The sequence below is a fragment of the Delftia sp. genome, assembly GCF_059499305.1.
The window spans coordinates 449,565-678,444 of record NZ_JCABYI010000004.1; the positions used below are offsets into that span (position 1 = coordinate 449,565).

Sequence of the window (228,880 nt, forward strand, 5' to 3'; positions counted from 1 at the left end):
GCGTGAGTGGGCTGCGGGCGCTGCGCTGGCGCTGTCCAGCACCAGGGGCGTGCCGGCTGCGGGCTGGGCCAGCACCTCGGTGCGGCCTGCGGTGCGCAGCCAGCGCAGTTCGCGCACGGGACCGCCCGCCGCGGCGATCAGCGACTGCGGCGTGGCGTCGTCCCCGGTCAGGCGCAGCGGGCCCTGCTGCCACCGGGCCATGTGCAGTGGCGGCGTGCCCGTGTCGAACAGGCGCCAGGGGTTCATGGACATCAGGCCGCTGAAGATCCAGGCCAGCGTGGTCAGCGCGAACAGCAGGCCCGCCACATGGTGCCAGCGCATGGCGCGGCCCGGGTAGGGCGTGCGCAGGCCGCTGCGGTAGGGCTGCCTGAACCGCCAGCGCATCACCCCGACCACGGTGCCGGTGATGGCCACGGCAATGCCGACCAGCGACAGCACGTTGACGATGTCGGCCCAGGCGCCATCAAAGGCATTGCCCCTGAACATGTACAGCCAGTGCAGCCAGGCGCCCAGGTAGTTCCAGCCGCGCTCGGTGCGCGTGGCATCGCGCACCACCTCGGCCGTCGTGCCGGAGATGTACAGCAGCGTGCCATCTGCATCGTCAAGCTGCACGCGGTGCAGGGGGCGGTGGATGTCCAGCGCGCGCGAGTGGCTGAAGGCATCCTCATCCACCGTGCCCAGGTAGTGCAGGCCCGTGCCGTCCCCCGCGAAGGTGCGGGCACTGGCCAGGGCCTGCGCCTGGCTGGTGGCGGGCAGCACCTGGCCGCTGGCCGCATCGATGGTCACGGGCTGGCGCCGCCCCTCGGGCGTGACCAGGTAGCTGGCACGGCCGGCGCTGCCGGCATGCAGGCGCAGGTCCTTGAGCGGGCCGTCGATGCCGGCCGCGCGCAGCGCCTCGGCGGGCGCGAGCAGGGCGGCGTTGCCATCGAGCGCCGGCAGGTGGCGCAGCCGCTCGGCCTGCGTGAGCTTGGGGTAGCCCACGTACATCATCACCATGCCCGAGACAAACCACAGCGCAAAGAACAGGCACAGGGCAATGCCCAGCCAGCGGTGCAGCAGGAACAGCCAGCGTTTGAGGTGAAGGCGCATGGTGCGTCTCCTGCTCAGAAGGCCACGCGCAGCGAAATGTCTGCCGTGCGCGGCGCGCCCAGGTAGGCCATGGTGCTGGTCAGGCTGGCGGCGTAGACGCGGTCCGTGGCATTGCGCAGCCGTGCAACCACGGTCATGCGCGGGTCGATGCGGTAGCTCAGGCCCAGGTCCAGCAGGGTGTAGGCGGGCCAGGACAGCGTGTTGGCCGCATCGGCATAGATGCCTCCCACGCGGCGCAGCCCGGCATTGACCTCCAGCGCCGGCGTGATGCGGTAGCTGGTCCAGAGGTTGAGCACGCTGGCGGGCGTGTTCGTGGGTCGCTTGCCCGCCAGGGACACGCCGCCTTGCTGGTAGTTGTCATAGCGCGCGTCCACATGGCTCCAGTTGCCCTGGATGGACCATCGCGGCGTGGGCGCCAGGCCCATGGACAGCTCCACCCCGCGCGAGGACTGCTGGCCCACCAGCACCGTGCGCGTGCTGTCCTGCGGGTCCTGGGTGGAGATGTTGCGGCGCGTGATGCGATAGACCGCCAGTGCCGCCGTTCCCTTGCCCTGCCAGAACGACAGCTTGCTGCCCGCCTCCACCTGGCGGCCCGTGGTCAGCCCGGTGTTGTTGATGGCGTCGGCAAACGAGGCGCCCATCAGCATGCCCGACGGCGGATCGGCCGCCGTGGAGAACTGGGCGTAGAGATTGGCCTCGGGCGTTGCATCCCAGACCAGGCCCACGCGCCCGGTCGTCGGGCTATAGCTGCGGCTGTAGCTGGCGGGCAGCGCGGGCGTTACATCGCGCCGGTTGGTCAGGTCCACATCGATGCGTTCATGGCGCAGCGCCGTCAGCAAGTGCAGGGCAGGAGTGAGGGCCGTGCGGTTTTCCAGGTAGAGCGCGGTGGTGGTGACCTTGTTGTCGCGGTCAGGCCTGAAGCCGGGCGCCATGCCGGGAATGTCGTAGAAGTTCTCTGTCGTGAAATCGTAGGGATTGACCGTGCTCACCGTGCCCGACAGGCTGTTCGGAAAGCGCGTCTGCCGGTTCACGCTCACATCCAGGCCAAAGGCCCATTCGCTGCGCCGGCCGGCCAGCTCGCCCAGGTAGCTGCCTTCGATGCGGTCGCCCACCATGCGCTGGTCATGGCGCTGCAGCAGCGCGGCCGAGCGCACCACCGCGCTGTTGTCGGGCGTGAAGCGGTAGGTCTCCACGTTGCGGTAGTCGCGCAGCGCGTCATAGGCGTAGAAGGTGTTGCTCAGCTTGAGCCGGTCGCTGGCCCGCCATTCGGTGATGGAGCGCAGCCACTGCACGCGCTGGGCGTACAGGCCGTCGGCGCTGTTGTAGTTCTTGCCGAGGGTCGGCTCGTCAATGCGCGCCTGGCCGCGCAGCGGGTTGAGCAGCGGCGTGCCCCAGTACGGGCGGTCCACCCGCTCATGCTGGGCTTCGTAGGCCAGGGTGTGCGTGAGGCCGCCACCCAGGTCGGACAGCAGCGAGGCCGCCAGCTGCGTGGAGCGCGACTGCGTGCCGCCCACCCAGCTGCCGGCATCGCGGTGGTTGAGGTCCAGGCGCAGGTAATGGGTCGTGCCCTGGCCTTCGCCGGCATCGCCCAGGCGGCGGTTCAGCCCGACGGAGGCTTCTTTCAGCCCGTAGCTGCCCAGGCGCAGCTGGCCTTCGGTGAAGCTGTCGCGCTGGGCCAGCTTGGTGATGTAGTTCAGCGTGCCGCCCACGCCGCCTGCGCCGTAGAGAAAGCCGGAGGCGCCGCCAATGGCCTCCACCCGGTCGTAGATCCAGCTGTCCACGGGCCGTGCCGCAATGGAGTACTGCAGGTTGATGCCGTTGAACAGCTGGCTGACCGACCCCGTGCCGAAGCCCCGGTAGCTGATGCCGATGTTGCCGGGCGGGCTGTAGGCCGTGACACCCGGAATGGAGCGCAGGATCTCCTGCGTGTCCTGGGCGCCACGCGCCTCGATGGCGGCGCGGTCCACGATGTGCACCGAGGCCGGTGTCTCGCGCGCCGTCAGGCCCAGGCGGCTGGCCGTGCCCACGGTCTTGTTCAGCGGCAGCAGGCCGTTGGCGTCGGCCGTGGCCTGGTCAGAGACCTCGACGGGAGCCAGCGGGATATCGGCCTGTGCCTGCGCTTGCGCTTGCACGCCAGGCGTCCAGGCCGTGCCCAGCGCGCAGCACAGCGCTACGGCCAGGGGATGGGGGCGAAAAAGGGTTTCAGGCAGGCGCAGCGGCGCTGCCATCGCGGGGAAGGGGAGGGAATTCACGAACTGACTCCGGGTCTTGCGCCGCGCATGCGGCGCAGGCGGGCCGGGCGCGCATCAGCAGGCCCGGCGGCGATTCAAGAGAACACGGCAGTCAGCGGAGGAGGGCCGCGCGCCGGCAGCGGCGCGCGTGTGACGGAGGCAATGTGCGCCGCCACCAGCGGCAGCAGCGCGTGGGCCAGCGGCTGCTGGTGGGGCACGGCCATCTGCGGCAGGGCCGGCGGCGGTGCGCCAGCGGGCAGGCACATGGGGCAGTCAAGCTGGTGGTGGCCCATGCCCGGGGCTGCGCTGTCGCCCAGCGCCACCAGCTTGACGTCGCCGCTGGCCGTGCAGACCAGCTCGAAACCCTGGGGATGGACCAGGGGCGAAGCCACGGCAACGCCCAGCGTCACGGCAAACCAGGCCAATATCAGCCGGGTGAGCCAGAACGAGGAGCGAAGCGCTTGCATGGGCCGTGATTATGGCTTGGCGGGCGCGGGCGTGAACAGGCTGCCGCCCAGCTTGACGCCGGCCTTCAGGCCGCGCTTGGCGAACCAGCCCTGGTTCATCTCCAGCACATAGCGCACGGGCTTGGCCGAGCAGTGCGAGTCCTCGGTCATGGGCTTCATGTCTGCCAGGTTCACGATGGTGCCGTCATCGGCCACGAAGGCGGCGGTCAGCGGCAGCAGGGTGTTGCGCATCCAGAAGCACTGCACGGCGGGCACCTCGAAGACGAAGATCATGCCCTCCTGCTGGGGCATTTCCTGGCGGAACATCAGGCCGATGGCGCGCTCGCGGTCCGAGGCGGCCACCTGTGCGTCGATGCGGTGGATTCCGGCCGTCAACTCCACGCGGCGCAGGTTCATCTGGGGGCTGCCCTGGGGCTGTGCGCCTGCCGATACGGCGGCGCCGGCCAGGCAGGCGGCCATGAGCAACCGCTGCAGCGCGCGGCGGGAAAGGGATGTGTGGAGGGGTGTCGAAGGCTTCGTCATCTTGCACATTCTGTCGCAGGGGGCGCGTGGCCGGACGCAAAAATCGGCCTGGCCGGGCCATCATGGCCGGGCGGGCGGCAAAAAGCCCGCAGTGCATTGCTGACTTGCGGGCTTTTTTTGAGGGGATGCCAGCGGGCATCCCGGCGCCTGGATCAGGCCACGGCCTTGTGTGCCTTCTTGGTGGAACGCTTGGCGTGCTTCTTGCCGGAATGCTTGCCGCTCTTGGCGACCTTGGCCTTCTTGGCTGTGTGAGCGGGAGCAGCTGCGGAAGCGGCCGTGGGAGCCGACATCGGCGTTTCGGGTGCTGCGGCGGCCTGTGCAAAGGCGCCTGCGGCAAACGAACCGGCGACCAGGACAGCGAGGAGTTTTTTCATATATGCCATTTCCTAGAAAAGCGGTAGAAGCCAAGTTGAACCAGACAGCGGTGCGAAATTGTTGATGCACCGCAGATGCTCAACGCACTGACTGTATCGCCGTTGACAGGAAGGCGGCCCGATTGTCGTTAGAATTTTCTGCACCAAATTTGTGCCCATTCCGGGCATTCACTCTTGCCTCGTGCACCAGCCAACGGAGACCCGTCCCCATGAACCGCTTCCAGCACATCCAGGTGCCGGCCGAGGGCCAGAAGATCACTGTCAACGCCGACATGTCGTTGAACGTGCCAGACCAGCCCATCATTCCTTTCATCGAAGGCGACGGCACCGGCGTGGACATCACGCCCGTGATGATCAAGGTGGTGGATGCCGCCGTGGCCAGGGCCTATGGCGGCAAGCGCAAGATCCAGTGGATGGAGGTCTTCGCGGGCGAGAAATCCACGCGCATCTACGGCCCCGATGTCTGGCTGCCCGAGGAAACCATGCAGGCCCTTCGCGAGTACGTGGTCTCCATCAAGGGCCCGCTGACCACGCCCGTGGGCGGCGGCATCCGCTCGCTGAACGTGGCGCTGCGCCAGGAGCTGGACCTCTACGTCTGCCTGCGCCCCGTGCAGTATTTCAAGGGCGTGCCCTCGCCGGTGAAGGAGCCCGAGAAGACCAACATGGTCATCTTCCGCGAGAACTCCGAGGACATCTACGCGGGCATCGAGTACGAGGCCCGCAGCGACAACGCCAAGAAGCTCATCGACTTCCTGGTCAAGGAAATGGGCGTCAAGAAGATCCGCTTCCCCGAGACCTCGGGCATCGGCGTCAAGCCCGTGTCCATCGAGGGCACGGAGCGCCTGGTGCGCAAGGCCATCCAGTACGCCATCGACAATGACAAGCCCAGCGTGACCCTGGTCCACAAGGGCAACATCATGAAGTTCACCGAAGGGGGCTTCCGCGACTGGGGCTACGCGCTGGCCGCGCGCGAGTTCGGCGCCCAGCCCATCGACGGCGGACCCTGGCTCAAGTTCAAGAACCCGCGCACGGGCCGCGACATCGTCATCAAGGACTCGATTGCCGACGCCTTCCTGCAGCAGATCCTGCTGCGCCCGGCCGAGTACTCGGTGGTGGCCACGCTCAACCTCAACGGCGACTACATCTCGGACGCGCTGGCGGCCCAGGTTGGCGGCATCGGCATTGCGCCCGGCGCCAACATGTCCGACTCCGTGGCCTGCTTCGAGGCCACGCACGGCACGGCCCCCAAGTACGCGGGCAAGGACTATGTGAACCCGGGCTCCGAAATCCTCTCGGCCGAGATGATGCTGCGCCACATGGGCTGGCGCGAGGCGGCCGACCTGGTCATCAGCGCGCTGGAAAAGGCCATCCAGAGCAAGCAGGTGACCTACGACTTCGCCCGCCTGATGGACGGCGCCACCCAGGTGTCGTGCTCCGGCTTTGGCGAGGTGATGATCTCCAAGATGGATTGACGGGCGCCCGCGCTCCACGAAAAAACCGCGCCAGGGCGCGGTTTTTCTTTGACGGGCGTTGACGGGTCAGCTCTTGGGCAGCGCACAGCCATCGGGCCCGCAGTCCTCGCCTTGGGGCGCGGTCTGCTCGCCGGCGGTGATGGCCGCCACCTGCTGCACCCACTCGCCCAGCTGCGTTGCCCAGCCCTGTGCATCTCCCAGCCAGGGACCGATGTCGATGCGCTGGATGGCGCGCTGGCCCGGCTGCTCGGCCTCGGGGTGGTCGAACTCCAGCGCGAAGGTCGGGAAACCCTGGCCCTGTGCCAGGTTCAGCCATTCGCGCGCCTGGGTGATATGCGCCTGGGTGGCAGCGCCGGACAAGCGCTGGAAGGCCTGGGCAAAGGCCTCGCCGTCCAGTCCCAGGTCACGGGCCAGTTCCTGCAGCACGGCGGGGTCGCTGATGCGGCGGCCTTCCACGTAGTGGGCCTGCTGCTGGCGCGCCAGCATGTCCAGGCCCCGGCCCGCCAGTTCCTCCGCGGCCAGCAGGGCCGTGGTGGGCGGCTCGGAGTCCAGCACGGCGCCCAGGTCGTTGAGCAGGCCGTCGAAGTAGGCAGGGCCGAACGGCTGGCCCGTCATCTCGGCAATGCGCTGGTCGTGCGGCATCACATGGCCGCGCCAGTCGGCCGTGATGGTGCGGGTGTGGGCGCCCGTGAGCATGCCGCCGCCATGCCATTGCAGCGTGACGCCGGGCACGCTGCGCGCGGCCTTGACCAGGGGCGCGGCGGCATAGCACCAGCCGCACAGCGGGTCGAAGATGTAGTGAAGGACAAAGGGCGGCTGCGCGGTCGTGGTCATGGCAGGAGCGGGCTGTGATGAATGCGCCCACTGTAGCGGCTATTGGCTTGCCCGTGACGGGGCAGGGCCGCAGGCAGAATGGGCGACTGCCGCCGTGCAGCCACCGTGCTGCCATCGTCGATCCCGTCTGCATTGCCATGCGCCTCAAGTCCACGCCGCCTCCGTCCGATCCGTCCGACCCGTCCGCTTCCTCTGCACCGGCCGCCGAGCCCAGTGTCCAGTCCGTCGCCCGGCGCGGCATGCTGGGTTTTCTGCTGTTCTGGCTGCTGGTCATGGGCGTGCTGTACTGGGCCATGCAGATGTACCTGAAGCCGGCCGGCGTCAAGGTCCAGGCTGATGGCACGGTGGCCATTGCGCGTGACCGTGACGGGCATTTCCGCGTGGAAGGGGCCGTCAACGGGCAGCCCGTGCTGTTCCTGGTGGACACGGGCGCCAGCATGGTCGGCGTGACCGAGCCGCTGGCCGAGCGCGCAGGCCTGGACGGCGGCGAGCCGGTTCGCTTTCGCACCGCCAATGGCGAGCGCGACGGCCGCATGGTGGTGGCCGATCAGGTGCGCGTGGCCTCCCTGGTGGTCAGCGGCCTGCGCGTGGGTACGGGCTATACGGGCAGCACGGACAGGGATGCGCTGCTGGGCCAGAACTTCCTGCGCCAGTTCGATGTGGAAATACGCGGCGACCGCATGCTGATCCATCCGCGCGGCAGCGGGTCTTCGCCCAGGCAGTAAGTACGTAAGCAACTAAGTAACTAACTAGCTAAGCAAGGGAGAGGGACATGACAAACAACGGCTTTCGCACCGACAGGCGCAGGTGGCTGCAGACGGGCGCAGCCCTGGCGACGCTGGGCTGCACGGCCTGCGCCAGCGTGGGGCAGGGCGGTGCCTTTTCCACCGGCACCGGCACCGGCCTGGCCGAGGACCTGAGCGAACGCCTGGACCAGGGCGTGCAGAGCGGAGAACTGGCGAACCTGCACGCCGTCGTCGTGATGCGCCACGGCCGGCTGGCGCTGGAGCGCTATTTCGAGGGTGAGGACGAACGCTGGGGCGAGCCGCTGGGCAAGGTGGCCTTCAACGCCGACTCCCTGCACGATGTGCGCTCGGTCAGCAAGAGCATCGTCGGCCTGCTGTACGGCATAGCCTTGGCCGAGGGCAAGGTGCCCGCGCTGGACACGCCCCTTGTCCAGGCTTTTCCCGCCTACGGCGATCTGGCGGCAGATGGGCGCCGGCGCGCCATCCTCATCTCCCATGCCCTGGGCATGACCATGGGCCTGCAATGGGACGAGGACCTTCCGTATTCCGACCCGCGCAACAGCGAAATCGCCATGGAGCGCAGCAGCGACCGCTACCGCTACGTGCTGGAGCAGCCTATCGTCGCCTCGCCCGGCGAACGCTGGTGCTACAGCGGCGGGGCGACGGCACTGCTGGGCCATCTGATCGCGCAGGGCAGCGGCATGCCGCTGCTGGACTATGCGCGGCACAAGCTGTTTGCTCCGCTGGGCATCGACAAGGCCGAGTGGACGCCTGGCACCAACGGCGAGGCGGCCGCCGCCTCCGGCCTGCGCCTGCGGGCGCGCGACCTGGCCCGCATCGGCCAGCTGGTGCTGCAGCAGGGTGAATGGCAGGGACGGGCGCTGGTGCCCCGGCATTGGATTGTGCGATCCATGCAGCCGCGCGTGGACGCCTGGCCCGGCCTGCGCTACGGCCACCACTGGTACGTGGGGCAGACCCGCGCCGGCCTGGCGTACTACATGGCCATCGGCCTGGGCGGGCAGCGGCTGGTGGTCGTGCCCCAGCATTCGCTGGTGTATGCCGTCTTCATGGGCAACTACGACAGCCCCCAGCAGTTGCAGCGCGTGGCGGCCGTGCAGGGCCTGGTCGCCGCTGCCTTGCGGTGACTGCCTTGCCCTGACAGCCGTGCGCGGGCACGGCGGGCGTGCGAGAATCCCCGCTTCCAAGGTCGGCCGCATGCCCGGCTCGCGCAAGCAGGGCGCGAAGCGGGGCGGGCCGGTGCGTGTCGAGGCTCGATCCACTTTCCTGGTTCCGGTGCCGGCCCATGAGCCCCAGAGGCCATGGCGCCGGTTGTTTCTGCCTCCCGCATGATCGCCAGATCACCGTTTGCCCGTGTCCCACCGCCAGCCCATCCGCATCGCCGACCGCCACCAGTTCGACACCCTGATCGACGCCCGTTCGCCTGCCGAATTCGCGCAGGACCACATTCCCGGCGCCATCAACTGCCCCGTGCTCGACAACGAGGAGCGCGCGCGGATCGGCACCATCTACAAGCAGGTCAGCCCCTTCGAGGCCAAGCGCCTGGGCGCGGCCATGGTCTCGGCCAACCTGGCGCGCCATCTGCAGGAAACCTTCGCCGACAAACCGGCCAACTGGAAGCCGCTGGTCTACTGCTGGCGCGGTGGCCTGCGCAGTGGTTCCATGGTCACCTGGCTGCGCCTGGTCGGCTGGGATGCCCAGCAACTGGCCAACGGCTACAAGTCCTATCGCGGCCATGTGATCGAGCTGATCGACCGCCTGGTGCCCCAGCTGCGCCTGCAGGTGCTGTGCGGCGCCACCGGCAGCGCCAAGACCCGCGTGCTGCATGCCCTGGCCGAGGCCGGCGAGCAGGTGCTGGACCTGGAGGGCTATGCCAGCCACAAGGGCTCCTTGCTGGGCAACCTGCCCGGCGTGGAGCAGCCCAGCCAGAAATACTTCGAGACGCTGCTGGCCCAGCAGCTGGAGAGTTTCGATCCGTCGCGCACCGTGTACGTGGAAGGCGAGAGCGCCAAGATCGGCCGCGTGTCCCTGCCGCTGGTGCTGGTCGAGCACATGCGCCAGTCGCCCGTGATTGCGCTCGATGCCACGCCCGAGGCACGCCTGGCCTACCTGCTGCGCGACTACGCCTACCTGGGCGACGATCCGCAGATGCTGGCCGACAAGCTGGGCTGGCTCAAGGAGCTGCAGGGCAAGGAGACCATCTCGCGCTGGCAGGCCTGGGCGCATGAGCGCAGCCTCTCGCCGCTTTTCTCCGAGCTCATGGCCCAGCACTACGACCCGCACTACGAGCGCTCGCAGGAGCGGCATTTCACGCAGTGGCGCACGCGCCGCAGGGTGCAGGCCGACGACCTCAGCGAGGCCGGCATCACCGCGCTGGCGCGCCAGATACTGGCGCTGGATGGGGCATCGGCCGCATGAAGCAGCCGCGTGAATCAGGCGTTTGAATCAGCCGTGTGAGTCGGCCAGCACCGGATACAGCGACAGCAGCAGCAGGGCCGCCATGCACCAGTTGAAGCGGCGCAGTGCCTGCGGCGAGCGCAGCGCGCGCCCCACGGCGCTGCCGAACAGCGTCCAGACGCTGACGCTGGGATAGTTCACGATGCCCAGCACCAGGGCGGCCAGCACCAGGTTGATGAAGAAATCCTCGCGCGGCGTGTAGGTGGCAATCACGCCGATGGCCATGATCCAGGCCTTGGGGTTGACCCACTGGAAGGCCGCCGCCTGCCAGAACCCGAAGGGCCGGGCACCCGCGTTGCCGCCGTCGATGCCGCCGCTGCCCGCGATCTTCCAGGCCAGCCAGACCAGATAGGCCGCGCCCAGGTACTTGAGCGCGGTGTAGATCACCGGCAGGCGCTCGAACACCGCGCCCAGGCCCGCGCCCACCAGCAGCACCATGACCACCACGCCCACGGTGATGCCCAGCATGTGGGGCACCGTGCGGCGGTAGCCGAAGGTGGCGCCCGAGGCCGTCAACATCACATTGTTGGGGCCGGGCGTGACGGAGCTGACGAAGGAGAACATGGCCAGTGGCAGCAGGAACGAGGTGTGGGCGGTATCGAAGGGCATGGTGGCAACAGGCATGACAGGGAATCCGGCGCCCTGTCTGCGCATGCCGCAGGCCGCGGCGCCGTCAGGCCATGCTAATGGCAGTGTTCGGTACAGTAGCAGTACACTTTGCCAGAACAATTTGCCAACTGGCCTGCCCACATGACCCTGACACTTGATCCCGCAGCCACGCCGAAACAAGCGCAGGCACAGCAGACACCGCAGGCACCGCGCGCATCCTCAGATACGGCTTTCCAGGCCGCTGCGCCCTGGCGTCCGCTGCGCTCCTCCGATCTCTCGCTGGTCGAGCAGCTCGTGGACCACTACGGCGGCCTCATCCGCCACCATGGCCTGCGCGCGGGCTCGCGGCTGCCCTCGGTGCGCGCGCTGGCGCAGCAGGCCGGCGTCAGCCGCGATACCGTGGTCCAGGCCTACGACCGGCTGGCCGCCCAGGGCCTGGTGCATTCGCGGCGCGGCTCGGGCGTCTTCGTCAGCGCCCGGCGCGCGGCCCAGGCCGTGCCGCGCGCCAGCCAGGGCCTGCCCACGCTGGAGCAGGGCGCCGCCTTCGATACCGCCTTTCTGTTGCGCAGCATGTTCCGCGAAGGCACGGAGCATTCGGGCGACGCCGGCATGCTGCCGCCGGAATGGCTGGACCAGGAGATGCTGGCCTCGGCCCTGCGCGCCGTCGGCCGCAGCACGGGCACCAGCCTGCTGACCTATGGCGTGCCCCAGGGCTATCTGCCGCTGCGCCAGCAGATCGCCTCGGTGCTGCAGGCCCAGGACGTGCCAGCCCACCCCGAGGCCCACCTGATGACCGTGGCCGGTGTCACGCAGGGGCTGGACCTCATCGTGCGCAGCCTGGTGCGCCCTGGCGATACCGTGCTGGTGGAAGACCCCGGCTGGTTTCTCATCTTCGGCCGGCTCAACGCCCTGGGGGTGAATGTGGTCGGCGTGCCCCGCCTGCCCGGCGGCCCCGACGTGGAGGCGCTGGAGCGGCTGGCCCGCCAGCACCAGCCCCGGCTTTTCATCCTGAACACGGCCGTGCACAACCCCACGGGCCAGACCCTGTCGGCCGGCGTGGCCCATGAGGTGCTGCGCATTGCCGAGCGCCACGACTTCTACCTGGCCGAGGACGACACCTACTCCGACTTCCTGCCCGGCGTGCCCGTGCGCCTGGCCGCCATGGACCGGCTGCAGCGCGTGCTCCTGGTGGGCGGCTACTCCAAGACCCTGGCCGGCAGCCTGCGCGTGGGTTATGTCGCGGCACACACCGACCTGATACGGCGGCTGACCGACCTCAAACTGCTGGGCGGCCTGACCACGGCGCTGCCGGGCGAGCAGGTGGTGCACCGCGTGCTGGCCGACGGCCAGTACCGCAAGCATGTGGACCGCCTGCGCGAGCGCGTGGACCGCGCGCGCAACCGCTGCCTGCGCATGCTCGAAGCCCTGGACTGCCGCGCCCCGCACGAGCCGCAGGCCGGCATGTTCGCCTGGGTGGACTGCGGCGTGGACTCGGAGGTGCTGGCCCGCCATGCCGCGCCGCAGGGCCTGCTGCTGGCGCCGGGCCTGCTGTTTTCGCCCAGGCAGGCCGCGGGCAGCATGCTGCGCATTCCAGTGCCCATGGTGGAGCAGCCCCAGACCTGGAAGATCCTTGGCCACCTGCTGGCGCAGCACCGGGGCGGTGGTGGATGAGTGGACGGTGCAGCAACACTGCCTGACGGGAGGTTGACGCTGCCGGCGCCAGGGCGTGTAAGACAGGGCATCGGGCCTCGGCGCCCCGGTAGTGCGCTGCTATCGTTCCGGGATGACTATTGAGCTTGTCTTGCCAGGGGAGGCCGGCCGAAGAGCCGGGGTGAACGACAGCCAGCCCCGGCCCGGAGGTGGCGCTGCGCGCCGCCTGGCGCCCGTGCTGGCGCTGCTGCTGACGGCGGGCTGCGCCGACACGCCCGCGCCGCGCGGCAAGGTGGAGGGCGCCTCGTTCGAGCCCAGCGAAATCGTGCAGTCCGACAGCAACCGCATGGCCACGCTGGCCATGAAGGAGAACCTGGACAGCCTGATGCGCATCATGGACAAGCTGTACCTGCGCAACCCCGCCGAGTGGAGGAAAACCGCCGAAAGCCGCGAGGCCGCATCCGCCTACGTGCGCATCGCCATCACCGAGCGCCAGCCCTGGGCCGACCTGCGCGGCGCCCAGGACGTGGCCGCGCTCTCGCTGGCGCTGCAGCCCGACTTCAAGGGCGACCGCGTGGCCGCCTTCGTCCATGCGCTGGCCGACACCATCATCACGGCCCACGGCGGGCGCACCAGCTTCACCCTGGTCCATGGGCTGGACCCGCAGCTGATCTACAACGCTGCGCGCAACGTGGAAGTGGCCAACTGGATACTCAACTCACGGCGCAATGCCGCAGGCGGGCCGCTGCTGCTGTCCAACCACCTGGGCGACGACGCGCGCAACCTGAGCTTCGAGCGCGAGATGGGCAAGATCATCGGCCGGCTGGACCTGATCGCCAACTACACCACCGAGCGCTACAGGCGCTCCTTCATCGGCTACGGGCAGGGACTGGTGGCGGGACCCTTCATGCAGTTCCTGCCCGTGCGCTGAGGCGGCAGGCGTCAGGACTCGTCACACAGAACGATGGTAACCAGAGCGGAGGTGTCTTCGATGGCGCGTACCGCATGCGCCATGTTGGCCGGCAGGTGCATCAGCTGGCCGGCCTGCAGGGACTGGCGGCTTTCGCCGAGCATCACCTCCAGCTCGCCTTCCAGGCAATGCAGGCTGACGCTGCCAGGCACCTTGTGCGGCGGCAGCGACTGGCTGGCGCGCAGCACCACGCGGATGACTTCCATGTCCTGGGACTTGAACAGGGCACAGGTCCGGGCACCCGCCAGCCGCGCACCAAACGGCAGGACATCGATGGCTTGAGCGGTCAGTGCAAAGGGGGTGGCCATGGCGGACCTCCAGGCGTTGGCGGGCAATGCTGCCATTGTCCTCCGAAGCACCGCAATCCATCAACCGCAGCTGTGTGACAGCAGGGGCTTGTGCAGGGTCTCAGCCCGGCACGCTGGCCTCCACCAGCAGGGTCAGCAACTGCAGCGACTCCTGCCAGCCCAGGTGACAGGCCTCGGCGGGAATGACGGCGGGCACGCCTTCCTGGGTCACATCCATTTCAGTGCCGCAGAACACCTCGCGCAGCGTGATGGTGGTGATCATCTCGCCAGGCAGTTGCGGGTCGTCGAAGCGGTCGGTATGGCGTACCAGCCGGCCAGGCTCCAGGTCCAGGAACTCCCCGCCGAAGCCGCTGCGCCCTCCCGTGGACAGATTGACGAAGGCCATGCGGTAGCGCCCGCCGACCCGGGCGTCGAACTCGGGCACCTCGCAGATGTAGCCGTGGGGCGGCAGCCATTTTGCAAGGGCAGCGGCCGTGGTGAAGGCCTGGTACACGCGCTGCGGCGGCGCCTTGAGGACGCGGTGCAGCCGGATGGTGTGGACGGTGTGTGACATGCGGAACTCCTTGGCGTGGTGTCGTGCAGGGCTGCCAGCCTCGCACCGATGCAGTCCTTGCGCAAGAGGCGGCACATGGAGCCTGATGCAGGATTCAATGATTCATAAATCGAATCCTTGCTTGGTTTTAAAGAATTGGACTTGAATCATTGACGCCCGCACCATGGCGGCGAGCGCTGGATACACAGCGCCGCTTTCCATAGGAAACAGGAGACAAGCAAATGAAGCATTCCCCGTTGCGCAGGGCCCTGGCCCTTGGCGCTCTCAGTGCCATGGCCGTCGTTGCAGCGCCCGCTGCGCAGGCCCAGGGCAGCTATCCCTCCAACCCCATCACCCTGGTCGTGCCGTTCGCGGCCGGCAGTGGAACCGATGCCGTGGCGCGCGTGGTGGCTACCCGGCTGGGCGAGCGGCTCAAGCAGCCCGTGATCGTGGACAACAAGGCCGGCGCCAATGCCCAGATTGCCGCCAACCATGTGGCCAAGGCCAAGCCGGACGGCTACACCCTGTTCATGACCACCAACACCTCGCACTCGGCCAACCCCTGGCTGGTCAAGGGCCTGAAGTACGACCCGGTAAAAGACTTCACACCCGTGGCGCGCGTGGGCGAGCTGCCGTTTGCGCTGCTGGTCCACCCCTCCGTTCCTGCCAAGACCGTGCAGGAACTGATCGACTACGCCAAGGCGAATCCCGACCGCCTGTCCTACGGCACGCCCAACAGCACCTCGCTGGTGGCCTCGGAAACCTTCAAGTACGTCACGCACGCCCAGATCACCTCGGTGCCCTACAAGTCCAGCCCGCAGGCGTTGACCGACCTCATGGGCAACCAGATCCAGGTCTACGTGGCCGACCTGGGCTCGGCCTGGGGCACGATCAAGACCGACCGCGTTCGCACCCTGGCCGTGACGGCGGCCAAGGGCTCGACCCTGTTGCCCAATGTGCCGGCCATCGGCAAGACGCTGCCGGGCTTCGACATCACGTCGTGGAACGGCATCTTCGGCCCGGCCGGTATGCCGGCCGAGATCACCGAGCGGCTGAACACCGAGCTGCAGGCCATCCTCAAGGACAAGGCCGTGCAGGAGCAATTGGCCCAGGTCGGCTTCGAGGTCTGGCCCACGGCCACGCCTGCCGAGTTCGCCACCTATGTGAAGGACCAGATGGCCCGCTGGGGGCAACTGGTCAAGCAGGCGGGCATCGAGGCGCAGTGAAGGAGAGCCGCATGGAACAAGCGCAGCAAGGGCAGCAAGGCCCTCTTGCAGGGGTGAAGGTGCTGGACATGACCTCGGTGGTCATGGGCCCCTTTGCCACCCAGATCCTTGCGGGCCTGGGGGCCGAGGTGATCAAGGTCGAATCGCCCGAGGGCGACAACATGCGCCACGTCGGCCCCATGCGCAACCCCGCCATGGGCCACATCTTCCTGCAGGCCAACCAGGGCAAGCGCTCCGTGGTGCTGGACCTCAAGCAGGGCGCCGCGCGCGAGGCGCTGCTGCGCCTGGCCGAAGGCTGCGACGTGCTGGTCAGCAACGTGCGGCCCCAGGCCATGGCGCGCCTGGGCCTGGCCTACGAGGACGTGGCGGCGCGCAACCCGCGCATCATCCACGTGAGCTGCTGCGGCTTCGACCAGCGCGGCCCCTACGCGGCCCGGCCCGCCTATGACGACCTCATCCAGGGCGCCACCGGCGTGCCCTGGCTGGCGCAGCAATACGGCGGCGGCGAGCCGGCCTATGCCCCCATGACCCTGGGCGACCGCGTCACCGGCCTGCACGCGGTCTACGCCGTCACGGCCGCCCTCTATGCGCGCGAGAAGACCGGCAGGGGCCAGGCCGTGGTCGTGCCCATGTTCGAGGCCATGACCCAGTTCATCCTGGGCGACCACATGGCGGGCCTGTCGTTCGAGCCGCAGCTGGGCGGCCCCGGCTATGCGCGCCTGCTCACGGGCCACCGCAGGCCCTATCGCACCAGCGACGGCCACCTGTGCGTTCTCATCTACAACGACAAGCACTGGCACAGCTTCTTCAACGCCATAGGCCAGCCCGAGCGCATGGCCGAGCCCATCTTCGCCACCCACAGCCAGCGCGCGCTGCACATCGATGCCGTCTATGCCGAAGTCTCGCGGCTGATGGCAGGGCGCACCACCGCCGAATGGCGCACGCTACTGGACGCGGCCGACGTGCCCAACATGCCCATGGCCTCGCCCGAGGACCTGATCGCCGACCCCCAGCACCAGGCCACCGGCTTCGTGCACGAGATAGACCACCCCAGCGAAGGCCGGCTGCGCACCACGGCCAGCCCCACGCGCTGGAGCGCCACGCCGCCCGCAGAACGCGCCGCCCCCGCGCCGCGCCTGGGCGAACACACCCTGCAGGTGCTGCGCGACGCGGGCCTGACCGAGGCCGAGCTGGCCGCCCTGCAGGCCAGCCGCGCCTGCAGCCAGGCTGCCGCGCTGCAAGACGCCCCACCACAAACACAAGCACAAACACAAACAGAGGGAAACCGCCCATGCCCCGCTACCTGATCCGTGAACAAGACGTGCCCGGCTACAGCCCCGCCAACCACCACGGCACCGTCAACCGGCGCCTGGTCAGTGCCGCCAACGTGGGCGCGCGCCACATGGAGCTGGTGCTGGGCACGCTGGAGCAGGGCGGCGGCGCGCTGCCCCATGCCCACCCCGGCATGGAGCAGGCCTGCTACCTGCTGGCCGGAACGGCCGAAGTGGAAATCGACACCCCGGACGGCAAGGAACGCTTTGCCATGCAGCCCGGCGACACCTGCTTCTTCCCCGAGGACTGCATGCACATCTTCCGCGTGACCAGCGCCGAGCCCGTGCGCCTGCTGGTCTTCTACAGCCCGCCGTACGGCGAGAACCCCGAGCGCGTGCGCCGGCCGGCAGCCTGAGCGCCGTCACCCCACAGACACAACAAGCGAACAGCAACAAGCAACGGAGAACTCACCATGGACTTTCTGTGGAACGAAGAACAGGAACAGATACGCGACGCCGTCGAGCGCGCCTGCGCACCCTTCGATGCCGACTACTGGCTGCGCAAGGACCATGAAGGCGGCTTCCCGCACGACTTCCACAAGGCCCTGGCCGACGCGGGCTGGCTGGGCATTGCCATGCCCGAAGAGTTCGGCGGCGCAGGCCTGGGCATCAGCGAGGCAGCGCTGATGATGCACACCATCTCGGCCACGGGCGCGGGCCTGTCGGGCGCCTCGGCCGTGCACATGAACATCTTCGGCCTGCACCCCGTCGTCGTCTTCGGCACGGACGAGCAAAAGCGCCGCTGGCTGCCCCCGCTGATCGCGGGCACGGACAAGGCCTGCTTCGGCGTCACCGAGCCCAATGCGGGCCTCAACACCCTCAAGCTGCAGACCCGCGCCGTGCGCGATGGCGACGTCTACGTGGTCCATGGCCAGAAAGTCTTCATCTCCACCGCCCAGGTCGCCAACAAGATCCTGCTGCTGGTACGCACCAAGCCCGTGGAAGAGTGCAAGGGCACGGAAGGCCTGAGCCTGTTCTACACCGACCTGGACCGCGAACGCATCGAAGTGCGCGAGATCGACAAGCTGGGCCGCAAATGCGTGGACACCAACCAGCTGTTCATCGACGGCCTGCGCATCCCCGCCGAGGACCGCATCGGCGAAGAGGGCAAGGGCTTCTCGTACATCCTGCACGGCCTCAACCCCGAGCGCATCCTCATCGCGGCCGAGGCCGTGGGCCTGGGCCGCGCCGCCCTGGCGCGCGCCACCCAGTACGCCAAGGAGCGCGTGGTCTTCGACCGCCCCATCGGCCAGAACCAGGGCATACAGCACCCGCTGGCCCAGGCCTGGATGGGGCTTGAGGCGGCCCACCTCATGGTGCAAAAGGCCGCCTTCCTCTACGACAGGGGCCTGCCCTGCGGCGCCGAGGCCAACGCCGCCAAATACCTGGCAGCCGAAGCCTGCGCCAAGGCCTGCGAAACCGCCATCTTCACGCACGGCGGCATGGGCTACGCCAAGGAATACCACGTGGAGCGCTACATGCGCGAATCCTGGATCCCGCGCCTGGCGCCCGTCAGCCCCCAATTGATCATGTGCTTCATCGCCGAAAAGGTATTGGGCTTGCCTAAATCGTATTGACCCCCTGAGTCGCTTCGCGCCTTCCCCCTTCTCGCTGCGCGGAGGGGGACGACACCCTCGGTGCGGGGCGGCCCTTCCTCGGTGTCTCAAAGTTGAGGTGCGCGGGTTTTGTGGCTGCGAACCATCTGAAGTCCCATGATTTATCAATCTGTATTTCAGAGGTAGCCATGGTGCAAGATGCCATCTCGCTTGCTCCCCATCCGCCGCCTCTCATGAAGACCCACCTGCTGCGCTATTTCGTCGCCCTGGCCGAGGAACGCCACTTCGGCCGCGCGGCCCAGCGCCTGTGCATCACCCAGCCGCCGCTGAGCATGGCGCTCAAGACCCTCGAGCAGGACCTGGGCGCCAGCCTCATGGATCGCGACGCCAAGAACGTGCGCCTCACCCCTGCGGGCGAGGCTTTCCTGGTCGAGGCACGCAAGGTGCTCGCCCAGCTGCAGCATGCGGCCGACGTGGTGCGCGGCGTGGCCGAAGGCATGCAGGGCCGGCTGGACGTGGGCATCACCGGCTCCATGGTCTACCGCCAGGTGCCCGACTTCTGCCGCGCCTTCCGCGCAGAACGCCCCCTGGTCGAAGTCTGCCTGCATGAAATGTCCACGCGCGAGCAACTGCAGGCCATTGCCAGCGGCCAGATCGACTGCGGCTTTCTCAACATAGCCACCCCGCCAGACGGCCTGCAGACCCTGTCGATCGGCGAGGAACCCTTTGTCTGCTGCCTGCCCGCCACGCATGCGCTGGCGCAGCAGCCCGACATCGACCTGCGCGAACTGGCCCGCGACACCTTCGTCATGTTCGCCCGCGAAGTGGCCCCGGCCAACTACGACAACGTCATCGCCTGCCTGCAGCAGGCCGGCATCCACCCCCACACACGCCACGCCGCGCGCCAGTGGCTCACCGTCATGGCCCTGGTCTCGGCAGAGCAGGGCGTGGCCCTGGTGCCCAGCTGCATGCAGCGCGTGGGCATGAACGGCGTGGTGTTCGTGCCCCTGCGCGGTCCGCAGCAGGCCATGACGCCCGCCGTCATGGCCTGGCGGGCGGACCAGCCTGCGGCGTTGCTGCAGGCTTTCATTGAGAGGGTGAGGGCGATGGCATCCACCGCCGTCAAGGGTGGTAGGGGTTGAGGGCTGTCACCTCTACAGACCCTTCGCAGTAGTGCATGGCGAAAACCACCAGCGCCTTACCATTCGATTGGGTGATGGCCTCCACGTGCCAAAAAGGCACTTTTTCTCCCGGAGAAAACGTCACCTTGGTGATATCGAATGCGTACTGAGGAAACTTCTCTTTCAGTTTTTTCAGTACATTCTTTCGAACCAGATTAAGGTCATGGTTTTCGCAAGCGGTTGCGTTTTTTGCGTCCCCGCATGCGGTGGTCAACAAGACTGCGCCAGCCAACAAACTGCGCAAAAAGCTGGATCTTGTCAGAGCTTTTTTCATATCAACGGCCTGTGAAGTAATTGACCAAGGCCGTTGATGGACGAATGCCGGCTGAAATTATGCGCGGATGTGCGGCGTTGTGCGGGCACCATCATCCAAGACGGGTTGCCATGGTACTTTCTTCTGTTTTAGGCTGAAGAAGGCACTATGGCTTCCTGGGGTCATAAACCTGGTTTACTATTGCTTCAATAGATTTTCATTATCCCATTCTCACTGGCCGAGTATTTGCTTTCCGAAACTGCTCGAGCAGAAACGGCCTTTCCCCCTGTGCCGGCCAAATGTGGGTACATGTAGCATAGAACTGCAACTTGCAGATTTGCGACTGGAATGCTACCAGCCATGGTGAAACCATTGTTATAGCAATTTGAAATCCCTCGAACTCCACCGGCAAGTGAAAGATCGCCGCCTTTTGGTACAGAAAAGTCAACGCCTGCACTTGCAGATACTCTTGTGTATGAGCCAGCAAGCGGGTAAGGGTCATAGCTTAGAGATAGAACAGGTCTGTAGTTCCATTGGCCACCAGGCATGTAATAGTAGTCAGATTGTTGTTTGAATGACATTTCCTTTTGAGGGGACGCTGGTTCACAGTGAAGAGGTATATTCCTTTCATCGCTACCAATTACCATTTTTCCGGGAGATTCTGGATGCTTGTCTCCGTATATCTCGCACAGCCTCTTGTTGAATTCAATCGCTTCATCATTTTGATTGGTGGTTTCGTAGAGATATGATCCATTTGATAGCTTGACTAGATTGATGGTCACGGTACCACTCATTCCAGCCATGCTGCCGGAAATACTTCTGGCGACCATTGGCATGCCGTTCTTTTTAATTTCCTCATTCCCTATCAGAAAATCTTGAGCCATTGCAGAGATTGATACGAGAAAAAGTATAGATCCGGTCAGAATTTTACTTGGCATAGTTCCCTCTGTGCTGAAATGCTAATAAGCATTTGCTGCCACATGGCAGTGAGTGGCGCTATCAGTCTAAGTTCTTTCGAATTTTCAGATCAAGTGGAGACTGCTGTCGTTTTCTATTTTTTCTGAAAAATAAGATACTTCCTAGGAATTTGCGTGAATTGACGATCAGCGGTCTAAACACATGCATTCGGATTCATGATGAGCAAGGCTTTTGCTGGTTCGCAGGCTTGATGAATCCGTAAGTTTCTGGGGCCGTGCATCCGAGTGCTCTTGCCGCTTTTGGCAGTGCCCCTTTGTCGTCGGCGATCGAGTCTGCCCACATAGCCACTACGAGGGCCGAGGGAGATGCGATATGGCAGGGTTTGAGCTGCGAGACAGGCGCCCGGGATCTGCCGGTCACCACGGCCCCAGCCACACGACTCAGTCCAATGGCACAGCGTCGGTACTGCCCAGAATCTCCGCCACCTTGAGCGCCAGCGCCTCCAATGTGAACGGCTTGGTCAGAAGCTGCGTCCCGGGGTGCAGGTTTTCCTGGCTGAGGGGCGATGCCTCGGTGAACCCGGTGATGAAGAGCACCGGCAGGTCGGACCGGGCCAGGCGTGCCTCGTCGGCAAGCTGCTTGCCGTTCATTCCGCCGCGCAGCCGCATGTCCGTGATCAGCATGTCCACCCGGGTTCCGGCACGCAGTACCTGCAGCGCGGCGGCTGCATCGGCCACGGCAAGCACCGTGTAGCCCAGGTCGACAAGCGCCTCGTCGATGAGATGGCGGATCGGGGCTTCGTCATCCACGACCAGCAAGGTCCTTTGGGCAGGAACCACCACCTGCCTTGCCGCATCGACCGCGCGTTCGGCAACGGGCGCGGCGTCGCATCTGGGCAGATACAGGCAGACCGTGGTGCCCTGGCCCGGCTGGGAGAAGATCCTGACCGCTCCTCCCGATTGCCGCGCAAAGCCGTAGATCATCGACAGCCCCAACCCCGTTCCATGGCCCACCGGCTTGGTGGTGTAGAACGGCTCGAAGGCGCGCGCAATGGTCTGCTCCGACATGCCGGTGCCCGTATCGGTGACGCACAGCGACACATAGCCGCCCGGCGGAAGATCCCACTCCCGGGCTGCCGCCTCTTCAAGCTCGATATTGGCTGTCCTGATGGTCAGCCGGCCGCCTTCGGGCATGGCATCGCGGGCGTTGATGCACAGGTTCAGGATGGCGTTCTCCAGCTGCGTTCCATCGATTTGCGCATGCCAGAGATGGGCAGCCGGCACGATGTCGATGTCCACGCTGGCGCCCACCGTCCTGCGCAGCAGGTCCTCCCAATCGGCCAGGAGCGCGGCCATATCGGTGGGCTTGGAGTCCAGGATCTGCCGGCGCGAGAACGCAAGCAGCCGCTGCGTGAGCGTGGCGGCGCGCCGCACCGCCCCCTGCGCTCCATGGATGAAGCGCGTGAGGTTGTCCACCTGGCCGCGCGCCAGCATCCGCTGCAGCAGCTCCAGATTGCCCATGACGGCCGCCAGCAGGTTGTTGAAGTCGTGCGCAAGGCCGCCAGTCAACTGGCCCACGGCCTCCATCTTCTGCGACTGGCGCAGTTGCTCCTGCACCTTGGCCAGCGCTTCGGCCTTGGCCATTTCGGAGGTGATGTCGCGGCCCACGGCATTGATGCGGCCTGCCGCCGAACGGGTGGACCAGGAGATCCAGCGGTAGCTCCCGTCCCGATGGCGGTACCGGTTGTCGAACCGGGCATGCGCCATGCCTGTGGCCAGCTCCTGCGTGTCCTGGATGGTGCGCGCCAGATCCTCCGGATGGATGAGATGAAAAAGCGTGGTGCCCAGCAGCTCGTCTTCACGCCAGCCCAACACCTCGGTCCAGGCCGGGTTGACCGCAGTGATGATGCCCTCGAACGTGCAGCGCATCATGATGTCGGATGACAGCTGCCACAGCGCGTTGCGGTCGGCCGTGCGCTCCGCCACCTGTTCCTCCAGCGTGGCATTCAAGCGCTCCAGCGCGGCCTGGGCCTGCTTGCGCTCGGTGATGTCGGAGGCCGCTCCCAGCCAGCCGGTGATGGCGCCTGCGGCATCGAACAGCGGCACGGCGCGCGAGAACGCCCAGCCCACGCTGCCATCGACCTGGTTCACCCGGTGCTCGATCACGTAGTCCGTCTTCGTGCGGATGGCCCGCGCGATCTCCGCGCGCACCAGGTCGCGGTCCTCCGGGGGGATGTAGTCTTCCAGCCAGTTCGTGTTGGACGCCTGCGTGTCGGGAATGAACCCGCCGCCTGCCAGCTGGTGCAGCTCGCTCCAGTCCGCACTGATGGAGTAGCGCACTTCCGAGGAGGAGCGCACCAGCGCATCCAGCCGTTCCTCGCTCTGGCGCAACATGTCCAGCGCGCGTCGTTCCGCATCGATGTCCAGAATGGCGATGGCCGTGGCCACGACTTCCTTGTCTGCATTGCGCAGCGGCACCCCGAACACGCGCGTCCATACCTCAAGCCCCTGGGGCGTGTCATAGACGCAGTCAACGCCCGGTACCACCAGCTCCCCGCGGAACGCGCGGGCAGCCACAAACTGGTCGCGGGGGACGGGCTTGCCCTCCTTGTCCCAACTGCGCCAGCGCCCCCGGTCTTCCTCGGCCGACAGCAGCGAAGGGATGGGGGTCTCCGGCAGGAAATGGCGGTAGGCCGGGTTGGACATCAGCACCGTGCCGCCCTTGCTCACCAGGCACAGGCCTATCGGCAGATGCTCGATGAAATCCGAAAACAGCGTCTTCTGGTCCGCCACCTGCGCATCGAAGGGGTCCTTATCGCTGGCGCCCGCACCCTGCACGGCGCTGGCATGGCCCGCCGTGGCAATCGCCAGCTGCGCCCGCAGCCGGGCGTTTTCAGCCCGAAGCAGGGCAATCTCGTCAGACGCTTGGATCATGGGGGGATGGGGCGGGGCGTTGGGTGGAGGAGAGGGGGCTGCTCGCCGCTGGCGGGGACGGCGATGCTGCCTGGGGATCATAGCTGTGACTGCTGGTGCGACCGATGTTGAGGCTGCAGTCCTCGGTGCGGCAATTCTTGTGAGCTTTCGGCCTTCCAGGGACTATTGGGTTGAATTGGCCGTGCAATGGGCTGAATTTGGGTCCCCAATGACCGATGAATCGGTCGACGAACGCTCGAAATGTTCCATTGAAAATATGGAAGTCGAGAAACTTATTTAGAAAATGGCAAAAGAATGCATATTTTCGCCAATTTCTCGAATATGAATCAAACAAATCGGCAATGAATGATCTGCCCCGTCGTGCAGGCCATGGCTGAAGGGTGGCGGCGATAGGGCTTCCCTGCAGGAAACGTGCCGCAGGCACTGCCGCTGCTGTGACTTTCATGTCACACAGCACAGCTGTCACGAAGAATACTTATGTGTTGCCTAGAGTTCCCGCAGCGGTGGCAGGAGGCTATCGTCATTCTCATTCATAAGTTCAGTTCGTATCTTGCCAATGAAAAATCAAAAAACGTGCTCGCGCATTCTGGGACTCGCGATGGGCACATTCTTCGCCTCTTCTTCCAGCTTGGCCTTGGCACAATCTTCCGTCACCATTTTTGGTGTGGTGGACGTCGGCGTCACCATTGCCAAGTCCGGCAGCAACAGGCTCAATGCACTGAACTCCAGCCAAGGCAAGACCAGCTTGCTTGGCTTGCGCGGCACGGAGGACCTCGGCGGCGGCAACAGAGCTCAGCTCTGGCTTGAAGGCGGCCTCAACCCCGATGTCGGCACTGGCGGCAGCAGCGGCTCCCTTGGCTTCGAGCGCCGCTCCACGATCGGGCTGAGCAACAATTCCTGGGGTGAAATCCGGCTGGGTCGCGACTACACCCCCAGCTACAACATCTTCACCGCTTTCGCGGGCCCCGACACCACCACCGGTGTGCAGGCCAATCTGTTCCAGACGATCCGCCAGACTGCCTACAACGCCGCCAGCCAAAGCGGCGTGGTCGACCGCACGCGCATCAGCAACGCCGTGGGCTACTTCCTGCCGAGCGACCTGGGCGGTGTCTATGGCCAGTTCTCGGTTTCCTTTGGCGACGAGAACGCCTCCGGCTCTGGCGCAAGCAAGGCCCGCAGGTACATAGGCGGCAACCTGGGCTATCGCTCGGGCCCGCTGAACGTGGGTATCGGCTATGGCCGGATCGACGGCACCGCAGCCGTGGCTTCGCCCAGCGCCATCGCCGCAACCAGCGATCTGGAAGACCTGGTGCTGGGCGCCTCGTACAACTTCGGCAGTTTCCTGCTCAATGGCGGATACAACAGCTTGAAGTGGGAGCCCGTCAACGGCGCAACCTCCGGGAAGGTGGACGGTTTCTACCTGGGCGCGACCATCCCCATGGGGCCAGGCAGCTTGCGCGTCAAGTACGCCAGCGCCAAGTTCAGCGGCAACGCCTCTGCCCTCACGCGCAGCGGCGGCAAGGCCGACAAGTATTCGATCGGATATGTCTACGACTTCTCCAAGCGCACCTCTCTGTACGCAGGGCTGGCGCGTGTCAACAACAAGAACGGCGCCAGCGTCGGCCTGATCGGCGGCCCTGCGGGTGTGGCCAACGCCGGCTCGACCGGTGTGGATCTGGGCATCAGCCACTCGTTCTGAGCGGCACAGCGCCTTTTCCAGAAACGAAGCCTTCAAGATGGGGCAGGCCCTTGCCACGCAGGGCCTGCCGATCTGCCGATCTGCTTATCAGGCTTGCCTCTTCTTCTCAAGACCTACTCGCCATGCGACCCCCCACTTCTTCTTCCTGCCTGATGGCAGTGATCGCCGCCGCGGCTGCCTTGCTGAGCGCCTGCGCCGACACCCGCCCGCTCCAGGTCGCCGGCTCCGAGACGGTGATGCAGACCACCGGCGTCGGCAGCATTCGCGCCATCGTCACGCGCCAGGACGTCCAGTTCGACGACAGGTTCTATTTCCCCTACGAAGGCCAACACCCCGCCACCAAGGCCGATTTCCCCAAGGGATTTCTGCCAGCCTACGGTTCGGGCCTGGCCTTGAAGGGCAGGCGTGCCGACGGCACGCTGGAGTTCTACGCCATCACCGATCGCGGCCCGAACGCGACCACCGGCCCGGTCACGCAGATCACCGACGGCTCCAATCCCGCGGGCTTTGCCAGTTCCACGGTGTTTCCCTCGCCCAACTTCATTCCGTCCATCGGCGTGATCGCCCTCGGAAAGGACGGAGCCAGGCTCGTCTCCACCCTGCCGCTCAGATTCAGCGCCACACAGAACGCCAACGGCCGCGTGCAGCCACGGGGCATCACAGGCAACACAGGCGAGCAAGTCCTGGATGACTCCTTCACCTATCCCGGCAAGGCCAAGGGCTACAGCGAATTCGGCCTGGACACAGAATCCGTGGTGGTGGATGCCGCACGCAATGTGCTGTGGGTGTCCGACGAATACGGACCCTTCATCGTGAAGATCGACCCGGCGACCGGCATCATCCAGAAGAAATACGGGCCCGGCACTGGCGCGGCCGATCTGCCGGCCATTCTCGCCAAGCGCCGCGCCAACCGTGGAATGGAGGGGCTGAGCATCGATGCGGCCAGCGGCAAGTTGCACGGTTTCCTGCAAAGCCCCCTGGACGACGGCAAGGCCGACTACACCACCGCTGCCGTTGCCGACGCCACAGGCAAGTCGGAGAACGTGCGCGACTACGCGCGCTTTGTGCGCTGGGTGGAGTTTGACCCGACCACCGAGAAAACCCGCCTGTTTGCCTTGCCCGTGGACAGCCGCTGGTACAACCAAGGCAAGACCGGCAATGCCAAGCTGGGTGATGTGGTCTCACTGGGCAAGGGGAAATTCATCGCCATCGAGCAAGGCACGGGCAAGGACAAGAAAGTCTTCAACGACCTGGTTCTGATCGAGTTTCCGGCCAACGCCACCGACATCACCGCGCTGGGCTCCGACCTGGAAAAGAGCAGCCTGACCGGCAAGCCGGTCAATGGCTCGGACTATTCCAAGGTCGTGACGCTCAAGAAGACCCAGCTCTTCAACCTGAACGCCACCGGCTGGGTGGCCGAGAAGGCCGAAGGCCTGGCACTGGTCGATGACTACACGCTGGCGCTGACCAACGACACCGACTTCGGTGTTTCGCTGGCCGTGCTGGACGCCAGCGGCAAGGAAATCGAAGGCTCGAACGTCACCAAATGCATGGTGGACGCCGACGGCAGGATCGTGAACGACGGCCAATGCGCCAAGGGCGCGGCGAGCCTGCGCTTTACCACCAATGACGTCAACGATCGCAAGCAGCGACTTTGGACCTTTAAGTTCAGCAAGAAACTGAGCGAATACGGCGCTCCCTGAACGACTGCGACTGCGACTGCATTGCATAGGCAAGACAACGGGGCCACGGTAATTCAGGGCGGTTCGTCCAGCGCGAAGGCGCTGCGACGGGCCGCAACGCTGATGTCGCCCCCTCTGGCATCTGCACGGAGCAGCACCGCCGTTGCGGCGCAAGTGCGGGCTTGCCGCAATGACTGGTCCTTTCTACCTTCGGCAGTGTTCCGGCATTGCCCAAACCGGTAGTCGTTGAGTGCGTAGATGGCAGGCATACGTCCGAGCCAAGCACTTTCACAATCAAATCCTCCTCTGCTTGGTCATTTCAGAAGCGCCTTCAAATTCCATGCTGGTTTCCGCGTGAGTCGAGGAAATTCAACAGAGAGCCGTTCAGAATTCAATTCCGGATTTTCGATGGCTTGGGATTGGCCAGTCATCGAATTCCTGAAGAGATAGTGCGTGCGGTATCCTCAGCCGCTCTGTAGAGGAGAAGAAAGTGGCGGTACTGATTCCTGCGATGGGGGCGTGCGTTGGGCGCATGACGCCTGGCGAGCGACGGCTGGCCGAGCGGTTGGAGCAAAAGCTCGAAGACGATTACATGCTTTGGTATGACGTGCCCATTGGCCCCAAGCAGACGCATCCTGACTTTGTCGTCATTCATCCACGCAGGGGCGTTTTGATTCTTGAGACCAAGGATTGGCGGCTCGAGACGGTTCAAGAGGCGACCAAACAGGCCTGGACGCTCATCGTGGATGGAAGGCCCAAGGTCGTCATCAATCCGGCAGCTCAGGCGCGACACTGCGCCATTCAAGTGGTCAATGCACTGGAGCGGGATCAGCAACTCATTCACGGCGAAGGCCCTCATCAGGGAAAGCTGGCATTTCCCTGGGGCAGCGGCGTGGTGTTCACCAACATCACGCGCAAGCAGTTTGAAGAATCTGCACTGGACCAGACGATTGATGCGCATCTGGTCATCTGCAAGGACGAGATGCTGGAATCCGTTGATGCGGAGGCTTTTCAGCAGCGCCTGTGGAACATGTTCCCCCACGCTTTCGGCAAAGCCATGTCGGTGCCGCAGCTCGAGCGCACGCGGTGGATCATGTTCCCGCAGGTGCGTGTTCCGGTGCAAGGCAGCCTTCTGCCGGAAGACGCGGACGAGCTGCCGGACATCATGCGCGTCATGGACTTGCAGCAGGAGCAACTAGCGCGCAGCCTGGGTGATGGGCATCGCGTGATCCACGGAGTTGCCGGCTCAGGCAAGACCATGATTCTTGGCTATCGTGCGGAACACCTGGCCAAGACCGCTTCGACCAAGCCCATCCTCGTGCTCTGCTACAACGAGCCCTTGGCCGTGAAGCTCAATGCCTGGTTTGCGGCCAAGGGCCTGGCCGACCGGGTGCACGCCCGCAACTTCCACAAGTGGTGTCGCCAGCAGTTGGTGGCCTATGGTCAGACGCTACCCGCTCAGGGCCCAGGCATGTTTGATCAGATGGTGGAGTTTGTGATTCGCGGCGTGGACCGGCAACAGATTCCGTCCGGGCAATACCAGGCCGTGATGGTCGACGAGGGGCACGACTTTCAGCCTGAATGGCTCAAGCTCGTCACCCAGATGGTGGACCCCGAGACCAACAGCCTGTTGATCCTGTACGACAGCGCCCAGAACATCTATGGCAAGAGCAAGGCGCGTGGGTTCAGCTTCAAGAGCGTGGGAATCCAGGCCTCTGGGCGCACGACCATTCTCAAGATCAACTACCGCAACACCAGGCAGATTCTGCAAATCGCCAACCGCGTCGCCGCCGAGTTCCTGCAACCCAATGCCCAGGATGAGGACGGTGTTCCGCTGGTGCAACCCATCAGCTGCGGCCGCGAAGGGCAGGAGCCGCTGATCGTGCGCCTGCCGAGCTTGCGGGACGAGCCCGCCAAGATCGCCGAGCTGCTGGTTGCGGCGCATCAGGAAGGCCACGCCTGGGGTGACATGGCCATCCTGTGCCGCGATCACGACTCCATGAACCAGTGCGCCATGGCACTTGGCCGCCGAAAACTGCCGCATCGCGTGCGACATCGCTCAGGTGACTTCGATCCACTGGCCGACACCATCAAAGTGATGACAATGCACGCCAGCAAGGGGTTGGAGTTTCCGGTCGTGGCCGTCGCAGGAGTGGGGCAGATGCCGCGTGAAGGCGAAGATGCGGCGGACGAGGCCAAACTGTTCTATGTGGCTGCGACTCGGGCGACACAAAAACTGGTATTGACTGTGGCGGGTGAAGGGGCGTTTGCGAAGGCGCTGGTGGATGCGTGGTGAGGACGGGCACAAGTCCGTCGTGAGGTGGTCAGTGCTCCAGGCGTGGTCCCAGTAGCGTTGTGCCCGCAGCGCATTCTTGAGGATGGCGCTGCGATCCGAAAAGGATTTTGCGCATGTCACCCTTCCCACTCGGATGCGCAGGCCATCTTGCCACTCGGCGCATTGCGCAGGCGGTTCAGGAAATCCAACTGGCTTTTGGCCGTTTGATTCCCTTTTGCCACGGCTTGCCGCAGCCAGTGCACTGCTTCACAGCGATCCGCTTTCACCGCGGTGCCATACAGGGTTGGGCGTGCCAGAAGAATCCATGCCAGTGTTTCCTGGGCTTGTGGCTCGCCATCCCGGGCCGCCTGGCGCAGCAACGCGAGCATGGAGGCGTACTCGCCCGCAGTCTGCGCCTCCAGGGCCAGTTGAAACCGCTGCTCGGAAGTGGTGGCCGTGTCGAACGGCAACGGTGCCGCCTGGGCCAGCGCGCCGGACAGGGCCGCTGCGATGAACAAGCCATGCCGTGCATGCCGGGCCAGCATGGCAATTGGGGTGGCAATTGTTGTGGCAATGGGGCGGAATTCGAATCGCATTTTTGTCTCCACTTGAACTGAGTGGCCCCATCGTCTTCGCAATCCCGGTCCTTGAAAATTCGGAATTGTCAAAGGCGCCCTCAGGGCCACCCAGAGGCTGACTCGAATCGGCCGTGCAGGCCCGGCGCGCACGGCGTCAGCCCATGAACCCCAGATCGATGGGATACGCCGAGCCGCCGAAGTTGCCGATGTGCGGCAGCACCCCCGCCAGCTCGGTATTCGCCACGCCGAACCAGCGCGCCAGGGTGGCGGCGTACTGGTCCACGGCAGTGCTGGGCAACAGGCGCCCCTGTCCGACATGCCACTGGTCCTCGCTGCCGCTGCCGTTTCCCACGCTGATGGGCGGCGGCGCGCCATAGAAGGACGCGCCACGCACCGCGCCGCCCACCACGAAGTGGTGGCTGCCCCAGCCATGGTCCGAGCCGTCGCCGTTGGACGTCAGCGTGCGGCCGAAGTCCGACGCGGTGAAGGCCGTGACCTTGTCGGCCACGCCGAGTTCGGCCGTGGCGTTGTAGAAGGCCGTCATGGCGCTGCTCACCTTGTCGAGCAGCTGCGGCTGGTTGGCGATCAGGTTGTCGTGCAGGTCGAACCCGCCCAGCGACACGAAGAACACCTGCCGGCGCGTGCCCAGCGCGTTGCGTCCGGCGATGAGCCGGGCCACCACCTTGAGCTGGTCGGCCAGCGGGTTGTTGGCAGGGAAGGCGGTGGACAGGCTGGCGCTGGAGAGGGCTGAAGAGATCTGCCCCTCGGCACTGATGGAGCGCTGCGTGACGCGGGCGTACTCGGCCTCCATCGCGTGGCTGCCGGCCGTCTGCACCAGCTCGCTCAACAGGCCGCGCACGGCGGTCGATCCATAGACGCTGGTGCCCTTGACGGCGTTGATGGGCACGGCGCCGCCCGGGCTGATCTGGTACTGCAGCGCCTGGTCGCCCGAGAGAAACACGGCGTTGCCCGTGGCCGAGATACAGGTGAAGAGCGACGTGGCGTTGGACGACAGCGCCAGGTCGCCCAGGTTGCCGCCCCAGCCCAGGGTGGAGCCTTCTGCGCCCTGCGACTGCCACACCGACTGCTGGTCGTTGTGCGAGAAAAGCTTGGGCGGCAGCGGGTAGCTGCGCCGGTCGCCGGTGGCATATTGGACCCGCGTGAGTGGCACCAGCAGCGGGCCGACGTTCAGTTGCACCGCAGCGCGGCCCGCGTTGAATAGGCCGGCCAGGCCCGTCATGGATGGGTGCAGCGCGTACTGCAAGCCACCGGCCAGCGCCGTGCTGGGCTGCAGCAGCGTATTGCCCAGCGCGGCGCGGGCCAGGGCAATGCCACCGGCCGTGCCATCGCTGTTGCCGCCGCGTATGGCGGAGTACTGCCCGTAGCGGGTGCTGTCGTAGGGCACGACGGTGTTGGCGTAGTCGCAGCCGCCATAGAGGAAGACGCAGACCAGCGCCTTGTAGTCGCTTGCCTCGAAGGCGGCGGCCTCGCCCAGCGCGGCAAGATTCAGGGCGAAGGGCAGGGCGGTACCGGCGGCGGCCAGTTGCGTGCTGCGGCGCAGGAATGCGCGGCGCGTGTGGCGGGCGGGGTCGATGAAATTCATGGAGATGTCGCTTTGCTTTGCAGACGTTCGGTCACTTGTTCGGTCACTTCTGCACCAGATATTCGGGGCTGGCCATCACCAGCAGCACGGCGGCTGCCACGCGGTTGAGCTGGGTGGCGGTGTTGCTGGTGGCCGTCACCGGCGTGGCATTGAGCGCTGCCACGATGCGCGCCTGCGTGGCGGCCGATACCTGCCCTGCCGACAGCAGCAGCGCCACCTTGCGCACCAGCGCGGCGGCGTCGGCCACCAGGGGCAGCAAGTTGGCGTAGCTGCAGGTGATGTCGAAGCCGTTGGCCGCGCTGCTGCCGCCCTGGGGCAGGTCTGGCGCGTTCACGTAGTAGCCGAAGCGGATCACGTTCTGCATGAAGTTCAGGTAGCCGCTCACGCTGGTCTCGGTGACGATCTGGAACTCCGGCGCCACCTGGCCCGTCGTGGCCAGGGGCGTGGAGGGCGGCACGTAGCCCGGGCGGAAGAAGTTGAACACCGAGCCCGAGCGCAGCGGGCTCTGGCCCAGGCGGGTGGCCGGGTCGCTCAGGTTGTCGATCTTCCAGGTGCCGCGTGCCGACCGCAGCCCGAAGGTGCGGCCCCACTGCACGAAGCGCACCATGGGCTCGCGCAGGCGGCCGTACTGGGGGCTGGCAAGCCCTGCCGCGCCGCGCGCCTCCGGGTCCAGCAGCACGGTGGCAATCACGGCGCGCAGGTCGCCCCGCGTGCCGCTGCCGTTGTCGGCGAAGGCGGCGGCCACGCGCCCCACATAGGCGGGGCTGGGGTTGCTGGTGACCAGGCGCTGGATCAGCTGGCGCCCGATGAAGGGCCCCACGTTGGGGTGGTTGAACAGCGTGTCCAGCGCCGCCTTCAGCGCCGCTGGCCCCGACGTGCCCGCAGCCACGGTGGTGCCCAGGAAAGTGGCGGCCAGCGTGGAATGGCGCGCGGCGTTGAAGGCCATGGGCAGCAGCGCCTGCTGCAGCCCCGTCACCGTGCTGCCGCTCAGGTTGGTGGGCTGGTTCTTGCTGGTGTCGTAGTCGTAGCCGGTGAAGACGCGCGCCAGGTTGCTCACATCGGCTGCCGAATAGGTATCGATGCGGTTGCCGCTGCCGTCGCGCTGCTCGGTGCCGTCGGGATTCAGGCGGTAGAGGCCGATGGTGAACAGCTGCATCACCTCGCGGGCGTAGTTCTCGTCGGGCTGGCGGCCGCTGCGGGCGTCTTCCTTCTGGTTGCCGCGCGTGCTCAGGTAGATGCCCATGGCCGGGCTGAGCGTGACGGCCTCCAGCAGCGTGCGGAAGTTGCCGAAGGCATGCTGGTTCAGTAGATCCCAGTAGCCGGAGGCCAGGAAGATGCTCCAGGGCTGCTCCAGCCCCGTGGTGGAGACCACCATGATCTCCGACAGCGCCAATGCCACACGCTTGCGCACGGCGTCGCGCTCCGTGAAAAGCTGGCTCCAGAGCATGAAGTCGGAGGGATACGAGACGTTGTCGTAGCGCGTGCCGGCCTCTGCCACGCCGTAGCCGCGCTGCATCAGCCAGGCCGTGCCCGTGGTGTCCACGGGCAGCGCGAACTGCTCGGCCAGCCAGGGGCCGTAGCCCTTGGCGCGCAGCGCTGCGATCTCCTCGTCGGTGGCCGAGAACTGCGCCTGCAGCAGAAAACGTGCGGCTTCTTCATCGCTGGTGGGGGTGGCCGTTGTGCCCGTACCGGTTCCGCCACCAGGGCCGGCGCCCGTGCCGCCAGTGCCGGTGCCGGGGGCTGAATCGCCCCCACCGCCCCCGCAGGCCACCAGCAGCGCGGCCGCAAGGGAGGAGGCCAGGGCGGGAGGGATCAGGGAGCTCTTCGGTTCGTGGCCGAGGTGGCCGGGCTCTGCGCAGGCAGGCAAGGAATCCGCGGGCGCGCGGTCGGGCGGCTGCAGCGTGGAGGCTGCAGCCTGTGGTGTGGGGTGCATTGTGGGCTTTCAGGCAGAGGCCGGGGCGTGGCAACGAACTGCCTCGCTCTTCGGCGCGTGGCGCAGAGTGTTCCAAGGATTTCGGAGGTGCGCAGCCACCTTGCAGCCCAAAAGCGTGTCAAGACGTTATACGGCGCAGGGGCTGCAGGGGGCTGTATGCAGGGTTGACGCTGTGGAGCCTGGGCAAAGCCCGATGTGGGCCGCTCGCCTGCCGGTGTTCTGAGGGGATGCGCAGCGTTGTGCGGGTGCAACCATGCGGGCGGATTGTCATAGGGCTTTCTCCTGCTGCAGGCTGAAGAATGCGGCTTGACGTCTTGGGGCCGTACACCTGAGTGCGTTGCATCTGCACGGTGCCGCGTTGCCGAGCGGTATCTGTCGCCTGGTGTTCGCATGAAGGCGTCCTGAACGCTGCACGCAGGCTCAGACGCACCAGGGATGCCAAGGCCAGGCAATTCTTGGGTTGCCAGTGCTTGTAGGGTGAAGTCATCCGTGCAAGTTACCTGGATCTCAGATGTTGCACTTCATATTTGACACCACCGTAAATCAACTGTGCAAAGACAATGACAAGAATCTTCTTTATGTTGGTGGCGATCATGATTTCTGGTACCACGTCTGCTGGTGAGAAAAATTCACCACCAATCCAAGATTTAAAAGAAGTAAAGAGATCTGCAGATGAATTCTTGATGAAGGAAAACAGGCAGAAGAGAACCCAATTCACTGCTGTTCGAATAAATCCAAAAATAATAGTCGAACAGTGCGCTGTTCCGCTTGAATCGGACTGGGCATCTTCAGACAGTGGAGTTCTAGGAAAAAGAGTTCAAGTTGTCTGCAGATCGACATTGCACGACAAAAAGGGTTGGCGTGTTCTGGTGCCAATTGCAGCGTCAGCCACACACCAGAATTAGAGTGAAATTCTATGCGTCAGGAATGCTTGGCTGCCACGCAAAACGAAGGGCAATTCCAAGTGGCGCTGACGCCGATTAGCAGCGCTGTCTTTGTGGCGCAGTGCCAATGGATAAGCTCTAGGTTGCTGCAAGGGCTAGTACCCGCCACCTCGCTCGCCGCTGGATCAATGTCATGACTTCGCGCGACTTTGGAGGCGCTTTCTGGGAAGCTGAGGTGGATGGAGTGATTGATATGGGCCTACGCGATCCATGGCCACCGGACTTTGCCCATTGCTGGCTGTCGGAAGTCGACCCATTGCTGTCGTTCGCGCCTCGGCACCCAATGACTGCTGCCAACGTGAGCGGTCGTTCCCTGACGCAAGATTCGGTGCCTCAGCGCGATGACTGCGGATGCCAGTCTGATTGACCAGCTGTGCCGGTTGAAAATGACCGGCTTGAAGTAGCTTGCTGGTGGTTAGACCACCTACTATGACCAGGGATTCTCTCCTTCTAAATGCTCCCAGTGAGCGGCCCGCTCCCCTGTTATGGCAACTCTGCTTTCTGCAGTCAAAGTATCCCGGACAGTGGCGATGCGGCTTTTAAGGTGTGCTGCAGCTGTCTTGTGGAATCGCCCCAATTGGCCGACCCGTTGAGCTGCCTTGTTCGCAAGGCCTCGGATCTGATCGGCATCTGCGACACTGGCTGCAGCCATCTCCAACTGCAGGACTTGAGCTCGCACCTGTGACCGCTTCTTTGCGCCCAAGGACGGGCTGTGATTCACGATGAGCTTCGTGGCGATCATCGGGCGGGACGCTGCGAACACATCATGCTTGTCCCGGCTGGCCTTCAAGTCGTGGCGAGCAAGCATCCCATACACTTGGGCAATGGCCCAGGTTTGTGTGTCCTTGTCCAAATGACTGGCAGAAGACAAGGCCATGTCATCCACATAGCGTGAGTAGGTGATGCCACGTTGCTTGAGCTTGGCATGCAGCAGGGGCTCATGGCGCCACAGCACCAGATTGGCCAAGAACGAGCTGGTGATGGCCCCTTGTGGAAGGTAGCCCCCTTTGGTTGTCAGCTTGGTTAACAACCGGGCAACATCCGGAGCAAAGCCCAAGCAATCGCGCCAGACCTGCTCGACGTAAATCGCCCCCACAGAAGGGAAAAAGCGCTTTACGTCCTCGCAGATGAGTATTTTTTTCTTTGCATGAAGCGAGGCATTGGTGACGTAATCGCGTCCCGCGAGGCTGCCTTGCAGGTAGTCTGGGAACACAACTTTCGAAAAAATATGCAGCTTCAAGCGTGTATGTAATTCCTTGAGCTGCCCCATCGCATCGAAGGTCTGCCTGGTCGATCCCGGCTGGGGCTTGACCGTTCGCCACATGCTTTCCGAGCGGTCCGCCAACTGCACAAGCGCTTGTTCGCCCCAGCGCAAGGCTCGGGCCAGCGCGGCAATGGACCGAATCGGCTTAGCTTGGTAGCTCGGTTTGCTCAGGCAGAGGCTCATTCAGAAGCTCCAAGGCGGTGATCGCCAACTGGCCGGCTAGATCCCGATTCAGCTGCCCAAGCTCTCCGTCCTCTGCTCCCAGGAAAAACAGGATTTCCACGGGCATGACGAGGGCTGCAGCGATTCGCTTGATGGTGGACAACGGCGGGTCGCGTCGGCCGCGTTCAAGCAACGACAGGTAGGAGACCGAAATGTCTGCCCGCTCCGCCAACGCGGATTGTGAAAGCCTGCGCTTTTTGCGAGCGAGCTGGATGGCCTGTCCGATGTTCATATGTGAATCTCAGAACCAAGAATGGGCTTGGGGTGCCCATGACGGTCTCATAGCCAATCTCGGATGTTCGTCACGATAACGACGACCGCCGCGATGGCCTGGAGAATGCGCAGCTTGTGCTGTTGAGCTTCTGCCGCGCTTGGATGATGGTCTCTCAGCTGTTCAAGCTTCGAAATTGCATCCTCCAGTTCCTTCATAGCACCAATGTCGAGTTGGCTTCTGCATGCATCGCGGGCTTTCTTCAAGCCCTTGATGTTGTTTTCCAAGATTTGCTTGTCCATTAGGACTCCTTCTACAAGGCACCATGCCCTGCTTCCCCTTTCAAGGCAGCGCCGTAAAGGAGCCAACTCGACACCAACCAAGCCCACCACAGTTGCACGCTGCTGGCTCATCCTTCCCCTCTCAGAGCACGAAGACGCACAGGACTTCGCGCACCAGAGGATCTGGGCGTCCGGCTGGTCGCAATAGGCTGAGCCAACTGCGCCGCGTTGCAAGCTACGCTCACTGTTTGCGTAGCGGGACTTCACGAAATGAAGCCCTGATCACTGAGCTTTTGCCTTTTGGGTTAGGAATCACAAATCTCTTCAACCGCAGCAGCGCGATCACGCGCCGCCAAGACGCATATTACGCACTATTGGTTCGAAATTTTGACTGTGAGTACGTTATTTTGTGTAAATCTTCGTACATGGAGGACTGCCTTAGCGGCGGGAACGGCATCTTGACGATCGCTGTGGGAACACTGCCGCTGAAGGTGTTTGGGGTGCGGGGATATGGGCAACGGCAAGGGTGGCTGACTATACCGGCCCACATTGTGCAAGCAGGCTCCCCGTTCATTTTCGGCATAGCGATCACCCATTGGGATGTTGGCGCTCTGTGGCTGTCTTCGTTGCTCGGGTTGAGCGCGTTCATGGTCTTGTGGACGATGCGGGTTCATGGGCCAGCGAGGTAGCTCGGCGCACTGCGGAGGCCGATAAGTCACTTGCGTAGACGTAAGCTTCGGGTCGATGCTGGCCGACACGAACGTCGGCTGATGGGTACCTCAGGCTTGTCGTACCGCCGCATCAAGTCTGCTGTCCGTCGACAGACCGCTAACAGCCTGAAGCTGTCGGCCAGGCGACCGACCGCTCCTGGCCGGCAACAGTCCTTCACTAGATACCGCTTTCACTTCTTTCTACTCGTCTACCAACCTCACCCACCACATCCCCTGGCGCAACCCCCAACACCTTGCACAGCTTGAATACAGACCGAAGGCTCGGACATTTGCTACCAAGCTCCAACTGGCTGATGTAGTTGCGCGCCAGGCCGGCTTCCGCGGCAAGGGCTTCCTGGGACAGCGCGCGCTCATTGCGTAGCTCACGCAACAGGCTTCCAAAGGCTTTATCAAGTTCTGTCATATCTGCTCACTAAAGTGAGCAAAGCTTCCCGGTTTGCGTGCAGACAGTCTTCCACCTATAGTTGGAGTTTTGTAAAGCGACGACGACGCTCCCAGCAGATGGGCGTCGCATTTGCCCAGTGATCTTGGGCGCTGAGCAACTCTCGACAGGAGCGCAGATGGAGCAGCAAGCCTTAGCCACCACACCCCCACCCAAACTCGAAGACCTCGCCATAGACGCCGTCCTGCACATGGGCGCTGCGCTGGATGTGCTGGACCTGCTCGCTCGCCACAAGGTCACGGCCATCAATTGCGTGTGCCGCGATCTGCTGCGCATCTACTACGTGAAGGCCGACCAGGCGCAGTCGCTGGAGCCGGAAGACAGGGAACTGGTGGGCCTGCTGCACGACACGGCGGTGAACCTGGGCTATGCCATTGAGGTGGTGGAGCATCTCAATGGCGATGAGGCCGACGACCCCATTCTTTATGCCGTGAGCTATCTGCTCAGGGCGGCGAAGCGGTTTGCGGATGAGGGGGTGTCGGTGGCGTTGGCCTGAGGAGTGCTGCAGGCGCGGATGGCCTGCGGGCATGGCGGGAACGAGGCAAAAAATGGGCGAAAAAAAGCGCGCCTCATGTTGAAGCGCGCTGCCGGGTTGGGACCGTGGGTCAGTCCTTCTTGGCCCGGATGACTTCGCCGCCCACGGCGTCGATCTTGACTTCCATGAGCGTGCCGTTGGCCTGCAGCACTTCGACCTGGTAGCTGGTCTGGCCCCAGTGGGAGTCCAGTTCCGCGCTGACGGGCGTGCCCGGGGTGTGGCGGGTGGCGGCCTGGATGGCTTGCTCTATGGTGGATTTGGCCTTTTCCAGGCGCTGGCGGTCCTTGCGCTTGGCGGCGCCGTCGTTCTTGTGCTGGGCGGCCTGGCCGGTGATGGCGTTGACCCAGACTTCCACGCTGTCGCCGGCCGGGGTGATGACTTCGATTTCGTAGCGCGGGCCCATGCCGTCGCCGTCGTCCAGCTGGGCTTCGATGGCCTTGCCGGGCACGGCCTGGGTGGCGCGGGTGATGGCCTGTTCCAGCGGGATCTTGGCCTGGCTGGTGATGGTCTGCCATTCGGCCACCGATTTGGCTGCGGCGGGCAGGGCGGCGGTGGCGCAGGTCAGGGCCAGGGCGATGGAGAGGGCGGCAGTGCGTGCGAATGGGGCAGGCTTCATGGGTGTGGCTCCTTCCGGGAATGGGGTTGGACAAGACAACGGTCGGGGCCATTGTCTCCACCGTCCCGGAGAGCGGTTGTCGGAGAGGGCGCCCTTTGCCCCCTCCGGGGTGCTGCGGTTTGATCCCGCGCAAGCTCTGCGTTCAGAGGCCCAGCACCTTGGCCACGTAGTCGGCGTCCTTGTCGCCCCGGCCCGAGAGGTTGATGAGGATGTGCTGGTCCTTGGGCAGGCCGGGCGCCACGCGCATGGCCCAGGCCACGGCGTGGGCGCTTTCCAGCGCGGGGATGATGCCTTCCACGCGCGACAGCTGCATGAAGGCGTCCAGGCATTCCTTGTCGGTGACGGATTCGTACTGCACGCGGCCCAGGTCCTTGAGGTAGCTGTGCTGCGGGCCCACGCCCGGATAGTCCAGGCCCGAGGCAATGCTGTGCACGGCAGCCGGCGTGCCGTCTGCGTTTTCCAGCACGTAGCACTTCATGCCGTGGATTTCGCCGGGCTTGCCCATGCTGAGGGTGGCTGCGTGGCGGCCGGGCTTGTCCGTGCCTTCGCCCGAGGGCTCCACGCCGACGAGCTTGACCGAGGCATCGCCCAGGAAGGCCGTGAAGATGCCCATGGCGTTGGAGCCGCCGCCCACGCAGGCGGCCACGTGGTCGGGCAGCTTGCCGTGTTTGGCCTGGAATTGCTCGCGCGCCTCGCGGCCGATGATGCTCTGGAAGTCGCGCACCATCATCGGGAACGGGTGGGGGCCGACCACGGAGCCGATGGCGTAGATGTAGTCCGTGGGGTTGGTGAGGTATTCCTCGAAGGCGCTGTCCACGGCCTCCTTGAGCGTGGCCGCGCCGCGCGTGACGGGCACGAGCTTGCAGCCCAGGATGCGCATCTTGGTGACGTTGGGGTGTTCCTTCTCGATGTCCACCTGGCCCATGTGGATCTCGCAGGGAATGCCCACCAGTGCGCAGGCCGTGGCCAGGGCCACGCCGTGCTGGCCGGCGCCGGTTTCTGCGATGACCTTCTTCTTGCCCATGAACTTGGCCAGCAGGGCCTCGCCCAGGCAGTGGTTGATCTTGTGGGCGCCGGTGTGGTTGAGGTCTTCGCGCTTGAGGTGGATCTGTGCGCCGCCGAGCTGCTCCGACAGGCGCCGCGCGTGGAAGATGGGGCTTGGGCGGCCCACGTAGTCGGCGAAGAGCTGGGCCAGTTCCTGCTGGAAGTCTTGGCGTTTGGTGATTTCGGCGTAGGCGGTGTTGATGTCGTCCATGGCCTGCTTGAGGTGGGGCGGGACCAACTGGCCGCCGTAGGGGCCGAAGTAGCCTTCGGTGTTGGGCATGGGGGCGAAGTTGGGGGGTGTAGTGGTCATGGTTGCTGGCGGGTGTTCTGTGGAATGGCGGATGTTGGCGGTGGCAGCTTACGTAGGGCTGCCATGGGTCTGAAGAGAGAAAACCCCGGTCGGGGTTTCTTGTTTTTGACCCTGCCGGGTGGTTGTTTTTCGAGGCCGGGTTTCGGCCCGGCGGCCGACCTACCTTTCTTTGATTCGTCACCGGTACGCCGGCCGAAGAAACGTAGGCCAAAGAAAGACGACCCGAATGCCCGCGACCCCTTCGCTGCGCTGCGGGGCAACCTGCGTCGGGCCGCCTGCGGGGTGCGCCGTGAAACTCGTTGCGCGCTGCGCGCTTCACTCAAACATCACGGCGAGTCAGTTGACGAAGCAGTCCTGTCCTGCGGCAGGACTGCAACCCCGCAGACGGCCCGACGCAGGCGCGGGCATACGGGATTGGGGGCGGGGAGATGGGGTGGGGCCGGGGGCGTCAGCCGTTCTTTTGCAGGGAGCGGATGACGCTGGAGAAGTCCAGGGCGCCGTTGCCGGCGATGGAGTGCATGGCGTACATGGCGCGGGCCATGCCGCCCAGTGGCGTGGAGGCTTTGACGGCCATGGCGTTTTCCTGGGCCAGGCCCAGGTCCTTGAGCATGAGGTCGGTGCCGAAGCCGCCTGCGTAGTTCTTGGAGGCGGGGGCGTTTTCGTGGACGCCGGGGAATGGGTTGTATTTTTCCAGGGCCCAGTTGCCGCCCGAGCTGCGGCGCATGATTTCGCTGAGGACCTTGGGGTCCAGGCCGTTGGCCACGCCCAGGGCGATGGCTTCGCTGGTGCCGATCATGAGGATGCCCAGCAGCATGTTGTTGCAGATCTTGGCGGTCTGGCCCGCGCCCACGGCGCCGGCGTGGAAGATGTTGGCGCCCATTTTTTCGAGCAGGGGGCGGGCGCGCTCCAGGTCGGCGTCGCTGCCGCCGACCATGAAGGTGAGGGTGCCAGCAATGGCGCCGCCCGTGCCGCCGGAGACGGGGGCGTCGATGAAGGCAATGCCTGCGGCTTCGGCGGCCTTGGCGACCTTTTGGCTGGTGGCGGCGGCGATGGTGGAGCTGTCGATGATGAGCGCGCCCTTGGCAATGCGCTGCAGCAGGCCGGCCGCGCCGTCACGGCCGAGGAAGAGGCCTTCCACGTGCTGGCTGGCTGGCAGCATGGAGACCACGGCTTCGGCGCCCTGCACGGCGTCCTCGGCGCTGGCGGCAATGCTCACGCCCTCTGCAGCGACCTTGGCGCAGGCGTCCTTGGAGAGGTCGAAGGCCTTGACCGTGTGGCCGGCCTTGTGCAGGTTGATGGCCATGGGGCCGCCCATGTTGCCGAGTCCGATGAATGCGATCTGCATGTGCTTGTCTCCTGTGTTGTGAAGCTTGTGGTGTGTCTCAGTGGCCCGTGTCGCCGGTGTACTTTTCGCCGGTGTCCATGTCGCCGGTGTCCTTGTCACCGTTCGCAATGTCGGCGCCGCGTTCCTTGAGCAGGGAGCGCAGGATGCCGCGGTGGCAGCGCGCCTCCTGCTCGCAGTAGCAGCCGATGGCGAAGGCGCTGTGCTGCGAGAGGGCGGCCAGCAGGTCCAGGGTGCGGCTGGCGGCGGGCTCGGCCATTTCATTGCGGAATTTGCGCACGAATTGCTGCCAGAGCTTGTCTGCCTCGGCCTGCTGGCCGTGGTCCTGCAGGCGGTGCGATTCGAGCGCGGTGTGCATGGTGTCGGGCTGGGGCGAGAGTTCGGGGTACCAGACGTCGTAGTAGTCGCGGCTGGCGAATTCGGCCTTGGGCACGCCGCGCGGCGGGCGGCGCACGGTGCCTATGCGCAGGCCTTCATCGGCGTGGCGGGGGCTGCCTAGCTGGACGATGCGGATGGGCATGGGGCTCTCCTGCAAAGGGGGCTTATTCGTCGCCGAAGATGGGGTGCTTGCGTGTGCGGCGCCCGGCCGGGGCGGGCGGCGCTGGCGGTGTCTTTGCGTCGGCGGGCGCGGGTTCGCTGGCCTGGGCCTTGCGCTTTTTCGGGGGCGTGGCCTTGGCGTGGGGGTTGAAGGCCAGGGCCTGGGCAATCCAGTGCTGCCACTGCTGGCGCGTGGCGTAGGCGGCGGGGCCGATGAAGAAGTAGCCGTCCATCTGGCCCTTGGATGAGAGCGGGCGCAGGCCCGGCGTCTCGGCCACGGCCGCGTGCTGCGAGGGCGGCAGGCGCACCAGCAGCTCGTCGTCCTCCACGCCCAGGCACAGCTTGCCGTTGACCATGAAGACATGGCAGCCGAACATGCGCTTTTCCTGTACGTCGTCGCAGCCGGCCAAGGCTTCGCGCACGGCGTCTATGAGGTGCAGCGTGGTGTCGGAGAGCGGGCGGGCGGGCATGGCGTGGGCTGGATGTGGATGGATCAGCGGATCATGTCCGGCGCATCGCCTTCCAGCATGCGCCGCGCGATGATGACGCGCATGATTTCGTTCGTGCCTTCGAGGATCTGGTGCACGCGGGCATCGCGCATGAGGCGCTCCAGCGGGTATTCGCGGATGTAGCCGTAGCCGCCGTGCAGTTGCAGGGCTTCGTTGCAGACCATGAAGCCGGCATCGGTGGCAAAGCGCTTGGCCATGGCGCAGTAGGTGGAAGCGTCGCGCGCGCCGGCATCGAGCTTGGAGGCGGCCAGGCGCACCATCTGGCGCGCGGCCACGAGTTCGGTGGCCATGTCGGCCAGCTTGAACTGCAGGGCCTGGAAGCTGGCAATGGGCTTGCCGAACTGCTTGCGCTCGTGCATGTACTGCTGGGCCTGGGTGAGCGCGCCCTGGGCGGCGCCCACGGAGCAGGTGGCGATGTTGATGCGCCCTCCGTCCAGGCCCTTCATGGCGATCTTGAAGCCTTCGCCCTCGCGGCCCAGCAGGTTCTGGGCGGGAATGCGCACGTTGTCGAAGCTGATGACGCGCGTGGGCTGGCTGTTCCAGCCCATTTTTTCTTCCTTCTTGCCGTAGCTGATGCCGGGCAGGTCGGCGGGCACGGCAAAGGCGGAGATGCCGCTGGCGCCCGAGCCGGCGTCGCCCGTTCTGGCCATCAGCACCAGCATGTCGGTGCTGCCCGCGCCGCTGATGAAGGCCTTGGCGCCGTTGATGATGTATTCATGGCCCGCCAGCTCGGCCCGGGTCTTGAGCGAGCCGGCGTCCGAGCCCGCGCCGGGCTCGGTCAGGCAGTAGCTGGCCAGCTTGCGGCCGCTGGTCAGGGCCTCGCCCCATTCGGCGCGCACGGCGTCGGTGGCCCAGGTGCCCAGCATCCAGGTGGCCATGTTGTGGATGGTGATGAAGGCGGTGGTGGAGGGATCGACGGCGGCCAGTTCCTCGAAGACCATGGTGGCGTCCAGGCGCGGCAGCTGCAGGCCGCCGGCGTTCTCGGGCGCGTACAGGCCGCAGAAACCCAGTTCGCCCGCCTTGGCGATGGCCTCGCGCGGGAAGATGGATTCACGGTCCCAGTGCGCGGCATGGGGCGCGAGTTCGGCCTGGGCAAAGGCGCGGGCCGATTCGGCAAAGGCGCGCTGGTCGTCGTTGAGTTCGAAGTCCATGGCTGGCTTGTCTCCTGCGTTGGGCTCTGGGGCCCTTGTTGTTCTGGGGGGGCTGTCGGTGGCTGTGGGGGGCGTGCGGCGGTCAGTGCTGCAGCCAGCGCTCCAGTGCTTGCATGCGCTCCTGTGTCGCGGCCGTGAGGCATTCGTGGTACAGGCGCGGGCCTTCGGGATGGGTTTCGCTGTCGCGCGTGGCGGCCTTGCAGCGTGCCGTGCGGCCCTTGATCCAGCCGTTCTGGTCGTGGCGCAGGCCCGTGCGCTTGCCCTGGGGCAGTTGCTGCATGACGTCCAGGTAGCGGATGTTGAGCGCGGTGTCGGCCTCCTGGAAGACCTGGACCGCGCAGGCATTGCGGCTGGCGGCGGCGGTGGAGGCCGGGTCGCAGGCTGCACCGGCCTGCGCGTGTAGGGTCAGGGGCAGGGCGGCCAGGATGGGCAGCAAGGCGGCACCCAGGCCCCGGGAGAGGGGGGCGGTCATTGGAAAACGCATGCCGCCATCATCCCAGAGCCGGGGCCTGCCCCGGATCAATCCAGGCCTGCCGACCCGTGCATCAGCGCAGGCTGATGGTGGTGTTCACGCCCTGGCTGGTGGTGCTGTCGTCGAACCAGCGCGCCGTGACGGTCTTGGTCTGCGTGTAGAACAGCACGACCTGCTTGCCGTAGGGGCCCAGGTCGCCCAGCTTGGAGGCGCGGCTGCCCGTGAAGGAGAACAGGGGAACCGGCACGGGAATCGGCACGTTGATGCCGACCTGGCCCACGTCGATGTCTTCCTGGAACTTGCGCGCCGCAGCGCCCGACTGCGTGAAGATGGCCGTGCCGTTGCCGTTGGGGTTGGCGTTGATGAACTCGATGGCCTCGTCCAGGCTGTCGGCAGCCGCCAGGCACAGCACGGGGCCGAAGATTTCCTGGTCATACACGCTCATGCCGGGCTTGACGCCGCTGAACACGGTGGGGCCGACGAAGTTGCCCTTGTCGTAGCCTGCCACCTGGGGCTTGCGGCCGTCCAGTTCCAGCTTGGCGCCGTCGGCCAGGCCGCGTTCGATCAGGCTTTCCACACGCGACAGCGCCGCGCAGGACACCAGCGGGCCCACGTCGGTGCCGGGCTCGGTGCCGCCGCTGACCTTCAGGGTCTTGGACTTTTCCACCAGCTCGGGAATCCACTTCTGCGCATCGCCCACCAGCACGGCCACCGACAGCGCCATGCAGCGCTGGCCTGCCGCGCCGAAGGCTGCGCCCAGCAGGGCGTTGAGCGTTTGCTCCTTGTTGGCGTCAGGCATGACGATGGCGTGGTTCTTGGCGCCCATCATGCATTGCACGCGCTTGCCGGCCAGGCTGGCGCGGTTGTAGACATGGGTGCCGACCTTGGTGGAGCCCACGAAGCTGATGGCCTTGATGTCGGGGTGGTCGCAGATGGCGTTGACCACGTCCTCGCCGCCGTGCACCACGTTCAGCACGCCGGGCGGAATGCCGGCTTCCAGGGCCAGTTCGCACAGGCGCATGGTGACCATGGGGTCCTGCTCGGAGGGCTTGAGCACGAAGGTGTTGCCCGTGGCAATGGCCATGGGGAACATCCACAGCGGAATCATGGCCGGGAAGTTGAAGGGGGTGATGCCCGCGCACACGCCCAGGGGCTGCAGCACGGAATAGGTGTCCACGCCGTTGGCCACGTTGTTGGCCAGCTCGCCCAACTGCAGCGAGCCGATGTTGGCCGCATGCTCCACCACTTCCAGGCCGCGGAAGACATCGCCTTCCGCGTCAGGCAGGGTCTTGCCCTGTTCGGCGGTCAGCAGCGCGGCCAACTCCTTCATGTTCTCGCGGATCAGCTGCTGCAGCTTCAGGAAGATGCGGGCGCGCTGGCCGATGGGCGTCTTGCGCCAGGTCTTGAAGGCTTCCTTGGCGTTGGCGACGGCGGCATTGACCTCGTCGGGCGTGGCAAAGGGCACGCGGGCCAGCACTTCCTGCGTGGCCGGGTTGACCACATCGCGCCATTGGGTGCTTTGGGATTCGACCAGCTTGCCGTTGATCAGCAGCTTGACCGTGGGCGCCAAAACCTTGGCGGACGTGGATGCATTCATGGCTTGTCTCCTGTTGCGGTGGTGTCGGCCCGGCATGCCGTGCGCCGGGCGTTCATCGCATGGTAGCTGTGCGGTTTTTCGCAAGCAATGGAGATGTTTGCAGTATGCATGTGCGTTTTTGCACATCGGCATGCCAACTCGGCCACGCCAAAAAACATGGCCTGCGGTGTTCGCAGGCCATGCGGGTTCAGGGCTTGAAGGCTCAGTCCGTACCGGTGGCCGGCAGGCGGTCGTCTGCAGCGGGGCTGGAGTGGTGTACGGCGCGGGCGGCGGGCTTGTGCAGCGGCTCCAGCTTCACGCGGGCGCTGGCACCCAGGCCGGACTCCAGCTTGGTCAGCAGGCGCAAAAGCTCCTGCAGTTCCTCGTCTTCCAGCGGAGAGACCAGGCGGTGGTAGGCCTGGTCCACCAGCGGCACGCTGGCGGCCAGCAGGGCCCGGCCCTTTTCGGTGAGCGTGAGCTGGTGCTGGCGGCGGTCACGCGTGCTCAGCGCGCGGTGCACGTACTCGCGCTCTTCCAGCCCGCGCACCAGGCGCAGCGTGGTCACCTTGTCGAAGCCCATGGCGCGCGCCAGGGAGCTTTGGTCGGAGCCGGGGGAGGCGTCGATCAGGACCAGGGCGCCGTACTGTGGCGGCGTCAGTCCCAGGGGGCGGCATTGCTCTTCAAAAATGCCGACCGAAATCTGGTGGGCGCGCCGCAGCAAAAAGCCAGGGCGCTGATATAGCGGCAGTGGTGCAGGCGTCATCGTGTCCATATGCGTCTAGTATTCTTGCAGAGATGTCCAGTATTCATTCGATTTCCACCAATTGTGCCCATTCTGGTGCATGATTACCATGCGTTTGCATGCTAACTACAAAAGAGGTCTACATGCGAAATTTTGTTGGCAGACGGCAATTTTTGAAGACAAGCGGATTGGGAGTATTGGGTTTACCCGTAGCAGGCGCCATCGCCAGCACCGAGAGTGTGCCTCTGAAATTGATTGTGCCTTTCACTCCGGGGACTGGAATCGACACGATTGCGCGAACGATCGGGCCTTTGCTGGCCAAGCGCCAGGGCCGGCCCGTGGTGGTGGAGAACAAGCCGGGCGCCTCTGGAAATATCGGAACCGAGGCCGTTGTGCGCTCGCCCGCCAATGGCCAGACGCTTTTGGTGACAGTGAATACCCTGGTGATGAACGCATCGCTGTATCCCAAATTGCCATTCAATCCGCTGACGGACCTCGAGCCTGTAACGCTGACCAGCTGGGGACAGCTGATTTTGGTGACGCCCACGGCCTCCGCCTATCAGACGGCGGCCGATCTGGTGAAGGCGGCCAAGGCCTCGCCGGGCCGCATCAATTACGCATCTCCGGGAGTGGGCACTCCGCACCATATGGCGATGGAGCTTTTCAAGAGCACGGCGGGCGTATCGATCACGCACATCCCTTATCGCGGAACAGGGCCGGCGCTGACGGACCTGCTGGGCGGCCAGGTGGAATGCATGTTCCTGCCCATTCATGTGGCATTGACGCATGTGAAGGCCGGCAAGCTGCGCGCGCTGGGCATTGGCAGCCAGCGGCGCCACCCGCTGCTGCCCGACGTGCCCACGCTCAAGGAGGCCAAGGCGGGCGATGTGAACGTGGATATGTGGTACGGCGTGTTTGCGCCGGCCGGCATGCCGGCGGACCAGGTCGATGCCCTCAATCGCGAGATCCGCGCGATTTTGGCGTCGGAGGAAGTCCGGCATGCCTTCGCGCCCCAGGGCATGGATCCGGCCGGCAGCACGCCGGCCGAGTTCAAGGCCCTGGTGCAAAAGGACGCCCGGCGCTGGGCCGATCTGGTCAAGGCGCGGGGGATTACCGCCGAGTAGGCGGGGCGGGCGCCAACAGCGCCCCTGGAGAAAGCATGGAGAGTCAGCGGATGAAAGTAGCGATCGTGGGGGGCGGCATCGCAGGCCTGTGCCTGGCATTGGCCCTGCATCAAAGAGGCATTGCCTGCGAAGTCTTCGAGGCCGTGCCCGAGGTCCGCGAGATCGGCGCGGGCATTACCCTGCTGCCGCATGCCATGCGCGAACTCAGCGACCTGGGCCTGCAGCCGCAGCTGGAGGCCCTGGCGATCGAGAACCTGGAAAGCGTGTTCTTCAATCGCTATGGCCAGTTCGTCTACCGCGAGCCGCGTGGCCGCCATGCCGGCTATGAGCTACCCGAACTGGGCATCCACCGTGGCCGCCTGCACCGCGTTCTCTTCGAGGCTGCCGTGCAGCGCCTGGGCCCGGGCGCAGTGCACACGGGCCACCGCTGCGTGCGTGTGGACCAGTCGGCCCATGGCGCCACCGTGCATTTCGCGCCGGATGCCCAGGGCCATGTGCCGCCGTCGGCCACGGCCGACATCGTCGTGGCCTGCGATGGCGTCAACTCCGCCGTGCGGCGCCAGTTCTATCCGCAGGAGGAGCTGGCCTTCGGCGGCATCAACACCTGGCGCGGCGTCTCGCGCTTCAAGCCCATCCTCACGGGCAAGAGCTATCTGCGCATCGGCTCGGTCGATACCGGCAAGATGGTGATCTATCCCATCGAGGACAACGTCGACGGCCAGGGCATGCAGCGCATCAACTGGGTGGCCGAGATCCGCGACCCGCAGATGCGCATGAACGACTGGAATCGCGCCGGGCGCATGGAGGATGTGCTGGAGATTTTCGGCGGCTGGACCTTCGACTGGCTGGATGTGCCGGCCCTGATCCGCTCGGCCGAGACCATCTTCGAGTACCCCATGGTGGACAAGGACCCCGTGGACCAGTGGAGCTTCGGCCGCGTGACCCTGCTGGGCGATGCCGCCCACCCCATGTATCCGCGCGGCTCCAACGGCTCTGCCCAGGCCATGCGCGATGCGCGCGTGCTGGCCGACCTGCTGGCCGCCGACCCGCAGGGCGACCCGCTGGCGCTGCTGGCCGCCTACGAGGCCAGCCGCCTGCCCGCCACCAGCCAGGTGGTGCTGACCAACCGCTCCACGCCGCCCGACTTCATCATCATGAAGGCCGACGAACTCAGCGGCGGCCAGCCCTTCGGCCATATCGACGAGCTGATCAGCCAGGACGAGCTGCGTGCCATTGCCCGCCATTACGAGCAGGTGGCGGGGTTCGTGAATCCGCAGTCGCAGGGCTGAGGCAGGCGGCGGTCTCAATCCAGGCTGATATTCGCCTTCTGGATCAGCAGCTTGTACTGGTCCGCCTTGGTCCTGGCGAATTTCTCCATCTCCGGCACCTCCCAGGTGATGGGCTGGAAGGCGAAGGTGGCGAATTTCTCGCGCACCTGCGGGTCCTGCAGCACGGTGACCACGTCGGCGTGGATCTTGTCGCGCAGGGTGGCGTCCACGCCCTTGGGCGCCAGCAGGGAGACGAAGGAGTTCACGATCAGTTCGGCGGGGCCGCCCGATTCGGCCACGGTGGGCACGTCGGGCATCTGGGCGATGCGCTGGGGCGCGGCCACGGCCAGGTAGCGGATCTTGCCGGATTTGTAGATGCCCTGGCTGGAGGGGAGGCTGGCAAAGCTCCAGGCCGGATCGCCATTGGCCACCGAGGTGTAGAGCTGGCTGACCTCGCGGTAGGGCACATGGGTCATCTTGCTGCCGGTCAGGAAGTCCAGCCATTCGCCGCCCAGGTGGCCGGGGCTGCCCACGCCCCAGGAGCCGTAGCTGACCTTGCCGGGCTCGGACTTGGCCGCCTTGATCAGGTCGCCCATGCTCTTCCAGGGCGAGTTCGTGGGCACGGCCACGAAAAAGGGCGTGAGGAACAGCGGCGCCACCGGGTCGAAGTGCTGCAGCGGATGGAAGTTGCGCTGCTTGTAGAGGTAGGGCAGGGCGGAGACATGTTCGCTGTCGAGCTGCAGCAGCGTGTAGCCGTCGGGCTTGGCGCGGCGTGCGGCTTCGATGGCGACAAAGCCGCCGCCGCCTGGGCGGTTGTCCACGGTCACGCCCTGCTTCCAGCGGGCGGAAAGCTTTTCTCCCACGATGCGCAGCACGGCGTCCGGGCCGCTGCCCACGGCAAAGGCCGTGATCACGGTGACGGGGCGCGTGGGAAAGCTGGCGGCGCTGCTGGAGCCTGCCTGCGCCCAGGCGCAATGCAGCGGGGCGATGGAGGCCAGCAGCAGGGCGGCGCCTGCGAGGGCCTTGCGGCGGGAGGGGGCGGTGCCGAGGCGGCTGGATGGGGATGCTTTCACAGTCTGTCTCCTGTTGGATCTGCTTTTTTCACTGCTTGCAATGCCCCGGTCCTTCTGGCGAGGACTCGGGGCGGGGTAGGGCTGCCGGCGAAGGCGCGGCGGGGTTCAGGCGAAGTTCAGCCGGCGTCAGGCTGGGCCAGGGGCGCGGCCTGCGCAAAGGCGGGCAGGGCCGCGCAGGCCCTGTCCACTGCGCTGATCAGCGGCCAGCGGTCCAGGTCCACGCCAAAGCGGCGTGCGCTTTCGATCTGGGGAACCAGGTAGACATCGGCCAGCGTGGGTGCGTGGCCGAAGCAGAAGTCGCCGCGCCGCGTGTCCTGCGCCAGCAGGGCTTCGATGGCGTCGAAGCCGTCGGCAATCCAGGTGGCGCACCAGGCATTGATGGCAGCTTCGTCCGCACCGAACTGGCGGCGCAGGGTCTGCAGGATGCGGCGGTTGTTGATGGGATGCACGTCGCAGCCGACGATGGCGGCCAGCGCGCGCACCTGGGCGCGGTCCTCGGGGTCGGCGGGCAGCAGCGGCGGCTCGGGGTGGCGCTCCTCCAGCCATTCGATGATGGCCGGCGACTGGATCAGCGCGCGGCCATCGTCCAGTATCAGCGCCGGCACCAGGCCCTGCGGGTTGACCTGCTTGAACGGCGCCTGGGCCTGCTCGTCCACGCGCAGGTCCACGGGAAAGTAGTCAGGGCGCAGGCCTTTGAGGTTGAGCGCGATGCGCAGGCGGTGCGAGGTGCCGCTGCGGAAAAAGCTGTAGAGCTTCATGGTGGTGGTCTCCCTGGCCTTATTCAGGCTCGCCCACGGTGAGCGCGATCTCGCCCACGCCCTGCACATGGCCGGTGATGCGGTCGCCCGGCAGCACGGCACCCACGCCTTCGGGAGTGCCCGTGTAGATGAGGTCGCCGGGCTGCAGGTGATAGAACAGCGAGAGGTCGGCAATGATTTCGCGGATGTTCCAGATCAGCTTGTCCACGTCGGACTGCTGCCTGGTCTCGCCATTGACGGCCAGTGCAATGGCGCCGGATTCGATCACCTGGCCCGGCATGGGCACGATCTCGCTGGCCACCGAGGACTGCTCCACATCCTTGCCCAGGTCCCAGGGCCGGCCCTTGTCGCGCGCCACCAGCTGCAGGTCGCGGCGCGTCATGTCCAGGCCGCAGGCGTAGCCGTAGATGTGTTCATGCGCCTGGTCCGCCGCAATGCGAAAACCCGCTTTGCCGATGGCCACCACCAGCTCCATCTCGAAGTGGTAGTTGTTCGTCTCGGGCGGGTAGGCCACGGTGGCACCCGATTCGGTCAGCGTGGACGGCGCCTTGGTGAAGTAGAAGGGCCGCTCCACGCTTTTGTCCACGGGGCGGCCCATCTCGACGGCATGGGCGTGGTAGTTGCGGCCCACGAAGAACAGGCGGTTCACGGGCAGGCGCTGCGTGCTGCCGCGCACGGGCAGGGATTGGACGGGGGGCGGGGTCCAGAGGTATTGGGGGGCGGTCATGGTATTGGCGATGGGGGAGGAAAGAGACATCGGAGGATTCAAGGCCGGACTTCGTAGAGGCCCAGCTTTCGGTGCAAAGGCGCCTCGTCTGCCAGGAAGAGGAAGGCGGGCTCGCTGGCGCTGGCATTGGTCAGCGTGGCGGGCGCCCAGCCGGGCACGCAGCAGGTGTCGGCCGGGGCCAGGTCGAAATGGCGGTCCACGGCGGCCACGCTGGCGCCGCCCTCGATGACATGGAACACACAGGCCGGCGAGCGGGCGGGCAGCTGCAGCGTCTGGCCCGGGCGCAGCATCAGCGCGTAGAAGCCCAGGATGTTTTCGCAGTCGGCCCCGGTTTCGGGGTTGGTGTAGGCCAGCTGCACGCAGTCCAGATCGGGGCGGTCGGCGGCCAGCTCCAGCAGCGCGGCGCGGGCATCCTTCCACGGGTAGCGCAGCATGGGGTAGGCCTTGGCGCTGCGGGCGAACACCTGCGTGGGTGCCAGGCCGCCGCGCGCATACGCCCGGTCGCCACGGCCGGGCAGGGCGGGCTGGCGCGGGCCGTCCACGTGGTAGGTGACTTCCAGGTAGTAGGCCAGGGGCAGGTCCAGCACATCGAGCCAGACCACGGGCTCGTCGCCGTCATGGCCATGCTCGTGCCACAGGCCCGTGGGCGTGAGGATCAGGTCGCCGCGCTCCATAGGGCATTTCTCGCCGTCGACCAGGCTCCAGGCGCCCTGGCCTTCCACCACCATGCGCACGGCATTGGGCGTGTGGCGGTGCGAGGGCGCCCACTCGCCGGGCAGCAGCAGCTGCATGCCCAGGTAGATGGAGGAGCTGGCCTGCATCTTCTCCAGCCCATGGCCGGGGTTGGCCAGCACCAGCACGCGGCGCTCGGCCTTTTCGATGGGCGTCAGCTCGCCCGCCTGCATCAGCAGCGGACGGATGGCCTGGTAGGGCCAGGCAATCGGCTGGGTGCGCGGGCGCGGCGTGTGCGGCGGCATCACGTTGCGCAGGCTGGGCCACAGCGGCACCAGGTTGTTGCGCGCGAGTTCGTCGCGGTAGTCCTGGGGCAGGTCTTCCAGGCGGCCAAGTTCTTGCATGGCGGTCTCCTTGTGTTCAGTCTTCGGCGAGGCAGGTTTCGGCCTTCCAGCCGTACAGCCATTCCATGGCGTCGTAGAAACGCTGGGGCGTGCGGCCCTTCCAGAGGTCGTTGCGCACCAGGCGCTCCACGCCGCTGGCGTGGAAGATGCGGCCCATCTCGCGCGCGGACAGCACCACGCGCGCCGTGCGGGCAATGCGCGAGCGCTCGTACAGCCGCAGCGCCTGCGGCCAGTCGTTGCCGCAGTGCTTGAGCGCCTGGCCCAGCGTCACCGCGTCTTCCAGCGCCATGCAGGCGCCCTGGGCGATGTATTGCAGCGTGGGGTGTGCGGCATCGCCCAGCAGCGTGGCGCGGCCGAAGCTCCACTGGCCAATGGGCTCGCGGTCGGCCGTGGCCCAGCGCTTCCAGCTTTTGGGCAGGTCTATGAGCTGGCGCGCGCGCGGGCAGCAGTCGCTGTAGTAGCTTTGCACCTCTTGGCGGCTGCCTTCGCGCACGCCCCATTCCTCCTGCTCGCGGCTGTGGAAGGTGACGACCACGTTGTACTGCTCGCCGCCGCGCAGCGGGTAGTGCACCAGGTGGTAGTTGGGGCCGACCCAGATGCTGGCCGCGTTCCAGCGCAGGTCTTCGGGGAAGTCGTTCTTCTCCACCACGGCGCGGTACACCACATGGCCGGAGACACGCGCCGCATCGCCCACGTACTGCTGGCGTACCACGGACTTCACGCCATCGGCGCCGATCAGGGCCTGGCCCACATGGACCTGGCCGTGCTGGTCGCGCACGGTGACGGTGTCACCCTCCTGCTGCACGGCTTCGATGCGGGTGCCCGTCAGGGTCTCGATTTGGCCGTGGGTGCGCGCGCCTTCGAGCAGCGAGGTGTGGATGTCGGCGCGGTGGATCACCGCATACGGGTTGCCGAAGCGGGCGCGAAACGCCTCGCCCGTGGGAATGCGGCCGACCAGCCGCTCATCGAGCGCGTCGTGCATCACCATCTCGTCGGTATAGACCGCGCGGCCACGGGCCAGCTCGCCAATGCCCAGCGCGTCGAAGGCCGCGAATGCGTTGGGCCCCAGTTGTATGCCGGCGCCGATCTCGCCCAGCTGCGGCGCCTGCTCCAGCACCTTGACGGCGAATCCCTGGCGCGCCAGGGCCAGCGCGGCCGCCACGCCGCCAATGCCGCCGCCTGCCACAAGAACGGGCAGCGCCCGGGAAGAAATGCTGGTGTTCATGGATGTCCTGTGCTTCGTGGTGCGTGTCGCTCGCCAGGGGGTCAGATGCGTCGCGACTAATTAAACAGTATGCTGACGATGAGTGTAGTGTTGATTTGCATCAGGCCAGCCTGGGGTTTCCCTGGATGCAGGCAAAACGATGGTGGACAGCGTGTCCGGGTGAATCACCTGTCCGCCAGCCAACGCCAACGGAGGGCGCGGTTCATGCGAACATCTGCGCTTGCCCGCAGGGACCCGGAAAAGAGCGCAATGGCCATGGACTACCAACCCGCAGAACTAGAAAACTACCCCGGCTACCACATCCGCCGCCTGCAGCAGATCGCGGTAGCCGTCTTCATGGAAGAGACCCAGGAATTCGGCGTGACCCCCGTGCAGTACGCGGCGCTGTCTGCCGTGCTGCGCCAGCCCGGCGTGGACCAGCGCACGCTGGCGCGGATGATCGGCTTCGATACCTCGACCATTGGCAGCGTCATCGACCGGCTGGAGGCGCGCGGCCTCATGGTGCGCAACACCAGCCCGGCCGACCGGCGCGTGCGCCTGCTGTCGGTCACCGCAGAAGGCGCCGCGCTGCTGGCCGCTGCCGAGCCCTCGGTGCTGCGGGCCCAGCAGCGCATGCTGGAGCCGCTGCCGCAGGAGCAGCGGGGCCTGTTCATGGACATGATGGCCGTCCTGGTGCGGCAAAACGACGAGCTGGCGCGTGCGCCCAGCACGCTGGCCGCGCGCCGCGCCGCTGCCGACTGAGGCGGCCTCGACCCATGGACTGGGACCACCTGAGATTCTTTGGCGAGCTGGCGCGCAGCGGCAGCATGGCCGCCGCCGCGCGGCAACTGGGCGTGGAGCACACCACGGTGTCGCGCCGCATCCAGGCCCTGGAAAAGCAGCTGGGGGCCGTGCTCTTCGAGCGCGAAGCGGGCCAATGGCGGCCCACGGAGGCCGGCCGACAGTTGCTGGGCGTGGCAGACGCCATGCAGCGCGCCGCAGCCGGGCTGGAGCGCATGCCGCTGGCGGCCGAATCCGCCAGCCAGGGCCCGTCCGGCCTGGTGCGCGTGGGCGCCACGGAGGGCTTCGGCACCCAGCTGCTGGCCCCGCAGCTGGCCGCGCTGACGCAGCGCCATCCGCTGCTGAGCATCGACCTGCTGGCCCTGCCGCGCCTGCTGCACCTGTCGCGGCGCGAGGCCGACATCGTCATCTCTCTGGAGCGCCCCACGCGCGGCTCGGCCGTGGTCACCAAGCTCACGGACTACCGGCTGTTCCTCTACGGCCAGCGCGAATACCTTGCGCGCCGTCCGCTGGTGGCGCGCACCGAGGACCTGCGCCACCACAGCTTCATCCACTATGTGGACGACCTGCTGTTCACGCGCGAGCTGCAGCTGCTGTCCACCCTGTTCCAGCCCGAGCGATTTGCCTTTCGCAGCACCAGCATCACCGCCCAGTACGAGGCCGTGCGCGCCGGCGCCGGCCTGGCCGTGCTGCCCGCCTTCATCGCCGACCGCGACCCCGTGCTCAGCCGCGTGCTGCCCGCCGAGGCCTGCTTCACCCGCACCTTCTGGATGAGCATGCCCTCGGATGCCCGGCAGGTTCAGCGCATCGAGGCGGTCTGGGGGTTTCTGAGGGAGGCTGTGCAGGGGATGCGGGAACTGCTCAGTCCCCGGAGTTGATGCAAGAGGGCCTAACTGCAGGCGGGGTAAGCATCAGCTAATAACGGGAGTCGTTATTATTGATCCATGATCCTCGATTTCAGATGTGCAGACACCCAGGCATTGATGCTTGGCAAGCGCGTTGCGCGGTTCGCCAACCTGGAGGTCGCTGCCATGCGCAAGCTTGTGCAGCTGAACGCAGCGACCTCCCTGGAGTTCCTGCGCATTCCGCCAGGCAACAGACTGGAGGCTCTTCAAGGAAGCCGCAGGGGCCAGTACAGCATTCGGATCAATGAGCAATGGCGCCTTTGCTTCGTCTGGGCAGATGGCCATGCCAGCCAGGTCGAGATCGTGGATTACCACTGAAAGGACTACAACATGACCCGCGAAGTCAAATGGCCGCACCCAGGAGAAATCCTGATGCAGGAGTGGCTCGAACCCATGGGCCTGAGCCAGTACGCGTTGGCAAAGGCCATCGATGTGCCGCCCCGGCGCATCAACGAGATCGTGAAGGGCATGCGCGGCATCACGGCGGATACGGCGCTGCGCCTTGCGGTCTTCTTTGGCACGGACGCGCAAAGCTGGCTCAACCTGCAGTCCGACTACGACCTTGCCGAAGCCCGCGATGCCATGGCGGACGTGCTGGCGCGAATCCAGCGGTTTGAGCCCACGCATCCCTGAGCGACCTCAGGACGCCCTCTGCCGTCCGCAGCATGATGCGTCTCCGGCGGTGGTTTGCCCCTGCCGCTATACTGCCCGCCCCGAATCTCGTCATCCGACAGCAGGATCCCTGGCATGCGCCTGAAAGCCCTTTTGCGTCCACTGGTGTACCTGAGCCTGGCGGGGCTGGCCGCCTGCGGCAGCAACCCGCCCAGCCCCTCGGCGGCCACGCCCGAGTCCACGCCCACCGCGCCGGGCACACCCGTGGCACCCATCAGGATCGGTCTGGCCCTGGGCGGCGGGGCCGTGAAGGGCTTTGCCCATATCGGCGTCATCAAGATGCTGGAAGCCAATGGCCTTGCGCCTGCGGTGGTGTCCGGCACCAGCGCGGGCAGCGTGGTGGGGGCGCTGTATGCGGGCGGCATGAACGCCTTCGAGCTGCAGGAAAAGGCCGTGGCGCTGGATGAGACCAGGATCCGCGACCTGCAGCTGTCCTCGGGCGGCCTGCTGGTGGGGCAGAAGCTGGAAGACTATGTGAATGAACAGGTGGGCCGCAAGCCGCTGGAGCAGCTGGCCAAGCCCTTCGTGGCCGTGTCCACGCGGCTGGAAGACGGCGAGCGCACCGTGTTCGCGCGCGGCAATACGGGGCAGGCGGTGCGTGCCTCCAGCAGCATTCCGGGTGTGTTCCAGCCCGTGGCCATCGGCAAGTTCCACTTCGTCGATGGCGGCATCACCAGCCCCGTGCCCGTGGACGCCGCGCGCCAGCTGGGCGCCGATCTGGTGATCGCCGTGGACATCTCCAACAAGGCCCGTGGCAAGGCGCCCGAGAACATGCTGGGCGCCCTGGGCCAGTCCATTGCCATCATGGGCCAGAAGCTGGGCCAGGCCGAGCTGGCCCGCGCCGACATCACCATCCGCCCCAAGGTGCTGGACATCGGCCCGGCCGACTTCACCCAGCGCGCCAGCGCCATTCTTGAAGGCGAAAAGGCCGCCGTGGCCGCCATGCCCCAGATCCGCGAGCGCATCGCCCAGCTGCAGGCCGAGCGCGCCAAGGCCGCGAAGCTGGCGCAGCAAAAGGCGGCCGAAGCCCAGCACCAGGCCTGCCTGGACCAGCGCTCGCGCATGCAGAAGCTGGCGGAGATGGCGGGGATGGACGGCGCCTGCGCCAGTCCTTGACGGGGTTCAAGGCAGGGCGAATCATGCCGGTGTCATGACGAATGAAAAGAACGGGCTTCGACTGGTGAAGCCATGCGGATCGCGGGCATGTGTAACGACATAATGCAGGCTTCCGTTCCGTGTCCTTTCTTCACTGATACAAGCCGCTGCCATGGAAATAGTGCCGCAAGCGAGCCAGTCGAACAGCGAGCCTGATGATCACGACAAGGGTTCAATACCCAATGAGGCGAAATTCTTTCAGAACACCAAACGTACTGAACGCGCCTTGCTTCAAAAAATCGAGGGTTTGAATGTTTCCGCTGATGCGAAGGCCATCCTGGCCAATCTGCTGCGCTTGTCATCGCAGGTCGGACGCCGACTGGTGCGCATCGGGCGGAAGATTCTTGATCTCATCTTTCTTACGCTAGACCAGTTCCCCACCTTGGCATTCGCCACAGCGGTTGCCTTGGTGGTCGGTGCATTGTTGAGCGCAGTACCGCTGATAGGAACATTGCTTGGAGCGTTGTTGAGCCCGCTGGCGATTGCATTGGGCATTGCCTACGGAGCCAAGAAAGAGATGGATTTTCCAGATCTGCAAGACAGGATCCGCCTGTTTGTTGCGCAATTCAAAGCGGCGCTGGCATGAAGCAAATCCATGAAATTTCCAGCGAAAATTTCACTCTGGACGGTGTGGAGCAGGTTGTTGCCGAGCCGCTGCGGTTCAAGGCAAAGTTGGCGATTGGAGAGAACGCCTATCGCTCTTTGCGAATGGTCAACCGGGGCCGTGAGCTGTGGGATGTTCTGGGGGCTGCTGGAACTGGCGCGGCAGTAGCCAAGTCGAGTCTGGTGGCTTCAACATTCTTTGCGCCATCTGGGCTATTGGGCGCAATCGGTATTGGAACCGCTGCCACACCGCTTGGGTGGGTCGCTTTTGCTGCATTGGCCTCGGGAGGCGCTTGCTATGGGCTCTATCGCATGTTTTCCAACAGCCGTGGATCTCGGGTCATTGAGATCCCCAAATTCCTGAATACGCCTCTCGATGTGCTTGCCTTGTCGTTGTTCGACCTGATTGCACCGCTTGCCCTACGAATTGCCGCTATGGGCGGAAAAATCGACCAAGAACAGCGCAGCGTGCTGGTGGAGCATTTGGTGGAAGAGTGGGGGTTTGACCCGAATTTCGTCGGTCAGGCGGTCCCGCTGCTGGAAAGCCAACTTGGACAGGGTCAGCCGCAGGACGTTGCCCAAGAGCTTGCCACCTTCCTCCACGCCAACCCGGACTGCAATCATTTGGCGATCGCTGCCGATCTGGGTGACTTTCTAAGGTCTCTGCTGGAGACGGGCAAACCACTTTCAGAGTCTGAACACACGTTGCTGAATGCCTGCATTGCCACGCTTTCGCAAGTTCCGGAGGGGGGGATGTCCAAGGCTTGGGCTCAGGCCCACCTCCGGGCCGGACAAGTTGCCGACGGCGTCGGCGGTACGCTGAGGGAAGCCAGCAAGAATTTGCCCAGCATGGAAGAGTTGCGCGATGCTGCCGACTCGACAGTTAACCAGGTCCGGCAATCTGCCCTGCGAGTGGGTACGTTGGCGAGCCAGGTTTTGCCAGAGCCCGCGCAACTGAAGGAGGCGGCAAGACGATCACTTGCGCTGGGTAAAGCAGGCGTGGACAGAATCAAAAACCGCCTTTCCCGGTAGTTGCTGTCCTTGCTGCGGTTCTACCTCTTGCCTGGACGTAGCTTGGAGGCCCTGCGCTGTTGTCAGTGCCGAGAGCGATTCATGTCCGTGGTTCATTCATACACCGGATACCGACGGCACAGCTCCGTCACCTGATCGCGCACCTGCGCCGCCACCTTGGCAAAGCGGGCGCCTTCCTGCGCATCCAGCGCATCGAGTACATCGCACAGCCAGCCGGCCAACTGCTTGCACTGCGCCTCGCCGAAGCCGCGCGTGGTGACGGCGGGCGTGCCTATGCGCAGGCCCGAGGTCACGAAGGGCGAGCGCGGGTCGTTGGGCACGGTGTTCTTGTTGGTGGTGATGTGCGCCTCGCTGAGCGCGGCGTCGGCGTCCTTGCCGGTGTAGCTGCGGTCGGACAGGTCGATCAGCATCAGGTGGTTGTCCGTGCCGCCCGAGACGATGCGGTAGCCGCGCTGCTGGATCACGGCGGCCATGGCGCGGGCGTTGGCCAGCACCTGGCGCTGGTAGGCCTTGAAGCCGGGCTGCAGCGCCTCCTTGAAGGCGACGGCCTTGGCGGCGATCACATGCATCAGCGGCCCGCCCTGCACGCCGGGGAACACGGCCGAGCTCAGGCGGCGGTTGAAGGTTTCGTCCTGTCCCTTGGACAGGATCAGGCCGCCGCGCGGGCCGCGCAGCGTCTTGTGCGTGGTGCTGGTGACCACATGCGCGTGGGGCAGGGGGCTGGGGTATTCGCCCGCAGCCACCAGGCCTGCGACATGGGCCATGTCCACCCAGAACACGGCGCCCACCTTGTCGGCAATGGCGCGCATGCGGGCCCAGTCCTTGTGGCGCGAGTAGGCAGAGAAGCCGCCTATGAGCATGCGGGGCCGGTGCTCCAGGGCGATGCGCTCCATCTCGTCGTAGTCGATCAGGCCCGTGGCGGGGTCCAGGCCGTAGGGGACGATGCGGTAGTGGCGGCCCGAGAAGTTGGACGGGTTGCCATGCGTCAGGTGGCCGCCCTGGGCCAGGTTCATGCCCATGACGGTGTCGCCGGGCTGGGCCAGCGCCAGGAACACGGCGGCATTGGCCTGGGCGCCGGCATGGGGCTGCACGTTGGCGTAGTCGCAGTCGAACAGCGCCATGGCGCGTTCCACGGCCAGGCGCTCGGCCACGTCCACGTTCTCGCAGCCGCTGTAGTAGCGCTTGCCGGGGTAGCCCTCGGCGTACTTGTTGGTGAAGACCGAGTTCTGCACCGCCATCACCAGCGGGCTGGCGTAGTTTTCGGAGGCGATGAGTTCCACATGGTCTTCCTGGCGGCGTTTCTCGCTCTGGATGGCCTTGGCCAGCTGCAGGTCGAAGTCGGCCAGGGTCAGGGATGCGTCGTACATGGGTGAGTGGTTCCTGTGTCGGGGCAAGGGCTGGGGGAATCGATGGTCATGCAGCTGCCAGCTGGCCTGCGGCGGGTGCGCCTGCCTGCGCGGCGCTGGCCGGCTCCAGCAGGCAGGCCAGGCGGGCGACGATGTCGTCGATCTGGCGCTCGTCGCAGATCAGCGGCGGCAGCAGGCGGATGGTGGATTCGCGCGTCACCGTGATCAGCAGGCGCTGCTGGGCCAGCGCGCGGCCCACCAGGTCCTGGCAGTTGCGGTTCAGCTCGATGCCCACCATCAGGCCCTGGCCGCGCACGGCCAGCACGTCGGGGTGGCCGTGCAGCGCCTGCTGCAGGCCGTTGAGCAGGCGCCGGCCCAGTTGCCTGGCGCGGCCGGGGATGTCCTCGGTCTCCATGATGTCCAGCACCGTGCAACCCACGCGGCAGGCCAGCGGGTTGCCGCCGAAGGTGGAGCCATGCTGGCCGGGCGAGATCAGGTCGGCCGCAGGCCCGCGCGCCAGGCAGGCGCCGATCGGAATGCCGTTGCCCAGGGCCTTGGCCAGGGTCATCACATCGGGGGCGATGCCCGCATGCTGGTGGCCGAACCAGGCGCCGGTGCGTCCCAGGCCGGTCTGGATCTCGTCGAGCATCAGCAGCCAGCCGTGCCGGTCGCACAGGCTGCGCAGCTGGCGCAGGTAGTCGGGGCTGGCCAGGCGGATGCCGCCTTCGCCCTGCACGGGCTCGATCAGCACGGCCACGATGTCCCCATGCTGGGCGGCGGCGTGGTGCACGGCCGCGATGTCGTCATAGGGCACGCGCACGAAGCCCGGCATCAGCGGCTCGAAGCCGCGCTGCTTGGCCGGGTTGCCCGTGGCCGACAGCGTGGCCAGCGTGCGGCCGTGAAAGCCGTTGTCCATCACCAGGATCTGCGGCCGCGCCACCTGCCTGCGGTGGCCGTGCAGGCGCGCCAGCTTGAGCGCGGCCTCGTTGGCCTCGGCGCCGGAGTTGCAGAAGAAGGCCGTCTCCATGTCGGCCAGGGCGCACAGGCGCTGGCCCAGGCGTTCCTGCCAGTCGATGCGGAACACGTTGGAGGTGTGCAGCAGCAGGCCGGCCTGCTCGGCGATCACTGCGGCGATCTCCGGGTGCGCGTGGCCCAGGGCGGTCACTGCCACACCGGCAATGGCGTCCAGGTATTCGGTGCCGTGCTCGTCCCAGAGCCGGGCTCCACGGCCACGGACGAAGGACACGGGCTGGCGGGCATAGGCCTTCATCAGGCGGGAATCAAGGGGTTGCATGGCTTTTTGCATGTCAAGGTCCTCAAGCGGGGTCAGGGTTGAATCGAAAAGGGTGGCGAGGGGGCGCTTTCAGGGCAGCGCCAGGGCGGTGGGATCAGGGCCGCCGACGGGCCAGTAGAAGCTGTCCGGCTGGGCGCGGGCGCCGAAGATGGCCTGGCCCACGCGCACCACGGTGGCGCCTTCCTCGATGGCGATCTCGAAGTCGCCGGACATGCCCATGGACAGCTCATCCAGCGAGATGCCAGCCGGCGCGCCCTGGCGCAGCTGGTCGCGCAGGCTGCGCAGCAGCACGAAGCACTGGCGCACGCGCTCGGCCTCGCTGGAGAACAGGGCCAGCGTCATCAGGCCGCGCACGCGCAGCGCACTGAAGGCGGGCAGGGCCTGGAGGAATCCCTGCACCTCGTCGGGCGGCAGGCCATACTTGCTGGCCTCGCCCGAGGTGTTGACCTGCACGAACACGTCCAGCGCCCGGCCTTCGGCCTGCAGGCGGCGGTCCAGCGCCTCGGCCACGCGCAGGTTGTCCAGCGCCTGGAACTCGCTGGCAAAGCGTGCCACGAGCTTTGCCTTGTTGGTCTGCAGGTGGCCGATGACGGACCACTGCAGATCGGCCAGGTCCTGCATGGCCTCCCATTTGCCGAAGGCTTCCTGCACCTTGTTCTCGCCCAGCATGCGGCAGCCCGCCGCGTGGGCCAGGCGCAGGCTGGACTCGGGCTTGGTCTTGCTCACGGGCAGCAGGCGCACGCTGGCCGGGTCGCGCCCCGCGCGGCGGCACGCAGCGGCCATGCGCGCCTGCACGGTGGCCAGGTTGTGCCGGAAATCGTCCACCGTCTCGGCCTGGGGGTAGCGGCCGTGCTGGTCGTGGCGCGTCAGGGTGTCGGCGGCTTGGGCGGTGCCGCCGGTGGTGTCTTGTGTCGCAAGCATGGTTTCAGCTCCTTTTGATGGCGGCATCGGCGGCGGGCACGTTGCCGGTGCCCGCCTCGCTGCGGGCGGTCCGTCGCGGCCACTGGCCGTTGAGCACGGCATGGGCCACCAGGCCGATGACCAGGCCCCAGAAGGCGCCGCCTATGCCCAGCATGGAAATGTTGGCGGCGGCGGCCAGGAAGGTGATCAGCGAGGCCTCGCGGGTTTTGGCATCGGCCAGCGCATTGGCCAGGCTGCCGCCGATGGTGCCCAGCAGCGCCAGGCCCGCCAGCGTGGTGATGAAGGTGGCCGGGAACGCCATGAACACGGCCGCCAGCGTGACGCCGAACACACCCACCAGGATGTAGAACACGCCCGCAGCGATGCCTGCGATCCAGCGCCTGGACGGCTCTTCATGCGCCTCCTTGCCCGTGCAGATGGCGGCCGTGATGGCGGCGATGTTGAAGGCGTGCGAGCCGAACGGCGCCATCAGCAGCGAGCCCAGGCCCGTGAGCGTGACGATGGGGTTGGCGCTGGTCCTGAAGCCGTCGTTGCGCAGCACCAGCATGCCGGGCATGTACTGGCCGGTCAGCGTGATCAGGAACAGCGGCAGGGCCACGCTGAGCAGGGCGTTGAGCGTGAACTCGGGCCGCGTGAACACGGGCGCCGCGAATTGCAGCTGCAGCCCGGACAGGTCCACACGGTCCTGCGCCAGCAGGAACGCCAGGCCCAGCGCCAGGATGCCGACCACCGCATAGCGCGCCGTGAGCCGCTTGAGCAGAACGTAGGCCACGATCAGCAGGCCGGCCAGCATCGGGTCCACGCTCATGCCGCCAAAGGCCTTGATGCCGAACTGCAGCAGGATGCCCGCCAGCAGGCCCGAGGCCACGCCGGGCGGAATCAGCCGGATCACGCGCTCGAACCAGCCCGACAGTCCCAGCACCACGAAGGCCGCGGCCGACACCACATAGGCGCCCACGGCCTCGGCATACGGCGTGGTGGCCAGGGCCGTCACCAGGAAGGCGGCGGCCGGCGTGGACCAGGCCGTGATGATGGGCTCGCGCGAGAGCCAGCTGAGCACCAGCCCGGTGACGCCCACGCCAATCGAAATAGACCACACCCACGAAGCCGTGAGTTCCGGGCTCAGGCCGGCCACCTTGGCGGCCTGGAACACCAGGATGAAGGTGCCGCCGTAGTTGACGATGACCGAGATCAGCCCGGCCACCACGGGGTGGATGAGGTCGCTGAAGCGAAGGGGTGAGTGTGTGTCTGATGAAGGCATGGTCTTCTCGTTTTCCTTGGGGGTTGGATTCCTGGCTGTCTGGTGAAAGGGGTATTTGAGCGCTGAAGTGGACTGAATGATCCATACACTTCGCTCTCTTGTTGCAGACCACTTTGCAATGGGTGCGCAGCATTTGCGTCAGTACAATGGCCTGCCAAAGAGGTGCAATGAGATGAAAGGCGGCAGACCGCATGAGCAAGACCTTCGAGCTTGAGACCCTGAAGATCCGCATGGGAGATGCCGACCTGCGCCAGCTGGACCTGCACCAGCGGGTGCAGCGCGCCATGCGTGCGCTGATCCTGGATGGGGCGCTGCTGCCGGGCCTGAAGCTGCCGGCCACGCGCTCGCTGGCCGACTCGCTGGGCATTGCCCGCGACACGGTGGAGAACGCCTACACCCAGCTGCACCGAGACGGCTTCATCGTGCGGCGCCAGGGATCGGGCAGCTATGTCTCCGAGACCATCGGCACCGAGCTGCGGGGCCGGGCGGCGCGGCGCGGCCGCTTGCCCGAGCACGAGCGCAGCGCCCATGCGGCCGGTGCGGCTGGTGCTGCCGGTGCTGTCGGTGCCATAAGGGCCGGTGCCGGCCTGAGCCGGCGCGGCCAGGCCATTGTTGACGGCGGCGGCATCGCCGACCAGCAGGCCATTCGGGCCTTTGCCACCGGCCTGCCCGAGACGCGCACTTTTCCCACCGATGTCTGGGAGCGGCTGCAGCGGCAGGCGCTCAAGGACTACCGGGCCAGCGTCCTGCTGCACGGCGACCCGCAGGGCGCCGAGCCGCTGCGCAAGGCCATTGCCACCTACCTCAACCTGGAGCGCGGCGCCAAGGTGGAGGCCGGGCAGATCGTGGTGCTCAGCAGCACGCGGCAGGCGCTGTTCCTGTGCGCGCAGCTGCTGGTGGATGCGGGCCGGCCCATCCTGCTGGAGAACCCGGGCTACTTCGGCGCCCGCAAGGCCTTCGAGTCGGCCGAGGCCAAGGTCCTGCCCATCGACGTGGACGCGCAAGGCATTCGCACCGACCTGCTGCACGCCGACCGCAGCGGCGCCACCTGCGTCTATGTCACGCCATCGCACCAGTACCCCACGGGCGTCACCATGCAGCTGGAGCGGCGGCTGGACCTGATCCGCTGGGCATTCGAGCGCGGGCGCTGGATCATCGAGGACGACTACGACAGCGAATTCCACTACGACGGCATGCCCACCGCCTGCGTGCAAGGCCTGGACAAGCACGCGCGCACCATCTACATCGGCACCTTCGGCAAGACCCTGTACCCGGGCCTGCGCATGGGCTACATGGCCTTGCCGCAGGAGCTGGTGCGCGCCTTTGTCCAGGCGCGCAGCATCATGGACGGGCACACGCCCCAGATCCAGCAGCTGACGCTGGCGCGCTTCATGGAGGACGGCCACTACAACTCCCACGTGCGGGCCATGCGCAAGCTGTATGCGGGGCGGCGCGAGGTCATCCTCGAATCCATAGGCAGGCACCTGGCCGGCATCGTCACCGCGCCAAGGCCCCAGGGCGGCATGCAGGTGCCCTGCCTGCTGGAGCCCGGCTGGTCCGAGGAAGACACCATCCGCCGCGCCGCCGCGGCGGGCGTGCTGCTGCAGGGGCTCAGCCGCCTGTACGCGGGCGAGCAGCGGCAGGCGGGCTGGCTGCTGGGCTATGCCTCGCTCACGGCCTACGAGATCGAGGCCGCCGTGCTGCGCCTGGCCAACGCGCTGCGAAAACCCTGACAGGTTGGGAGAAGCCGGACGCTGCATGCCTCAGTAGGGCAGGGGAAAGCGCGCGGTCAGGTCGGACACGCCTTCGTGGATGGACTTGAGCGTGCGCGCGTTCATGGTGCCGCTGCGTATGCCGCCCAGCGTGGCAAGAATCATGTCGCCGATCTCGCGGAACTCGTCGGCGCCCATGCCGCGCGTGGTGCAGGCCGCGCTGCCCACGCGGATGCCCGAGGTCACCAGCGGCCGCGCGCCATCGCCGGGCACGGCGTTCTTGTTGACCGTGATGCCGATCTGCTCCAGCGCCGTTTCGGCGGCCTTGCCCGTCAGCTCCCAGGGGCGCAGGTCGATCACGCCCAGATGGCAGTCCGTGCCTGCGGACACCACGGACAGCCCGCCCTGCGACAGCCGGTCGCACAGCACGCGGGCGTTGTCCACCACGGCCCGCGCATAGGTACGGAAGGCGGGCTTGAGCGCCTCGCCCAGCGCCACCGCCTTGGCCGCCACCACATGCATCAGCGGCCCGGACTGCAGGCCCGGAAACACGGCGGCGTCTATGCGCCTGGCGATCTCGGCGTCGGCCGAGAGGATCATGCCGCCGCGCGGCCCGCGCAGCGTCTTGTGCGTGGTGGTCGTGGTCACATGGGCGTGCTCCACGGGCGAGGGGAACACGCCCGCGGCCACCAGCCCCGCCACGTGCGCGATGTCGGCCATGAAGATAGCGCCTACCCGGTCGGCAATGCGCCGGAACTCGGCCCAGTCCATCTGCCGTGAATAGGCCGAGCCTCCGGCAATGATGAGCCTGGGCCGCTCCTTCAGCGCAATGCGCCGCACCTGGTCCATGTCGATGAGTTGGGAGCGGGCGTCCACCTCGTAGCTGATGGACTGGAACCACTTGCCCGACACGCTCACGCTGGAGCCGTGCGTCAGGTGCCCGCCCGAGCGCAGGTCCAGCCCCATGATCTTGTCGCCGGGCTCCAGGAACGCCAGGTACACGCCCTGGTTGGCCTGGCTGCCCGAGTGCGGCTGCACGTTGGCGTGCGCGCAGCCGAACAGCGCCTTGGCACGCGCAATGGCCAGGTTCTCCACGGCATCGGCATTGGCGCAGCCGCCGTAGTAGCGCACGCCGGGATAGCCCTCGGCGTATTTGTTGGTCAGCACCGAGCCCTGCGCTTCCATCACCGCACGGCTCACGAAATTTTCGGAGGCAATCAATTCAATCGAACGCGCCTGCCGTGTCCGCTCGGCCGCTATGGCGTCCCAGGCCTCGCTGTCCGCGTGTTGGAGTTCCAGGGAATTGATTCTGGGGAGCGATAAATCGTCCATGTCGCATTGGCTGTCTTGGAGGCGCTGAAGCACGGGAATCGGCAGCGCCCGGGTTATGGAAGGATTTGGAAACCAGGGCGCATCGGTAATGGGCAGTCTACAAAGTGCAGCTGCCTTGATTCCGACCATGTTTCAGCGGGTGAGCAGACCAATTAAGGTGGCATGCCAATGTAAACCGTTGAGAAAAGCGGTCTGGTTCATTGACGAAAATAGGTCTGTTTGAATCCACGCTCTCTCCATAGAATTCGCCGCCAGACGTTGAAAGTCATGAGATCCAATACCGCCACGAATCATCCGCACTCTGCAGTCGGGCAGATTGATTCAAGGTGGAATATGACAGAGTGAAGAAATCCATGACAACGTATCTGCCATCTGCAGCGTCAATTGCAGTGCCATTTGCGGCGCCATTGGTGATTGCGGCAGATGGAGAAAGTTGGGGGGAGGGAATAGGCGATTTGACTCAGATCAATCAAGTTCAATCACACGGAGTTGAAAAATGAATCTCGATATCTCTCGGACAGATGACGCCGTGCGCGATGCGCTCAAAAAGCTGTCCCTGCTCTGGAAGTCAAGAGCGGCCGTGAATCAGGACCTGCCTGATTACTGCGGCTTGGCGTTCGACCCCGCCCGGCAGGACTTCACCGCCTCGCTGCTGCCGTTTCGCGATCACCAGGCATGGGTGGAGGCGCCACAGCACCTGCGCGACCAATGCATGTCCTACGCCTGGGGCATCTACAACCTCAAGACCATCTACATCGAGTGCAACGTGGTCACGCCGGCCTGCGAGGACATCATCAAGACCCCGCCGCCCAGCGCAAACCGCGCGCTGCTGCAGGACGTCATGTCCCAGGCCCTGCTGGACGAGGCCCTGCACACCCGCATGTCCATCATGGCCTGCAACTACATCTACGAGATGCGCGGCCTGGCGCCGCTGGACTACGCGGACTTCAACCTCGTCGGCTGGCGCAACGGCGTGCTGGCGCAGTGCGGCGCGGAATGGGAACGCCGCCTGGCGCGCTTTGCCATTGCCTGCGCCAGCGAGACCCTGATCACCGACTACCTCAAGACCATGGCCGAGGACCGCAGCATCCAGCCCATCTGCCACGAGGTCACGCGCACCCACGCCGTGGACGAATGGAGCCACTCCAGCGTCTTCAGCTCGGTGGCCACCGACATCGTCCAGGGCCTGAGCAACCGCGAGCGCAGCTACCTGCGCTCCATCATCCTCAAGACCGTGCAGATGTTCGCCAACAACGAACTGGGCGCCTGGTCCACCGTCTTCACCATGGTCGGCATGCCGCATGCGCGCGACATCCTGCACGACGTGCGCGACAGCAACGAGATCGGCGTCTACACCGACTCGGTGCAAAGCCTGATCGACCGCATCGGCCTGGCGGGCCGCAACCTGGGCGGCAGCGTGGCGCTGGTGTCCTCGGTCCTCGAGGAGATGCAGGCATGAGCGCCGCCCTCCAGGCAGGCAGCATGCTCGCGCGCTGCGCCGCTGCACGGGCAGAGGCGGGCGGCGTCATGGTCTACACCCTGCGCGTGCAGGGCGCCTCGGCGCAATTCCTCGGCGGCCTGCGGCCCGGCCGGCATGTGGCCATCGAGCATGCCGACGCCAGTGGCACCATGCAGCAGCGGCTGTACTCCATCACCCGCTACGAGCCCTGCAGCGAGCACGACGGCGCCGGCCAGTTCGACATTGCCGTCAAAAGCTCGGGCCGGGGCAGCGTCTCCGACCACATGCATGCGGTGCTGCGCGCAGGCTCCACGCTGCCGCTGGGCGGCGTGGCCGGCGACATCACGGCCGACCTGGTGCTGGGCCTGGACTCCCTGGTCATGCTGGCCGGCGGCATCGGCCTGACCTTGCCGCTGGCGCTGCTGCGCGAACTGGACCGGCTGCGCCAGCAGGGCCGGCGCGTGCCCCGCACCACGCTGCTGCTGTGCTTTGCGCGCATGGCCGACATTCCGTTCCTGCAGGAGCTGCAGCAGCTGTGCGAAACGGCCCCCTGGTTCGACCTGCGTATCCACATCACGCGTGAAGACATTGCCGCCCACGGGCCCTTCGTGCCGGGCCGCCCCTCGCAGCAGTCCCTGCTGGCGCTGGGCCAGCCCCAGGCCGTCGTCATCTGTGGCGGCCACGCCTTTGCGCAGACCTTTCGCGAGCATGCGCGGGCCTGCTTTCCCGGTGCCATACAGCATATCGAGGCCTTCACGCCGCCTGCCGCATCCACCGCCCAGCCAGGCGAGACCGCGCAGGCATGCCAGCTGCAGATCGCGCACAGCGGGCAGATCGTCGAAGCCGCGTCCGGCAAAAGCCTGCTGGAGATCCTGGAAGGCGTGGGCATTGCCATCCGCAGCCAGTGCCGGGCCGGCATCTGCGGCAGCTGCCGCATCCGCATCACGGGAGGCAGTTCACGGCTGGAGGCGGACTTTTGCCTCAGCGACAGGGAAAAGGAAGCCGGCTATGCCTTGGCCTGCTGCACCTTCCCCTCGGCAGGCCATATCCACGTCGATCTCAAGCCCGGCGCCTGACGGGCTCCGCACGTTCCAAGCCACCCTCCTGTATCCACCTGAGTTCCTCCCATGAAAAAAGCCATCGCGCTGCGCCACATCCACTTCGAAGACCTGGGCACCCTGCATGCCGAGTTCGCCAGCCGCGGCTACGAAGTGCAGTACGTCGATCCCAGCATCGGCGAGCTTGACACCCTGGACCTGGGCCGTGCCGACCTGCTGGTCGTGCTGGGCGGCCCCATAGGTGCCTATGACGAGGCGCTTTATCCCTTCGTCGTCCAGGAGCTGGCGGCCGTGCGCCGCTGGCTGGACAGCGGCAAGCCGCTGCTGGGCATCTGCCTGGGCGCGCAGCTCATTGCGCGCGCGCTGGGCGCCAGGGTCTACCCGCTGGGCGTCAAGGAAATCGGCTTCTCGCCGCTCACGCTCACCGACGCCGGCCTGGCCTCGCCCCTGTCCAGGCTGGACGGCGTGCCCGTGCTCCATTGGCATGGCGACCAGTTCGACATTCCCGAAGGCGCCGTGCACCTGGCCGGCACCGCCATCGGCGCCAACCAGGCCTTCGCAGTCGGACCGCAGGTGCTGGGCCTGCAATTCCATCTGGAGGCCGACGCGGCCCGGCTGGAGCGCTGGCTGGTCGGCCATGCCTGTGAGCTCGGCATGGCCAAGGTGGACCCGCGCACCCTGCGTGCCGATGCCCAGAAATACGGCGGCCTGCTGGCGCTGGCCGCGCGCGATGTGCTGGCCGCCTGGCTGACCAACCTGGAGCGCAGCCGCTGAACCTGCGGCGCCGCCCATTCACCCATTTCCCCCACGCCGGAGCCGCCGCTGCGCGGCGCCGGAATCTCTGTTCCCGAAAAAAGGAGAGTTGAAGATGGTTGTCGTACTGTTCGAACTGCAGGCCTTGCCCGGCCAGAACCAGACCTATGTGGACCTGGTCAACAAGCTCACCCCCATGCTCAAGCCCATGGAGGGGTTCATCTCCGTGGAATGCTTCCAGAGCACGCTCAACCCCGAGAAAGTCATGTCCGTCACCACCTGGCGCGACGAGGAAGCCGTCGTCCAGTGGCGTAACGTGGAAGCCCACCTCAGCGCCCAGCGCGCCGGCCGCGACAAGATCTTCAAGGACTACCGCGTGCGCGTCACCCAGGTGCTGCGCGACTATGGTCTGAATGACCGCGCGCAGGCGCCTGCGGACAGCATCATGGGCAAGGCCGGCAGCTGCCCGGTCAGCCACGCCTGAGCGCTGGCGGTGCCGCAAAGGCCCGGCTGGTCCCCCATGCCGGAGCGCGATGCACGCCATCGAAAGATGCCGGCAGTGACTACGCTGCCGGCGCCAGGCCGGAAAAAAAGCCCGCTGAATGCTCAGAGGGCTTTTTTTTCGGACGGCACAGATTCCTTCGCATCGGAACCCCACCGCACCGCACAGCATCCTGCGTGCCGCCGTGTGCAGCGCCTTCAGTTGCGAGCTGCCGCTGCCGCCATTTCTGCGAGGAACGGGCCTTGGGCCGCCTCGGGTTTGCGTTCGATGAGGAAGTCGTCGCGATCCTGGTCCTTGATCCAGTTCGGAGGCTTGCCGCGACCTGTCCACGTTGCTCCTGTAGACGGATCGCGATACTTCGCCGGTGCGCTGGTTTTTGCTGGGATGTAGGGGAACACTTGCTGCTGGGTGAATCCGAAATCGGTCACCAGCTTCTGGACCTTGGACAGGGCAGCGTCGGCCGCCGAGGTGCGGGCCTTGGCAATTTCCATGTCCAGCGCGGCCTTGGCCGCAAGGAGTTCTTTGAGGGACTGTGTCATAGGGGGTGCGAAATTTTTGAAGCCAGATTATGGGGCTGATGGGGCGCGCGCTTGCCGAACCTATCGTGCCGGATCGATCGTGCAAGCCTGGGGCGCGGGGAAGATGTTGCGGCTTGCGGCGCCTTGCACTGCCATGGGGCGCTGCGACGCGGGTGGAGCCGAATAGGTGGGTCTCGCATTGATTTTTTCGCTACCTAGATGGAGATGAGTCCCAATGGCTCCTGCACGGGATTGAATTTTTTGAAACCACCTTCCGAGATCTGAAGGCGAAAGATGATAGCGCAGGCCTATGTCAGACTGCAGCTTGCAGGCCTGCCTTGCGTTGGGCTCGCGCAGGCTGGGCGGCCAAAATCCATCTTCAACATCTTCACCGAGGATTTCTCATGATCATCACCACCACCCCCCAGATCGAAGGCCGCCGCATCACCCGCTACTGCGGCGTGGTCGCGGGCGAGGCAATTTTGGGCGCCAATGTGTTCAAGGACTTGTTTGCCGGGCTGCGCGACATCGTGGGCGGGCGGTCGGCCACCTATGAGCGCGAGCTGCAGCGGGCGCGCGAGATTGCGCTCAAGGAGCTGGAGGAACGCGCCCAGGAACTGGGCGCGAATGCCGTGGTGGGGGTGGACCTGGATTACGAAGTGCTGGGCCAGGGCAACGGCATGTTGATGGTGTCTGCCAGCGGCACGGCCGTGGTGCTGGAGTAGGCAGGGCCATCGGCCAAGCGGGCCAAGCAGGCCAGCGAAGTCAACGCGGCGCCGTGCCCCGCATCTCCAGGCAGCGGGCCAGCGCTCGCGCCGCCTCGCCCAGGCGCGGGCCGGGGCGGGAGACCACGTCCGTCTCGACCAGGTCCAGCGCGCAGATGCGGCCCGAGCGCACGGCGGGCATGCGGCTCCAGCCGGGGCGGGTGGCAAAGCTGGCCGATGGCGTCTGCGGCGTGTGGATGATGAGTTCCGGCTGCTGGCGCAGCACGTATTCGGGTGTGATGCGGGGGAAGGGCCCCAGGTTGGGCGGCAGCACATTGCGCGCGCCCAGGCGCTGCAGCAGCTGGCCTATGAAGGAGTCCGGCCCTGCCGCGTAAGGCGTGGCGTCCACCTCGAAATACACCTTCTGCCCGGCGGGCGCTTGCGCAGCCAGCGCCTTGGCCTGCTGGTCCACCTCGGCCTGCATGCGCGCCAGCAGGGCGTTGGCGCGCTGCACCTGCAGCAGCTGGTCGAGCTTGTGCAGTACCTGCTCCAACTGCGCCATGTCGTTGGCGTCCAGCGCCAGCACGGGAATGCCAAAGCGCTCCAGCTGTGCGATGACGGGTGCGGAATACGCCATCAGCACCACGTCGGGCCTGAGCCGCACGGTGGCCTCGACCAGCGGGGCAAAAGTGTGGCCCAGCTTGGGCAGGGCGGCCACGCGCGCCGGGTGGTTGGAGAACTCGTCCACGCCCACGATGCGCTCGCAGGCCTCCAGCGCGCACAGCGATTCGGTCAGCGAGGGCAGCAGCGAGACGATGCGCTGCGGCACGCGCTCCAGGCGCACCTGACGGCCGCGCATGTCGGAGACGGTGTAGGTGGTGGTTGCCCCGCCCGTTCCCGCATCCGCCGCCTTTTGCGCAAAGGCGTTGCCCGCGCCGCCTGCGCAGGCCAGGGCGGCAGTCAGCAGCAGGATGCGGGGCAGGCGCGAAAGCAGGCGCAGAAGCAGATGCATGGGGTCAGGGCAGGGGAGTCCAGCGCACGCTGACGAACACGGTGCGGCCTGCGTTCGCATAGCCGCGCGTGGGTGCGTAGTCGCGGTCGGCGATGTTGTTGACGCGGGCCAGCAGCGTCCATTGCCTGGTCAGCTGGCGCTGGGCGTAAAGGTTGACCACGCCGTATCCGCCCAGCTTGAAGGTGTTGGCCTCGTCGGCATAGCGGCCGCTGTAGAGCTGCGCTTCGCCGCCCAGCGTCCAGCCGGCAGCCTGGGTGTCGGCATTGAGCTTGAGCATGCGCTTGGAGCGGTAGGGCAGCAGCTTGCCGGTCTCCAGGTTCTCGGGGTTCATGAAGTCCAGCGAGGCGCCCAGGTTGGCGCTGCCCAGGCGCGTGCTGCCCGCCAGCGTCAGGCCGGTGATCTCCACGCTTTGCCAGTTGCGGTAGCAGTTGCAGGGAAGGGCGCTGTTCCAGTCGTAGGTGATCAGGTTCTTGAACTTGTTGCGGTAGACCACGGCCGAGAGGCGGTTGGCACCGGCCGCATAGTGCAGGCCCGTTTCCACGTTGGTGCTGCTTTCGGGCTTGAGGTCGGCCGCCGCCTGGCCCGTGAAGCGTTCGTACAGCGTGGGCGTGCGGAAGGCCGTGCCGGCCGATGCCACCCAGCGCCAGCGCTCGTCGATCTGCAGGCCGTAGCCCAGGCCGCCCGTGGTCTTGTTCTGCTGGTCGTGTACCTGGTCGTGGCGCACGTTGGCGTCGAACTGGTGGCGGCCCTCGGTCAGGCGCCAGCCGGCCGACAGGGAGTTCTGCACGCGCCGGCTGTCGGTGTTCTGCGTCCAGGCGTATTGGGTGTCCAGCTTGTCCTCGCGGCGCTCCAGGTCGATGTTGAAACGGTGCTGGCCCAGCGTGAACAGGTTCTGCAGCAGGTAGTTGGTGGAGCTGCCGTCGGCGCGTTCGGGCGACTGGGTGTGGCGGTCGCTTTGGCTGTCGGTATGGGAGATCTGGACCACGCTTTTGTACATGGCGTTCCAGCCGGCCTGCCAGCGCAGGCTGCCGGTGGTGTTCTTGACCACGTCGTAGTCGTCGAACGGCGGCGGGCTCTGGTCGTAGTGGGTGCGCAGGCGGCTGTGCAGCAGGCTGGCGTCGATCTGGTGGATGCCCGTTTTGTAGCCCGCGTTCAGGCCCAGCGAGGTGTTGCTGTAGCCATCCTTGTCCGGGTTGGGCGAGAAGGTGTTGCCGGGGTAGACGTCAAAGCCGTCGCTGCGCTCGTCGGCCAGGTTCAGGCCATAGGTGAAGCCGTTGGCTCCGCCCTGAAATCCCGTGGCCAGCTTGCTGGTGCCCTGGTTGCCTATGCCGGCCTCGGCATAGGCGCGGGTCTGGCCGTCCGCCCGCTTGGTGAAGATCTGGATCACGCCGCCCATGGCGTCTGAGCCATAGATGGCTGCGGCCGGGCCGCGCAGCACTTCGATGCGCTCGATCTGCGCCAGCGGCAGGGTGGACCAGACCGCGCCACCCTGCAGCTCCTGCGAGCTGTAGCGCACGCCGTCGATGAACACGGCAGTGTGCTGGTTGCTGGTGCCGCGCAGGTGGACCGAGGTGACCTGGCCCGGCCCGCCATTGCGGTTGATCTGCACGCCCGGCACCTGCACCAGCAGGTCGGCCACGCCGGTGGCGCCGCTGCGGGCAATGGTCTCGGCGTCGATCACGGTCATGTCGGCCGTGACGGTGCGCAGGGACTGCTCGCTGCGCGAGGCGGTGACGACCACGGTATCGAGCTGGGAGGCCTGTGCGCGCTGCGCCTGTTGTGCCTGTTGTGCCTGTTGTACCTGTGCTTGGGCCTGGCAGGCCAGCAGCGAGGCCGCAGCCAGGGCAGACAACGTGCGCAGTACGGGGAACGCCGAGGGCGAGCGAAGGGCGGCGCCAGGGGCGCGCGCGAGGGCGAGGGTGTGCATGGATGCGAGCCAGTTGCGCGCCAGCGACCCCGCCGGCACGGAAACCACAAAGACCGGCTGCGCTGCATGCGCGGCCGGCCGCCTGTTGGCCGGTATCCAGACTGGTGACGCACTCGCCAAGGCCTTCCCGGGCTGTACGCCCAGTGGCACGGGTTTGGCGGGGGCCGGTGCCATGCACGCGGCGTTTCACTCACTGTTGCGGGGGCAGTACATGCGGGCGGCTTTATCTGGCCGCCCCATGTTTCCCGTTTAACCGCAGCCCCTGGGGCTGCTGGCACCAACGGCGGCGATTGTACGGCGGGGCGTTCAGTGCCGATGTAAAGCTTGCTTGACATGCCCGCGGGTGGCATCGCACAATGTCAAGCATCCTTTACACATTGCGAGAAACTTCCATGAATCAAACAACGGTCACCAACCGCCGCTACCAGAAGGAGCTGGGATTTGCGCTGCTGCTCTACATGGCGCTGTTGGTGGGGGCGCTTTTGCTCAGCGCCGACATGCAGGCCGGGGCCCCGCGCACGGCCGTGCTGCTCAGCCCCATGCTGGCGTTTGCGCTGGCCGTGCGGGCCATCGTGCGCCTGGTGCGGGATACCGACGAGTTCCTGCGCAAGTCCATGCTGGAGCAGCTGGCGATTGCGGCGGCGGGCACGGCCGGCATCACCTTCACCTACGGATTCCTGGAAATGGCAGGTTTTCCCAAGCTCAGCATGTTCATGGTGTGGCCCTTGATGGGTGCGCTCTGGGTGGCGGCTTCGGTGGCCCACTGGCTGCGCAGCCGATGAGCCGCGCTGCAGAGGCGGCCCGGCGATGAAAAACACCATCCGTGAACTGCGCGCCGAGCGCGGCTGGAGCCAGGCTGCGCTGGCTGACCTGCTGGGCGTGTCGCGCCAGACCGTCAATGCCATAGAGACGGGCCGCTACGACCCCAGCCTGCCGCTGGCCTTTGCCATCGCCCGGGTGTTCGAGACCCGGATCGAGGCGATCTTCCAGGAGGGTTGAGCGCAGCGCTCAGGCCACGATCATGACCAGCAGCACCAGGCCCAACAGGGCCAGGTAGGCCTTGGCATGCAGGGCATCGGGAATGCGGCCGATCAGCGGGGCCGCCAGCCTGATGCCTGTCCACGATCCGGCCGTCAGCAGCGCAAAGGCCTGCAGGTCCACATAGCCCACATGCCAGGGGCCCAGCCCCGCGCTATGGGATGCCAGCATGTAGGCAGCGGTGCCCGCCACGGCCATGGGCAGGGACAGCGGGCTGGCCATGGCCGTGGCGGCCGCCATGCTGGCGCCGCGTCGGCGCATCAGCGGCACGGTCATCACGCTGCCGCCCACACCCAGGAAGGCTGCAATCGCGCCAATCGCCAAGCCTGCGATGGCGGCGGGCCTGCGGCCCATGGGCTGCAATTGGGCGGCGGTGCCGTGCACGAAGCCCGGGCGCAGCAGCGCGTCGGCGATGGTCAGGGCCAGGTAGGCGATGAAGGCCCAGCGCACCCATTCCCCGCTGATCCAGGTGGCGGCCGCCGCGCCCGCCACGGCACCGGCCGCGATGAAGCCAGCCAGTGGCCGCACCTGATCCCAGGGCAGGGCGCCCGCGCGGTGCTGGCGCAGCGTGGCCATGGAGGCGCCAAAAATCATCACGCAGGTGGAGGTGGCCACGGCAATGTGCATGGCAGCCTGGCCAACGGCGGAGTCCGCGCCGTGGATGGAGGTCAGCAGCGCATAAAGCAGCGGAACGGCCACGAAGCCGCCGCCAAAGCCGAAGAGCACGGTGGTCACGCCGGCAAGCACACCGAAAGCCAGCAGCAGGAGAGGGAACACAGACAGTCCTTTGGAAAAAACGAGCAAGGACTGAACCTTAGGATGCCGCGGTTTGGCCTGCATTCGCGGATGGGTCAATAATCCTCGAATTCCTGCCAAAGCCTGTTGGCTGTTTTCCGGACATCCCCATGCTCAACATCCCGCTGCATTCCGTGGACGCCGTGGCGCGCGATGTGCTGGCCATCGGCACCGACTACACGCCTGGCACGCTGCTGCCCACGCACAGCCACCGGCGTGCCCAGTTTCTCTACGGGATGAGCGGGCTGATGGAAGTGGAAACCGACGACGGCGCCTGGACCATTCCGCCCTACAGCGGCGTGTGGATTCCGGCCAGCAAGCCGCACAGCGTGCGCATGCAGGGCGTGAGCACGCGCAGCCTGTACATCGAACCGGCTGCTGCGCCCCGCCCGGGTGTGCATTGCGAGGCCCTGGTCGTCACCCCGCTGCTGCACCAGTTGCTGCTGTCCTGCGCCGACCTGCCGGCGCTGTACGACGAAGCGGGCCGCGACGGCGCCCTGGTCATGCTGGTGCTGCACGAGCTGGCCTCGGCCCGCAGCCTGCCGCTGTTCGCGCCCATTCCCCGCGACGAAAAGCTGGCCGCCCTGTGCAAGCAGTTCCTGGCCCAGCCCAGCATCCGCGCCACGCCCCAGGACTGGGCACAGGCGCTGAACAAGAGCCTGCGCACCTTCAGCCGGTTTTTCCAGCAGCACACAGGCATGGCCTTTGGCGCCTGGCGCCAGCAGGCCTGCCTGCTGGCAGCGGTGTCGCGGCTGTCTGCGGGCTCATCGGTCACGCAGGTGGCGCTGGACCTGGGCTATGACAGCCCCAGCGCGTTTTCCACCATGTTCCGCAAGACATTGGGGCGGGTGCCTTCGGAGTTGGGCAGCAAAGGCATGGCATTGCCATAAAAGCGCGACGGGGCATTGGGCAGGCGCGGGATTTCCGAGATTTCGCGGCAGAATGCAGGCCTATTTGTCTGACCGCTCCAAATGCTTGAATTTATTCGAACCGTCTTTTCGGGGTTCTCCGGTTCTGCCCGCGATCCGCAGTCTTTTGCTCATCGAGAGCATGCGCCGCCACCAGGAGAAGTCCTCGCGGAAGGGAAGGACGCCTTTGTCTTTTCAGCACATTGGACGATTGAAAACGAATTTCCCATTCTGGATTGGGAGGCTGCCCAGGAATGGCTTGACGCCATTGCCGACGAGACCCAGCGAAGCGCTGCCTGCACCCGGCTGCGCAAAGGCTGGCTGGAGCATATGCGCCAGGCCCTGGGCCCGTACTACGCGCTGCATGAAACCGAGCACGCGATGCTGGTCAGCAGCCAGGAAGACCATGTGGCCAAGGCAACCCTGGGATTTGTGCGCAGAACGCAGCAGCGTATCGAAAGCGTGCTCGACGGGATCGCCCTGTTTCCGGAAGGCTTCAGCGAGGCGCTCATCGTTTTTGATGACAAGCCCGAGTACTACGGCTATCTGTCGCACTGCTACGACGGGGAAGAGATAAGAAATACCGACAGCGTCCTCGTCACGGCAGGCGAAGGTCATCTGGTGATGCTGAAAGCAGACCTGGGTACGTTGGAGCCCTTGATTGCGCGCAATCTCACGCATGCTTGCCTGCTGCGTCTGCCTCTTCCTGTATGGCTTAATGCCGGGATTGCGTCCCATATGGAGCAAAGCCTCTATGGCCACATGAAATCGCTGACCTCACCCATGCAGATGCATGCTCGGCATCAGGCATTCTGGAATGCGCAGGCGATACAGAGCTTTTGGAATGGTGAATCCTTCAGGCAGTCCGCAGATGCCAATGAGTTGTCCTACGATCTGGCGCGCATTCTGGTGTCGCAGCTGAGCAGGGATTGGCCGGCATTTCGGGATTTTGTGCTGCAGGCGGATTGGAATGATGGCGGCGCTGCTGCCGCAATCACTCATTTGCAGCGCAATCTGGGCGGCATCGTGGCGGCCATTCTGGAGCGCACTTCGTCCTGCGGTCTGGAGCCTGATCCGTCGCAGTGGGAGTCCGAACTGGAGGACGAGGCCGCCGTGGCTACGGTAGCTGCGTCCTGACTCGCTCCATGCATCTGTGGCTCAGTTTGTTGCCTGGGCAGGTTTGCACGCAGTCGATGCCGCCTCCCGCGTCATGGCCCAGAACGCCAGGGCTGCCAGGCTGAACGCCGCGCCCGCAACGCAGACGCCGTGCCAGCCAAACCGCGCGTAGGCGTTGGTGGAAATCAGCGCGCCCAGCCCGCTGCCCACGGCATAGAACAGCATGTACAGCCCCACCAGCCGGCTGTGGGCCTGCGGGTTGCTGCGAAAGATCAGGCTCTGGTTGGTCACATGCAGGGCCTGGCCGCCCAGGTCCAGCAGCACGATGCCGGCGACCAGCGCCCACAGCGATTGTTCCAGCAGCGCAATCGGCGCCCAGGCCAACAGCAGGATCACCAGCGCGCCCAGGCTGGTGCGCTGTGCGAAACCCTGGTCTGCCCAGTGCCCGGCACGGGCCGCGGCCAGTGCACCCACCACGCCGGCCAGGCCAAAGGCGCCGATGGCCGTGAGCGACAGGCTGTAGGGCGGTGCGCTCAGCGGCAGGACCAGGGCGCTCCAGAAGATGTTGAAGGTGGCAAACATCAGCAGGGCCAGCATGCCGCGTGTGCGCAGCATGCGGTCCTGGCGCAGCAGCTGGAGCATGGAGGCGAGCAGCTGCGTGTAGCTGGGTGCATGCAAGGGCGCCGCCAGCCGGGGCAGTTGCCGCCACAGGGGCCAGGCCAGGGCCAGCATCAGCAGGGCCGAGCAGGCATAGACGCCACGCCAGCCAGCCAGGTCACCCACGGCGCCGGCAAACACGCGCGCCAAAAGCAGGCCGATGAAAACCCCGCCCTGGGCCGCGCCCACCACGCGCCCGCGCTCATTTGCCTGGCTGGCGCTGGCCGCATAGGCGATCAGCCCCTGCGTCATGGCCGTGCCCAGCAGGCCCACGGCCAGCATGCCCGCCAGCAGCAGAACGGCCGAACGCGCGGTGCTGACTGCCGCCAGGGCCAGCACCAGGCCCAGCAACTGCAAAAGCATGAGCCGCCGCCGCTCCAGCCGGTCGCCCAGCGGCACCAGCAGCAGCAGTGCCAGCGCGCAGCCGGCCTGCGTGGCCGTGACCACCCCGCCCACGGCTGCATGGCTGATGCCGAAGTCGGCCGCCAGCGCCTCCAGCAGCGGCTGGGCGTAGTAGACGTTGGCCACGCTCAGGCCGCTGGCAGCGGCGAACAGCAGCACCAGGCTGCGCGGCATGCGGACCGTGTCCGAGGCTGGGAAGGCTTTCATGAATTGAATCCAGTTGCAAAACAAAACTGGTTGGATGCTAGTTGAACCAGTTTTGAAATGCAACCAAAATAGCGCCATGAAAGAAGACACCCGTCCTGACACACCGCAGCCCTGTCCGGTGGCCCGCTCCCTGGATGTGATCGGCGACCGCTGGTCGCTGCTCATCGTGCGCGATGCTTTCGATGGCATCAGCCGCTTTGGCGATTTCCAGCGCAGCCTGGGCGCGGCCCGCAATATCCTGGCCGACCGGCTGCGCCGGCTGGTGGAGGCCGGCATCCTCGAAACCCGACCCGCCGCCGAAGGCTCGGCCTACCTGGAATATGTGCTGACGGCCCGGGGGCTGGACCTGTTCCCCGTCATCGTGGCCTTGCGGCAATGGGGCGAAGGCCATTTGTTTGCGCCCGGCGAGGCACATTCGCTGCTGCTGGACCGCCACAGCGGCCTGCCTGTCCAGCCCATGCTGCCGCGTGGCGGTGATGGCCAGGCCTTGCTGCCGGGCCAGACCGTGGTTCAGAAAATCGATTGATGGATGTCCATGCTCTCTGCCTTCCTGCCACTCATCTACGTACAGATTTCTCCCGAGCGCCTGACGCTGACAAATCCGAAAACGGGCCAGACCCTGTCGGAGGTTCCCGAGCTGGCCCTGAGTCCGCCGCCCCGGCGCCGGATTCTGGCGGCCGGCCCGCAGGCCAGGCTCGCGGCTGCATCGGAGCCTGCGGAAGTCGTCAATCCGTTCGCGCATCCGCGCTCGCTGATATCGGACTTCGTGCTGGCCGAGCACCTGCTCAAGTACCAGCTCAGGCGCATGCAAGCCGGGGGCTGGCTGGCGGCCTCCCCGCACATCGTCATCCATCCGCTGGGTGACCCCGAGGGCGGATTCACCCAGGTGGAACTGAGGGCCTTGCGCGAGCTGGGCAGCGCGGCCGGGGCCTCGAAGGTGAATGTCTGGACAGGCCGGCCCTTGACAGACGAGGAATTGCTGGCGCGCAAGGCCCCTGCGCAGGGCGGCATCTGGGAGTGAGGCCCTGTTCCTCGCCATGAAAAAAGCGCCCGTCACAACGGGCGCTTTGACTGGGTCGGCGCAAGGGCCGATAACGCGCTATCAGAACCGCGCCATCAGAACCTGGCCGTCATCCCCACGAAGTAGGTACGGCCGCCGTTGTCGTAGTTGGCGCCGATGGTGCGGGTTTCCTTGTCGGTCAGGTTGATGATGCCGGCGCGCAGGGTCATCGAGTCGGTGACGTTGTAGTTCATGGACACGTCGAACGTCGTGTAGGCCTTGGCGAAGGTGGTGGCCGTGCCCGTGGTCACGACTTCCTTGCCCACGTGGCGGGCGCTGAACATGGCGGACCAGCCCTGGCGGATCTGCCACTGCAGCGACGAGTAGATGGACAGCTCGGGCACGGCCAGCAGCGAGGCGCCCGTGCTCAGGTTCTTGGACTCGAACATCTTGGTGATGTTGGTGTTCCAGGTCAGGCCCTTGGCCAGGGGAACGTTCACGAAGCCTTCCAGGCCGCGCGTGCGGGCACGCTGGGCGTTGGCCATGCGGGTCCACCAGAAGCCGTTGTAGAAGCCCAGCGGCTGGTAGTCGATCTTGTTCTTGAAGTTGGTGTGGAAGTAGGTGGCACCCAGCGCCCAGCCATTGCGGTCCCAGCTGGTGCCCAGCTCGAAGTTGGTGCTGGTCTCGGGCTGCAGGTCGGGGTTGCCGGCCATGTAGCAGCCACGCGTACCGTCGGCGTTGACGCTGGTGCTGGTCCAGCCCATGCCGGCCAGGCTGCGGCAGCCGTTGCCCCCGGATTGCGTGGCGGCGCTGGCCGAGTTTTCCTTCAGGTTGGGCGCACGGAAGCCGCGCGAGACGCCGCCGCGAACCGTCCACTCCGAGGCCGGGTGGTAGACCAGGTAGGCGCGCGGGCTCCAGTTGTTGCCGTATTTCTGGTGGTGGTCCATGCGCAGGCCCAGCGTCAGCGCCAGGTTCTCTCGCAGGAAGATCTGGTCCTCGCCGAACAGCGCCCAGGTGGTGGCGCTCAGGCCCGAGCCCGAGACCGGGCGCCCCGCGTAGTCGATGGGCGCCAGGCCGATGGTGTCGCGGTTGTCCAGCGACTCGCGGCGCCACTGCATGCCCAGCGTCATGGCCTGGTCCAGTCCCCACAGCTTCAACGGCTTGTCGATGCGGCCGTCCAGAGTGGTTTCCTTGGAGTTGTTGCCGATGGTGTCGCCCTTGTCCTCGTACTTGTTGTGCACAAGGTTGAGCTTGGAGGTCATGTCGCCCCAGCGGCCATCGTGGCTGAGGCCGAACTTGGTCTGCTCCAGCTTGCTCAGGCCCCATTGCGATACCACGGGGCGTCCATTCACCAACCGATCGGAGCCCGTGGCGCGCTGGATGCCTTGCGCGGCCTCGATGCCGATCACCTGGTCGGGCGTGAGCTGCCAGTTGAGCAGGGCGTTGAGGTTTTGCTTGCGCGAGCCGGCCGTGGACTGGTAGGTGCCCGGGAAGCCGCCCGTGCCCTCGTCGGCAGCGCGGTCCGTGTAGTTGCCGCCCAGGCGCAGGCCGAACTTGTCGGACAGCGGGCCGCTGATGTTGAAGCCCAGCTGGCGCGTGTCGCCGCGGTCGCCGTCGGAGGGCTTGCTGTAGTTCAGCGTGGTCGAGCCGCTCCAGCGCTTGCCGATCTTGCGCGTGATGATGTTGATCACGCCGCCCATGGCGTCCGAGCCGTACAGCGAGGACATGGGGCCGCGCACCACCTCGATGCGCTCGATCATCTCGGGCGAGATCCAGTCCAGATCCTGCGAGCCCAGGTCGTCACGGTAGTTGATGCCGGCCGAATTGCCCTGGCGCTTGCCGTCCACCAGGATCAGCGTGTACTTCTCGGGCAGGCCGCGCAGCTTGATCTTGGACTGGGCACCCGTGCCCGACAGACCGCCGGTCACGCCGGGAATGGTGGACAGCAGCTCGCCGATGCTGGTGACGGGCTTGCGCTCGATGTCTTCCCGCGTGATCACGCTGATGCTGGCCGGCGCCTCCTTGATGTCCACGGCCGTGCCCGAGGCGGTCACCACCACCGTGGACAAGGACGTGTCGGCCTTGCTGTCGGCCGTCTGGGCATGGGCCATGGCTGTGCATGCCAGGGCAGCGCAAAGTGGAAGAGGGCGGAGCACCGAGATTCTGACCATCTTTATAAAGTTCCGTATGGGTTAAAAATCAAGGTGCGAATGATAACGATTTGTATCTACATCTTTCTCTTCACGTAAAGACAGTTGTTTTTTGTTCACGCGTTATCTAATCGCTGGACACGCCTGAGGCGTTGTGCACAAGTCTGGTGCACAAAAATGAAGGGGGTCGGCAGGGCGCTGAGAGGGAGCACGGGGTGCGGCGCCTCCGTGCAAAGGCCGCCCCGGAGCGCAGGGGGCGGCCAGAAACCAGGTCAGCGCGGCTTGGCCACGGCGCCCGGCAGGGCGCTGGAAGGCTCAGCGCAGCTGCCCGAGGGTTGGCTCGATGCCCGGCGGCGCACGAACTGGTAGGCAATGGCCAGCAGGGCAAACCAGGCCGGCGTCACCACCAGCGCCTGGCGCGTGTCGGCCTGCAGGGTGAGCAGGCCCAGGATGGCCGCAAAGAACGCCAGGCAGGCCCCGCACATGGCCACGCCGCCCGGCATCTTGTAGCGCGAAGCCTCATGAAGGGCCGCGCGCTGGCGCCGGTAGGCGATATAGGACAGCAGGATCAGCGACCACACGAACATGAACAGGATGGCCGATACCGTGGTCACCAGCGTGAAGGCCTCCACCAGATCGGGCACCACCCACATCAGGAAGGCGCCGGCCAGCAGGCAGGTGCAGGAAAACAGCAGCCCGCGCGAGGGCACGCTGCTGCGCGACAGCCGGTGGAAGGACTTGGGCGCATCGCCCTTGAGCGCCAGGCCGTAGAGCATGCGGCTGGTGGAGAACACACCGCTGTTGGCCGACGAGGCGGCCGAGGTCAGCACCACGAAATTGATCACGCCCGCAGCGGCCGGCAGGCCTGCGAGCACGAACAGCTCCACGAACGGGCTCTTGCCCGGCACCACGTCGCGCCAGGGGGTGACGGCCATGATGGCGATCAGGGCCAGCACGTAGAACACGATGATGCGCACGGGAATGGAGTTGATGGCGCGCGGCAGCGTGCGCTCGGGGTCCTTGGCCTCGGCGGCCGTGGTGCCCACCAGCTCGATGCCCACGAAGGCGAACACGGCGATCTGGAAGCCCGCGAAAAAGCCCATCATCCCGTTGGGGAACATGCCGCCGTCGTTCCAGAGGTTGGACAGGCTGGCCGCACGCCCCGCAGGCGAGACGAAGGCGGCACCCACCATGTACAGCCCCGTTGCCACCAGGGCCACGATGGCCACGATCTTGATCATGGCGAACCAGAACTCGATCTCGCCGAACAGCTTCACCGTCAGCAGGTTCAGGCCCAGCAGCAGGCCCACGCAGGCAATGGCCGGGGCCCACTGGGGCAGGTCGGGGAACCAGAACTGCGAGTAGGCCGAGATGGCGATCACGTCGGCAATGCCCGTGACGATCCAGCAGAACCAGTACGTCCAGCCCGTGAAGAAGCCCGCCCAGGGCCCCAGCAGATCGGCCGAGAAATCGATGAAGGATCGGTACTGCAGGTTGGACAGCAGCAGCTCGCCCATGGCCCGCATCACGAAGAACAGCATCACGCCGATGATGGCGTAGACGAAGACGATGGACGGACCCGCCAGGCTGATGGTCTTGCCCGAGCCCATGAACAGGCCCGTGCCGATGGCACCGCCGATGGCGATGAGCTGGATGTGGCGGTTGGTGAGATTGCGCTGCAGGTCGTCTTGACCGTGCAGGCCCTGGCCGGCAGGCGGGGCCTTGTGTGTCATCAGAGAACTCCGGGGAAGACTGGCAAAGCGATGGCAGAAAGGGGGAAATCCGCCTGCCGCGGCCGTGTTTTCAGTCTCTGCATGGAGTCCATGCCTGGAAATGCGGCAGCGCAGCAAAACGGAACGAAGGCCGCGAGGATACCCGAACCTCGCCCCCGCATCAGCCCTGCCGCGCCGTGCCGCTCCAGTCAATGAAGCGGGTTTGATATGGGTGGATCAGCCGCGCGCCAGGCGCCGGGCGTTGGCCACTGCGGTGCGGTGCACGGGCGCCATGCCCTTGCCCACCACGCCCCACATGGCGTTGCTCCATTGCGAGGCCTGCGATGCCAGTGCGCCCCCATTCCAGGTGGAGGCGCTCCAGGGCATCCACCACATGCGCATCCAGGCCTGCATCAGGGCCTGGCTGGCGACCATGGACTGCAGGCCCATGGCGGCCCAGGATTGGTGGAAGGCTGTCTGTTTCTCGGACACCATGCGCGTGAATTCGCGCCGGTCCCGTGCGGAGGGATTGGCCCCGGCCAGCGCCATGCGGGTGAGCCTGTGCGCCACCACCTGCGGCGCGGCAATGGCCAGATCGGTGGCCTGACGGGCCACCGAAGCGGCCTTGGAAGATTTGCGGTTTGCCATGTGCGCTCCTGAAGCTCTGGATCCATTTGCCGGATCTACCTGCCAGATCCACTTGCCGGGTCCACTTTAGCCAGATGCATGCCGGTCCGCGTAGGCCGATGACGCAATGCAGCAAAAACGCGTTTATCGCGGCTGGGGCCGGGGTGCCGGCGCGGCTCCGCCCTGCGTGACCTCAGATACCAGGGCGCGCCACCAGCGCTCGCCTGCATGGGGGGCGGCCAGGTCCACGCGCTCGCCCATCATGGGCGTGGCCACGGCAATGCCGTGCTCGGCGCCCAGGGCCAGCACGCGCTCGAAGGGGTCCCACCAGGCATGCATGGCCAGGCTGAAGGTGCCGTTGTGAATGGGCAGCAGCCAGCGTCCGCCCAGGTCGCGGTGGGCCTGCACGGTCTGGGCCGGGTGCATGTGGACATAGGGCCAGTGCGGGTCGTAGGCGCCGGTCTCCATCAGCGTGAGGTCGAAGGGCCCGAAGCGCCGGCCGATTTCCGCAAAGCCGTCGAAATAGCCGCCGTCGCCGCTGAAGAAGACACGCAGCGTGTCGGCGCTTGCCAGGTCCTCGATGACCCAGGACGCCCACAGCGTGCGGTTGCCGTCGCGCAGGCCCCGGCCCGAGAAATGCTGGGCCGGCGTGGCCGTGAAGCGCAGGCCGTCCACCTGCACGTCCTGCCACCAGTCGAACTGGCGCACCTTCTCGGGGGCCACGCCCCAGGCCATGAGCCGGTCGCCCACGCCCAGCGTGCACAGGAAGAAGTCGACCCGGGGCGCCAGGGCGCGGATGGTGGCACGGTCCAGATGGTCGTAGTGGTCGTGCGAGAGCACCACGCCGCGCAGCGCGGGCAGTTCATGCAGGGCGATGGGCGGCGCATGAAAGCGCTTGGGGCCGATGAAGGAAAAGGGCGAGGCGCGCTCGGCAAACACCGGGTCGGTGATCCACCAGCCGCCGCGCAGTTTCATCAGCAGCGTGGAGTGGCCCAGGCGGTACAGGCTGCGCTCGGGCGCGGCGGCCAGGTCGGCCGGGGTGAGCCGCTGCACGGGCAGGGGCGCCGCAGGCTCGGTGTTCTTGGGCTTGTTGAAGAAGAAGTCCCACATCACCTTGGCGTCGGGCTGGGGGGCATTGGCCGGGCGGGGATGGATGTTGCGAAAGCGCCCGGCCGACGATTGGGGCGATTGGGAGTAGTCGGCAATCGGGGCGCGGAAGATGCGGGTTGTTTTCACGGTGCTCCGTCGGTGTTCAGGCCGCCGCCATCATGGAACCGATGGCGCAGCCCTGTCGAGATGGTGGTCTTGGCGACCCCGTTCAAGGCGCCTTGCGTGTCGTCATGTAAACAAAAAAGGAGCTGCCCCTGCAGGCAGCTCCTTGTGGTGATGGCCCGGAGGCTGGTCATCAATGGGCGCCGGCCGCCTCGGCACCGCCGGCATGGCCCGCAGGGCGCCTGGTCATCCAGATCAGCACGATCAGCACCAGGAACAGCACGGACGACGCCAGGAAGATGTCGTCGGCGGCGCGCGTGTAGGCCTGCTGGTCCACCAGCCGGTTGATCTGGGCCAGCGCCTGCGCCTGGCTCAGGCCTGCGGCCTGCAGCCCCTGCAGGGTGACGCCGAACACGCCCTGGCCCTGGACCAGCCCTTCGGTCAGATGGGCGTGGTGCAGCGCGGCGCGGTTTTCCCACAGCGTGGTGGCGATGGAGGTGCCCATGGCGCCCGCCGTGATCCGCACGAAGTTGCTCAGGCCGGCGGCGGCCGGGATACGGTCCGGCGAAATGCCCGACAGCGTGATCGTGGTCAGCGGAATGAAGAAGAAGGCCATGGCCGCGCCCTGGATCAGCGTGGGCACCAGGATGTGCATGAAGTCGGTCTCCACCGTGAAGCGCGAGCGCATCCACAGCACCAGGGCGAACACGATGAAGGCGCCCGTGGCCATCCTGCGCGGGTCCCACTGCGTGACCTTGCGGCCCACCAGCGGTGTCAGGATGATGGCGAAGATGCCTACCGGCGCCAGTGCCATGCCGGCCGTGGTGGAGGTGTAGCCCATCCACTGCTGCAGCCACAGGGGCAGCAGCACCACGTTGCCGAAGAACAGGCCGTAGGCAATCGACAGCGCCACCGTGCCGGCCGCGAAATTGCGGCGCATGAACAGGCGCAGGTCCACCACGGGGTGGGCATCGGTCAGCTCCCAGACCAGGAAGACCACGAAGCTCACGATGGCCAGCACGCACAGCGTGATGATCTCGCCCGAGGCGAACCAGTCCAGCTCCTTGCCCTTGTCCAGCATCAGCTGCAGCGCGCCCACCCACAGCACCAGCAGGGCCAGGCCCACGGAGTCGATGGGCAGCTTGCGCGTGGGGGTCTCGCGGCTGCGGTAGATGCTCCAGGTCATCAGGGCCGACAGCAGGCCCACCGGCACATTGATATAGAAGATCCAGGGCCAGGAGATGTTGTCCGTGATCCAGCCGCCCAGCAGCGGGCCGACCACGGGGGCCACCAGGGTGGTCATCCCCCACAGCGCCAGGGCCACCCCGGCCTTGGCCGGGGGATAGCTGGACAGCAGCAGCGTCTGTGACAGCGGGATCATGGGGCCGGCAACCAGGCCCTGGAGCACGCGGAACAGCACCAGCGTCTCCAGCGACGAGGCAAAGCCGCACAGCCAGGACGTCAGCACGAACAGCAGCACGCTCATGGTGAACAGGCGCACGGCGCCGAAGCGCTGGGTGAGCCAGCCCGTGAGCGGCACCGAGATGGCGTTGGCCACGCCAAAGCTGGTGATCACCCAGGTGCCCTGGCTGGGACTGACGCCCACGTCGCCCGAGATCGCCGGAATGGCGACGTTGGCGATGGACGAGTCCAGCACGTTCATGAAGGTGGCCAGCGACAGGGCCAGCGTACCCAGGGCCAGCTGGGCGCCCTTGAGCGGGACCGGCCGTGCAGGCATGGCCGGCGGCGCCGAGGGGGCGACCGGCGGCGCCGGCTCCGGCACGGCGGTGGTAGAGGAAGTCATAGGCAGTCCGCGTAGGTTCTGGGAAGGCGGGGGAGCGATGCCTGCTTACCTGGACTGCATGGCCTGCGCGTCAACCGGCGCGGAGGCCACGGCGGCTGGCGCCTTGCCCTGTGCCCTGTCCTGCACCTCGGCCATGGCCACGGGCGGCAGCTCGGGCAACTGCTTGAGCGGTGCCACGTTCTGGCCCGCCACGATGTGGGCAATGCGCTCCTCGGCCTGCGGCAGCGCCATGTCGTAGACGGAGGTCTGGGCCACGGGTGCGTTGCGCGTGGTCGTTGCCAGCACCTCGCCCTGCTGGTCTCGCACGTCCACCTTGACTTCCATGGACAGGCCCACGCGCAGCGGGTGCTGTGCCAGGTCTTCCGGCGCCAGCGCAATGCGCACGGGCACGCGCTGCACCACCTTGATCCAGTTGCCGGTGGCGTTCTGCGCGGGCAGCAGCGAGAAGGCCGCGCCCGTGCCGGCACCCATGCCCACCACGGTGCCGTGGTAGCTGATCTTGTCGCCGTACACATCGGCCGTCAGCTCGGTCTTCTGGCCTATGCGCAGCTGGGCCAGCTGGCTTTCCTTGAAGTTGGCATCCACCCAGAGGTTGTGCAGGCCCACCACCGTCATCAGCGGCGCGCCCGAGGCCACGCGCTGGCCCAGCTGCACGCCGCGCTTGGCCACATAGCCTTCCACGGGCGAGACCAGGCGCGTGCGCTGCAGCGCCAGATAGGCTTCGCGCACCTTGGCGGAGGCGGCGATCACGCTGGGGTGCTCTTCGGCGCTGCTGCCCTTGGTCTGGGCTTCGGCAGCCGTCAGCTGCGCCTTGGCGGCGCGCACGGCGGCTTCGGCTGCCGAGGCGGCATTGCCGGCCGTGCGGGCCAGGGACTGGGCGTGGTCGAACTCCTCCTTGCCCACGGCGCCCGTGGCCAGCAGCGGGCGGCGGCGCTCCACATCCTCGCGGGCGCGGGCGGCATCGGCCTGCAGGCGGGCCAGATCGGCCTCGCGCTGGGCCACCTGGGCGACCAGGGGGGCATTGTTGGCGTACAGCGTGCGCACCTGGCGCACGGTCTGGGCCAGCTGCGACTCGGCCTGGGACAGGGCGACCAGGGCATCGGCCGAGTCCAGCTGCACCAGCAGCTGGCCGGGCTTGACGTAGTCGGTGTCGTCGGCGCCGATGCTGATCACCGTGCCGCCGACCTGCGGCGTGATCTGCACCACGTTGCCCGCCACATAGGCGTTGTCCGTGGTCTGGTAGTTGCGGGCCACCATCCAGTGCCAGCCGCCCCAGGCGACGGCGGCCACCGCGACGGCGGCGGCGATGAGGGTCAGGCCCTTGCGGCGGCCCTGCGGGTTGGCCACGGGCGAGGCTGCGGCCGGTGCGGCGGCAGGGCTGGGTGCTTGCTTGTTGGTGTCGGTCATGGTGTACGGCGCTTTGTTATCTGTGAATGTGGTTGTGCGGCCGGGGCAGGGAGCTGGCGGTCTGTCACGCTGGCTGGCGGTCTGCCCGGTGGAGGGTCAAGAGTGCGGTGGATTCCTGTGCGGGTTGCGATCTCAGTGCTGGCTGACCTGCACGGCATCCGTGCCATCGGTCCAGCCGCCGCCCAGGGCCTTCATCAGCGACACGCGCGTGTCCAGCGCACGGGCGCGCAGGTCCACGTCCAGGCGGCGCTGGGTGATCACCTGGGTTTCGGTGTTCAGCACCGTCACCTGGCTGGCCAGGCCGGCCTTGTAGCGCTGCACGGCAAAGTCGTAGGCGCGTTCGGCCTTCTCCAGCGACTCGGCCTGCAGCTGCTGTTGGCGCACCAGCGATTGCACGGAAGTGATGGCGTCGCCCGCTTCCTTGACCGCATCGAGCACCACGCCGTTGTACTGGGCGATGGCGGTGTCCAGATCGGCCTGCGTGCCGCGCAATTGGGCGCGCAGGCGCTTGCCGTCGAACAGGGGCAGGCGCAGCGCGGGCGTCACGCCCATCTGGCGCGAGCTGCCCTTGAACAGGTTGTCCAGCCCGACGGCATTGAGGCCGATGAAGGCCGTCAGGTTGATATCGGGATAGAAATCCGCCCGCGCGCTCTCTATGCCCTGCGTTGCCGACTCCACGCGCCAGCGCGCGGCCACCACATCGGGGCGGCGGCCCAGCAGGTCTGCGCCCAACTGGCCGGGCATGGCCTGGATCTGCAGCGCGGCCAGACGGGGCGCCAGCTGCAGCTGCGCCTCGGGCGCCTGGCCGCAGAGCACGGCGATGGTGCGGCGCGCCAGCGTGATCTGCTCGTCCAGCATCTCGATCTGGGTGCCGGCATCGGGCAGGCCAGCCTGAGCCTGGGTCAACTCCACCTGGCTGTCCAGCCCGGCGCGCGTGCGCTGCTGGCTCAGCTCCAGCAGCGACTGGCGCTGGGTCAGCGTGCGGCCGGCCACATCCTTTTGGGCAATCAGCCGGGCCAGCGCCACATAGCTGCGCGCCACCTGGGCGGCCAACTGGTTGGCAGCGGCGGCGCTGTCGGCCTGGGCGGCACGGGCTTGGCCCAGGGCGGCCTGCAGGTCGGCGGCATGGCGGCCAAAGAAATCCGGCGTCCAGCTCAGCCCGGCCTGCAGGTTGCCGGTGTTGTAGGTATGGCCGGCAATGGGAGCAGGCACCAGGCCGTTGGCGCTGTAGTGCTGGCGCGTGGCGTCGACGCCGAGCGTGCCGCGCACATCGGTGGCCGTGCTGGTGGCCGTGGCCAGGGCGGCGGCCTTGTCGAAGCGGGCGCGGCTCATGGCCAGGCTGGGGCTGCCCTGCAGCGCCTGGGCGATCAGGCCGTCCAACTGGGCATCGCCCAGGGACTTCCACCAATCGGCGGCGGGCAGGCTGGTATTGGCGCCTGTCTCGGACTGGGCCGTCAGACCCAGGTCGGAGGCGCCCAGCCGGGCCAGCGGCTCATGGGCCGGGCCCTGGGAAGCACAACCGGCCAGGGCCAGCGCGGCGCACAGGGTGGCCGCTGCGGCGGCCACGCGGCGGGGCGCGGCGGACACGGAAACAAAGGATTTGGGCATGGTGGTCTGCCTGTTGGGGGTCAAGAATCAGGAAATCGGAAACCGGGGCGGAAAAAGGGGCTGGCGCTGTCAGGCCGCGGGCGTGGCAGGCGCAGGGGCTGGCGGCGCAGCTTCCGGCGCGCGCATCGCATCGCCATTGGCCAGCAGGCGGCGCAGCATGTCCAGCAGCTGGCGCGACTCGTCATGGCTGAAGCCGGCCATATGGGCATTCATCACGCTGGACAGCACCTGCGGCACCTTGGCCGCCATGGCGCGGCCTTCATCGGTCAGCACCAGCTTGACCACGCGCCGGTCCACCGTGGAGCGCTCGCGCCGCAGCATGCCCTTGGATTCGAGCCGGTCCAGCGCCCGCGTGATGGAGGCCGGATCCAGCCCCAGGTCACGTGCCATGCCGGCATTCGTGGCGTCGCTGCACAGCAGCAGCTTGTACAGCGGCAGCCACTGCACATAGGTCAGCTCATGCTCGGCCAACTGCGCATCGGCCTGCTGGAGGATGGAGCTGAGCACCTTGCGCATGAGGAACCCCACGCTCTCGAAGGGCGTGTAGCTGCCGGGGCTGTAGAAGTCCGAGGGCTGCAGGCCGTTGGGCAGGGGTGGCTGGGTCATGGTGTCTTGCAAGTGAAATGATTGACTGAGCAATGATTGTTGCGGCAATTATTGCAGAAACACCGAATGGCCGCATGGCTCGCGGGTGCCGGGGACGAGGCAAGGGTTTTCCATCAGGCCGGTGGCTTCCTGACCCCTGTTCGACCACCGGCCACACCGACAACGCTCACTTGTCTTGAGCCACCGCATGCCCTTTCTCCAGTCTGGCCACGGCCTCGCGGTAGGCGGGGCTGGCGCGCAGCTGTTGGTAACGCTCCAGGCCGCGCTGGTATTCGGTGGAGCGGACATCGATCTCGCGGTCCGAGACATAGGTGAGTCCGGCGCGGTGCCACATTTCCAGGTCGGCCAGCACCTGGGCGCGGCTGAGGTCGGTGGGGGCAGCAGTGGAGGAGGGCGTGGCGTCCTGGGCGAGGGCGGTGCCGGCCAGGCCCAGGCTGATGGCGGCCAGGGCGATGAAGCGGGTGAAGTCGGAAGTGCGCATGGGGAACCTTTCAGGTGAAGCGAAGTGATGAGGGCTTCATGGTCCCGCTGCCGCCCTGGCCGGCACAGCCGTTTGCGACGCACTGCAGCATGGCGGGAGCCAATGGCCGTTGGGTTTCGTGAAATGCCTGGAGGGCAGGCGCGGCCATCCGAGGAGCGCCGCCAGCCATGGAAATGCTTTGATCAGCCTGTGTGCAGCAGATTATTTCCAGTTGCTCCAATAAATCGGCATAAACATCTGTGAAATGGCTGGTGGAAGCATGAATCGGCAGCAAATTCCAGCGGCACAGGCCGACAATCGCCGCTCTCCATGTCTTCATCCATTCCACTTTCCCCCGCTGCCGTTTCGGCAGATTCCGTTTCCCGCAGTTCCGAGGCCTTTCGCGGCTTCAGGGATGCGATTCCCGTGATGCTGGGTTTCGTGCCCTTTGCCCTGGTGCTGGGCGCCCAGGCCGTGCAAAAGGGGCTTGCACCGCTGGAAGTTCCTCTCATGACCGGGATGAACTTCGGCGGCGGCTCGGAGTTCACGGCCATACGGCTGTGGACCTCGCCGCCGCATGTGCTGCTGATCGTCGCCATGTCATTTCTGGTCAATTGCCGGCACATCCTGATGGGTGCGGCACTGGCGCCCTATCTGCGCCATCTGCCCAGGCGCCGTGCCTTGCCTGCCCTGTTCTTCATGTGCGACGAAAGCTGGGCGCTGGCCCTGGCCGACGCGCAGCGAAGTGCCGCGCGGCGCGTGAGCCTGCCTTACTACATGGGCGTGTCGGCAGGCCTGTACATGGCCTGGGTGTCGTGCACGGCGGCCGGTGCCTTTCTGGGGCCGCGCATTGGCGACCTGGAGCAGTACGGCTTCGACATGGCGTTCACCGCCGTGTTTCTGGTGCTGCTGCGCGGCATGTGGAAGGGCGTCAGGCCTTGCCGGCCCTGGCTGGTGAGCCTGCTGACGGCGGCCCTGGTCTACAAGCTGGTGCCTGGCGCCTGGTATGTGGCGGCCGGCGCCGTCTCTGGCCTGGTCTGCGCGGCCTTGCTGGCACCCAGGAGCTGAGCGATGGAAGCCACAACCTTGCTGACGCTGGTGCTCATGGCGTGCAGCACGTATTTCACGCGGGTGATCGGCTACCTGCTGCTGCGCGGGCGCACGCTGAGCCCGCGCATGCAGTACGTGATGGAAAGCCTGCCGGGCTGCGTGCTGATCTCGGTGATTGCCCCGGCGTTTGTGTCCGAGCGTCCGGCCGATCTGCTGGCCCTGGTGGTGACGCTGGTGGCGGCCAGCCGGCTGCCCATTCTGCCGACGGTGCTGATCGGCATTGCGTCGGCGGGTGCGCTGCGGCACTGGCTGGGGTGATGGCGGCCGGGGGTGGGGCGTTTTGGGCCTTCAGTTCGCCCGCCAGTGGTCGATGTATGGGGCATGCAAGTCTCATCCTCCACCTCGGCTTCCGCCTCGGGAGCCGCTTCATCCTCCGGCGGCAATGACATCGCTGCGTTGCAGCGCAAGCTCAAGGAGCTGCAGCAGGCGCTCAAGGAAGTGGCCTCCGAGAACATCGACGCCAAGGCCAAGCAACAGAAGTCCAAGCTGCTGCAGACGCAGATCATGATGGTGCAAAACCAGATCGAGGCGCTGATGCGCGCCAGGCAGCAGGCCCAGCTCGACAAGCAGCGCGAGCAGCAGCAGGCGGCCGAGGCGCCATCGCAATCCCCATCGAAGGGCGGCAAGGCGCCCGGGCTGGGCGGCGTGGTCGACGTCTACGTCTGATCCAGTGAGATGGCCCGTGTTTTCACGGGCCGTTTTTCAAGGCATTCAATGTAACTTACATGAAAATGCCGTTCGGACTTTGAAAGGGTTGGCTCTGCAACACGGATGGGGAAGGGGGCTTGCCTGCGGGGCGGTAGCCGCGAGCGTCGCAACTCCTATGGAACTTATTGATTTTTGACTCTCAAGAAACCGGCGGTTGCTACCGATAAGGCAAGCAATGTGACTGCCTGGATGCGATAGCGATGGCCTATACCGATGGCGTCACGGGGACAGAGGGATCTGCGATGAAAAAACTCGGCGATGTGCGTATCGGTACCCGGCTTACCGGTGTTTTTCTTGTTCTGCTGATCTGCCTGATGGCCGTGGGCGCCGTCGGCGCAAGGGCGCTGGGCCATGTGTTCTCGGGCACGCAGACCATGTACCAGGACCGCGTGGTTCCGCTCAAGCAGCTCAAGCAGATTGCGGACGCCTACGCCGTCAACGTCATAGATACGGTCAACAAGGCGAATGCCGGCCTGATCACGGCGCAGGAGGCAGCGGCGAGCATTTCCGGCACGCTGCCCGCGATCGACGCGGCCTGGCGCAGCTATTCGTCCACACAGCTGACCTCGCAGGAGGCCGTGCTGGCCAGCCAGGCGCAGGCGCTGTTCGCACCTGCCAACCAGAGCATCGACCGGCTGCTGCAGCGGCTCAAGACGCTGGATGGAAAAAGGGCCGGCAGCCTGGACGAGTTCGATGGCGCGCTGTATGCCAGCGTAGACCCCATCAGCGCCAAGATCGGCGAACTGGTGGAGCTGCAGCTCAAGGCATCCGAGGATGTGTATGCGGACTCCCGCCAGGTCCTGGCGCAGTCGCAGATGCTGATCTACGGCTTTGTCGCGGCCGCTGTCATCCTCGCCGTGGCGCTGGGCTATGTGGTCACGCGCTCCATCACCGTTCCCCTGAAGTCCGCCGTGGAGGTGGCCCGGCACATCGAGCAGGGCGATCTGGCTTCCGAGATCCAGGCCACGGGGCGCGACGAAGTCGGCGACCTGCTGCGCTCCATGAGTGCCATGCGCGAATCGCTGGCCAGCATCGTTGGCGATGTGCGGCGCGGGGTGGAGTCGGTGACCACGGCATCCAGCCAGATCGCCGCAGGCAACCAGGACCTGAGCAGCCGCACCGAACACCAGGCCTCCAGCCTGCAGGAGACGGCGGCCTCCATGGAGCAGCTGGCAGGCAATGTGGGCCAGAGTTCGGAGAATGCGCGGCAGGCCAGCGCCCTGGCCGTGCGTGCCAAGGAGGTGGCGGGCGTGGGCGGTGGCACTGTCGCCAGGGTCGTGGACACCATGGACGAAATCTCGGCTAGCAGCGGAAAGATTGCCGAGATCACGGGCGTCATCGATTCCATCGCCTTCCAGACGAATATCCTGGCGCTCAACGCAGCGGTGGAGGCCGCGCGGGCGGGCGAGCAGGGCAGGGGGTTTGCCGTGGTGGCCGGAGAAGTGCGCTCCCTGGCCCAACGCAGCGCCGCAGCGGCGCGTGAAATCAAGGCGTTGATCACGGCCTCCACCGAGACGGTGCGAATGGGCGGCAACCAGGTCCGGGAAGCCGGCAAGGCCATGGACGCCATCGAATCCCAGGTGCGCGAAGTGGCGTCGTTGATCGAGGCCATCTCGGCCGCCAGCGTGGAGCAAAGCGGCGGCCTGGGACAGATCAGCGAGGCGGTCTCCCAGATGGACCAGGTCACGCAGCAAAACGCTGCCCTGGTGGAAGAGTCTGCCGCCGCAGCTGCCAGCCTGGAGCGACAGGCCCGCGTGCTGGCCCAGGCGGTGGCCACGTTCAGGATCAGCGAGTTCAAGGAGATCGGCATGGCGCCCGCCGGCAGGGCATTGGCCGCTGCCTGAAGCGGGCAAGGCAAGAGCGCGGACAGGGCGCTCTTGCCTTCTTTCTGATCAATTCAATGTAACTTACATAAATCAATTTTCAGATCAGAAATAAGGAAAGCCGCCGTTCTCCGGCGGCGGCTTGTCAAGGGCTGGGGGTCACCCCGCGCTGTTGCGGCCTTGCCAGCGCTCGGCGGGCTTGGTGTACATGGCGGCAATCTGCGATTCAAACCGCGCCATGAGGTTGTTGCGCTTGAGCTTGAGGGTGGGCGTCATCAGCCCGTTCTCAATGGTCCAGGGGTCCAGTTCCAGGTGCACGGCACGGGGGACCGCATAGCGGGCAAAGCTGGCCACCTGTTTCTCGATGCGGGCCAGCGCTTCACGCTCGGCGGCGGCGTGGTTCAGGCTCTTGGCATCTTCGGGATCCAGGCCCAGGCGCTGGGCCATGGCCTGCCATTCACCACGCTCGATGACGGCCACGGCGGCGATGAAGGGGCGGTCTTCGCCCACGACAAAGACCTGGGTGAAGAACGGGTCGCCGGTGATGGCCAGCTCCAGGTCGGCCGGTGGAATCTTCTCGCCGGTGGAGGTGACGATGATTTCCTTGATGCGGCCCTGGATGCGCACGCGCCCATCCTCGATCACGGCCTGGTCGCCGGTGCGCAGCCAGCCGTCGTCTGTGAAGGTCTTGGCGGTGTCTTCGGGGCGTTGCCAGTAGCCCCGCATCACGCAGGGCCCGCGCACCTGCAGTTCCCGATTCTCGCCAATGCGCACTTCCACGCCCGGCAGGGCGCGGCCCACGGTGGCCGGGTGGTTGTCCTCCAGCGTGTTGGCGCAGACCACGGGCGAGGTCTCGGTCATTCCGTAGCCCTGGATCAGCGGCAGGCCCAGGCCGAGAAAACAGCGCGCAATCGTGGGCGACAGCGGCGCGCCACCGCTCACGGCCACGCGCACACGCCCGCCAAACTGGGCCAGCAGCGGCTTGGCCACCAGATGGTTGAGCACGGGCCAGGGCAGCCATTGCATCCAGCCCGGCACGTCGGGCTGGGGCGCCTGCGCATCGGCAATGCCTTGTGTTTCACAAAAGCGTTGCCAGCCCCTGGCCTGGGCCAGTTCGAACAGCTGGGCCTTGAGCGGTGCGCGCGCCAGCGCCTCCATGACCTTGGCGTGCACGCGCTCGTAGATGCGCGGCACGGAGACCAGCACCGTGGGACGCTGGGTCTTGAGATCCTCGGCCAGCTGAGCCACGGAGCGCGAATAGGCCACGCAGGCGCCCACGGCCATCGCCAGGTAGTAGCCTGCCGTGCGCTCGAAGGTGTGCGACAGCGGCAGGAAGGACAGGAAAACATCATCGCTGCGCGGCAGCAGCCGCTGCATCACGGCCTGTACGTTGGAGACCACGTTGCGGTGCGTGAGCATCACGCCCTTGGGCTTGCCCGTGGTGCCCGAGGTGTAGACGACGGCGGCCAGGTCCTCGGCAGAGGGAGGCGGGGGCAGGGGGACTGCGCCGCCCTCAGCCAGCCATTGGGCCAGCGGTTGCACGGGGATCTGCCGCAGGGCCTCCAGGACGGCGGCATCGCCTTCGGTTTCAGGCTCTGCGGCCCGGGAAGCCGGCTTGGCCGATGCCACGACCACCTTGCGCAGCGCGGGCAGGGCCTGGCCCGTGGCGCAGATCTTGTCCCAGGTGGATTGCTGTGCCACGAACAGCATGGACACCTGGGCATTGGCCAGGATGTAGGCAATGCTGCCTGCGTTGTCTATGGAATGCAGGGGCACCGGCACATGGCCGCAGCGCAGGCTGGCCAGGTCGATGGACATGGCATCCAGCCCGTTGGGCAAAAGAATGGCAATGCGCGAGCCCGGTGCCAGCTCCTGCACGGCCAGGGCCTGCGCCCACAGGGCCACGCGCTCGCCGGTCTGCGCCCAGTTCAGGGACTTCCAGCTGCGCGCATCCTCGTCATAGGCCCGATAGGCCTCGCCTGCGGGCGTCTGCTGCACGCGCAGGGCCAGCATTTCCACCAGGGTGGCGGCCGTGGCCATGCTTGCATCGGCAGGCAGGCTCATGGCCAGGGAAGGGGCGCGGGCTGGATCTTGGATGCTCATGCGAAGAGGTGCGGACCGAAGTGGATGGTGCCGCTGATGATAGCTGCCGGTTACCGCAGGCCCCGGCGTCAGCTTCGGACATGTGCGGAGTTGGCGGCGAGGTTTATGCTGCACTGCAGCGTTCTCGGGCGATGCGCCTGAAGCGAACCAGGAGCCGCATGCCCGCCTACGTCGCCACTGTTGCCCAGCCAGCCAGGGTTCAGATGAACCCGAGTTCAGGACGCTGCAGCCAGACCGTTCCTGAAGTGCTGACGCATGGCCTGCGCGGCGGCCGCGCCATCGCGGCGCAACAGGGCCTGCATGACGGTCTCGTGCTCGGCCAGCGAGTCCTCGATGCGGCCCTGCTTGAACAGCGACTTGTGGCGGTTGAGCTTCATGACCTTGCGCAGGTCGGCCACCAGCTGGTTGCGCCAGCGGTTGTCGGCGATCTGCAGCAGCTGCATGTGAAAGCTCTCGTTGAGCTCGAAGAAGCGGTCTGCATCGCGCATCTGCGCCTTGAGTTCCTCATGGGTCTGCTGCAGGGCGGCAAGTTCCTCATCGCTGCCCGATTCGGCCACGACCTGCACGGCATCGGATTCCAGCAGGCTCAGCAGGTGATAGACATCGGCAATGTCCTTGGACGACACCTCGGTCACATAGGCGCCACGGCGCACCTTCATGGTCACCAGGCCCTCGGCGGCCAGCACCTTCAGGGCCTCGCGCAGCGGGGTACGGCTGATGCCGTATTCCTCGGCAATCTTCAGTTCGTCGATCCAGTCACCAGGCGCCAGTTCGTGCGCGAAGATGCGCAGGCGCAGCTTCTCTGCCACCTGTTCGTAGAGCGCGCGGGGAGTGAGGGTGTTTGTCGACATGTGGCCCGGATTGTATCGGCAAAGATATTTTGAATGAATAATTATGAATGATGTAAACTGCGGCAGCTCTGGGGCATGCCCTCAAGGGCACCTGTCATTCACGAGCCTGAGAACATGAGACAAGACCATCCGACAGCGCAGAACGGCCAGGAATTCGCAACTGCCGACCTGCAGAAATGGGCCCAGGCGGCCGCCAAGGCCGCTCCAGGGGGCGACATCCAGGCACTGCACTGGACCACGCCCGACGGCATCGACGTCAAGCCGCTGTACACGGCGGCAGACACGGCGGATCTGCCCCATACGGATAGCCTGCCAGGCTTCGAGCCCTACATCCGCGGCCCCCAGGCCACCATGTACGCGGGCCGGCCCTGGACCATTCGCCAGTACGCGGGCTTTTCCACGGCCGAGGAGTCCAACGCCTTCTACCGCAAGGCGCTGGCCGCCGGCGGGCAGGGCGTGTCGGTGGCTTTCGACCTGGCCACGCACCGGGGCTACGACAGCGACCATCCGCGTGTCACGGGCGACGTGGGCAAGGCCGGCGTAGCCATCGATTCGGTCGAGGACATGAAGGTGCTGTTCGACCAGATCCCGCTGGACAAGATCAGCGTGTCCATGACCATGAACGGCGCCGTGCTGCCCGTGCTGGCCGGCTACGTGGTGGCGGCCGAGGAGCAGGGCGTGGCCCAGGACCAGTTGTCGGGGACCATACAGAACGACATCCTCAAGGAGTTCATGGTCCGCAACACGTATATCTACCCGCCCCAGCCGTCGATGCGCATCATCGGCGACATCATCGAGTACACGAGCAAGAACATGCCCAAGTTCAACTCGATCTCGATCTCGGGCTATCACATGCAGGAGGCGGGCGCCAACCAGGCGCTGGAACTGGCCTTCACGCTGGCCGACGGCAAGGAGTACGTCAAGACCGCCACGGCCAAGGGCATGGATGTGGACGATTTCGCGGGCCGGCTGTCCTTCTTCTGGGCCATCGGCATGAATTTCTATCTGGAAATCGCCAAGATGCGCGCGGCCCGCCTGCTGTGGTGCCGCATCATGAAGGGCTTCGGCGCCAAGAAGGCCAAGAGCCTGATGCTGCGCACGCACTGCCAGACTTCGGGCTGGTCGCTGACCGAGCAGGACCCCTACAACAACGTGGTGCGCACGACCATCGAGGCCATGGCCGCCGTCTTCGGCGGCACGCAGAGCCTGCACACCAACAGCTTTGACGAAGCCATCGCGCTGCCCACCGAGTTCTCGGCCCGCATCGCGCGCAACACGCAGCTGATCATCCAGGAAGAGACCCACATCACCAATGTGATTGACCCCTGGGCCGGCAGCTACATGATGGAAAAGCTGACCCAGGACATGGCCGACGCCGCCTGGAAGATCATCGAGGAGGTCGAGGCCATGGGCGGCATGACCGCCGCCGTGGATTCGGGCTGGGCCAAGCTCAAGATCGAGGCCGCCGCCGCCGAGAAGCAGGCGCGCATCGACTCGGGCAAGGACGTCATCGTCGGCGTCAACAAGTACAAGCTGGCCAAGGAAGACGCCATCGACATCCTCGAGGTGGACAACGTCAAGGTGCGCGACAGCCAGATCGCGCGCCTGAACCAGATCAAGGCCAGCCGCGATGCCGCCAAGGTCGAGGCCGCCCTTCAGGCCCTGACCCAGGCCGCCGAAAGCGGCGAGGGCAACCTGCTGGACCTGTCCATCCAGGCCGTGCGCCTGCGCGCCACGGTGGGCGAGGTCTCGGATGCGCTGGAGAAGGTTTTCGGGCGCCACCGCGCCGATACGCAAAAGGTGACCGGCGTGTATGCAGCAGCCTACGACTCGGCCGAGGGCTGGGAAAAGCTCAAGGGCGAAATCGACGCATCGTCCGAGCAATTGGGCCGCCGCCCGCGCGTGATGATCGCCAAGCTCGGCCAGGACGGCCATGACCGCGGCGCCAAGGTGGTGGCCACGGCCTTTGCCGACCTGGGCTTCGACGTGGACATGGGCCCGCTGTTCCAGACGCCCGAGGAATGCGCGCGCCAGGCCATCGAGAACGACGTGCACGCCGTGGGCGTGTCCACGCTGGCGGCAGGCCACAAGACCCTGGTGCCGGCCATCATCGAGGAACTGCGCCGCCAGGGCGCGGACGACATCATCGTCTTCGTGGGCGGCGTGATTCCCGCGCAGGACTACGACTTCCTCTACAACGCCGGCGTCAAGGGCGTCTATGGTCCGGGCACACCCATCCCGGCCAGCGCCAAGGACGTACTCGAGCAGATCCGCCAGGCCAACAGCCTCTGAGCCCGCCGCAGTGACTCCCGAGCAAATGCAAGACGGCATCCTGAACGGCAACCCTGCCGTTCAGCGCCGGGCGATGGCCAAGGCCATCACCCTTTTGGAATCCACGCGCACGGATCACCGCGCTGCGGCCGATGGGCTGCTCACGGCCCTGCTGCCGCATACGGGCGGGTCTTTCCGCCTGGGCATCAGCGGCGTGCCGGGCGTGGGCAAGAGCACCTTCATCGAGACGCTGGGCCTGTTCCTGATTGGGCGCGGCCTACGGGTGGCGGTGCTGGCCATCGACCCATCGTCCACCGTGTCTGGCGGCTCCATCCTGGGCGACAAGACGCGCATGGAGCAGTTGTCCGTTCATCCGGATGCCTACATCCGCCCCAGCCCCAGCAGCGGCACACTGGGCGGCGTGGCCGAGAAAACCCGCGAGGCCATGCTGGTCTGCGAGGCGGCTGGCTACGATGTGGTCATCGTCGAGACCGTGGGCGTGGGCCAGAGCGAGATCGCCGTGCAGGGCATGTGCGACATGTTCTGCCTGCTGCAACTGCCCAATGCGGGCGATGACCTGCAGGCCATCAAGAAGGGCGTGATGGAGCTGGCCGACCTGGTCGTCATCAACAAGGCCGACATCGATCCCCATGCCGCCACGCGCGCGCAGGCCCAGATCACCTCCAGCCTGCGCCTGCTGGGCATGCACGGCAATCCCGAGCACGCCCACCATGACGAGCGCCTGTGGCAGCCCAGGGTCATCACCATCAGCGCGCTCAAGCAAGAGGGCGTTGACGGCTTCTGGAGCGCGGTGGAGGAATTCCGCCGCCTGCAGCAGGCCAACGGGCGCCTGGCGCTGCGCCGCGAACGCCAGGCGCTGTCCTGGATGTGGGAGCGTATCGACTCCGGCCTCAAGCAGGCCTTCCGGCAGCATCCGCAGGTGCGGGCGCTGCTGCCCCAGCTGCAGGCCGACGTCGCAGCAGGGCGCATCGCGGCCAGCACGGCCGCCAGAAATCTGCTGCAGGCGCAGGCCGGCCCCGTGGCGGCGCCGCAGTGACGGCCGACAAGACAAGACCAGACAAACCTTACCGTTAGACGTTAGAGGAATCGCAGCATGCAAGACATCCTGGATCAACTGGAGACAAAGCGCGAACAGGCCCGCCTGGGTGGCGGCCAAAAGCGCATAGATGCACAGCACAAGAAGGGCAAGCTCACGGCGCGCGAGCGCATCGAGCTGCTGCTGGACGACGGCACCTTCGAGGAATGGGACATGTTCGTCGAGCACCGCTGCACCGACTTCGGCATGGAAGACAGCAAGATCCCCGGCGACGGCGTGGTCACCGGCTACGGCATGATCAACGGCCGCCTGGTCTTCGTCTTCAGCCAGGACTTCACCGTCTTCGGCGGTGCGCTGTCCGAGACCCATGCCGAGAAGATCTGCAAGGTCATGGACCAGGCCATGAAGGTCGGCGCCCCCGTGATCGGCCTCAACGACTCGGGCGGCGCCCGCATCCAGGAAGGCGTGGCCTCGCTGGGCGGCTATGCCGACGTGTTCCAGAAGAACGTGCTGGCCAGCGGCGTGGTGCCGCAGATCTCCATGATCATGGGCCCCTGCGCGGGCGGCGCCGTGTACTCGCCGGCCATGACCGACTTCATCTTCATGGTCAAGGACAGCAGCTACATGTTCGTCACCGGCCCCGAAGTGGTGAAGACCGTGACGCACGAGGAGGTCACGGCCGAGGAGCTGGGCGGCGCCATCACCCACACCACGCGCAGCGGCGTGGCCGACATGGCCTTCGACAACGACGTGGAGGCGCTGATGATGCTGCGCCGCCTCTACAACTACCTGCCGCTGAACAACCGCGAGAAGGCGCCCGTGCGCTACACCTCGGACCCCGTGGACCGCGCCGACAAGTCGCTGGATACCCTGGTGCCCGACAACGCCAACAAGCCCTACGACATGAAGGAGCTGATCCTCAAGACCGTGGACGACGGCGACTTCTTCGAGTTGCAGCCCGACTACGCCAAGAACATCCTCACGGGCTTTGCACGCATGGACGGGCAGACCGTGGGCATCGTCGCCAACCAGCCCCTGGTGCTGGCCGGCTGCCTGGACATCAAGAGCTCCATCAAGGCCGCGCGCTTCGTGCGTTTCTGCGATGCCTTCAACATCCCCGTGGTCACCTTCGTGGACGTGCCCGGCTTCATGCCCGGCACCAGCCAGGAGTACGGCGGCATCATCAAGCACGGCGCCAAGCTGCTGTACGCCTATGCCGAGGCCACGGTGCCCAAGATCACCGTCATCACGCGCAAGGCCTACGGCGGCGCCTATGACGTGATGGCCTCCAAGCACCTGCGCGGCGACGTCAACCTGGCCTGGCCCCATGCCGAGATCGCCGTGATGGGCGCCAAGGGCGCCGTGGAGATCATCTTCCGCGAGGACAAGAACGACCCCGCCAAGCTGGCCGCGCGCGAGGCCGAGTACAAGGCCCGCTTCGCCAACCCCTTCGTGGCGGGCGCGCGCGGCTTCATCGACGACGTGATCCAGCCGCACGAGACGCGCAAGCGCATCTGCCGCTCGCTGCAGATGCTCAAGAACAAGCAGCTGGAAAATCCGTGGCGCAAGCATGGAAACATCCCCTTGTGAAGCACCCCCTGAGCGGCTCCGCCGCTTCCCCCTCTCTAACTCGCTTCGCGAGGGAGGGGGACGACACCCTCGGTGCGGGGCGGCCCTTCCTCGGTGTCCCTCGCGTTGGTCGCGCCGGTTACTGACAGTGCTGGCGAAGCGCAAAACAGGGACAGCGAAGCTGACGACAGCTCCGGTTCCCATGATTTAGTTCCAAGAATGGGCTAAGAAGATGTTCAAGAAGATCCTGATTGCCAACCGCGGCGAGATTGCCTGCCGCGTCATCGCCACCGCCCGCAAGATGGGCATACAGACCGTGGCGGTGTACTCCGATGCGGACCGCGAGGCACGCCACGTCAAGCTGGCCGACGAGGCCGTGCACATCGGTGCCGCTCCCAGCCGCGAGTCCTACCTGCAGGCCGACCGCATCATTGCCGCCTGCAAGCAGACCGGCGCGCAGGCCGTGCACCCAGGCTATGGCTTCCTGTCCGAGAACGAGGCCTTCGCCCGGCGCGTGGAGGAAGAGGGCATCGCCTTCATCGGCCCCAAGCACGCGGCCATCGCGGCCATGGGCGACAAGATCGCCTCCAAGAAGCTGGCCGACAAGGCGGGCGTGAGCACCATCCCCGGCTACAACGATCCCATCGCCGGCCCCGAGGCCGCCGTGGAAATCGCCAAGGGCATCGGCTACCCCGTGATGATCAAGGCCAGCGCCGGCGGCGGCGGCAAGGGCCTGCGCGTGGCCTACAACGACAAGGAAGCCTTCGAGGGCTTTGCCAGCTGCCAGAACGAGGCACGCAACAGCTTCGGCGACGACCGCATCTTCATCGAGAAGTTCGTGCAGGAGCCGCGCCACATCGAGATCCAGGTGCTGGGCGACGGCCACGGCAACGTGATCTACCTGAACGAGCGCGAATGCTCCATCCAGCGCCGGCACCAGAAGGTGATCGAAGAGGCGCCGTCCCCCTTCATCAGCGACGCCACGCGCCGCGCCATGGGAGAGCAGGCCGTGGCCCTGGCCAAGGCCGTGGGCTACCAGAGCGCGGGCACGGTGGAGTTCGTGGTGGGCAAGGACCAGGATTTCTACTTCCTGGAAATGAACACCCGCCTGCAGGTGGAGCACCCGGTGACCGAGTGCATCACCGGCCTGGATCTGGTCGAGCAGATGATCCGCGTGGCCGCTGGCGAGAAGCTGGCCATCGCGCAGGAAGACGTCAAGCGCGATGGCTGGGCCATCGAGTGCCGCATCAACGCCGAGGACCCGTTCCGCAACTTCCTGCCGTCCACCGGCCGCCTGGTGCGCTTTTCGCCGCCCGAGCAGACCATGTGGCAGGCCGACACCGGCCACCTGCACGGCGTGCGCGTGGATACGGGCGTGTATGAAGGCGGCGAAATCCCGATGTTCTACGACTCGATGATCGCCAAGCTCATCGTGCACGGCAGCGACCGCAACGACGCCATCGCCAAGATGCGCGAGGCGCTCAACGCCTTCGTGATCCGGGGCATCAGCTCCAACATCCCGTTCCAGGCCGCGCTGCTGGCCCATCCCAAGTTCAAGAGCGGCGAGTTCAACACCGGATTCATTGCCGAGCATTACGCCCACGGCTTCCACGCCGAGGATGTGCCGCACGGCGACCCCGACTTCCTGGTCGCCCTGGCAGGCCACATGAACCGCCGCTACCGCGCGCGCGCCGCCACCATCAGCGGCCAGATGCGAGGTCATGAGCTCAAGGTCTCGGCCGACTACTGCGTGGTCGTGCTGGGGGCCGATGGCAAGCACCAGTACCGCGAGGTGCAGGTTTCCGACTTCGACGCGGAAAGCCGCGCCAGCACCGTCACCGTGGACGGCAAGCCCTACACCTTCCGCAGCGAGACGCCGATGCGCGCCATGTGCGTGCAGGGCAGCTGCAACGGCAAGCCCTTCACGGCGCAGGTCGAGCGCGGCACGGCCAGGAACCCGCTGGCCCTGCGCGTCATCCACAACGGCACGCAGATCGACGCCCTGGTGCTGTCGCCGCGCGGCGGCGAACTGCACCGGCTCATGCCCTACAAGGCACCGCCGGACCTGTCCAGGTTCCTGCTGTCGCCCATGCCGGGCCTGCTGGTGGACGTGGCCGTGCAGCCGGGCCAGAAGGTGCAGGCCGGCGAAAAGCTGGCCGTGATCGAGGCCATGAAGATGGAAAACATCCTGTTCGCGTCGCAGGACGGTGTGGTCAGCAAGATCAGCGCCGGCAAGGGCGACTCGCTGGCCGTGGACGATGTGATCCTGGAATTCGAGTGATATCCGCGTGATTCCTGCGCCGCAGGCGTCGACCAGAGAAAAGGCCGGGCAGCAGACCCGGCCTTTTTATTTCCACTGTCGCTTCAACTGCTTTGCCGCACCACCAGCTCATATCCCAGATCCAGGCTGTGCAATGGCAAGGCCTCGCCGCGCATCAATTGCAGCAGCATGCGCGCGCCTTCGGTTCCGATATGGCCGCGCGGCGTGCGGATGGTGGTCAGTGGCGGCACCATCTGGTCGCTGCCGGGCAGGTCGTTGAAGCCGGCGATGGCGATCTGCTGCGGCACGCGGATGCCGCGGCGCAGGGCTTCGAGCAGAGCGCCCTGGGCGATGTCATCGTTGCAGAAGAAGAGGGCATCGACGGATGGATCCAGCCGCAGGGCGGCGTCCAGCAGCTCGGCGCCCAGCGCCATCGAAGTGGGGCGGGGCCACAGCAGTTCCAGGGCCGGGTCGTGCAGGCCCGCATCCTGCAGGGCCTGGCGGTAGCCAGAGGCGCGCTGCATCACGCGGGCATCGAGCTGGCCTGCGCAAAAGGCAATGCGCTTGTGCCCGCGCTCCATCAGATGCCGCGTGATGGCGGCTCCGGCTTCGGCCTGCGAAAACCCCACGCTGGGCGTGCCCGGCTCGCCGCCCAGCTCCATCAGGTGCACGCAGGGCACCTTGCTGGCCTGCACGAGTTCGCGCGCAGCGGGACTGCGGTCAAAGCCGGTGAGCAGCAGGCCGGCAGGGCGCATGGGCAGGTAAGTGCGCAGCAGTTGCTCCTCTTCGGCCCGGTCATAGTGGGTCACGCCGATCAGCGCGTGGTAGCCGGCGGCGAACAGCACCTTGTGCACAGACTCGATCAGGTCCACGAACAAGGTGTTGGACAGCATGGGCACCAGCACCAGCACTTGGGCGCTTTTCTGGGAGGCCAAAGCGCGCGCGGCAGGGTCGGGCACGTAGCCCATGCGCGCGGCGGCGGCGCGGATTTTCTCGACCAGGGCCGGGTCCACGCGCCGCTCGCCGCGCAGGGCCCGTGAGACCGTCATGGGGCTGACGCCGGCAGCCTGTGCCACATCGCTGAGCGTGATGCGTCCGCTGGCCCGCGAGGAGCGGGCGCGGCCCGTGGCGGGCAGGGCCGGATCGGAAGGATCGGCGCAGGACGATTCTGGAGATGCAGGCGGAATCTGGCGGGCCAAGGGAATGTCCTAGGTCGGTGGCGAGAGGGTTGGAGATTATGATAGCGCTATCCCAATCATTCGAAGGCCCGCAGTCCTGCGTGTAAACCCGGACGAAGGCCTCTGAAGCACACCGAAATCCAAGGCAGACCCTGGTCTGCCAATTTTTGCAAGAACATGGATAGCGCTATCCCAACAACAACCGACGCCACCGCCGCAGGCAGCCGCCCACGGGCGCTGGTCGTCATGGGCGTTTCCGGCTGCGGCAAGTCGAGCGTGGGGCAGGCCCTGGCCGATGCCCTGGGCTGGACCCTGCACGAGGGCGATGCCCACCATGCCGAGGAAAGCATCCGCAAGATGCAGGCGGGCATCCCCCTGACCGACGACGACCGCAGCGGCTGGCTGGACCGGCTGGCACGGCTGCTGGCCCAGGCCATGCCGGGGCAGGGCGTGGTGCTGACCTGCTCGGCCCTCAAGCGCAAGTACCGTGACCGCCTGCGTGCCGCCGGTCCGGCCGGTGCCGTGGGCTTCGTTTTTCTGGACCTGGACTACGGCACGGCGCTGCAGCGCGTGCAGGAGCGCGCCGGCCACTTCTTCTCTCCCGAGCTGGTGGCCAACCAGTTCGCCACGCTGGAAAGCCCGGCAGGCGAGCGCGCCGTGCTGTCCGTGGACGCCACGCTGCCGCTGGCCGACATCGTGCACCGCGCACAGGACTGGCTGGTCCATCCGGCGCCGCAGGCCGCCCCTCTCTCCCAGAACCCATAACGCCAGGAGACAAAAACCATGCAATCCGATTCCCCCGCAGTCCGGCCCAAGCCGCGCCTGCAGCACTTTGCCGAGGTGCTGATGGTGCTGGCCCTGGCCGGCATGGTCATTGCCGTGTTCGTCAACGTGGTGCTGCGCTATGTGTTCCACACCAGCATCGTTTCCTATGAGGAAATCTCGCGCTTGCTCTTCGTCTGGCTGGTGGCCATTGGGGCCATCGTGGCCGCTTTTGAGGGCAGCCACCTGGGCTTCGACCTTGTGACATCCCGCGTGGGCCCTGGCGCGCGCAAGGTGTTGTTCTGGGTGTCGCAGGCGCTGGTCCTGGTCTGCATGGGCCTGCTGCTGTGGGGCTCATGGGCCCAGGTGCAGGCCGGGCTGAACAGCTACAGCACGGTGCTGGGCTACCCGCTGGCCCTGGGCGCTGCGGCCACCCTGGTGCTGGCCGTGGGCCTGCTGTTGGTGTCGCTGCGCGACCTGCGCCGCGGCGCGCCGGCAGAAAACCATGGCGAGACTTCGGTCGAGTAAGGAGCAGGCACCATGGTTGTGACCCTGATCTTTCTGGCCGTGCTGATCGGCGGCATGGTGATCGGCATGCCCATTGCCCAGGCGCTGGTGTTGACCGGCGTGGCGCTGATGTGGCATCTGGACTTCTTCGACTCGCAGCTGCTTGCGCAGAACCTGCAGGCCGGCTTCGACAACTTCCCGCTGCTGGCCGTGCCTTTCTTCATCCTGGCGGGTGAGCTGATGAACGCGGGCGGCCTGTCGCGCCGCATCATCGACCTGGCGCGCGCCTATGTGGGCCATATCCGTGGCGGCCTGGGCTACGTGGCCATTGGCGCCGCCGTGCTGCTGGCCTCGATGAGCGGCTCGGCCATTGCCGACACCGCCGCCCTGGCCACCATCTTGCTGCCCATGATGCGCGAGCAAAAGTACCCCGACAGCTACAGCGCGGGCCTGCTGGCCTCGGGCGGCATCATTGCGCCCATCATTCCGCCGTCCATGCCCTTCGTGATCTACGGCGTGACGACCAACACCTCGATCAGCAAGCTGTTCCTGTCGGGCGTGGTGCCGGGCCTGATCATGGGCGTCTTCCTGATCTTTGCCTGGTGGTCCATCGCCCGCAAGTTCGACCTGTCGCGCGGCGAACGCATGGCCTGGGGCCCGCGTCTGAAGGCACTGGCCAAGAGCTTCTGGGCCATGATGATGCCGGTCATCATCCTGGGCGGCCTCAAGGGCGGCGTGTTCACGCCCACCGAGGCGGCCGTGGTCGCAGCCGTCTACGCGCTGTTCGTGTCCATGGTGATCTACCGCGAGATGACATGGAGCCGTCTGTACGCCGTGTTCCTGGCCGCCGCCAAGACCACGGCCGTGGTCATGCTGCTGTGTGGCGCCGCCACGGTGACGGCCTACATGATCACCCTGGCCGACCTGCCCAACATGCTGGCCGACAGCTTCTCCGGCCTGCTGGGCAACCCCATGCTGTTCATGGCCACGATGATGCTGTTCCTGCTGGTGGTGGGCACGGCCATGGACCTGACGCCGACCATCCTGATCTTCGGCCCCGTGTGCGCGCCGCTGGCCGTCAAGGCGGGCATCGACCCCATCTACTTCGGCTTCATGTTCATCTACGTGGGCTGCATCGGCCTGATCACGCCGCCCGTGGGAACGGTGCAGAACGTGATTGCCGGCGTGGGCCGGCTGCGCATGGAGACCGTGATCAAGGGCACGAACCCGTTCCTGATGGTCTATGTGCTACTTGCCGTGCTTTTCGTGATTTTTCCGCAAATCATCCTGGCCCCTCTGCGCTGGATGCACTGACCCCCCACTACAACCCAAGGAGATGAACATGCGTATTCCCTTTGCACTCGCCGGCCTGATGGCCGCCATCACCACGCTGGCCGCCACGGGCCAGGCCATGGCCCAGGACTTCAAGCCGCGCATCGTGCGCTTCGGCTACGGCCTGGTCGATGACTCCAACCAAGGCCGCGCGGCGCGCTTCTTTGCCAAGGAGGTCGAAAAGGCCACGGGCGGCAAGATGAAGGTGCGCGCCATCGGCAATGCCTCGCTGGGATCGGACACGCAGATGCAGCAGGCGCTGATCGGCGGTGCCCAGGAGATGATGGTCGGCTCCACCGCCACCCTGGTCGGCCTGTCGCCCGAGATGGCGGTCTGGGACACGCCGTTCCTGTTCAGCAGTACCAAGGAGGCCGACGCCGTGCTCGACGGCCCCGTGGGCGAGAAGGTCAAGGCCACGCTGGAGCCCAAGGGCATGGTGGGCCTGGTCTACTGGGAGAACGGTTTCCGCAACCTCACCAACAACAAGCGCCCCATCGCCAAGCTGGAAGACCTGGCCGACGTGAAGCTGCGCGTGATGCAGAACAACGTCTTCCTCGACAGCTTCAAGGCCCTGGGCGCCAACGCCGTGCCGCTGCCGTTCTCCGAACTGTTCACCGCGCTGGAAACCCGCGCCGTCGATGGCCAGGAAAACCCGTTCAACACCGTGCTGTCCAGCAAGTTCTACGAGGTGCAGAAGTACCTGACCATCTCCAACCACGTCTACAGCCCCTGGATCGTCACCGTCAGCAAGAAGTGGTGGGACACGCTGACACCGGCCGAGAAGAAGGTGCTGCAGGACGCCGCCGTCAAGAGCCGCGAGTTCGAGCGCAAGGACACGCGCGAGGAAGCGGCCAAGGCCCTGGCCGATATCAAGACCAAGGGCATGCAGGTCAACGAGCTGCCCGCCGCCGAGGTGGGACGCATGCGCGACAAGCTCGCCACGGTCAATGCCGGCATTGCCAAGACCGTGGGCCAGGGTACCTGGGATGAGGTACAGGCCGCCGTCAAGCAGGCGCGCGCAGTGAAGTAAGCTTCGATTCAGGGCCGGACGCACCTGGGAGGGATGCCCCGGCCGACATCCACCAAAAAGACAACGCGACACAGAGAAAACGCGCATCAGCGCATCCGCAGGACACCCCATGAGCACCATCCACCCCATCGTCGACCAGGTCACGCGCCGCATCCGCGAGCGCAGTGCCGAATCACGTGCCGCCTACCTGGAACAGGTGGACGCCATGGCCGCGCGCCCGCCCGGCGCGCAGTCCATGGGCTGTGCCAACGTGGCGCATGCCTTTGCGGGCATTCCAGGCGGCGACAGGATACGCATCGTCGAGGAGAAGGCGCCCAACGTCGCCATCGTCACCGCATACAACGACGTGCTGTCGGCCCACGCACCGCTGGCCCGCTATCCCGACATCCTCAAGGACGAGGCACGCAGGCTGGGCGCCACGGCGCAGGTCGCCGGCGGCGTACCCGCCATGTGCGACGGCGTGACCCAGGGCGCGCCCGGCATGGAGCTGAGCCTGTTCAGCCGGGATGCCATTGCCATGGGCACGGCCATCGCGCTCTCGCACGACGTATTCGACGCCGCGCTGATGCTGGGCATCTGCGACAAGATCGTGCCGGGCCTCTTGATCGGCGCCCTGCATTTCGGGCACCTGCCCACGGTCTTCGTGCCGGCCGGACCCATGACCTCGGGCCTGTCCAACGGCGACAAGGCCAAGGTGCGCGAACAGGCCGCGCAGGGCCTGGTGGGCCGCAAGGAGCTGCTGGCCGCCGAATCGGCTGCCTACCATGGCGAAGGCACCTGCACCTTCTACGGCACAGCCAACAGCAACCAGATGCTGCTGGAGGCCATGGGTCTGCACGTGCCGGGCACGGCCTTCATCAACCCGGCCGACGGCGAGCGCGAACTGCTCACGCGCGAGGCCATGCGCAGCGTGCTGGCCATCACCAGGAACAAGCGCTTCGCCCCCATCGGCCGCGTGGTGGACGAGCGCTGCATCGTCAACGCCATGGTGGCCCTGCTGGCCACGGGCGGCTCCACCAACCACCTGATCCACTGGGTGGCGGTGGCGCGCGCTGCGGGCATCACCATCGACTGGAACGATTTTTCCGAGCTCTCGGGCGTGGTGCCGCTGCTGGCCCGCGTCTATCCCAATGGCAGCGCCGACGTGAACCAGTTCCAGGCCGCAGGCGGTCCGGGCTATGTGATCGGCCAGTTGCTCAAGGCCGGCCTCATGCATGGCGATGTGCTCACCGTGCGGCCCGATGGCCTGCAGGAGTTCGCGCGCATTCCGGCCGTGGACAACGGCCAGTTGGCCTGGCACGCGGCCGAAGTCTCCGGCGACCTGTCCGTGCTGCGCCCGGCCGATGCGCCCTTCAGCGCCACGGGCGGGCTCAAACTGCTGTCCGGCAACCTGGGGCGCAGCGTGATCAAGGTCAGCGCCGTGCCCGAGGACCGCCATGTGGTCGAGGCGCCCGCACGCGTCTTCGACTCTCAGGAAGCGCTGCAGCAGGCCTTCAAGGCCGGCGAACTGGACCGCGATGTCATCTGCGTTGTGCGCTGGCAGGGGCCGCGCGCCAATGGCATGCCCGAGCTGCACAAGCTCACTCCGCCCCTGGCCGTGCTGCAGGGCAAGGGCTACAAGGTGGCCCTGGTCACGGACGGCCGCATGAGCGGCGCCTCGGGCAAGGTGCCTGCGGCCATCCACGTCTCGCCCGAGGCCTGCGTGGACGGGCCGCTGGCGCGCCTGCGCGATGGCGACCTGGTGCGCCTGGACGCCGTGGCCGGCACCCTGGCCGTGCTGGTCGATGAATCCGAATGGCAGCAACGCCTGGTGGCCACCATGCCCCGGGCGCTGCGCCAAGCCAATGGCCGGGGTTTCGGCCGCGAACTGTTTGCCGGATTCCGGCGCCACGCGCTCAGCGCAGAAGAGGGAGCTTGCACATGGATCAACGACTGACGGCCTTGGAGCTCATGCAGGACGCGCCGGTCATCCCGGTCATCGTTCTCAACGACCTCGCGCATGCCGTTCCCATGGCCCAGGCCCTGGTCGCGGGCGGCATCCGCGTGCTGGAGGTCACGCTGCGCACGCCCCAGGGCCTGACCAGCATCGAGGCCATTGCGCGCGCCGTGCCCGAGGCCATCGTCGGCGCCGGCACCGTGCGCAGCGCAGCCGATGCGCGCGCCTGTGCCCATGCCGGCGCGCGCTTTGCCGTGAGCCCCGGCTACACCAGCGCACTGGGCCAGGCCTGCCAGGACCTGCAGCTGCCGCTGCTGCCCGGCGTGGCCACCAGCGGCGAGATCATGGCCGCCCAGGCCGACGGCTTCAACGAGCTGAAATTCTTCCCAGCCGTGCAGGCGGGCGGCACGGCCATGCTCAAGGCCTGGCAGGGTCCGTTCGGCGATGTGCGCTTTTGCCCCACGGGCGGCGTGTCGCCAGCCAATGCCCAGGAGTTCCTGGCCCTGAAGAATGTGGTCTGCGTGGGCGGCTCCTGGCTGGTGCCCACGGATGCGCTGGAGCAGGGCGACTGGAGCCGCATCACGGCGCTGGCCCGCCAGGCCAAGGCTCTGCGCAAAGCCTGACGAAAGGGCCGGTGGGACGCAGCGGGGCGCTGCGGCACAATCGTCGCCCTCCAGCCAGACGAGAAGCCAGACGAGAAGGCCGCCGCCATGATGAAGATCGACTCCACCACCGTGCAGCTCGTGCTGGCCATTGCCGAGGAGGGCAGCATCTCGCGCGCTGCCGACCGGCTGCAGCTGGCGGTGGCGGCGGCCTCGCGGCGGCTCAGTGATCTGGAGGCCCAGCTCGGCACGCGCCTGTTCAAGCGACAGCCCCATGGCGTGCAGGCCACCGAGCCCGGCCTCAAGCTGCTGGCCCATATCCGTCAGATCGGCAACCTGGTCGATCGCCTGGAGGGCGATGCCCAGGCCCTGGGCCGCGGCCGTGACGGCCGCATCATCATCGGCGCGCCCAAGTCGGTCATCCTGCAGTTCCTGGCCGCCGACATCGCGGCCACCCAGCGCCGCTATCCCCACATCACGCTGCAGGTGATGGAAGAAAACAGCCGCATCGTCCAGCAACTGCTGCGCGACAAGGTCATCGACATCGGCATCTTCGAGAAAACCAGCGGATTCGTGGACCTGCCGCGCGCCGACTACCGGCGCGACAGCCTGGTGCTGGTCTACAGCCGCAGGCATTTCAGCTTCGGCGACCAGCCCGTGGAGCTGGACCGGCTGCTGGAGTGCCGCATCGTCAGCCTGGGCCGGGGCTCGGCCATCCTGAATGCCCTGCGCCGTGCCCATCACAGCCGGGGCAGGGTGTTCCGCAATGATTTCACGGTCAGCGGCTTCGACACCATGCTGGCCCTGGTGCGCGAAGGCCTGGGCGTGGGCCTGATGCCGCCAGGCGTGCTGCGCAGCTTCCACCCCGGGCCGGAGCTGGGCTGGGCCGCGCTGGAAGGCGACTGGCACGAGCGCAGCTATGTGCTGTCCTTCATCGAAGGGCAGGCCCAGCAACAGGCATTGCACAACGTGGTGGCGGCGCTGCTGCATCCCGCCTCCGAGGCGAACTGAGAGCGTCACGGTTTCGCATATGGCGAAACCAGGCATGCGTTCCACAGGCTTGCGGCGAATCCGGCGCGCGGCGACAGTGGCTGCACAACAACGATGTGCAGGAGACAGACATGAGACGCCGCGACTTCATCGCGGCCGGCGCCGCCGCGCTGGCCGCTCCCTGGGCAGGGGCCTCGCCCCCGGGCTCCGACCTGCCCAAGGGCCCCGTCAAGATCCTGGTGGGCTGGGCGCCCGGTGGCGGCACCGATGTGTTCGCGCGCATCGTGGGCCAGAAACTGTCCGAGGTCTGGGGCCGGCCCGTGGTCGTGGAGAACAAGCCCGGTGCCACCGGCTCGCTGGCGGCCGAGTACTTCGCCAGGACGCGCTTCACCGAAGGCATCAACCTGCTGATGGCCCATGTGAACACCCATGCCATCTCGCCGCAGATCTTCAGGTCCATCACCTATGACCCGCTCAAGGACTACGCGCCCATCGCCCTCATCGGCGCCACGCCCCACATCCTGGTGACCAGCAGCAGGAACAGCCATGGCTCGGTGCAGGAGGTGGTGGAGCTGTGCCGCAAAAGCCCCGGCAAGATCAGCTTCGGCTCGTCGGGCACGGGCTCGGTACAGCACCTGGCGGCCGAAATGTTCAACATGGCGGCCGGCGTCAAGAGCATCCACGTGCCCTACAAGGGCTCCGGCCCCATGCAGACCGACCTCATCGGCGGCCAGATCGACTTCAGCTTCGACACCATGACGGCCGCCACCGCCCAGGTGCGCGCCGGAAAAATGCACGGCATCGCCCAGACCCGCGTGAACCGTGCCAAGGGATTCCCGGCCATGCCCACCATGGACGAGCAGGGCTTCAAGGGCTTCGATGCATCGAGCTGGTACGGCGTGGTGGGTCCGCGCGACATGTCCCGCGACCTGGCACTGCGCATCAATGCCGACATCAACCGCGTACTGGCCATGCCCGACGTGGTCAGCCGCTTCGACGGCTATGGCGTGGAGGACGGCGGCGGCTCCGTGGACAAGTTCGCGGCCTTCATGGCTGCCGAATACAGGAAGTGGGGCGACGTGGTGCGCGCTGCAAAAATCACCGAAGAAAGCTGAGGACCCGGCATGAGCAATCCCCAATCCAACACGCTGCAACTGCCCCTGCAAGGCATCCGCGTGCTCGACGTCAGCCAGGTCATGGCCGGCCCATTTGCCTGCATGCTGCTGGCCGACCTGGGCGCCGATGTCATCAAGGTCGAGCCTCCGGGCACCGGCGACCAGACGCGCGGCGCCATGGGCTTCAAGATGAAGGGCCCGGACAGCATGGGCTTTCTGAACATGAACCGCAACAAGCGGTCGCTGACGCTGGACCTCAAGAGCGAGGAGGGGCGTGAGGCCTTCTACCAGCTGGCCACGACAGCCGATGTCATCGTCGAGAACTACCGGCCAGGCGTTGTCCAGCGCCTGAAGATCGACTACGAAAGCATTCGCCGCATCAACCCGCGCATCGTCTATGTCAGCATCTCGGGCTTCGGCCAGAGTGGGCCCTGGGCCCAGCGGCCGGGGTTCGACCTCATGGCCCAGGCCATGTCGGGCGTGATGAGCGTCACCGGCTACAAGGGAGAGAAACCCGTCAAGGCCGGCGTGCCCGTGGCCGACATCGGTTGCGCGCTGTTCGCCACCTACGGCCTGCTGGCCGCCTATATCGGCGCGCAGAAGACAGGGCAGGGCCAGCACATAGACGCCTCGCTGTTCGACTCGGCCATGGCTTTCTCGATCTGGGACATGTCCGAATACTGGGGCACCGGCGTGCCGCCCGCGCCGCTGGGCACCAGCAACAAGATGAGCGCCCCCTACCAGGCCGTGAAGGCGCGCGACGGCTACTTCGTCATGGGCGCCACCAACCAGAAACTCTGGGCCAGGCTGTGCGCGCTGATCGAGCGCCCCGATCTGCTCGAGCACCCCGACTACGCCACCGTGGCGCTGCGCCTGAAGCACCGCGAGGCACTGATAGGCGAGCTGGAAGCGGAATTGGCCCACCACGACAGCGCCGACTGGGTGGACCGCATGCTGGAGGCCGGAATTCCCGCCGGCCCGCTGCTCACCTATCCGCAAGCCTTCGAGGGCGAGCATGGCCGGCACCGCGGCATGTGCATGGAGATCGACCACCCCATCGAGGGCAAGGTCAAGAACATCGGCTTTCCCGTCAAGATGCTCGGCACGCCCCAGCAGGTGCGCCGCCATCCGCCGCTGCTGGGCGAGCACAACGCGGAAATCATGGCCGAACTCCAGGCACTGAAGGCCGCCGCATGAGCACCGCCCTGCATGAATCCGTGGCGCTGACCGTTCACGCCGGGGGCGCGGCCGAGATCCTCATCGACCGCCCCGAACGCCACAACGCCATGAGCATGCCCATGTACGAGGCATTGCTCACGGCCCTGGAGCGCTGCCAGGCCGACTCGGCCATCCGCTGCGTGATGCTGCGCGGTGCGGGCGGCAAATCCTTCATCTCGGGCACAGACATCGCCTACTTCAAGGACTTCCATGACGGCCAGCAAGGCATTGCCTATGAAGCCTTCGTGGAGCGCGTGATCGACGCCGTGGAGCGCATCGCCGTGCCCACCATCGCCGTCATCGACGGCTGGGCCGTGGGCGGCGGCCTGGCCCTGGCCACGGCATGCGACTTTCGCATCTGCAGCACCGGCTCGCGCTTCGGTGCGCCGATTGCCAAGACGCTGTCCAACACGCTGTCGTCACGCAACATCGCCCGCCTGGTGGCCAGCCTGGGCGTGCCACGCGTCAAGCGCATGCTGCTGCTGGCGGACTACCTGTCAGCCGAGCAGGCCGAGGCCTGCGGGTTCGTGCATACGGTGGTGCCGGCAGATCAATTGCAAGCCCAGGCACAGGCGCTGGCCGAGCAGCTCATGGCCTTGTCGGCAACCACCCAGTCAGCAGTCAAGGAAAGCCTGCGGCGCATCGTCGTGGAGCAGCGGCTGGATGATGAGGATCTGGTTTCTGCGGTGTATGGGAGTGGGGAGTTTCGGGCGGGGGTGGCGGGATTCAACAGGCAATGATTTGAGCCAGCCTTGCCAGAATCTGGCGCAATCCTACAAATTGCTTGGCTAAACTCCACAGCCTGGAAAGAGGCGGTGGCTGCATTCTTGGCCTGAAAGAAAAGGCCGGTTGCTGCGCGTAGCCGCCCCTCAGATAAACGCAGCCCGAGAAATCCCATGCAAATCAATAAATGCATTTCCGTCCTGCTGGCCAGCAGCTTCATCCTGCCGGTTCTGCCTGCGCATGCAGGCGAAGAGACGGTGCAGCTCATGTCCAACGGTCGTTATCAGACCTACAGCCTGCCCGACGACGCGCAGCAGGTCCAACTGGTCGAGACCTTGGCGGGCAACTGCAGCTACAACCAAAACTGGGGCTATGACCTGGGCCGCCGGGAGATGTGGGTCAAGGGTGGCTGCGGCGGGCGTTTCCGCATCCTGACCGGCCTGCCCCAGGGCGCGCAGGGCCAGGAAGGCGGAAGCGACAACACGGGCGCATGGATCGCCGGTGCCGCCGTGGCAGCCATTGCCGGCGCCGCCATTTTGGCGAACAAGCGCGACAAGGACCGCGAACGTGAACGCGACGAGCAATGGAACGATGACCACTATCCGGGCTACCCGGGCCAGCAGCCCGGCTACCCGTCGTGGGGAGGACGGGAGGTGCGGGGCCAGAACGGCCTGTGCCTGGATGTGTCGGGTGGCCTGCGCCCGGGCAACGGCCTCATCGTGTACCACTGCAGCGGCGGTGAAAACCAGCGCTTCACGCTGACGCGTGATGGCGAGATGCGCGTGGGCGACCTGTGCCTGGACGTCGCCGACGGAAGCACGCGCAATGGCGCGCGCGTGATCGCCTGGCAATGCCGCAACCAGCCCAACCAGAAATGGGACTGGAGCCGTGGACAGATCCGCAGCCGCTTTGCCAACAAGTGCCTGGACATCGAAGGCGGCAATGCCCGGCCGGGCCAGCCCGTCATCGTGTGGTCCTGCGCCGGCGGCCCCAACCAGCGCTGGAACTGAGGACGCTTGTTGCACAAGCTCTCTGCCGCGCCCGGGCCAGTGCCCGGCCGCAACGCCGTCGCGGGCATTCGGCGGCTGGGGGCCTTGCAGTGGCTGGGCCTGATCACTGGCGCCGTGCTGCTGGGCGATGCCGTGGTGCTGATGGCGCGCGGCATGTTCAATCTGGGCGTGACGCTGCCAGCGGTGCTAGGCCTGCTGTTCATGGCGTGCAGCTTCTGGCGCGCGGCCATTGCGCGCAGGCTGCGTGCCAGTGCCTGGCTGCGGCGCGCCTGGTGGCTGGGCTGGGCGGCGTTGGCGATGTGGCTGGCCAGCCTGCTGCTGTTCTGGGCACATCTGCTGTCTGCTTCTTCCCGGCTGGCCTCTGACCAGCCGGTGCAGGCCATCGTGGTGCTGGGCAGCGCCACGCGTGAGGGACAACCGTCGCTGACGCTGGCCCAGCGGCTGGACCGCGCCGCCGAACTGGCTGCAAGCCAGCCCAAGGCGCTGGTGGTCACCAGCGGCGGCGTGGACTTTGGGGAAAGCGAGAGCGAGGGCGCCGTCATGGCGCGCTATCTGCAGCAACGCCACGGCATTGCGCCAGAACGCCTGCTGATGGAGCAGCGCAGTACCAGCACGGCGCTGAACCTGGCGTGGAGCCTGCCCCTGCTGCAGGAGCGCGGCGTGGCCCCGGACGCGGCGATTGCCATCGTCACCAGCGATTTCCATACGCTGCGCGCGGGCTGGATCGCCGAGCGCAGCGGCTACGGCCAGGCCTTCACCGTGGGCGCGCCCACGCCGGCGACGATCCGCGCCAACGCCTGGCTGCGCGAGTACTTTGCGGTGATCAGCGGCTGGGTGCTGGGGGAGTTCTGAGCCCCATGGCGGCATTGCCCGCTGCGCCTTGCGTGCCCCGGTTTGCCTCCACAATGTGATTCTTCATACATCAACAGGAGCGAGACAGTGGCAAGCGAACAGCGTCCTTTCCGGGTTCTGGGCATACAGCAGGTGGCCATCGGCGGCACCGACAAGCAGCGCATGAAGCGCCTGTGGGTGGACATGCTGGGGCTGACCCAGACCGGCACCTTCCAGAGCGAGCGCGAGAACGTGGACGAAGACATCCTGGCCATGGGCCAGGGAGCGCACAAGGTGGAGGTGGACATCATGCAGCCGCTGGACATCGACAAGAAGCCTGCCGTCCACACCACGCCGCTGAACCATATCGGCCTGTGGATCGACGACCTGCCGCTGGCCGTGCAGTGGCTGACGGAGCAGGGCGTGCGCTTTGCGCCCGGCGGCATTCGCAAGGGCGCGGCCGGCTACGACATCTGTTTTCTGCACCCCAAGAGCAATGACGAGTTCCCGATTGCCGGCGAGGGCGTGCTGATCGAGCTGGTGCAGGCGCCGGCCGAGGTGATCGCCGCGCTGGGCTGAGGCGCCTCAGGCAAAAGGCTGTACGCGCCGCTGGACATGTTCCAGCAGCCACAGCTTTTTTCTGGCGCGCGTCATGGCCACGTACAGGCGGTTGCGCTCCAGAAAGGCCAGCGCGTGCGGGGCCGTCGCCGGAAAGCGGCCAGGCTCCATGAAGGGCAGGGCGACGTGGTCGTACTCCTTGCCCTTGGCTTCCTCGATGGTGCTGAGATGGAAGTCGAATCCGCGCTCGGCCCGCACGGCACGCTCGAAGCGCGTGGCCATGGCCGCCACCTGGGCCAGCATGTCGGGCACGGTCATGCCCGCCACCGAATCCATGAAAGCCTCCACGCGCTGACGCAAGGCCGCCGTCTGGGCCTGCGACAGGGCCACGCCGGCAAACAGCCCCCAGACATCGGCCTGCTCCAGCAGGCCCCGCGCATCGGACTGCAGGGCCAGCGGCAGCTGCAGAAAGCTGCCGAAGGCCTTGAAGTTGCGTTGTCCGCCCTGCAGGCTCGATTGGTCGCTCAGGAAGCGCCAGATGATCTGCGGGTTGTGCAGCATCTCGCCTGCCATGCGCTGGGCCAGCGTATGGCGGCTTGACGGATCGGCCATGTCGGCACCATCCACGCTGCCCTTGCCGTAGAACAGCGCACCTTCCACGAAGGCCGCCAGGATCTCGCTGCCCAGCACGCTGGTCTCGGCCTTCCAGGACAGCGCCTGCATGCCATGTGCATAGCAAAGGCCCAGCAGCAGGGCAATCTCGCGCTGCAGGTAAAAACGCTTGAAGCCGTAGAAGCTGGCGGACTTGCCGGCGCGGTGGATGGCCCATTCCAGCGCGCAGGCGTCCTGCTCGTGGCGCAGGATCACGGTCAGCGAGGGATTGCGCGCGCTGCCAGAAGGCGGCTCGCCCGGCACAGCGGGTTCGGTGGCACGTGCCAGGCTGGCCTGGATCTGCAGCAGCTGGTCAATGCACTCGCTGTCGTCGGAGTGCTGCAACTGGTGCACGGTGCTGAAGCGCGTGGGCGCCGCTGTCAGGCCCACATTGAACAGCGCATTGACGGCCTTGGCCACTTGGGGGCCGAAGCGCCGCGACTGGGTCAGCGCCAGCGTGGCCGTGGCCTGGGGCAGGAAATCATCGAGCTGGTGGAGCTTGTCGCGGAACACGGACCAGGCCTGTGCCTCGATGTGCTGGTTGAAGTCGCCTGCACCCAGAAAGGCGCAGCCGCTGGTTCCGACCAGGGCGCGCAGCACCTGCAGCGAGGCAGGGTCCAGGTCATGCATCTCGTCGAACACCACCAGGTCGTAGCGCGGCAGGTCCAGCGCCTGGCCCTGCAGGGCGTCGCTGGCCAGTGCATGGCTGCAGTCGCCTTCGGCGTAGTACAGCGGGTCGCCGCAGTGATCGATGCGGCGGCGCTCGTACTCGAAGAACAGGCAAGCCAGGCGGTAGTCGAGCAAATACTCCTCGCAGAAACTCGCCAGTCCCATGCCTTCCTCGGCCAGGCGCTGGGGCAGCAACGACTTCTTGGCGCCGAGGTTGAAGTCCCAGAAGGCGTCCAGATCCAGATCGCCGGGCTGCTCGAACAAAGGGTCGGGCTGCCAGGCCAGTCGCTCGCGCAGCGCATCATGGGCCTCGCGCACACGGGCCTGCAGCGCCACGCGGTCGGCCAGAAAGCGGGCCGCCGGGTCGCGGCGGCGGATCTGCTGGGCCGCCCAGCGCTCCACCGTGGTGATCTGCACCTGGGGCGGCACCTCGCGCACCAGTTGCTGCAGCCGGTGATGGAAGGCCGCCACGCCGGAGCGCGAATACGCCAGCACCAGAATGCGCTGCGCCTGGCCGCTGCGGCAGGCCTGGACCACCTTGCAGGCCAGCGTCGTGGTCTTGCCCACTCCCGCCAGCGCAGCCACGATGGCCGAACGCCCCTCATGCGCCAGGATGGCCTGCTGCTCGCGCGAGAGCAGCAGCGGCTTGCCGTGATCGGTAGGAAATTCCAGGGAGCGCAGGGACATGTGAGGGAAATCTGAGCAAAAGCGGCGAAAGCAGAGGGAAACGGGTTCAGCCGCAGGCCGGCAGGGCTGAAAGCCGCTGTGGCGACGACGGAGGGCACCCATTGTGGTCGTTTTGGAGAGGCATCTGGCAGGTATTGGGAATCCGTTGCCGCGCCTGTCCACGCATCTTTTGAAGCGCTCATCGGACAATTGAGCGATGTTGACCGCCAATGGCTGCGTGCTTGCGGCAAGAAGAAGTCACCGAGAAGAACTTCTGCCCAAACATGCCCAACATCGCTCAAAAATAAGCGAAGTTCGCTTTTTTTGCAGGCCATGAAAACGGGGCAACTATTTTTGCCAAGGAGCCGGCTTTTTCATTCCCAAGGCTTTTTTTGCTCATCAGAATGAAAAGAGCAGACCCACAGAGGAGTTTTTGATGACCGCCTGCAGCACCACCCCGACGACTTCCGCCACCTCCGCACAGCCTGCGGCCGGCAGCCCCCTGCAATGGCATGCACGCCCCTCCAAAAGCGACACGCTGCCGTTTGAAGGCGCCTGGAGCGTGCAGGCCATCCAGGAACTGCTGGACAAGCCCTTCATGGACCTGATGTTCCAGGCCCAGAGCGTGCACCGCGAGCACTGGCCTGCGGGCGATATCGAACTGGCCACGCTGCTGTCGGTCAAGACCGGAGGCTGCCCCGAGAACTGCGGCTACTGCCCGCAGGCGGCCGAGTTCGACACCGGCGTCAAGGCAGAAAAGCTCATGAGCGTGGACGAAGTCACGCGCGCCGCCCAGGCGGCCAAGGATGCCGGCGCCACGCGCTTTTGCATGGGCGCGGCCTGGCGCGCGCCCAAGGACCGCGACATCGAGAAGATGAACGAGCTGATCGGCGCCGTGAAGGGCCTGGGCATGCAGACCTGCGCCACGCTGGGCATGCTCCAGCCCCACCAGGCGCAGTCGCTGCGCGAAGCGGGCCTGGACTACTACAACCACAACCTGGACACGGCGCCCGAGTACTACCAGGACGTGGTCAGCACGCGCCAGTACCAGGACCGCCTGGACACGCTCAAGGCCGTGCGCGGCGCAGGCATCAGCGTGTGCTGCGGTGGCATCATCGGCATGGGCGAGGCGCCCGTGCACCGCGCGGGCCTGATCGCCCAGCTGGCCAATCTCAATCCGCATCCCGAGTCGGTGCCCATCAACAGCCTGGTGCGCGTGCCCGGCACGCCGCTGGCGGACAGCGAGCCTGTCGATCCGCTGGACTTCGTGCGCGTGATCGCGGTGGCGCGCATCACCATGCCCACGGCGCGCGTACGCCTGTCGGCAGGCCGGCAACAACTGGGCGACGCCGTGCAGGCCTTGTGCTTCATGGCCGGCGCCAATTCCATCTTCTACGGGGACACGCTGCTGGTGACCGGCAACCCCGATGTGGAGGCCGACACCACGCTGCTGCGCAAGCTGGGCCTGAGCGGCACGCGGACCTCGGTACAGGAGTGAGCTTTTTGAGAGTTTGAGCTCTTTTGAGCCAGCGGCTCAGGATTGCGGCCGGCCGCTGCCTTGCGCGGCGGCGGCCGCATCGTCGTCGCCGGCATCGAGCAGCCGGGCCGCACGGTTGCTCAACGCGGAATCCGCACGGAAATAGCCCAGCACCGTATTGACGCTGCTGTGCCCCGTCAGCGCCATGGTGTCGGGCAGGGGCACGTTCTGGCGCCCGGCCTCGGTCACAAAGCCCGAGCGCAGGGAATGCGCCGAGAAATCTCCCTCCACGCCTGCCAGCGCACAGCGCTGCTTCACGATGTCGCGCACGGCCGCCGGCGACAGGGGCTCGCCCACATGGCCGCCCTTGCGGATGCGCCGGAAGATCGGCCCTTCCTGTATGGCGGCGGCACGCAGCCAATCGGCCAGCGCCTGGGCCGCGCGCCCGGTGACGGGCTTGTGGTTCTCGGGCGCGTCCCGTCCGGACTGGTTGGTCTTGGAGTGGGTCAGCGTGTAGATGAATTCCTGCGGCCCCGCGGCCCGCAGGTGGCGCATGTCGGCTCCGGCCACCTCCGAGCGGCGGCGCCCGCCGCTGGACCAGGCGAACAGCAGCAGGGCGCGGTCGCGGCGGCCGCGCAGGCTGTCGTCACAGGTGTCCAGCAATTGCTCCAGCAAGTCGCGCGTCAGCGCATCCTTCTTGGCGGGACCTTCACCGCGCCGCGCATAGGCCTTGCGCGTGCGCGACATCAGCTCGCGCACCGCACCGTCCTGGCAGGGGTTGGCCAGTCCATGCACCTGATGCGCCTTGGACAGCACCGCCATGCGGTGCACCAGCGTGTTGTGCGACAGCGCGCCTTCCCTGGCCTTGTATCCGGCCTCGACCAGGGCGCGGTCGATGTGCATCGGCATTTCACTGGCCAGGCCCGCGCCTGTCTGCCGCTGGGCATGGTCAATGATGAATTGCAGCACGCAGGGCACATCCAGCGGCAGCTGCATCTGCCGGTCAAACCGCAGCGCATGCCAGGCGGACCAGTAGCGCATGGCGCTTTGGTAGCTGTTTCTGGTGTTGGCGGATTCGCCCTCGTGCATCAGCTCGCGCACGGCCTGCCGGGCGGCAGGCTCCAGCCCTGCAGAAGGCAGGGTGTTGCCTTGCTTTCTGTCTTCCGGAGGCGGGGCTTGGGGAATCAGCGAAAAGGGGCCGTTGCGCATCCGTGGATTGTCGCCCGGCACAGCATGGCCGGCCGCCGCGGAGCCTGCGGCCATGCAGGCCATGCAAAGTTCAGTTTCCAAGCTTTCCAGAGGGCTGCAGCGGCCTTTTGCCTGGGCAAAGCCGTGTAATGTGCGTATCCATACTGTATGAAAATTTCATATGTAATATTTAATACATGGCACATATGATGTATTACGCATCATCAAAATAACTCACGATAACAACCTCTTATCGTTGGTAATCTTGGAAATAGTTCACGATATGCTGAAAACATCCACCCGTGGCGTGCAGGAAGCCGATGTCTGGGCCGCGGCAGACGCCCTGATCGCCCAGGGCCTGCGGCCGACCATCGAGCGCGTGCGCCAGCACATTGGCCGGGGCTCGCCGAATACCGTCAGCCCCATGCTGGAGACCTGGTTTGCCACGCTGGGCCAGCGACTGGGCGTGGCGGCAGGGCAGGGCGAGCTGCTGCCGTCGTCGGTGCCCGATCCCGTTCAGCGCCTGGCGCAGCAGCTGTGGGACGCCGCCCAGGAAGAGGCCATGGAGGCCGCCCGCGCCGCCCTGCAATCCCGGGAGGAAGCGGCACAGGCCACGCAGGCCGAGCTGCAGGAGCAGCAGGAGCAAATGGCGCGGCGCGAGGCGTCCATGCAAGCGCAGAAAGAGGCCATGGACCAGGCCTTGCAAGTGGCCCAGGCCCAGTCGCAGGACTTGTCGCGCCGGCTGGATGAAATGCAGCAGCAGCTGCAGGACCGCGACGAGCGCCTGGAAGAAATGCGCGATGCGCTGGCCGAAGCGGCCCGCCAGCGCGAGGCGTTGCAGCAAAAGCATGGCGAGGAAATGCAGTCCGCCGCGCTCGAGCGCCAGCGCATGGCCGAGCAGTACGCGGGCAATGAGCGCCACATGCTCAATGAGGTGGATCGTGCGCGGCAGGAACTGGCGGCCGCGCGCAAGGCCGCCACCGAGCAGGAGCGCAAGGCAGCGACCCGCCTTGCAGAGCTGCAAAGCCGCTATGAAAAGAGCGAGGAGGAGCAGCTGAGCCTGCATTCCCAGCTGCAGACCGCCCAGAATGCGGCCGCCCTGGCGCAGGAGCGGGCAGCGGACCTTCGCAGCCTGCTGCAGGCGCAGCAGCGATTGGCCGGTGCGGCCGCGCCCGAGGCGGGTGCTGGACTGCCCATGGGCCGGCGCGCAAGCCTGTCTGCGGCGCGCCGCTCCATGACGCGCCTCAAGGACAGGCGGGGCTAGCAGTCAGGGCCTGCGCCCCTGGCTGGGCCCGGTCAGGACTGGAGCCGGAACCCCGCCACCACATCCGCCAGCTGCGCGGCCTGCTGCTGCAGCGACTGGGCGGCGGCCGTGGCCTCTTCGACCAGGGCCGCGTTCTGCTGGGTGGACTGGTCCATCTGGCTGACGGCGGTCCCGATCTCGGCAATGCCCGTGCTCTGTTCCTGGCTGGCATTGCTGATCTCGGTGACGATGGCGGTCACGCGCTGCACGCTTTCCACCACCTTGCCCATGGTGGCGCCTGCGTCCTGCACCAGCCGGCTGCCGGCATCGACCTGGCCCACGGAGTCGTCGATCAGCGCCTTGATTTCCTTGGCGGCCGTGGCGCTGCGCTGGGCCAGCGTGCGCACTTCAGAGGCCACCACGGCAAAGCCGCGGCCCTGCTCACCGGCACGGGCTGCTTCCACAGCGGCGTTGAGCGCGAGGATATTGGTCTGGAATGCGATGGAGTCGATCACGCCGATGATGTCGGCAATGCGGTGCGAGGATTGTTCGATGCCGCCCATGGTGCGCACCACCTGGTCCACCACGGTGCCGCCATGCGTGGCGATGTCGGAGGCGCTGCTGGCCAGTTGCCGCGCCTGGCGCGCATTCTCGGCGTTGTGCTGCACGGTGGCCGTGAGCTGCTCCATGGCGGCAGCCGTTTCCTCCAGCGAGCTGGCCTGCTGCTCGGTGCGTGCCGACAGGTCCTGGTTGCCGCTGGCGATTTCGGTGGAGGCATGGCGCACGGTCTCGGACGATTCCCGGATGCGCACCAGCACCGAGGCGATCTTGTCGGTGAAGTGGTTGAACGCACGTGCGATCTGCGTCAGTTCGTCATTGCCTTGCACCGACAGGCGGCGCGTGAGATCGCCGTCACCCGAGGCGATGTCTTCCAGCGCATCGCGCACCACGGCCAGCCGGCGCGTGACGCGGGCGATGACGGCGCCCAGCAGCGCAATCGCCAGGATCAGCGAAATGGCAACGATGGCGCCCGACACCTTGAGCAGCGAACCCAGCGCGGACAGCGCCTCGTCGCGCTGCACGGCCACCACCAGTTGCCAGTTCGTGCCGGGCACGCCCTGGCCGTAGAACAGGAAGTCCTTGCCGCCGATGGCCGTGCGCATGCCGGAGTCCGCCTTGGGCAGGGCCTGGATGGCGTCGGCACCCAACTGGGGCGAGAGTGCGGAGACGGGCTTGAGCGTGAGTGCCGGATCAGGATGGGTGACGATGGCGCCCGCCTCATCCACCAAGAAGGCAAAGCTGCCCGGCGTGGGCCGGATGGCGCCCACGGTGCGCACCACGGTGGTAAGCAGCACGTCGGTGCCGACCACGGCGACGGGATTGCCGGCCGGGCCCACGGGCTCGGCAAAGGTCACGCCCACTTCGGGTGGAGAGACAAACAGATAGGGCGCCGTCACGATGGGCCTGCCTTCCTTGAGCGCCTGCCTGAACCAGGGGCGGGCCGTCACGTCGTAGTCGGCAGCCATCTCGTTGAGGAAGAACATGCGCTTGTCGGTGTAGCCGAAGTAGGCATCCGAGAAGCCGCCGCCGTCGCGCAGCGCCTGGACCACGGCACGCGGGTCCGGCGTATCGACGGCCTGGGCCAGCGTATGCGTCAGCAGGCGCTTGGTCGCCACCCATTCGCCCAGCACCTGGGCCTGGGCGTTCACGAGCTGGCGGCTCTGGTCGTCGAGGGTGGACAGCACATGGCGCTGCACCGTGAGGAAGTTGGCAATGGCCAGGGCCAGCATGGCCACGGTGACGATGGCCACGCTGAGCGCGATGAGTCGCGCACGCAGGGACTGGAACATAGAAGAATTACTTATTGCAAGAAGATGCTACATACGTTAGCAAATTTTCTTGACAATACGCATCCTTGCAGGCGGTGCCCCCTGGCCGCCGAAGCCTATGCGGGAAATTCGCTCCCCTTCAGCGCCTCAGCGCTCCCCAGCCAGCAGCCTGCCCAGCGCCTCATAGGCCGGCAGCGAGGTCGGGTCATTGGCCGCATTGCCAGCCACCGGATGGGAGGCAAAGCGCGCAATCACCATCTGTGCCTTGGGATCGATGTAGACGGTCTGGCCATGCACGCCGCGCGCCGCGAAGGCGCCATGGGCGTTGTGCGTGACCCACCACATGTTGCGGTAGGTCCAGCCCGGCAGCAGCTTGTAGCCGGCCTTGGCAAAGGCCGCCGCATCGCCGCCCCGGCGGATATCGTCCACGGCGGCTGCGGGAACGATCTGCTGGCCGTTGAACTGGCCCCGGTTGCGCAGCATCTCGCCAAAGCGCGCCAGGTCCCGCAGGCCCAGGTTCAGGCCGCCGCCTGCAAAGGGCGTGCCCGTGGAGTCCACCGACATGTAGGCATCCTGCTCGGCGCCCAGGCGGCTCCAGATGCGCTCGGACAGCAGATCGGCCACCGATTGGCCGCTCACGCGCGCCAGCACCCAGCCCAGCGCATCGGTGTTGGCCGTGCGGTAGCCGAAGGCCTTGCCGTGCACGCCTTCGGGCTTCACGGTCTGCAGGAATTCGTAGTAGCTGCGCGGCCCGGTGTAGTCCTTGGCCTTGGGCAGCGGGTTGCCCGCTGCCGCGTGCGCCCAGACCTCGGCCTGGGGGTCCGCATAGTCTTCGCTGAAGCGTATGCCCGTGGTCATGTCCATGAGTTGGCGCACCGTGGCGTTGCCGAAGGCCGAGACCGCCAGCTCGGGCACGTACTCCGACACGCGGCGCGAGGGGTCGAGCTGCCCCTCGGCAGCCAGCATGGCCGCCAGCGTGCCGACGAAGGACTTGGTCACCGACATGGCGCCGTGCTGGCCTTCGGGCTTGAGCACGCCGAAGTAGCGCTCATAGACCACGCGGCCCTTGTGCAGCACCACGATGCCGTCGGTGTAGTTGGCCTTGAGCGAATCGCGCCAGGTCATGGGCTGGCTGGCACCCAATGGCGTGAAGCGCAACTCGTCGATGTCGTCGCGCAACGCCTGGGCCAGCGGTGCCGCAGACGCCAGGCCGCGCGACACATTCACCGTGGGCATGAGCTGGCGAAAGTGCGAGACGCTCCAGCGCATGGCGGGAAACTGGAAATAGGAGCCGTCGTCGAAGCGCAGCGTGCGGTCCGGCGGTGGCGGCGAGCCCACCATCCAGCCCAGCTTTGCGGGGTCGCTGGCATCGGCATCGGGATAGGAGGGGGTCTTGGCTGCGGTGACCCCTGCCGTGGCTGTGGCGAACACAAGGCTGCCAGCCAGGGCACCGGCGAAATGTTTGAGCTGCATGGCGGCAACCATACTACGGTTGCCCCGGCGCCAAGACCCGCTGCCAAAGGATGGAAGCCGGCTTCCATCCCAGGCCGTGCGCCCAGTTGGCGCAAGCACGACAAATGGCTTTCTCGTTGGACTAAGCTTCAAATAGTTTTTGAAAATCAAAGCCTGGCGAATGCCCATGAAAAGCCTGCAAGACCTGGATATCTTCGTGCGCACCGCAGACAGCGGCAGCCTCTCGGCCACGGCGCGTGCCCTGGACCTGACGCCGGCTGCGGCCAGCGCAGCGCTCAAGCGGCTGGAGGCAGAGCTGGGCGTGACCCTGTTCGTGCGCTCCACGCGCAGCCTGCGGCTCACGCAGGAGGGCGAGCTGTTTCTGGAGCACTGCCGCCCCGCGCTGGCCGGCCTGCGCCAGGTGCGCGACCAGTTGGCTGGCGGCCAGGCCGCTTTGCGCGGCACGCTGCAACTGGCCGCCCCCTCCGACCTGGGCCGCAACGTGCTCATGCCCTGGCTGGACGAGTTCCAGAGCCAGCATGCAGGCGTGGATCTGCGCCTGCACCTGTCCGACCGCGCGGCCAATGTCTACAGCGAGCCTGTGGACGCGGCTTTTCGCTATGGCAGGCCGCAGGATTCCAGCCTGGTGGCCTTGCCGCTGTCGGACACGCACCGCCGCGTGCTCTGCGCCGCGCCTTCCTATCTGCAGGAACGCGGCGCACCCGCCACCCCCCACCACCTGGCCGGCCATGACTGCCTGTGCTTCATGCTGGGCGAGGAAGTGCACGACCGCTGGAGCTTCTGGCCGGCAGGGCAGGGGACTGCCGTACCAGAGCCCGTCCATGTGCGGGTGCGCGGCCGCAATGTGGCCAATGACGGAGATGCCGTGCGGCGCTGGGCTGTGGCTGGGCGGGGGATTGCCTACAAGTCGTATTTCGACGTGGCCGAGGACCTGGCCCGGGGCCGCCTTCTTGCGCTGTGCACCGACTGGACGACCGAGTGCGTGCCGCTGTTCCTTGTCGCCCCCAGCCGCAGGCAGTTCACGCCGCTGGTGCGTGCGTTGCGGGATTTTGTGGCGGTGAGGCTGGCCGAGCTGGAGGCGGCACAGCCCTGAGACATCACGAAGCCCGCTTTCCCAGCTCCACAGGCCCGTGCACGTGGTGCTCCGCGCAGACCTTCCGCGAGAGCACATGGGTTTCGATCACTTCGGCGGCATTCTCGGCCGTGAGCCGCCCGTACCAGACGCCGTCCGGATAGACGATGGCCAGCGGGCCATGGGTGCAGGGGTACTGGCAGCTGGTCTGCAGCAGGCGCAGCCTGGCGCGCAGTTCGCTGCTGGCCTGCACGGCATCGCCCAGGCTTTGCCAGACGGCCACGGCGCCCAGTGCCGTGCAGCGCGGTCCCGTGCAGACCAGGGCATGGTGCTGGTGGTCCGGCACCTGGGACCAGGCCTGGGGATCGTGCTGCCATTGGTCGCCTGCGGTTTCGGCCACATCCGGGGTCTGCAGGGCTTGCCTGATCTGCGGCAGCAGCAGCGCGGGCATGGCGGCAGCGCCCAGCAGATGGTCGGCAAACCGCACCTGCACGCCCTGGTCCGGCAACTGCGAGCGCCAGCGCATGGCCAGCTTGTGCAGCCAGCGCAGCAGGGCAGGCTCGTCGGGCGAGAACAGGGGCAGCACGACGATGGAGCGCGCCGGCAGGCATTGCTGCAGCGCCTCGGGCAGCGAGGGTGCGGCCTTGTCCACGAACGATGTGACGACCTTGCAGGCCGGCTCCAGCGTCTGGCGCAAGGCATCGGCCAGTTCGATCAGGCTTTGGCGCGATGCTGCGCCCGTGCCGCCGCGGCCCAGCACGATCACGGCGTCGGGCCCGGGCGGGATGGAAGTTTCAGAGGAGTTCATCGGGAATGAAGCTGATGCGCAGCCGGCCGGTGGCGGCATGGATGTCCACCTCGGCAGCCACGCCGTAGACCTGGCCGATGGTGGCCGGGGTCAGTACCTGGGCCGGTGTGCCATGGGCAACGATGCGGCCTTGTTCCATGAGATAGAGACGGTCGCAGTAGTGGGCGGCGATGTTGAGGTCGTGCAGGGCGACGATGCTGCTGATCTGCAGGCGCCGGACCAGTGACATCAACTCCAGCTGATGGCGTATGTCCAGGTGGTTGGTGGGCTCGTCCAGCAGCATCAGCCGTGGCTGCTGGGCCAGCGCGCGGGCCACGAGCACGCGTTGCTTCTCGCCGCCGGAAAGGCTGGAAAAACGCCGCGCCTCCAGCGCCAGGGCATTCACCTGGGCCAGCGCCTGGCGCATGCAGGCGAGGTCCTCGGCGCTGTCGCCCGCCCAGGGGGACTGGTGGGGGATGCGGCCCATCATCACCGCCTCGCGCACGGTGAAATCAAAGCTCTGAGGCGCCTCCTGCGCCAGGACCGAGACCTGGGCCGCGAACTCGCGCGCCGTCATGTCCCGGATGTCGCGCTGGTCCAGCAGCACGCAGCCTGCGTCGGGCCGCAGCACGCGGTAGAGCATGCGCAGCAGGGTGGATTTGCCGCTGCCGTTGGGGCCGATGAGCCCCACGCATTCGCCGCTGTGCAGGGCAAGGCTGGCCTGATCCACGATGCGCCGGGCGTCGGCACTCCAGCACAGGTCCTGGGCTTGCAGCTTCATGGGCCGCGCCCTCCCTGCACCGGCTGGCGCACCAGCATCCAGACGAAGAAGGGCCCGCCGATCAGCGAGGTGATCACGCCCACGGGCAGTTCCATGGGCGCAAAGGCCGTGCGCGCGACAAGATCCACCAGCACCAGCAGCAGGGCGCCGGCCAGGGCGGCCACGGGCAGCACGTGCCGGTGGTCCGTGCCCACCAGCATGCGCGCGGCGTGCGGCACGATCAGCCCCACAAAGCCGATGGCGCCGCTGACCGCCACCATGGTGCCCGTCAGCAGCGACACCGCCAGGAACAGTGCGCGCCGCAGCCGTGCCGTGTCCACGCCCAGCGTGGCGGCGGCCTCGTCACCGGCCAGCAGGGCGTTGAGCTGGCGCGTCTGCAGCCCCAGCCAGAGCATTCCCGCAGCCAGCACGGCGGCGGGAATGCCCAGTTCCTCCCACTGCGTGCCGGCCAGGCTGCCCAGCGTCCAGGTCAGCAGGGCATTGGCCAGGTCACGCTGGCCCGATGACAGGGTGATCAGGCTGGTCACGCCCGCCAGCACATAGCCGATGGCCACGCCACCCAGGATCAGCCGCGTGGCATGGATGCGGCCCTGGGAGCGCGCCAGCAGGTAGACCGCCACGGTGGCCGCCAGCGCCCCAGCAAAGGCCCCGGCCGTGAGGGCGTACATGCCGGCCGAGGCCAGCGCACCGAAGGCCAGCACGGCCACGGCGCCCACCGACGCACCCGAGGACACGCCCAGCAGATAGGGATCGGCCAGCGGATTGCGCACCATGGCCTGCATGATTGCGCCCACCACGGCAAGCCCCGCGCCCACCAGGGCCGCCAGCAGCACGCGCGGCATGCGGATCAGCCAGACGATCTGCTGGTGCTGCGGCGTGATGCCCTCCAGCGGCGGCGGCTGCATGCCCAGCGCCTGCAGCAACCGGCTCCAGGCAATGCGCCAGACCGTGCCGGCCGGCATGTCCACGGGCCCCCAGGTGATGGCCAGCGTCATCACCAGCAACAGGGCCGCGAACAGCAGCAGGCACCAGGCGCGGGCAGCGCCCGGGCGGCTGTGCCAGCGGGTGCGTGCCTCAGTGCCCGGCATGGGCGGTCGCCGGCACGCGGTCGGGGTGCAGGGCCTGGGCCAGCGCGCGGGCCCGAGCGATGTTGCGCGGGCCGGGCGTGGCCTCGGCATAGGTCATCACGAAGAACCGCTTTTCGCGAATGGCATCGACGCCGGCCAGCTCGGGCTTGGCCAGCAGGAAGTCGATCTTGCCCTGGGCATGGGGCTGGCCGTAGTCGATGATGACGATCCACTGCGGGTTGCGCTGCACCACGTCCTCCCAGTTGCCTGCGGGCCAGTTGCTGGGAATGTCGTCGAAGATGTTGCGCCCGCCCGCTTCCTCGATCATGGCCTGCGGCATGCCGTAGCGGCCCACGGTCACGGGGATGTCCTGGCCGCTGTCGTAGACGAAGACCGAAGGCCGCTGCCGCACGCCCTGCATGCGCTCGCGCAGGTCCTTCAGGTCGCGCTCCAGCCCCTGCGCCAGTTGCTCGGCATGGGCGTCGATGCGGAAGATGCGGCCCAGGTTGCGCAGGTCGGTCAGGCCGTCTTCCAGCGCCACCTGGCTGCGCGGCCCCACGCGGATGCACGATTCGGACAGCACATACGAGGCAATGCCGTGGCGCTGCAGCACCTCGGGCGTGACCTGGCCCTGGCGAAAACCGTAGCTCCAGCCGCCGAAGACGAAGTCGGCCGAGGCGCCCAGGATGGCCTCCAGGTTCATCTCGCGCTCGGCCAGCCGCGGCACGCGGGCCAGCTGGGCCTGAAAGGCCGGGTCGATCTGCTTGGCCTGCGTGATACCGCTGTAGCCCACCAGCCGCTCGCCCAGGCCCAGAAAGAGAAACATCTCGGTGATGTTCACGTCATGGGTCACGGCGCGCAGCGGTGCGTTGGCGTAGGTCACGGGGCTGCCGCAGACATTGACGGTCACGGCCGCCTGCGGTGCGGCAGCCGGTGCCGGCAGTTCACTGGTGGTGCCGGAATCGCTGCGCGAGCAGCCGGCCAGCAGCAGGGTGGCCGCCAGGGCGCCAGCGCACAGGCCCTGGAGACCGTGGAGGCTTTTGGAGCGCGCCATGGCCATCAGAACCGGATATGCGCCGCGATCTCGAAGCGGCGGCCTTGCCCGACCAGGAACTGGCTGCCGTAGCTCGATCCCACATAGACTCTGTCGGCCAGGTTGCGGCCGATCAGGCTCAAGGTGGTGCGCGGGTCCACCTGCCAGCTCAGCGCGGCGTCGGCCACGGTGTAGGCGGGCAGGTTCACGGTATTGGCGTTGTTGCCAAAGCGGTCACCCACGTAGCGCAGGCCCAGCGAGGCCTGCCAGGCGCCCACGCGGTAGTGGCCCCAGAGGTTGGCCGTGGTCTTGGCCACGTTCTGCGGGCGGTTGCCGGCGCGGTTGCCGCCGGCCTCGATGAGCTTGTCGAACTGGGCGTCCACATAGGACAGGTTGCCCTCCAGGCGCAGGGCGGGCGTGGCCTGGAAGTTGGCGGTGACCTCGGCGCCGCGCGAGGACTGGCTGCCGCCCTGGATGGAGATGGCCGGGCGGTCGGGGTCGCGCGTGATGATGTCGTCCTTCTTGATGTCGAACACGGCCAGCGTCCATTCGCCGCGCCCGCCTGCCACCTGCTGCTTGATGCCGATCTCGGCCTGGTGGCCCTTGCTCAGCTTGTAAGCCGTGTTGGCCAGGTTCAGCGACACCAGGCTGTTGACGGGATCATGGCCCGAGCTGATCTGCCCATAGACATGGGTGTCGCGGGCCAGCTCATAGGTCAGGCCCAGGCGCCAGGAGGTGGCGGCCAGCGTCTTGTTGAAATCCGTGCCGCCCACCAGCGAGTGGCTGGCAAAGTCGTAGACATCGCGGCGCAGTCCGGCCATGGCCAGCCAGCGGTTGCTGATGCGCCAGGCATCCTCCAGGTACAGCGCATGCTGGGTCACGCCGGTTTCGGTCTTGGCCTTGGTGACATCGGGGCTGGCCCAGCTGCCATGCACGGGGTCCCAGGCCGAGACCGTGGACGAGCCGCCGTAGGGCGAGTTGTTGGACAGCCGCAGGTTGATGCGTGCGGCCTCCCATCCCATGGCGATCTTGTGCGATCCCCGGTCCACGTTCAGGCCCAGGCGATTGCCGGTCTGCTCCAGGTCGTGCAGGATTTCGAGGTAGTCGGAGCGGCCCACGGTCCAGGTGGCGGGGTTGAGCGCGTAGGCCTCGATGTTGCGCCAGTGGCGGTCCGACTGCACGTGGTACAGCTCGTTGCGCACCGTCAGCCAGTCATTGGCCTTCCATTGCACCTTGGCGCGCAGGCGCTCGTCGGCATAGCGCAGCACGCTGTCTTCGGCGTTGTAGTTGCGGTCGCGCAGGGACTCCACCACCTTGCCGTCCAGGCCCGGCGTGCCCCAGTAGCGGCTGGGCTTTTGCACGCTGCGGTCGGCAATCAGGTCGATCTGCAGGTCGCTCGTGGGCTCCAAGCGCAGCGTGCTCATGAACTTGCCGTTGCGCGACTGGTCCAGGTCGCGCTCGCCCGCGCTGCGCGCGGTGTAGCTGTCGATGCGGTAGCTGGCATAGGCGCCCAGGGCGCCGGTCACGCCCAGGCCCAGGCGCAGCGTGTCGTCCGTGCCCGCGCCCACCAGCACCTCGGCCGAGCTGGTGCGGCTGGGCTGCTTGCGGATGGCGTTGACGGTGGCGCCCATGGTGCCGCTGCCATACATCAGCGAGGCCGGGCCGCGCAGCACGTCGATGCGCTCGTAGCCCCAGCTGTCCCCGGGATAGGCCGTGGTGCCGGCGGCCACGCCCAGCACCATGCCGTCTTCGGCCACGCCCACGGAGTTCACGCCCGCAAAACCACGGCTGCTGAAGGACAGGCCGCCGTTGCCCGGCGTGCTGCTGGAGGTCAGGCCCACGGTGCGCGTGACGGCGTCCACCAGGGCGTAGTCGCCGCGCTCCTGCATCTGCTCGGCAGAAACACCATCCACGCTGGCAGGCACTTCCTGGTTGGAGACGCCGGTATGGCTGGCCGAGCGCGCAGGCTGGGCCAGTTGCTGGCCGATGCGTTCGGCCTGGCCGGTGACCTGCACTTCGGGCAGGACAGTCTGTGCCTGCACAGGAGCGGACAGGAAGGCGCAGGCCAGGGCCAGCGGGCTCAGCCGAAGGCAAAGGGAATCGGCAGCACGGGTGCTGGGAACGCAGGAAAGGGAGGAATGCATTTCGAACATCGGTCTTCGACCGCCTGATGCGAAAGCAAGGCACTGCCGCCTCTCCAGCCAGCGTGCAAGGATAGGGTGCAGGACATTGCCATCCGCACCCCGCAGACAGTCAAGAAAGCGCCCGCTCAGCGGGCGCGAAACGCAGCAGGCCGGTCTCCGGGCTCACAAGCGGCGCAAGGACATGCCTTGCGCCCAGCGCCCCGTCTTCCCAATCCACCCGCGAAAAGCTGCATGTTGCAGACCACGCCATGGACCAGTGACAGCCTGTCATCGCCCCTCCGCAGGGTTGCGGAGTCTGGCGGGACAGGCATGGAGCGCCTTGACTTGTTTACCGTTGCGGGGGCAGCCAAGGCCTGTGCCGGCAGCGCAAAAAGCATTTGCTGGCAGTCACCTTGTTCCCGTTTCATCCCCATGGCTGGCATGTGGACACCTGTTGCACGGATGCCTTTGCAGGCGCGGCATTATAGCCAGCGGCCCGCGTCGGTAGCCTGCGGCGCGTCGTGCAGCAGCAGTTCCAGCCCCAGGCGCCCGCCCCGGTGAACGCGGCTGATGGCATGGCGCAGGTGCACGCGGTAAAAGCCTGCCGCACCGGGCACCGGGCGCGGCCCCGTGGCGATGATGGCCGCATCCCCCAGGCCCAGCGGCAGCACCATGGGGCGCGATTGCATGCGCGGGCGCTGCTCGGTCATCACGAACTCGCCGCCCTCGAAGTCCTGGCCCGGCCGGGACAGCAGCAGCACCAGCTGCAGCGGGAACACCGCTGCACCTTCGCTGTATGAGCGCAGCGGCGCATGGCCCGCCTGCGCCACATGCAGCAGGTGCGACTGCGGATGCATCTGGCCGCGCTGGCGGCCCAGCTTCCCGAAGGCCTCGAACGAGGCGGGCAGGGCAGGCTGCATGTCCATTTGGGCACGCCAGCGATTGGCAATGGCAAGCAGGTGCCGGTACAGTACCGGGCGCCATGTGTCGAGGGAGGGCGGCAGGCCATTGCGCATGGCCGCCTCGCCGGCCAGGGAGCGGCTTTCATCCGCATTCAGCAGCCGTGGCAGCAGGCAATGGCCCTCTGCATCGAGCTGGGTGGCAATGCGGCCCCAGTCCAGGCCGGCGAAGCGATCACTGCTGTTCAGCCCATCCATTTCGACCCCTCCATTCAACCCGCCTTGCGAAAAGTGAGATTGATGCGCCGCCCGCCCAGCAGCGGGTGAGGCTGGTCCTTGAGCGGCAACACGCCGTGGTGGCGCAGCCGATCCACGCCGCCCCAGACCACCACGTCGCCATGCTGCAACAACACCCTGGCCGTCCTGTCCGCGCGCGCAAGCCCTCCAAACAGAAATGTGGCCGGCATGCCCAGTGACACCGAGACGATGGGCGCGACAAGGTCACGCTCGTCGCGGTCCTGGTGCAGGGACAGGCGGCTGCCGGGCAGGTACTGGTTGATCAGGCAGGCGTCGGGCGCGAAGCCCTCGAAGCCCGCAGCGGCGGCCGCTTCGCCCGCCAGCTGCGCAAACACGGCCGGCATGGCGGGCCAGGGCTGGCCGCTGACCGGGTCGATGGCGCTGTAGCGGTAGCCGCGCCTGTCGCTGGTCCAGCCCAGCGTGCCGCAGTTGGTCATGGCCACCGACATGGTGAAGCCGCCCGGCGTGACCAGATGGCGCAGCGGCGCCTGGGCCATGACGCCGTCCACCGCAGCCAGCAGTGGCGCCGCATGGGGCAGGGCATGGCCGCGCAGCACCACGGACTGGGGACCAATGGGTTCGATGCCCATGGGAGGTTCATCGGCAAAAAGATCCAGCGTGCTCATACCGGCCGTCCATCAAAGTGCGTCATATCAGAGTGCGTCATGAAAGATCAGCCCCACGGTATGGCGATGGCCGCTTCGGACGCGGCTGACGCCATGGCGCATGGCCGCGCGGCGGTAGCCTGAGCGCCGCCCCGGCACGGGCCGGTGGCGCACGGCCAGGACCAGCGCATCGCCCTGGTCCAGCGCCATCACATCGGCCCGTTGCCGGTCGCCATCGGCCTGGGTGATGACGAATTCCCCGCCCGCAAAGTCCTGCCCCGGCCGCGACAGCAGCAACACCACCTGCAGCGGAAACACATGCTCTCCATAGACATCCTGGTGCAGGCAGTTGTAGTCGCCCTCGCCGTATTGGAGGATCAGCGGCGTGGGCCGCAACTGCCCGTGCGCGTGGCAGCGCGCCAGGAAGTCCTGCAGCCGGTCCGGATAGCGCACATCCAGCCCCATGCGCTGGTTCCAGCGGTTGGCCACCGGCACCAGGCGGGAATACAGCTGTTCGCGCAGCCGCTGCAGCAGAGGTGGCAAGGGGTAGTCGAAATACCGGTATTCGCCACGCCCGAAACCGTGACGGGCCATGACGATGCGGGAGCGAAAACCGTCTTCCCTGGTGTAGAGGGCCGCCAGGTCACGGCATTGCTGCGCGTCCAGCAGGCCGGGTAGCCGTGCACAGCCGTGCTCGTCGAGCTGGTGCTCCATCTGCGTCCATTGGCAGGGCGGGGCAGATTCGCAAGCTTCGTTGTCGAAAAGGCGGAGGTTGTGCATGGCGGGCGCGGTTGGCGGTATGGGCGCTGTGGGCAATTGCCGCAGTCTAGGGCGCCGCCGCAGCGCCTGCATCCCGCTTCTTGCAGTGGACAGAATGTCAACCGGCGGCAGCGCCTGCCAGCCGCGTGCTGGACAGGCCTGGGAGGGCCGGCTGGCAGCTGCAATTGAACAATCGCGGCATTCCTGCAAACGCCTCAGGCCCGCCATGTCCAGCAACGTCCATCACCTCTATCTTTTCTTCGATACGCCCCTGCAGCTGCGCCGCGTGCAACTGATCTGCCAGTACCTGGCCCGGCAGTCCTGGGAGCAGGCCGAGCGCTGGATCCATGAGCTGGACCCCGCCCTGGACCGGTCCGCGCTGTGGGATGACGACTGGGCCAATGCCAGCGCCCTGGGCCATCCCCAGCATCTGGAGCTGGGCTTCGACACCCGCACCACGGCCGGCATGCCCTGGCGGCTGCTGGAGACCTTGTTCCAGCACGGCCTGCAGGCGGCGGTGCTGCATGTCTTCTATGACCAGGTGGGAGAGAGCGAGCGCTATCACTTCGATGCCGGCCAATGGGTCAGCCACCATGCCTGGCTGGCCCGCTACCCGGAGCGCCAGGTGCTGGTCGATCCCGACGCAGAGGTCTATCCGCGCCCGGGGCAGGAAGAGGGCAACGATGGCACCTCACTCAGCAATCCTGCCCAGCCCATGGCCATCAGGCAACTGCGCGAGCGTGACCAGGAGCGGGATCGCCAGGCCCAGGAGTCCGTGCAGGCCCTGCTGGAGACCATGGCCAGCCTGCGCAAGAGCGGCGTGTCGCCGGTGGACGGCATCGCGGGCCTGTTCATGCTGCGGGCAGGCTTTCGCGGACTGTGCGAGGCCGTCGCCTTCACCGTCGTTGCCGCCCTGGCTTTCAGAGGCAAGGGCCTGTGGCTCTGGCTGGCCCTGGGATTGGTACTGGCGGTCGTGCTGCCGCTGTACCGGATGGCCAGTGCGCGGCGGGAGTTTGCGGGGCAGGGCGGCAGCGAACCGGCATCCTGAGACAATCCGCGCTCGGCAGAATGAAACAAATTGCACAAGATCCGGCAAAGTCCCAGGAGAGGGTGAACAGGATGTGGATACCGACCGTCGTCACGGCAGGATGGACATGCGCCATCAGGCGCCGTCTTTTTGAGCAGGGCCAACGCTGATGCAGCCCACCGCAATCGAGCAGGGCCCCGCCGTGGCCGCAGGCGTTCACGAGGATTTCGGCCATCTTCTGGGTCTGTACATGCGCCGCATCCGTGCCAGCGCTTCGGGGGTGGCCACCGAGATCGGGCTGAGCCGGGAAGCCGTCAACAACTGGAGGAATGGGGTTTCCCTGCCCAATCCGCGCTCGCGCGACCGGCTGGCCGCCTGCGCCCAGTATCTGCGGCTGACGGAGGCGGAGACCAATCGCCTGTTCTCCGCCGCCGGCTTTGCCACGCAGTTCCCGCTGCAGGCGCCAGCCGCTGGCGCCCAGCCTTTTGCCGGCTTCATGGACCGGCTTTTTGCCCAGCTGGCCCAGGCCTCGCCCTATGCCATCACCATGCTGCTGTCTCCCGCGCACTGGGGGCAGCCCCCGTTCCGCCAGGAATTGCTGCTGCGTGCCCGCGCCCAGTACGGCGCCGAGGCGGTACTGCACATCCAGCCGCCGTACAGCGTGAGCACGGTCCCGGCCGACTACTTTGCGGCCCTGGGCCGGCAGTGCGGGCTGGGCGAGGTAGGCTCGGACTATGAATTCGAGGCCCTGCTGGAAAAGCGCCTGCTGGCAGGCGGCCGCCTGTTCTGCCTGGTCAGCCGTTTCGAGCAAGGCACGGCCGCACTGCGCGAGACGCTGGCCGGCATCCTGCGCAGCCTCAGCGAAATGCACAGCGGCCGCCTGCACCTGCTGCTGTGCGGCAGCGAGGCGCTGGCCGACCTCAAGTACCGCAGCGGCGACCTGTCCCTGCTCAACATCGGCCAGGTGGCACACTGGCCCGATCCCACGCTGGAAGACTTGGCCCTGATGGCGCGCCAGCGCTGGCCGGCAACAGCCTGGCCGGCCGAGGTCATCGAGGCGCTGCAGGCCCTGACGGGCGGGCATCCCGCGCTCTTCGAGGAAGCGCTGCAGTGGCTGGTGGAGCAGGGTGTGGGCATCGCTGCCGTGCACTCGCCACTGCTGCGCGCCCATCTGGTGGCCAGTGCGCGCCTGTGGCAGACCCTGCTGCCCCTGGCGCAGGAGCCGGCCGCACGCGATCAATTGCGAAGCCTGGTGGATGCGGCATCGCTGGGCCGTGCGCGGCCTTATCTGCAGGATGCCGTGCTGCGGCGCCTGTTCTGGGGCAACCTGCTGCAGGTGCGCGGAGCGGGCGAGGGCGCCCACCTGCACTGGCGCTGCGACATCGCCCGCGAAGCCGCAATGGCAGTGCTGCAGGCATGAGCGGTCCGGCCCGCCTTCTGCAGCTGCCCCGATCCTATTGGCGCGCCGCGCTGCTGGCCTTGTTCACGCTGTTCATAGGCACCGCCATACTTTTGCCCCGCTACAACCCCGTTACCCGCGGCAGCCTGCAGGGCGCGGAAAGTTCAGGGCGGGTCTGGAACGAAATCATCCTGTGGCGCCTGGCCCTGATGGAGCATGTGCGCCAGCATGAAAGCTGGCCGCAGGACATCGCCAGCGTGGCACCGGAGATTGCCGAGCCCCGCGTGCGCATGAGTTCGCCCAGGCCCTTCGTGCTGCAGGCGGACATCGTGCGCGACAGCCAGATGGGCGTGCTCTCAGGAACCCAGGTCCTGCTGCAGCTGAACATGTCCAGCCAGGACTGGAGCTGCCAGGGCGGCCAGCCACCCACCCCGCCACGCTATCTGCCGCTGAACTGCAGCCCCTCGCCAGGCCAGCCAGAGCACGAGCCCTTTGGCTGGCTGCGCAACATCATCTGGACCTGCGCCCTGGTCTTTGGCGGCCTGGCCCTGCTGTGGCTGGTCCGCCATCCGCTGATAGGCCCGGCGCAGCTCAAGCCCGGGCGCCTGCGCCGCAAGCCGTATCAGCATCTTCCCCAGCTGGACCGGCTGCTGCGGCTCACCGGCCGGCGGTCCGCCGTGCTGCGCGCCGCAGGCATACGCCCGCCCGACTGGCAGCGTGCCCTGCGCCTTGCCGGTGCCAGCCCCGCCGCCCGCGTGCGCGCCCTGGCCGAACGACTGTCGGCCACCTGCAAAACCGCCGAGGGCGAATGGCCCGTGCCCGGTGGCATGTTCGAATGGACGCTGCCGCCGGACCTGCCCATCGCCCTGGGCCGCTGCCTGGTCTATGCGCTGCCAGAGCAACTGGAAGAACTGGAAGAGGGCGAACTCGTGCGCCAGCTGCGCCTGCTGCAGACCGGCGGCGATGTGGTGCTCATCGTGAGCCCGCACCATCCGCAGTCGCCCATGCCGCTGCTGCAGCGCCATGCCGAGGACCGCGCCAATCTGCACGCAGTGCTGGACAGCCCCGGTCAGACCGAATGGCTGATGGGCGGCGAGCCCGCGCAGGTGCTGCTGCGGCTGCTGGCCGCGCAGCTGCAGGTCACGCGCATCTCGCCCTACCAGACGCGCGGCGGCGTGACGCGCGAGGACGTGTTCTTCGGCCGCGAGCGCCTGCTGGCGCGCGTACTCAACCGCGAACCGGCCAACTACCTGGTCGTGGGAGGGCGCCAGCTCGGCAAAAGCAGCCTGCTCAAGGCCGTGCAACGGCGCCTGCAGGAGCATCCGTCCATTGCCTGCCACTACCTCTCGCTGCGCGACCACCGCCTTACGCCGCGCCTGGCCACCCAGTTCGGCCTGCCCGTGGAGACACCGCTGGAGGCCATCATCGAACACCTGCAGTCGCAATCGCAGGGCAGGCGGCTGTACCTGCTGATCGACGAGGCCGACCTGTTCTTCCGCGATGAGGCCCGCAACGGCTATCCCCAGCTCAGCGCCTTGCGCGCGCTCAGCGAGGAGGGCCGTTGCTGGTTCATGCTGGCTGGATTCTGGGATCTCTATGCGGCCGCGTTGCTCGACTACCAGTCGCCGCTGCGCAACTTCGGCGACATCCTGGCCATCGGTGGCCTGGAGCCGTCCGCCTGCCAGGCACTGGCCACCGAGCCGCTGCGCAGGCTGCGCGTGGGCTACGCCAACGACGCGCTGGCCGAACGCCTGATCGAGGCCAGCGGCAGGCGGGCCAATCTGGTCGCCATCCTCTGCCAGGAATGCCTGCAAGCCCTGGGGCCCGACGAACGCGTGATCGAAGAGCGCCACCTGCGCCAGGCGCTGGAATCCCAGCCCGTACAGGATGCGCTGGTCGGCTGGGGCCGCCTGAGCACCGACGAACAGGCCTGCCGCCTGGACCGCATCGCCGTCTATCACACGGCCCAGCAAGGTCACACCAGCCTGACCGCGCTCGACGCCCTGGTCCAGGCCCACGGCGCCACCGGCCAGGCCCAGGCCTTGCGCCGATCCCTGGCCCGCCTGCAACTGGCCTACGTCCTGCGCCGCGATGAAACCCACGGCGTGCACGACGCACGCTACGTCTTCACCATCCCGCTGCTGCAACGCCAGTTCGAACCGCAGGAGACGGAGTTGTTGTTGAGGCAGGAACTGGAGAGCCTGGGAAGAGGGTTGAACAGCTGAAAAAAGAGGCGGAAGACAGGCAGGCCTGGTGCAGGAAGAGTGCCTTACCTGGGTTTGGACAGTGTTAATCGCAACTGTGATTTAACATAATATACATCGTATCAATCAAAGCATCGCGGCCTCCATCAACCCCATCTCGGCGCTGCTCATGAGCGCTTCGATGTCGGTCAGAATCAGCATGCGTTCGACATCGCCGCTCTTGAAGCATCCCATACCCATGATGTAGCCGGCATCCACCGAGGCACTCATCTGGGGCGCCGGCTTGATGTTGTCCGCGCCCAGCGCCAGAACGTCCGACACCGAATCGACCACCACGCCGATGACCCGTCCGCGCACGTTCAGCACGATGACGACGGTGAAATCGGTGTACTCGGCCGACTCGCAACCGAGCTTCAGGCGCAGGTCGACGATGGGCACGATCACGCCACGCAGGTTGATCACTCCCTTGATGAAATGCGGTGCGTTCGCAATGCGGGTGGGAGCCTCGTAGCTGCGGATCTCCTGTACCCGCAGGATGTCGATGCCGTATTCCTCGCCACCCAGGCGGAAGCTGAGGAACTCGTTGGGCATGGCGACCACTGCATTGGCAGCCCGGGTTGATGAGGCGGCTGTCGACTGCGCCGTAACCGGTGCTACCGTTGGGCGCTCTTCAATCATGGCGGTCATCTTCGACTCCTTGGAGATTGGGGGCGGGTTCTGGCGCGGCGAGCCGCGCTCAGAACGACGTCCAGTCGTCAGTGCCGGTCTTGGCAGGTGCGATAGCGAGCCGGCTCGACTCAGAGGTCGATGCTGGGGCTGCAGCAGCCTTCGCCTTGAATGCCGGCCGGGCGATGTTCTTGGCACGGTCCGGGCCGCGACGCTCGACGGCAGCAGCGTTGGCCGCTGGGGCCGCAGCGTGGGTCGAGCCTCCAAGTCCTTCATGCGACAGCTTGAACACCGCCACGGCCTGCACCAGTTTCTGGGCCTGGCCCTTCAGGCTCTCTGCGGCGGCAGCGCTCTCTTCCACAAGCGCCGCGTTCTGCTGCGTCACCTGGTCCATCTGGCTGACGGCCTCGCCGACCTGCCCGATGCCGGAGCTCTGCTCGACGCTGGCCGAGGTAATCTCGGCCACGATGTCACTCACGCGTTGGATCGAGGCGACGATCTCGCCCATGGTCTTGCCGGCCTCGTCCACCAGCACGGTGCCTTGCTCCACCTGCTCGACGCTACGGCCGATCAGGGCCTTGATTTCCTTGGCAGCCTCAGCGCTGCGCTGCGCGAGGCTGCGCACTTCAGACGCCACGACAGCGAAGCCGCGGCCCTGCTCACCTGCGCGGGCCGCCTCGACGGCTGCGTTGAGCGCCAGGATGTTGGTCTGGAAGGCGATGCCGTCGATCACGCCGATGATGTCGCCGATCTTGCGGCTGCTGTCGCTGATGCCTTGCATCGTGGTGACGACCTTGCCGACCACCTCGCCACCTTGCGCAGCGACGGCCGAGGCGCCCTGAGCGAGTTGATTGGCCTGCTTGGCGTTGTCGGCGTTGTTGCGGGTGGTGGTGCCCAGCTCCTCCATCGTGGCGGCCGTTTGTTGCAGGGCACTGGCTTGCTCTTCGGTGCGCTGGCTCAGGTCCTGGTTGCCCTGTGCAATCTCGGAGCTGGCTGTCGCCACGCTGTCGGCACCACTGCGAATGGCGCCCACCACGCTAGACAATTGCTGCTGCATGCTGCCCATAGTGCGCAGCAGGTCACCTTCTTCACCCCTCACTCCGAGATCGATCGACTGATCAAGCTCCCCTGCCGCAATGCCCGATGCCACACGACTGACGTCGCCAAGCACGGCGCTGGTGCGACGACGCAGATAAAGGAGCCCGGCGAGCAGGCTCACGATGAGCAATGCCGTCGAGGCCATGGCAAGTTTCGACCATTGCTGCCGCGCCGCCACGGCTGCGGCCAGCTGTGCTGACGTGCGCTCATCGAGAAGAATCAGGAACTCGTCCACGGGTTTCATGATCGTGGCTTTGTACTGGTGGTACGCCAAGTCGTGCATCATCCCCAGAGCCTTGGCCTTGTCGGGTTCAGCTTGGCGCGTGAACCCACCTTTGCCGTCGTCATAGAGGCCCTTCACCATGTTCATGGCGATGGTTTCAGTGCGCACCAGATCATCTGAGTTGGCCTTGGCTTCGGCCAGCTTGGCGAGTTCGTTGTCTGCAAAGCCGGCCCGCTTCATCAGATCAAGCAGCGGCACCGTTTCGCCTGCAGGACGCACGTTTTGCGCATCGGCTGCGCGGAAGTCCCAATAGATCCGCTCGTAGGCCTGAGGCCGTGGCAGCTTGCCATTGCGAATATCCAGAATCTCGATGTATTGCTTCTCCCACTTGGCGTCACCCGTGGCCACGTAGGTGCGCGCCAATCGGGTGAGGTCGTCAGAGCTTTGCCGCAACTCATCGGCCAGCAGGTAGGACTGGTATCGCCTGGCGGCGGTTTCGTCGGCAAGAGCGCTGCTGCGGTTGCTCATGATGGCTGCGCCAATGGTGGCTGCGCCAAGAACCAGCAGGAGAGCGGCACCAAAACTGTAGGCTTGTCTGATCTGGAGTCTCATTGTTGTTCCTTCCACTGTGCTCTCGCCCTCGACCAGGACGATGGAGTTGAGTTCGCCATGCAGGCTTGACCTGGCTTGGCGCAGAGCATGGGGCTTGCGACTTTTCAGCCCCCCTGCCCTGCGCTGTCCCGCGTCACCCTGAACTGGCCGGATCGGCGCAGCCACATGCTGCCATTGAATGCCAAAATTGATCCGATGGCTGCATCATAGGTATCAATTTAATCAAATATGAATTAAATTTTTCTATCAATTTGAGGAAATTGCTACTTATGCGCGTGAGCACATCTCCGATCCACAACTCGGCATGTACGGATATCAAGGAGTCCGCTGTCGGTGTCTGCGCGGGAATCGCCAAGCTGCAGCGCGTGCTCGGCAAGACAACCTTGGAGAACGAAATCCCCAAGGAAGCCGGGGAGTACGCCGCAGAAAAAGTGGATTGCGCGCCCGCCTGTGCGCGACCTGCCTGGGCGCGGTGAAGGCTGGGTCGATGGCCGCAGCCATCGCACACCCGGCGACGACGCCGGGCTGCTCGCCGAACTGCGCCAGGAAATTGCCGACTTGCCCAGCTGGCCTGTTGTATTTGCCCTCGGTTTCAGAACGAGTGGCGCAGGCCCAGCATCAGGCCGGTCTGCGATGCGCCCGCCAGCGGGCTGCCGCCGGCTGCGGCCGAGCTGACCGAGATGGCCAGGCGCTGTCCGTTGTCAATGCGCGCGGCCTGGGCATAGACCGCCGTGCGCTTGGAGAACCTGTAGGTGGCGCGCAGGGCCAGCAAAGTGGAGCGGTCGCCACCCTGGGCATAGCGCAGTTGCTGCAGCTGGCCATCGACCACGACGGCGGCGCTGGGGGACCAGGACAGGCCGCCCCATGCCAGGGTGCTGCGCGGCGTGGCGCCGTTACTGGCCGAGGCCGCCTGGGCCGCGTCGTTGTCGCGGCGCATGAGGCCGGCGCCCAGCTTGATGGTGGGTGACAGCGCGGCATAGCCGTTGAGCATGATGCGGCGGTCCTTCAGGTCCGAGCGCGTCAGCCCTGCAAATGCGCCGGCGCCGCCGCGCATCTCGTCCACGGCCAGGGCAAAGCCCCAGGGCGCGGTGTCGTACTTCAGCATGGCCGACCACTGGCGGCAGGCCTGCCTGTCCGTGGCCGATTCGCTGGCGCAGTTGGTGCCGGCCGGGCTGGGGCCGGCGTTGACGGCATCGCGTCCCAGGCTGTAGGCGGCGCCCAGGCTCCAGGCGCCGAAGCGTCCCCGGTAGGCCAGGGAGTTGTCGGTGCGCGTGTTGGGGATGTAGCTGTCCAGGCTGCTCAGACCGAAGGCGTTGGGGCCGAGCAGGTCGGCATCGAACAATGCCCAGTACAGCATGGTGTAGTTGCGCCCCAGCGAGACACTGCCCCAGCCTCCGGACAGCCCCACCCAGGCCTGGCGCCCGAAGCCCCGCCCGCCCTGGTTGAAGGTGCCGGCATCCGGGCCAAAGCCTGACTCCAGCGCAAAGACGGCGCTCAGGCCGCCGCCCAGATCCTCGCTGCCGCGCAGCCCCCAGCGCGACGGTGCCGTTCCCGTGAGGCCGGGCATGCGCGTCAGCGATCCGCCGCCTTGCACATTCGTCAGGTGCTCGATGCCGGTGTCCAGATGGCCGTACAGCGTCACCGATGAGGCGGTCTGGGCCTGGGCGCCGCCTGCTGCTGCCAGCATGGCGAGCGGGGCGAGGCGGCCCAGACAAGCCCGCAGTGGGCGCCTGGCTGGGGGTTGGGGAATGCTCTTGAGAGTGCGTCTCATGCTTGTGTCTCCTGTCGTTGTCGTTGCGGAATCGGCACGCCGCAACGCTGCGCCTTGGGAAAGGCGAGAGTGGCGGTCACGGGGAAATGGGAGAAAGCGGCTGGGCGCCCTGCTCTTCAGGCGCCCGGGAGGTCCCGGTACATGACGAAGCGCGCCACGCGGCGCGTGATCAGCCAATGGCCTTCAGGACTGCGGCCGAAGGTGTCATCGAACTCGCCTACGAGCTGGCGCGGTTGCGCCGGGCGGCCGTGCGGCGTGATGGCATCGGCCTCGTCGCAGGACCACAGCAGCACATGGCTGCGCGCGCTGGCGCGGTCCGGGCCTTGCAGTTCCACCAGCGTGTTGGTGACCAGATGCCGGGTCATGCGGCCCGCGGGACGCCGGGAGTACGCAGCGGCGATGGCCGTGCGCCCGCCCAGTACCTCGCCGCCGGGCCGTTGCAGCTGGCCGTCTTCGTCAAACAGCCGGGCCAGGGCCTGGGCATCACCGGCATCCGCAAAGGCAGCAGCGCGCAGCACCAGATCCATGCAGGCCTGGCGGGCCAGCAGCCGGTCGATTTCATGGTTCATGTTTCTTGTCTCCCCGGAATCCGCAGCCTGCGATGGGCTGTCTTGATCCAGGCACCAAGCATTCCACGCTGGCATCGATCCGGCCAATGCCGGAGCCCCGGCCATCAATGCGTTTTTCTTATGGGACAATCAAAACACGTTCTTCCAACGTACCGCGAAGCACCTTTCAATGAACCTTTCTCTTGCCCCCTGGGCCAGCAGCAATCCCTCGCGTTTTCCCGAGTTGGCAGGCCATTTGCGAGCCATGCGCGCCATGCTGGGCGTGGTGCGCCACGGCAGCACCACGCGGGCCGCCCAGGCTATGCATCTTTCTCAGCCGGCCGTGGCGCGTTCGGTACTGCAACTGGAAGAGGCCTGCGGCGTGCCGCTGTTCATGCGCGGTGCGCGCGGCATGATGCCGACCCCGCTGGGCAGCCAGCTGGCCGCCCGCATCGAGGCCATGCTCCAGCATCTGGGCAGCGGCGCGGCCGACGCCCAGGCCGCCGCCACGCTGGCGGCCAGGCGCCCTCCCCTGCCCGAGCGTTTTGCCGAGAGCGTGCCTGCGGGTCAGCTGCGCGCCCTCATGGCCATTGCCGACTGCGGCAGCGAATCCCTGGCCGCGCAGTGGCTGGGCCTGACGCAGCCCGCCGTGCATGCGGCGCTGCAGGGGCTGGAAGCCAGTCTGGGCATGCAGCTGTTCTACAAGCTGGCCTTCGGCACGCGGCTGACGCCGTCCGGCGAAGCGCTGCTGCGCCGTGTCAAGCTGGCCCTGGCCGAGGTGCGCGGCATGGACAGCGATATTTCCGCCTGGCGCGGCGAGATCCGGGGGCGCGTGGTGGTCGGCGTGCTGCCGCTGTCGGTGGGAATCTTCCTGCCGCGCGCGGTCGACAGCCTGGCCGCCAGCCACCCGGACATCGAGGTCAGCATCGTGGACGGCACCTACGAGAGCCTGGTGCAGCACCTGCTGAGCGCCGACATCGACGCCATCGCTGGCGCCCTGCGCGCCGACATGCCCTCCGATGAGGTACGCCAGCTGCACCTGTTCGACGATGACCTGGTGGTGGTGGCACCGGCCGGCCATGCCTGCCTGGACCGCGGCCAGCTGGTTCTGGAGGACTTGCTGCAATGGCCCTGGGTGTCGCCCCTGCCCGGCACGCCGGCCGATCGCGCCATGGTCCAGCTGTTCCGCAGCCAGGGCCTGGAGCCGCCGCGCGCCAGCCTGCGCGCCAGCAGCCCGACCATGACGCTGGCCTTTGTGCTGCAGACGGGCCGGCTGGCCCTGGCCTCGCGCGGACAGGCCCTGCAGGATAACCACGGCGGGCAGTTGTCCATCGTGCCTGTGGACCTGCCTTCCACACGCAGGCGCATCGGGCTGGCCACGCGTGCGCTGAGCACGGCATCGCAGGACCTGGAGCTGTTCATGCAGGCCTGCCGGCGGGCCGTGGGCGATCCGCCGGCCTAGTCTGAGTGCAGCGCTCGCTCAGCGCCCCATCCAGTCGAGCAGTGCCCGCGACACCTGCTGCGGCTGCTCCATGGTGCTCATGTGGCCGCTGTCCTCGATCACCACCAGCTCGGCGCCCGGGCACAGGGCCTGCATGCGCTCATGGCGTGACAGCGGGCTCCAGGCATCCTGGCGACCGCAGGCCAGCAGGGTCGGGCAGCGCAGCTGCCTGAGCACATCGCCCGCATCGGGGCGGTTCAGCAAGGCATTGATCTGCGCGGCGAACACCTCGGGCGTGAAGCGCGCCACCATGTCGAGCACCTCACTGAACAGCGGCGTATCGAGCCGGTCCGGATGCACCATGCCGCGCGCCCATTGCAGGCCCATCTCGCGCATGCCGCTGTGCCGGGCGATCTGCAAGAGCGCCATGCGCTTGGCGCGTTCGCTCTCGCCGGCCTCGCCCGGAGCGATGGGGTCCATGCCGGTGTCCAGCAAGGCCAGCCGCTCCACGCGCTGGGCAGCCATGCCGGCAATGGCCAGGGCCACGCGCCCGCCCATGGAATGGCCCGCCAGCGAAAACCGCTCGGCCGCCACGCCATCCAGCACCAGGCGCGCCATGTCTTCGATGGTGGCCGCCGCGCCATAGGACGGAACAATGCACTCGGCAACACCGGCAAAGGACAGGGCCGCCTGCTGCTCGTGCCAGACCGTCTCGTCGCACAGCAGGCCCGGCAGAAGTACCACGCAAGGCCGGCTCATGCAGCGTTCTCCAGGATGAGGTGTCCCACGGCCGTATTGGACGCGGGCACATGGTAGAAGCGGTGGTTGACCTTGGGCAGCGGCGCGGGGCCATCCACATCGGCCATGGCGCCGCGCGCGATCAGCCACATCACGAGCTCGATGCCTTCGGAGCCAGCCTCGCGCACGTAGTCGATATGCGGCATCTTGGCCAAACCGGCAGGGTTCTCGATCAGCAGGTCCAGGAAGCGGTTGTCCCACTCCTTGTTGATCAGGCCCGCACGCGCGCCCTGCAGCTGGTGGCTCATGCCGCCCGTGCCCCAGATCTGCACGTTCAGGTCTTCGTCGAAGCTTTCCACGGCGCGGCGGATGGCACGGCCCAGGTTGAAGCAGCGCTGGCCCGACGGCACGGGGTACTGCACCACGTTGACGGCAAACGGAATCACCGGGCAGGGCCAGGCGCCCGTGCGCGCGTCCTGCTCGCCGCACATCAGCGACAGCGGCACGGTCAGGCCGTGGTCCACGTCCATCTTGTTGACGATGGTCAGGTCGAAGTCCTGCTGGATCACCGACTGCGCAATGTGGCTGGCCAGTTCCGGATGGCCGATGACCTTGGGCACGGGGCGCGGGCCCCAGCCTTCGTCGGCGGGCTGGTATTCCGCGGCCGTGCCGATGGCAAACGTCGGGATGAAGTCCAGGCTGAACGCGGTCGCGTGGTCGTTGTAGACCAGGAAGATCACGTCGGGCTTGTTGTCCTTGAGCCATTGGCGCGAGTGCTCGAAGCCCTTGAACAGCGGCTGCCAATAGGGGTCGCCCACCTTGCCCAGGTCCATGGCCGCGCCGATGGCGGGCACATGCGAGGTGTAGACGGATGCGGTGATGCGTGCCATCAGATGCCTTTTTCCTGTCGTTCCTGCTCATGCAGGTAGCGGTTTCCATTGATGCTGCGTCCGCCGCCCAGCATCATCTGGCGGTAGTCCTCCTCGTTCATGCCACTCATGGTCGAGACCATGTTCTGCACGCTGACGCCGTCGGTGGCGCCGATCTTCACGAGAAAGTAGATGTTTCCACCCAGCGCAATGCAGCGGTTCAGGTCGCGGTCCAGCACGGCCTGTCTTTGCTCGGCCGTCATGGCCCATTCGCCCAGATAGGCGCGCTCGTCAGCCCGAAAGCGCTCGCGGTTCTCGGCCTTCATCAGCGACATGCAGAACTGGTTGAGCCAGTAGCCCTGGCGGGATTGCTCGGCGTCGAAGACCGTGGTTCCCGGTACGTCGAGATAGGGTTTGTCCAATGCCATGGAAGTGTTTCTCCTGCGCTTGAGCGCTTGGGCGCTCGGGCGCTCGGGCGCGTGCTCACGGATAGGGGTTCAAGGATCAAGCACCAGGCGCTCGCAGCGCGCCACCCATCGGCGCCAGGGTGCGGCCGGCGCCAGTGGCCCACACGGCCAGCCCCGCGGCAATCAGCGGCAAGGCAAAGACGTAGTACAGCGAGGCAGGCTGCCAGCCACCGTCCAGCAGCAGGCCGGCCATGGTGGGCGCCACGATGGCGCCTATGCGCCCAATGCCTATGGCCCAGCCCATGCCGGTGGCGCGCACCTGGGCCGGATAGGCGGCCGGCACCAGCCCGTACAGCCCGGCCATGGAGGCGAACAGGAACACGCCCACGCCTACCGCTGCGGCGAACGCCCAGCCCAGGCTGGCCGAGGCCAGGCCGAACAGCGCGGTGAACAAGGCATTCAGCAGCAGGCTGCCCATGGCCAGATGCCGCAGCCTCACCTTCACTGCCAGCAGGCCGAACAGGCTGCCGCCGGCAATGCCTCCCAGGTTGAGCAGCACGCCGCCCGTCACGCCCTGCTGTGCCGACAGGCCGGCCTGCACCAGCAGCTTGGGCGTCCAGCTCAGCGAAAAATAGACGCTGAACATCAGCAGGAAGAAGCCGGCCCAGAGCATCAGCGTGGGGCGCGCCAGGCCGTTCCTGAACAGGGCAGCCACGGTGTTGCCCTGCCGGACTTCGCCGCCGGCCTGTACAGGCAGCTGCAGCAAGGCAGGATGGCCCATCAGCGCCATCAGCCGGTTGAGCTTTTCCAGCGCACGTGCCGGGCGGCGGCCCAACAGAAAGTCCACCGACTCCGGCAGCCGCCACAGCACGATGGGCACCATCAGCGCCGTGGCCAGGCCGCCGAACACGAAGACCGAGCGCCAGCCATGGTGTGTCAGCAGCCAGGCGGCCATGAGCCCGCCCAGCGTGGCGCCAATCGGATAGCCCGTGGCCTGCAGCGCAATCGCCGTGCTGCGCCATTTGTTCGATGAATACTCCGAGGTGATCACCCCCACGCTGGCCAGCATGCCGCCAATGCCCACGCCCGTCATGGCGCGCAGGGCTGCCAGTTCCACATAGCTGCGCGCTGCGGCAGAAAGCAGCATGCCCACGGACACCACGACCAGGCACAGCACGATGACGGGTTGCCGGCCACGGCGGTCGGCCACGGGCGCCAGGAACAGCGAGCCTATGGCCATGCCGATCAGCCCGGCACTGAACAGCACGCCCAGCTGCGCCCCGTTGAGCTTCCACTCGGCAGCGACGGCCGAGGCGGTGAAGGCCATCACCAGCACATCGAAGCCGTCCAGCATGATGAGCAGGGTGCAGATGGCCACGGCGAGCCACTGGAACGGCGCCATGGCGCCCTCGTCCATCGTCTTGCGGATATCTTTCATACAAGTCCTTGTCGGAGCAGGTTGTCTCTTTGCCCTTGCAGGCGCTTTGCACCCAGGCCAGGTTCTGTTGTGGGGAAACTGGGGGTGGCCTGCGTTCGGAGCGCACAGCGCCGACATTTCCCAGTGCAAAAAGTATCTCCACGCCAGCCTCTCCAGGCCAATGCCGACGGACGCGCAAGCTATGCGTTCTATTGATGGCTACATGCAAAAAGGCCGGCCACCCAGAGGTGACCGGCCTTCGTTCATCAAGAATCCAGGGCCTGAGCGGGCTGCCTCAGGTGCAGTGCCCTCTCATGCCAGCCTCCCCAATCCTGCCAGCAGCTTGTCCAGCGTGATCGGGTAGTCGCGCACCCGCACGCCGGTGGCGTTGTGGATGGCGTTGGCAATGGCTGCGCTTACGCCGCAGATGCCCAGCTCGCCCACACCCTTGGCCTTCATGGGCGAGGCCATGGGATCGACCTCGTCCAGAAAGATCACTTCCTGGTGCGGGATGTCGGCATGCACGGGCACCTCATAGCCCGCCAGGTCGTGGTTGACGAACAAGCCCAGGCGCGTGTCCACGGCCAGCTCTTCCATCAGGGCCGCTCCCACGCCCATGGTCATGGCGCCGATGACCTGGCTGCGGGCAGTCTTGGGATTGAGGATGCGGCCGGCCGCGCAAACGGCCAGCATGCGGCGCACGCGGACCTCGGCGGTGAATGCGTCCACGGCGACCTCCACGAAGTGGGCGCCAAAGGTGGACTGCTGCATCTTCTTGTCGAGCACGCCGAATTCGATGGCATCCTCGGCCGTCAGGTCGCCGTCTCCGGCAGCGCTGGCCAGGGCCCGGCGCTTGCCGCCCGCCTGCACATGCCCATCCGCGAATTCGGCCGTCCCCGGGTCCATGCCCAGCTTGCGCGCCACGGCCTCGCGCAGCTTCAGGCAGGCGGCATAGACGCCGGAGGTGGCACTGGCCGCACCCCATTGCCCGCCCGAACCGGCAGACACGGGAAAGCCGGAATCGCCCAGCCGCACGCGCACCTGCTGCAGCGGCAGGCCCAGCATCTCGGCCGCCGTTTGGGCAATGATGGTGTAGCTGCCCGTGCCGATGTCGGTCATGTCGGTTTCCACGGTGAGCATGCCCTGCCTGTCCAGGCGCACGCGGGCGGCGGACTTCATGACAGGCGCGCCACGGTAGGCGCCGGCCATGCCCAGGCCGATCAGCCAGCGCCCTTCGCGCCGTTGGGCCGGCTGGGGATTGCGCTGGCTCCATCCGAACCGCTCGGCGCCAGTGCGCAGGCACTGCACGAACTCACGGCGGGAAAACGGCTTGTGCTCCTGGGCAGGGGGGCCCTCCTTGGCCTTGGGTTGCGGCTTCTTGCCGCTGTCCGGCACCACCTGGGTGTCATTGCGGATGCGCAGCTCCACGGGATCGATGCCGAGCTTTTCCGCCAGCTCGTCCATGGCAACTTCCAGGGCCATGTGCCCCGTGGCTTCGCCGGGGGCGCGCATGGCATTGGCCTCGGGCAGGTCCAGCACGGCCAGGCGGGTGGCGGTCATGCGATGGGTGCCGGCATACATGCGGCGGGTCTGGTCCACGGCACCGTCCGCCGATCCTCCGGGCTGATCGCCCGACCAGCTTTCGTGGCCGATGGCGGTGATCCTGCCGTCCTGCCCCGCCGCGATGCGCACACGCTGGATGGTGGCCGGGCGGTGCGTGGTGTTGTTGGCCATCAGCGTGCGCTGCAGTGCGACCTTGACGGGCCGGCCTGCCGCGCGGGCCCCCAGCGCGGCCAGCAGTGCATCGGCCCGCAGGAACAGCTTGCCGCCAAAACCGCCGCCAATGAATGGCGAGACCAGGCGCACCTTGTCCTTGGGAATGCCCAGCGTCTTTGCCAGCTCGCCCTGCCCCCAGGCAATCATCTGGTTCGAGGTCCATACCGTGAGCTGGTCGCCCTTCCATGCGGCCAGCGTGGCATGGGGCTCCATCATGGCGTGCGACTGGTCTGGCGTGGTGTATGTGGCGTCCACCTTCACGGGGGCAGAGGCGAAGGCGCCGTCGAAATCGCCAATGGCCGTGTCCGGCGCATCGCCATTGATGCTGTCGGGTGGCACGGCGGAGTCCCTGGCCTTGGCCAGGTCATAGGCGCCAGCCACGGGCTCGTAGTCCACACGGACCAATTGCGCGGCAGCGCGCGCCTGCTCGAAGGTTTCCGCCACCACCAGGGCCACGGCCTGGTGGTAGTGGGCCACCTGGGGGCCTGCCAGCAGCGGTGCGGTGTTCATCTTGCCCTGGCCCAGCTTGCCAGCGGTCTGTGCCGTGACGATGGCGAGCACGCCGGGCGCGCGGCTTGCCTGCGCCAGCCCGATGCTGCGGATGCGGCCCTTGGCGATGGCCGAGCCCACCACATAGCCATAGGCCGGGTGCTGGACCACGTCATGCCGTTCATAGGCATACGGCGCCGTGCCGGTGGTCTTGAGCAGGCCGTCGATGCGGTTCATCGGCTGGCCGATGATCTTGAGCTGGTCAATGGGATTGACCGTTGCGGGGGTGTCGAATTTCATAGCGTCAGTTCCTTGCCTGATGCAGCACGGCGGCGAGCGTGCGTTCGGCCAGCGTGAGTTTGAAGGCGTTGTCCTGCGTGGGCCGGGCGCCCGCCAGCAGGCGGTCGGCAACGGCCTTGGCGCCCTGCGGCATCAACGCTTCGGCCGCCTCCACTCGCCAGGGCTTGTGCGCCACGCCGCCCAGGGCCACGCGCCCGCTGCCGTCGCGCTGCACGATGGCGGCCACCGACACCAGCGCAAAGGCATAGGAGGCGCGGTCACGCACCTTGTGATAGATGTGCGTGCCGCCTGGCGGCGGCGGCAGGGTGACGGAGGTGATCAGTTCGCCGGCCTGCAAGGCCGTCTCTACATGCGGCGTGCTGCCGGGCAGCCGGTGGAAGTCGGCAATGGGGATGACGCGGGCCTTGCCGTCGGCCTGGATGGTTTCCACCGTGGCGTCCAGCGCGCGCAGCGCCACGGCCATGTCGCTGGGGTGGGTGGCAATGCAGGCCTCGCTGCCGCCGATCACCGCATGCTGGCGGCTCACGCCGGCAATGGCCGAACAGCCGCTGCCCGGCACACGCTTGTTGCACGGCATATTGGTGTCGTAGAAATACGGGCAGCGCGTGCGCTGCAGCAGATTGCCGCCTGTGGTGGCCATGTTGCGCAGCTGGCCCGAGGCGCCGGCCACCAGGGCGCGCGTCAGCACGCCGTAGTCACGCCGCACGCGCGCATGGGCGGCCAGGTCGCTGTTGCGCACCAGCGCGCCTATGCGCAGCCCGCCCTGCGCGGTGGGTTCCACGGTATCCATGCCGGTGCCGTTGACATCGACCAGATGCACGGGGGTTTCTATCTGCAGCTTCATCAGGTCCAGCAGATTCGTGCCCCCGGCGATGAAGCGGGCGCCCGGCCGGGCCGCCACGGCGGCGGCAGCCTGCGCGGGGGATTGGACGCGTTCGTAGGTGAAGGCAATCATGTCCGCCCCTCCCCTGCCACTTCGGTGATGGCATCGACGATGTTGGAATACGCCCCGCAGCGGCACAGGTTGCCGCTCATGCGTTCACGCAGTTCATGGGCCGACACCAGGGGCTGGGCCACGATGTCTTCGCTGGCATGGCTGGGCATGCCTTGCCGGATCTCGTCGAGCATGCCCACGGCAGAGCAGATCTGCCCCGGCGTGCAGTAGCCGCACTGGAATCCGTCATGCCGCACGAAGGCGGCCTGCATGGCGTGCGGGGATTGCGGCGTGCCCAGGCCTTCGATGGTGGTCACGGCGGCGCCCTGGTTCATCACGGCCAGGCTCAGGCAGGACACCACCCGCCGGCCATTCACCAGCACCGTGCAGGCCCCGCACTGGCCATGGTCGCAGCCTTTCTTAGTGCCGGTCAGGTGCAGATGCTCGCGCAGGGCGTCGAGCAGCGTGGTGCGGGTGTCCAGGTCCAGGCGGTGTTCCTGGCCGTTCACCTGCAGGGTGACGGGCAGTTGGACCCCTTCGGGGATGGAGGGAGGCTGCACTTGCGCGCCGGCCGATCGGGGCACGGCCGTTGCCGCAGCCGTGGAGGCACCTGCAATCAGCAGGTCCCTGCGCGAAACGGAAAGCTGGGGGTTGTGTTCCATGGGGCGTCCATCGTGTTGGCTCTTCGTGGGGCGTGCACACTGCTGCGAACACGCCACACCAAGCATCGGTTCGGGACGCGCCCCGGGTTGTAGGTGATGGTCCAACGTCCGGGACATCGGGTTGTCCGATGACGGATCAGCGCATGCAGACGTGCGAGGGCCCCCGGCCCATGCAAAGGCAGCGCCAGCAAGGCGCCCCAGCCTTTGCCGATGGGCCCTGCCCCGGCCCCGGCGCAGCGCCTAGGCCGCAGGCGGCATGTCGCCGCGCTGCATGCGCTCGAAGGCCTTGTCGATTTCCTCGGAGCGTATGGCGCCCGCAGCCGGCACGGGACGGCCCGCGCGCTGGGCGTCGATCTGCTCCTGCATGCGCGTGGCCACCTGCATCAGCACGCGGTGCAGGCCCAGCTGCTGTCGGCGGGCCTGGTCCAGGTGCGTGACCACGGGTTCCAGGGACTGGGCCAGCGACCGGGTCAGCAGTTGGCCCAGCATGTGAACCAGGGCCTGACGGTCCTGGGCGGCCTGCACCTCCGACGGGGTGCCGGCCTGGGTGCTGGCGGGCTCGCTGGCCGCCCTTTGCGCCATCAGCTCGCGTATGCCGTGCAGCGAGTCGCCTGCGGCGCTTTGCGTCTGCAGCAGCCGGGCCAGCAGTGCCTGCAGCGCTTGCAGGAGCTGGGACTGTTCGGCGGCGCCTTCCTGCATCGCCTGCTGCTGGGGCTGGGCCACCGACTGGGCCACCTCGCGCGTGGCGGCGACCAGGTCGACCAGCTGCGCCGTCACGCGCGTGGCGGCGTCGGCATTGGCGCCGCCTGCGGCCTGGCGGCGCAGGAACTGCTGGCGTATCTGCTGCCAGCGGGCGCTGTCCTCGTCGCTCATCTGCCCGCGCAGCTCGGCGAGCTTGAGCAGGTTCTCCTCGGCGCCCGTGGTCAGCATCTGCGCTTCGCCCTGGTAGTGGTCGGCCAGCATCTGCTGCATTTCCTGGTCGTTCATCACCGGGGTGATTTTTTCGGCCAGCTTGTTCATGTTGCGGTAGCTGCCCTGCAGCCGGAAGGCCGGCTCGGTGCGGTAGCCGTCGTCCTGCGCGGCGCTCTGGATGTACTGCTGGTTGACCTTGAACACCAGCTCGCGCACCTGCACCATGCGGGCCAGCACGGCCTCGATCTCGCGCAGTTCGGCCGATGAATAGTCGTGCGACAGCGCGTTGCCCGAGACATCCCTGCCCTGCGCCTTGTCCAGCAGCAGGTACAGGTCCTGCAGGCTGCGCGTGGCCATCGGCGCCAGCACAGCGTTCGAGGTCATGCTGTTTTCGATGTAGCTGAGCTTGAACACCTCCTGCATGCCGCCCAGCACATCGCCCAGGTTGTAGATGTCGGCACGGTTGGCCAGCATGTCGGGGATCTTGAAGACCTCCCCCGACTCGGTGTACGGATTGCCCGACATGACCACGCAAAAGCGCTTGCCGCGCATGTCGTGGGTGCGGGTCTGGCCCTTCCACACGCCCTCGATGCGGCGCGTGCCGTCCGACAGCGAGATGAATTTCTGCAGGAACTCGGGGTGCGTGTGCTGTATGTCGTCGATGTACAGCATCACGTTGTTGGCCATCTCCAGCGCCAGGTTGAGCTTTTCCAGCTCCTTGGCCGCCGTGGCGTCCGGCGCCTGGGCCGGGTCCAGCGAGCGCACGGAGTGGCCCAGCGCCGGGCCGTTGATCTTCATGAAGATCAGGCCCAGGCGGTTGGCCACGTACTCCATCAGCGTGGTCTTGCCGTAGCCGGGCGGCGAGATCATCATCAGCAGGCCCATCTGGTCGGTGCGCTTGTTCTCGCCGGCCACGCCGATCTGCTTGGCCAGGTTGTCGCCGATCACGGGCAGGTAGATCTCGTTGATGAGCCGGTTGCGCACAAAGGACGACAGCGGCCGGGCCTTGAATTCATCCACCCGCACGCGCGAGCGCCAGTCCTGCAGCAGCTGCTGGCGCAGCGCCTGGTAGCGGCCGAATTCGGGGACAAAGCTGCGGAAATGGCGCGCGGCGCGCTGGCCCAGGTCGTCGATCTGCAGCCACATGCGGCCGTCCGCAATGCGCGGATGCTGGCCCAGCAGGCCCGGCACTTCATGGCGCAGGTCCACATTGCTGACCTTGCAGGGCAGTGGGCCGGCGCAGCACAGCCAGGCGGCGGCTTCGCCGCAATAGGCCAGCCAGGCCTGCCCTTGCCCGTCGTCCAGCGCGCGGCAGGCGGTCTGCAGCCAGTGCAGCGCGCTGCGCCAGCGCTGGTCCAGCGGCGCCAAAGGCTTGTCGTGCCGGTCCTCGCCCTGCCAGTAGACCTGCATTTCCTCCCAGCGCTGCAGCGGCTGGGCCTGCTGCTGCACGGCGGACTGCAGTGCGGCAATGGCCGACTGGCTGTAGCTGGAGAAGGAAAAGCGCACGGCCTTTTGCGCCAGCTCGGCCTGCAGGTAGTCGGCGGCGCCGTGGATGAGGCTGTCGATATCGCTGTCTGCGGGCGCCGCCTGTCCTGGCAGCAGGTCGCGCAGCAGGCCCCGCTCGTCGGCATAGGCGCGCAGGCGCTCGGCAATGTCGGCGCGCAGGCTCAGCTGCTCGGCCTCGCTGCCGAACATCTGCTGCATGGCCTGGGCCTGCTGGGCGCGCAGCGGCCACTGCGCCATGGCGGCAGCCAGCTGCGGCTGCTGCACCTGGGCATGTGCGCTCCAGAACAGCAGGGCCAGCGCACGGGCGTGGGGCGCAAAGCGCAGCACGCCGGCGGCATCGCGCAGGGGCAGCAGCACCTGCAGGATGCGGGCCGCATCATGGTCGTGGATACCGCGCTCATAGCCTTCGCGGTAGCGCGGCGCGGAGAATTCGCGGATGGCCTGGGTCAGCGCCGCCTCGTCGGGCAGCAGCTGGGCCAGCCGGGCCTCGCTCCAGCCGTCGCGGCGCTGGCGTGCGGCCTGCACCACTTCCAGGGCCAGGTATTCACCGCGATAGAAGTCTGCCGATTCGGCCGGCGTGGAGGCATCCCAGTAGGCCTGCAAAGCGGCCAGCTCGGGATTGTCCACGGGCTCGAAATACTCGGTGCCGACCAGGTGCAGGAACAATGCGCCGTTGCGCGGCAGCAGGGTCAGGTCCAGTTCCTGGTTGCCCACGCTGAAGCGGTGGCGGCCCAGGCGAATGATGGCGCCGCCGCCTTCGTACAGCTCGCTGCGGTCCTGCAGCGCGCGAAACGCCTGGTCGCGCAGGTTCTTGACGCGGCCGTCGATATCGTCGGCCTTGACCGGGTCGTGCAGTTGCTCTCGCAGGCGCTGGGACAGCTCCTTGAGCTTGCCGATCAGCGGATCGCCTGCAAAGAACGCATGCAGCGCGTCGGCACTGGCCAGTTTCTCGGTGCGCTTGGGCAGGCTCTGCACGATGCGCAGGGCCGCGTCCAGCACGCCCTGCGCCTTGCGCTGGCGCTCGTCCTGCAGCGACTGGCGGCGCGCCTCGAAGCTCTCCAGCACCTCCTCGCGCTTGGCCATGATGTCGCCAAGGAACTGCTCGTGCTCGCCGAAGCGGCTTTCGATTTCCTCCAGCTGCACCATCAGACGCGCCAGCTGCTCGTCGCATTTCTCGGGCGTCTGCGCCAGGCCCAGGGCACTGACGATGCTTTGCGAGAACAGCGCCAGCTGGGCCGCGAACTGGGCCACGTTCTCGGCGCCGCCCAGGCCAGACCTGCGCTGCTCGGCGCGTGCACGCACCTGGTTCAGGCGCGCATAGACGGCCGAGATGCGGTCCACCACCTGGGTGCGCTGCGTGGCGTCGTCGATGGACAGGCTGCCCATCAGCTCGGACAGCATGTCCAGCGCGGCCGCCATGTCGGCCATGCGCGCCAGCGGCTCGTTGATCTGGGCCACCGTGGCTGCCGCCTGCGCAGCCTGGTCCAGCGCCTGCAGCTGCTCGGCATAGGGCTGCATGGCCTCGTCGGTGGCAATGAAGGCGGCCGTGCGCTGGGAGACATCGGCCTGGGCCTCGTTGACGCCCTGCACCATGGTGTCGATGGCGGCCTGGTCCACATAGCGCAGGTCGCGCGTGGCCATGAGCTGGCCGCGCAGCTGGCCCAGCTGGGTGAGCGCATCCACGTATTCGCCAATGCCCTTCCAGTCCGCCAGGCGCAACTGCTTGAGCAACCGGCCATGGCGGCCGGACACCTCGCCCATGGCCTTGGCCGAGGCATTGCGGATGCTCTCGACCTTTTCGTACTCGTCGATGACCGCATCACCCGTGGCGACGATGCCCAGCAGGGTCTCGTGCACCCCCTTGAGCTGCGGCGCGCCCAGCCAGTGGTAGCGCTCGAACAGGCGGCGCGCGGCGTCGATCAGGCGCTCGTAGCGCGGCAGCGAGACCTCGGTGGCCGCGATTTCCTTGCGCACGCTGTACAGGTCCGAGATGCCGCTGACCAGCTCGGCATTGCCTATGCGGCCCAGGAAGCTGTCGCGCTGCGGCTGGCGCGCCGCGTAGTCGTCCGAGGCGAAGGGCGTGCGCCAGACCTGCATGGGGTGCACGCGCGAGGCTTCGTTGCTCTCGGCCGCGAAGATGACGATGCGCCCGTCGTCCATGCGCGCATGGCCGTGGCCGATGATGGGCGGCTGCAGGGCGCGCTCGATCAGGTTGTACTTGAACAGCGCCATGCGCCCGCTCTCGGGCTCGTAGAACACGTAGAGCACGTCCTCGCCGTTGGGCGATCGGATGCTGCGCCGGTAGCGCATGCCCTGCATGTTCTGCTCGAACGAGCGGTTCTCCCCGCTTTGCAGGTAGTAGCCGCCCGGGAAGATGATGCCGTGGTCCTGCGGCAGCTGGATGCAGGCCGCGCCGATGGCATCCATGCGCAGCACCTGGCGGGAGACGGTGTTGAAGATCAGGTAGCGCCACTGCTCTTCGCGGTAGGGCAGGATCTTCAGCAGGATCAGGCTGCCGACGGCGGCGTACTCGAACACGGCGTCGTCCAGCGACTGGTTCTTCTCCTGCACGGGCTCGCTGTAGATGCCCAGTCCGTCGTTGGTGTTGTTCTCGACCTTGATGGTCAGCGTGCCGCCCAGGGTCTCGACGAAGACCTTGTCCAGCACGTTGATGTGCGGGTGGCGCCCCTGCACCAGTTGCTCGCGCCCGGCGCGCTGCCATTCGAAGTCATGGGGCGCAGGCAGTTCGATGTCGCGCTCGCCGCGGTTGTCTATGTAGCGTATGGGCTGGCCGTCCACGGGCACGGACCAGCGGAACACGCGCACATCGGACAGGCGCTCGCCGATCTGGAAGCTCGCCAGCAGCTTGCCGTCGCGCACGGCCAGCTGCATCAGCCGCGTGTTCTTGTAGTAGGCGTACAGCTCCTGGAAGTCCTGCACGAAGCTCTGTATGCCCAGGAAACTGTCCTTGAGGTCCACGGGAGTGACCTCGTAGCCCTGCTCTCCCTCGTGCAGGCGGTACAGGCCGAACACGTCTTCCACGCGCGTGGACTGCTTCAGGCCCATGAAGACGTTGTAGCCGAACAGCAGGTAGCCGCCGACCTGGGCGATGTCGCGGCCCAGGCAGTTGTTTTCGGTGCGCACGCGCATGCGCCCGATGACTTCCATCTGGCTGCGGCCGAATTCCTCCAGCCGCGCCTCGTTGAGCTGGCGCACCAGCGCCTCCAGCGCCTGCCCCTGGCCGTCCAGGCGCTTGGCCAGCACTTCGTAGGAGCCGCCGCTGGCGACTGCCTGGTCCACGGCGGAGGCGGCAGTGTCGGGAGAGAGGGGCGGTGAGGACGGTGTGGACGATGGGGACGGTTGGGACATGGGCGTCACGGGCTTTCGCGTGTCAGGGACCATTCACGCCTTTCCCCGCCGGCCGGCAGACGGGCGGGCAGGCGAAGACGAAGGCGGATGCGGGAGGCTGGGCAGCCGGTGGAGGGAGCGGCCGGGCGGCCGCCCCGTTCAGGCGGCCGTTGAATCGACCGTTCAGTCGACCCTCGGCGTGGGCGGCAGGCCCTTGCCGTCGCCCAGCGCGTTGAGCAGCGATGCGCCGCCCTTGCCGCTGAGGAACTTGCTGATCAGGTCCTGCACGATGGGGCTCTTGCCCGCCACGCCTTCCACGGCCTTGCCCACGGACAGCGCCTTGGCGAAGTTGTCGAAGAAGGCGCCCTCGCCCCCCACGATGTCGATGTTGGCCTTGCTGAGCGCGGCCGACAGCACCTCGGACTGGTCCTTGGCCACGCTCTTGTTGGCTTCGATAGCGGCCAGCGCCTGCTCGAAATTCTTCTCCAGCTGCATGCGGAACTCCTCATGCGAGCGCGCCTGGTCGGACAGCGAGGCCAGCGCGGTGAACTTCTCGGTCAGGCCCTTGGCCTCGGCGAAGAGCTTGTCGCGCAACACATCGGCCTCGGACGTGCCCACGTCGCGGGTGACCAAGGCCTTGGTCGCGCCCACCTGGGCCTCGCCGCGCGCCTGGGCCAGCAGGCGTTCTTCCAGCACCTTGGCATCGGCCAGGCCCTGCTTTTCGTTGGCGTCGGCCGTGGCCTCGATGACGCGTGCCTCGGCCAGGCCCTTTTCCTGCTGGCCCTTGGCTTCGGCCATCATCTTCTCGGCGATCACCCTGGCCTGCGCCAGGCCTTCCTTTTCCAGGGCGGCGGCCGTGACTTCGCGCACCTTGGCATCGGCCAGGCCGGGCGCGGCGCGCTCGACCTCGATGGCCTCGGCCAGCTTCTTCTTGGCCTCGGCGGTCTTGCTGGCCGCCTCCAGCTCGGCCTGGGCCATGGTCGTGACTTCCACGGCCTTGTGGCGCGAGGCGGCCTCTTCGGCCTCCGCCTTCTTGACCTGGCGCACCAGGTCTTCCTCGGCCTGGGCCTGGGCAGTCAGCACGGTGACCTGCTTCATGCGCTCGGCCTCGGAGACCACGCGCACTTCCTTGATGCGTTCCTCTTCCTGGGCCACGGACTTTTCCACCACCACGCGCTCGCGCACCACGTTGGCGATGTTGGCCTTCTCGACCTCGATGGCCTTTTCCTTCTCGATGCGCTGCAGCTCCACCTCGCGCTGGCGGGCCACGATCTCCAGCTCCTTGGCGCGCGTGACCTTCTCGACCTCGATCACCACCGCACGCTCACGGTTTTGCTGGGCCACGGCCACTTCGCGCTGGCGATTTTCCTCGCGGATGTCCAGCTGCTCCTGGGTCTGGATGCGGGCCTGCTCGGCCTTCAGCCGCTCTTCTTCCTGCACCTTCTGGGTCTCGGCCTGCTCGCGGGCCTGGATGGTGGCGATCTCGCGCTTTTGGCGGGCCTCGGCGTCGGCCTGCTGGCGCTCCAGCGCCAGCATGGCTTCCTTGGTCTCCACGTTCTTCTTGGTGATGGCCAGGTCGGAGTTGCGCTCGAGCTCGTTGGTGACGATGTTCTGGTTGGCCGTCAGCTCGGTGATCTTGCGGATGCCTTCGGCATCCAGGATGTTGTTGGGGTCCAGCGAGGACTTGGGAGTCTGCTCCAGGTAGTCGATGGCCACGTCCTCCAGCACATAGCCGTTGAGGTCGTTGCCGATGACATGGATGATCTGGTCGCGGAAATCCTGGCGGTTCTCGAACAGCTTCACGAACTCGATCTGCTTGCCCACGGTCTTGAGCGCCTCGGAGAACTTGGCGTTGAACAGGTCGTTGACGGCCGTCTTGTCCGAGGCCCGGTCCACGCCGATGGCCTTGGCCACCTTGAGCACGTCCTCGGCCGTTTCATTGACGCGCAGGTAGAAGGCCACGGTGATGTCGGCGCGCATGTTGTCGCGGCAGATCAGGCCTTCCTTGCCGCGCCGGTCGATCTCCAGCGTCAGCAGCGAGATCTGCATGAATTCCTTCTTGTGGATCACCGGCAGCACCAGGCCGCCCGTGAACTTGACCTTGGGCTGCGAGGTGGTGTCGTTGATGATCAGCGCCGTGCCCTGCGGGACCTTGATGTAGAAGGCCTTGACCAGGGCGAACAGCCCGAGGATGACGACGAAGACGGAACCGATCACCACCCCGGCGACGATGTACCACTCCATGTTGCTCATGTTCATGCGAATCTCCCCTGTGAATTGCTATCTGTGAAAACGCTGAAAAACGCAAAGGCCGCGCCCGCCGCACGGGCGCCCGGGCCAATGGGAATCAATGGGAACGAATAGGAAGGAATTCCTGGAAATTCCTGGAGCTAGCGCGGCAGCTCGGTGCCGTCGAACTCGGCCTTGCTGACCACGCGCCAGGCGTTGTGCTCGGGCAGGTGCTCGATGAGCACGATCTCGGTGCCCCGGCCCAGTGCGCGCTCGGGCGAGCGCATCTGCACGTTCAGGCCGGCGCCGCCGTCCTCCACGCTGCCGTAGCCCTGCGTGCCGTCCACCACGGCGCTGCGCACCAGGCCGGTGCGGCCCAGCAGCACCTTGGGCTCCTCTGCAGGCGCCACCTTGTTGACGATGCCCCGCAGCGGGCGCAGCACCAGCACCGTGGCGGCAAAGCCCAGCACGGCAGCCGCCACGGCCACCAAGGTGCCGGTCAGCAGGTTCACCAGGGTCCAGCCCTGGGGCATGGGCACGAAATGGCACAGCACATAGGAAGCCAGCCAGGACAGCAGGAACAGCGCGGTGAGGATGACCGTGAGCGGAATGCCGCCCAGGCCCACCTTGAGCAGCAGCCCGGCCAGCGCGCTGGCCGAATGCTCCACACCGTGCGCATGGTCGCTGCCGTCGAACAGCACCCAGTGGTCCAGCGAGTCCACCTCCAGCAGGCCCAGCATGGCGATCAGCCAGTACAGCAGCATGAACAGCAGCAAGGCGCCGAAGATGAAGGTCGGAAAGCCGAACGCGTATTGCAGGAATGCAGACATGTTTTATCTCCTCCCTTCAAACCCGGCAGCCAGGACGGCGGGCACGACGCGGCCTGCCCGGACCACGGCCGCGCATCAAGCGCTTTTTCCGCCAGCGGCTGCGCGCTGCGCCTTCAGGCGTTCCAGCACCGATTGCGCATTGCCCGCCTGGGTCGTGATGCCGGCGGCACGCAGCTTGGCATCCAGCGCGTCTTCGCTGCTGTCGCGCGCCAGCTCGGCCGCGCTTTCCATGCGCGCACCGCGCTCGGCCTGCTTTTGCTTGATGCGTTCCAGCGAATCCAGCGCGCTTTGCACGCGCGTCTGCGATCCTGCATAGCGGCCGGCCACCGTGGCCTGGGCGCGCTGCACGCTTTCCGTGGCCTTGACGGTGTCGGCCTGCTGCTTGAGGCGCTTGATATGCGTCTGCGCCGTCTGTATGGCCACGCGCAGCTGCTCCACGCTTTGCGTGTAGGCATCCAGCTGGGATTGCTCCTCGTCGCGCTGCGTCTCCAGCACGGAGACCTTGCCGGCCACTTCCAGCGCCAGCGCCTCGTCACTGGTGTCCAGCGCCTTGACGGCATAGCCCTCGTACTCGGCAATGCGTTCCTGGGTCTGCTTGAGCTTGCCGGCCGCCAGCTTTTGCTTGGCCATGATGTCGGCCAGCGCTTCCTTGGACTTGTTCAGGTCGCTGTCGGCATCGCGGATTTCCTGGTCCAGGATGCGCAGGGCCTGGCTGTCTGTCACCGCCTCGCCGGCCTCGTGCGCTGCGCCGCGCAACGCGGTCACCAGCTTGTTCCAGATGGTCATGATGATCTCCTTGGGGCTCAGTGTCTTCAACGGGCAGGCTTCAGGCCTGCACTGGCGCGGGCACCGGCGCAGGGGTCAGATAGTGGGCCAGCGCCTCGGTGGCCTGGATGACGCTGTCGGCCAGGGTGAGGATTTCGGCAATGATGTCGCCCTCGCTGCTGCTGGCATGCAGGGCGGCGAACATCACATAGCCCTCGCCGCCATGGGCCTGGGGTTCCAGCGCCATGGTGGTGAAGGGAAACAGCTTTTGCAGGCGCAGCATCTGCTCGTTGAGGCCGGCGCGGTCGTGCACCTGGTCGGCGGGCCAGAGAAAGGCCTCCACCACGAGCTGGTCGCCCGACAGGGCCACGTGGACCGGCAGATCGCCGAATTCGGGCAGGCTGATGAGCAGACTGGCGTCCGCGCCTTCAAGCACCTCGATATGGAGCCGGCCGCCCTGCACCAGCGTTGATTGCTGCAGGTCGCCCGCCAAGGCGTGAATATCCCGATATGCCTGTCTGCTGTTGTCCATGCTGCCCTCCTTGTGGATGAGAACCATTGAATCCGGTTGCAAGCCGGACACGCGCATTTGCTTTTCCAATTGCTGCAATGCAGCACCGTACTCTGGAAGAATCCAGACCTCCTTTTTCACCAGCCCCTGCTCGCGCAGCCGTTGCCGGTGCAGACGCTGGTAGTGGGCTGATGTCTTTTGTTCCATGCGGACACCATAGCGACCATTACATGTGATGTCTACATGTAATGAAGATCAATTTGTAAACGGATATGTAAAAGGAGTGCCGCAATGGAAGGCATTGCAGACGCACTGACCATGCCTTTGCGTTGCTGCAAATGACCGTTCAGTATTCATTTTTTCTACTGAAAATTGTTTATCGACAATTTTTCCTATCACCCATAGGAGAGCTCCTGCACAGGGGCGACCGCTGCCGCGAAAGGCTGCCGAGGCACTGCACAATGGCCGCTGTCGCAGGCAGACCCGGCCCTTGGCTGCCCGGCGCACGCTACGGAAACCTCTGCATGCCCGCCTTTCGGCTCTCACTTCGCACGGCAGTCACGGCCCCCTTCATTGCGGTGTTTGTGGTCACGGCCGGGCTATTGGCGGCTTGGCAGCAGCGCCAGGTGGACCAGCTCATCAATCGCGAAAGCCTGCGGCTGCTCGACTCCCTGTCCACCACCACGCGCCACCAATTGGCCGACTATCTGGAGACTCCGCTGCGCGTGCAGCAGGCCCTGGCCGAGACCGTGGCCCGGCAGGCGCTTTACACCCCCGGAGACCTGCGGCCCATCTATGGCTATCTGACACGCTCATTCACCGAGCTCTATGCCCAGCACCACCAGATCAGCCTGTTGAGCTTTGGAGGCGTGCAAGGCGAATACACGGGGGTGCGGCTGGAGCCCGATGGCCACTACCGCCTGATTCTTCAGGACCGCAGCACTCAGGGAACCTTGCAGATTTTCGAGGGACTGCAGCCGGGCCCGCCCATGTCCAGCCTTGCCGGCTACGACCCCCGCGTGCGTCCCTGGTACCAGCCCGCCATTCGCGAAGACGGCCCGCACTGGTCGCCCATCTACACGGTGACGGGGGACCGGGGTGATGCCACGATTTCCGCAGCCACTGCGGTGCGTGTGTCCGGCCAGTTGGCCGGCGTGCTGGCCGCCGATGTGCGGCTGAGCAGCATGAACCGCTTTCTGCGCGACGAGCCCCTGCGCGGCAATGGCCATATCGCCGTGGTCGATGCGCAGGGCTACATGGTGGCGCACTCCTCCGAGCTGTCGGTGCTGAAACGCCGCGAAGGCCCCTACGACCCGCCCGTGCGCCTGCGCCTGTCCGAAAGCCCCGACCTGGCGCTGCGCTCGCTGGCAGCCCGGCTTCCCGAGCACCTGCCCGGGCATGCGCGCGAGGGCTCGACGCCAGCCCGGACAGGCCCTGACCGTGTCATCAACCTGAGCTTCACGGAGCAGGGCCAGATCTACCACGGGCAGGTCACCCCCTTCCACGATGTGCGCGGCATCGACTGGCGGATCCTGGTGCTGCAGCCCGAGTCCGATCTGGTCAGCAGCATGCGGGAGGACAGCCGCCAGACCCTTTTCCTGGCTTTCGGCCTGGCCTTGCTGGGGCTGGCGCTGGGCCTGTGGTGCCTGCGCAGGGCGCTGCGCCCCCTGGCCGTGACGGCCGACGCGGCCAACCGCCTGGCCCAGGGTGACTGGAGCGCGGTGAAGGCGCTGCCGGACACGTCCGTGGTGGAAACCTCGTCCCTGGTCTCGGCATTCCACAACATGGCGCAGCGGCTGCAGGAATCCTTCGAGCACATGCGCACCCTGCTGCAGTACGACAGCCTGACGCAGCTGCTCACGCGCGCCGGCCTGATCGAGCGGGCCGACGCGGCCGCCAACGCCGGCGCGCCCGTCCCTGCCGCGCTGTGCCTGCTGGAGCTGCAGAACTTCCGCAGCGTGCGCGACGATGTGGGCCATGGCACGGGCGAGCAGTTGCTGCGGGCCGTGGCAGAGAGGCTGCTCAACCACCATCTGCAATTTCCGGCCCTGCTGGCGCGCACGGCCAGCAATGAATTCGCCGTGCTGTGGCTGCACGAGTGCACGCCGCTGCAGGTACAGGACAAATGCCGCCATCTGCTGGAGATCTTCGACCAGCCATTTTCCGTGGGCAAGGACGACATCGTGCTGCGCGCCTGCGCGGGCGCCGTCAGCGGCGAGCTGCTGCCGGGCGCGCTGCCCGAGTGGCTGCGCAACGCCAGCATTGCGCTGGGTGAGGCGCAGCGCGGCTCGCACCCCTTCCTGCTGTTCGAGCCCAGCCTGGCGCAGAAAATGCTGGGCCGCACCCAATTGGCCATGGAATTGCGCCAGGCGCTGGAGCGCAACGAACTGCGCGTTTTCTACCAGCCCGTGGTGGATCTGGCCACGGGCCGCATGGTGGGTGCCGAGGCCCTGGTGCGCTGGGAAAGCCCGACGCGCGGCAGGGTGCCGCCGGGCGTGTTCATCCCGGTGGCCGAGGAGTCGGACCTGATCCTGAGCGTCGGCGAATGGGTGCTGCGCACGGCGGCGCACGATATTGCCCTGCACCTTGCGCACCTGCCGGCCGACTTCGAGCTGCACGTCAACATGTCGGCACGCGAGCTGATCCAGTCCGACTTCGCCTGCACGCTGGAGCAGGCGCTGGCCACCAGCGGCCTGCCCGCCCGGGTGCTGACCCTGGAGCTGACGGAGTCCATGCTGCTGGACGACAGCGACGCCACGCTGCAGCGCATTGCCGCCATCCGCGCGCTGGGCGTGAAGATCGCCATCGACGACTTCGGCACCGGCTACTCGTCCCTGGCCTACCTGAGCCGCCTGCGCTTTGACTGCATCAAGATCGACCAGAGCTTTGTGGGCCAGTTGCCGGCCTCCGAGTCCGACAAGGCCATCGTGACCGCCGTGCTGCGCATTGCCCAGGGCTTTGGCGTCAAGGTGGTCGCCGAAGGTGTGGAAGAACAGGCCCAGGCGCAGCTGCTGCACGAGCTCGGCTGCGAGCATGCGCAGGGCTATCTGTTCGAGCGGCCCGTGCCGCTGGCGCAGATGCTGGACTACCGCGCCCCCTGGCGCGAGTGAGCCGGTACAGTCAGCAGCCCGCAGACTGTCGGCTTTGGCTGACGCGCACCGCTTGCATGATCCGGTGCACCGGCAGGTGCCATCCACGGAACAATCGGCGCCTGTTCCAGCCCGCTTCCTTCCATGACGCCCTCATCTTGCGACAACCAGCCGCCCAGGCTTGATCCCGCCGGCCCCATCCACCTGATCGTGCCGCTGCGCCCCGGCGCCGACCTGGAGCAGCTGCGCGCCCGCCTGACCGGCGTGCCGGCGCTGCAGCAGCGCAGCGTGCATTGGCATGTGCCGGGCGCAAGGGCCGACATCGTGCAGTTGGCCGCCAGCGCCGTGGACAGTGCACGCAGGGACGGCGGCCTGGTCGTGGCCGCCGGCGGTGACGGCACCATCAATGCCGTGGCCTCGGCTGCCTGGTCGCGTGGCGTGCCCATGGGCGTGGTGCCGCTGGGCACCTTCAACTACTTCGCCCGCGAGCAGGCGCTGTCACTGGAGCCCGCCCAGGCCGTGCAGGACATTCTCCAGGCGCTGCAGGCCGGCCAGATGCGGGCCGTGAACGTGGGCCTGGTCAACGAACGGCTTTTCCTGGTGAACGCCAGCCTGGGCCTGTACCCCCGCCTGCTCGACGAACGCGAACGCGCGTCCACCCGCTTCGGCCGCACCCGGCTGGTGGCCATTGCCGCCTCCATCTGGAGCATCCTGCGCGGCGGCAGCGTGCGCCGCTGGCGCGTGGCCCTGCGCCCCGACCGGGATGCGCCGTTGCAGCAGCAGGAGCACCTGGCCACCACCCTGTTCGTCGGCAACAACCCGCTGCAGCTGGAGCGCGTGGGGATTGACGAGGCCCGCGCCGTGGCCGATGGCCGGCATCTGGCCGCCGTGCTGCTGCTGCCCCAGGCCAGCGAAGCCCCGGCGCGCGTGGTCTGGAATGCGGTAATGGGACGGCTGGCCCAGGACGATGCCGTCGCCAGCCTGGCCTGTACCGAGCTGGTGGCGGAGCCAGCAGGACGGCGTCCTCGCCGCATGAAGGTGGCCTTCGATGGCGAACGCGAATGGATGGCACCGCCCATCCGCTTTCGCCTGGGCGAGAAGCCGCTGTGGCTGGTGGTGCCTGCCCCGGCAGAGCCCGCCTCCTCCTGACCGCCGAATGAGGAACAAGGAGCGCCCATGGCCTTGCTCATGCATTTGTCGGACCTGCATTTCGGCGCCCACGATCAGGCCGTATGCGCCGCCGTGGCCAGACTGGCGGCCCGGCTGCCGGTAACGCTGCTGGTGGTCTCCGGCGACCTGACCCAGCGCGCCACGGCCGCGCAATTTGCCCAGGCGCGGGAGTTTCTCGACAGCCTTTCCGTGCCCCGGCGACTGGTGGTGCCCGGCAACCACGATCTGCCGCTGCTCGCCTGGTGGGAACGGCTGGGTGGCCACGCCCACGACCGCTATGTGCGCTGGATCGATTCCGAACTGCAGCCCTGGTGCGCCGTGCCAGGCTTTTGCGTGATCGGCGTGGACACCACACGCTGGTGGCGCCACCAGCGCGGCAGCCTGTCGGCCGGGCAGATCCTGCACGTGGCGCAGCGCCTGGAGCAGGCCAGCCCCGCCGACTGGCGCATCGTCGTCAGCCACCACCCGCTGGCTGCGGCCCACGAAGAGGACCGCAGCCACCGTCCTCACCGCGCCGCGCAGGCCCTGGCCCGCTGGCGCGATGCCGGAGCGCAACTGGTGCTCTCGGGCCATGGGCATGACCCCGGCCTGGTCCAGCCCCTGCCCGGGCTGTGGGCAGCGCAGGCGGGCACCGCGGTCTCGGTGCGGCTGCGCGCCCATGCGCCCAACAGCCTGTTCACCCTGGAGCATCGGGATGGCGCCACAGGCCAGGACTGGCGCCGGCAGCTCACGCGCTGGGACTATTCGCGGCAGGCCGGTGAATTCCTGCCCGTGCAAAGGCATGTGCTGGATCCCCTGCCCACTGCCCGGACTTGAGATCGCACAGGCCGTTCGTGGGACTTGCCTTTGTATTGCACAATCCACCGCCTGGCACGCACAGAAGGCAACCGTCGACCAAGTTTGCATGCTGTCCTACGTGATGGAGGGCGGCGGGTGTGGATGATCAGCCCTCGTCCATGCTGCCTTTTTGATAGCAGCATGACGCACTGCAACAAAGAGATATGCGAATCCTGTACGTTGAAGACAATGCCGACCTGCGAGAAACCATTGGCCTGCTGATGGAGAGCGAATCCCGTTTCGTGACCAGTTGCGCCACTGCCGAACAGGCCCTGGAACTGGATGCGGGCCAGCCTTTCGACGTGGTGGTCTCCGATGTCAGTCTGCCGGGCCTGTCCGGCACCGATCTGGCGCGGCAGCTGCTGCAGGCCGATGCGCAGCGCTGGATCATCCTGTGCTCCGGCTACGATCTGGGGCCCTACCCGGCCGCCTGGGGTCCCCAGGTGCGGACCTTGCTCAAGCCCTTCGAGATCGAGGACCTGGAAACGCTGCTGGACTCCATACAGGAAGCGCTGCACACCAGGCCCGTCCACTGAGCCCATTTTCCCGAGACCGGCCTGCCGGTCCATCGGCTCCCGCCGTCACAGCACGGCCTTGGAGCCTCCCGCTGCCATCTCGCGCGGCAACTCCACCCTGAAGCTGGTCACGCCATCGGCGGAGTGCACATCGATGCGCCCGTTGTGCGAACGCACGATCTGGTGCGCGATGAAAAGCCCCAGGCCCAGGCCCTGGTGCTGGCCCGGCTTGCGCTCTCCTCCGCGAAACGGGTTGAACAGGGTAGGCATCAGCTCCGCAGGAATGGTGCCGCCGTTGCGCACCGTGATGACCACGCAATGGTCCTGCCTGCCATCGGCCGTCACCTGCACAGGCTGCGCCGGATCGCCATGGTGCATGGCGTTGCCCACCAGATTGGTGAGCACCTGGCACAGGCGTTCGCCATCCCAGGTGCCATCGAGATTGCCCAGCATCTCGCTGTCCAGGCGCCGCTGCGGAAAACCCGTCTCCACTTCCTGCAGCGTGCGCTGCAGCAGCGCTTGCAAGCTGGTAGGCCGCGGTGACAGCGGCAGGCCTTCCGCCTGGCGGATGCGGGTGACGTCCAGCAGGTCCTCGATCATGCGCGACATGCGCTGGCTGCTGCTGAGCATGCGCTCGGCCATGCTGGCCACCTTGCCCGTATCGGGCTGGCGCGTGAGCAACGTGGCGGCGGCCTTGATGGATTGCAGCGGCGTGCGCAGGTCGTGGCTGAGCACGGCCATGAACATCTCGTTGATGCGCAGCGCCTCGGTGCGTTCCTGCAGCTGATGGGCCAGTGCCTGCTTGCGCTGGTGCAGCTCGAAGAACACATTGGCCTTGGTGGTCAGCATGTGGGGATCGATGGGCTTGTACAGGAAGTCCACGGCGCCGCTCTCATAGCCACGGAACTGCCAGTTGTGCTCGCGCGAGCCGGCCGTCATGAAGATGAGCGGGATATGGCGCGTGCGCTCGCTGCCGCGGATCAGCTCGGCCAGCTCGAAACCGTTCATCTCGGGCATCTGCACATCCAGCAGGGCCAGGGCCACGTCGCTGTGGTTGAGCAGCAGCTCCAGCGCCTCGGGGCCGGACTGGGCCTTGAGGAATTCGATGCCGTCGCGTTGCAGCAGCGCCTCGATGGCGATCAGGTTCTCGGCGATGTCATCGACGATCAAGCATTTGACGCGATCTGTATGGGGCATGGATTCTCTCTCGGTATTTAGTCTTGTGGGGGCGTGCCGGCTGGACATTCAAAGCCTTCCCTGGCGGTGCAGCGATGCAATGAGGGAGGCAATGCCTTCGGGCGCCAGCGCCTGGGCCTGCGGCACGCGGGCCAGCGCCGCCAGCGGCATGGTGGGCATGCGGGCGCCGTCGGGCGCCTGCACCACGGCCAGGCCACCGGCGGCGTGCACGCTGGCCATGCCCTGCGCGCCGTCGTCATTGGCGCCGGACAGCAGCACCGCCAGCAGCCGCTCGCCATAGCAATCCGCAGCGGACTCGAACAGCACGTCGATGGAGGGCCGCGAAAAATGCCAGGGCGCATCCAGCGACAGCGCCAGCCGGGGGCCGCTGTCCACCAGCAGGTGATAGTCGGCCGGGGCGAAGTACAGGCACCCAGGCTCGATCCATTGCTGGTCCTGCACCTCGCGCACCGGCACGGCGCAGCGCGGGCCGAAGAGCTGGGCCAGCAGGCTGCGGCGATCGCGCGGCAGGTGCAGCACCACCAGCACCGAGGCGCGCAGGCTGGCCGGCAGCGCGGGCAGCACCACCGATAGCGCATCGAGCGCGCCGGCCGAGCCGCCGATCACGATGGCCTCGTAGGCTGTGGCGGCGTCGGAGGCGGGTGTGTTCGTGGTCACGGGCATCACAGCCCGGCCTTCTTGCGGTAGATGCGGTCCTCGAGCACGAAGTCCTCGAAGGCCTCCGAATGCCCTGAAAACCGCAGCGACTCCTTGGAGCCCAGCCCCAGGAATCCGCGATGGCACAGCGCATCGCGGAACAGGCCCAGCGCCCGGTCCTGCAGCTCGCGCTCGAAATAGATCAGCACGTTGCGGCAGGACACCAGGTGCATTTCGGCGAACACGCTGTCGGTGGCCAGGCTGTGGTCGGAGAACACCATGTGCTCGCGCAGCCCCTTGTCGAAGACCACGCGGCCGTAGCGCGCCGTGTAGTAGTGCGACAGCGAGCTGTGCCCGCCCGAGCGCGCATGGTTGTCGGTGAAGGCCGCCACGCGCGACATGTCGAACACGCCCTGCTCGGCCGCGCGCAGCGCATGCGGATTGATGTCGGTGGCATAGATCAGGGTGCGGTCCAGCAGGCCCTCCTCCTCCAGCAGGATGGCCAGCGAATACACCTCCTCGCCCGCGCTGCAGCCGGCCACCCAGACCTTGAGCGAGGGATAGGTGCGCAGCAGCGGCACCACCTCGGTGCGCAGCGCCCGGAAATAGCTCGGGTCGCGGAACATGTCGCTGACCTGGACCGTGAGGTATTCCAGCAGCGCCGGGAACACGCTTGCATCATGCAATACGCGGTCCTGCAGCTGCGACAGCGTCTGGCAGCCGAACTGCACCAGGGCCGTCTGCAGGCGCCGCTTGAGCGAGGCCTGGGCATAGCCCCGGAAGTCGTAGTGGTAGCGGTGGTAGATGGCGTCGATCAGCAGGCGCTGCTCGATGTCGGCGGTGCGGGCTTTTTTCAGCTGAGGCATCGCGTCCTCCTTGCTACTTGGGCATCCACACCCGCACCAGCGACAGCAGCTTTTCCACGTCCAGCGGTTTGGCGATGTAGTCGTTGGCACCGGCGGCCAGGCATTTCTCCTGGTCGTCCTTCATGGCCTTGGCGGTCAGGGCGATGATGGGCAGGCGGCGCCATTGCGGCCGGTTGCGGATCTCGCGCATGGCGGTGTAGCCATCCATCTCGGGCATCATGATGTCCATCAGCACCAGGTCGATACCGGCCTGCGCCGCGCCGCGAGACTCCAGCGCCTCCAGCGCCTCGCGCCCGTTGCGCGCGATCTCCACGCGGATGCCTGTGGGCTCCAGGATGCTGGACAGCGCAAACACGTTGCGCACATCGTCTTCCACCACCAGCACCGTGCGCCCTTCCAGCGCAGACTCGCGGCTGCGCGCGACCTGCAGCATCTGGCGGTGCTCGGCCGACAGCTCCGACTCCACCTGGTGCAGGAACAGCGTGACCTCGTCGAGCAGGCGCTCGGGCGAGCGCGCGTCCTTGATGATGATGGACTTGGAAAAGCGCCGCAGCTGCTGCTCTTCATCGCGCGACAGCGCCCGGCCCGTGTAGACGATGACAGGCGGGAAGGAAACATCGTCCTGGTCCGTCATGCGCTGCAGCAGCTCGTAGCCGCTGATGTCAGGCAGGTTCAGGTCCATCACCATGCAGTCGAATGTGGAGCCGCGCAGATGATCCAGCGCGGCGGCCGCCGTGCCCGCGCAGACGATGTCCACATCGCTGCGGCTGAGCAGGTGGCGCACGCTCTCGCGCTGGCGCTCGTCATCCTCCACCACCAGCACGCGGCGCAGGTCCTGGGTGAACTTGGCCTCCAGCCGCTGCAGGGCGTGGACCAGTTCCTCGCGCTTGACGGGCTTGAGCGCGTAGCCGACGGCACCCCGCCCCATGGCTTCCTGCGAATAGTCCGCGACCGAGACCACGTGCACGGGAATGTGGCGCGTGGCCGGGTTGCGCTTGAGCTGGTCCAGCACGCCCAGGCCCGAGAAATCGGGCAGGTTGATATCGAGCACGATGGCGTTGGGCTGATTGTCGGCCGCCATGGACAGGCCGTCGGACGCCGTATTGGCCACGTCGCACTCGAAATCCATCTCGCGTGCCAGCTCCGACAGGATGTCCGCGAAGCGCAGGTCATCCTCGATCACGAGGATGCGGCGCCCGCTCTGACCCCTCTTGCGCAGGGCGTCCGTTGCCGCCGACGCGGCAGGTGCCATGGCAGGCGACATGGGCGGCGCGAACGCAGGTGCGGCGGGCGCAACGTTGGCCGTTGCGAGCACGGGCACGGACGACGCTGCCAAGGCCTCTCGCAGCCCCTGCGGCTGAGGCTGCGGTGCGGCAGTCGGGGCCGTGGCCGGGCCGGACTCGGCCGACTCCAGGCTCACGGGCACGGTCAGTGTGAAAACGCTGCCCTGGCCAGGCGTGCTGGAGACGGTCAGCGTGCCGCCCAGCAGCCCCGCCAGATCACGCGATATCGACAGGCCCAGGCCCGTGCCGCCGAACTTGCGGTGCGTGCTGCCATCGGCCTGGCGGAAGGCATCGAAGATGAATTGCTGCTGCTGCTCGGCAATGCCGATGCCGGTATCGCGCACCGCGAAAGACAGCATGCCCTGGGGCGCGCAGGACACCTGCAGGCCCACCGAGCCCTTGGCCGTGAACTTGAGCGCGTTGGACAACAGGTTCTTGAGCACCTGGGCCAGCCGCATGGGATCGGTCTGCATGGTGGCGGGCACGCCCGGGTCCACCGTCCAGGTCAGCTCCAGGCCCTTTTCGCGGGCAATCGGGCGCAGCGGCTCCATCAGCGTCTGCAGCGCCGTGGCAATGGTCACGGGCTCGGCGACCACGGTGACCTGGCCGGCCTCGATCTTGGACAGGTCCAGGATGTCGTTGATCAGCGCCAGCAGGTCGCTGCCTGCGGCGTGGATGGTCTGCGCGTACTTGATCTGCTCGGCCTGCAGATTGCCCGGCCTGTTGTCGGCCAGCAGCTTGGCCAGGATCAGGGTGGAGTTCAGCGGCGTGCGCAGTTCGTGGCTCATATTGGCCAGGAACTCGCTCTTGTACTGGCTGGCCAGCTCCAGCTCGCGGGCCTTGTCGGTCAGCGCGCCCTGGGCGCGCAGCAACTGCTCGCGCTGGTACTCCAGCTGCTGGGTCTGCTCTTCCAGGTGGGCATTGGTCTGCTCCAGCTCGGTCTGCTGGTGCTCCATCTGGGTCTGCGACTCCTGCAGGATGCGGCTTTGCTGCTCCAGCTCCTCGTTGCTCACGCGCAGCTCTTCCTGCTGGGCTTGCAGCTCTTCCGACTGGCGGCGCGTTTCCTCCAGCAAGGTCTCCAGGCGCGAACGGTCCAGGCCCGAGCGAATGGCCACGGCCAGCGATTCGGAGGCGCGCTCCAGCAGGCTGCGCTCGGCTTCGCCCACGGGGCGCAGAAAGCCCAGTTCGATCACGGCGAACACTTCGCCGTTTTCCATGGCGGGCACCAGCATCAGCTGCAAGGGGCTGGACTGGCCGGTGCCCGAGGAAATCTGCAAATGCTGGGCAGGCACATCGCTGACATGCAGCAGCTTGCGCGACGCGGCCGCCTGGCCCGCCAGCCCCTCGCCGGGCAGCAGCTTTTGCTGCAGTCGCTCGCGCGGCAGGGCATAGCCGCCGAACAGGCGCAACCCGCCATCGGCGCAGTCCACCACATAGCCGGCGCCCACATCGGCACGCAAATAGTTGGCCAGGTACTCCAGCGCCTTCTGGCCCAGGTCTTCCAGCCGGTGGTCTCCCTGCAACTGCTGCCCCAGGCCGGAAAGACCGGACGTCACCCACGACTGGCGCGCCTTGACGCGGTACTCGCGCACCGTCAGCGCGGCCGATGCCAGGATCAGGCCCAGCAGGATGAGGGAGCCGCCCCAGGAATAGTAGGTCGAGGTGGTGGATGCCTCCACCCACAGCTGGCGACGCTGGGCCAGCTCCCGTGTCTGGTGCGTGTAGAGGTCGTCGATCAGCTCGCGCAGCCGGTCCATGGCGTTCTTGCCCACGTCCAGGCGCACCAGGGCCATGGCGGCGTCCAGATCGCCGGACTTGCGCAGGTCTATGGTCTCCTGCAGCTCGCGCAGCTTCTGGGCCGATATCTCCTCGATCTGCGCCAGCAGCCGGTGCTGGTCGGAGTCATTGGAAGTGCGCGCCTTGAGCGCCTCCAGCTGCTGCATCAGCACATCGCGTGCCTGCTGGTAGGGCTGCAGGTAGGCCGGGTCGCCCGTGAGCAGAAAACCGCGCTGCCCGGTCTCAGCGTCCTTGAGCGAAGCATTGAGCTGGCTGAGCTGGCGCATGGCCAGTGTCGTGCGGTCCATGGCCACCACGGCCTGGCCTCGCGTCTCAGACGCCCTGAAATTGACGAAGGCAATGACCAGGGTGGCCAGTGCCGCCGCGCCAAAGCCGGCAACAAGTGTCCATGGAATGGCAAAGCGCTGGGTGCTCTGATTGCGGGAGGATCGTGGCATGCAGTGGAGTTTCTGGCAGGAAGGGACGGGGAAATCCGCCAAGGACTGTAAACGTTTTGCGCAGCCCTCGGCAGCACTGTGGCGCAGCTTGCGCTGGTTTCGGCGGCGCGCGACGCCCGCAGGCGCCATTGCAGCCGTTAACATGGCCCGATACTCTCCTTCCGGCACCCCGCTGCGGGCGTCGGCCCACTTTCCAGGACCCATTGCATGAAAACCTTTGCCATCACCGTCGCATCGCTGGCCGCTGCCGCTTCGCTGGTGTCCACCAGCGCCAGCGCTGCGGCTTCGATCTTCCTCAACGACACCATCGCCGCGCGCATTCCCGCCAGGGACCTGCCCGATGCCAAGGCCGCCGTGGCCAAGGTGCTCAACGAGGCCGCCGACGGCTCCGTGACCGAATGGACCAGCGGCCCGAACCGAACCAACCAGCGCGTGACGTTGGCCTTGCAGCCGCAGCAGACCGTGCAGACCGGGACGGCCGGAAGCTGCCGCCTGCTGTCGGCCGATGTGCGCCTGAAAAAGACCTCGGAAAACTGGCGCTTCTGGTTCTGCAAGCAGTCCGACGGATCGTGGAAGGCCAGCGGCAGCCAGCCCTGAGCAAGGATTGCGGTGGTCGGCGACCGGGAATCCGGCATGGACCTACGCCACCAGACCTGGGCGCGTGGGAGCATGTCGGCCGGAAGATAGACCACCGGAGAACAACCATGCCCCATGAATTTGTGCATGCCACGACACTTGCCAGACGGCTGGCCCTGGGCGTCGCCGCAAGCTCTTTGCTGACGCTGGCCGCCTGCTCGGGCGAGACCTCGTCGCAGCGCGCGGGATTTCCCATGGCCGAAGTGCCGCGCTTCAACCAGCCGCCACCGGACAAGCCCCTGCTGGGCCAGCCCGTGATCACGGCCGAGCAGGTCATGCCCCATGCCAAGAGCGACCCGCATGAGCCGTTGCCGGCTGCCGCGCCGCTGCCCGCCCGGGCGTCTGAACCGGCAAGCGGGTCAGGTGCCACCAACAAGGAAGATGCAGGCGGCGTGAACCCGGCCGCTGGCCAGGCCGCCGCCATCACCGACGGCCAGGGAGAGGGCTCCAAGTACGAGCTGGGCGCCCCCAAGTAACCTGGCCGGGCTCAGAACGAGGTCCAGTCCCCATCGTCCTTGCCAGTGGCGGGCACGGACTGCCGGGAGGCCGGCAGCTTGGCGGCTGCAGGCTTGGCGGCGGGTGCACCCGGGGACGCAGCAGCCGCAGGCGCGGCCAGCGGCCTGGCAGGAGCGCGCATCTGCGCTGCCGCAGGCTGTGCACGCCCGGCAGGGGCCGGGGCTGGGGCCACCGCCGGACGAGCGGACGCCACGCCCTCGATACGGAATACGCTCACTGCAGCGGCCAGCTGGTGCACCTGGGATTTGAGCGAGCCGGTTGCAGCGGCCGCCTCCTCGACCAGCGCCGCATTCTGCTGTGTCACCGTGTCCATCTGCGAAATCGCCTGGTGCACCTGGTTGATGCCGCTGCTTTGCTCCTGGCTGGCGGCGGTGATCTCGGCCACCAGGTCGCTGACCTGCTGCACGCTTTGCACGATGCCGTCCATGGTGCGACCGGCCTCGGCCACCTGGCGCGTGCCCGCGTCCACCTTGGACACGGAATCTGCAATGAGGTCCTTGATGTCCTTGGCCGCCGAGGCGCTGCGCTGCGCCAGCGCACGCACCTCGCCCGCCACCACGGCAAAGCCACGCCCCTGCTCGCCGGCACGCGCCGCTTCCACGGCGGCGTTCAGCGCCAGGATGTTGGTCTGGAAGGCAATGGAGTCGATCACGCCGATGATGTCGGCAATCTTGCGGCTGGACTCGCTGATGCCGCCCATGGTGTCCACCACGCCCGCCACCACCTTGCCGCCCTGCACGGCTGTCTGCGACGCCGAAGCGGCCAGCTGATTGGCCTGGCGCGCGTTCTCTGCGTTCTGCTTGACCGTGCTGGTCAGCTCCTCCATGGCAGCGGCCGTCTGCTCCAGCGAGCTGGCCTGCTGCTCGGTGCGCGAGGACAGGTCCTGGTTGCCCGCGTCGATCTCGCCCGAAGCCGTGGCGATGCTGTCGGCACCCGAGCGCACCTGCCCCACGACCTGGGCCAGGTTGTCGTTCATCTGGCGCAGCGCCTGCAGCAACTGGCCCGTTTCATCGCGCGAATCAACGGTGATGCGGCTGGTCAGGTCGTTGTTGGCCACGGTGCGCGCCACGCGCAGGGCCTCGGCCAGCGGCCTGGTGATGCCGCGCGTGATCCACCAGGCGGCCAGCGCGCCCAGCACGAAGGCCAGCGAGACCACCGTGATGATGGCAGCTCGACTGGCCGAGAAGCGCACCAGCACATCGGCGGCGGAGCTGTCGATGGCCGCGCGCTGCATGTCCAGCAGGCGCTGGACCATGTCGATATAGCGCTGCGTGGCGGGCTGGTATTGCTGGGTGAACAGGCGCTCGGCGTCTTCGGCGCGGCCCTCGGCCTTGGCCTTGGTCACCACGTCGCGGCCCGCCAGATAGCCGGCGCGCGCCTTCTTGATCTCGACCCAGATGTCCTTTTCCTCCTGGGTCTGCAGCAGCGGCTCGATGCGGTCCTGCAGCTTGCTGGACTGGCGCGAGGACTCGGCTGCGTCTTCGGCGAAGAAGGTGGCCAGCGAGGGATCGCTGCTCTTGGCAATGGCCGTGGTGCGGCGCGAACCCGAGTGGATGTTGCGGAACCAGTCGCTGATCATCCGCTCCTTGGCCAGGGCCACCTCGGTGATTTCCGTGGTCGAGCGGGCCATGTGCCCCATGCTGACGATGCTGGTGACACTGATGAGCAGCATGATCAGCAAAAGAATGGTGAAACCGCCTCCGAGACGAAGGCCTATGCGCAGATTTTTCATGATGGGGAAACAGGATGCGGGACGGAAACGCGGCAAAAACTAGTTCTTGAGGTAGGCGTCCAGCACCATGCGATTCCAGTTGGCCGAGCCGACCAGGGAATCGCCGAGCTTCTCGGCCGTCGCCACCACGGCGCTTTGCTGCTGCTGCAGCGCCTTGACCCGGTCGCCCAGGCTTGCCATGGACGAACTCAGCCGGCTGCCCGTGGACAGTGCATCGTTGGCGCTGTTTTCCACCGCCTTGCCAATGCCGGCCAGGGCCGAGGTCACGCCTGCGGGATCTGTGGCCATGGACTTTTCCAGGGCCTTGGCGTCCACCGCCAGCGTCCCGTCCTGGCGCTGGACGATGCCGATCCTGGCCAGGCTGGGCGAAGTCGCGCTGCCCGTGACACTCATGATGGCCGCACGCAACTCGCGCAGCGCGCGGGTGGCCCCCACATCGGTGGTGGAGCCGGCGGCCGCGCTGGCATTGCCCTTGGCCGCGCTGGCGTTGTAGCGCGCCACCAGCTTTTCCAGCGCACCTTGGACCGACTGGGTGGTGCTGGTCGCCGTGAGGGCCGCCATCTCCTTGCCCGCCGTGGCCAGATCCACCAGGGACGACTTGAACTGCCCCAGCGCCGACAGCGAGGTCGAGCCCGCCTGGGCCTGGGCCGCAATGCGCTCGTGCGCCTTGGACAGCGAAGGCGCCAGCTTGCGGACTTTCTCCGCTTCGGTGGTCTCCGTCTTGGTGCTGTCCGTCTTCGTGGCGCCGGCCTGCGCATCGCTCTTCTTGATGGCCGAGTCCGAAGCCGTCTGCGCCGTGGTGCTGCTGTTGAGCCTGGACTGGGCTCGGGCCAACAGGCTTTGCACATTCAGGTTGTCGGTTCTGATGCTCATGTTCTCTTCCCTGTAAGTTTGCGGATGGTGCGGGCGCAGGGCCCGTCCACGGTTTGGCAGGGAGACTACCGGGACGCCGCCGCCGCAATGCAGGGATAAGCGGGCCGCTTACCCGCGACTTGCAGCCTTTGCCGGGCCGGATGCACGCCCGCCTTCCCCCAGCGAGCCGTGCGCCCATGAAAAAGGGCCTCCGAAGAGGCCCGTTCCACACATCCCGACCATCAAGCCGTCTGCTGCAGGGCCCCATAGCGCTCGCGCGCCGTCTGCAGCATGTAGAAGGTGATGCGCTTGACCTCGGCACGGCTGTCGGCGATGTGCTGCTTCAGGCAGGACTGGGCCAGCGCGGCATCGCCGGCCTCGATGGCGGCAAGAATGGCGGCATGGTCGTCGTAGGTTGCCGAGACGCGCGGCAGCTTGATCACATCCAGGCGGCGGATGATGCGGATGCGCTCTGTAATGTCCAGGTGGATGCGCGCCATCTCCTGGTTGCCGGTCGCGGCCACCAGGCCGGTATGGAAGGCCTCGTCCAGCGAGGCCACGACGGCGGGGTCGGTCTCGCGCTGCTCCTCGGGCACGCACCAGACTTCGCGCAGCGGCTGCAATGACTGCAGCGATTCGCCCACCAGGCTGGCCACGGCGCTGGTCTCCATCAGGGTGCGCACCTCGTACAGATCCTCGAAGTACTTGAAGTCGAAGGCCTTGATCTGCCATCCGCTCTTGAAGTGCACATCCACATAGCCATCGCGCTGCAACCAGAACAGCGCCTGGCGCACGGGCGTGCGGCTGACCTGCATGCGCGTGGCGATCTCGCCTTCGCTGAAACGGTCGCCAGGCAGCAGGCGGAAATCGAAGATGTCGTTCTTCAGGCAGGCGTAGATCTGCGCAGCCAGCGAATGCGCGCTGCTTGCAGGCCCCTGGCGCGTCTCGCACACCGGCGAGGAAACAACCGCGATGCTCATGCGACTGCCACGCCTGCTGGAGCACGCAGGCCTTGCCGCTGGCCGCCGCCAGGGGCTGGCAACGACATGCCCGGAGCCCTGAAGAAGGGCCAGGCCTTGCCTTCGACACCGGACTCGCGCATGGCCGAAGACAGGGTATACGCCGACCGCAGCAGCAATACCATTGCCTGATTTGCTATCAGGCAATGGGCAATGGTCCATTCACGCATTTAGTACTCTTTCTTGTACACAAGTTGGCAGTGGAATTTATTAAAGAAACGAATTGCGTTTTAATAATTGGACCTACAAGAATATCCTCGACAACGGCCGATCTTCGTGTATGCTCCGCGACTTGCCGCCGCAAAGGCCATACACACCATAGCGTTTGGCCCCCCCCGGCACCAGACATTCAAAGTGACTGGACCAACACCAACAGGAACCCACTCGCGGTAATCCTGCGCATATTTGCGCCAATCCATTTTTTCCAGAGATTTTCTGCACACACATGGTGCAACGAGCACATCAATTTCCCCATGCCTGCGGCCATGGGTTTGTGTATTTGTTAAATATTGCAAGATATTGAGGCATTCAGCCTCTGGCAGGAACGGAAGGCGGCTTTCTGTCAAGGAACTGACATGTAAATCTGCTAGCAGCGGCCTTTGCATGCAGAGACAAGGCACGTCCTGCCCGATATTCGATCCACCGCTCGATTCCAGCTTTCCATACTGGAAAGCCTCCATCGATGGATGGAGGCCATATTCCCGCGCATCCACGGCAAACCCACGCCGGATGCATCCGACGCGGGTTTGCCGCAGCAGCAAGCCTGCGCAAGAAGACTCAGGCTTCGCGGTTTTCCTTGATGTTGAAGCCCATCTGGCTCTCGGCGCCCTTGCCGCCCTGGTTGGTCTGTTCCCAGTACTGGGTCTTGACCTTGGCAGCCTGGAACGAGTAGTTGACAGTCACGGTGTCAGAGGAGTTGGCGCCGCTGACGGTCACGTTCGTCACCATGACGTCGGTCAGGGTGATCTTGGTGAACTCGATCTGCGAGCCACCGGCCTTGCACAGCGAAATATCGACCTGGCCCAGGTGCTTGCCCGTGGCGCAGTGCTTGAGCACGGCGGGGTAGCACTTGTCCACCTTGGCGATGACGTTCAGGTCATGGAAGCTCACCTTGCCGGCGCCGGCACCGCCGCCGCTGGCCATGGTGTTGGGCTGGGTCGCGCCCCAGGTGAAGGAGTCGATGTCGGTCCAGCCCTTGTGGTTGGAATCCTGGGATTCGCCACTGGCGCCCTCGACCTTCATGAACATATCAACGGACATTGCACACCTCTCGAATTAATGGATTAAACGTTCGCATGCAACCCAATAGACCGACTGCATCGGATGGTTCACACGCGAACAAAGGGGAAAACCACTCCCGGGCAGAGCGCACGAAACCGATTCACTGAACATGTGATTCAGATCAGTGCGGCGCATACCCTGGATGGTCAAGGAATGTATTGACAATCGCCTGCAATCCTCACTGTCGTGAACCGCCCTCCTTTGTTGGAGCCGCGATGATAGTGGATAAGATCGGAAAAATACAAACAATTGGCCCGACTGAATTGTTACGGCCGATACATCTGAAAAAAAATGTATCCATCGCTTATCCATTCGATACGTGTCATGGCTTTTTGCAGAACTCAAGCTACACTCACGCCGCATTCGGAGTCCGATTGAAATACGATCTTGTATTCATGACGAGTCCATGACGTTCGTCTTTGGCCCCCGGCTTCAGACAATTGGCTGATCGAGGAAAGCCAGCGGTTGCATAGACAGATTGCCGGTGCGATGCCGGCTTTGTGCTTGTCCAATGGCCTCGAACAGATTCGGCACCCTGGCACTGCGACAGACCTCGCCCGCCAGCGTGTGAAACAACATCTTGGGTGGGATTGCATGGATAGCGAAGCAGCATGTTCGACCAACTGCCTTCCGGCAGGTGTCCAGATTGGCGAATACCGCGTGCTCGATGTCATCGGCGAAGGCGGTTTCGGCATCGTCTACAAGGCCCGTGACCTCTCGCTGGACCGCGAGGTCGCGATCAAGGAGTACATGCCTTCGGCACTGGCCGGACGGCAAAGCTCCCATCAGGTGCATGTGCGCTCGCAGCACCGTGGCGCCTTCGACGCCGGGCTGCGCAGCTTCATCAACGAGGCCCGCCTGCTGGCGCGCTTCTCCCACCCCACCCTGGTGCATGTCTACCGCTTCTTCGAAGCCGGCGGCACGGCCTACATGGTGATGCGCCACTACGAGGGCCAGACGCTGGGCCAGGTGCTGAAGGCATCGTCCGGCCGCATGGATCAGGCCGGGCTCAGCGCGCTGCTGATCCCCTTGCTGGACGTGCTGGAAGTGCTGCATGCGCAAGACTGCTTCCACCGCGACATCGCGCCGGACAACATCTTCGTGCAGCGCGATGGCAGCCCCGTGCTGCTGGATTTCGGCGCCGCGCGCCGCATCATCGGCGACATGACCCAGGCGCTGACCATGGTGCTCAAGCCCGGTTTTGCGCCCATCGAGCAATACGTGGACGACGGCGCCATGCCCCAGGGCGCGTGGACCGACATCTACCAGGTCGGCGCACTGATCCACCAGGCCGCCACGGGCCGCATCCCGGCCACCTCGGTCGCGCGCATGGTCACCGATCCCATGCAGCCGCTGACCTCCGAACAGGTACCGGGCTACTCCGACGCTTTTCTGCAGGGCATGCAAAGGGCGCTGGCCGTTCGCCCCCAGGACCGCCCCCAATCCATTGCCGAGCTGCGCAGCCTGCTGGGCCTGTCCACCGACGCCCGGGCAGCGCCTGCGCCGGGGGAGCCCAGCCCCATCTACATCCCGATCACGCCGCCTGCGTCCGTACAGGCCGCCATGGCCACCCAGTCGGCAGCCGTGCAGGCGCCGCGCTTCGTGCCGATCACGGAAATCTTCGTTCCTGCAGCAGCGCCGCAGGCAGCGCCCGCGGCCGCGGTCATGCCCGTGCCTGCGGTCCCGCCTGTTGCATCTGTTGCATCGGTCCCTCCTGTCGCCACGGTCGCACCGGTGCCGCCCGCTCCCACCACGCCTGGGGGTTTGGCAACAGGCGGCCCTGCCCAGCCATCTGCAGCCGCAGCCGCGCCCCAGATGACGCCTCAGGCATCTGCCGCCGATCCCATGGGCCTGGACAACGGTCCGTACATCGACATCGACCAGGCACTGCCCCCCGCTCAGCCTGCGCAGCCTCCGGTTCAGGCGCAGGCGCCTGCATCCCAACAGCCCGCCTCCGCACCCGCCGTTCAGGGCGCGCCCCCAGGGGTGCAGCCTCCGGCCGCTGCCGTCCAGGCAGTGCCCAAGGCCAGGCGCAGCGGCATGGCCGTGCCGATGGCCATCGGCGCCCTGGTGCTGGCGGCCATCGCGGGCGGCGGCGTGCTGTGGTACGACCATTCCCAGGACCAGGCCCGTGCCAAGACCCTGGCGGCGCGCGACAACCTGGCCTGGCAGCAGGCCCAAAGCCAGTCCAGCCTGGCCCGCCTGCAGGACTACCTGGACAGCTTCCCCGAAGGACAGCACCGCACCGAGGCCCAGGCGCTGCTCAAGCAGTTGCTCAACGAGGCCTCGCTGGCCTCCACGGAGCAGGTGCAGCCGATGACCCCGCCGGAGCAGGCCGCGCTGGCTGAACTCCCCCCTTCCCAGCCCGAGCAAGGGGCGCCCGTCGCCCCCGTCACGGTGGCCGCGGTGCCCGAGCCGTTGCCCACCGAGCCGCCCAAGACCGAAGCCCGCCCCGCCAAGCCCGCAGCGGCCACAGGCAAGGTGGTGTTCAGGGTCGTGCCCTGGGGCTATGTCTCCGTGAACCGCGCCCCGGCACGGACCAGCCCGCCGCTGACCCAGATGGAGTTGCCGGAGGGCGAGTACCGCATCGACATCAGCAACCCGGGTGCGGCCTCTACGGTGACCAAGACCATCACGGTCACCAAGGGCGAGTCGGTGACCGTGAACCATCTTTTCGAATGAGCGCGGCGCATGGCTCGACTGATGAACCACCGCTGGCGATGGATGCTGTGCACTGCAGTGCTCGGCCTGCCCTGCCTGGCGCATTCCCAGGCGGCATGCGAGGAGGCCGCGCCGGCCCAAACCGGCTCGGCAGGACGCCCGCAGCTGGCGCAGGGCATTGCGCTGTTCGAGGCGCGCGACCTGGCCCAGGCCGAGCGTGCGCTGCAGGCTGCGCTGTTTGGCGGGCTGGCGGATCCCATGGAGCGGGCCTCCGCCCACAAGTACCTGGCCTACACCTATTGCACGCACAAGGAATGGGCGCGCTGCGAGGCCGCATTCGACGCCGCGTTCGCCGCCCACCCCGGCTTTGCGCTGCAGGCCTACGAGACCACGGGTACGCCGTGGCGGGACGCCTACAGCCGCGCCCAGGAACGCTGGACCCAGCGCTGCCCTGCCGCGCAACGGCTGCGCGTGGCAACCGCAGCGCCCACGGCCGGCGGCTTTGCACTGAACAGCCGCGTGATCACATCGATCACCGCACTGACATCGGGCTCGGCCCCGGTGCGCTCCGCCGCACTGGCCGCACGGCCTGAGACGCCACGGACAGATCACAACCTGCGCCTGAGGGTCAGCCCCTGGGCCAACGTGCTGATCAACGGCAAGCCGTCCGGCGTCACCCCTCCCGTCGTGCTGCTCAAGCTGGCGCCAGGCTCCCACACGGTGGAACTGCGCAACCCCGGCTTCGAGAGCTATCGGCAGGTGATCCGCATCACCGACGGCCAGTCGGTGACCCTTTCCCATGACTTTGATGCCCGATGACCATGTCCATGCATATCCCTCACTCCCTCCAGCGCCTGACCCTTGCCCTTGCCGTTGCCTTCGGGCTGGCCGCCTGCGAAACCGCACCCAAGCCGGTGGAGCCCGAGCCAGCACCGCCCGTGGTGCAGGCGCCTGTCGAGCCCGTCAAGCCCGTGGACCCGGTGGTGATCAAGGAGCAGGAGCTGGTCGAGGCCATCCAGCTCTACGTGGATGGCCGCTACGAGGATGCCATCACGGCCCTGACGCCCCTGTCCACCGCGCAGGAGCTGCCGATGAGCAGCCAGGTCAAGGCGCTCAAGTACATCGCCTTCAGCCACTGCGTGGAAGGCCGCCGCAAGCCCTGCCGGCAGCACTTCGACATGGCCCTGGCCCTGGACCCCACCTTCCAGCTGACCGAGGCCGAAAAGGGCCATCCCACCTGGGGCCGGGAATTCAACAATGCCCGCGCCGCGCTGCGCAACAAGCGCCCGGCGCCCGCGCGCAAGGCCTCCTGAGGCCTGCCGAGGCCCCCGACGCTTCCTGAAAACTGCCTAGCCTAAGACTCCATGGACAAAATCGAACTCAGGGTCGTGGACCACGATGGCGTTGCGGTCGACCGCCACTGGCATGCCGTATTCGGCATGGCAGGCGGCACGATCGGACGCAGTGGCCAGAACAAGCTCATCATCTCGGATCCGGACGCTTCCGTGGCGCGCGTGCACGCCATGGTCAGGCTCGATTCCGAGGGAGCCTTTGTTGCGAACCTGAGCGAGCGTGATCCCATCTGGGTGGCAGACCAGCCCGTGCGCTCGGGCCAGGAAGTGGCCCTGACACTGGGCGCGCGCATCCGCATCGGCGCCTACACCCTGGCCGCCGTGGCGCCGGGCACCCCTTTCGAGGCGCCGGCCTCGCCCGGTGCAGCCGTGCCGGCGCCTGCCAGCGCAGCATTTGCAGCGGCTGTGACGCCCTCAGCACCTTCTGCGCCCTCAGCACCCTCAACGCCATCGGTTCCCTCGCCGGTCACGGCAATCCCGCAGCCACCGATCCAGCAGCCCCTCGCAGTTGACAGCCCGCTGCAGCCGCAAGCAACGGGGCCGGCAGAAGCTGCGCCACTGGCAGACGTTCTGCCTCCAGCCGCCGCCGGCATCGCCGATCCCTGGGAAGGCCTGACGGCGCTGAGCCTGGATGACATCCAGACCCCGCCTGCGCCTTCTGCCCAGAGTGCAATCCCCCCCGAGCAAGCGGCCATGGCGATGCCGCAGCCGGCCAGGCCGCAGCACCGCCCGCTGCTGATTCCCAATGATTTCGACCCCTTTGCACCGCCGCCCGAGCAGGCTCGGCAGCAGGAAGAAGGCTGGGCCGGCCTGCCCTCGCACGGCAAGGGCGAGCTGATTCAGCAGCGCCATGACGGCATGGTCCAAACGCTTCCCCTCAAGGGCCTGAGCACCGAGGCACTGCATGACGCCTCCCATACCGGCCTGCCTTCGTGCTTCGAGGCATCGCAAAAGCTCGATCCGCTCGCGCTGTTCGACCAGGGCGGCCTGCCCGGCGACGCAGCGCCGCTGCAACAGGCATCGGGCCGGGGCTCCGAGCTGGGCCAGGCCTTCAACCTGCCGCGCATGCAGCCGCCTGCGCAGCCAGCGGCGCCGGCCCAGCCGGCCGGCCTGGAGCAGTCATTGGCGCCTGCGGCGCAGACACAGCAACCTGTACAGGTTCAGGCCGCACCAACTGCCGTACCAGTTGCCGTACCAGCTCCCTTACCTGCCGCTGCACCAGTTGCTGCACCGATGGCCACGGCCCCCACTGCCGCGACAGCCCCCGAAATCCCCGCCGAGCCCGTCGTGCTCGACGGACTGCTGCCCACCAACGGGCTGGACCTGGACATCTTCCAGTCCGGCGCAGGCCAAGCTGCGCCAGCCATCGTTTCTGCCGCAAGCGCTGCCACCGCTCCCGCCAACACCAGCTCCAGCGCCCACTTCAACGCAGCCTCCAGCATCCTCGGCCAGGGCGCCGCCGCCATTCCCGTCGGCACCCTGCCCTGCACCGCCGCGCCTGTCGATGCTCCGGTGCAGCCCCAGCCGGCCGCCAACGCCGCCAGCGCCGCCCACACCGACCTGCAGGCCCTGGCCACGGCCTTCATGGAAGGCGCGGGCCTGAACCCGGCCAAGACCCATTTCGAGGTCACGCCCGAATTCATGCGCACCTTCGGCGAAGCCCTGCGCATTGCCGTGCAGGGCACCATCGACCTGCTGGCGGCGCGCTCCGAGATCAAGCGCGAGTTCCGTGCCGGCGTCACCATCATTGCCACGGGCGCCAACAATCCGCTCAAGTTCCTGCCCAATTCCGAGGGCGTGCTCATGCAGATGGTCCACCAGACCTTCCCGGGCTTCATGAAGCCGCTGCCCGCCATGCAGGACGCCTTCCAGGATCTGCACGTGCACCAACTGGCCCTGATGGCCGGCATCCGCGCCGCCTATGCCGAGGCCCTGACCCGGTTCGATCCGACCGAGCTGGAGCGCCGCACCGAAACCAACCCCGGCCTGCTGGACAAGCTGCTGACCAATGGCCGCAAGGCTGCGCTGTGGGACGACTACAAGCACAACTTCGACGTGCTGCGCCGCCATGCCGAGGACGATCTGATGGCCTTCTCGGGCCGCACCTTCGTCGAGGCCTACGAAAACGCCGAGCAGTCCGTGAAAGGCCAGCCGTGATCGCCTACCTCGACGGAGACGGCCACCGCTACAGCATCCAGGTGGCCAGCGCATCCCACAGCGGCAGGCGTTCCAGCAACGAAGACGCCATGGGCCTGATGGACCTGGGCGCCGGCGGCCTGTGCTGCACTCTGGCGGATGGCGCTGGCGGGCACGGGCATGGCGAACTTGCCGCCCAGCTCACGGTCCAGGCCGTGCTGGAGGGCTTCCGGGAGAACCCGCTGTTCGCCCCTGCCAGCCTGGCCTCCCTGATTTCCCAGGCGGAGCACCGCGTCAGCGGCCAGCAGTCCACCTCGGCCTCGCGCATGCACATGAGCGCCACCGTGGTGGTGCTGTGCATCGACCCCGGGCAGGGCCGCGCCCTGTGGGCGCACTGGGGCGACTCGCGCCTGTACTGGTTCCGCGCAGGCCGCATGCACCTGCGCACCGAAGACCACAGCCTGGTGCAGCAGCTGCTGCACGCCGGCCTGTACGAAGAGAACGACCCGCGCCGCCTGCCCAACCGCAACGTCCTGGCCGGCGCCATCGGTGCCGAAGGCCAGGTGCCGCCCAGCATCCGCTCCGCCGCCGTGGCCCTGGAGCCCGGCGATGTCTTTTTGCTGTGCTCGGACGGCCTGTGGGAAGGCATGCACGAGTCGGAAATGGAGCAGCTGCTGGCCGCGAGCCAGCGCCCCGACGAATGGATACAGCGCATGGTCGGCCGCGTCGTATCCAGCGGCAATCCGCACCAGGACAACCTCAGCGCGCTGACGGTGTGGATCTGCCCGCGTGACACCAATGACTGATATCGAGACAGGAGAAGCCATGTGGAAATCGCATGCACCGCATGTACCGCAAGCGCGCCGTCAGGCGCTGCAAACGCTGGGCGCCTTGGGCCTGGGCACGGCAATGGCGACCGGCCTGGCCGGCTGCGGCTCCCTCAATCCCCTGAGCCGCGCGCCTGAAGTGGCGCCCACGGCCGTGCCCGCCGCCGTGTTCGAGGTGGTGGCCGACATGGACATCAACCCCGACCGCGAAGGCATCCCCAAGCCCGTGCTGCTGCGCATCTACGAGCTGCGCGCCTCCGCCGCCTTCGACCGCGCCGGCTTCTTCGACCTGCAGGACAAGGACGACGGCCAGCTGGGCAGCGACTTCGTGCGGCGCGAGGAATTCCTGATCGCGCCCGGCCAGCGCCAGGTGATTGAGCGCAAGGGCAACCCCGATGTGCGCGCCTTCGGCCTGTTCGCCGCCTACCGCGATCTGGAGCGCAGCACCTGGCGCGCCTCGGCCGCCGCGCCCAACTCCGTGGAGCTGCGCAGGCGGTGGTGGGGCATGGGCTCCACCGAAAAGCTGCAGCCTGTGCGCTACCAGGTGCACCTGACCCGCGAGGAGGTCACCGTGCGCATCCAACCCGCATCCCAATAAACGCACATCTATCCACCATGGTCTGGCAACGCAAAGTCATCTGGGCCGAAGGCATGTTCCTTCGGCCCCAGCACTTCCAGCAGCAGGAGCGCTTCCTGTTCCGGCAACTGCAGTCGCGCAGCCTGCCGGGACAGCCCTTTTTCTGGGGCTTCTCGGAACTGGAGCTGGACACCGATCTGCTGCGCATGGGCAAGCTGGGCATACGCTCGGCACACGGCGTGCTGCCCGACGGCACGCCGTTCCAGCTGCCGGGCGACGACGAGGCGCCCACCCCGCTGGACATCGGCAAGGACCTCAAGGACGTGGTGGTGCACCTGGCCCTGCCGCTGCGCCGCCTGTCGGGCAGCGAGGTCACCTTTGGCGAAGGCACGCAAAGCCCCGCGCGCTATCTCAGTGACGTGACCGAAGTGGCGGACAGCAACGACGTGGGCGCCCAGCCCGCCGAGGTGCAGCTGGGCCGGCTGCGCCTGAGCCTGCGCCCCGCCCACGAGCTGACCGAAGGCTGGGTCAGCCTGCCCGTGGCCCATGTGGTCGAGCGCCAGGCCAGCGGAGGCGTGCTGCTGGAGCCCGGCTTCATTCCCACCGTGGTCAACAACGGGCCCAGCTCGGTGCTCAATACCTTCTGCAAGGAAATCCACGGCCTGCTGCGACAGCGCGGCGAGGTTCTGGCCCAGCGCATGATCCAGCCCGAGCGCGGCGGCATCGGCGAGGTCGGCGACTTCCTGCTGCTGCAGCTCATCAACCACTGGACGGGCGCCGCCCAGCACTGGGTGCGCACCGGCAGCATCCATCCCGAGCGCCTGTTCGAGGAACTGCTGCGCCTGGCCGCCGAGCTGACCACCTTCGACCACGAGCGTCGCCGCCCCGAGGTGCTGCCCGCCTACGACCATGACGACCTGCGGCGCAGCTTTCCGCCACTGATGCTGGAGCTGCGGCGCAGCCTGTCCTCGGTGCTGGAGCAAAACGCCATCCAGATCCCGCTGCACGACCGCCAGTACGGCGTGCGCGTGGCGCTGATCCCGTCCACCGAGCTGCTGACCACCTGCGACTTCGTGCTGGCCGCCCATGCCCAGACCACGCCGGAATTCCTGCGCACCCACTTCCCCACCCAGACCAAGCTGGGCCCGGTGGAGCGCATACGCGACCTGGTGAACCTGCACCTGCCCGGCGTCACGCTGCGGCCCCTGCCCATTGCCCCGCGCGAGATTCCCTACCACGCGGGCTACAACTATTTCGAGGTGGACACCACGCACGATCTGTGGAACCAGCTGCAAAGCTCCGGCGGCCTTGCCATGCACGTCTCCGGCGAATTCCCCGACCTGCAACTGGAGTTCTGGGCCATCCGCCGCTGACGGCGCGACGCATCTTCCGACATGAACAGTTCCAACATCAGCCACCAAATGCCCTGGGGGAGAGACGGCGACGCGGGCCGAGCCGAAGGCGCAGCCAGCGGCGCAACCGCGCCTGCCGGCCAGGAGCCGCTGCGCTCCAACCTGCCCGACGTGGTCAGCGGCGGCAACCCGCTGGTGGCCGCCGCCAACCAGCTGCTGAACCTCATCCCCCAGATCCGCGCCATGGTCACCAACGAAGACCCGCGCGCGCTGCAGCAGCTTCTGCTCGAACACATACGCGAGTTCGAGCAGCGTGCCGGCGCCAGCGGCGTGCCCATGGAAACCATCATCGGCGCACGCTACTGCATCTGCACCGTGCTCGACGAAACCGCCGCCCAGACGCCCTGGGGAAGCGCAGGTATCTGGCCTCACTTCAGCCTGCTCGTGGCCCTGCACAACGAAACCTGGGGCGGCGAGAAGTTCTTCCAGCTGCTGGCCCGGCTGGTGCAGACGCCGCACCAGCACATCGACCTCATCGAGCTGCTGTACTACTGCGTGATGCTGGGCTTCGAAGGCCGCTACCGCGTGATCGACAACGGCCGCGCCCAGCTGGAGACGCTCAAGGCGCGCCTGCTGCAGCTCATCGAATCGACGCGCGGCGACCGCAGCAGCCTGCTGTCCGTGCACTGGCGCGGCGTGCAGCGCCTGGCCTCGCCGCCCTGGGCCATGGTGCCGCTGTGGGTGGCGGCAGCCATCACGCTGCTGCTGGCGTTCTTCATCTACCTGTGGTTCAGCTACCGGCTGTCCAACAGCTCGGACGATCTGTTCGCCGCCATCAACGAGATCCGGTTCCCGCGCACCTCGGCGGCTGCCACCGTGGCCACCATCAAGCCGCGGCTGCGCCAGTTCCTGGAGCCTGAAATCCGCGAAGGCCTGGTCAGCGTGCGCGACGAAGCCGACCGCAGCACCGTCATCCTGCGCGGCGACGGCCTGTTCGACCCGGCTGCCACCGTCGTCAAGCCCCGCTACGTGCAGGTCATCCACCGCGTGGCCGCGGCGCTGGACGAAGTGCCGGGCAAGGTCATCGTCAATGGCTACACCGACAACCTGCCCATCCGCACGGCGCGCTTCCCGTCCAACTGGAACCTGTCGCAGGAGCGTGCCCAGGCCGTGTCCCAGATGCTGGGCGGCTCGCTGCGCGACCGCCAGCGCCTGCATGCCGAGGGCCGTGCCGACAGCGACCCCGTCGCCCCCAACAACACGGCCGAAGGCCGGGCGCTGAACCGGCGGGTGGAAATCGTCCTGCTGGTCGCGCCCCAGCAGCGTGACCAGCAACTGCAGGCCCTGCCTGCCGCACCCGAGACCAGGAACTGACCCCCATGATCCGTCGCATCGCCTCATGGCTGTTCAACCGCTACATGCTGGAGCTTCTGGGCCTGGTGGCCCTGAGCCTGCTCATCTGGTTCGTCGGCCCCCTCGTCTTCATCCAGCCCTACCAGCCACTGGGCAGCCCCACCGTGCGCTGGTGGTTGATCGCCGGCCTGTTCATCCTCTGGTTCCTGCGCCTGCTGCTGAAATGGTGGCGCGCACAGCGCATGAACGAGCACCTCATGACCGGCCTGTCCCGCCTGACCTCGCCGCGCGAGGCGGACGGCACGCCCGCTGCCGGCTCCGAGGAAGTGGCAGAGCTGGAGTCCCGCTTCAAGGAAGCCCTGGACACGCTGAGCAAGACCCGCTTCGGCCAGACCGAAGGCGGCCTGTTCGGGCGCTGGAACAAGCGCTACATCTACCAGCTGCCCTGGTACCTGATCATCGGCTCGCCGGGTTCGGGCAAGACCACGGCCCTGATCAACTCGGGGCTGGACTTCCCGCTGGCGGCCCAGTTCGGCAAGCGCGCCATCCCCGGCATGGGCGGCACGCGCAACTGCGACTGGTGGTTCACCGACCAAGCCGTGCTGCTGGACACGGCCGGCCGCTACACCACCCAGGAAAGCGATGCGGAGCAGGACAAGGCTGCCTGGAAGGGCTTCATGCAACTGCTCAGGCGCTTTCGCGGACGCCAGCCGGTCAACGGCGTCATCGTCACGCTCAGCGTGCAGGAGCTGCTCAGCAGCAGCGATACCGAGCGTGCCCAGCTGGCCCAGCTGATCGGCCTGCGCCTGAGCGAGCTGTGCGAGGAGCTGACCATCCGCTTTCCCGTCTACGTGCTGGTCACCAAGAGCGACCTGCTGGCGGGCTTCAACGAGTTCTTCGGCGCCATGAGCCGCGAGGAGCGCGCCCAGGTCTGGGGCTTCACCTACCCCTATGACGAAAAGACCCAGCGCTCGCCCGCCAGCGACCCGCAGGCCGCCAGCGCCCTGTACATGGAGGAATTCGACGCCCTGGTCGCCCAGATCAACCGCCTGTTGCCCCAGCGGCTGATGACCGAGCCCGATCTTGCGCGCCGCAGCCTGCTCTACGCCCTGCCCCAGCAGTTTGCCGGCCTCAAGGACGTGGTGCGCGACACGCTGGATGCGGCGTTCTCCGCCTCGCGCTTCAAGGAAAAGCCGCTGCTGCGCGGCGTCTACTTCACCAGCGGAACGCAGGAGGGCATGCCCTTCGACCGCGTGATGTCGGCCCTGTCGCGCCGCTTTGCGCTGCGCGGCCGCCTGCCGGCCGATGCCGTGCCCCAGCAGGGCCGCAGCTACTTCCTGGAGTCGCTGTTCAAGGACGTGATGTTCAACGAGTCCGGCCTGACCGGGCGCAACGCCAAGAAAGAGCGCCAGCTGCGCCTGATGCAGGCCGCCGGCCTGTGCGCCCTGCTGCTGGCCCTGGGCGGCGCGGCCCTGGCCTGGACGCTGAGCTACGAGAACAACCAGCGCTACCTGAACGAAGTGGCCGACAACGCCGGCACGCTGCGCCAGGCCGTGGAGGAATCCAAGGCCACCGATCCCGACAACGTGGTCGCCCTGGTGCCCATGCTCAACCACGCGGCGCGCGTGGCGCAGAGCAGCCGCTTCGAGGAATCGGCCCCGCTGGGCTGGCGCTGGGGCCTGCTGCAGGTGCCCAAGGTGCAGACGGCCGCCCACGCCACCTACCTGCGCCTGCTGGAAGACGCCTGGCTGCCGCGCCTGAGCAGCCATGTCGCGCGCTCGCTGCGCCAGGTCAGCACCGGCAGCCCCGAGGCCAGCTACGAAACGCTCAAGGCCTATCTCATGCTCTACGAGCCCGACCACTTCGACGCCACCTTCGTCAAGGCCTGGCTGCGCAGCGATTGGGAAAACACCCTGCCCCAGCATCTGGTGCAGGCCGGCCTGGTGGACCAGCTGTCCGAGCACCTGGACCGCCTCATCGACGGCCGCGTGGTGGTCTCCGCCCAGCCCATCGACGCCAACCTGGTCGCCGAGGTGCGCCAGCGCCTGGCCCAGATGTCGCCCGCCCAGCGTGCCTACAGCCGCCTCAAGCAGCTGCTGAACACCGGCGACAAGCTGCCGCCCGACTTCAGCGTGGTGCGTGCCAGCGGTCCCGAGGCGCCCCAGGTCTTTGCGCGTGCCAGCGGCAAGCCGCTCACCCAGGGCATCAGCGGCCTGTTCACCTATGACGGCTACCACGGCCTCTTCCTGCACGAGCTGCCCAAGGTCACCACCTTGCTGGCCAAGGAGGAAACCTGGGTGCTGGGCCAGGCCGAAGGCCGGCGCAGCGTGGCCCAGGAAGTGCTCACGGGCCAGCTGGCCAACGAGGTCAAGCGCCTGTACCTGATGGAGTACGCGCGCCTGTGGGAAACCTTCCTGGCCGACATCCGCCCCATACGCACGGCCTCGCTGGAGCAGGCCGGCGAGCAGGCCCGCCTGTACTCGTCCGCCAACTCCAGCCTGGAGCAGTTCATCCGCGCCGTGGCCCGCGAGACCACGCTGGCCCGCCGCCCGGACCAGCAGGAAGGCGGCAGCTCGGGCAGCACCAGCAGCTGGCTGGGCGAGAAACTGCAGCGCATCCGCGAGGAACAGCAACAGCTCAGCCGCCTGACCGGCAAGCCGCTGAACGTGGGCGGCATGCTGGCCACCGGCACGCTGGAGGCCGACATCGTGGACTTCCGCTTCCGCGAATACCGGCGCCTTGCCACCAGCAACGGCTCGGGCCCGGCGCCCATCACCGCCAGCCTGCAGGTGCTCAACGAGGCGGCGGCCGTCATCGCCTCGGCGCGCCAGCAGGTGATCCAGGGCGGCGGCGTGCCTCCCTCGCTGAGCGGCACGCTGGAGAAGGTGCGCTCGGAGGCCAAGCGCGTGCCGCCTCCGCTCAACAGCATGTACGAGGCCCTGGCCACCTCCACCTCGTCCTTCGTGGGAAGCAGCGTGCGCAGCACGCTGGGCGGCAACCTCAACGCCACCATCGGCGACTTCTGCCGCCGAGCCATCCTGGGCCGCTACCCCTTCACGCGCAGCGCCACGCGCGACGTGACCACGGACGACTTCGCCCGCCTGTTCGCCACCGGCGGCACCATGGACGAGTTCTTCCGCACCCAGCTGCAGACCATGGTGGACATCTCCACCGTGCCCTGGACCTTCAAGCAGGGTGTGGACGGCACGCCGGTGGGGGGCTCTGCCTCGCTGGCCGCCTTCCAGCGCGCGGCCTCCATCCGCGACGTGTTCTTCCGCGCAGGCGGCAACACGCCCGGCATCCGGCTGGAGATCAAGCCGCTGGACATGGACGCCTCCATCTCCCAGATGGTGCTGGACGTGGACGGCGAGATCGTGCGCTACCAGCACGGCCCGCAAATCCCCAAGGCCGTCTCCTGGCCCGGCACGCGCGGCACCGGCCAGGCCCGGCTGCAGATCACGGCGGCCGGCGCGCAGAACACCGGCATCGTGACCGAAGGCCCCTGGGCCCTGCACCGCCTGTTCGACCGCGCCCAGATCCTGCCGGGCAACTCGCCCGAGCGCTTCACGGCCATCTTCACCATCGACGGGCGCAAGCTGCGCATGGAAGTCACCACCAGCAGCGTCCTCAACCCATTCCGGCTCAAGGCCATGGAGGAATTCGAATGTCCGGACCGGCTGTGAACGCCATGACTGTCCAGCGGCCATGCGCCGCCTGGTGGGGCAAGCTGCCCAGCCAGGGCGATTTCGTCGGCCGGCGCATGCCCCACGCACTGACCATGCGCTGGGACGAATGGCTGCGCAACGGCATGGACCAGTTGCGCAGCGATGCGGCCGATGGCTGGTCCACACGCTTCGTGCACTCGCCGCTGTGGTTCTTCCTGTGCCCTGCCTCCATCCTGGGCCAGTCCATGGTGGGCGTGATCGGCCCCAGCTCCGACCGCATCGGCAGGCTCTTTCCGCTGGCCATCATGGCCACGGTGGACGGCAGCTCCGGCATACCGGCGTCGGACCAGGACATCGAACGCTTTCTGAGCGGCGCACGCGATGCGCTCATCGACGCGCGACGCCTGCCCCTGTCGGCCCAGCAGCTCGACGAGCGGCTGGCCACCCTGCAATGGCCGTTCCAGCAGGAGCGCAGCGCGCCGGACAGCACCTCCATCCACAGCCTGCTGGCGGACCTTGACATGGGCGCCTCGCAAGGCAACGCCGCGCGCCTGCCGCGCATGGACTGGCGCGCCTGCATGCGCCCCGGTTCCACCACCTCCGTCTGGTGGATCTCGGCCACGCCGCGCCACGCCCCTGACGAAGTGGTCCAGCACGAAGTGCTGCACCGCCGCCTGTTCACCCGGCTGTTCAAGGGCGCCTGAACCCGCACAGAGCGCACGGCCCCTGCACACCAAACCCCAAGCCACATCGAATCCCGCCCATGGCCAATATCCAGGACCTGCTGACCGAGACCTCCGCCGAGCCCCCCTGCGGCCCGGACCTCACCTATGACAACGACTTCCAGTCCATGGAAAGCGCTGCGCAGGGCAAGGTCGAACAGCAGTTCGGCGACACCGTCATCCCCGCCGAGCCACCGGACTGGCGCGACGTGGAGCGCCAGGCCTCGGCCCTGATGCAGCGCACCAAGGACCTGCGCGTGGCCGTGCTGCTGTGCCGTGCCTGGACCATCCTGCACGGCCTGCCCGGCACGCTGCAGGGCCTGCAGCTGTGCGCCGCCCTGCTGGAGCGCCACTGGGAGCATGTCCACCCCCTGCCCGAGGACGGCGACGACTACTTCATGCGCATGAACGCCCTGGGCACCCTGTCGGACGTGACGGGCTTTGTGCGCGACCTGCGCAACGCCGACTTCCTGCGCGGCGCCCTGGGCCAGATCAGCGTGCGCGACGCCGAACTGATGGCCAGGGGCAACGTGCCCGAGGACCTGCCGCACCTGACCGCCGACGAGCTGCGCATGGCCTCGGCCCGCGCACATGCCGAGGGCCACGAAACCCTGCTGGCCGTCACCCCCGCGCTGCAGGAACTCGACCGGATCCGCGCCTGCTGCGAACAGCACCTGCCCAGCCACCAGCAGCCCGAGCTCGACGGCCTGCGCCAGCTGCTGCTGGCCCTCGGTCAATGGCTGCCCCAGTCCACAGGCGACGCCGACACGGCCGCTGAAACCGATCCGGCCGCACAGGCCGGCACCGGGGACGGCCTGGCATCCCAGCCCGCGCCCGGCACCCCCCACACCCCGGCACGCAACCGCGAACAGGCGATTGCCCAGTTGCTGGAAATCGCCGCCTTCGTGGAGCGCACCGAGCCCTCCAACCCCGCCCCCCTGCTCATCCGCCGCGCCGCCCGCTTCATGCGCATGGGCTTCATGGACATCCTGCGCGAACTGTCGCCCGACAGCCTGGCCCAGGTGGAAGTGATCACGGGCGCCCACCTGCAGGAGCAGCAGACATGAAGGCCAAATGCTGTTTCATGGCCCTGGGCGTGGGTCTCTCGACGCCAGCCTTCGCAGATGCCGGTGCACGGCATGCAAACGCCATCGAGCGCATCACGATCCGCGACGGCACCGCCAAAAGCGAAGACCCCCGCATCCATTGCGATTCACTGCGCATTGACGAAAAGCGCGCGCGCTACTTCCTGCGCCACGCCAAGTCCAGCAGCCAGTTCAATTACGCGCATGCCTATGAAACCGGTAGCTGCAGTGCCCGTGCCGTCGTGCGCTTCAAGGGCGGCCGCCAGGTCAATCTGACCATCGACAGCGGCACCGGCTGGGGGACGACGGAGAACAAGCGCTCCATCGCCTACCTCTACTGCGAGGAATGCACGGATCTGCTGGACCCGGACTTCGCTTTCAAGGAGCCGGCTGCCCCATGACACCCACCCCGTCCACCTGTTTCCACACGGCCTCTTGCGCCCTCAGCCCTTCGGTCCGCCGCAAGGCGGGACTCCAGGCTTTTTACTTCTGCGACCCATTTTTTTCTTGAAAGGAACACCCGCATGTCGCTCACCAAAACCGGCAAGAGTGGTCAGAAATTCATCGCGCGCAACCGTGCGCCGCGCGTGCAGATCGAGTACGACGTCGAGATCTACGGTTCGGAAAAGAAGGTGCAGATCCCCTTCGTGATGGGCGTGCTGGCCGATCTGTCGGGCAAGCCCGTCGATCCGCTGCCCGAGATCGCCGACCGCAAGTTCCTGGAAATCGACATCGACAACTTCGATGCGCGCATGAAGTCCATCAAGCCCCGCGTCGCCTTCCAGGTGGACAACACCCTGACGGGCGAGGGCAAGCTCAACATCGACCTGAGCTTCGAGAGCATGGAGGACTTCTCCCCCGCCGCCATCGCGCGGCGCGTGGGCGCGCTCAACTCGCTGCTGGAGGCACGCACCCAGCTGCACAACCTGCTGTCCTACATGGACGGCAAGCAGGGCGCCGAGGAGCTGATCGGCAAGGTGCTCAAGGACCCTGCGCTGCTCAAGTCGCTGGCCGCCGCGCCCAATATCACTGCCCCGCAGGCCTCGGGCCCTGCATCCGAGGCTTGAGGCAGCACATCAGGAAGGCAAGCACGTCATGAATACCGCAACCCAACTCGAACAATCGACCCAGGCGCTGGCCGGCAGCGAATTCGGCAGCCTGCTGCAAAAGGAATTCAAGCCCAAGACCGACCAGGCCCGCGAAGCCGTGGAAGCGGCCGTGCAGACGCTGGCCCAGCAGGCCCTGGGCTCGGCGATCACGCTGTCCAACGATGCCTACCAGACGGTGCAGGCCATCATTGCCGAGATCGACCGCAAGCTGTCCGAGCAGATCAACCGCATCATCCACCACGACGACTACCAGAAGCTCGAAGGCGCCTGGCGCGGCCTGCACCACCTGGTGACCAACACCGAGGTGGACGAGATGCTCAAGATCCGCGTCATGAACATCTCCAAGAAGGAGCTGCACCGCAACATGCGCCGCTTCAAGGGCGTGGGCTGGGACCAGAGCCCCGTCTTCAAAAAGGTGTACGAAGAGGAGTACGGCCAGTTCGGCGGCGAGCCCTTCGGCTGCCTGGTGGGCGACTACCACTTCGACCACAGCCCGCCGGACGTGGAGCTGCTCGGTGAAATGGCCAAGGTGGCTGCCGCGGCCCACTGCCCCTTCATCTCGGGCGCGGCGCCCGCCATCATGCAGATGGAATCCTGGCAGGAGCTGGCCAACCCGCGCGACCTGACCAAGATCTTCACCAACACCGAGTACGCCGCGTGGCGCAGTCTGCGCGAGTCCGACGACGCCAAGTACATCGGCCTGGCCATGCCCCGCTTCCTGGCACGCCTGCCCTACGGCGCGCGCACCAACCCGGTCGATGAATTCGATTTCGAGGAAGAAACCGACAGCGGCGACCACGGCAAGTACTGCTGGGCCAACTCGGCCTACGCCATGGCGGTCAACATCAACCGCTCGTTCAAGTACTACGGCTGGTGCACCTCCATCCGCGGCGTGGAATCGGGCGGCGCGGTGGACAACCTGCCGGCCCACACCTTCCCCACCGACGATGGTGGCGTGGACATGAAGTGCCCCACGGAAATCGCCATCAGCGACCGCCGCGAGGCCGAGCTCGCCAAGAACGGCTTCATGCCCCTGGTGCACCGCAAGAACTCGGACGTGGCCGCCTTCATCGGCGCCCAGTCGCTGGCCAAGCCCGCCGAGTACTACGACTCCGACGCCACGGCCAATGCCAACCTGTCGGCGCGCCTGCCCTACATGTTCGCCTGCTGCCGCTTCGCGCACTACCTCAAGTGCATCGTGCGCGACAAGATCGGCTCCTTCCGCGAGCGCACCGACATGGAGCGCTGGCTCAACGACTGGATCATGAACTACGTGGACGGCGACCCGGCCAACTCCTCGCAGGAAACCAAGGCCCGCAAGCCCCTGGCCGCCGCCGAGGTGCAGGTGCAGGAAGTCGAGGGCAACCCCGGCTACTACACCTCCAAGTTCTTCCTGCGCCCCCACTACCAGCTGGAAGGCCTGACGGTGTCGCTGCGCCTGGTGTCCAAGCTGCCTTCCGTGAAGCAGGGCGCGAAGTAAGAAGCTATTACCGGCCTGCAGGTGCGGGCCGGTCGTACCGCCACATGGTAGATGCAGGACAAAAGCGACGTCATTGGACGCCTGCATCCTCCAATCCGCCTTGTTTGATTGAAAGAGACTTTTTCCTCCAAAGATATCTCCAGAATGCAAGAATTGCCCGCCATTGAAAAAAGAAAATCTTCCCCTGAGAAAATCAGGAAAAAAGTATTCAAATACTTTCTCTGGGTATTTATCTCGGTGCTTGCCGTGAGCCTGGCACTGTGGATGCCACATGGCCTGACGCCCAAGCTCCGGGGCAGCTACACCAGTCCGCGGGGTGTCTACAGGTTGGACTATTACGATGCCGCCCCGCTGCAGCGTATGTGGCACTACAACATGAAGATGCCGTCTTTTGTCCGATTGCACCGAATTCATCCGGAGACTCTGATGGCAGAAAGCAAGATTGTTGATATGTGGATCAATGGCCAGTTGTATTGGTATTTAAATCCACCAATGAACACCATTCAAGTTGGAAGAGATATCGTTTTTGAAGACATTCCACCGGAATGCACGAATTGCCCACCCTTGACAGATGGCCAGATCATGCCTTGACCGGCCGCATTAGCACTACATCCATTTTCAAAAATCATCATGGGGCGCACTCTTCAAATAGATCAGGACACCATCCGAAACGAGATGCTCAAGCACCTCGAACGGATCAACGCGCCAAAGCACCAAACGCCAATTTTCCAACTGCGCGACATACCCAAGGTCATGCACACACGTTTGGCATGGCCTGTGGCGGCCAAGCTCATGGAGCGATGGTTCAATGGGGCGGCGTTCAAGATGCCTGCACCCATGAAGACAAGCGAAGGGGCATACCGTTTGAGCAAACTTGCTGCAGCGCATCTCGACGAAACCACCGTCAACATGAAATGGGCATTGGGATTCGAGCGAGTCAAGAAAGCCCAGGACACCCTGAAAAACAAATGGAGCAGCGATGCTGGAATCGCGCAACTGAAACGTCGAGTGGAAAATCAGGAGAATGCCCATTCCGGCCAGAAAACATGGCGCTTCGGTGACCTGAACCAGCCCGCAAAAATTCTTGAAGACACCTGCCAGGTGAATTTCCTGGTCTTCGGCAAGATGACGGACCCTATGGATGATTTCTACGGTGCCATGGGTGAGTCGCAGCTCAACATAGCCGCTTCCGGCATGGTCACTCCCCAGGGGAATGGAAAAATTTCCTTGGAAATAGACGAACTCGGTTTCTACCTCCGCGACTCCTATGACTTCAACGACAGTGACTCATTCATTTCCCAGCCCCTGGGATGCTGGGGCTTTGAAGGCGTGGATTGCTGGAGAGGCGCGCGGCCGGGCATAAACGTCGACGACGAGATGGCAGATGTTCCGCCAGACGAAGCCCGGAGAAGAAAGTACATCGTCCAGAACAAGCATTTCCTGGAATGGAGAGCGAAGAATGGCCGTGGTGGAGATTTCATGGTGCTGTCTGATGTATATCGCATTCGCCTACCCACTCCCCTCGCATTCTCATGGTGAGCAGTTCCCATCCATAACCCAAGAATAGCCAAAAGGATATTTGCATATGCCCTGGAATGTAGACAACGCCGTCGCCACCCTGCAGACCAATGCGCGCGCCAGCTCCGCCGGCTACTGCGCGCGCTATGTGCGCGATGCGATCGGCGCTGGTGGCATCGCACTGCAGCGCACGCGCGATGCCAAGGACTACGGCACCAGCCTGGTGGCCGCCGGCTTCACACGCTACGACGCCATGCCTGAAGGTGGCTACAAGAAAGGCGATGTGGCCGTGATGCAGGGCTTCACCTCCTCGCCTGCAGGTCACATGCAGATGTTCGATGGAAGCGTCTGGATCTCGGACTTCAAGCAGAACGGTTTCTGGGCAGGCCCCGGCTACCGCACCCACAAGCCCGCTTTCAAGATCTACCGCCATCCCTGATGCGCCCATTGAGCCACGCCATGAACGCCTGTTCCAAAGCTTTCTTCACCCTGCTGCTGGCCGGCACGGCCTGCGCCACGGTGCAGGCCGCCCCCGCCACGGCAGCGGACATCACCACCCTGTTCACCGACGCCCTGCATTGCCGCATCGAGTTTCCCGATGGCCGCGACGAAGCGCTGGCCCAGCGCCTGCGCGCGCAGGGCGTGACCGTGGTGGACCGCGCGCCCGGCGAAAGCCTGGACCTGCTCTACCTGTTTGCCACGCCGCTGGAGATCGATGGCACGCAGGTGTCCTCCATCACCGTGCGCGGCGGCAGTGGCAGCATTGTCGCGGCGCGCGCCACGGGCAGCCTGCAGGCGCTGGTCCAGCGCACCAAGGCCCGGCCGCAGGCGCGCAGCAGCTGGGATCTTGAAGGCTTTGGCGAGCTGCCCGCCCAGTACGCACGCGCCATGCCGCTCAGAAAGGGCCTGGACGAGACGCCACCGCGCATCGTCATCGGCCATGTGGCCGGCGAGGCGCCCGACGCCGTGCGCTGGGGCTGCCGCTCCTACGACGACTGACCGGGGCGCAGCCGCACCCCGCCCCTCTCTTTTTCCTGCGTTTTCACCATGCCCCTGCCCAGCTTCACCTCACAGCTTTCCCTGGACGAGCAACTCAAGGCCCTGAAGGACCAGATCCGCCAGGCCCCGGCCTCGGCGCCCCTGCGCGTCTACTACTTCCAGCTGCTGTGCGTGCTGGGCGAATGGCAAAAGGCGCTGGAGCAGTTGCAGCTGTGCGCGCAGCTCGACCCTTCGTGCGAGCCCATGGCGCGCGCCTACCGCGAGGCCATCCGCTGCGAGGTGCTGCGCGCCGAGGTCTTCGCCGGCAAGAAAAAGCCCTTTCTCATGGGCGAGCCCGCGCAATGGCTGGCCTGCCTGATCGACGCCCTGGCCCATGAAGGAGCAGCTGCCCAGGACCTGCGCGCCCGCGCCCTGGACGAGGCGCCCGCCACCGCAGGCCACATGGGCGAGCACCGCTTCGAATGGCTGGCCGACAGCGATACCCGCCTCGGCCCTGTCTGCGAGCTGCTGGCCCACGGCAGCTACTACTGGCTGCCCTTCGACGCCATTGCACAGATCGGCTTCGAGCCCGTGCAGGACTTGCGCGACCTGATCTGGCTGCCCTGCGAGGTCACGCTGCGCGAGGGTGGCGCACTGCAGGGCTTCATGCCTGCGCGCTATCCGCTGGCGCCCGGCGATGACGACGCCGTCCGCATGTCGCGCCGCACGCAATGGAGCCCGCTGGACACAGGCTCCTCCGATCCTGACGAATCCGCAGGCCACGTGGCCGGCCACGGCCAGCGCACCTGGGTCACCGACTCCGAGGACTTTCCCATGCTGCAGGTGCGCCAGCTGGCGCTGGACACCGCCACGCGATGACGGAGCAAGCCATGCACGGAACAGTCGCCCCCGCGTCCCCGCAAGCCCTGCGCTGCCCGTTCTTGCTGCTGGCTGCCTTGCTGTGTCTGGGCCCGTGGCCTGCATCGGCCTCCAGCCACGGCCCGGCCAATGCCCTGCGCTGCGGCTGGTTCGACAATCCCACGCCCGCCAATGCCTCGCTGACCGATCGCGATACCGACTGGACCGTTGGCGTGCAGGGCGGCCATCAGGCCCAGGGTGACTGGCCCCGCTTTGCAAACCGTGACTGGGTGCGTACCGGCCATGGCAGCCACGGCTATGGCTGCGCCTGCATGAAGGTGTCCACCGATGACAAGGAGCAGATCGTTCAGATCTTCTCTGCCCGTTCGCGCCCTCTTTCCGCCTGCCGCCAAGACCCGGCGTTGAAGGCGAAGGAGCCCGTGAACCCCCTGGCGGCTGCCCGGCCGGCCGGTTCCTGAAGAAACAAGCCATGCGCCCCAGTCCCCTCAACCCCATGCCCACGCTGCGCACACGCCAGAACCAGGCGACCGCAGCCAAGGACCGGCTGCAGCCCGCCCTGCTGGACCGGCTGACCGACCATGAGCCCCATCTGCGCACCGAGCGGCCCGATGCGGTCTTCGTGAACGAATCCCGCCTGCGCGAGGCCCTGCTGCGCGACCTGGGCTGGCTGCTCAATGCGCGCGATGCCTGGGACCACGTGGAGATGGAGGGGCTGGAGCATGTGCAGCGCTCGGTCATCAACTACGGCATGCCGCCGCTGGCCGGCCAGCTGCTGTCCGAGCTGGACTGGGGCCATGTGGAACGCAGCATCCGCGAAAGCATCCTGGCCTTCGAGCCGCGCATCCTGCCCAAGACGCTGGCCGTGACGCTGCTGGCCTCCACCGAGCAGCTCAACCACCACAACACGCTGCAGTTCGAGATCCGCTGCCAGTTCTGGTCCATGCCCTATCCGCTGGAGCTGCTGCTCAAGACCAGCCTGGACCTGGAGACGGGCCAGGTCTCGCTGCAAAACCTCAGGGCCTGAGCCCGGACGCCGCCACACACACCATGAATCCCCGCCTCGTCGAGTACTACAACCGCGAACTGGCCTATCTGCGCGAGCTGGGCGCCGAGTTCGCTGCCGCCTTTCCCAAGGTTGCGGGCCGTCTGTCGCTGCACGACACCGATGTGGCCGACCCCTATGTGGAGCGCCTGCTGGAGGGCTTCAGCTTTCTGAGCGCACGCATCCAGCTGAAGATGGACGCGGAGTTCCCGCGCCTGTCCCAGCGCATGCTGGAAATGGTCTGCCCCCATTACCTGGCGCCCACGCCATCCATGGTGGTGGTCCAGCTCAAGCCCAGTGCCAAGGAAGGCAACCTGGTCGATGGATTCACCCTGCCCTCGGGCAGCGTGCTGCGCACCCACAAGGTGCAGGAAGAGCAGACCATCTGCGATTTCCGCACCGGCGGGCCGCTGACGCTGTGGCCGCTGGAGATACGCCAGGCCCGCCTGGGCGGCCCGGCGCTGGACCTGCCCCATGCGCTGGTGCCCCAGCTGGGCGAGGCCGGCGGCCACCTGCGGCTGCAGCTGGCCACGCTGGATGCCTCGCAGTGCATGCAGGTGGCGCTGGACCAGCTGTGGGTGTACATCCATGCGGGCGACGTCGTCGCTTCCCATCTGCAGGAGCTCATCCACACGCAGACGCTGGCCATCGTGGTCCACCACCCGCAGGACCCGCGCCAGGTCTGGGACGTGCTCCCGCCCGATGCGCTGCGCGCCGAGGGCCATGACAGCGAACAGGCCCTGATTCCCTATTCGCACCGCGCCTTCCAGGGCCACCGGCTGCTGCACGAGTACTTCGCGTTTCCCGCGCGGCAGCGGTTCTTCTCGATCAACGGCCTGTCGCGCAGCATGCGCCGCATTGCCCACGACGGCGTGGGCATCACGCTGCTGCTGCGCCGCGCCGCGCCCACGCTGGAGCCGCAGATCGACGCGGCCAAGCTGCTGATGCACTGCATTCCAGCCATCAACCTGTTCGAGTACACGGCGGACCGCCTGCACGTGGCCTCCAACGTGCACGAATACCACGTTGTTGCCGACCGCATGCGGCCGCTGGACTTCGAGGTCTACGGCGTGCAGGCCGTCACCGGCCACCACGAAGGCAAGACGCAGGACCGTGAATTTGCGCCGCTGTACGCATCCACTCACGGCCTGCACTCCACCGAGCAGGCCTACTTCACCACGCGGCGCGAGCCCCGGCTGTTTTCCGAACGCAGCCTGCGCAGCGGCCCGCGCACGCAGTACCTGGGCTCGGAAGTCTTCATCTCGCTGGTGGACCAGCGCGAGGCGCCGTTCTCCGACGAGCTCAAGCAGCTGTCCATGCATACCCTGTGCACCAACCGCGACCTGCCCCTGCTCATGCGCGTCAACCAGCCGGGCGGCGACTTTGCCCTTCAGGAGTCGGCACCGGTGGACTGGGCCCGCGTCATCGCCGGCCCCAGCGCCCCGATACCGGCCGTGGCCGATGGCGGCCTCACCTGGCGGCTGATCTCCCACCTGAGCCTGAACTACCTGGCCATGACCGACCTGTCCGACGAGGAAGGCGCGGCCACGCTGCAAGAGCTGCTGCGCCTGTACCTGGACCTGGGCAACCACCAACTGGCCGGACAGATCGCCGCCATCCAGGGCATGCGCATCGAACCCATCACGCGCCGCCTGCCCCAGCACCGCCAGCTCGTCTACGGGCGCGGCGTGGGCGTGCACCTGAGCGTGGACGAGCCGGCCATGGCCGGTGTCAGCCCCTGGCCCCTGGCCAACATGCTGGAGCGGTTCTTTGCCCGCCACGTGGGCGTCAACAGCTTCACCGAGCTGCAGCTGCACTCTCGCCAGCGCGGCCCCGTCGCGCACTGGGCGCCACGCCCCGGACAACGGCCCGGCATATGAGCAACGCCGCGCACGCTCCCCTTGCCCAGCCGGTGCCCGATCAGGACCCGGAGCTGCCCACCGTGCAGGCGAACGCGTCCGAGGACGCTCGGGCGCGCCTGTTCTGGCAGCGCCTGAGCGCCAGGCCCTACCAGTTCGACCTGATGCACAGCCTGCGCTACCTGCAGGCGCGCCACCCCGGCCTGCCGCGCCTGGGCCAGGCCACGCGCCCCAAGGACGAACCGCTGCGCCTGGGCCAGGACCCGTCGCTGGCCTTCGCGCCCGCCACCATCGCCGAGATCCTGCCCTCGCGCGCCGGCGAGCCCGAGCGCATGACGGTCTGGAACTTCGGCCTCTACGGCCCCAACGGACCGCTGCCCACGCACATCACCGAATACGTGCGCGAGCGCCTGCGCCAGCATGACGACGCCACGCTGGCGCGTTTTTCCGACATCTTTCACCACCGCATGCTGCTGCTGCTGTTCCGCGCCTGGTCGGACGCCCAGCCCACGGCATCGCTGGACCGCCCCGGCGAGGACCCCTTCGGCCGCTACATAGACAGCTTCATCGGCACCGGCCTGCCCAGCCAGCGCACACGCGACGACGTGCCCGACCACGCCAAGCGCTTCATGGCCGGCCACCTGACCCGCTGGACACGCAATCCCGAAGGCCTGTGCCAGGCCCTGTCGCACTACTTCCAGATCCCCGTGCGGCTGGAAGAAAACTGCCTGCACCACCTGGAGCTGGAACCCGGGCAGCAGACCCGGCTGCAAAGCCGCCCCTGCAACTCGCGCCTGGGAGTGGATGCCGTCGTGGGCTCGCGCGTGCCCGATGCGCAAAGCAAGTTCCGCCTGGTGCTCGGCCCGCTGGGCCTGGAGCAGTACCAGCAGCTGCTGCCCCAGGCCGCACTGTTCCAGACCCTGGTGGACTGGGTGCGCAACTACCTGGGCATCGAATACGCCTGGGACTATGTGCTGGTACTGCGCCGCCAGGAAGTGCCTGCCGCCCGGCTGGGCAGCAGCACCCAGCTCGGCTGGACCACCTGGCTCACGCATGCCGAGCCCGCACAGGACGCGCGCGACTTCCGCATGGACCCCGAAGCCTGGCTGCGCCAGCGCCGCCAGCCCGTGCGGGGCCGGCGCCCCGGCCCCGGCCCCAGTCCTCGAGCCACTGAATCACCGAACCACTGAATCACCACTTCCCTGCTCGCACACATGCCCACCGTACAGATCAAGTTCCCGCACAACGCACCGGTTCCTTCCACGCTGACGCTGGTCGAGGGCAACCGCCTGCGCGTCAAGATCGAGGCCGTCGCAAAGGCCTACAAGCTGGGTGCCAGGATCGATGCGCCCAGCATTCTTGCGGCCCAGCCCCCCGTACACAACGCCCGCGCCGACAGCTGGCAATTCGACTTCGTGGCGCAGCAGCCCGGGCTCACCAAGCTCAGCATCGTGGCGGTGCAGGGAAGCGGGCTCAGCGTCATGCCCGCAGCCATCACCGTGCAGGTGGAGAAGAGCATTTCGCTGCCTGCGGAGAGCACGACGGAGGGGATGCTGGCAAGGCTGTTCCTGGCGGAAAGCGTCTCGCCGGGCGACACCTCACTGGCCTGGAATCTCGACAACGTGAAAACCGGAATGCAATGGATGCGCCGAGTCATCGAGAACCGCTTGAAAAGCGGAAAGCCTGAAGACTTCATGGCCCGCGGTGCCACCAGCGTCGAGGACATCGTCATGGCGGATGACCGGGGATCGGTCCAATTCCATGGCTTCAACGTCTATCCGAAGCTGGGTCCCGACATTGCCAAGAACCTCCGCGACTATGTGGACAACGCCAACAACGGCCTGCATCCCAAACGCAAGGCCTATCTGGACTTTGTGCAGGCGGCCCTGGACGTTGCCACCGGCGCGGTGCCGCCAGACCCTACCCCCACAGGCCTGTTCGCCTGGAGAACTGCGAAATCCAGCTCTCCCGGTGCCGACTTCATTCAGCACGCCGCGCTGGCTAGAAACATGTTCTACACACATGCCCGGCTGCGCAAACGCGACTGATCCCCAAACACATCGAAAACCAAGGAGGGCACTCCATGTCACCAACCCATACCGGATCAAGCGCTTTGAAACCGCATCGCCATTTCCCAATGGCCAGCCTTGCCACTGCCATTGCAGTGAGCGCCTGCTTGATAGGTGCCCAAGCCTCCGAATCATCGCCGCCACCAGCATCGCCGGCTGAAATCAGCAGCCAGCAAACCCAGCCGACGGCTGCCGACTACTCTCGGCCTGCGCAGGAAAGAGTCGCGTCCATGACTGCGCTGCGGCAATACCTGAAGTTCAAGGATGAAGTCTGGGAAACCCAAAGAGCCCGCCAGAGCAATACCTTTTGCTTCGTGCAGCAGCGTCCCGACCATCCGTCCGATCCCGAGCCGAACGTGTGGATGGTCTGGCTCAATGGCGGCGAGATCGTCAATATGGGCTGGCATCTCTATTCGCCCAAAACGCTGACGAAAGAAGACGCCAAAGCGGATGGTGAAAGCCTGGCAAGAATGAAATCCATCAAGCTCGCGACCGACGTGCGAGAAACGGCCCAGGAAATCTACGGCAGCAGCTTCCTCGTCGAACGCGCCTGGGTGGACATGCTGCTGGCGCAATGCAAGGCCAAGGGCCGCACCATCAAAGTGACTCCTGCCCGATAGCCGCATGCCGCATATCGGACGCAACCGCTTTCCCGGCCCATGCCGTGTCAGGCAAGGCCGTCGCCTGCTCGCAAGGTGTCTGCTGGCCACCCTGGCGGGGTCGGCCCTGCCTTTGCTGGCAGCGCCTGAAAGCGGGCGGGCTTCCGATTTCTCGCGTCCGGCGCAATCCCTGATTCCTTCTCCAGCCGCCCTGCGTATCTATTTGAAGAGCCGCCAGGCATCGACTGGCCCCGGAAAGCCTTCAGCCCTCCAGCGCTTTTGCTTCGTGCAACAGCACAACCGCAGCGCAGTCCCTGCGCGCTCGTCGGTCTGGATGGTCTGGCTGGAAGGCGGCCAGATCGCCAATCTGGGGCAGCGCCGCTTCACCGCCAAACCATCGCCGGATGAAGCGCAATGGGATGGCGATGCCTTGTCCGAAGCCAAGGCCATCCACCTCGCCGCCGACGTCCGTGAAACGGCGCAGGAAATCACCGGCAGCAGCTTCCTCGTCGAACGCGCCTGGGTCGACCGGCTGCTGGCGCAGTGCCAGGCCAAGGGCCGCAAGGTCGAAGTCCGCCCCCAACGCTAGCCGGCAATTCCTACCGCCCATTGATCCCTTCTTTTTAAGCACCCAAGACCCATGACAGAAATCAGCCGCCAATCCCTCTTCGGCAAGCTCAACCCGCTGCTGTTCAAGTCGCTGGAAGGCGCCACCGTGTTCTGCAAGCTGCGCGGCAATCCCTATGTGGAGCTGGTGCACTGGCTGCACCAGCTGCTGCAGGAAAACGATTGCGACCTGATCCGCATCCTGCGCCACTTCGACATCGCCTCCGACCGCCTGGCCGCCGATGTGCTGCGCCGCCTGGACCAGCTGCCGCGCGGCGCCACCTCGATCAGCGACTTCTCCGAGCACATAGAGACCGCCATCGAGCGCGGCTGGGTCTATGCCACGCTGATGTTCAACGACAGCCAGATCCGCAGCGCCTATCTGCTGTCGGGCATGGTGCGCACGCGCTCGCTGGCCAATGAGCTGCGCTCCATCTCGCGCGAATTCGACAAGATCTCCGAGCCCGCGCTCAGCGACGCCTTCGCCCGCCTGCTGCCCGACTCGCCCGAGGCACGCATGCGCGCGGCCGATGGCAGCGGGCTGGAAGGCACGCCGGGCGAAGCCAGCCAGGCCACGGGCACCGCGCCCGGCCAGGGCGGTGCGCTGCAGCAGTACACGGTGGACCTGACGGCCCGCGCCAAGGCGGGCGAACTGGACCCCGTCACGGGCCGCGATGACGAAGTGCGCCAGATGGTGGACATCCTGCTGCGCCGCCGCCAGAACAACCCCATCCTGGTGGGCGAGGCCGGCGTGGGCAAGACCGCCGTGGTCGAAGGCCTGGCCCTGCGCATCGCCCAGGGCGATGTGCCGCCGCCGCTGCAGGGCGTGGAGCTGCGCGTGCTGGACGTGGGCCTGCTGCAGGCCGGCGCCAGCATGAAGGGCGAGTTCGAGAACCGCCTGCGCGGCCTGCTGGACGCCGTGCAGTCCAGCACCACGCCCATCGTGCTCTTCATCGACGAAGTCCACACCCTGGTGGGCGCGGGCGGCCAGGCCGGCACCGGCGATGCCGCCAACCTGCTCAAGCCCGCCCTGGCGCGCGGCACGCTGCGCACCATCGGCGCCACCACCTGGGCCGAGTACAAGAAATACATCGAAAAAGACCCGGCCCTGACCCGCCGCTTCCAGCTGGTGCAGGTGCACGAGCCCGACGAGCCCCGCGCCGTGGACATGCTGCGCGGCGTGGCCGCCAAGCTGGAAAACCACCACCAGGTGCGCATTGCCGCAGACGCCGTGGCCGCGGCCGTCAGCCTGTCGCACCGCTACATTCCCTCGCGCCAGCTGCCCGACAAGGCCGTCAGCCTGCTGGACACGGCCTGCTCGCGCGTGGCCATGGCCCTGCATGCCACGCCCGCCCAGCTGGAAGCCGTGCAGCGCCGCATCGAGGCCCTGGGCGTGGAGCAGGAAGTGCTGCTGCGCGAGGCCGCCCTCGGCCTGCCCACGGCCGAGCGCCTGCAGGCGCTGGAAACCGACCTGGCCAGCCTGCGCGAGCGCCAGGCCACGCTGGCCGAGCGCTTTGGCCAGGAAAGCGCGCTGGCCCGCCGCATCCTGGAAACCGAGGCCGCCCTCATGGGCCTGAAGCCGCCCGTCTTCTCCACCGGCGCCGCCGCAGACCCGTCCGCTGCGGCGCCGGAAACGGCCGCCGAAGCCACCGCAACCGAACCTGCCGAGCCACCCAGCGTGGCCTCGCTGGAAGCGCTGCGCCGCCAGCTCGCCGAGCTGCAGGGCGATTCCCCGCTGCTGCAGCCCGTGGTCGATGCCGGCGTGGTCGCCGCCGTCGTGGCCGAGTGGACCGGCATTCCCGTGGGCCGCATGGTGCGTGACGAGGTGCAGTCCGTGCTCTCGCTGGCAGACACGCTGGAGAAGCGCGTCATCGGCCAGCGCCACGGCCTGGAGGCCATCACGCGCCGCATCCAGACCTCCCGCGCGCGGCTGGACGATCCGGGCAAGCCCATCGGCGTCTTCCTGCTCGCCGGCCCCTCGGGCGTGGGCAAGACGGAAACCGCCCTCTCCCTGGCCGAAGCCCTGTATGGCGGCGAGCAAAACCTCATCACCATCAACATGAGCGAGTTCCAGGAGGCGCACACCGTCTCCACCCTCAAGGGCGCGCCGCCCGGCTACGTGGGCTACGGCGAAGGCGGCGTGCTGACCGAGGCCGTGCGCCGCCGCCCCTACAGCGTGGTCCTGCTCGACGAAATCGAAAAGGCCCACTCCGACGTGCACGAGATGTTCTTCCAGGTCTTCGACAAAGGCTGGATGGAAGACGGCGAGGGCCGCTACATCGACTTCAAGAACACCGTCATCATCCTGACCTCCAACGTGGGCTCGGACCTGATCGCCAGCATGTGCCGCGACCCGGACCTGGCGCCCACGCCCGAAGGCCTGGCCCAGGCCGTGCGCCAGCCGCTGCTGCAGACCTTCCCTGCCGCGCTGCTGGGCCGCCTGACGGTGGTGCCCTACTACCCCATCTCCGACGCCATGCTGGAGCAGATCATCCGGCTGCAGATGCTGCGCATACAGCGGCGCATCGAGGAACGCCACGGCGCGCAGTTCAGCTTCGATGAAGCAGCCGTGGACCTGGTGCGCCGCCGCTGCAGCGAGGTCGAGTCCGGTGCGCGCATGGTGGACGGCATCCTTACCCAGAACCTGCTGCCGCGCATGGCTGCCCACTTCCTGCAGGCCACCGTGCAAGGCCAGGAACTGCAAAGCCTGCATGCCGGCGCCAGCGGCGACGACTTCACGCTGGACGTGCGCACCCGCGCTGCGGAGCCGGCATGAGAAGGCACCGCCTGCCACGCGCCGCCACGGCCGTGATCGCAGCCGCGCTGCTGGCCGCCCCGGCTGCGCAGGCGCTGGACCTGGGCGCCATCGGCCAGGCGGCCGACACCGTGCAGCGGGCCTCGGGCGCCGCCACGGCCGGCCAGCAGGCGCTGGAGGCCGGCCGCAGCGCGGCCACCGGTGCCGCCAGCGAGGCCCGTGCCTGGTGGGACCGCAACCAGGCCCAGCCCGAGGCGGCACAGTCGCCGCCCTCCGGCGCCGCCCCCGTGCAGGACGACCAGGGCGGCCCACGCCGCGTCATGGCCGTGCTGGGCGACGCCTGGACGGACAGCGCCCGGCGCGGCCAGGCCGTGGTCGCGCTCATGGACCAGGGGCCGTACCTCGTGCAGCGCCGGGCCGCCCATGTGGCGCCGGCCAAGTCGCAATGGCTGGCCCTGCCGCGCGGCGACAGCACCGGCGTGGCCATCGAACTGCCCGGCGACCCCGACGGCACGACCTATGACCTGTCCACCGGCCGTGCCCGCCCCGGGGGCCGGGGCGTGCGCATCTTCGCCCTGTCCGTCCATGCCGACGTGCCCCAGCGCGCGGGCCGGCGCAGCCTGGACGCCATAGAGCAGCACGCCATGCTGCGCGCCAGCTCGGTGCGCACCGAATGGCCGCGCCAAAGCGGCGACATCCTGGAGCCCACGGGCGGCAAGCTGCTGGTCTGGGCCAGCGATGCCACGCAGCGCTTCCCTTCCGGCTTTGGCGCCGACGGGCGCCTGTTCACCGCCGACGATCCCATGGTCACCCTGCCGCGCGGCTACACCGTGGTCACGCTGGAGCCGCAGGGCCTGCGCTTCGACCGCGCCCGGGAAATCGCCCTGGCCTTCCATGCCGTCCAGCCCGCGCAGGACATCGACCTGTCCCGCCTGGGCGCGGGCGATGCGGCCCAGGCCCTCATCGGCCTCATTGCCGAGCGCCACCCGCTGGCCGCTGCCAGCGGCTTTGATGCCGGCAAGCTGCGTGCCGACTACGGCCAGCGCCTGCAGACCGCCGCCGAGCGCGGCGACAGCGCCGCACAGGCCCAGGCCCTGGCAGAAATGGGCCAGCGCCTGGGCGATGGCCAATACCGCGTTCTGCTGCCCGGCGGCCAGGCCTGGCCTGCCCGCACAGACCGGGGCCTGTCCCCGCAGCTGCTGGCACGCGGCAGCGTCAACATGCCCATGCCGCGCACCTGGCTGCGCGAGGACGGCCGCATCGCCATCACCGGCGTGGCGCCAGGCTCTGCCGCCGCCAAGGCGGGCCTGCAGCCCGGCAGCGACATCCTCGCCATCGAAGGGGAAAGCCCGACCCGCTACCTGGACCGCATTGCCCCCGCCTCGCTGCGCGCCGGTGCCGACGCCCGCCGCGCCGACCTGCTGGCGCTGGACCTGGGCACGCCCGCCACGCTGAGCCTGCGCACCGCAGCCGGCGCGCCCCCGGCCAGCCAGGAACAGACCCTGCGCCTGGACGCCGCCCCCGCCGCAACCACGGCCCTGCCTGCGGCCGAGCCCGCCCTCGCCTCCTTCCTGCTGCGCAGCGCCCAGGGCGGCAACCTGGCCTACATCGCCCTCGACAGCTTTGCCGACGGCGCCACCGGCCAGCTCAGCCGCTGGGAAAGCGCCCTGGCCGCCGCCACCCAGGCCAGGGTCACGGGCCTGGTCATCGACCTGCGCGCCCACCGGGGCGACGACGCCTACCAGCTGCTGCCCCACATGCTGGCCTCGCTCTACACACGCGACAAGCCGCTGCGCATGCAGGACGCCGCCCAGCGCCTGTTCGACCCCGCCGCCCGCGTCTGGCGCAGCCGTGGCGGCCTGGGCCTGCCGGCCCAGCTGCCGCTGGCCGCCACGGGCGCGCCCTTCACGGCCCCCGTCGCCGTGCTCACCGGCCCCGGCTGCGCCGGCCCCTGCGAACTGTTCGCCGCCTGGCTGCAGCACAGCCAACGTGCCGACATCGTCGCCACCAGTGCCACGGCTGGCGCCACCGGCCCCGCCACGCGCGTGCACCTGCCGGCCGGCTTCATCGTGCAAGTCCCCCTGCTCGCAGAAACCGGCCCCTCTGGCGGCAACAACCCCGCCGCACAGGCCCAAGGCGTGACCCCGCGCCTGCGCGTGCCCGTGGACGCGGCCTTCACCGCCTCCCTCCAGGCCAGCGGCGACCCGCTGCTGGATGCCGCCGTGCTGCACCTGGATCGCGCCCGCGCTGTGCAGGCATCGCGCTAGGACCAGCCATCCATCGTCTTACGGAGACCCCTGAACATGCCACTTGCCATTACCAGCCAGCCCGCAGGACCGCAGTTCGCCATCACGGCCGATGCCCAAATGCCCACCATCACGGTGACTGCCGTCCTGCAGAACGAAGCGCTGCCTGCAGGGAGCACGCCCATCTTCGAATGGTCGGCCACGCTGACGTTCGAAGGCGGCACACCGCCTACCAACACCGCGTATGGAAGTGGCCGAAGCACTGCACACAGCCCTCTGCCACCGCAGACCAGCGCCAGCCCGAGCTGGCGCATCCCGTTCACCGAAGTCCGTGGAGGCCTGCTGACCGTGCAGGTCACGATGCGGGCGGCCGGTGTGGAGCGCCGGGCGCGCGCCACCTGGACCATCGTCGGCACCAATCCCACGAGCACCGCCATCCGTGCCTTTGCCAACAGCATTGGCGCCGACAGGATCGTGTTTCGAAAAAAAATGCGGCAGGAAAGCTCGCTGCAACAATTCCGCACTCCCGGCAATTGGCCGAAATACAGCAGCGATGGCCTGGGTGGCGTGGGCCTGTGCCAACTCACCCGACCGGCACCGACCGCCAATCAGACCTGGAACTGGAAGGACAACGTGCGCGGCGGCTGGAAGCTCTTCCTGGAAAAGGAGGCCTTCGCAAGGGCATATCCTGGCAAGCAGCGCAAGGGCGAGCGGTTCAAAGGTCTGGTCAGAGCCTGGAACCAGGCCCGAACCGCACAAGGATTGCCAGCCATTCCCGTGGAACTGCCGGACTACACGGCCGAGCAGCTCGAACTCGACACCCTGCGCGGCTTCAACGGCTATGCCAACAATCTGCATGAGTACCGCATACGCATGCAAGGCGATCAACTGTGGGTGACGGTCAGCGCCGACGGCAATACGGCCCGCGCCGAATGGGAAAGGATTCCCGCCGCCGAGCGCGGCGCCGTGGGCGATCGCAACTATGTCGACAACGTGCTTGCCCGCGAGGACTTCTAGCCATGCCCTGGAGTGCTACTTCCCGCCGCTTCGCGACCATTGGCGTAATGCTGGCCAGCGCTTTGCTGTCGGTCGCATGCACGCGCAATGCGGATGACAGCCCTGCCGTCTCGTCCGGGCAGGCGAAGCCGGCCAGCTTCGCCTCGTCGAACGACCAGGACCCGTACCGCTATCTCTATACCGTTTACTGCAACGGCACCGTTGATCGCCTGGACCTCGTCCAACGATCCAAAGTGGGCAGTTTCCAGCTGTCCGAGCGCAGCGGCAGCCCCCCTGCCGTTGCGGCGCTTGCACAGCCGGGAGTGCGCCCCGGCGGTTGCCTGGCCCGCTCCGTGGCCACGGACGATGCGCAGGATCGCACTGCCGCAATGGTCCACATCGTTGCCAGCAGCCATGTGGATCCCGATGCCGACGGCCGCAAGCCGTATCAGTTGCTGACATTCGAGCTGCCCCAATGGACACTGCAGCAGACCCGCAACCTGGGCAGCCTGGATGCACCGCCCCGTCTGACCATCTCCGCCAACGCAAGCCTGACCGTGCAGCCCCGGGACGAGGACCCGGCTGCAGCCATGGCCGCGCAGGTTCAGTCCTGGGCGGGAGCCGATGCGATGACCTGGGCCAATGCCATCGAATGGTCAGCAGGCAATGTGCTGTTGACCTATGCCTTGCCCGATCAGCGCGGCACGGGCGCAGCGCTGGCGCTGCGCACGGGTGCGCGCATCGTGCGCCTGGCCGAATTCCGCCATGGCTCCGGCGACATCCCCCCGGACCTGCGTTTGGCGCCGGGCGGCCAGTTCGTGCTGGCCACCATGAAGCGATCCGTCCCCCTTGGCGAGGGCCTCAGCAAGGTCGAAGCCACCGGAGAGCTACGGCTGTATGGCGCTGACGGCCGCCAGCTCAGCGTTCTGAACCTGGAAAGCCTGGCAGGCAGCGTGCTTGCACTGAGCCAGTCCGGCAAGCTGGACCTGGACCAACCGCGCACCGACAACGACTGGTTCAACGTGGCCTTGACGCCTGGCGGCCTGGCTGTTTTCACCGACCGGCGCGGCAACTACCAGTTCATCGCGCTGGGGCACACCTTTCGCCCCGATCCCGTCATCGATCCAGCCCTGGATGACGCAGACGGCGCCCGTCCAGGGCTGGTGTACGCAGCCCGATAGCAGCAAAGGCACCTCTCCACCCGATCCACCGCCGGCGCACGCAGGTCCGCCCACCCGGACCTGACGCCCCCGCCCCTTGTCTACATCCAAGCACCGCGAGAACCGACACCATGACACGCAGAGTCACCATCAACACCCCCCTGGCAGACCAGCTGCAGCTGCGCCGGCTGCAGGGGCGCGAGGAAATCAGCCATCTGTTCGCCCTGGAGATCGACCTGCTCAGCGAGGACGACAGCATCGACCCCAAGGCCCTGCTGGGCAAGGGCGCCACCGTGGTGGTGGAGACCCAGGACGGCGGCAAGCGCTACATCGACGGCCTGGTCACGGCCTTCGGCATGCGCGGCCAGGACGAGCACCGCAACTTCCTGTACCGCGCACGCCTGTCGCCCTGGCTGTGGCTGGCCACGCGCCGCAGCGACTTCCGCATCTTCCAGAACAAGACGGTGCCGGACATCATCAACGAGGTCCTGGGCATCTACGGCCACCCCATGCAGCAGCGCCTGACGCGCTCCTACCGCACCTGGGAGTACTGCGTGCAGTACAACGAGACGGACTTCCAGTTCGTCTCGCGCCTCATGGAGCACGAGGGCATCTGCTACTACCACCAGCACAGCGCGGGCCAGCATGTGCTGACATTGGGCGACGATGTCATCGCCTCGCACGACCCGCTGCAGGGCGGCGCCGTCATCCCCTTCCACCCGCCGGGCAAGGCCGCCGTGGCGCGCGAGGAATGCATACACGCCTGGGAACTGCACCAGCGCGTCAAGCCCGGCCGGCACTACAACGACGACTACGACTTCAAGAAGCCCCGCGCCGAGCTGTCCAACATGCGCCGCAACCCGCCCGGCCACGCGCACGACGCCTACGAGATCTACGAATGGCCGGGCGGCTACACCGAGACCGGCGACGGCGAGGACTATATCCGCGTGCGCCTGCAGCAAAGCCTCACGCGCCAGAGCACGGTGCAGGGCCGCTCCAACCACCGCGCCATGGCGCCGGGCTACACCTTCACGCTGGACAACTATCCGCGCGGCGACCAGAACCAGGCCTACCTGGTCACGGCGGTCGACTATGCCTTCGAGGAGAACCCGCGCGTCAGCGACGGCGGCAGCGGCGAAGGCTCGGTGCAGAAATTCGTGCTCCAGGCCCAGCCCACCAGCCTTCCCTTCAAGCCCCAGCGCATCACCGCCAAACCACGTACCACGGGCCCGCAGACCGCCGTCGTCGTGGGCCCCGCAGGCGAAGAGATCTGGTGCGACCAGTACGGCCGCGTCAAGGTGCAGTTCCACTGGGACCGCATCGGCGGCATGAACGAGAACTCCAGCTGCTGGATGCGCGTGGCCACCAGCTGGGCCGGGCCGGGCTTTGGCGCCGTGCACATCCCGCGCATCGGCATGGAAGTCATCGTGGACTTCCTCAACGGGGATCCTGACCACCCCATCGTCATGGGCTGCGTCTACAACGCGGCCAACATGCCGCCCTGGGCACTGCCGGCCAACGCCACGCAATCGGGCATCAAGACCCGGTCGAGCAAGGGCGGCGCCCCAGGCGCGGGCATGAAGAACGGCCAGGGCGACGCCAACGCCATCCGCTTCGAGGACAAGGCGGGCGCCGAACAGCTGTGGCTGCACGCGCAAAAGGACCAGCTCACCGAAGTCGAGAACGACGAGGACAAATGGGTGGGCAACGACCGGCGCAAGACCATCGACCGGGACGAGACCAGCGTCATCCACCGCGACCGCACCGAGACCGTGGACCGCGACGAGACCATCACCGTGCACAACAACCGCACGGAGCGGGTGGACCACGACGAGAAGATCAGCATCGGCGACAACCGCAATGAAGACGTTGGCATCGACGAGAACATCTCCATCGGCAAGAACCGCAGCAAGACCATAGGCCGCAACGAGAAGGACAAGATCGGCAACAACTGGTCGATCAAGGTGGGCAAGATGAAGACCGAGACCATCGGCATCGCCTACATGCAGAACGTGGGCGTGGGGCGCATGGAAAACGTCGGCGTCGCCTACAACCTGAACGTGGGCGCCATCATGGCCACCATCGTTGGCAGCACCCAGACCACCAGCGTGGGCAGCAGCCAGTCCACCACGGTCGGCAGCACCAAGACAACCACGGTCGGCTCCACGTATTCGCTGACCGTTGGGGGCGGCGGTGGCGGCGGATCTTCCGCAGGCGGCGGCGGTCTCGCAAGCAATGTGGTTGCGCCGTCCGAAAGCGGCTCGGGTGGTGGCGGCGGCGGCTCCAACATCACCATGGACGCGCAAAGCGTCGCCATCACCGTGGGCAGCAGCAGCCTCGTGCTCAAGGCAGACGGAACCATCACCGTCAATGGCAACAGCATCCAGCTCATCGGTGCCAACGATGTCACCACCAGTTCCGGCGGCATCCATGAAAACTGATCCACGCCACGGCCCCGGCCACACCCAACAGCACCCCAGTCTTCAAGGAGCACACCCATGACCGCACTCCAACGCCCGGCCCAGGCACAGGCCATCCCCACGGCATCTGGCCTGCAGCCCGCACAGGTTCTGCAACCCCAGCAAGACGATGGAAGCATCACCATCGAGTGCCTTGGCCAGCAGTGGCAGGCGGTCGCGTCCACCCACCTGCCCAGACTGGTGAGCGGACAGCACGTACTGGTCGCAATGCCCAGTCCCGAGGAGGGGCAGCACGACCTTGCCCCCTTGATCGTCGCCGCCTGGCCCGCAGCGCAGGCACCGGCCTGCCCGCCCTGGGAATTCGACCGCGCCAGCGGTGCCCTGAGCCTGCGCGTGGCCAGCCTGGAGCTGCAAGCCGTGCAAAGCGTGCTCATCCATTGCGCCGACACGCGACTGCAGTTCACCCGTGATGGGCAAGTACAGATCCGGGGCCAGACCATCACGGCTGCCGCCGTCGAAACCCACCGTCTCGAAGGTGGCTCCATCGAACTCAACTGACCAGGCCGCCGAAGGCAACGCCCCTGCGAACGCGGCATGCGCCGCAAGCCCTTCCCTTCGCTTCGACCGAATGAACACGTCAACTCCCCTTTTCCGCGCTCCTGCCGCTCCGCCGCTGCCCGCAATGCTGTCACGCCAGTTGGCGACAGCCATCCGTGCCTATGGCCGCCGCGCCGCATTGCTGCGGACCGAACACACACTCAGGGCATTGAAGGCCACCGACCAGCGGCTGGACATGCTGATGGCGGCATGCCGCTACTACGGCGGCACAGTGGCCCAGGAAGAAGCTGCCGCGTCCCACGCACAGGCACTGCCGGTTGACCGGGCAGGCTCGGCGCATGTCCGCATCGCCCTTTCAGAAGCGCATGAGGCCGATGCCGCAGCACGGCTTGCCTTGATTGCGCAATTGCTCCCGGAGCATCCCGTTGCCGTGCGCGATGGCCTGTGGTTCCACGCCGCTGAAGACACCTGCGTCCACCTGCTGGCATCGGGCGACGACCGCCTGCAGGCCCTGGGCGTGGAGCTGGCCGGCCTGCTGGCCCTGCCAAGCCACCTTGACGCGGTACACGCAGCGGCCAGGCGGGGTGCGGACACTGAAGCCTGCCTGCTGGCCTGCGCCCGCATGGGCCAGTTGCCCGATCAGGCCGCGCCCCGGCTGGCCGCCGTACTGCAAGGCCATGACCTGGCGCTGCAGCGCCGTGCGCTGGAGATCCTGTGCGTAGCCGGTGGGAGCCTGCTGCAGCGGGAGCTTGCGCGCTACATCGAGCGACTCACCGCCAACGATGGCCCCACGGAGGAATCCCACCCAGGACTCTGGGCCTCGACAACGGACACCGCCATGGCGCTGTGGACCGCGCGCCAGCCTGAGCAGGCGCTTTCGGCCGTCACCCAGGGCCTGCGTCTGCCCCCCGACACCGTACTGCGCACGGTGGCCCTTGCCGGCCGTCTTCAAGGCCTGCTGCCGACACTGCGCTTCATCGAGCAACAGGACAGGCCGGTCACACCCGCAGAGCGCGATCTGCTGCGGCTGGTGTTTGGCAAAGTGCCAGGCGAGCTCACCCATACACACGGGCAGGCTCCCGCCCGCACCGCCGCGCTGCGCACCCTGGCCTGCGAGGTCTTTGCCGCCAATGGTTGCCAGGCGCTGGAGCCCGGGCAGATCGGCGATTGGACAGATCCCGCGCTCAAGGAGCTTCTCTGGCCGCTGGACGGTATCCGGCTGCGTGCGGGTCGGCCACTGCACACCGTGCTGCCGCTCGAGGAAGCCTTTGACGTAGGCCACGGCCTGCGCCGCTGGCTGTATGTGGAGCATGCGGCCCGCACCGGCCGGCCGTTCCCGTTGTCCCACGAAGACCATGCCCGGCGGCAGATGACTGCCGTAGAGACGATCCAGCTCATCAGCAGCCTGGAAGACGACGGGACGGCGCAATGAACTGCAGCATCCTCAACAACACCCCGTTCGCTGCCCAGGCCTTTCCCCATACGGACGCGCAGGGCGTGCACTCGCTGGCCCTCGTCGCCAAGGGAACCTGGGAGCTGGCCGCCGGCGCCACGAACCTGCCCAGGCTGCGGCCGGCCGAGCGCCAGCGCCCCATCCACCGCGCCGGCCTGCTGCGCCCCCTGGGCAGTCTTGCCAGGGACGAGTTCCAGGCCCAGGTGCTTCAGCCGCGTGCACAGCAACCCTGGCCGATCTGCGAACCGGAGCATGTGCCTCCCAAACCTTGGTTCGACCTGCTGCTCGACGCCTGCGCCGTATCGCCGAACGGGCGCCCGGCCTCCAGCATCGACGTCGCCGTGGACTATGAGCGCCAGGGCCGCCAGCACCGCCTGGCCGCACTGAGGGCATTCAGCCCACGGATATGGATCAAGGACTTTGGCCAGTTGAAGGCCAGTGAGCTGGGGCCCTCATTGCGCATCCCGCTGCTGCGGCCGTTTGCCTTTGGAGGACAAACGCTGGACGCCAGGGGCAACAGCCTGGTGGACGAGCACAACCCGGACGGCATGGGTTTCTACGGCACGGCGGCGCAGGCCGCCTCGGCGCCCCTGCCATGGATGCAGGCGCTGGACAAACCGCTCAGGTACTGGGATGACACCGTGGCGGAACAGGCCCTTGGCCTGGGCCTGGTGCCTGCCCACCACCAGCCGCGCCGCGCGCTGCAGGGCAGCTTCGACGACGCCTGGCGCCAGAGCCGCGCACCGCTGTTGCCCCTGGACCATGATCCACGCCACCGCAACGCCGCACCGCAATCGCTGCAGCTGGCCGAGTCGCCGCGGCCCGGAGACGTACTGGCACTGCACCACATGGGCACCGAGCCGCTGATGCGTTTCGTCTGGCCACGGGTGGCCCTTGTGGCACAGGCTGAGACTGCGGGCGGCACGCTTTTGCCGCCCCAGGAGCTGCGTTGGGACACGCTGGCCGTGGACACGGAGCAAGCCGATGCCTCGCTGGTCTGGCGCGCCCTGCTGCCCCTTGCCGCGCAGGAACGCATCGCCGTGGTCCATCTCTGGGCCCATGAAAACGCCCCCGCGGTTCCCGCCGCCCCGCAATGAGTTCCCGCATGGCCTCCTCGAACACACCACCCTCATCCCCCTGCCTGTGGCGCATCCAGCATGCCGGGGCAGTCACCTGCATCGGCACCAGCGCCTGGCAGTCGGCCGCCTCATGGGTCGGCATGCAAAAGCGCATGCGCAAACTCGTCGTTGCAGCCGTCAGCCCCCATCCCGTCACCATCGCCCCCTGTCCTGAGATCACCGAAGGCGAGCAGCAGACGGCACGCCTGGCCAAGCTGCTGGGCGCGGCACTGGCCGACCTCATTGCGGACGTGCAAAGCCGGCCCGCCGACGCCCCGGTCGCACTGCCACGCCGCATCGTGCTGGCATTGCCCATGCGCGTGTCCGGTGACGAGGCCGCTGCACTGTGGCGCCAGACACTTGCCGCGCTGGAACGCTGGGCAGGCCCCAAAGCGTCGGCCCCCCTGATCAGCATTCCCCTGACCCCCGTCTTCGGAGGACATGGCGCCGGCTATGACGCCCTGCAGACCCTGGGCCGGCCCACCGCAGCCGATGACCATGCCTTGCTGCTGGCGGTAGACAGCCTGCTGGACGAAGCCACCCTGGTGCAAGCCCATGCCCAGGCAGGCCTGTTGACCGACAGCCGCCCACAGGGCTGCATTGCCGGAGAGGCGGCTGCCGCCCTGCTGCTGCAGGCCGCGCCAGACACGACCTACCGGGATGACCGCCATCTGGTGCTGCATGTCCCCTCCCTGGCACGCGGCGCCGGCCCCCATCGCCTGCCACACCAGCGGGCCGATGCAGCGCCTTTGGCCGAGGTGCTGCGCGGCGCCCTCGACGGCGCGGGCTGGAAGGAGGAACACGTGGGCTGCGCCGTTTCCGATTTCGACGGATCGGACTGGCGCGCGGCCATCCAGGTCATGGCACGGGCTCGGCTGGACGGCAGCTTCCAGCCAGATACCTGGGAGCCTGCAGCCATGACCGGCCAGGTCGGCGCCGCCACCGGCCCCTTGCACTGGGCCCTGGCCGCCCAGCGCCTTCGCCACGATGCACGCCCGCCCAACTCCATCCTCAGTTGGGCGCTGGATGAAGGCGAGGAAGTGGCCGCCGTGGCGCTGGAACGCACCATTCGCACCCTCCGTACCGGGCCCACGGGCAAAGCACACCCTCTCAACAGCAGCAACGGCGCGGCAACGCAGACCTTCTCGGCCCGCTTTCTGCAAAGCAAGGAGTCCTGAACACCATGGGCACGCACATCTTCAGCGGCGGCGATGGCGCCATCACCCAGACAGCCAACGCCTGGACCTTTGACCCGGCCACCCCGGTCCACCTCAAGCCCAAGGGCGACCCCGGCGTGGCCTGGCACTCCAACAACAGCAGCGCCATCAAGGTCCCGCTGGGCACCGTCAAGGAATACGGCACCGACATGGCCAACCGCTACGGCGCCATGGATACCGGCAAACACGATCCGGTCAGTGTCATCGTGGGCCTGTTCACCAAGGTCAAGGACCACGTCAACCAGCACGTCACCTACGTCAAGTCTGTCGTCCATGAAGCGGGCGAAATGGTGGTCAACGGCGTCACCACGCTGACCAATGCCATCCTGATCAAACTGGCGCCTGAAACCGCCAAGATGATCGAGAACGGCGGAAAGGTCCTCAAAGGTCTGGAAGCCCGCCACTTCGGGGCAGCAGCCGAAGCCGAAGCCCAGGCGGTGATGGAAATGCTGAAGGACCCCGAAACGTACATGGGGCTTGCCGTATCCGTCGCAGCAACGGCCGTTCAAGGCGTGCCCGTGCTGGGTCAAGCCGCAGGAGGAGCCGTGCTGGTCAATCGGGCCGTAGGCACCGGACAGGCAGCGGTACAGGCTGCAGAAGAAATTCGCAACATCACTGCCAACTGGGGATCCGAGATGACTCCAGCTCAGCTGGAAAATGCCCGCATGCAGCTTGCCCGTTGGCTCATGGGCAGCGGCGCGGCCCTGCTGGCGGCCCTGGCAGGCAAACGCTATAAGCGCAAAACCCAGAGTGAGGGCAGCAACGACAAGCACCCCACCACCGAGCACAGCGACACCAAGAAGCCCGATGGCAAGGGCCCCTGCTCGCAGTGCGCCACACGTTTTCCCGTCATCCTTTCCACCGGCCAGAAGCACCTGGACGAAACCGATTTCACCCTGGCAGGCCCCATCCCCATCGTCTGGCGGCGCCGCTACATCTCGGGCCTTGCCGAAGAAAGCCCCTGGGGCCGGGGCTGGAGCCATGAATTCACGCAGGAACTGCGCCTGTCGGCCGATGGCTGCGTGCTGGCAGACGACACAGGCCTGTACGTCACATTGCCCTCCCTGGCCGTGGGAGCCGAGCATTTCGACATCTATGAAAAGTTCACGCTCAGCCACCCCGAACCCGACCTCTGGGCCATCACCTACAAGGAAGGCCTGTCCCGCCTCTTCCGCCGCGAAGCACCCGAGCAATGGCGCCTGCCGCTGGCCGCGCTCCAGGACCGCGACGGCAACACCGTGCAATTGCATTGGAAATACGCCCTGGGCTCGGACGAACCCGCCACAACGCAGACCTGGAGCGCACGCTACGCCGCAGGGCAAGGCACGGCCCCGGCCACGCAGGTCAAGCCCCCTGCCCCCTTTGCCCGCCCACTGCTCGCTGGCCTGAGTGACACCGCAGGCCGCCGCCTGCATCTGCACTGGAGCGCGCCAGGCACCTTGCCGCAGGACGCCTTTGCCGGCGCCCGTCTGACTGCCGTGGTCCTGCATGCCCCGGAGCACGCCCCGCAGACCCTGGCCCAGTACGCCTACGACGCCCAGGGCCAGCTCATCTCCACGCACCACGGCAGCCAGCCCTACCGCCAATACGCCTGGCGCTCCGGCGTGCTGGTGGGCTACCGCAAATCCAGCGGGCATCGCTACTTCGCCCAGTACGACATCGAAGGACCCCAGGGCCGCGTGCTGCGCTCCTGGTGCGCCGACACGCCGGTACCCGGCCAGGACGACGACCGCTTCACTTACCTGCCCCATGAGCGCGTCACGCGCCACACCGACGGCCTGGGCCGTACCACCGCCTACCACTGGGATGCGCGCTTCAACATCATCGCCACCGTCATCGCGGAAGGCACACCCGAACAGATCATCGAGCAGACTCCCACCGATGCCACCGGCGCCTCCACAGGCCGCATAGACCCCCTGGGCCGCCGCACCACCCTGCGCCGCGATGCACGCGGCAACCTGGTCCAGATCATCGACGCCATGGGCCATGCCACCACGCTGGAATACAACCCGCTGGACCTGGTCACCGCGCTGCGCGACGCCCTGGGCCATGAATGGCATCAGGAATACGACGGCCGCGGCCACCTTGTGCAGGCCAC

General features: G+C 66.8%; 200 protein-coding genes, 1 pseudogene and 2 riboswitches (2 of these 203 only partly in view). Of the genes and pseudogenes, 109 read left to right on the plus strand and 92 right to left on the minus strand.

The window, feature by feature from the left end:
* From AC5I49_RS03860 to AC5I49_RS03880, 5 genes are all read right to left on the minus strand, one after another.
* Positions 1-1,089, minus strand: partial view of a PepSY domain-containing protein gene (locus AC5I49_RS03860; protein ID WP_495788857.1) — the 5' portion only. 444 nt of this gene lie to the left of the window's left edge; the window shows 1,089 of its 1,533 coding nt (coding positions 1-1,089); it begins with the start codon at positions 1,087-1,089; the stop codon falls past the left edge of the window.
* A gap of 14 nt (positions 1,090-1,103) precedes the next feature.
* The gene (locus AC5I49_RS03865; protein ID WP_495788928.1) at positions 1,104-3,317 is read right to left on the minus strand and encodes a TonB-dependent receptor; all 2,214 of its coding nucleotides are present in this window, start codon (positions 3,315-3,317) and stop codon (positions 1,104-1,106) included.
* A 98-nt stretch (positions 3,318-3,415) separates the two neighbouring features.
* The gene (locus tag AC5I49_RS03870; RefSeq protein ID WP_013802509.1) at positions 3,416-3,787 is read right to left on the minus strand and encodes a DUF2946 family protein; all 372 of its coding nucleotides are present in this window, start codon (positions 3,785-3,787) and stop codon (positions 3,416-3,418) included.
* A 9-nt stretch (positions 3,788-3,796) separates the two neighbouring features.
* Positions 3,797-4,246: a DUF192 domain-containing protein gene (locus AC5I49_RS03875; RefSeq protein ID WP_126312310.1), complete on the minus strand. Its 450-nt coding sequence runs from the start codon at positions 4,244-4,246 to the stop codon at positions 3,797-3,799.
* Between the two features lie 215 nt (positions 4,247-4,461).
* Entirely contained in the window at positions 4,462-4,683 is a 222-nt protein-coding gene (locus tag AC5I49_RS03880; RefSeq protein WP_016445972.1) for a hypothetical protein, read from the minus strand.
* Positions 4,684-4,892: 209 nt separating this feature from the next.
* Between AC5I49_RS03880 and icd the strand changes: the two genes are divergently transcribed.
* The gene (gene icd / locus AC5I49_RS03885) at positions 4,893-6,155 is read left to right on the plus strand and encodes an NADP-dependent isocitrate dehydrogenase (RefSeq protein ID WP_495788858.1); all 1,263 of its coding nucleotides are present in this window, start codon (positions 4,893-4,895) and stop codon (positions 6,153-6,155) included.
* A gap of 66 nt (positions 6,156-6,221) precedes the next feature.
* Here the strand turns inward: icd and AC5I49_RS03890 are convergent, their stop codons facing one another.
* Positions 6,222-6,989 (minus strand): DsbA family protein, encoded by a 768-nt coding sequence (locus tag AC5I49_RS03890; protein WP_016445973.1) that lies wholly within the window; start codon positions 6,987-6,989, stop codon positions 6,222-6,224.
* 17 nt (positions 6,990-7,006) lie between these two features.
* Here AC5I49_RS03890 and AC5I49_RS03895 point away from each other — a divergent pair, with 17 nt between their 5' ends.
* The 3 genes from AC5I49_RS03895 (at position 7,007) to mnmH (ending at position 10,171) form a co-directional block, all read left to right on the plus strand.
* Entirely contained in the window at positions 7,007-7,714 is a 708-nt protein-coding gene (locus tag AC5I49_RS03895) for a retropepsin-like aspartic protease family protein (RefSeq protein WP_495788859.1), read from the plus strand.
* A gap of 47 nt (positions 7,715-7,761) precedes the next feature.
* Positions 7,762-8,880 (plus strand): serine hydrolase domain-containing protein, encoded by a 1,119-nt coding sequence (locus tag AC5I49_RS03900; RefSeq protein ID WP_495788860.1) that lies wholly within the window; start codon positions 7,762-7,764, stop codon positions 8,878-8,880.
* Between the two features lie 226 nt (positions 8,881-9,106).
* On the plus strand, positions 9,107-10,171 hold the full coding sequence (mnmH, locus tag AC5I49_RS03905) for a tRNA 2-selenouridine(34) synthase MnmH (protein ID WP_047219031.1): 1,065 nt from the start codon (positions 9,107-9,109) through the stop codon (positions 10,169-10,171).
* Between the two features lie 27 nt (positions 10,172-10,198).
* On the opposite strand, the gene AC5I49_RS03910 is transcribed toward mnmH, so the two are convergent.
* Positions 10,199-10,834 (minus strand): LysE family translocator, encoded by a 636-nt coding sequence (locus AC5I49_RS03910; RefSeq protein WP_016445977.1) that lies wholly within the window; start codon positions 10,832-10,834, stop codon positions 10,199-10,201.
* 126 nt (positions 10,835-10,960) lie between these two features.
* Here AC5I49_RS03910 and AC5I49_RS03915 point away from each other — a divergent pair, with 126 nt between their 5' ends.
* Together AC5I49_RS03915 and AC5I49_RS03920 are read left to right on the plus strand one after the other, a co-directional pair.
* Entirely contained in the window at positions 10,961-12,490 is a 1,530-nt protein-coding gene (locus AC5I49_RS03915; protein WP_047327791.1) for an aminotransferase-like domain-containing protein, read from the plus strand.
* Positions 12,491-12,602: 112 nt separating this feature from the next.
* Positions 12,603-13,400, plus strand: coding sequence for a hypothetical protein (locus tag AC5I49_RS03920; protein WP_495788861.1), 798 nt, complete (start codon positions 12,603-12,605; stop codon positions 13,398-13,400).
* Between the two features lie 11 nt (positions 13,401-13,411).
* Here the strand turns inward: AC5I49_RS03920 and AC5I49_RS03925 are convergent, their stop codons facing one another.
* Together AC5I49_RS03925 and AC5I49_RS03930 are read right to left on the minus strand one after the other, a co-directional pair.
* Positions 13,412-13,747, minus strand: coding sequence for a cupin domain-containing protein (locus AC5I49_RS03925; RefSeq protein ID WP_016445980.1), 336 nt, complete (start codon positions 13,745-13,747; stop codon positions 13,412-13,414).
* A 100-nt stretch (positions 13,748-13,847) separates the two neighbouring features.
* A complete protein-coding gene (locus tag AC5I49_RS03930) occupies positions 13,848-14,300 on the minus strand; it encodes an SRPBCC family protein (RefSeq protein WP_012205499.1) in 453 nt (150 codons plus the stop codon).
* Between the two features lie 221 nt (positions 14,301-14,521).
* Between AC5I49_RS03930 and AC5I49_RS03935 the strand changes: the two genes are divergently transcribed.
* From AC5I49_RS03935 to AC5I49_RS03955, 5 genes are all read left to right on the plus strand, one after another.
* On the plus strand, positions 14,522-15,505 hold the full coding sequence (locus tag AC5I49_RS03935) for a Bug family tripartite tricarboxylate transporter substrate binding protein (RefSeq protein ID WP_046986438.1): 984 nt from the start codon (positions 14,522-14,524) through the stop codon (positions 15,503-15,505).
* Between the two features lie 11 nt (positions 15,506-15,516).
* Positions 15,517-16,812 carry a CaiB/BaiF CoA transferase family protein gene (locus AC5I49_RS03940; RefSeq protein WP_473041327.1) on the plus strand — a complete coding sequence of 432 codons (1,296 nt, stop codon included), beginning with the start codon at positions 15,517-15,519 and terminating at the stop codon, positions 16,810-16,812.
* Positions 16,797-17,192 (plus strand): cupin domain-containing protein, encoded by a 396-nt coding sequence (locus AC5I49_RS03945; RefSeq protein WP_012205502.1) that lies wholly within the window; start codon positions 16,797-16,799, stop codon positions 17,190-17,192. The genes AC5I49_RS03940 and AC5I49_RS03945 overlap by 16 nt, the downstream gene beginning before the upstream one ends.
* Before the next feature lie 57 nt (positions 17,193-17,249).
* Positions 17,250-18,413, plus strand: a complete 1,164-nt coding sequence (locus tag AC5I49_RS03950) for an acyl-CoA dehydrogenase family protein (protein WP_012205503.1) — start codon at positions 17,250-17,252, stop codon at positions 18,411-18,413.
* A gap of 167 nt (positions 18,414-18,580) precedes the next feature.
* Positions 18,581-19,534 (plus strand): LysR family transcriptional regulator, encoded by a 954-nt coding sequence (locus tag AC5I49_RS03955; RefSeq protein ID WP_209803498.1) that lies wholly within the window; start codon positions 18,581-18,583, stop codon positions 19,532-19,534.
* Here the strand turns inward: AC5I49_RS03955 and AC5I49_RS03960 are convergent.
* The 3 genes from AC5I49_RS03960 to AC5I49_RS03970 all read right to left on the minus strand — a co-directional run bounded on the left by AC5I49_RS03960 (position 19,515) and on the right by AC5I49_RS03970 (position 23,677).
* Positions 19,515-19,847, minus strand: coding sequence for a hypothetical protein (locus AC5I49_RS03960; protein ID WP_464180561.1), 333 nt, complete (start codon positions 19,845-19,847; stop codon positions 19,515-19,517). The genes AC5I49_RS03955 and AC5I49_RS03960 overlap by 20 nt on opposite strands.
* 185 nt (positions 19,848-20,032) lie before the next feature.
* A complete protein-coding gene (locus tag AC5I49_RS03965) occupies positions 20,033-20,710 on the minus strand; it encodes a hypothetical protein (RefSeq protein ID WP_495788862.1) in 678 nt (225 codons plus the stop codon).
* A gap of 474 nt (positions 20,711-21,184) precedes the next feature.
* Positions 21,185-23,677, minus strand: a complete 2,493-nt coding sequence (locus AC5I49_RS03970) for a hybrid sensor histidine kinase/response regulator (RefSeq protein ID WP_495788863.1) — start codon at positions 23,675-23,677, stop codon at positions 21,185-21,187.
* A 598-nt stretch (positions 23,678-24,275) separates the two neighbouring features.
* Between AC5I49_RS03970 and AC5I49_RS03975 the strand changes: the two genes are divergently transcribed.
* The 3 genes from AC5I49_RS03975 to AC5I49_RS03985 all read left to right on the plus strand — a co-directional run bounded on the left by AC5I49_RS03975 (position 24,276) and on the right by AC5I49_RS03985 (position 29,354).
* Positions 24,276-25,376, plus strand: coding sequence for a porin (locus tag AC5I49_RS03975; protein WP_013802488.1), 1,101 nt, complete (start codon positions 24,276-24,278; stop codon positions 25,374-25,376).
* A gap of 122 nt (positions 25,377-25,498) precedes the next feature.
* On the plus strand, positions 25,499-27,079 hold the full coding sequence (locus AC5I49_RS03980; RefSeq protein ID WP_495788864.1) for an esterase-like activity of phytase family protein: 1,581 nt from the start codon (positions 25,499-25,501) through the stop codon (positions 27,077-27,079).
* A gap of 511 nt (positions 27,080-27,590) precedes the next feature.
* Complete coding sequence (locus tag AC5I49_RS03985) at positions 27,591-29,354, plus strand: DEAD/DEAH box helicase (protein ID WP_495788929.1); 1,764 nt, start codon at positions 27,591-27,593, stop codon at positions 29,352-29,354.
* Between the two features lie 116 nt (positions 29,355-29,470).
* On the opposite strand, the gene AC5I49_RS03990 is transcribed toward AC5I49_RS03985, so the two are convergent.
* The 3 genes from AC5I49_RS03990 to AC5I49_RS04000 all read right to left on the minus strand — a co-directional run bounded on the left by AC5I49_RS03990 (position 29,471) and on the right by AC5I49_RS04000 (position 33,447).
* Positions 29,471-29,929 (minus strand): sel1 repeat family protein, encoded by a 459-nt coding sequence (locus tag AC5I49_RS03990; protein WP_495788865.1) that lies wholly within the window; start codon positions 29,927-29,929, stop codon positions 29,471-29,473.
* A gap of 136 nt (positions 29,930-30,065) precedes the next feature.
* Positions 30,066-31,514: a DUF1501 domain-containing protein gene (locus AC5I49_RS03995; protein ID WP_495788866.1), complete on the minus strand. Its 1,449-nt coding sequence runs from the start codon at positions 31,512-31,514 to the stop codon at positions 30,066-30,068.
* 43 nt (positions 31,515-31,557) lie between these two features.
* Positions 31,558-33,447: a DUF1800 domain-containing protein gene (locus tag AC5I49_RS04000; protein ID WP_495788867.1), complete on the minus strand. Its 1,890-nt coding sequence runs from the start codon at positions 33,445-33,447 to the stop codon at positions 31,558-31,560.
* 560 nt (positions 33,448-34,007) lie between these two features.
* On the opposite strand from AC5I49_RS04000, the gene AC5I49_RS04005 reads away from it, so the two are divergent.
* Positions 34,008-34,352 (plus strand): hypothetical protein, encoded by a 345-nt coding sequence (locus AC5I49_RS04005; protein WP_343740738.1) that lies wholly within the window; start codon positions 34,008-34,010, stop codon positions 34,350-34,352.
* Between the two features lie 466 nt (positions 34,353-34,818).
* Here AC5I49_RS04005 and AC5I49_RS04010 read toward each other — a convergent pair whose 3' ends face one another.
* The 4 genes from AC5I49_RS04010 to AC5I49_RS04025 form a co-directional block, all read right to left on the minus strand.
* Positions 34,819-35,838: a reverse transcriptase family protein gene (locus AC5I49_RS04010; RefSeq protein WP_343740739.1), complete on the minus strand. Its 1,020-nt coding sequence runs from the start codon at positions 35,836-35,838 to the stop codon at positions 34,819-34,821.
* Positions 35,801-36,109 carry a helix-turn-helix domain-containing protein gene (locus AC5I49_RS04015; protein WP_353175617.1) on the minus strand — a complete coding sequence of 103 codons (309 nt, stop codon included), beginning with the start codon at positions 36,107-36,109 and terminating at the stop codon, positions 35,801-35,803. Before AC5I49_RS04015 ends, AC5I49_RS04010 begins: the two co-directional genes overlap by 38 nt.
* 47 nt (positions 36,110-36,156) lie before the next feature.
* Entirely contained in the window at positions 36,157-36,390 is a 234-nt protein-coding gene (locus AC5I49_RS04020) for a hypothetical protein (RefSeq protein WP_016452104.1), read from the minus strand.
* Positions 36,391-37,257: 867 nt separating this feature from the next.
* Positions 37,258-37,503, minus strand: coding sequence for a helix-turn-helix domain-containing protein (locus AC5I49_RS04025; RefSeq protein WP_203399410.1), 246 nt, complete (start codon positions 37,501-37,503; stop codon positions 37,258-37,260).
* Between the two features lie 157 nt (positions 37,504-37,660).
* Here AC5I49_RS04025 and AC5I49_RS04030 point away from each other — a divergent pair, with 157 nt between their 5' ends.
* A complete protein-coding gene (locus AC5I49_RS04030; RefSeq protein WP_495788868.1) occupies positions 37,661-38,038 on the plus strand; it encodes a hypothetical protein in 378 nt (125 codons plus the stop codon).
* 109 nt (positions 38,039-38,147) lie between these two features.
* Here AC5I49_RS04030 and AC5I49_RS04035 read toward each other — a convergent pair whose 3' ends face one another.
* The 9 genes from AC5I49_RS04035 to AC5I49_RS04075 form a co-directional block, all read right to left on the minus strand.
* Entirely contained in the window at positions 38,148-38,693 is a 546-nt protein-coding gene (locus tag AC5I49_RS04035) for a PepSY domain-containing protein (RefSeq protein ID WP_016445999.1), read from the minus strand.
* A gap of 142 nt (positions 38,694-38,835) precedes the next feature.
* On the minus strand, positions 38,836-40,047 hold the full coding sequence (trpB, locus tag AC5I49_RS04040; RefSeq protein ID WP_495788869.1) for a tryptophan synthase subunit beta: 1,212 nt from the start codon (positions 40,045-40,047) through the stop codon (positions 38,836-38,838).
* A 448-nt stretch (positions 40,048-40,495) separates the two neighbouring features.
* Complete coding sequence (gene mmsB / locus AC5I49_RS04045) at positions 40,496-41,392, minus strand: 3-hydroxyisobutyrate dehydrogenase (RefSeq protein WP_016446001.1); 897 nt, start codon at positions 41,390-41,392, stop codon at positions 40,496-40,498.
* 37 nt (positions 41,393-41,429) lie between these two features.
* The gene (locus AC5I49_RS04050; RefSeq protein ID WP_495788870.1) at positions 41,430-41,909 is read right to left on the minus strand and encodes a DUF488 domain-containing protein; all 480 of its coding nucleotides are present in this window, start codon (positions 41,907-41,909) and stop codon (positions 41,430-41,432) included.
* Positions 41,910-41,931: 22 nt separating this feature from the next.
* The gene (locus AC5I49_RS04055) at positions 41,932-42,396 is read right to left on the minus strand and encodes a TfoX/Sxy family protein (protein WP_034393410.1); all 465 of its coding nucleotides are present in this window, start codon (positions 42,394-42,396) and stop codon (positions 41,932-41,934) included.
* Positions 42,397-42,419: 23 nt separating this feature from the next.
* Positions 42,420-43,586 (minus strand): acyl-CoA dehydrogenase family protein, encoded by a 1,167-nt coding sequence (locus AC5I49_RS04060; protein WP_016446004.1) that lies wholly within the window; start codon positions 43,584-43,586, stop codon positions 42,420-42,422.
* Between the two features lie 82 nt (positions 43,587-43,668).
* Positions 43,669-44,070, minus strand: coding sequence for a lysozyme inhibitor LprI family protein (locus AC5I49_RS04065; protein WP_495788871.1), 402 nt, complete (start codon positions 44,068-44,070; stop codon positions 43,669-43,671).
* A gap of 61 nt (positions 44,071-44,131) precedes the next feature.
* Positions 44,132-45,655 (minus strand): CoA-acylating methylmalonate-semialdehyde dehydrogenase, encoded by a 1,524-nt coding sequence (locus tag AC5I49_RS04070; protein WP_012205523.1) that lies wholly within the window; start codon positions 45,653-45,655, stop codon positions 44,132-44,134.
* Positions 45,656-45,857: 202 nt separating this feature from the next.
* A complete protein-coding gene (locus tag AC5I49_RS04075; protein WP_223275353.1) occupies positions 45,858-46,397 on the minus strand; it encodes a MarR family winged helix-turn-helix transcriptional regulator in 540 nt (179 codons plus the stop codon).
* 122 nt (positions 46,398-46,519) lie between these two features.
* Here AC5I49_RS04075 and AC5I49_RS04080 point away from each other — a divergent pair, with 122 nt between their 5' ends.
* Positions 46,520-47,500: a tripartite tricarboxylate transporter substrate binding protein gene (locus AC5I49_RS04080; RefSeq protein ID WP_016446007.1), complete on the plus strand. Its 981-nt coding sequence runs from the start codon at positions 46,520-46,522 to the stop codon at positions 47,498-47,500.
* Between the two features lie 50 nt (positions 47,501-47,550).
* Positions 47,551-48,789, plus strand: a complete 1,239-nt coding sequence (locus tag AC5I49_RS04085) for a flavin-dependent oxidoreductase (RefSeq protein ID WP_392444230.1) — start codon at positions 47,551-47,553, stop codon at positions 48,787-48,789.
* Between the two features lie 14 nt (positions 48,790-48,803).
* Here AC5I49_RS04085 and AC5I49_RS04090 read toward each other — a convergent pair whose 3' ends face one another.
* The 5 genes from AC5I49_RS04090 to AC5I49_RS04110 form a co-directional block, all read right to left on the minus strand.
* Complete coding sequence (locus tag AC5I49_RS04090; protein ID WP_495788872.1) at positions 48,804-49,841, minus strand: Bug family tripartite tricarboxylate transporter substrate binding protein; 1,038 nt, start codon at positions 49,839-49,841, stop codon at positions 48,804-48,806.
* Positions 49,842-49,957: 116 nt separating this feature from the next.
* On the minus strand, positions 49,958-50,599 hold the full coding sequence (gene maiA, locus AC5I49_RS04095; protein WP_495788873.1) for a maleylacetoacetate isomerase: 642 nt from the start codon (positions 50,597-50,599) through the stop codon (positions 49,958-49,960).
* A gap of 19 nt (positions 50,600-50,618) precedes the next feature.
* Entirely contained in the window at positions 50,619-51,326 is a 708-nt protein-coding gene (locus tag AC5I49_RS04100) for a fumarylacetoacetate hydrolase family protein (RefSeq protein WP_126312313.1), read from the minus strand.
* Positions 51,327-51,364: 38 nt separating this feature from the next.
* Positions 51,365-52,402, minus strand: coding sequence for a cupin domain-containing protein (locus AC5I49_RS04105; RefSeq protein WP_160855255.1), 1,038 nt, complete (start codon positions 52,400-52,402; stop codon positions 51,365-51,367).
* A 16-nt stretch (positions 52,403-52,418) separates the two neighbouring features.
* A complete protein-coding gene (locus AC5I49_RS04110) occupies positions 52,419-53,627 on the minus strand; it encodes a 3-hydroxybenzoate 6-monooxygenase (protein WP_392451147.1) in 1,209 nt (402 codons plus the stop codon).
* A gap of 204 nt (positions 53,628-53,831) precedes the next feature.
* Between AC5I49_RS04110 and AC5I49_RS04115 the strand changes: the two genes are divergently transcribed.
* From AC5I49_RS04115 to AC5I49_RS04145, 7 genes are all read left to right on the plus strand, one after another.
* Positions 53,832-54,368: a MarR family winged helix-turn-helix transcriptional regulator gene (locus AC5I49_RS04115; protein WP_012205532.1), complete on the plus strand. Its 537-nt coding sequence runs from the start codon at positions 53,832-53,834 to the stop codon at positions 54,366-54,368.
* A 14-nt stretch (positions 54,369-54,382) separates the two neighbouring features.
* Complete coding sequence (locus AC5I49_RS04120) at positions 54,383-55,285, plus strand: LysR family transcriptional regulator (RefSeq protein ID WP_063326189.1); 903 nt, start codon at positions 54,383-54,385, stop codon at positions 55,283-55,285.
* A 66-nt stretch (positions 55,286-55,351) separates the two neighbouring features.
* On the plus strand, positions 55,352-55,630 hold the full coding sequence (locus tag AC5I49_RS04125) for a type II toxin-antitoxin system RelE/ParE family toxin (protein WP_047218636.1): 279 nt from the start codon (positions 55,352-55,354) through the stop codon (positions 55,628-55,630).
* A 12-nt stretch (positions 55,631-55,642) separates the two neighbouring features.
* The gene (locus AC5I49_RS04130) at positions 55,643-55,945 is read left to right on the plus strand and encodes a HigA family addiction module antitoxin (protein WP_043791964.1); all 303 of its coding nucleotides are present in this window, start codon (positions 55,643-55,645) and stop codon (positions 55,943-55,945) included.
* A 114-nt stretch (positions 55,946-56,059) separates the two neighbouring features.
* Positions 56,060-57,100, plus strand: a complete 1,041-nt coding sequence (locus AC5I49_RS04135; protein ID WP_495788874.1) for a patatin-like phospholipase family protein — start codon at positions 56,060-56,062, stop codon at positions 57,098-57,100.
* A 151-nt stretch (positions 57,101-57,251) separates the two neighbouring features.
* The gene (locus tag AC5I49_RS04140) at positions 57,252-57,725 is read left to right on the plus strand and encodes a hypothetical protein (RefSeq protein ID WP_050042469.1); all 474 of its coding nucleotides are present in this window, start codon (positions 57,252-57,254) and stop codon (positions 57,723-57,725) included.
* Positions 57,722-58,774, plus strand: a complete 1,053-nt coding sequence (locus AC5I49_RS04145; RefSeq protein ID WP_203399398.1) for a hypothetical protein — start codon at positions 57,722-57,724, stop codon at positions 58,772-58,774. Before AC5I49_RS04140 ends, AC5I49_RS04145 begins: the two co-directional genes overlap by 4 nt.
* Positions 58,775-58,866: 92 nt before the next feature.
* Here the strand turns inward: AC5I49_RS04145 and glyA are convergent, their stop codons facing one another.
* From glyA to AC5I49_RS04165, 4 genes are read right to left on the minus strand one after another with little or no spacing between them, the layout of a single operon-like run.
* Positions 58,867-60,141 (minus strand): serine hydroxymethyltransferase, encoded by a 1,275-nt coding sequence (glyA, locus tag AC5I49_RS04150; protein ID WP_212645799.1) that lies wholly within the window; start codon positions 60,139-60,141, stop codon positions 58,867-58,869.
* A gap of 46 nt (positions 60,142-60,187) precedes the next feature.
* Positions 60,188-61,426, minus strand: coding sequence for an aspartate aminotransferase family protein (locus AC5I49_RS04155; protein ID WP_016446017.1), 1,239 nt, complete (start codon positions 61,424-61,426; stop codon positions 60,188-60,190).
* A gap of 57 nt (positions 61,427-61,483) precedes the next feature.
* Entirely contained in the window at positions 61,484-62,335 is an 852-nt protein-coding gene (locus AC5I49_RS04160; RefSeq protein ID WP_016446018.1) for a YggS family pyridoxal phosphate-dependent enzyme, read from the minus strand.
* A 4-nt stretch (positions 62,336-62,339) separates the two neighbouring features.
* Positions 62,340-63,596, minus strand: a complete 1,257-nt coding sequence (locus AC5I49_RS04165; protein WP_074922171.1) for a benzoate/H(+) symporter BenE family transporter — start codon at positions 63,594-63,596, stop codon at positions 62,340-62,342.
* Positions 63,597-63,787: 191 nt separating this feature from the next.
* Between AC5I49_RS04165 and pdxR the strand changes: the two genes are divergently transcribed.
* Positions 63,788-65,329, plus strand: a complete 1,542-nt coding sequence (gene pdxR / locus AC5I49_RS04170; RefSeq protein WP_495788875.1) for a MocR-like pyridoxine biosynthesis transcription factor PdxR — start codon at positions 63,788-63,790, stop codon at positions 65,327-65,329.
* A 30-nt stretch (positions 65,330-65,359) separates the two neighbouring features.
* On the opposite strand, the gene AC5I49_RS04175 is transcribed toward pdxR, so the two are convergent.
* Positions 65,360-66,640 carry a serine hydroxymethyltransferase gene (locus tag AC5I49_RS04175; protein WP_191625561.1) on the minus strand — a complete coding sequence of 427 codons (1,281 nt, stop codon included), beginning with the start codon at positions 66,638-66,640 and terminating at the stop codon, positions 65,360-65,362.
* 353 nt (positions 66,641-66,993) lie between these two features.
* Between AC5I49_RS04175 and AC5I49_RS04180 the strand changes: the two genes are divergently transcribed.
* The 5 genes from AC5I49_RS04180 to AC5I49_RS04200 all read left to right on the plus strand — a co-directional run bounded on the left by AC5I49_RS04180 (position 66,994) and on the right by AC5I49_RS04200 (position 70,394).
* On the plus strand, positions 66,994-67,140 hold the full coding sequence (locus tag AC5I49_RS04180) for a hypothetical protein (protein ID WP_495788876.1): 147 nt from the start codon (positions 66,994-66,996) through the stop codon (positions 67,138-67,140).
* Complete coding sequence (locus AC5I49_RS04185) at positions 67,137-68,099, plus strand: AurF N-oxygenase family protein (RefSeq protein ID WP_495788877.1); 963 nt, start codon at positions 67,137-67,139, stop codon at positions 68,097-68,099. Before AC5I49_RS04180 ends, AC5I49_RS04185 begins: the two co-directional genes overlap by 4 nt.
* The gene (locus AC5I49_RS04190; RefSeq protein ID WP_061288733.1) at positions 68,096-69,175 is read left to right on the plus strand and encodes a 2Fe-2S iron-sulfur cluster-binding protein; all 1,080 of its coding nucleotides are present in this window, start codon (positions 68,096-68,098) and stop codon (positions 69,173-69,175) included. The genes AC5I49_RS04185 and AC5I49_RS04190 overlap by 4 nt, the downstream gene beginning before the upstream one ends.
* A gap of 51 nt (positions 69,176-69,226) precedes the next feature.
* Positions 69,227-69,931 (plus strand): glutamine amidotransferase, encoded by a 705-nt coding sequence (locus tag AC5I49_RS04195; protein ID WP_495788878.1) that lies wholly within the window; start codon positions 69,227-69,229, stop codon positions 69,929-69,931.
* Between the two features lie 94 nt (positions 69,932-70,025).
* Complete coding sequence (locus AC5I49_RS04200; RefSeq protein WP_012205544.1) at positions 70,026-70,394, plus strand: antibiotic biosynthesis monooxygenase family protein; 369 nt, start codon at positions 70,026-70,028, stop codon at positions 70,392-70,394.
* 215 nt (positions 70,395-70,609) lie between these two features.
* On the opposite strand, the gene AC5I49_RS04205 is transcribed toward AC5I49_RS04200, so the two are convergent.
* A complete protein-coding gene (locus AC5I49_RS04205; RefSeq protein ID WP_016446025.1) occupies positions 70,610-70,951 on the minus strand; it encodes an H-NS histone family protein in 342 nt (113 codons plus the stop codon).
* 383 nt (positions 70,952-71,334) lie between these two features.
* Here AC5I49_RS04205 and AC5I49_RS04210 point away from each other — a divergent pair, with 383 nt between their 5' ends.
* Complete coding sequence (locus AC5I49_RS04210) at positions 71,335-71,655, plus strand: heavy metal-binding domain-containing protein (protein WP_012205554.1); 321 nt, start codon at positions 71,335-71,337, stop codon at positions 71,653-71,655.
* 40 nt (positions 71,656-71,695) lie between these two features.
* Here AC5I49_RS04210 and AC5I49_RS04215 read toward each other — a convergent pair whose 3' ends face one another.
* Both AC5I49_RS04215 and AC5I49_RS04220 read right to left on the minus strand, forming a co-directional pair.
* Positions 71,696-72,646: an ABC transporter substrate-binding protein gene (locus tag AC5I49_RS04215; RefSeq protein WP_495788879.1), complete on the minus strand. Its 951-nt coding sequence runs from the start codon at positions 72,644-72,646 to the stop codon at positions 71,696-71,698.
* A 4-nt stretch (positions 72,647-72,650) separates the two neighbouring features.
* On the minus strand, positions 72,651-74,573 hold the full coding sequence (locus AC5I49_RS04220) for a TonB-dependent receptor domain-containing protein (protein WP_495788880.1): 1,923 nt from the start codon (positions 74,571-74,573) through the stop codon (positions 72,651-72,653).
* A gap of 70 nt (positions 74,574-74,643) precedes the next feature.
* A riboswitch (cobalamin riboswitch) is annotated at positions 74,644-74,869 on the minus strand.
* Between the two features lie 96 nt (positions 74,870-74,965).
* Here AC5I49_RS04220 and AC5I49_RS04225 point away from each other — a divergent pair.
* On the plus strand, positions 74,966-75,355 hold the full coding sequence (locus tag AC5I49_RS04225) for a hypothetical protein (RefSeq protein ID WP_016446029.1): 390 nt from the start codon (positions 74,966-74,968) through the stop codon (positions 75,353-75,355).
* 25 nt (positions 75,356-75,380) lie between these two features.
* A complete protein-coding gene (locus tag AC5I49_RS04230) occupies positions 75,381-75,572 on the plus strand; it encodes a helix-turn-helix transcriptional regulator (protein ID WP_013802457.1) in 192 nt (63 codons plus the stop codon).
* A 9-nt stretch (positions 75,573-75,581) separates the two neighbouring features.
* On the opposite strand, the gene AC5I49_RS04235 is transcribed toward AC5I49_RS04230, so the two are convergent.
* Positions 75,582-76,388 (minus strand): sulfite exporter TauE/SafE family protein, encoded by an 807-nt coding sequence (locus AC5I49_RS04235; RefSeq protein WP_495788881.1) that lies wholly within the window; start codon positions 76,386-76,388, stop codon positions 75,582-75,584.
* Positions 76,389-76,516: 128 nt separating this feature from the next.
* Between AC5I49_RS04235 and AC5I49_RS04240 the strand changes: the two genes are divergently transcribed.
* A complete protein-coding gene (locus AC5I49_RS04240; protein WP_495788882.1) occupies positions 76,517-77,296 on the plus strand; it encodes an AraC family transcriptional regulator in 780 nt (259 codons plus the stop codon).
* A gap of 81 nt (positions 77,297-77,377) precedes the next feature.
* Positions 77,378-78,451 (plus strand): hypothetical protein, encoded by a 1,074-nt coding sequence (locus AC5I49_RS04245; protein WP_212645809.1) that lies wholly within the window; start codon positions 77,378-77,380, stop codon positions 78,449-78,451.
* A 21-nt stretch (positions 78,452-78,472) separates the two neighbouring features.
* Here AC5I49_RS04245 and AC5I49_RS04250 read toward each other — a convergent pair whose 3' ends face one another.
* Positions 78,473-79,696, minus strand: coding sequence for an MFS transporter (locus tag AC5I49_RS04250; RefSeq protein ID WP_495788883.1), 1,224 nt, complete (start codon positions 79,694-79,696; stop codon positions 78,473-78,475).
* Positions 79,697-79,772: 76 nt separating this feature from the next.
* Here AC5I49_RS04250 and AC5I49_RS04255 point away from each other — a divergent pair, with 76 nt between their 5' ends.
* Together AC5I49_RS04255 and AC5I49_RS04260 are read left to right on the plus strand one after the other, a co-directional pair.
* Complete coding sequence (locus AC5I49_RS04255; protein ID WP_209801686.1) at positions 79,773-80,222, plus strand: winged helix-turn-helix transcriptional regulator; 450 nt, start codon at positions 79,773-79,775, stop codon at positions 80,220-80,222.
* A 3-nt stretch (positions 80,223-80,225) separates the two neighbouring features.
* On the plus strand, positions 80,226-80,717 hold the full coding sequence (locus AC5I49_RS04260) for a rod shape-determining protein (protein WP_249343473.1): 492 nt from the start codon (positions 80,226-80,228) through the stop codon (positions 80,715-80,717).
* Positions 80,718-80,812: 95 nt separating this feature from the next.
* Here AC5I49_RS04260 and AC5I49_RS04265 read toward each other — a convergent pair whose 3' ends face one another.
* The 10 genes from AC5I49_RS04265 to AC5I49_RS04310 all read right to left on the minus strand — a co-directional run bounded on the left by AC5I49_RS04265 (position 80,813) and on the right by AC5I49_RS04310 (position 92,622).
* Entirely contained in the window at positions 80,813-82,807 is a 1,995-nt protein-coding gene (locus AC5I49_RS04265) for a TonB-dependent receptor domain-containing protein (RefSeq protein ID WP_154834336.1), read from the minus strand.
* Positions 82,808-83,118: 311 nt separating this feature from the next.
* Positions 83,119-84,579: a D-serine/D-alanine/glycine transporter gene (gene cycA / locus AC5I49_RS04270; RefSeq protein ID WP_374008343.1), complete on the minus strand. Its 1,461-nt coding sequence runs from the start codon at positions 84,577-84,579 to the stop codon at positions 83,119-83,121.
* 216 nt (positions 84,580-84,795) lie between these two features.
* The gene (locus AC5I49_RS04275) at positions 84,796-85,206 is read right to left on the minus strand and encodes a polyhydroxyalkanoate granule-associated phasin (protein ID WP_016453442.1); all 411 of its coding nucleotides are present in this window, start codon (positions 85,204-85,206) and stop codon (positions 84,796-84,798) included.
* 123 nt (positions 85,207-85,329) lie between these two features.
* Positions 85,330-86,421: an MBL fold metallo-hydrolase gene (locus AC5I49_RS04280; RefSeq protein ID WP_495788884.1), complete on the minus strand. Its 1,092-nt coding sequence runs from the start codon at positions 86,419-86,421 to the stop codon at positions 85,330-85,332.
* A 169-nt stretch (positions 86,422-86,590) separates the two neighbouring features.
* A complete protein-coding gene (locus tag AC5I49_RS04285) occupies positions 86,591-88,201 on the minus strand; it encodes a DHA2 family efflux MFS transporter permease subunit (RefSeq protein WP_016453441.1) in 1,611 nt (536 codons plus the stop codon).
* Positions 88,202-88,246: 45 nt separating this feature from the next.
* Positions 88,247-89,608, minus strand: coding sequence for an HlyD family secretion protein (locus tag AC5I49_RS04290; RefSeq protein ID WP_495788885.1), 1,362 nt, complete (start codon positions 89,606-89,608; stop codon positions 88,247-88,249).
* Between the two features lie 132 nt (positions 89,609-89,740).
* Positions 89,741-91,216, minus strand: a complete 1,476-nt coding sequence (locus tag AC5I49_RS04295; RefSeq protein WP_495788886.1) for an efflux transporter outer membrane subunit — start codon at positions 91,214-91,216, stop codon at positions 89,741-89,743.
* Positions 91,217-91,285: 69 nt separating this feature from the next.
* Positions 91,286-91,822, minus strand: a complete 537-nt coding sequence (locus AC5I49_RS04300; protein ID WP_013802445.1) for a MarR family winged helix-turn-helix transcriptional regulator — start codon at positions 91,820-91,822, stop codon at positions 91,286-91,288.
* Between the two features lie 166 nt (positions 91,823-91,988).
* Positions 91,989-92,303: a DUF4148 domain-containing protein gene (locus tag AC5I49_RS04305; RefSeq protein ID WP_495788887.1), complete on the minus strand. Its 315-nt coding sequence runs from the start codon at positions 92,301-92,303 to the stop codon at positions 91,989-91,991.
* Between the two features lie 10 nt (positions 92,304-92,313).
* Positions 92,314-92,622, minus strand: coding sequence for a hypothetical protein (locus AC5I49_RS04310; protein ID WP_495788888.1), 309 nt, complete (start codon positions 92,620-92,622; stop codon positions 92,314-92,316).
* Between AC5I49_RS04310 and AC5I49_RS04315 the strand changes: the two genes are divergently transcribed.
* The 4 genes from AC5I49_RS04315 (at position 92,613) to AC5I49_RS04330 (ending at position 95,944) form a co-directional block, all read left to right on the plus strand.
* Entirely contained in the window at positions 92,613-93,350 is a 738-nt protein-coding gene (locus AC5I49_RS04315) for an AzlC family ABC transporter permease (RefSeq protein ID WP_013802443.1), read from the plus strand. The genes AC5I49_RS04310 and AC5I49_RS04315 overlap by 10 nt on opposite strands.
* A gap of 3 nt (positions 93,351-93,353) precedes the next feature.
* A complete protein-coding gene (locus AC5I49_RS04320; protein ID WP_012205574.1) occupies positions 93,354-93,650 on the plus strand; it encodes an AzlD family protein in 297 nt (98 codons plus the stop codon).
* Between the two features lie 63 nt (positions 93,651-93,713).
* A complete protein-coding gene (locus AC5I49_RS04325) occupies positions 93,714-94,058 on the plus strand; it encodes a FlxA-like family protein (RefSeq protein ID WP_016446047.1) in 345 nt (114 codons plus the stop codon).
* 284 nt (positions 94,059-94,342) lie between these two features.
* Positions 94,343-95,944 (plus strand): methyl-accepting chemotaxis protein, encoded by a 1,602-nt coding sequence (locus tag AC5I49_RS04330; RefSeq protein ID WP_495788889.1) that lies wholly within the window; start codon positions 94,343-94,345, stop codon positions 95,942-95,944.
* A gap of 138 nt (positions 95,945-96,082) precedes the next feature.
* On the opposite strand, the gene AC5I49_RS04335 is transcribed toward AC5I49_RS04330, so the two are convergent.
* Together AC5I49_RS04335 and AC5I49_RS04340 are read right to left on the minus strand one after the other, a co-directional pair.
* The gene (locus tag AC5I49_RS04335) at positions 96,083-98,026 is read right to left on the minus strand and encodes an AMP-dependent synthetase/ligase (RefSeq protein WP_495788890.1); all 1,944 of its coding nucleotides are present in this window, start codon (positions 98,024-98,026) and stop codon (positions 96,083-96,085) included.
* Positions 98,027-98,241: 215 nt separating this feature from the next.
* Positions 98,242-98,877: a GntR family transcriptional regulator gene (locus AC5I49_RS04340; protein ID WP_016446050.1), complete on the minus strand. Its 636-nt coding sequence runs from the start codon at positions 98,875-98,877 to the stop codon at positions 98,242-98,244.
* Between the two features lie 114 nt (positions 98,878-98,991).
* Between AC5I49_RS04340 and scpA the strand changes: the two genes are divergently transcribed.
* From scpA to AC5I49_RS04360, 4 genes are all read left to right on the plus strand, one after another.
* Positions 98,992-101,169, plus strand: coding sequence for a methylmalonyl-CoA mutase (gene scpA / locus AC5I49_RS04345; protein ID WP_016446051.1), 2,178 nt, complete (start codon positions 98,992-98,994; stop codon positions 101,167-101,169).
* Positions 101,170-101,194: 25 nt separating this feature from the next.
* On the plus strand, positions 101,195-102,205 hold the full coding sequence (gene meaB, locus AC5I49_RS04350) for a methylmalonyl Co-A mutase-associated GTPase MeaB (RefSeq protein WP_046238533.1): 1,011 nt from the start codon (positions 101,195-101,197) through the stop codon (positions 102,203-102,205).
* Between the two features lie 57 nt (positions 102,206-102,262).
* Positions 102,263-103,795 carry an acyl-CoA carboxylase subunit beta gene (locus tag AC5I49_RS04355; RefSeq protein ID WP_016446053.1) on the plus strand — a complete coding sequence of 511 codons (1,533 nt, stop codon included), beginning with the start codon at positions 102,263-102,265 and terminating at the stop codon, positions 103,793-103,795.
* Positions 103,796-104,006: 211 nt separating this feature from the next.
* Positions 104,007-106,055 carry an acetyl-CoA carboxylase biotin carboxylase subunit gene (locus AC5I49_RS04360; RefSeq protein ID WP_016446054.1) on the plus strand — a complete coding sequence of 683 codons (2,049 nt, stop codon included), beginning with the start codon at positions 104,007-104,009 and terminating at the stop codon, positions 106,053-106,055.
* An 83-nt stretch (positions 106,056-106,138) separates the two neighbouring features.
* Here AC5I49_RS04360 and gntR read toward each other — a convergent pair whose 3' ends face one another.
* On the minus strand, positions 106,139-107,233 hold the full coding sequence (gene gntR, locus AC5I49_RS04365) for an HTH-type transcriptional regulator GntR (RefSeq protein WP_016446055.1): 1,095 nt from the start codon (positions 107,231-107,233) through the stop codon (positions 106,139-106,141).
* Positions 107,234-107,389: 156 nt separating this feature from the next.
* Here gntR and AC5I49_RS04370 point away from each other — a divergent pair, with 156 nt between their 5' ends.
* From AC5I49_RS04370 to AC5I49_RS04430, 13 genes are all read left to right on the plus strand, one after another.
* A complete protein-coding gene (locus tag AC5I49_RS04370; protein ID WP_370690597.1) occupies positions 107,390-107,977 on the plus strand; it encodes a gluconokinase in 588 nt (195 codons plus the stop codon).
* Positions 107,978-107,995: 18 nt separating this feature from the next.
* Entirely contained in the window at positions 107,996-108,502 is a 507-nt protein-coding gene (locus tag AC5I49_RS04375) for a TRAP transporter small permease (protein WP_016446057.1), read from the plus strand.
* A gap of 12 nt (positions 108,503-108,514) precedes the next feature.
* A complete protein-coding gene (locus AC5I49_RS04380) occupies positions 108,515-109,795 on the plus strand; it encodes a TRAP transporter large permease (RefSeq protein ID WP_016446058.1) in 1,281 nt (426 codons plus the stop codon).
* A 28-nt stretch (positions 109,796-109,823) separates the two neighbouring features.
* Entirely contained in the window at positions 109,824-110,843 is a 1,020-nt protein-coding gene (locus tag AC5I49_RS04385) for a TRAP transporter substrate-binding protein (protein WP_016453430.1), read from the plus strand.
* Positions 110,844-110,952: 109 nt separating this feature from the next.
* The gene (gene edd / locus AC5I49_RS04390) at positions 110,953-112,779 is read left to right on the plus strand and encodes a phosphogluconate dehydratase (protein ID WP_495788891.1); all 1,827 of its coding nucleotides are present in this window, start codon (positions 110,953-110,955) and stop codon (positions 112,777-112,779) included.
* Positions 112,764-113,402 carry a bifunctional 4-hydroxy-2-oxoglutarate aldolase/2-dehydro-3-deoxy-phosphogluconate aldolase gene (locus AC5I49_RS04395; RefSeq protein WP_133073874.1) on the plus strand — a complete coding sequence of 213 codons (639 nt, stop codon included), beginning with the start codon at positions 112,764-112,766 and terminating at the stop codon, positions 113,400-113,402. Before edd ends, AC5I49_RS04395 begins: the two co-directional genes overlap by 16 nt.
* A gap of 87 nt (positions 113,403-113,489) precedes the next feature.
* Entirely contained in the window at positions 113,490-114,392 is a 903-nt protein-coding gene (locus tag AC5I49_RS04400; protein ID WP_046238537.1) for a LysR family transcriptional regulator, read from the plus strand.
* A gap of 110 nt (positions 114,393-114,502) precedes the next feature.
* Positions 114,503-115,486 carry a Bug family tripartite tricarboxylate transporter substrate binding protein gene (locus AC5I49_RS04405; protein ID WP_151019682.1) on the plus strand — a complete coding sequence of 328 codons (984 nt, stop codon included), beginning with the start codon at positions 114,503-114,505 and terminating at the stop codon, positions 115,484-115,486.
* Between the two features lie 9 nt (positions 115,487-115,495).
* Positions 115,496-116,683 (plus strand): CaiB/BaiF CoA transferase family protein, encoded by a 1,188-nt coding sequence (locus AC5I49_RS04410; protein ID WP_203399384.1) that lies wholly within the window; start codon positions 115,496-115,498, stop codon positions 116,681-116,683.
* Positions 116,680-117,444, plus strand: a complete 765-nt coding sequence (locus AC5I49_RS04415; RefSeq protein WP_034366961.1) for an enoyl-CoA hydratase — start codon at positions 116,680-116,682, stop codon at positions 117,442-117,444. The genes AC5I49_RS04410 and AC5I49_RS04415 overlap by 4 nt, the downstream gene beginning before the upstream one ends.
* Positions 117,445-117,600: 156 nt before the next feature.
* Positions 117,601-118,437 (plus strand): lectin, encoded by an 837-nt coding sequence (locus AC5I49_RS04420; protein WP_047474826.1) that lies wholly within the window; start codon positions 117,601-117,603, stop codon positions 118,435-118,437.
* Between the two features lie 9 nt (positions 118,438-118,446).
* Positions 118,447-119,289: a YdcF family protein gene (locus tag AC5I49_RS04425; protein WP_203399383.1), complete on the plus strand. Its 843-nt coding sequence runs from the start codon at positions 118,447-118,449 to the stop codon at positions 119,287-119,289.
* An 87-nt stretch (positions 119,290-119,376) separates the two neighbouring features.
* Entirely contained in the window at positions 119,377-119,847 is a 471-nt protein-coding gene (locus tag AC5I49_RS04430; RefSeq protein ID WP_013802423.1) for a VOC family protein, read from the plus strand.
* A 6-nt stretch (positions 119,848-119,853) separates the two neighbouring features.
* Here the strand turns inward: AC5I49_RS04430 and AC5I49_RS04435 are convergent, their stop codons facing one another.
* The gene (locus AC5I49_RS04435) at positions 119,854-121,833 is read right to left on the minus strand and encodes a UvrD-helicase domain-containing protein (RefSeq protein ID WP_495788892.1); all 1,980 of its coding nucleotides are present in this window, start codon (positions 121,831-121,833) and stop codon (positions 119,854-119,856) included.
* Between the two features lie 415 nt (positions 121,834-122,248).
* Here AC5I49_RS04435 and bioB point away from each other — a divergent pair, with 415 nt between their 5' ends.
* Positions 122,249-123,310 carry a biotin synthase BioB gene (bioB, locus tag AC5I49_RS04440; RefSeq protein ID WP_495788893.1) on the plus strand — a complete coding sequence of 354 codons (1,062 nt, stop codon included), beginning with the start codon at positions 122,249-122,251 and terminating at the stop codon, positions 123,308-123,310.
* Positions 123,311-123,346: 36 nt separating this feature from the next.
* On the opposite strand, the gene AC5I49_RS04445 is transcribed toward bioB, so the two are convergent.
* Positions 123,347-124,552 (minus strand): site-specific integrase, encoded by a 1,206-nt coding sequence (locus AC5I49_RS04445; RefSeq protein WP_495788894.1) that lies wholly within the window; start codon positions 124,550-124,552, stop codon positions 123,347-123,349.
* A 208-nt stretch (positions 124,553-124,760) separates the two neighbouring features.
* On the opposite strand from AC5I49_RS04445, the gene AC5I49_RS04450 reads away from it, so the two are divergent.
* Entirely contained in the window at positions 124,761-125,741 is a 981-nt protein-coding gene (locus tag AC5I49_RS04450; protein ID WP_046238543.1) for a DNA-binding protein, read from the plus strand.
* A gap of 32 nt (positions 125,742-125,773) precedes the next feature.
* Here the strand turns inward: AC5I49_RS04450 and AC5I49_RS04455 are convergent, their stop codons facing one another.
* Both AC5I49_RS04455 and AC5I49_RS04460 read right to left on the minus strand, forming a co-directional pair.
* On the minus strand, positions 125,774-127,570 hold the full coding sequence (locus tag AC5I49_RS04455; RefSeq protein ID WP_046238544.1) for a methyl-accepting chemotaxis protein: 1,797 nt from the start codon (positions 127,568-127,570) through the stop codon (positions 125,774-125,776).
* 126 nt (positions 127,571-127,696) lie between these two features.
* A complete protein-coding gene (locus tag AC5I49_RS04460) occupies positions 127,697-129,022 on the minus strand; it encodes a serine hydrolase domain-containing protein (RefSeq protein WP_205626934.1) in 1,326 nt (441 codons plus the stop codon).
* Between the two features lie 166 nt (positions 129,023-129,188).
* Between AC5I49_RS04460 and AC5I49_RS04465 the strand changes: the two genes are divergently transcribed.
* Entirely contained in the window at positions 129,189-130,115 is a 927-nt protein-coding gene (locus AC5I49_RS04465; protein WP_205626935.1) for a LysR family transcriptional regulator, read from the plus strand.
* 4 nt (positions 130,116-130,119) lie between these two features.
* Here the strand turns inward: AC5I49_RS04465 and AC5I49_RS04470 are convergent, their stop codons facing one another.
* The 8 genes from AC5I49_RS04470 to AC5I49_RS04505 all read right to left on the minus strand — a co-directional run bounded on the left by AC5I49_RS04470 (position 130,120) and on the right by AC5I49_RS04505 (position 138,466).
* Positions 130,120-130,902, minus strand: a complete 783-nt coding sequence (locus AC5I49_RS04470) for a CbiX/SirB N-terminal domain-containing protein (protein ID WP_495788895.1) — start codon at positions 130,900-130,902, stop codon at positions 130,120-130,122.
* Entirely contained in the window at positions 130,889-131,662 is a 774-nt protein-coding gene (locus AC5I49_RS04475) for an ABC transporter ATP-binding protein (RefSeq protein ID WP_495788896.1), read from the minus strand. Before AC5I49_RS04475 ends, AC5I49_RS04470 begins: the two co-directional genes overlap by 14 nt.
* Entirely contained in the window at positions 131,659-132,750 is a 1,092-nt protein-coding gene (locus tag AC5I49_RS04480; protein ID WP_495788897.1) for a FecCD family ABC transporter permease, read from the minus strand. The genes AC5I49_RS04475 and AC5I49_RS04480 overlap by 4 nt, the downstream gene beginning before the upstream one ends.
* Positions 132,737-133,789 (minus strand): ABC transporter substrate-binding protein, encoded by a 1,053-nt coding sequence (locus tag AC5I49_RS04485; protein WP_392414112.1) that lies wholly within the window; start codon positions 133,787-133,789, stop codon positions 132,737-132,739. Before AC5I49_RS04485 ends, AC5I49_RS04480 begins: the two co-directional genes overlap by 14 nt.
* Complete coding sequence (locus AC5I49_RS04490) at positions 133,789-135,915, minus strand: TonB-dependent receptor (RefSeq protein ID WP_495788898.1); 2,127 nt, start codon at positions 135,913-135,915, stop codon at positions 133,789-133,791. The genes AC5I49_RS04485 and AC5I49_RS04490 overlap by 1 nt, the downstream gene beginning before the upstream one ends.
* 121 nt (positions 135,916-136,036) lie before the next feature.
* A riboswitch (cobalamin riboswitch) is annotated at positions 136,037-136,355 on the minus strand.
* 12 nt (positions 136,356-136,367) lie between these two features.
* The gene (locus tag AC5I49_RS04495; protein ID WP_495788899.1) at positions 136,368-137,042 is read right to left on the minus strand and encodes a 2OG-Fe(II) oxygenase; all 675 of its coding nucleotides are present in this window, start codon (positions 137,040-137,042) and stop codon (positions 136,368-136,370) included.
* Between the two features lie 14 nt (positions 137,043-137,056).
* Complete coding sequence (gene alkB / locus AC5I49_RS04500; RefSeq protein ID WP_277848435.1) at positions 137,057-137,707, minus strand: DNA oxidative demethylase AlkB; 651 nt, start codon at positions 137,705-137,707, stop codon at positions 137,057-137,059.
* Between the two features lie 27 nt (positions 137,708-137,734).
* Positions 137,735-138,466, minus strand: coding sequence for a 2OG-Fe(II) oxygenase (locus tag AC5I49_RS04505; protein ID WP_016453410.1), 732 nt, complete (start codon positions 138,464-138,466; stop codon positions 137,735-137,737).
* A gap of 205 nt (positions 138,467-138,671) precedes the next feature.
* Between AC5I49_RS04505 and AC5I49_RS04510 the strand changes: the two genes are divergently transcribed.
* The 3 genes from AC5I49_RS04510 (at position 138,672) to AC5I49_RS04520 (ending at position 143,096) form a co-directional block, all read left to right on the plus strand.
* On the plus strand, positions 138,672-139,493 hold the full coding sequence (locus tag AC5I49_RS04510; protein WP_046238554.1) for a hypothetical protein: 822 nt from the start codon (positions 138,672-138,674) through the stop codon (positions 139,491-139,493).
* Positions 139,494-139,641: 148 nt separating this feature from the next.
* Complete coding sequence (locus AC5I49_RS04515) at positions 139,642-140,892, plus strand: hypothetical protein (protein WP_495788900.1); 1,251 nt, start codon at positions 139,642-139,644, stop codon at positions 140,890-140,892.
* Entirely contained in the window at positions 140,889-143,096 is a 2,208-nt protein-coding gene (locus AC5I49_RS04520) for an AAA family ATPase (protein WP_495788901.1), read from the plus strand. The genes AC5I49_RS04515 and AC5I49_RS04520 overlap by 4 nt, the downstream gene beginning before the upstream one ends.
* Positions 143,097-143,201: 105 nt before the next feature.
* On the opposite strand, the gene AC5I49_RS04525 is transcribed toward AC5I49_RS04520, so the two are convergent.
* Both AC5I49_RS04525 and AC5I49_RS04530 read right to left on the minus strand, forming a co-directional pair.
* Positions 143,202-143,762, minus strand: a complete 561-nt coding sequence (locus AC5I49_RS04525) for a chemotaxis protein CheW (protein ID WP_495788902.1) — start codon at positions 143,760-143,762, stop codon at positions 143,202-143,204.
* Positions 143,763-143,811: 49 nt separating this feature from the next.
* Complete coding sequence (locus tag AC5I49_RS04530) at positions 143,812-145,674, minus strand: methyl-accepting chemotaxis protein (RefSeq protein WP_495788903.1); 1,863 nt, start codon at positions 145,672-145,674, stop codon at positions 143,812-143,814.
* A 341-nt stretch (positions 145,675-146,015) separates the two neighbouring features.
* Here AC5I49_RS04530 and AC5I49_RS04535 point away from each other — a divergent pair.
* Positions 146,016-146,244: pseudogene (locus AC5I49_RS04535) on the plus strand (IS3 family transposase); the annotation flags it as partial.
* 22 nt (positions 146,245-146,266) lie between these two features.
* On the opposite strand, the gene AC5I49_RS04540 reads toward AC5I49_RS04535, so the two are convergent.
* Both AC5I49_RS04540 and AC5I49_RS04545 read right to left on the minus strand, forming a co-directional pair.
* On the minus strand, positions 146,267-147,445 hold the full coding sequence (locus AC5I49_RS04540) for a porin (RefSeq protein WP_495788904.1): 1,179 nt from the start codon (positions 147,443-147,445) through the stop codon (positions 146,267-146,269).
* A 116-nt stretch (positions 147,446-147,561) separates the two neighbouring features.
* Positions 147,562-148,014, minus strand: coding sequence for a nuclear transport factor 2 family protein (locus AC5I49_RS04545; RefSeq protein WP_047218692.1), 453 nt, complete (start codon positions 148,012-148,014; stop codon positions 147,562-147,564).
* A gap of 169 nt (positions 148,015-148,183) precedes the next feature.
* On the opposite strand from AC5I49_RS04545, the gene AC5I49_RS04550 reads away from it, so the two are divergent.
* Positions 148,184-149,455: a LysR family transcriptional regulator gene (locus tag AC5I49_RS04550; protein WP_495788905.1), complete on the plus strand. Its 1,272-nt coding sequence runs from the start codon at positions 148,184-148,186 to the stop codon at positions 149,453-149,455.
* Between the two features lie 18 nt (positions 149,456-149,473).
* On the opposite strand, the gene AC5I49_RS04555 is transcribed toward AC5I49_RS04550, so the two are convergent.
* From AC5I49_RS04555 to AC5I49_RS04610, 12 genes are all read right to left on the minus strand, one after another.
* On the minus strand, positions 149,474-150,193 hold the full coding sequence (locus AC5I49_RS04555) for an alpha/beta fold hydrolase (protein WP_133073219.1): 720 nt from the start codon (positions 150,191-150,193) through the stop codon (positions 149,474-149,476).
* On the minus strand, positions 150,190-151,062 hold the full coding sequence (locus AC5I49_RS04560; protein ID WP_275823260.1) for a class III extradiol dioxygenase subunit beta: 873 nt from the start codon (positions 151,060-151,062) through the stop codon (positions 150,190-150,192). Before AC5I49_RS04560 ends, AC5I49_RS04555 begins: the two co-directional genes overlap by 4 nt.
* Positions 151,062-151,469, minus strand: a complete 408-nt coding sequence (gene ligA, locus AC5I49_RS04565; RefSeq protein WP_016453399.1) for a protocatechuate 4,5-dioxygenase subunit alpha — start codon at positions 151,467-151,469, stop codon at positions 151,062-151,064. The genes AC5I49_RS04560 and ligA overlap by 1 nt, the downstream gene beginning before the upstream one ends.
* 76 nt (positions 151,470-151,545) lie before the next feature.
* Positions 151,546-152,886 (minus strand): MFS transporter, encoded by a 1,341-nt coding sequence (locus tag AC5I49_RS04570; protein WP_495788906.1) that lies wholly within the window; start codon positions 152,884-152,886, stop codon positions 151,546-151,548.
* Between the two features lie 291 nt (positions 152,887-153,177).
* A complete protein-coding gene (gene paoC / locus AC5I49_RS04575; protein WP_495788907.1) occupies positions 153,178-155,430 on the minus strand; it encodes an aldehyde oxidoreductase molybdenum-binding subunit PaoC in 2,253 nt (750 codons plus the stop codon).
* Positions 155,431-155,434: 4 nt separating this feature from the next.
* On the minus strand, positions 155,435-156,385 hold the full coding sequence (locus AC5I49_RS04580; RefSeq protein WP_495788908.1) for an FAD binding domain-containing protein: 951 nt from the start codon (positions 156,383-156,385) through the stop codon (positions 155,435-155,437).
* A complete protein-coding gene (gene paoA, locus AC5I49_RS04585; protein WP_197943447.1) occupies positions 156,382-157,026 on the minus strand; it encodes an aldehyde dehydrogenase iron-sulfur subunit PaoA in 645 nt (214 codons plus the stop codon). The genes AC5I49_RS04580 and paoA overlap by 4 nt, the downstream gene beginning before the upstream one ends.
* A gap of 240 nt (positions 157,027-157,266) precedes the next feature.
* Positions 157,267-162,813, minus strand: coding sequence for a DNA repair ATPase (locus AC5I49_RS04590; protein WP_495788909.1), 5,547 nt, complete (start codon positions 162,811-162,813; stop codon positions 157,267-157,269).
* Positions 162,814-162,975: 162 nt separating this feature from the next.
* Entirely contained in the window at positions 162,976-165,051 is a 2,076-nt protein-coding gene (locus tag AC5I49_RS04595; protein ID WP_338500716.1) for a flotillin family protein, read from the minus strand.
* 131 nt (positions 165,052-165,182) lie between these two features.
* Positions 165,183-165,851 (minus strand): hypothetical protein, encoded by a 669-nt coding sequence (locus AC5I49_RS04600; RefSeq protein ID WP_016446961.1) that lies wholly within the window; start codon positions 165,849-165,851, stop codon positions 165,183-165,185.
* 75 nt (positions 165,852-165,926) lie between these two features.
* Positions 165,927-166,637, minus strand: a complete 711-nt coding sequence (locus tag AC5I49_RS04605; RefSeq protein ID WP_061287883.1) for a PspA/IM30 family protein — start codon at positions 166,635-166,637, stop codon at positions 165,927-165,929.
* Positions 166,638-166,677: 40 nt separating this feature from the next.
* Positions 166,678-167,148, minus strand: coding sequence for a YjfI family protein (locus tag AC5I49_RS04610; RefSeq protein WP_223275219.1), 471 nt, complete (start codon positions 167,146-167,148; stop codon positions 166,678-166,680).
* A 503-nt stretch (positions 167,149-167,651) separates the two neighbouring features.
* Between AC5I49_RS04610 and AC5I49_RS04615 the strand changes: the two genes are divergently transcribed.
* From AC5I49_RS04615 to AC5I49_RS04630, 4 genes are all read left to right on the plus strand, one after another.
* A complete protein-coding gene (locus AC5I49_RS04615; RefSeq protein ID WP_495788910.1) occupies positions 167,652-170,237 on the plus strand; it encodes a bifunctional diguanylate cyclase/phosphodiesterase in 2,586 nt (861 codons plus the stop codon).
* Positions 170,238-170,360: 123 nt separating this feature from the next.
* On the plus strand, positions 170,361-171,365 hold the full coding sequence (locus AC5I49_RS04620; RefSeq protein ID WP_016446965.1) for a diacylglycerol/lipid kinase family protein: 1,005 nt from the start codon (positions 170,361-170,363) through the stop codon (positions 171,363-171,365).
* 27 nt (positions 171,366-171,392) lie between these two features.
* Positions 171,393-172,202, plus strand: a complete 810-nt coding sequence (locus tag AC5I49_RS04625) for a metallophosphoesterase family protein (RefSeq protein WP_016453389.1) — start codon at positions 171,393-171,395, stop codon at positions 172,200-172,202.
* Between the two features lie 185 nt (positions 172,203-172,387).
* Positions 172,388-172,759: a response regulator gene (locus tag AC5I49_RS04630; protein WP_016446967.1), complete on the plus strand. Its 372-nt coding sequence runs from the start codon at positions 172,388-172,390 to the stop codon at positions 172,757-172,759.
* Between the two features lie 45 nt (positions 172,760-172,804).
* Here the strand turns inward: AC5I49_RS04630 and AC5I49_RS04635 are convergent, their stop codons facing one another.
* Genes AC5I49_RS04635 through AC5I49_RS04650 form a run of 4 tightly spaced genes read right to left on the minus strand, consistent with a single transcriptional unit; the run spans position 172,805 to position 178,954 of the window.
* On the minus strand, positions 172,805-173,935 hold the full coding sequence (locus tag AC5I49_RS04635) for a hybrid sensor histidine kinase/response regulator (protein WP_016446968.1): 1,131 nt from the start codon (positions 173,933-173,935) through the stop codon (positions 172,805-172,807).
* Between the two features lie 48 nt (positions 173,936-173,983).
* Complete coding sequence (locus tag AC5I49_RS04640) at positions 173,984-174,598, minus strand: chemotaxis protein CheB (protein WP_016446969.1); 615 nt, start codon at positions 174,596-174,598, stop codon at positions 173,984-173,986.
* Positions 174,598-175,437, minus strand: coding sequence for a CheR family methyltransferase (locus AC5I49_RS04645; protein WP_074923196.1), 840 nt, complete (start codon positions 175,435-175,437; stop codon positions 174,598-174,600). The genes AC5I49_RS04640 and AC5I49_RS04645 overlap by 1 nt, the downstream gene beginning before the upstream one ends.
* Positions 175,438-175,450: 13 nt before the next feature.
* Positions 175,451-178,954 carry a response regulator gene (locus AC5I49_RS04650; protein WP_017407004.1) on the minus strand — a complete coding sequence of 1,168 codons (3,504 nt, stop codon included), beginning with the start codon at positions 178,952-178,954 and terminating at the stop codon, positions 175,451-175,453.
* Between the two features lie 207 nt (positions 178,955-179,161).
* Here AC5I49_RS04650 and AC5I49_RS04655 point away from each other — a divergent pair, with 207 nt between their 5' ends.
* Complete coding sequence (locus AC5I49_RS04655; RefSeq protein WP_017407005.1) at positions 179,162-179,551, plus strand: hypothetical protein; 390 nt, start codon at positions 179,162-179,164, stop codon at positions 179,549-179,551.
* Between the two features lie 107 nt (positions 179,552-179,658).
* Positions 179,659-180,066, plus strand: coding sequence for a hypothetical protein (locus AC5I49_RS04660; protein ID WP_017407006.1), 408 nt, complete (start codon positions 179,659-179,661; stop codon positions 180,064-180,066).
* Positions 180,067-180,077: 11 nt separating this feature from the next.
* Here AC5I49_RS04660 and AC5I49_RS04665 read toward each other — a convergent pair whose 3' ends face one another.
* The 4 genes from AC5I49_RS04665 to AC5I49_RS04680 form a co-directional block, all read right to left on the minus strand.
* Positions 180,078-181,838 (minus strand): methyl-accepting chemotaxis protein, encoded by a 1,761-nt coding sequence (locus AC5I49_RS04665; RefSeq protein WP_312840950.1) that lies wholly within the window; start codon positions 181,836-181,838, stop codon positions 180,078-180,080.
* Positions 181,839-181,877: 39 nt separating this feature from the next.
* Positions 181,878-182,711 carry a flagellar filament capping protein FliD gene (gene fliD, locus AC5I49_RS04670; RefSeq protein ID WP_017407064.1) on the minus strand — a complete coding sequence of 278 codons (834 nt, stop codon included), beginning with the start codon at positions 182,709-182,711 and terminating at the stop codon, positions 181,878-181,880.
* A gap of 221 nt (positions 182,712-182,932) precedes the next feature.
* Positions 182,933-183,670, minus strand: coding sequence for a GntR family transcriptional regulator (locus tag AC5I49_RS04675; RefSeq protein ID WP_016453385.1), 738 nt, complete (start codon positions 183,668-183,670; stop codon positions 182,933-182,935).
* 816 nt (positions 183,671-184,486) lie between these two features.
* Entirely contained in the window at positions 184,487-184,969 is a 483-nt protein-coding gene (locus AC5I49_RS04680; RefSeq protein ID WP_016446977.1) for an Hcp family type VI secretion system effector, read from the minus strand.
* A gap of 615 nt (positions 184,970-185,584) precedes the next feature.
* On the opposite strand from AC5I49_RS04680, the gene AC5I49_RS04685 reads away from it, so the two are divergent.
* The 36 genes from AC5I49_RS04685 to AC5I49_RS04860 all read left to right on the plus strand — a co-directional run.
* The gene (locus AC5I49_RS04685) at positions 185,585-187,672 is read left to right on the plus strand and encodes a serine/threonine protein kinase (protein WP_495788911.1); all 2,088 of its coding nucleotides are present in this window, start codon (positions 185,585-185,587) and stop codon (positions 187,670-187,672) included.
* A gap of 9 nt (positions 187,673-187,681) precedes the next feature.
* Complete coding sequence (locus tag AC5I49_RS04690) at positions 187,682-188,470, plus strand: PEGA domain-containing protein (protein ID WP_016446979.1); 789 nt, start codon at positions 187,682-187,684, stop codon at positions 188,468-188,470.
* A gap of 8 nt (positions 188,471-188,478) precedes the next feature.
* Positions 188,479-188,964: a TssQ family T6SS-associated lipoprotein gene (locus AC5I49_RS04695; RefSeq protein WP_223275220.1), complete on the plus strand. Its 486-nt coding sequence runs from the start codon at positions 188,479-188,481 to the stop codon at positions 188,962-188,964.
* Between the two features lie 51 nt (positions 188,965-189,015).
* A complete protein-coding gene (gene tagH / locus AC5I49_RS04700) occupies positions 189,016-191,160 on the plus strand; it encodes a type VI secretion system-associated FHA domain protein TagH (protein WP_495788912.1) in 2,145 nt (714 codons plus the stop codon).
* Positions 191,157-191,945 (plus strand): PP2C family protein-serine/threonine phosphatase, encoded by a 789-nt coding sequence (locus AC5I49_RS04705; RefSeq protein ID WP_046240040.1) that lies wholly within the window; start codon positions 191,157-191,159, stop codon positions 191,943-191,945. Before tagH ends, AC5I49_RS04705 begins: the two co-directional genes overlap by 4 nt.
* A gap of 19 nt (positions 191,946-191,964) precedes the next feature.
* Positions 191,965-192,564, plus strand: coding sequence for a type VI secretion system lipoprotein TssJ (gene tssJ, locus AC5I49_RS04710; protein WP_016446983.1), 600 nt, complete (start codon positions 191,965-191,967; stop codon positions 192,562-192,564).
* Between the two features lie 17 nt (positions 192,565-192,581).
* Positions 192,582-193,916 (plus strand): type VI secretion system baseplate subunit TssK, encoded by a 1,335-nt coding sequence (tssK, locus tag AC5I49_RS04715; protein ID WP_016453380.1) that lies wholly within the window; start codon positions 192,582-192,584, stop codon positions 193,914-193,916.
* Positions 193,917-193,937: 21 nt separating this feature from the next.
* A complete protein-coding gene (locus AC5I49_RS04720) occupies positions 193,938-195,269 on the plus strand; it encodes a DotU family type VI secretion system protein (RefSeq protein WP_495788913.1) in 1,332 nt (443 codons plus the stop codon).
* A 5-nt stretch (positions 195,270-195,274) separates the two neighbouring features.
* A complete protein-coding gene (gene tssM / locus AC5I49_RS04725) occupies positions 195,275-198,931 on the plus strand; it encodes a type VI secretion system membrane subunit TssM (protein WP_133073232.1) in 3,657 nt (1,218 codons plus the stop codon).
* Positions 198,913-199,617, plus strand: a complete 705-nt coding sequence (tagF, locus tag AC5I49_RS04730; protein WP_016453379.1) for a type VI secretion system-associated protein TagF — start codon at positions 198,913-198,915, stop codon at positions 199,615-199,617. Before tssM ends, tagF begins: the two co-directional genes overlap by 19 nt.
* A gap of 59 nt (positions 199,618-199,676) precedes the next feature.
* Positions 199,677-200,702 carry a type VI secretion system protein TssA gene (gene tssA, locus AC5I49_RS04735; protein WP_017405326.1) on the plus strand — a complete coding sequence of 342 codons (1,026 nt, stop codon included), beginning with the start codon at positions 199,677-199,679 and terminating at the stop codon, positions 200,700-200,702.
* Complete coding sequence (locus AC5I49_RS04740) at positions 200,699-201,121, plus strand: hypothetical protein (RefSeq protein WP_016446989.1); 423 nt, start codon at positions 200,699-200,701, stop codon at positions 201,119-201,121. Before tssA ends, AC5I49_RS04740 begins: the two co-directional genes overlap by 4 nt.
* Positions 201,122-201,244: 123 nt before the next feature.
* Positions 201,245-201,787: a type VI secretion system contractile sheath small subunit gene (gene tssB / locus AC5I49_RS04745; protein WP_012205675.1), complete on the plus strand. Its 543-nt coding sequence runs from the start codon at positions 201,245-201,247 to the stop codon at positions 201,785-201,787.
* Positions 201,788-201,815: 28 nt separating this feature from the next.
* Positions 201,816-203,309 carry a type VI secretion system contractile sheath large subunit gene (gene tssC, locus AC5I49_RS04750; protein ID WP_012205676.1) on the plus strand — a complete coding sequence of 498 codons (1,494 nt, stop codon included), beginning with the start codon at positions 201,816-201,818 and terminating at the stop codon, positions 203,307-203,309.
* Positions 203,310-203,453: 144 nt separating this feature from the next.
* Positions 203,454-203,900, plus strand: a complete 447-nt coding sequence (locus AC5I49_RS04755) for a hypothetical protein (protein ID WP_495788914.1) — start codon at positions 203,454-203,456, stop codon at positions 203,898-203,900.
* Positions 203,901-203,984: 84 nt separating this feature from the next.
* Positions 203,985-204,848, plus strand: coding sequence for a DUF6402 family protein (locus tag AC5I49_RS04760; protein WP_495788915.1), 864 nt, complete (start codon positions 203,985-203,987; stop codon positions 204,846-204,848).
* A 46-nt stretch (positions 204,849-204,894) separates the two neighbouring features.
* Positions 204,895-205,266, plus strand: a complete 372-nt coding sequence (locus tag AC5I49_RS04765) for a hypothetical protein (protein ID WP_013802359.1) — start codon at positions 204,895-204,897, stop codon at positions 205,264-205,266.
* 20 nt (positions 205,267-205,286) lie between these two features.
* The gene (locus tag AC5I49_RS04770) at positions 205,287-205,826 is read left to right on the plus strand and encodes a hypothetical protein (RefSeq protein ID WP_392450677.1); all 540 of its coding nucleotides are present in this window, start codon (positions 205,287-205,289) and stop codon (positions 205,824-205,826) included.
* 48 nt (positions 205,827-205,874) lie between these two features.
* Positions 205,875-206,684 (plus strand): type VI secretion system accessory protein TagJ, encoded by an 810-nt coding sequence (locus tag AC5I49_RS04775; RefSeq protein ID WP_312379326.1) that lies wholly within the window; start codon positions 205,875-205,877, stop codon positions 206,682-206,684.
* A gap of 11 nt (positions 206,685-206,695) precedes the next feature.
* On the plus strand, positions 206,696-207,142 hold the full coding sequence (locus AC5I49_RS04780) for a DUF4087 domain-containing protein (RefSeq protein WP_016453374.1): 447 nt from the start codon (positions 206,696-206,698) through the stop codon (positions 207,140-207,142).
* An 11-nt stretch (positions 207,143-207,153) separates the two neighbouring features.
* A complete protein-coding gene (tssE, locus tag AC5I49_RS04785) occupies positions 207,154-207,708 on the plus strand; it encodes a type VI secretion system baseplate subunit TssE (RefSeq protein ID WP_016453373.1) in 555 nt (184 codons plus the stop codon).
* Positions 207,709-207,731: 23 nt separating this feature from the next.
* On the plus strand, positions 207,732-209,606 hold the full coding sequence (gene tssF, locus AC5I49_RS04790) for a type VI secretion system baseplate subunit TssF (protein WP_016446993.1): 1,875 nt from the start codon (positions 207,732-207,734) through the stop codon (positions 209,604-209,606).
* Positions 209,603-210,775 (plus strand): type VI secretion system baseplate subunit TssG, encoded by a 1,173-nt coding sequence (gene tssG, locus AC5I49_RS04795; protein ID WP_154834271.1) that lies wholly within the window; start codon positions 209,603-209,605, stop codon positions 210,773-210,775. Before tssF ends, tssG begins: the two co-directional genes overlap by 4 nt.
* Before the next feature lie 24 nt (positions 210,776-210,799).
* Positions 210,800-211,633 (plus strand): hypothetical protein, encoded by an 834-nt coding sequence (locus tag AC5I49_RS04800; RefSeq protein ID WP_126311374.1) that lies wholly within the window; start codon positions 210,800-210,802, stop codon positions 211,631-211,633.
* 35 nt (positions 211,634-211,668) lie between these two features.
* The gene (locus tag AC5I49_RS04805; RefSeq protein WP_227472492.1) at positions 211,669-212,274 is read left to right on the plus strand and encodes a hypothetical protein; all 606 of its coding nucleotides are present in this window, start codon (positions 211,669-211,671) and stop codon (positions 212,272-212,274) included.
* A gap of 112 nt (positions 212,275-212,386) precedes the next feature.
* Positions 212,387-212,842 (plus strand): hypothetical protein, encoded by a 456-nt coding sequence (locus tag AC5I49_RS04810; RefSeq protein ID WP_227472493.1) that lies wholly within the window; start codon positions 212,387-212,389, stop codon positions 212,840-212,842.
* Positions 212,843-212,893: 51 nt separating this feature from the next.
* Complete coding sequence (gene tssH / locus AC5I49_RS04815; protein WP_495788916.1) at positions 212,894-215,635, plus strand: type VI secretion system ATPase TssH; 2,742 nt, start codon at positions 212,894-212,896, stop codon at positions 215,633-215,635.
* Positions 215,632-217,881 carry a S41 family peptidase gene (locus AC5I49_RS04820; protein WP_495788917.1) on the plus strand — a complete coding sequence of 750 codons (2,250 nt, stop codon included), beginning with the start codon at positions 215,632-215,634 and terminating at the stop codon, positions 217,879-217,881. The genes tssH and AC5I49_RS04820 overlap by 4 nt, the downstream gene beginning before the upstream one ends.
* A gap of 99 nt (positions 217,882-217,980) precedes the next feature.
* Complete coding sequence (locus AC5I49_RS04825; protein WP_223275298.1) at positions 217,981-218,877, plus strand: hypothetical protein; 897 nt, start codon at positions 217,981-217,983, stop codon at positions 218,875-218,877.
* 2 nt (positions 218,878-218,879) lie between these two features.
* Entirely contained in the window at positions 218,880-220,037 is a 1,158-nt protein-coding gene (locus AC5I49_RS04830) for a hypothetical protein (RefSeq protein WP_312840962.1), read from the plus strand.
* Positions 220,038-220,147: 110 nt separating this feature from the next.
* Complete coding sequence (locus AC5I49_RS04835) at positions 220,148-222,457, plus strand: type VI secretion system Vgr family protein (RefSeq protein ID WP_495788918.1); 2,310 nt, start codon at positions 220,148-220,150, stop codon at positions 222,455-222,457.
* Between the two features lie 57 nt (positions 222,458-222,514).
* Positions 222,515-222,994, plus strand: coding sequence for a hypothetical protein (locus tag AC5I49_RS04840; RefSeq protein WP_016453366.1), 480 nt, complete (start codon positions 222,515-222,517; stop codon positions 222,992-222,994).
* Positions 222,995-223,064: 70 nt separating this feature from the next.
* Entirely contained in the window at positions 223,065-224,426 is a 1,362-nt protein-coding gene (locus tag AC5I49_RS04845) for a hypothetical protein (RefSeq protein WP_495788919.1), read from the plus strand.
* Positions 224,423-225,544, plus strand: a complete 1,122-nt coding sequence (locus tag AC5I49_RS04850) for a DUF2169 family type VI secretion system accessory protein (RefSeq protein ID WP_016453364.1) — start codon at positions 224,423-224,425, stop codon at positions 225,542-225,544. The genes AC5I49_RS04845 and AC5I49_RS04850 overlap by 4 nt, the downstream gene beginning before the upstream one ends.
* Before the next feature lie 8 nt (positions 225,545-225,552).
* Positions 225,553-226,743: a hypothetical protein gene (locus AC5I49_RS04855; protein ID WP_252652140.1), complete on the plus strand. Its 1,191-nt coding sequence runs from the start codon at positions 225,553-225,555 to the stop codon at positions 226,741-226,743.
* A 5-nt stretch (positions 226,744-226,748) separates the two neighbouring features.
* Positions 226,749-228,880: the 5' portion of an RHS repeat-associated core domain-containing protein gene (locus tag AC5I49_RS04860; RefSeq protein ID WP_495788920.1), read on the plus strand. Its footprint extends 2,557 nt past the window's final position; the window shows 2,132 of its 4,689 coding nt (coding positions 1-2,132); its start codon is at positions 226,749-226,751; the stop codon falls past the right edge of the window.

Coding starts and splice junctions, on each gene's coding strand:
- AC5I49_RS03865 (WP_495788928.1), bottom strand. CDS start 3,317: ATGGCAGCGCCGCTGCGCCTGCCTGAAACCCTTTTTCGCCCCCATCCC.
- AC5I49_RS03870 (WP_013802509.1), bottom strand. CDS start 3,787: ATGCAAGCGCTTCGCTCCTCGTTCTGGCTCACCCGGCTGATATTGGCC.
- AC5I49_RS03875 (WP_126312310.1), bottom strand. CDS start 4,246: ATGGCCGCCTGCCTGGCCGGCGCCGCCGTATCGGCAGGCGCACAGCCC.
- AC5I49_RS03880 (WP_016445972.1), bottom strand. CDS start 4,683: ATGAAAAAACTCCTCGCTGTCCTGGTCGCCGGTTCGTTTGCCGCAGGC.
- icd (WP_495788858.1), top strand. CDS start 4,893: ATGAACCGCTTCCAGCACATCCAGGTGCCGGCCGAGGGCCAGAAGATC.
- AC5I49_RS03890 (WP_016445973.1), bottom strand. CDS start 6,989: ATGACCACGACCGCGCAGCCGCCCTTTGTCCTTCACTACATCTTCGAC.
- AC5I49_RS03895 (WP_495788859.1), top strand. CDS start 7,007: ATGAATGCGCCCACTGTAGCGGCTATTGGCTTGCCCGTGACGGGGCAG.
- AC5I49_RS03900 (WP_495788860.1), top strand. CDS start 7,762: ATGACAAACAACGGCTTTCGCACCGACAGGCGCAGGTGGCTGCAGACG.
- AC5I49_RS03910 (WP_016445977.1), bottom strand. CDS start 10,834: ATGCCTGTTGCCACCATGCCCTTCGATACCGCCCACACCTCGTTCCTG.
- AC5I49_RS03915 (WP_047327791.1), top strand. CDS start 10,961: ATGACCCTGACACTTGATCCCGCAGCCACGCCGAAACAAGCGCAGGCA.
- AC5I49_RS03920 (WP_495788861.1), top strand. CDS start 12,603: ATGACTATTGAGCTTGTCTTGCCAGGGGAGGCCGGCCGAAGAGCCGGG.
- AC5I49_RS03925 (WP_016445980.1), bottom strand. CDS start 13,747: ATGGCCACCCCCTTTGCACTGACCGCTCAAGCCATCGATGTCCTGCCG.
- AC5I49_RS03930 (WP_012205499.1), bottom strand. CDS start 14,300: ATGTCACACACCGTCCACACCATCCGGCTGCACCGCGTCCTCAAGGCG.
- AC5I49_RS03935 (WP_046986438.1), top strand. CDS start 14,522: ATGAAGCATTCCCCGTTGCGCAGGGCCCTGGCCCTTGGCGCTCTCAGT.
- AC5I49_RS03940 (WP_473041327.1), top strand. CDS start 15,517: ATGGAACAAGCGCAGCAAGGGCAGCAAGGCCCTCTTGCAGGGGTGAAG.
- AC5I49_RS03945 (WP_012205502.1), top strand. CDS start 16,797: ATGCCCCGCTACCTGATCCGTGAACAAGACGTGCCCGGCTACAGCCCC.
- AC5I49_RS03950 (WP_012205503.1), top strand. CDS start 17,250: ATGGACTTTCTGTGGAACGAAGAACAGGAACAGATACGCGACGCCGTC.
- AC5I49_RS03955 (WP_209803498.1), top strand. CDS start 18,581: ATGGTGCAAGATGCCATCTCGCTTGCTCCCCATCCGCCGCCTCTCATG.
- AC5I49_RS03960 (WP_464180561.1), bottom strand. CDS start 19,847: ATGAAAAAAGCTCTGACAAGATCCAGCTTTTTGCGCAGTTTGTTGGCT.
- AC5I49_RS03965 (WP_495788862.1), bottom strand. CDS start 20,710: ATGGCTCAAGATTTTCTGATAGGGAATGAGGAAATTAAAAAGAACGGC.
- AC5I49_RS03970 (WP_495788863.1), bottom strand. CDS start 23,677: ATGATCCAAGCGTCTGACGAGATTGCCCTGCTTCGGGCTGAAAACGCC.
- AC5I49_RS03975 (WP_013802488.1), top strand. CDS start 24,276: ATGGGCACATTCTTCGCCTCTTCTTCCAGCTTGGCCTTGGCACAATCT.
- AC5I49_RS03980 (WP_495788864.1), top strand. CDS start 25,499: ATGCGACCCCCCACTTCTTCTTCCTGCCTGATGGCAGTGATCGCCGCC.
- AC5I49_RS03985 (WP_495788929.1), top strand. CDS start 27,591: ATGACGCCTGGCGAGCGACGGCTGGCCGAGCGGTTGGAGCAAAAGCTC.
- AC5I49_RS03990 (WP_495788865.1), bottom strand. CDS start 29,929: ATGCGATTCGAATTCCGCCCCATTGCCACAACAATTGCCACCCCAATT.
- AC5I49_RS03995 (WP_495788866.1), bottom strand. CDS start 31,514: ATGAATTTCATCGACCCCGCCCGCCACACGCGCCGCGCATTCCTGCGC.
- AC5I49_RS04000 (WP_495788867.1), bottom strand. CDS start 33,447: ATGCACCCCACACCACAGGCTGCAGCCTCCACGCTGCAGCCGCCCGAC.
- AC5I49_RS04005 (WP_343740738.1), top strand. CDS start 34,008: ATGACAAGAATCTTCTTTATGTTGGTGGCGATCATGATTTCTGGTACC.
- AC5I49_RS04010 (WP_343740739.1), bottom strand. CDS start 35,838: ATGAGCCTCTGCCTGAGCAAACCGAGCTACCAAGCTAAGCCGATTCGG.
- AC5I49_RS04015 (WP_353175617.1), bottom strand. CDS start 36,109: ATGAACATCGGACAGGCCATCCAGCTCGCTCGCAAAAAGCGCAGGCTT.
- AC5I49_RS04020 (WP_016452104.1), bottom strand. CDS start 36,390: ATGGACAAGCAAATCTTGGAAAACAACATCAAGGGCTTGAAGAAAGCC.
- AC5I49_RS04025 (WP_203399410.1), bottom strand. CDS start 37,503: ATGACAGAACTTGATAAAGCCTTTGGAAGCCTGTTGCGTGAGCTACGC.
- AC5I49_RS04030 (WP_495788868.1), top strand. CDS start 37,661: ATGGAGCAGCAAGCCTTAGCCACCACACCCCCACCCAAACTCGAAGAC.
- AC5I49_RS04035 (WP_016445999.1), bottom strand. CDS start 38,693: ATGAAGCCTGCCCCATTCGCACGCACTGCCGCCCTCTCCATCGCCCTG.
- trpB (WP_495788869.1), bottom strand. CDS start 40,047: ATGACCACTACACCCCCCAACTTCGCCCCCATGCCCAACACCGAAGGC.
- mmsB (WP_016446001.1), bottom strand. CDS start 41,392: ATGCAGATCGCATTCATCGGACTCGGCAACATGGGCGGCCCCATGGCC.
- AC5I49_RS04050 (WP_495788870.1), bottom strand. CDS start 41,909: ATGCCCATCCGCATCGTCCAGCTAGGCAGCCCCCGCCACGCCGATGAA.
- AC5I49_RS04055 (WP_034393410.1), bottom strand. CDS start 42,396: ATGCCCGCCCGCCCGCTCTCCGACACCACGCTGCACCTCATAGACGCC.
- AC5I49_RS04060 (WP_016446004.1), bottom strand. CDS start 43,586: ATGGACTTCGAACTCAACGACGACCAGCGCGCCTTTGCCGAATCGGCC.
- AC5I49_RS04065 (WP_495788871.1), bottom strand. CDS start 44,070: ATGCGTTTTCCAATGACCGCCCCCCTCTCCCGGGGCCTGGGTGCCGCC.
- AC5I49_RS04070 (WP_012205523.1), bottom strand. CDS start 45,655: ATGAATGCATCCACGTCCGCCAAGGTTTTGGCGCCCACGGTCAAGCTG.
- AC5I49_RS04075 (WP_223275353.1), bottom strand. CDS start 46,397: ATGACGCCTGCACCACTGCCGCTATATCAGCGCCCTGGCTTTTTGCTG.
- AC5I49_RS04080 (WP_016446007.1), top strand. CDS start 46,520: ATGCGAAATTTTGTTGGCAGACGGCAATTTTTGAAGACAAGCGGATTG.
- AC5I49_RS04085 (WP_392444230.1), top strand. CDS start 47,551: ATGAAAGTAGCGATCGTGGGGGGCGGCATCGCAGGCCTGTGCCTGGCA.
- maiA (WP_495788873.1), bottom strand. CDS start 50,599: ATGAAGCTCTACAGCTTTTTCCGCAGCGGCACCTCGCACCGCCTGCGC.
- AC5I49_RS04100 (WP_126312313.1), bottom strand. CDS start 51,326: ATGACCGCCCCCCAATACCTCTGGACCCCGCCCCCCGTCCAATCCCTG.
- AC5I49_RS04105 (WP_160855255.1), bottom strand. CDS start 52,402: ATGCAAGAACTTGGCCGCCTGGAAGACCTGCCCCAGGACTACCGCGAC.
- AC5I49_RS04110 (WP_392451147.1), bottom strand. CDS start 53,627: ATGAACACCAGCATTTCTTCCCGGGCGCTGCCCGTTCTTGTGGCAGGC.
- AC5I49_RS04115 (WP_012205532.1), top strand. CDS start 53,832: ATGCGAACATCTGCGCTTGCCCGCAGGGACCCGGAAAAGAGCGCAATG.
- AC5I49_RS04120 (WP_063326189.1), top strand. CDS start 54,383: ATGGACTGGGACCACCTGAGATTCTTTGGCGAGCTGGCGCGCAGCGGC.
- AC5I49_RS04125 (WP_047218636.1), top strand. CDS start 55,352: ATGATCCTCGATTTCAGATGTGCAGACACCCAGGCATTGATGCTTGGC.
- AC5I49_RS04130 (WP_043791964.1), top strand. CDS start 55,643: ATGACCCGCGAAGTCAAATGGCCGCACCCAGGAGAAATCCTGATGCAG.
- AC5I49_RS04135 (WP_495788874.1), top strand. CDS start 56,060: ATGCGCCTGAAAGCCCTTTTGCGTCCACTGGTGTACCTGAGCCTGGCG.
- AC5I49_RS04140 (WP_050042469.1), top strand. CDS start 57,252: ATGGAAATAGTGCCGCAAGCGAGCCAGTCGAACAGCGAGCCTGATGAT.
- AC5I49_RS04145 (WP_203399398.1), top strand. CDS start 57,722: ATGAAGCAAATCCATGAAATTTCCAGCGAAAATTTCACTCTGGACGGT.
- glyA (WP_212645799.1), bottom strand. CDS start 60,141: ATGTACGACGCATCCCTGACCCTGGCCGACTTCGACCTGCAGCTGGCC.
- AC5I49_RS04155 (WP_016446017.1), bottom strand. CDS start 61,426: ATGCAAAAAGCCATGCAACCCCTTGATTCCCGCCTGATGAAGGCCTAT.
- AC5I49_RS04160 (WP_016446018.1), bottom strand. CDS start 62,335: ATGCTTGCGACACAAGACACCACCGGCGGCACCGCCCAAGCCGCCGAC.
- AC5I49_RS04165 (WP_074922171.1), bottom strand. CDS start 63,596: ATGCCTTCATCAGACACACACTCACCCCTTCGCTTCAGCGACCTCATC.
- pdxR (WP_495788875.1), top strand. CDS start 63,788: ATGAGCAAGACCTTCGAGCTTGAGACCCTGAAGATCCGCATGGGAGAT.
- AC5I49_RS04175 (WP_191625561.1), bottom strand. CDS start 66,640: ATGGACGATTTATCGCTCCCCAGAATCAATTCCCTGGAACTCCAACAC.
- AC5I49_RS04180 (WP_495788876.1), top strand. CDS start 66,994: ATGACAACGTATCTGCCATCTGCAGCGTCAATTGCAGTGCCATTTGCG.
- AC5I49_RS04185 (WP_495788877.1), top strand. CDS start 67,137: ATGAATCTCGATATCTCTCGGACAGATGACGCCGTGCGCGATGCGCTC.
- AC5I49_RS04190 (WP_061288733.1), top strand. CDS start 68,096: ATGAGCGCCGCCCTCCAGGCAGGCAGCATGCTCGCGCGCTGCGCCGCT.
- AC5I49_RS04195 (WP_495788878.1), top strand. CDS start 69,227: ATGAAAAAAGCCATCGCGCTGCGCCACATCCACTTCGAAGACCTGGGC.
- AC5I49_RS04200 (WP_012205544.1), top strand. CDS start 70,026: ATGGTTGTCGTACTGTTCGAACTGCAGGCCTTGCCCGGCCAGAACCAG.
- AC5I49_RS04205 (WP_016446025.1), bottom strand. CDS start 70,951: ATGACACAGTCCCTCAAAGAACTCCTTGCGGCCAAGGCCGCGCTGGAC.
- AC5I49_RS04210 (WP_012205554.1), top strand. CDS start 71,335: ATGATCATCACCACCACCCCCCAGATCGAAGGCCGCCGCATCACCCGC.
- AC5I49_RS04215 (WP_495788879.1), bottom strand. CDS start 72,646: ATGCATCTGCTTCTGCGCCTGCTTTCGCGCCTGCCCCGCATCCTGCTG.
- AC5I49_RS04220 (WP_495788880.1), bottom strand. CDS start 74,573: ATGCACACCCTCGCCCTCGCGCGCGCCCCTGGCGCCGCCCTTCGCTCG.
- AC5I49_RS04225 (WP_016446029.1), top strand. CDS start 74,966: ATGAATCAAACAACGGTCACCAACCGCCGCTACCAGAAGGAGCTGGGA.
- AC5I49_RS04230 (WP_013802457.1), top strand. CDS start 75,381: ATGAAAAACACCATCCGTGAACTGCGCGCCGAGCGCGGCTGGAGCCAG.
- AC5I49_RS04240 (WP_495788882.1), top strand. CDS start 76,517: ATGCTCAACATCCCGCTGCATTCCGTGGACGCCGTGGCGCGCGATGTG.
- AC5I49_RS04245 (WP_212645809.1), top strand. CDS start 77,378: ATGCTTGAATTTATTCGAACCGTCTTTTCGGGGTTCTCCGGTTCTGCC.
- AC5I49_RS04250 (WP_495788883.1), bottom strand. CDS start 79,696: ATGAAAGCCTTCCCAGCCTCGGACACGGTCCGCATGCCGCGCAGCCTG.
- AC5I49_RS04255 (WP_209801686.1), top strand. CDS start 79,773: ATGAAAGAAGACACCCGTCCTGACACACCGCAGCCCTGTCCGGTGGCC.
- AC5I49_RS04260 (WP_249343473.1), top strand. CDS start 80,226: ATGTCCATGCTCTCTGCCTTCCTGCCACTCATCTACGTACAGATTTCT.
- AC5I49_RS04265 (WP_154834336.1), bottom strand. CDS start 82,807: ATGGCCCATGCCCAGACGGCCGACAGCAAGGCCGACACGTCCTTGTCC.
- cycA (WP_374008343.1), bottom strand. CDS start 84,579: ATGACACACAAGGCCCCGCCTGCCGGCCAGGGCCTGCACGGTCAAGAC.
- AC5I49_RS04275 (WP_016453442.1), bottom strand. CDS start 85,206: ATGGCAAACCGCAAATCTTCCAAGGCCGCTTCGGTGGCCCGTCAGGCC.
- AC5I49_RS04285 (WP_016453441.1), bottom strand. CDS start 88,201: ATGACTTCCTCTACCACCGCCGTGCCGGAGCCGGCGCCGCCGGTCGCC.
- AC5I49_RS04290 (WP_495788885.1), bottom strand. CDS start 89,608: ATGACCGACACCAACAAGCAAGCACCCAGCCCTGCCGCCGCACCGGCC.
- AC5I49_RS04295 (WP_495788886.1), bottom strand. CDS start 91,216: ATGCCCAAATCCTTTGTTTCCGTGTCCGCCGCGCCCCGCCGCGTGGCC.
- AC5I49_RS04300 (WP_013802445.1), bottom strand. CDS start 91,822: ATGACCCAGCCACCCCTGCCCAACGGCCTGCAGCCCTCGGACTTCTAC.
- AC5I49_RS04305 (WP_495788887.1), bottom strand. CDS start 92,303: ATGCGCACTTCCGACTTCACCCGCTTCATCGCCCTGGCCGCCATCAGC.
- AC5I49_RS04315 (WP_013802443.1), top strand. CDS start 92,613: ATGTCTTCATCCATTCCACTTTCCCCCGCTGCCGTTTCGGCAGATTCC.
- AC5I49_RS04310 (WP_495788888.1), bottom strand. CDS start 92,622: ATGAAGACATGGAGAGCGGCGATTGTCGGCCTGTGCCGCTGGAATTTG.
- AC5I49_RS04320 (WP_012205574.1), top strand. CDS start 93,354: ATGGAAGCCACAACCTTGCTGACGCTGGTGCTCATGGCGTGCAGCACG.
- AC5I49_RS04325 (WP_016446047.1), top strand. CDS start 93,714: ATGCAAGTCTCATCCTCCACCTCGGCTTCCGCCTCGGGAGCCGCTTCA.
- AC5I49_RS04330 (WP_495788889.1), top strand. CDS start 94,343: ATGAAAAAACTCGGCGATGTGCGTATCGGTACCCGGCTTACCGGTGTT.
- AC5I49_RS04335 (WP_495788890.1), bottom strand. CDS start 98,026: ATGAGCATCCAAGATCCAGCCCGCGCCCCTTCCCTGGCCATGAGCCTG.
- AC5I49_RS04340 (WP_016446050.1), bottom strand. CDS start 98,877: ATGTCGACAAACACCCTCACTCCCCGCGCGCTCTACGAACAGGTGGCA.
- scpA (WP_016446051.1), top strand. CDS start 98,992: ATGAGACAAGACCATCCGACAGCGCAGAACGGCCAGGAATTCGCAACT.
- meaB (WP_046238533.1), top strand. CDS start 101,195: ATGCAAGACGGCATCCTGAACGGCAACCCTGCCGTTCAGCGCCGGGCG.
- AC5I49_RS04355 (WP_016446053.1), top strand. CDS start 102,263: ATGCAAGACATCCTGGATCAACTGGAGACAAAGCGCGAACAGGCCCGC.
- AC5I49_RS04360 (WP_016446054.1), top strand. CDS start 104,007: ATGTTCAAGAAGATCCTGATTGCCAACCGCGGCGAGATTGCCTGCCGC.
- AC5I49_RS04370 (WP_370690597.1), top strand. CDS start 107,390: ATGGATAGCGCTATCCCAACAACAACCGACGCCACCGCCGCAGGCAGC.
- AC5I49_RS04375 (WP_016446057.1), top strand. CDS start 107,996: ATGCAATCCGATTCCCCCGCAGTCCGGCCCAAGCCGCGCCTGCAGCAC.
- AC5I49_RS04380 (WP_016446058.1), top strand. CDS start 108,515: ATGGTTGTGACCCTGATCTTTCTGGCCGTGCTGATCGGCGGCATGGTG.
- AC5I49_RS04385 (WP_016453430.1), top strand. CDS start 109,824: ATGCGTATTCCCTTTGCACTCGCCGGCCTGATGGCCGCCATCACCACG.
- edd (WP_495788891.1), top strand. CDS start 110,953: ATGAGCACCATCCACCCCATCGTCGACCAGGTCACGCGCCGCATCCGC.
- AC5I49_RS04395 (WP_133073874.1), top strand. CDS start 112,764: ATGGATCAACGACTGACGGCCTTGGAGCTCATGCAGGACGCGCCGGTC.
- AC5I49_RS04400 (WP_046238537.1), top strand. CDS start 113,490: ATGATGAAGATCGACTCCACCACCGTGCAGCTCGTGCTGGCCATTGCC.
- AC5I49_RS04405 (WP_151019682.1), top strand. CDS start 114,503: ATGAGACGCCGCGACTTCATCGCGGCCGGCGCCGCCGCGCTGGCCGCT.
- AC5I49_RS04410 (WP_203399384.1), top strand. CDS start 115,496: ATGAGCAATCCCCAATCCAACACGCTGCAACTGCCCCTGCAAGGCATC.
- AC5I49_RS04415 (WP_034366961.1), top strand. CDS start 116,680: ATGAGCACCGCCCTGCATGAATCCGTGGCGCTGACCGTTCACGCCGGG.
- AC5I49_RS04420 (WP_047474826.1), top strand. CDS start 117,601: ATGCAAATCAATAAATGCATTTCCGTCCTGCTGGCCAGCAGCTTCATC.
- AC5I49_RS04435 (WP_495788892.1), bottom strand. CDS start 121,833: ATGTCCCTGCGCTCCCTGGAATTTCCTACCGATCACGGCAAGCCGCTG.
- bioB (WP_495788893.1), top strand. CDS start 122,249: ATGACCGCCTGCAGCACCACCCCGACGACTTCCGCCACCTCCGCACAG.
- AC5I49_RS04445 (WP_495788894.1), bottom strand. CDS start 124,552: ATGGCCGCAGGCTCCGCGGCGGCCGGCCATGCTGTGCCGGGCGACAAT.
- AC5I49_RS04450 (WP_046238543.1), top strand. CDS start 124,761: ATGCTGAAAACATCCACCCGTGGCGTGCAGGAAGCCGATGTCTGGGCC.
- AC5I49_RS04455 (WP_046238544.1), bottom strand. CDS start 127,570: ATGTTCCAGTCCCTGCGTGCGCGACTCATCGCGCTCAGCGTGGCCATC.
- AC5I49_RS04460 (WP_205626934.1), bottom strand. CDS start 129,022: ATGCAGCTCAAACATTTCGCCGGTGCCCTGGCTGGCAGCCTTGTGTTC.
- AC5I49_RS04465 (WP_205626935.1), top strand. CDS start 129,189: ATGAAAAGCCTGCAAGACCTGGATATCTTCGTGCGCACCGCAGACAGC.
- AC5I49_RS04470 (WP_495788895.1), bottom strand. CDS start 130,902: ATGAACTCCTCTGAAACTTCCATCCCGCCCGGGCCCGACGCCGTGATC.
- AC5I49_RS04475 (WP_495788896.1), bottom strand. CDS start 131,662: ATGAAGCTGCAAGCCCAGGACCTGTGCTGGAGTGCCGACGCCCGGCGC.
- AC5I49_RS04480 (WP_495788897.1), bottom strand. CDS start 132,750: ATGCCGGGCACTGAGGCACGCACCCGCTGGCACAGCCGCCCGGGCGCT.
- AC5I49_RS04485 (WP_392414112.1), bottom strand. CDS start 133,789: ATGGCCATGGCGCGCTCCAAAAGCCTCCACGGTCTCCAGGGCCTGTGC.
- AC5I49_RS04490 (WP_495788898.1), bottom strand. CDS start 135,915: ATGTTCGAAATGCATTCCTCCCTTTCCTGCGTTCCCAGCACCCGTGCT.
- AC5I49_RS04495 (WP_495788899.1), bottom strand. CDS start 137,042: ATGGATGGGCTGAACAGCAGTGATCGCTTCGCCGGCCTGGACTGGGGC.
- alkB (WP_277848435.1), bottom strand. CDS start 137,707: ATGAGCACGCTGGATCTTTTTGCCGATGAACCTCCCATGGGCATCGAA.
- AC5I49_RS04505 (WP_016453410.1), bottom strand. CDS start 138,466: ATGCACAACCTCCGCCTTTTCGACAACGAAGCTTGCGAATCTGCCCCG.
- AC5I49_RS04510 (WP_046238554.1), top strand. CDS start 138,672: ATGTCCAGCAACGTCCATCACCTCTATCTTTTCTTCGATACGCCCCTG.
- AC5I49_RS04515 (WP_495788900.1), top strand. CDS start 139,642: ATGCAGCCCACCGCAATCGAGCAGGGCCCCGCCGTGGCCGCAGGCGTT.
- AC5I49_RS04520 (WP_495788901.1), top strand. CDS start 140,889: ATGAGCGGTCCGGCCCGCCTTCTGCAGCTGCCCCGATCCTATTGGCGC.
- AC5I49_RS04525 (WP_495788902.1), bottom strand. CDS start 143,762: ATGACCGCCATGATTGAAGAGCGCCCAACGGTAGCACCGGTTACGGCG.
- AC5I49_RS04530 (WP_495788903.1), bottom strand. CDS start 145,674: ATGAGACTCCAGATCAGACAAGCCTACAGTTTTGGTGCCGCTCTCCTG.
- AC5I49_RS04540 (WP_495788904.1), bottom strand. CDS start 147,445: ATGAGACGCACTCTCAAGAGCATTCCCCAACCCCCAGCCAGGCGCCCA.
- AC5I49_RS04545 (WP_047218692.1), bottom strand. CDS start 148,014: ATGAACCATGAAATCGACCGGCTGCTGGCCCGCCAGGCCTGCATGGAT.
- AC5I49_RS04550 (WP_495788905.1), top strand. CDS start 148,184: ATGAACCTTTCTCTTGCCCCCTGGGCCAGCAGCAATCCCTCGCGTTTT.
- AC5I49_RS04555 (WP_133073219.1), bottom strand. CDS start 150,193: ATGAGCCGGCCTTGCGTGGTACTTCTGCCGGGCCTGCTGTGCGACGAG.
- AC5I49_RS04560 (WP_275823260.1), bottom strand. CDS start 151,062: ATGGCACGCATCACCGCATCCGTCTACACCTCGCATGTGCCCGCCATC.
- ligA (WP_016453399.1), bottom strand. CDS start 151,469: ATGGCATTGGACAAACCCTATCTCGACGTACCGGGAACCACGGTCTTC.
- AC5I49_RS04570 (WP_495788906.1), bottom strand. CDS start 152,886: ATGAAAGATATCCGCAAGACGATGGACGAGGGCGCCATGGCGCCGTTC.
- paoC (WP_495788907.1), bottom strand. CDS start 155,430: ATGAAATTCGACACCCCCGCAACGGTCAATCCCATTGACCAGCTCAAG.
- AC5I49_RS04580 (WP_495788908.1), bottom strand. CDS start 156,385: ATGATTGCCTTCACCTACGAACGCGTCCAATCCCCCGCGCAGGCTGCC.
- paoA (WP_197943447.1), bottom strand. CDS start 157,026: ATGGAACACAACCCCCAGCTTTCCGTTTCGCGCAGGGACCTGCTGATT.
- AC5I49_RS04590 (WP_495788909.1), bottom strand. CDS start 162,813: ATGTCCCAACCGTCCCCATCGTCCACACCGTCCTCACCGCCCCTCTCT.
- AC5I49_RS04595 (WP_338500716.1), bottom strand. CDS start 165,051: ATGAACATGAGCAACATGGAGTGGTACATCGTCGCCGGGGTGGTGATC.
- AC5I49_RS04600 (WP_016446961.1), bottom strand. CDS start 165,851: ATGTCTGCATTCCTGCAATACGCGTTCGGCTTTCCGACCTTCATCTTC.
- AC5I49_RS04605 (WP_061287883.1), bottom strand. CDS start 166,637: ATGACCATCTGGAACAAGCTGGTGACCGCGTTGCGCGGCGCAGCGCAC.
- AC5I49_RS04610 (WP_223275219.1), bottom strand. CDS start 167,148: ATGGACAACAGCAGACAGGCATATCGGGATATTCACGCCTTGGCGGGC.
- AC5I49_RS04615 (WP_495788910.1), top strand. CDS start 167,652: ATGCCCGCCTTTCGGCTCTCACTTCGCACGGCAGTCACGGCCCCCTTC.
- AC5I49_RS04620 (WP_016446965.1), top strand. CDS start 170,361: ATGACGCCCTCATCTTGCGACAACCAGCCGCCCAGGCTTGATCCCGCC.
- AC5I49_RS04625 (WP_016453389.1), top strand. CDS start 171,393: ATGGCCTTGCTCATGCATTTGTCGGACCTGCATTTCGGCGCCCACGAT.
- AC5I49_RS04630 (WP_016446967.1), top strand. CDS start 172,388: ATGCGAATCCTGTACGTTGAAGACAATGCCGACCTGCGAGAAACCATT.
- AC5I49_RS04635 (WP_016446968.1), bottom strand. CDS start 173,935: ATGCCCCATACAGATCGCGTCAAATGCTTGATCGTCGATGACATCGCC.
- AC5I49_RS04640 (WP_016446969.1), bottom strand. CDS start 174,598: ATGCCCGTGACCACGAACACACCCGCCTCCGACGCCGCCACAGCCTAC.
- AC5I49_RS04645 (WP_074923196.1), bottom strand. CDS start 175,437: ATGCCTCAGCTGAAAAAAGCCCGCACCGCCGACATCGAGCAGCGCCTG.
- AC5I49_RS04650 (WP_017407004.1), bottom strand. CDS start 178,954: ATGCCACGATCCTCCCGCAATCAGAGCACCCAGCGCTTTGCCATTCCA.
- AC5I49_RS04655 (WP_017407005.1), top strand. CDS start 179,162: ATGAAAACCTTTGCCATCACCGTCGCATCGCTGGCCGCTGCCGCTTCG.
- AC5I49_RS04660 (WP_017407006.1), top strand. CDS start 179,659: ATGCCCCATGAATTTGTGCATGCCACGACACTTGCCAGACGGCTGGCC.
- AC5I49_RS04665 (WP_312840950.1), bottom strand. CDS start 181,838: ATGAAAAATCTGCGCATAGGCCTTCGTCTCGGAGGCGGTTTCACCATT.
- fliD (WP_017407064.1), bottom strand. CDS start 182,711: ATGAGCATCAGAACCGACAACCTGAATGTGCAAAGCCTGTTGGCCCGA.
- AC5I49_RS04675 (WP_016453385.1), bottom strand. CDS start 183,670: ATGAGCATCGCGGTTGTTTCCTCGCCGGTGTGCGAGACGCGCCAGGGG.
- AC5I49_RS04680 (WP_016446977.1), bottom strand. CDS start 184,969: ATGTCCGTTGATATGTTCATGAAGGTCGAGGGCGCCAGTGGCGAATCC.
- AC5I49_RS04685 (WP_495788911.1), top strand. CDS start 185,585: ATGGATAGCGAAGCAGCATGTTCGACCAACTGCCTTCCGGCAGGTGTC.
- AC5I49_RS04690 (WP_016446979.1), top strand. CDS start 187,682: ATGGCTCGACTGATGAACCACCGCTGGCGATGGATGCTGTGCACTGCA.
- AC5I49_RS04695 (WP_223275220.1), top strand. CDS start 188,479: ATGCATATCCCTCACTCCCTCCAGCGCCTGACCCTTGCCCTTGCCGTT.
- tagH (WP_495788912.1), top strand. CDS start 189,016: ATGGACAAAATCGAACTCAGGGTCGTGGACCACGATGGCGTTGCGGTC.
- tssJ (WP_016446983.1), top strand. CDS start 191,965: ATGTGGAAATCGCATGCACCGCATGTACCGCAAGCGCGCCGTCAGGCG.
- tssK (WP_016453380.1), top strand. CDS start 192,582: ATGGTCTGGCAACGCAAAGTCATCTGGGCCGAAGGCATGTTCCTTCGG.
- AC5I49_RS04720 (WP_495788913.1), top strand. CDS start 193,938: ATGAACAGTTCCAACATCAGCCACCAAATGCCCTGGGGGAGAGACGGC.
- tssM (WP_133073232.1), top strand. CDS start 195,275: ATGATCCGTCGCATCGCCTCATGGCTGTTCAACCGCTACATGCTGGAG.
- tagF (WP_016453379.1), top strand. CDS start 198,913: ATGTCCGGACCGGCTGTGAACGCCATGACTGTCCAGCGGCCATGCGCC.
- tssA (WP_017405326.1), top strand. CDS start 199,677: ATGGCCAATATCCAGGACCTGCTGACCGAGACCTCCGCCGAGCCCCCC.
- AC5I49_RS04740 (WP_016446989.1), top strand. CDS start 200,699: ATGAAGGCCAAATGCTGTTTCATGGCCCTGGGCGTGGGTCTCTCGACG.
- tssB (WP_012205675.1), top strand. CDS start 201,245: ATGTCGCTCACCAAAACCGGCAAGAGTGGTCAGAAATTCATCGCGCGC.
- tssC (WP_012205676.1), top strand. CDS start 201,816: ATGAATACCGCAACCCAACTCGAACAATCGACCCAGGCGCTGGCCGGC.
- AC5I49_RS04755 (WP_495788914.1), top strand. CDS start 203,454: ATGCAAGAATTGCCCGCCATTGAAAAAAGAAAATCTTCCCCTGAGAAA.
- AC5I49_RS04760 (WP_495788915.1), top strand. CDS start 203,985: ATGCTCAAGCACCTCGAACGGATCAACGCGCCAAAGCACCAAACGCCA.
- AC5I49_RS04765 (WP_013802359.1), top strand. CDS start 204,895: ATGCCCTGGAATGTAGACAACGCCGTCGCCACCCTGCAGACCAATGCG.
- AC5I49_RS04770 (WP_392450677.1), top strand. CDS start 205,287: ATGAACGCCTGTTCCAAAGCTTTCTTCACCCTGCTGCTGGCCGGCACG.
- AC5I49_RS04775 (WP_312379326.1), top strand. CDS start 205,875: ATGCCCCTGCCCAGCTTCACCTCACAGCTTTCCCTGGACGAGCAACTC.
- AC5I49_RS04780 (WP_016453374.1), top strand. CDS start 206,696: ATGCACGGAACAGTCGCCCCCGCGTCCCCGCAAGCCCTGCGCTGCCCG.
- tssE (WP_016453373.1), top strand. CDS start 207,154: ATGCGCCCCAGTCCCCTCAACCCCATGCCCACGCTGCGCACACGCCAG.
- tssF (WP_016446993.1), top strand. CDS start 207,732: ATGAATCCCCGCCTCGTCGAGTACTACAACCGCGAACTGGCCTATCTG.
- tssG (WP_154834271.1), top strand. CDS start 209,603: ATGAGCAACGCCGCGCACGCTCCCCTTGCCCAGCCGGTGCCCGATCAG.
- AC5I49_RS04800 (WP_126311374.1), top strand. CDS start 210,800: ATGCCCACCGTACAGATCAAGTTCCCGCACAACGCACCGGTTCCTTCC.
- AC5I49_RS04805 (WP_227472492.1), top strand. CDS start 211,669: ATGTCACCAACCCATACCGGATCAAGCGCTTTGAAACCGCATCGCCAT.
- tssH (WP_495788916.1), top strand. CDS start 212,894: ATGACAGAAATCAGCCGCCAATCCCTCTTCGGCAAGCTCAACCCGCTG.
- AC5I49_RS04820 (WP_495788917.1), top strand. CDS start 215,632: ATGAGAAGGCACCGCCTGCCACGCGCCGCCACGGCCGTGATCGCAGCC.
- AC5I49_RS04825 (WP_223275298.1), top strand. CDS start 217,981: ATGCCCACCATCACGGTGACTGCCGTCCTGCAGAACGAAGCGCTGCCT.
- AC5I49_RS04830 (WP_312840962.1), top strand. CDS start 218,880: ATGCCCTGGAGTGCTACTTCCCGCCGCTTCGCGACCATTGGCGTAATG.
- AC5I49_RS04835 (WP_495788918.1), top strand. CDS start 220,148: ATGACACGCAGAGTCACCATCAACACCCCCCTGGCAGACCAGCTGCAG.
- AC5I49_RS04840 (WP_016453366.1), top strand. CDS start 222,515: ATGACCGCACTCCAACGCCCGGCCCAGGCACAGGCCATCCCCACGGCA.
- AC5I49_RS04845 (WP_495788919.1), top strand. CDS start 223,065: ATGAACACGTCAACTCCCCTTTTCCGCGCTCCTGCCGCTCCGCCGCTG.
- AC5I49_RS04850 (WP_016453364.1), top strand. CDS start 224,423: ATGAACTGCAGCATCCTCAACAACACCCCGTTCGCTGCCCAGGCCTTT.
- AC5I49_RS04855 (WP_252652140.1), top strand. CDS start 225,553: ATGGCCTCCTCGAACACACCACCCTCATCCCCCTGCCTGTGGCGCATC.